Annotated in this window: 205 protein-coding genes, 2 tRNA genes, 1 other RNA gene and 3 pseudogenes (2 of these 211 cut by a window edge); 99 read left to right on the forward strand and 112 right to left on the reverse strand. The window is 47.7% G+C overall.

The features are described from left to right. The 27 genes from TREPR_RS18930 to loaP form a co-directional block, all read right to left on the reverse strand. On the reverse strand, positions 1-486 hold the 5' end (the start) of the coding sequence (locus TREPR_RS18930) for a CatB-related O-acetyltransferase (RefSeq protein WP_015707823.1). The gene continues 1,095 nt to the left of window position 1, outside the view; 486 of the gene's 1,581 nt are visible here — the first part of the coding sequence; the start codon lies at positions 484-486; the stop codon falls past the left edge of the window. 44 nt (positions 487-530) lie between these two features. Continuing rightward, positions 531-1,427 (reverse strand): glycosyltransferase family 2 protein, encoded by an 897-nt coding sequence (locus tag TREPR_RS08170; protein WP_015707824.1) that lies wholly within the window; start codon positions 1,425-1,427, stop codon positions 531-533. 8 nt (positions 1,428-1,435) lie between these two features. Beyond that, positions 1,436-2,290, reverse strand: a complete 855-nt coding sequence (locus TREPR_RS08175; RefSeq protein WP_015707825.1) for a hypothetical protein — start codon at positions 2,288-2,290, stop codon at positions 1,436-1,438. A 313-nt stretch (positions 2,291-2,603) separates the two neighbouring features. Beyond that, a complete protein-coding gene (locus TREPR_RS19130; RefSeq protein WP_169313411.1) occupies positions 2,604-4,328 on the reverse strand; it encodes a glycosyltransferase in 1,725 nt (574 codons plus the stop codon). Between the two features lie 100 nt (positions 4,329-4,428). Continuing rightward, a complete protein-coding gene (locus TREPR_RS08185) occupies positions 4,429-5,283 on the reverse strand; it encodes an NAD-dependent epimerase/dehydratase family protein (RefSeq protein WP_015707827.1) in 855 nt (284 codons plus the stop codon). 2 nt (positions 5,284-5,285) lie between these two features. Then, positions 5,286-5,825, reverse strand: coding sequence for a dTDP-4-dehydrorhamnose 3,5-epimerase family protein (locus tag TREPR_RS08190; protein ID WP_015707828.1), 540 nt, complete (start codon positions 5,823-5,825; stop codon positions 5,286-5,288). A gap of 77 nt (positions 5,826-5,902) precedes the next feature. Beyond that, positions 5,903-7,240 carry a lipopolysaccharide biosynthesis protein RfbH gene (gene rfbH, locus TREPR_RS08195; RefSeq protein ID WP_015707829.1) on the reverse strand — a complete coding sequence of 446 codons (1,338 nt, stop codon included), beginning with the start codon at positions 7,238-7,240 and terminating at the stop codon, positions 5,903-5,905. Further along, a complete protein-coding gene (gene rfbG, locus TREPR_RS08200) occupies positions 7,233-8,282 on the reverse strand; it encodes a CDP-glucose 4,6-dehydratase (protein WP_041611086.1) in 1,050 nt (349 codons plus the stop codon). Before rfbG ends, rfbH begins: the two co-directional genes overlap by 8 nt. Next, the gene (rfbF, locus tag TREPR_RS08205) at positions 8,282-9,064 is read right to left on the reverse strand and encodes a glucose-1-phosphate cytidylyltransferase (RefSeq protein WP_015707831.1); all 783 of its coding nucleotides are present in this window, start codon (positions 9,062-9,064) and stop codon (positions 8,282-8,284) included. Before rfbF ends, rfbG begins: the two co-directional genes overlap by 1 nt. Before the next feature lies 1 nt (position 9,065). Then, positions 9,066-9,881 carry an alpha-1,2-fucosyltransferase gene (locus TREPR_RS17855; RefSeq protein WP_015707832.1) on the reverse strand — a complete coding sequence of 272 codons (816 nt, stop codon included), beginning with the start codon at positions 9,879-9,881 and terminating at the stop codon, positions 9,066-9,068. Positions 9,882-9,893: 12 nt separating this feature from the next. Beyond that, positions 9,894-11,174 (reverse strand): ABC transporter ATP-binding protein, encoded by a 1,281-nt coding sequence (locus tag TREPR_RS17860; protein WP_015707833.1) that lies wholly within the window; start codon positions 11,172-11,174, stop codon positions 9,894-9,896. A gap of 113 nt (positions 11,175-11,287) precedes the next feature. Then, entirely contained in the window at positions 11,288-12,949 is a 1,662-nt protein-coding gene (locus TREPR_RS08220) for a capsule assembly Wzi family protein (RefSeq protein ID WP_015707834.1), read from the reverse strand. Further along, the gene (locus tag TREPR_RS08225) at positions 12,939-13,790 is read right to left on the reverse strand and encodes an ABC transporter permease (RefSeq protein WP_148257439.1); all 852 of its coding nucleotides are present in this window, start codon (positions 13,788-13,790) and stop codon (positions 12,939-12,941) included. The genes TREPR_RS08220 and TREPR_RS08225 overlap by 11 nt, the downstream gene beginning before the upstream one ends. Then, positions 13,777-14,844 (reverse strand): NAD-dependent epimerase/dehydratase family protein, encoded by a 1,068-nt coding sequence (locus TREPR_RS08230; protein ID WP_015707836.1) that lies wholly within the window; start codon positions 14,842-14,844, stop codon positions 13,777-13,779. The genes TREPR_RS08225 and TREPR_RS08230 overlap by 14 nt, the downstream gene beginning before the upstream one ends. 7 nt (positions 14,845-14,851) lie before the next feature. Then, positions 14,852-16,183, reverse strand: coding sequence for a UDP-glucose dehydrogenase family protein (locus tag TREPR_RS08235; protein ID WP_015707837.1), 1,332 nt, complete (start codon positions 16,181-16,183; stop codon positions 14,852-14,854). Positions 16,184-16,186: 3 nt separating this feature from the next. Then, a complete protein-coding gene (locus TREPR_RS08240; RefSeq protein ID WP_041611087.1) occupies positions 16,187-18,022 on the reverse strand; it encodes a 2-aminoethylphosphonate aminotransferase in 1,836 nt (611 codons plus the stop codon). Beyond that, entirely contained in the window at positions 18,015-19,136 is a 1,122-nt protein-coding gene (aepY, locus tag TREPR_RS08245) for a phosphonopyruvate decarboxylase (RefSeq protein WP_015707839.1), read from the reverse strand. Before aepY ends, TREPR_RS08240 begins: the two co-directional genes overlap by 8 nt. A gap of 4 nt (positions 19,137-19,140) precedes the next feature. Next, the gene (gene aepX, locus TREPR_RS08250) at positions 19,141-20,439 is read right to left on the reverse strand and encodes a phosphoenolpyruvate mutase (RefSeq protein ID WP_015707840.1); all 1,299 of its coding nucleotides are present in this window, start codon (positions 20,437-20,439) and stop codon (positions 19,141-19,143) included. 9 nt (positions 20,440-20,448) lie between these two features. Next, positions 20,449-22,080, reverse strand: coding sequence for a BamA/TamA family outer membrane protein (locus TREPR_RS08255; RefSeq protein ID WP_015707841.1), 1,632 nt, complete (start codon positions 22,078-22,080; stop codon positions 20,449-20,451). Further along, a complete protein-coding gene (locus TREPR_RS08260; protein WP_015707842.1) occupies positions 22,077-23,210 on the reverse strand; it encodes a 3-dehydroquinate synthase in 1,134 nt (377 codons plus the stop codon). The genes TREPR_RS08255 and TREPR_RS08260 overlap by 4 nt, the downstream gene beginning before the upstream one ends. An 11-nt stretch (positions 23,211-23,221) precedes the next feature. Next, positions 23,222-23,800: a helix-turn-helix domain-containing protein gene (locus TREPR_RS08265; protein ID WP_015707843.1), complete on the reverse strand. Its 579-nt coding sequence runs from the start codon at positions 23,798-23,800 to the stop codon at positions 23,222-23,224. Between the two features lie 211 nt (positions 23,801-24,011). After that, on the reverse strand, positions 24,012-24,851 hold the full coding sequence (locus TREPR_RS08270; protein ID WP_041611088.1) for an FAD binding domain-containing protein: 840 nt from the start codon (positions 24,849-24,851) through the stop codon (positions 24,012-24,014). After that, positions 24,835-25,320: a (2Fe-2S)-binding protein gene (locus TREPR_RS08275; RefSeq protein WP_015707844.1), complete on the reverse strand. Its 486-nt coding sequence runs from the start codon at positions 25,318-25,320 to the stop codon at positions 24,835-24,837. Before TREPR_RS08275 ends, TREPR_RS08270 begins: the two co-directional genes overlap by 17 nt. Further along, positions 25,317-27,407: a xanthine dehydrogenase family protein molybdopterin-binding subunit gene (locus tag TREPR_RS08280; RefSeq protein ID WP_015707845.1), complete on the reverse strand. Its 2,091-nt coding sequence runs from the start codon at positions 27,405-27,407 to the stop codon at positions 25,317-25,319. Before TREPR_RS08280 ends, TREPR_RS08275 begins: the two co-directional genes overlap by 4 nt. Positions 27,408-27,426: 19 nt before the next feature. Further along, entirely contained in the window at positions 27,427-28,677 is a 1,251-nt protein-coding gene (locus tag TREPR_RS08285) for a DegT/DnrJ/EryC1/StrS family aminotransferase (RefSeq protein WP_015707846.1), read from the reverse strand. After that, positions 28,667-30,205, reverse strand: a complete 1,539-nt coding sequence (locus TREPR_RS08290) for a polysaccharide biosynthesis protein (protein ID WP_015707847.1) — start codon at positions 30,203-30,205, stop codon at positions 28,667-28,669. Before TREPR_RS08290 ends, TREPR_RS08285 begins: the two co-directional genes overlap by 11 nt. Positions 30,206-30,225: 20 nt before the next feature. Continuing rightward, the gene (loaP, locus tag TREPR_RS08295; RefSeq protein ID WP_015707848.1) at positions 30,226-30,768 is read right to left on the reverse strand and encodes an antiterminator LoaP; all 543 of its coding nucleotides are present in this window, start codon (positions 30,766-30,768) and stop codon (positions 30,226-30,228) included. Positions 30,769-30,867: 99 nt separating this feature from the next. Here loaP and TREPR_RS08300 point away from each other — a divergent pair, with 99 nt between their 5' ends. Beyond that, positions 30,868-31,371 (forward strand): hypothetical protein, encoded by a 504-nt coding sequence (locus TREPR_RS08300; protein WP_015707849.1) that lies wholly within the window; start codon positions 30,868-30,870, stop codon positions 31,369-31,371. Positions 31,372-31,385: 14 nt separating this feature from the next. Beyond that, positions 31,386-32,618, forward strand: coding sequence for an SPOR domain-containing protein (locus TREPR_RS08305; RefSeq protein ID WP_015707850.1), 1,233 nt, complete (start codon positions 31,386-31,388; stop codon positions 32,616-32,618). Positions 32,619-32,732: 114 nt separating this feature from the next. Here TREPR_RS08305 and secA read toward each other — a convergent pair whose 3' ends face one another. Next, a complete protein-coding gene (gene secA / locus TREPR_RS08310; protein WP_015707851.1) occupies positions 32,733-35,513 on the reverse strand; it encodes a preprotein translocase subunit SecA in 2,781 nt (926 codons plus the stop codon). Between the two features lie 120 nt (positions 35,514-35,633). On the opposite strand from secA, the gene TREPR_RS08315 reads away from it, so the two are divergent. The 4 genes from TREPR_RS08315 (at position 35,634) to TREPR_RS08330 (ending at position 38,542) form a co-directional block, all read left to right on the forward strand. Further along, positions 35,634-36,836 (forward strand): LIC_12708 family protein, encoded by a 1,203-nt coding sequence (locus TREPR_RS08315; RefSeq protein ID WP_015707852.1) that lies wholly within the window; start codon positions 35,634-35,636, stop codon positions 36,834-36,836. A 24-nt stretch (positions 36,837-36,860) separates the two neighbouring features. Beyond that, entirely contained in the window at positions 36,861-37,439 is a 579-nt protein-coding gene (locus TREPR_RS08320; protein WP_015707853.1) for a hypothetical protein, read from the forward strand. A 293-nt stretch (positions 37,440-37,732) separates the two neighbouring features. Beyond that, positions 37,733-38,143, forward strand: coding sequence for a hypothetical protein (locus TREPR_RS08325; protein WP_015707854.1), 411 nt, complete (start codon positions 37,733-37,735; stop codon positions 38,141-38,143). 9 nt (positions 38,144-38,152) lie between these two features. Further along, a complete protein-coding gene (locus tag TREPR_RS08330; RefSeq protein ID WP_148257264.1) occupies positions 38,153-38,542 on the forward strand; it encodes a (deoxy)nucleoside triphosphate pyrophosphohydrolase in 390 nt (129 codons plus the stop codon). Here the strand turns inward: TREPR_RS08330 and TREPR_RS08335 are convergent. Beyond that, a complete protein-coding gene (locus TREPR_RS08335; protein WP_015707856.1) occupies positions 38,535-39,572 on the reverse strand; it encodes an omptin family outer membrane protease in 1,038 nt (345 codons plus the stop codon). The genes TREPR_RS08330 and TREPR_RS08335 overlap by 8 nt on opposite strands. Positions 39,573-39,623: 51 nt before the next feature. Here TREPR_RS08335 and TREPR_RS08340 point away from each other — a divergent pair, with 51 nt between their 5' ends. The 15 genes from TREPR_RS08340 (at position 39,624) to TREPR_RS08410 (ending at position 56,167) form a co-directional block, all read left to right on the forward strand. Beyond that, complete coding sequence (locus TREPR_RS08340; protein ID WP_015707857.1) at positions 39,624-39,965, forward strand: hypothetical protein; 342 nt, start codon at positions 39,624-39,626, stop codon at positions 39,963-39,965. Positions 39,966-40,075: 110 nt separating this feature from the next. After that, positions 40,076-41,794: a leucine-rich repeat domain-containing protein gene (locus TREPR_RS08345; protein WP_015707858.1), complete on the forward strand. Its 1,719-nt coding sequence runs from the start codon at positions 40,076-40,078 to the stop codon at positions 41,792-41,794. 85 nt (positions 41,795-41,879) lie between these two features. Then, complete coding sequence (gene recA / locus TREPR_RS08350; protein WP_015707859.1) at positions 41,880-43,280, forward strand: recombinase RecA; 1,401 nt, start codon at positions 41,880-41,882, stop codon at positions 43,278-43,280. Between the two features lie 13 nt (positions 43,281-43,293). After that, on the forward strand, positions 43,294-44,517 hold the full coding sequence (locus TREPR_RS08355) for a M20 family metallopeptidase (RefSeq protein WP_015707860.1): 1,224 nt from the start codon (positions 43,294-43,296) through the stop codon (positions 44,515-44,517). Positions 44,518-44,604: 87 nt separating this feature from the next. Continuing rightward, positions 44,605-45,408 carry a segregation and condensation protein A gene (locus TREPR_RS08360; protein WP_015707861.1) on the forward strand — a complete coding sequence of 268 codons (804 nt, stop codon included), beginning with the start codon at positions 44,605-44,607 and terminating at the stop codon, positions 45,406-45,408. Then, positions 45,408-45,953, forward strand: coding sequence for an SMC-Scp complex subunit ScpB (gene scpB / locus TREPR_RS08365; protein ID WP_015707862.1), 546 nt, complete (start codon positions 45,408-45,410; stop codon positions 45,951-45,953). Before TREPR_RS08360 ends, scpB begins: the two co-directional genes overlap by 1 nt. After that, entirely contained in the window at positions 45,937-46,779 is an 843-nt protein-coding gene (locus TREPR_RS08370) for a pseudouridine synthase (protein WP_015707863.1), read from the forward strand. Before scpB ends, TREPR_RS08370 begins: the two co-directional genes overlap by 17 nt. Further along, on the forward strand, positions 46,763-49,159 hold the full coding sequence (locus TREPR_RS08375) for a bifunctional cytidylate kinase/30S ribosomal protein S1 (protein ID WP_015707864.1): 2,397 nt from the start codon (positions 46,763-46,765) through the stop codon (positions 49,157-49,159). The genes TREPR_RS08370 and TREPR_RS08375 overlap by 17 nt, the downstream gene beginning before the upstream one ends. A gap of 25 nt (positions 49,160-49,184) precedes the next feature. Beyond that, a complete protein-coding gene (locus TREPR_RS08380; protein WP_015707865.1) occupies positions 49,185-50,699 on the forward strand; it encodes a sigma-54 interaction domain-containing protein in 1,515 nt (504 codons plus the stop codon). A gap of 2 nt (positions 50,700-50,701) precedes the next feature. Then, positions 50,702-51,391, forward strand: a complete 690-nt coding sequence (locus TREPR_RS08385) for a tetratricopeptide repeat protein (RefSeq protein WP_015707866.1) — start codon at positions 50,702-50,704, stop codon at positions 51,389-51,391. A gap of 341 nt (positions 51,392-51,732) precedes the next feature. After that, positions 51,733-52,185 carry a hypothetical protein gene (locus TREPR_RS18600; RefSeq protein WP_169313413.1) on the forward strand — a complete coding sequence of 151 codons (453 nt, stop codon included), beginning with the start codon at positions 51,733-51,735 and terminating at the stop codon, positions 52,183-52,185. A 190-nt stretch (positions 52,186-52,375) separates the two neighbouring features. Further along, positions 52,376-53,446 carry a methionine ABC transporter ATP-binding protein gene (locus TREPR_RS08395; protein WP_015707869.1) on the forward strand — a complete coding sequence of 357 codons (1,071 nt, stop codon included), beginning with the start codon at positions 52,376-52,378 and terminating at the stop codon, positions 53,444-53,446. Continuing rightward, positions 53,443-54,123, forward strand: coding sequence for a methionine ABC transporter permease (locus tag TREPR_RS08400; protein ID WP_015707870.1), 681 nt, complete (start codon positions 53,443-53,445; stop codon positions 54,121-54,123). Before TREPR_RS08395 ends, TREPR_RS08400 begins: the two co-directional genes overlap by 4 nt. A gap of 16 nt (positions 54,124-54,139) precedes the next feature. Next, the gene (locus TREPR_RS08405; protein ID WP_015707871.1) at positions 54,140-55,000 is read left to right on the forward strand and encodes a MetQ/NlpA family ABC transporter substrate-binding protein; all 861 of its coding nucleotides are present in this window, start codon (positions 54,140-54,142) and stop codon (positions 54,998-55,000) included. 12 nt (positions 55,001-55,012) lie between these two features. Beyond that, entirely contained in the window at positions 55,013-56,167 is a 1,155-nt protein-coding gene (locus tag TREPR_RS08410; protein ID WP_015707872.1) for a M20 metallopeptidase family protein, read from the forward strand. 4 nt (positions 56,168-56,171) lie between these two features. On the opposite strand, the gene TREPR_RS08415 is transcribed toward TREPR_RS08410, so the two are convergent. From TREPR_RS08415 to TREPR_RS08480, 14 genes are all read right to left on the reverse strand, one after another. After that, the gene (locus TREPR_RS08415; protein ID WP_015707873.1) at positions 56,172-58,622 is read right to left on the reverse strand and encodes a TIGR03960 family B12-binding radical SAM protein; all 2,451 of its coding nucleotides are present in this window, start codon (positions 58,620-58,622) and stop codon (positions 56,172-56,174) included. 1 nt (position 58,623) lies between these two features. After that, complete coding sequence (gene rodA / locus TREPR_RS08420) at positions 58,624-59,934, reverse strand: rod shape-determining protein RodA (RefSeq protein WP_015707874.1); 1,311 nt, start codon at positions 59,932-59,934, stop codon at positions 58,624-58,626. Continuing rightward, positions 59,931-61,808 carry a penicillin-binding protein 2 gene (gene mrdA, locus TREPR_RS08425; RefSeq protein ID WP_015707875.1) on the reverse strand — a complete coding sequence of 626 codons (1,878 nt, stop codon included), beginning with the start codon at positions 61,806-61,808 and terminating at the stop codon, positions 59,931-59,933. The genes rodA and mrdA overlap by 4 nt, the downstream gene beginning before the upstream one ends. Continuing rightward, the gene (gene mreD, locus TREPR_RS08430; RefSeq protein WP_015707876.1) at positions 61,808-62,311 is read right to left on the reverse strand and encodes a rod shape-determining protein MreD; all 504 of its coding nucleotides are present in this window, start codon (positions 62,309-62,311) and stop codon (positions 61,808-61,810) included. The genes mrdA and mreD overlap by 1 nt, the downstream gene beginning before the upstream one ends. Continuing rightward, entirely contained in the window at positions 62,304-63,194 is an 891-nt protein-coding gene (mreC, locus tag TREPR_RS08435) for a rod shape-determining protein MreC (RefSeq protein WP_015707877.1), read from the reverse strand. The genes mreD and mreC overlap by 8 nt, the downstream gene beginning before the upstream one ends. A gap of 18 nt (positions 63,195-63,212) precedes the next feature. Beyond that, positions 63,213-64,238 (reverse strand): rod shape-determining protein, encoded by a 1,026-nt coding sequence (locus TREPR_RS08440; protein WP_015707878.1) that lies wholly within the window; start codon positions 64,236-64,238, stop codon positions 63,213-63,215. 9 nt (positions 64,239-64,247) lie between these two features. Further along, positions 64,248-65,198, reverse strand: a complete 951-nt coding sequence (locus tag TREPR_RS08445; protein ID WP_015707879.1) for a tetratricopeptide repeat protein — start codon at positions 65,196-65,198, stop codon at positions 64,248-64,250. 74 nt (positions 65,199-65,272) lie between these two features. Beyond that, positions 65,273-65,885, reverse strand: an RNA gene (rnpB, locus tag TREPR_RS18040) — RNase P RNA component class A. A gap of 108 nt (positions 65,886-65,993) precedes the next feature. Then, positions 65,994-66,836 (reverse strand): zinc ribbon domain-containing protein, encoded by an 843-nt coding sequence (locus tag TREPR_RS08455; protein WP_015707881.1) that lies wholly within the window; start codon positions 66,834-66,836, stop codon positions 65,994-65,996. A gap of 121 nt (positions 66,837-66,957) precedes the next feature. Continuing rightward, a complete protein-coding gene (gene rpoD, locus TREPR_RS08460; protein WP_015707882.1) occupies positions 66,958-68,727 on the reverse strand; it encodes an RNA polymerase sigma factor RpoD in 1,770 nt (589 codons plus the stop codon). Continuing rightward, complete coding sequence (dnaG, locus tag TREPR_RS08465) at positions 68,724-70,628, reverse strand: DNA primase (protein ID WP_015707883.1); 1,905 nt, start codon at positions 70,626-70,628, stop codon at positions 68,724-68,726. Before dnaG ends, rpoD begins: the two co-directional genes overlap by 4 nt. Next, entirely contained in the window at positions 70,628-71,728 is a 1,101-nt protein-coding gene (gene mltG, locus TREPR_RS08470) for an endolytic transglycosylase MltG (protein ID WP_015707884.1), read from the reverse strand. Before mltG ends, dnaG begins: the two co-directional genes overlap by 1 nt. A 2-nt stretch (positions 71,729-71,730) precedes the next feature. Next, complete coding sequence (locus TREPR_RS08475; RefSeq protein WP_015707885.1) at positions 71,731-72,672, reverse strand: MBL fold metallo-hydrolase; 942 nt, start codon at positions 72,670-72,672, stop codon at positions 71,731-71,733. Further along, positions 72,672-73,139, reverse strand: coding sequence for a YkgJ family cysteine cluster protein (locus tag TREPR_RS08480; RefSeq protein WP_015707886.1), 468 nt, complete (start codon positions 73,137-73,139; stop codon positions 72,672-72,674). Before TREPR_RS08480 ends, TREPR_RS08475 begins: the two co-directional genes overlap by 1 nt. Positions 73,140-73,311: 172 nt before the next feature. On the opposite strand from TREPR_RS08480, the gene TREPR_RS08485 reads away from it, so the two are divergent. From TREPR_RS08485 to TREPR_RS08510, 6 genes are all read left to right on the forward strand, one after another. Further along, positions 73,312-74,871: a DUF1538 domain-containing protein gene (locus tag TREPR_RS08485; RefSeq protein ID WP_015707887.1), complete on the forward strand. Its 1,560-nt coding sequence runs from the start codon at positions 73,312-73,314 to the stop codon at positions 74,869-74,871. Beyond that, positions 74,864-75,637, forward strand: coding sequence for a P-II family nitrogen regulator (locus TREPR_RS08490; protein WP_015707888.1), 774 nt, complete (start codon positions 74,864-74,866; stop codon positions 75,635-75,637). Before TREPR_RS08485 ends, TREPR_RS08490 begins: the two co-directional genes overlap by 8 nt. A 245-nt stretch (positions 75,638-75,882) precedes the next feature. Further along, a complete protein-coding gene (locus tag TREPR_RS08495) occupies positions 75,883-76,533 on the forward strand; it encodes a DNA-3-methyladenine glycosylase family protein (RefSeq protein ID WP_015707889.1) in 651 nt (216 codons plus the stop codon). After that, positions 76,530-77,096 (forward strand): bifunctional transcriptional activator/DNA repair enzyme AdaA, encoded by a 567-nt coding sequence (locus tag TREPR_RS08500; RefSeq protein WP_015707890.1) that lies wholly within the window; start codon positions 76,530-76,532, stop codon positions 77,094-77,096. The genes TREPR_RS08495 and TREPR_RS08500 overlap by 4 nt, the downstream gene beginning before the upstream one ends. Then, positions 77,074-77,589: a methylated-DNA--[protein]-cysteine S-methyltransferase gene (locus TREPR_RS08505; RefSeq protein ID WP_015707891.1), complete on the forward strand. Its 516-nt coding sequence runs from the start codon at positions 77,074-77,076 to the stop codon at positions 77,587-77,589. The genes TREPR_RS08500 and TREPR_RS08505 overlap by 23 nt, the downstream gene beginning before the upstream one ends. Then, on the forward strand, positions 77,582-78,481 hold the full coding sequence (locus TREPR_RS08510) for a DUF4349 domain-containing protein (RefSeq protein ID WP_015707892.1): 900 nt from the start codon (positions 77,582-77,584) through the stop codon (positions 78,479-78,481). Before TREPR_RS08505 ends, TREPR_RS08510 begins: the two co-directional genes overlap by 8 nt. 56 nt (positions 78,482-78,537) lie before the next feature. Here the strand turns inward: TREPR_RS08510 and TREPR_RS08515 are convergent, their stop codons facing one another. The 5 genes from TREPR_RS08515 to TREPR_RS08535 all read right to left on the reverse strand — a co-directional run bounded on the left by TREPR_RS08515 (position 78,538) and on the right by TREPR_RS08535 (position 82,598). Next, positions 78,538-79,974, reverse strand: coding sequence for a GGDEF domain-containing protein (locus TREPR_RS08515; RefSeq protein ID WP_015707893.1), 1,437 nt, complete (start codon positions 79,972-79,974; stop codon positions 78,538-78,540). A gap of 103 nt (positions 79,975-80,077) precedes the next feature. Beyond that, a complete protein-coding gene (locus TREPR_RS08520) occupies positions 80,078-80,623 on the reverse strand; it encodes an RNA polymerase sigma factor (protein WP_041611091.1) in 546 nt (181 codons plus the stop codon). Positions 80,624-80,644: 21 nt separating this feature from the next. Continuing rightward, the gene (locus tag TREPR_RS08525; protein ID WP_015707895.1) at positions 80,645-81,445 is read right to left on the reverse strand and encodes an ABC transporter permease; all 801 of its coding nucleotides are present in this window, start codon (positions 81,443-81,445) and stop codon (positions 80,645-80,647) included. Beyond that, on the reverse strand, positions 81,442-82,212 hold the full coding sequence (locus TREPR_RS08530) for an ABC transporter ATP-binding protein (RefSeq protein ID WP_015707896.1): 771 nt from the start codon (positions 82,210-82,212) through the stop codon (positions 81,442-81,444). The genes TREPR_RS08525 and TREPR_RS08530 overlap by 4 nt, the downstream gene beginning before the upstream one ends. Further along, positions 82,209-82,598 carry a hypothetical protein gene (locus tag TREPR_RS08535; RefSeq protein WP_015707897.1) on the reverse strand — a complete coding sequence of 130 codons (390 nt, stop codon included), beginning with the start codon at positions 82,596-82,598 and terminating at the stop codon, positions 82,209-82,211. The genes TREPR_RS08530 and TREPR_RS08535 overlap by 4 nt, the downstream gene beginning before the upstream one ends. Before the next feature lie 305 nt (positions 82,599-82,903). On the opposite strand from TREPR_RS08535, the gene TREPR_RS08540 reads away from it, so the two are divergent. The 12 genes from TREPR_RS08540 (at position 82,904) to TREPR_RS08595 (ending at position 101,314) form a co-directional block, all read left to right on the forward strand. Beyond that, positions 82,904-84,259, forward strand: a complete 1,356-nt coding sequence (locus tag TREPR_RS08540; RefSeq protein WP_245534811.1) for an extracellular solute-binding protein — start codon at positions 82,904-82,906, stop codon at positions 84,257-84,259. A 12-nt stretch (positions 84,260-84,271) separates the two neighbouring features. Continuing rightward, positions 84,272-85,624, forward strand: coding sequence for a helix-turn-helix domain-containing protein (locus TREPR_RS08545; protein ID WP_015707900.1), 1,353 nt, complete (start codon positions 84,272-84,274; stop codon positions 85,622-85,624). A gap of 154 nt (positions 85,625-85,778) precedes the next feature. Beyond that, a complete protein-coding gene (locus tag TREPR_RS08550) occupies positions 85,779-88,943 on the forward strand; it encodes an ATP-binding protein (protein WP_015707901.1) in 3,165 nt (1,054 codons plus the stop codon). Between the two features lie 78 nt (positions 88,944-89,021). Next, positions 89,022-89,693, forward strand: coding sequence for a response regulator (locus TREPR_RS08555; protein ID WP_015707902.1), 672 nt, complete (start codon positions 89,022-89,024; stop codon positions 89,691-89,693). Positions 89,694-89,857: 164 nt separating this feature from the next. Further along, positions 89,858-91,783, forward strand: a complete 1,926-nt coding sequence (locus TREPR_RS08560; protein WP_015707903.1) for an autotransporter outer membrane beta-barrel domain-containing protein — start codon at positions 89,858-89,860, stop codon at positions 91,781-91,783. Between the two features lie 37 nt (positions 91,784-91,820). Continuing rightward, entirely contained in the window at positions 91,821-92,300 is a 480-nt protein-coding gene (locus tag TREPR_RS08565; protein ID WP_015707904.1) for a hypothetical protein, read from the forward strand. Continuing rightward, positions 92,297-93,496 (forward strand): hypothetical protein, encoded by a 1,200-nt coding sequence (locus tag TREPR_RS08570; protein WP_015707905.1) that lies wholly within the window; start codon positions 92,297-92,299, stop codon positions 93,494-93,496. Before TREPR_RS08565 ends, TREPR_RS08570 begins: the two co-directional genes overlap by 4 nt. 12 nt (positions 93,497-93,508) lie before the next feature. Further along, positions 93,509-94,216, forward strand: coding sequence for a FecR family protein (locus TREPR_RS08575; protein WP_015707906.1), 708 nt, complete (start codon positions 93,509-93,511; stop codon positions 94,214-94,216). Between the two features lie 89 nt (positions 94,217-94,305). Further along, positions 94,306-95,292, forward strand: a complete 987-nt coding sequence (locus TREPR_RS08580) for a hypothetical protein (protein ID WP_015707907.1) — start codon at positions 94,306-94,308, stop codon at positions 95,290-95,292. Then, positions 95,183-97,735 (forward strand): hypothetical protein, encoded by a 2,553-nt coding sequence (locus tag TREPR_RS08585; RefSeq protein ID WP_148257266.1) that lies wholly within the window; start codon positions 95,183-95,185, stop codon positions 97,733-97,735. Before TREPR_RS08580 ends, TREPR_RS08585 begins: the two co-directional genes overlap by 110 nt. Positions 97,736-98,006: 271 nt before the next feature. Continuing rightward, complete coding sequence (locus TREPR_RS08590; protein WP_015707909.1) at positions 98,007-99,608, forward strand: hypothetical protein; 1,602 nt, start codon at positions 98,007-98,009, stop codon at positions 99,606-99,608. Next, entirely contained in the window at positions 99,605-101,314 is a 1,710-nt protein-coding gene (locus tag TREPR_RS08595) for a transglutaminase-like domain-containing protein (RefSeq protein ID WP_015707910.1), read from the forward strand. The genes TREPR_RS08590 and TREPR_RS08595 overlap by 4 nt, the downstream gene beginning before the upstream one ends. A 222-nt stretch (positions 101,315-101,536) precedes the next feature. On the opposite strand, the gene TREPR_RS18805 is transcribed toward TREPR_RS08595, so the two are convergent. From TREPR_RS18805 to TREPR_RS08615, 4 genes are all read right to left on the reverse strand, one after another. Next, positions 101,537-101,845 (reverse strand): putative DNA binding domain-containing protein, encoded by a 309-nt coding sequence (locus TREPR_RS18805; RefSeq protein WP_015707911.1) that lies wholly within the window; start codon positions 101,843-101,845, stop codon positions 101,537-101,539. Between the two features lie 538 nt (positions 101,846-102,383). After that, on the reverse strand, positions 102,384-102,638 hold the full coding sequence (locus TREPR_RS08605; RefSeq protein WP_041611095.1) for a UPF0175 family protein: 255 nt from the start codon (positions 102,636-102,638) through the stop codon (positions 102,384-102,386). Between the two features lie 325 nt (positions 102,639-102,963). After that, the gene (locus TREPR_RS08610; RefSeq protein WP_015707914.1) at positions 102,964-104,028 is read right to left on the reverse strand and encodes a hypothetical protein; all 1,065 of its coding nucleotides are present in this window, start codon (positions 104,026-104,028) and stop codon (positions 102,964-102,966) included. After that, a complete protein-coding gene (locus TREPR_RS08615) occupies positions 104,021-106,030 on the reverse strand; it encodes a DUF3696 domain-containing protein (RefSeq protein WP_015707915.1) in 2,010 nt (669 codons plus the stop codon). The genes TREPR_RS08610 and TREPR_RS08615 overlap by 8 nt, the downstream gene beginning before the upstream one ends. 320 nt (positions 106,031-106,350) lie before the next feature. On the opposite strand from TREPR_RS08615, the gene TREPR_RS08620 reads away from it, so the two are divergent. The 8 genes from TREPR_RS08620 to TREPR_RS08650 all read left to right on the forward strand — a co-directional run bounded on the left by TREPR_RS08620 (position 106,351) and on the right by TREPR_RS08650 (position 119,182). Continuing rightward, positions 106,351-107,928, forward strand: a complete 1,578-nt coding sequence (locus TREPR_RS08620; protein WP_041611096.1) for a type I restriction-modification system subunit M — start codon at positions 106,351-106,353, stop codon at positions 107,926-107,928. Continuing rightward, positions 107,915-109,057, forward strand: coding sequence for a restriction endonuclease subunit S (locus tag TREPR_RS08625; protein WP_015707918.1), 1,143 nt, complete (start codon positions 107,915-107,917; stop codon positions 109,055-109,057). The genes TREPR_RS08620 and TREPR_RS08625 overlap by 14 nt, the downstream gene beginning before the upstream one ends. Further along, on the forward strand, positions 109,054-109,929 hold the full coding sequence (gene rhuM, locus TREPR_RS08630; protein ID WP_015707919.1) for a RhuM family protein: 876 nt from the start codon (positions 109,054-109,056) through the stop codon (positions 109,927-109,929). The genes TREPR_RS08625 and rhuM overlap by 4 nt, the downstream gene beginning before the upstream one ends. Next, complete coding sequence (locus TREPR_RS08635) at positions 109,926-113,162, forward strand: type I restriction endonuclease subunit R (RefSeq protein WP_015707920.1); 3,237 nt, start codon at positions 109,926-109,928, stop codon at positions 113,160-113,162. The genes rhuM and TREPR_RS08635 overlap by 4 nt, the downstream gene beginning before the upstream one ends. Then, a complete protein-coding gene (locus TREPR_RS08640; RefSeq protein ID WP_081468649.1) occupies positions 113,113-116,007 on the forward strand; it encodes a TrlF family AAA-like ATPase in 2,895 nt (964 codons plus the stop codon). Before TREPR_RS08635 ends, TREPR_RS08640 begins: the two co-directional genes overlap by 50 nt. A gap of 32 nt (positions 116,008-116,039) precedes the next feature. Then, on the forward strand, positions 116,040-117,731 hold the full coding sequence (locus TREPR_RS08645; protein WP_015707922.1) for a DUF262 domain-containing protein: 1,692 nt from the start codon (positions 116,040-116,042) through the stop codon (positions 117,729-117,731). Positions 117,732-117,856: 125 nt separating this feature from the next. Further along, a complete protein-coding gene (locus tag TREPR_RS18810; RefSeq protein ID WP_201765768.1) occupies positions 117,857-118,105 on the forward strand; it encodes an AlbA family DNA-binding domain-containing protein in 249 nt (82 codons plus the stop codon). Then, on the forward strand, positions 118,106-119,182 hold the full coding sequence (locus tag TREPR_RS08650; RefSeq protein WP_201765769.1) for an ATP-binding protein: 1,077 nt from the start codon (positions 118,106-118,108) through the stop codon (positions 119,180-119,182). Between the two features lie 247 nt (positions 119,183-119,429). On the opposite strand, the gene TREPR_RS08655 is transcribed toward TREPR_RS08650, so the two are convergent. Further along, positions 119,430-120,761, reverse strand: a complete 1,332-nt coding sequence (locus TREPR_RS08655) for a hypothetical protein (protein WP_015707924.1) — start codon at positions 120,759-120,761, stop codon at positions 119,430-119,432. A 133-nt stretch (positions 120,762-120,894) separates the two neighbouring features. Here TREPR_RS08655 and TREPR_RS19185 point away from each other — a divergent pair, with 133 nt between their 5' ends. The 3 genes from TREPR_RS19185 to TREPR_RS08665 all read left to right on the forward strand — a co-directional run bounded on the left by TREPR_RS19185 (position 120,895) and on the right by TREPR_RS08665 (position 126,247). Then, positions 120,895-121,152 (forward strand): AAA family ATPase, encoded by a 258-nt coding sequence (locus TREPR_RS19185; protein WP_015707925.1) that lies wholly within the window; start codon positions 120,895-120,897, stop codon positions 121,150-121,152. 526 nt (positions 121,153-121,678) lie between these two features. Continuing rightward, positions 121,679-122,662, forward strand: coding sequence for a sacsin N-terminal ATP-binding-like domain-containing protein (locus TREPR_RS08660; protein WP_041611097.1), 984 nt, complete (start codon positions 121,679-121,681; stop codon positions 122,660-122,662). An 18-nt stretch (positions 122,663-122,680) separates the two neighbouring features. Further along, on the forward strand, positions 122,681-126,247 hold the full coding sequence (locus TREPR_RS08665; protein WP_148257268.1) for a protein NO VEIN domain-containing protein: 3,567 nt from the start codon (positions 122,681-122,683) through the stop codon (positions 126,245-126,247). 21 nt (positions 126,248-126,268) lie between these two features. On the opposite strand, the gene TREPR_RS08670 is transcribed toward TREPR_RS08665, so the two are convergent. From TREPR_RS08670 to ppdK, 12 genes are all read right to left on the reverse strand, one after another. Next, the gene (locus TREPR_RS08670) at positions 126,269-127,483 is read right to left on the reverse strand and encodes an IS256 family transposase (RefSeq protein ID WP_015707812.1); all 1,215 of its coding nucleotides are present in this window, start codon (positions 127,481-127,483) and stop codon (positions 126,269-126,271) included. Positions 127,484-128,651: 1,168 nt separating this feature from the next. Continuing rightward, positions 128,652-128,858 carry a hypothetical protein gene (locus TREPR_RS18190; protein WP_081468651.1) on the reverse strand — a complete coding sequence of 69 codons (207 nt, stop codon included), beginning with the start codon at positions 128,856-128,858 and terminating at the stop codon, positions 128,652-128,654. Between the two features lie 694 nt (positions 128,859-129,552). Then, complete coding sequence (locus tag TREPR_RS08680; RefSeq protein WP_148257270.1) at positions 129,553-129,858, reverse strand: hypothetical protein; 306 nt, start codon at positions 129,856-129,858, stop codon at positions 129,553-129,555. A gap of 739 nt (positions 129,859-130,597) precedes the next feature. Beyond that, positions 130,598-132,034 (reverse strand): DNA primase family protein, encoded by a 1,437-nt coding sequence (locus TREPR_RS08690; RefSeq protein ID WP_015707930.1) that lies wholly within the window; start codon positions 132,032-132,034, stop codon positions 130,598-130,600. Next, positions 132,034-132,369 carry a hypothetical protein gene (locus tag TREPR_RS08695; protein ID WP_015707931.1) on the reverse strand — a complete coding sequence of 112 codons (336 nt, stop codon included), beginning with the start codon at positions 132,367-132,369 and terminating at the stop codon, positions 132,034-132,036. Before TREPR_RS08695 ends, TREPR_RS08690 begins: the two co-directional genes overlap by 1 nt. Further along, positions 132,359-132,580, reverse strand: a complete 222-nt coding sequence (locus TREPR_RS08700; RefSeq protein ID WP_015707932.1) for a hypothetical protein — start codon at positions 132,578-132,580, stop codon at positions 132,359-132,361. The genes TREPR_RS08695 and TREPR_RS08700 overlap by 11 nt, the downstream gene beginning before the upstream one ends. Next, positions 132,559-132,762: a helix-turn-helix domain-containing protein gene (locus TREPR_RS08705; RefSeq protein ID WP_015707933.1), complete on the reverse strand. Its 204-nt coding sequence runs from the start codon at positions 132,760-132,762 to the stop codon at positions 132,559-132,561. The genes TREPR_RS08700 and TREPR_RS08705 overlap by 22 nt, the downstream gene beginning before the upstream one ends. 74 nt (positions 132,763-132,836) lie before the next feature. Further along, positions 132,837-133,502 (reverse strand): hypothetical protein, encoded by a 666-nt coding sequence (locus tag TREPR_RS08710; RefSeq protein ID WP_015707934.1) that lies wholly within the window; start codon positions 133,500-133,502, stop codon positions 132,837-132,839. 458 nt (positions 133,503-133,960) lie between these two features. Continuing rightward, the gene (locus tag TREPR_RS08715; protein ID WP_015707935.1) at positions 133,961-135,316 is read right to left on the reverse strand and encodes a tyrosine-type recombinase/integrase; all 1,356 of its coding nucleotides are present in this window, start codon (positions 135,314-135,316) and stop codon (positions 133,961-133,963) included. 131 nt (positions 135,317-135,447) lie between these two features. Beyond that, positions 135,448-135,529, reverse strand: a tRNA-Tyr gene (locus TREPR_RS08720). Positions 135,530-135,558: 29 nt separating this feature from the next. Beyond that, positions 135,559-135,631, reverse strand: a tRNA-Thr gene (locus TREPR_RS08725). A gap of 94 nt (positions 135,632-135,725) precedes the next feature. Then, entirely contained in the window at positions 135,726-138,722 is a 2,997-nt protein-coding gene (ppdK, locus tag TREPR_RS08735) for a pyruvate, phosphate dikinase (RefSeq protein ID WP_081468652.1), read from the reverse strand. Positions 138,723-138,839: 117 nt separating this feature from the next. On the opposite strand from ppdK, the gene TREPR_RS08740 reads away from it, so the two are divergent. After that, a complete protein-coding gene (locus TREPR_RS08740) occupies positions 138,840-141,566 on the forward strand; it encodes a helicase-related protein (protein ID WP_015707937.1) in 2,727 nt (908 codons plus the stop codon). Between the two features lie 25 nt (positions 141,567-141,591). Further along, on the forward strand, positions 141,592-142,476 hold the full coding sequence (locus TREPR_RS08745) for a M28 family peptidase (protein WP_015707938.1): 885 nt from the start codon (positions 141,592-141,594) through the stop codon (positions 142,474-142,476). Between the two features lie 224 nt (positions 142,477-142,700). On the opposite strand, the gene TREPR_RS08750 is transcribed toward TREPR_RS08745, so the two are convergent. The 3 genes from TREPR_RS08750 to TREPR_RS08760 form a co-directional block, all read right to left on the reverse strand. Then, complete coding sequence (locus TREPR_RS08750) at positions 142,701-143,252, reverse strand: flavin reductase (protein ID WP_015707940.1); 552 nt, start codon at positions 143,250-143,252, stop codon at positions 142,701-142,703. Between the two features lie 29 nt (positions 143,253-143,281). Next, the gene (locus TREPR_RS08755; protein ID WP_015707941.1) at positions 143,282-144,856 is read right to left on the reverse strand and encodes a glucose-6-phosphate isomerase; all 1,575 of its coding nucleotides are present in this window, start codon (positions 144,854-144,856) and stop codon (positions 143,282-143,284) included. 80 nt (positions 144,857-144,936) lie between these two features. Continuing rightward, entirely contained in the window at positions 144,937-145,410 is a 474-nt protein-coding gene (locus TREPR_RS08760) for an arginine repressor (protein ID WP_015707942.1), read from the reverse strand. A gap of 225 nt (positions 145,411-145,635) precedes the next feature. Here TREPR_RS08760 and TREPR_RS08765 point away from each other — a divergent pair, with 225 nt between their 5' ends. Both TREPR_RS08765 and TREPR_RS08770 read left to right on the forward strand, forming a co-directional pair. Next, entirely contained in the window at positions 145,636-147,027 is a 1,392-nt protein-coding gene (locus TREPR_RS08765; RefSeq protein WP_015707943.1) for a flagellar assembly protein A, read from the forward strand. A 140-nt stretch (positions 147,028-147,167) separates the two neighbouring features. After that, positions 147,168-147,674 (forward strand): NINE protein, encoded by a 507-nt coding sequence (locus tag TREPR_RS08770; protein ID WP_015707945.1) that lies wholly within the window; start codon positions 147,168-147,170, stop codon positions 147,672-147,674. Between the two features lie 3 nt (positions 147,675-147,677). Here TREPR_RS08770 and TREPR_RS08775 read toward each other — a convergent pair whose 3' ends face one another. Genes TREPR_RS08775 through TREPR_RS08790 form a run of 4 tightly spaced genes read right to left on the reverse strand, consistent with a single transcriptional unit; the run spans position 147,678 to position 152,482 of the window. Further along, positions 147,678-150,362: an endonuclease MutS2 gene (locus TREPR_RS08775; protein ID WP_015707946.1), complete on the reverse strand. Its 2,685-nt coding sequence runs from the start codon at positions 150,360-150,362 to the stop codon at positions 147,678-147,680. Beyond that, the gene (gene rsgA / locus TREPR_RS08780; protein ID WP_015707947.1) at positions 150,355-151,290 is read right to left on the reverse strand and encodes a ribosome small subunit-dependent GTPase A; all 936 of its coding nucleotides are present in this window, start codon (positions 151,288-151,290) and stop codon (positions 150,355-150,357) included. The genes TREPR_RS08775 and rsgA overlap by 8 nt, the downstream gene beginning before the upstream one ends. Continuing rightward, complete coding sequence (murI, locus tag TREPR_RS08785) at positions 151,287-152,180, reverse strand: glutamate racemase (protein WP_015707948.1); 894 nt, start codon at positions 152,178-152,180, stop codon at positions 151,287-151,289. Before murI ends, rsgA begins: the two co-directional genes overlap by 4 nt. Before the next feature lie 5 nt (positions 152,181-152,185). After that, positions 152,186-152,482 carry a hypothetical protein gene (locus tag TREPR_RS08790; RefSeq protein ID WP_041611571.1) on the reverse strand — a complete coding sequence of 99 codons (297 nt, stop codon included), beginning with the start codon at positions 152,480-152,482 and terminating at the stop codon, positions 152,186-152,188. Positions 152,483-152,598: 116 nt separating this feature from the next. Here TREPR_RS08790 and TREPR_RS08795 point away from each other — a divergent pair, with 116 nt between their 5' ends. Then, positions 152,599-153,192 (forward strand): pentapeptide repeat-containing protein, encoded by a 594-nt coding sequence (locus TREPR_RS08795; RefSeq protein ID WP_015707950.1) that lies wholly within the window; start codon positions 152,599-152,601, stop codon positions 153,190-153,192. After that, complete coding sequence (locus TREPR_RS08800) at positions 153,193-153,912, forward strand: MBL fold metallo-hydrolase (RefSeq protein ID WP_015707951.1); 720 nt, start codon at positions 153,193-153,195, stop codon at positions 153,910-153,912. Here TREPR_RS08800 and TREPR_RS08805 read toward each other — a convergent pair. Both TREPR_RS08805 and TREPR_RS08810 read right to left on the reverse strand, forming a co-directional pair. Next, positions 153,909-155,627: a hypothetical protein gene (locus TREPR_RS08805; RefSeq protein ID WP_015707952.1), complete on the reverse strand. Its 1,719-nt coding sequence runs from the start codon at positions 155,625-155,627 to the stop codon at positions 153,909-153,911. The two genes, TREPR_RS08800 and TREPR_RS08805, sit on opposite strands and share 4 nt — an antisense overlap. A gap of 11 nt (positions 155,628-155,638) precedes the next feature. After that, entirely contained in the window at positions 155,639-156,418 is a 780-nt protein-coding gene (locus TREPR_RS08810; protein WP_015707953.1) for a hypothetical protein, read from the reverse strand. Positions 156,419-156,489: 71 nt separating this feature from the next. On the opposite strand from TREPR_RS08810, the gene TREPR_RS08815 reads away from it, so the two are divergent. Continuing rightward, on the forward strand, positions 156,490-157,149 hold the full coding sequence (locus tag TREPR_RS08815) for a hypothetical protein (protein ID WP_015707954.1): 660 nt from the start codon (positions 156,490-156,492) through the stop codon (positions 157,147-157,149). After that, positions 157,149-157,448 carry a DUF167 domain-containing protein gene (locus tag TREPR_RS08820; RefSeq protein WP_015707955.1) on the forward strand — a complete coding sequence of 100 codons (300 nt, stop codon included), beginning with the start codon at positions 157,149-157,151 and terminating at the stop codon, positions 157,446-157,448. Before TREPR_RS08815 ends, TREPR_RS08820 begins: the two co-directional genes overlap by 1 nt. Positions 157,449-157,612: 164 nt before the next feature. Here the strand turns inward: TREPR_RS08820 and TREPR_RS18605 are convergent, their stop codons facing one another. Continuing rightward, entirely contained in the window at positions 157,613-158,059 is a 447-nt protein-coding gene (locus tag TREPR_RS18605) for a hypothetical protein (protein ID WP_041611102.1), read from the reverse strand. Positions 158,060-158,213: 154 nt separating this feature from the next. Between TREPR_RS18605 and TREPR_RS08830 the strand changes: the two genes are divergently transcribed. Together TREPR_RS08830 and TREPR_RS08835 are read left to right on the forward strand one after the other, a co-directional pair. After that, on the forward strand, positions 158,214-159,065 hold the full coding sequence (locus TREPR_RS08830; protein WP_015707957.1) for a DUF268 domain-containing protein: 852 nt from the start codon (positions 158,214-158,216) through the stop codon (positions 159,063-159,065). Between the two features lie 376 nt (positions 159,066-159,441). Next, complete coding sequence (locus tag TREPR_RS08835; protein ID WP_041611573.1) at positions 159,442-159,900, forward strand: J domain-containing protein; 459 nt, start codon at positions 159,442-159,444, stop codon at positions 159,898-159,900. Positions 159,901-159,904: 4 nt separating this feature from the next. Here the strand turns inward: TREPR_RS08835 and TREPR_RS08840 are convergent, their stop codons facing one another. The 5 genes from TREPR_RS08840 to TREPR_RS08860 form a co-directional block, all read right to left on the reverse strand. After that, positions 159,905-161,272 carry a COG3014 family protein gene (locus TREPR_RS08840; RefSeq protein WP_015707959.1) on the reverse strand — a complete coding sequence of 456 codons (1,368 nt, stop codon included), beginning with the start codon at positions 161,270-161,272 and terminating at the stop codon, positions 159,905-159,907. Between the two features lie 51 nt (positions 161,273-161,323). After that, positions 161,324-161,947, reverse strand: coding sequence for a penicillin-binding protein activator LpoB (locus tag TREPR_RS08845; RefSeq protein ID WP_015707960.1), 624 nt, complete (start codon positions 161,945-161,947; stop codon positions 161,324-161,326). Between the two features lie 100 nt (positions 161,948-162,047). After that, a complete protein-coding gene (locus TREPR_RS08850; protein WP_015707961.1) occupies positions 162,048-163,406 on the reverse strand; it encodes a sigma-54-dependent transcriptional regulator in 1,359 nt (452 codons plus the stop codon). Continuing rightward, entirely contained in the window at positions 163,406-164,626 is a 1,221-nt protein-coding gene (locus tag TREPR_RS08855) for a two-component system sensor histidine kinase NtrB (RefSeq protein ID WP_015707962.1), read from the reverse strand. Before TREPR_RS08855 ends, TREPR_RS08850 begins: the two co-directional genes overlap by 1 nt. Before the next feature lie 232 nt (positions 164,627-164,858). After that, entirely contained in the window at positions 164,859-166,259 is a 1,401-nt protein-coding gene (locus TREPR_RS08860; RefSeq protein WP_015707963.1) for an MDR family MFS transporter, read from the reverse strand. Positions 166,260-166,497: 238 nt separating this feature from the next. Between TREPR_RS08860 and TREPR_RS08865 the strand changes: the two genes are divergently transcribed. Further along, entirely contained in the window at positions 166,498-166,950 is a 453-nt protein-coding gene (locus tag TREPR_RS08865) for an ATP-binding protein (protein ID WP_015707964.1), read from the forward strand. Positions 166,951-167,016: 66 nt separating this feature from the next. Then, entirely contained in the window at positions 167,017-167,589 is a 573-nt protein-coding gene (locus tag TREPR_RS08870; RefSeq protein ID WP_015707965.1) for an STAS domain-containing protein, read from the forward strand. 25 nt (positions 167,590-167,614) lie between these two features. On the opposite strand, the gene TREPR_RS08875 is transcribed toward TREPR_RS08870, so the two are convergent. The 5 genes from TREPR_RS08875 to TREPR_RS08895 form a co-directional block, all read right to left on the reverse strand. Further along, positions 167,615-169,183 carry a PP2C family protein-serine/threonine phosphatase gene (locus TREPR_RS08875; RefSeq protein ID WP_015707966.1) on the reverse strand — a complete coding sequence of 523 codons (1,569 nt, stop codon included), beginning with the start codon at positions 169,181-169,183 and terminating at the stop codon, positions 167,615-167,617. 12 nt (positions 169,184-169,195) lie between these two features. Then, complete coding sequence (locus TREPR_RS08880) at positions 169,196-170,563, reverse strand: DNA polymerase III (protein WP_015707967.1); 1,368 nt, start codon at positions 170,561-170,563, stop codon at positions 169,196-169,198. Beyond that, positions 170,556-171,056, reverse strand: coding sequence for a CvpA family protein (locus tag TREPR_RS08885; RefSeq protein WP_015707968.1), 501 nt, complete (start codon positions 171,054-171,056; stop codon positions 170,556-170,558). The genes TREPR_RS08880 and TREPR_RS08885 overlap by 8 nt, the downstream gene beginning before the upstream one ends. Further along, positions 171,053-172,210 (reverse strand): undecaprenyldiphospho-muramoylpentapeptide beta-N-acetylglucosaminyltransferase, encoded by a 1,158-nt coding sequence (gene murG / locus TREPR_RS08890; RefSeq protein ID WP_015707969.1) that lies wholly within the window; start codon positions 172,208-172,210, stop codon positions 171,053-171,055. Before murG ends, TREPR_RS08885 begins: the two co-directional genes overlap by 4 nt. 70 nt (positions 172,211-172,280) lie before the next feature. Continuing rightward, positions 172,281-172,844: an NADPH-dependent FMN reductase gene (locus tag TREPR_RS08895; protein WP_015707970.1), complete on the reverse strand. Its 564-nt coding sequence runs from the start codon at positions 172,842-172,844 to the stop codon at positions 172,281-172,283. A 188-nt stretch (positions 172,845-173,032) separates the two neighbouring features. Between TREPR_RS08895 and TREPR_RS08900 the strand changes: the two genes are divergently transcribed. Further along, positions 173,033-174,007 (forward strand): hypothetical protein, encoded by a 975-nt coding sequence (locus TREPR_RS08900; RefSeq protein ID WP_015707971.1) that lies wholly within the window; start codon positions 173,033-173,035, stop codon positions 174,005-174,007. After that, entirely contained in the window at positions 174,004-174,741 is a 738-nt protein-coding gene (locus TREPR_RS08905) for a hypothetical protein (protein ID WP_015707972.1), read from the forward strand. Before TREPR_RS08900 ends, TREPR_RS08905 begins: the two co-directional genes overlap by 4 nt. A 46-nt stretch (positions 174,742-174,787) precedes the next feature. Here the strand turns inward: TREPR_RS08905 and TREPR_RS08910 are convergent, their stop codons facing one another. Next, the gene (locus TREPR_RS08910; protein WP_015707973.1) at positions 174,788-175,636 is read right to left on the reverse strand and encodes a TatD family hydrolase; all 849 of its coding nucleotides are present in this window, start codon (positions 175,634-175,636) and stop codon (positions 174,788-174,790) included. Between the two features lie 77 nt (positions 175,637-175,713). Further along, complete coding sequence (locus tag TREPR_RS08915) at positions 175,714-177,150, reverse strand: C10 family peptidase (RefSeq protein WP_015707974.1); 1,437 nt, start codon at positions 177,148-177,150, stop codon at positions 175,714-175,716. A gap of 201 nt (positions 177,151-177,351) precedes the next feature. Here TREPR_RS08915 and asnS point away from each other — a divergent pair, with 201 nt between their 5' ends. After that, on the forward strand, positions 177,352-178,779 hold the full coding sequence (asnS, locus tag TREPR_RS08920) for an asparagine--tRNA ligase (protein ID WP_015707975.1): 1,428 nt from the start codon (positions 177,352-177,354) through the stop codon (positions 178,777-178,779). A 5-nt stretch (positions 178,780-178,784) separates the two neighbouring features. Continuing rightward, on the forward strand, positions 178,785-180,104 hold the full coding sequence (locus TREPR_RS08925; RefSeq protein WP_015707976.1) for a D-alanyl-D-alanine carboxypeptidase family protein: 1,320 nt from the start codon (positions 178,785-178,787) through the stop codon (positions 180,102-180,104). A 4-nt stretch (positions 180,105-180,108) separates the two neighbouring features. On the opposite strand, the gene TREPR_RS08930 is transcribed toward TREPR_RS08925, so the two are convergent. The 3 genes from TREPR_RS08930 to TREPR_RS08935 form a co-directional block, all read right to left on the reverse strand. Continuing rightward, complete coding sequence (locus tag TREPR_RS08930; RefSeq protein ID WP_015707977.1) at positions 180,109-180,303, reverse strand: hypothetical protein; 195 nt, start codon at positions 180,301-180,303, stop codon at positions 180,109-180,111. 49 nt (positions 180,304-180,352) lie between these two features. Beyond that, positions 180,353-180,478: a hypothetical protein gene (locus tag TREPR_RS19135; RefSeq protein WP_015707978.1), complete on the reverse strand. Its 126-nt coding sequence runs from the start codon at positions 180,476-180,478 to the stop codon at positions 180,353-180,355. Between the two features lie 83 nt (positions 180,479-180,561). Beyond that, positions 180,562-181,842, reverse strand: a complete 1,281-nt coding sequence (locus tag TREPR_RS08935) for a M23 family metallopeptidase (protein WP_015707979.1) — start codon at positions 181,840-181,842, stop codon at positions 180,562-180,564. A 53-nt stretch (positions 181,843-181,895) separates the two neighbouring features. Here TREPR_RS08935 and TREPR_RS08940 point away from each other — a divergent pair, with 53 nt between their 5' ends. The 8 genes from TREPR_RS08940 (at position 181,896) to TREPR_RS18820 (ending at position 190,914) form a co-directional block, all read left to right on the forward strand. Next, positions 181,896-182,309: a S26 family signal peptidase gene (locus TREPR_RS08940; RefSeq protein WP_015707980.1), complete on the forward strand. Its 414-nt coding sequence runs from the start codon at positions 181,896-181,898 to the stop codon at positions 182,307-182,309. Continuing rightward, positions 182,306-184,198, forward strand: coding sequence for a penicillin-binding transpeptidase domain-containing protein (locus TREPR_RS08945; RefSeq protein ID WP_015707981.1), 1,893 nt, complete (start codon positions 182,306-182,308; stop codon positions 184,196-184,198). The genes TREPR_RS08940 and TREPR_RS08945 overlap by 4 nt, the downstream gene beginning before the upstream one ends. Further along, the gene (locus tag TREPR_RS08950) at positions 184,185-186,083 is read left to right on the forward strand and encodes a motility associated factor glycosyltransferase family protein (protein ID WP_015707982.1); all 1,899 of its coding nucleotides are present in this window, start codon (positions 184,185-184,187) and stop codon (positions 186,081-186,083) included. The genes TREPR_RS08945 and TREPR_RS08950 overlap by 14 nt, the downstream gene beginning before the upstream one ends. Positions 186,084-186,373: 290 nt before the next feature. After that, positions 186,374-187,561: a tyrosine-type recombinase/integrase gene (locus TREPR_RS08955; RefSeq protein ID WP_015707983.1), complete on the forward strand. Its 1,188-nt coding sequence runs from the start codon at positions 186,374-186,376 to the stop codon at positions 187,559-187,561. 254 nt (positions 187,562-187,815) lie between these two features. Beyond that, complete coding sequence (locus TREPR_RS08960; RefSeq protein ID WP_015707984.1) at positions 187,816-188,358, forward strand: SMI1/KNR4 family protein; 543 nt, start codon at positions 187,816-187,818, stop codon at positions 188,356-188,358. Between the two features lie 242 nt (positions 188,359-188,600). Beyond that, positions 188,601-189,791, forward strand: a complete 1,191-nt coding sequence (locus tag TREPR_RS08970; RefSeq protein WP_015707985.1) for a hypothetical protein — start codon at positions 188,601-188,603, stop codon at positions 189,789-189,791. Positions 189,792-190,063: 272 nt separating this feature from the next. Continuing rightward, positions 190,064-190,462: a hypothetical protein gene (locus tag TREPR_RS18815; protein WP_201765737.1), complete on the forward strand. Its 399-nt coding sequence runs from the start codon at positions 190,064-190,066 to the stop codon at positions 190,460-190,462. Continuing rightward, entirely contained in the window at positions 190,438-190,914 is a 477-nt protein-coding gene (locus TREPR_RS18820) for a hypothetical protein (RefSeq protein ID WP_201765738.1), read from the forward strand. The genes TREPR_RS18815 and TREPR_RS18820 overlap by 25 nt, the downstream gene beginning before the upstream one ends. 435 nt (positions 190,915-191,349) lie before the next feature. On the opposite strand, the gene TREPR_RS08980 is transcribed toward TREPR_RS18820, so the two are convergent. From TREPR_RS08980 to TREPR_RS09055, 15 genes are all read right to left on the reverse strand, one after another. Next, positions 191,350-192,930 (reverse strand): AAA family ATPase, encoded by a 1,581-nt coding sequence (locus tag TREPR_RS08980; RefSeq protein WP_015707986.1) that lies wholly within the window; start codon positions 192,928-192,930, stop codon positions 191,350-191,352. Positions 192,931-194,333: 1,403 nt separating this feature from the next. Then, positions 194,334-195,728 (reverse strand): DNA primase family protein, encoded by a 1,395-nt coding sequence (locus TREPR_RS08990; protein WP_015707987.1) that lies wholly within the window; start codon positions 195,726-195,728, stop codon positions 194,334-194,336. A 64-nt stretch (positions 195,729-195,792) separates the two neighbouring features. Further along, positions 195,793-196,131 carry a hypothetical protein gene (locus tag TREPR_RS08995; protein ID WP_015707988.1) on the reverse strand — a complete coding sequence of 113 codons (339 nt, stop codon included), beginning with the start codon at positions 196,129-196,131 and terminating at the stop codon, positions 195,793-195,795. Continuing rightward, positions 196,131-196,424, reverse strand: coding sequence for a hypothetical protein (locus TREPR_RS09000; RefSeq protein ID WP_015707989.1), 294 nt, complete (start codon positions 196,422-196,424; stop codon positions 196,131-196,133). Before TREPR_RS09000 ends, TREPR_RS08995 begins: the two co-directional genes overlap by 1 nt. 10 nt (positions 196,425-196,434) lie before the next feature. Next, positions 196,435-198,237, reverse strand: a complete 1,803-nt coding sequence (locus tag TREPR_RS09005) for a hypothetical protein (RefSeq protein ID WP_015707990.1) — start codon at positions 198,235-198,237, stop codon at positions 196,435-196,437. After that, on the reverse strand, positions 198,234-198,785 hold the full coding sequence (locus TREPR_RS09010; protein WP_015707991.1) for a hypothetical protein: 552 nt from the start codon (positions 198,783-198,785) through the stop codon (positions 198,234-198,236). The genes TREPR_RS09005 and TREPR_RS09010 overlap by 4 nt, the downstream gene beginning before the upstream one ends. Next, entirely contained in the window at positions 198,786-199,067 is a 282-nt protein-coding gene (locus TREPR_RS09015; RefSeq protein ID WP_015707992.1) for a hypothetical protein, read from the reverse strand. It abuts the gene before it with no gap. Beyond that, positions 199,027-199,314: a hypothetical protein gene (locus TREPR_RS09020; RefSeq protein WP_015707993.1), complete on the reverse strand. Its 288-nt coding sequence runs from the start codon at positions 199,312-199,314 to the stop codon at positions 199,027-199,029. The genes TREPR_RS09015 and TREPR_RS09020 overlap by 41 nt, the downstream gene beginning before the upstream one ends. Then, entirely contained in the window at positions 199,307-199,573 is a 267-nt protein-coding gene (locus TREPR_RS09025; RefSeq protein ID WP_015707994.1) for a hypothetical protein, read from the reverse strand. The genes TREPR_RS09020 and TREPR_RS09025 overlap by 8 nt, the downstream gene beginning before the upstream one ends. 180 nt (positions 199,574-199,753) lie before the next feature. Then, positions 199,754-200,308 carry an NlpC/P60 family protein gene (locus TREPR_RS09030; RefSeq protein WP_015707996.1) on the reverse strand — a complete coding sequence of 185 codons (555 nt, stop codon included), beginning with the start codon at positions 200,306-200,308 and terminating at the stop codon, positions 199,754-199,756. A 121-nt stretch (positions 200,309-200,429) separates the two neighbouring features. Then, a complete protein-coding gene (locus TREPR_RS09035) occupies positions 200,430-200,696 on the reverse strand; it encodes a hypothetical protein (protein WP_015707997.1) in 267 nt (88 codons plus the stop codon). 9 nt (positions 200,697-200,705) lie between these two features. Next, complete coding sequence (locus TREPR_RS09040; protein ID WP_015707998.1) at positions 200,706-202,202, reverse strand: hypothetical protein; 1,497 nt, start codon at positions 202,200-202,202, stop codon at positions 200,706-200,708. Continuing rightward, on the reverse strand, positions 202,199-203,062 hold the full coding sequence (locus TREPR_RS09045) for a hypothetical protein (RefSeq protein WP_015707999.1): 864 nt from the start codon (positions 203,060-203,062) through the stop codon (positions 202,199-202,201). Before TREPR_RS09045 ends, TREPR_RS09040 begins: the two co-directional genes overlap by 4 nt. Further along, entirely contained in the window at positions 203,059-203,496 is a 438-nt protein-coding gene (locus TREPR_RS09050) for a hypothetical protein (protein WP_015708000.1), read from the reverse strand. The genes TREPR_RS09045 and TREPR_RS09050 overlap by 4 nt, the downstream gene beginning before the upstream one ends. Beyond that, entirely contained in the window at positions 203,493-204,101 is a 609-nt protein-coding gene (locus TREPR_RS09055; RefSeq protein ID WP_015708001.1) for a head-tail connector protein, read from the reverse strand. The genes TREPR_RS09050 and TREPR_RS09055 overlap by 4 nt, the downstream gene beginning before the upstream one ends. A gap of 114 nt (positions 204,102-204,215) precedes the next feature. Here TREPR_RS09055 and TREPR_RS18610 point away from each other — a divergent pair, with 114 nt between their 5' ends. From TREPR_RS18610 to TREPR_RS09080, 7 genes are all read left to right on the forward strand, one after another. Next, positions 204,216-204,368 carry a hypothetical protein gene (locus tag TREPR_RS18610; protein WP_015708002.1) on the forward strand — a complete coding sequence of 51 codons (153 nt, stop codon included), beginning with the start codon at positions 204,216-204,218 and terminating at the stop codon, positions 204,366-204,368. A gap of 3 nt (positions 204,369-204,371) precedes the next feature. Continuing rightward, positions 204,372-204,926: an N-acetyltransferase gene (locus TREPR_RS09060; protein ID WP_015708003.1), complete on the forward strand. Its 555-nt coding sequence runs from the start codon at positions 204,372-204,374 to the stop codon at positions 204,924-204,926. A gap of 266 nt (positions 204,927-205,192) precedes the next feature. Then, the gene (locus TREPR_RS18615) at positions 205,193-205,345 is read left to right on the forward strand and encodes a hypothetical protein (protein ID WP_015708004.1); all 153 of its coding nucleotides are present in this window, start codon (positions 205,193-205,195) and stop codon (positions 205,343-205,345) included. 51 nt (positions 205,346-205,396) lie between these two features. After that, positions 205,397-205,963, forward strand: coding sequence for a TetR/AcrR family transcriptional regulator (locus TREPR_RS09065; RefSeq protein ID WP_015708005.1), 567 nt, complete (start codon positions 205,397-205,399; stop codon positions 205,961-205,963). Between the two features lie 84 nt (positions 205,964-206,047). Beyond that, the gene (locus tag TREPR_RS09070; protein WP_015708006.1) at positions 206,048-206,869 is read left to right on the forward strand and encodes an EFR1 family ferrodoxin; all 822 of its coding nucleotides are present in this window, start codon (positions 206,048-206,050) and stop codon (positions 206,867-206,869) included. After that, a complete protein-coding gene (locus tag TREPR_RS09075) occupies positions 206,866-207,519 on the forward strand; it encodes a hypothetical protein (protein WP_015708007.1) in 654 nt (217 codons plus the stop codon). The genes TREPR_RS09070 and TREPR_RS09075 overlap by 4 nt, the downstream gene beginning before the upstream one ends. An 18-nt stretch (positions 207,520-207,537) precedes the next feature. Continuing rightward, complete coding sequence (locus TREPR_RS09080; RefSeq protein ID WP_015708008.1) at positions 207,538-208,335, forward strand: SDR family NAD(P)-dependent oxidoreductase; 798 nt, start codon at positions 207,538-207,540, stop codon at positions 208,333-208,335. A 155-nt stretch (positions 208,336-208,490) separates the two neighbouring features. Here TREPR_RS09080 and TREPR_RS09085 read toward each other — a convergent pair whose 3' ends face one another. After that, the gene (locus tag TREPR_RS09085; RefSeq protein ID WP_015708009.1) at positions 208,491-209,720 is read right to left on the reverse strand and encodes an IS256 family transposase; all 1,230 of its coding nucleotides are present in this window, start codon (positions 209,718-209,720) and stop codon (positions 208,491-208,493) included. Between the two features lie 571 nt (positions 209,721-210,291). Here TREPR_RS09085 and TREPR_RS09090 point away from each other — a divergent pair. From TREPR_RS09090 to TREPR_RS09140, 12 genes are all read left to right on the forward strand, one after another. Beyond that, positions 210,292-211,212: a hypothetical protein gene (locus TREPR_RS09090; protein WP_015708010.1), complete on the forward strand. Its 921-nt coding sequence runs from the start codon at positions 210,292-210,294 to the stop codon at positions 211,210-211,212. 283 nt (positions 211,213-211,495) lie between these two features. After that, on the forward strand, positions 211,496-211,723 hold the full coding sequence (locus TREPR_RS09095; protein ID WP_015708011.1) for a ribbon-helix-helix domain-containing protein: 228 nt from the start codon (positions 211,496-211,498) through the stop codon (positions 211,721-211,723). Further along, positions 211,720-212,049 carry a type II toxin-antitoxin system PemK/MazF family toxin gene (locus TREPR_RS18195; protein ID WP_015708012.1) on the forward strand — a complete coding sequence of 110 codons (330 nt, stop codon included), beginning with the start codon at positions 211,720-211,722 and terminating at the stop codon, positions 212,047-212,049. The genes TREPR_RS09095 and TREPR_RS18195 overlap by 4 nt, the downstream gene beginning before the upstream one ends. A 284-nt stretch (positions 212,050-212,333) precedes the next feature. Then, positions 212,334-212,570 carry a hypothetical protein gene (locus TREPR_RS09100; protein ID WP_015708014.1) on the forward strand — a complete coding sequence of 79 codons (237 nt, stop codon included), beginning with the start codon at positions 212,334-212,336 and terminating at the stop codon, positions 212,568-212,570. 2 nt (positions 212,571-212,572) lie between these two features. Next, positions 212,573-213,178 carry a Fic/DOC family protein gene (locus tag TREPR_RS09105; protein WP_015708015.1) on the forward strand — a complete coding sequence of 202 codons (606 nt, stop codon included), beginning with the start codon at positions 212,573-212,575 and terminating at the stop codon, positions 213,176-213,178. Positions 213,179-213,476: 298 nt separating this feature from the next. Continuing rightward, positions 213,477-214,667 (forward strand): hypothetical protein, encoded by a 1,191-nt coding sequence (locus tag TREPR_RS09115; protein WP_148257273.1) that lies wholly within the window; start codon positions 213,477-213,479, stop codon positions 214,665-214,667. Positions 214,668-214,931: 264 nt separating this feature from the next. Then, entirely contained in the window at positions 214,932-215,561 is a 630-nt protein-coding gene (locus TREPR_RS09120) for a class I SAM-dependent methyltransferase (RefSeq protein WP_041611107.1), read from the forward strand. Between the two features lie 288 nt (positions 215,562-215,849). Continuing rightward, on the forward strand, positions 215,850-215,990 hold the full coding sequence (locus TREPR_RS18945) for a hypothetical protein (protein WP_015708018.1): 141 nt from the start codon (positions 215,850-215,852) through the stop codon (positions 215,988-215,990). Continuing rightward, complete coding sequence (locus TREPR_RS09125; protein WP_245534711.1) at positions 215,954-216,403, forward strand: hypothetical protein; 450 nt, start codon at positions 215,954-215,956, stop codon at positions 216,401-216,403. The genes TREPR_RS18945 and TREPR_RS09125 overlap by 37 nt, the downstream gene beginning before the upstream one ends. 2 nt (positions 216,404-216,405) lie before the next feature. After that, positions 216,406-216,672: an STAS-like domain-containing protein gene (locus TREPR_RS09130; protein ID WP_015708019.1), complete on the forward strand. Its 267-nt coding sequence runs from the start codon at positions 216,406-216,408 to the stop codon at positions 216,670-216,672. Between the two features lie 196 nt (positions 216,673-216,868). After that, positions 216,869-217,147, forward strand: a complete 279-nt coding sequence (locus TREPR_RS09135) for a type II toxin-antitoxin system Phd/YefM family antitoxin (protein WP_015708020.1) — start codon at positions 216,869-216,871, stop codon at positions 217,145-217,147. Between the two features lies 1 nt (position 217,148). Beyond that, positions 217,149-217,484 carry a type II toxin-antitoxin system RelE/ParE family toxin gene (locus TREPR_RS09140; protein ID WP_015708021.1) on the forward strand — a complete coding sequence of 112 codons (336 nt, stop codon included), beginning with the start codon at positions 217,149-217,151 and terminating at the stop codon, positions 217,482-217,484. Positions 217,485-217,572: 88 nt separating this feature from the next. Here TREPR_RS09140 and TREPR_RS18950 read toward each other — a convergent pair. From TREPR_RS18950 to TREPR_RS09155, 4 genes and pseudogenes are all read right to left on the reverse strand, one after another. After that, positions 217,573-217,767 (reverse strand): annotated as a pseudogene (locus TREPR_RS18950) (IS256 family transposase); the annotation flags it as partial. Positions 217,768-217,797: 30 nt separating this feature from the next. Continuing rightward, positions 217,798-219,012, reverse strand: a complete 1,215-nt coding sequence (locus TREPR_RS09145; RefSeq protein ID WP_015707812.1) for an IS256 family transposase — start codon at positions 219,010-219,012, stop codon at positions 217,798-217,800. Positions 219,013-219,088: 76 nt separating this feature from the next. Then, positions 219,089-219,972, reverse strand: a pseudogene (locus TREPR_RS19145) (IS256 family transposase); the annotation flags it as partial. 170 nt (positions 219,973-220,142) lie between these two features. Continuing rightward, positions 220,143-220,376, reverse strand: coding sequence for a type II toxin-antitoxin system MqsA family antitoxin (locus TREPR_RS09155; RefSeq protein WP_015708023.1), 234 nt, complete (start codon positions 220,374-220,376; stop codon positions 220,143-220,145). Positions 220,377-220,698: 322 nt separating this feature from the next. Between TREPR_RS09155 and TREPR_RS09160 the strand changes: the two genes are divergently transcribed. Together TREPR_RS09160 and TREPR_RS09165 are read left to right on the forward strand one after the other, a co-directional pair. Continuing rightward, positions 220,699-221,865, forward strand: coding sequence for an HD-GYP domain-containing protein (locus TREPR_RS09160; protein WP_015708024.1), 1,167 nt, complete (start codon positions 220,699-220,701; stop codon positions 221,863-221,865). Positions 221,866-221,869: 4 nt separating this feature from the next. Further along, a complete protein-coding gene (locus TREPR_RS09165) occupies positions 221,870-223,219 on the forward strand; it encodes a hemolysin family protein (protein WP_015708025.1) in 1,350 nt (449 codons plus the stop codon). Positions 223,220-223,229: 10 nt separating this feature from the next. On the opposite strand, the gene TREPR_RS09170 is transcribed toward TREPR_RS09165, so the two are convergent. Together TREPR_RS09170 and TREPR_RS19265 are read right to left on the reverse strand one after the other, a co-directional pair. After that, positions 223,230-224,402, reverse strand: coding sequence for a DEAD/DEAH box helicase (locus tag TREPR_RS09170; RefSeq protein WP_015708026.1), 1,173 nt, complete (start codon positions 224,400-224,402; stop codon positions 223,230-223,232). A gap of 10 nt (positions 224,403-224,412) precedes the next feature. Further along, a pseudogene (locus TREPR_RS19265) lies at positions 224,413-225,568 on the reverse strand (glycosyltransferase family 4 protein). A gap of 145 nt (positions 225,569-225,713) precedes the next feature. Here TREPR_RS19265 and TREPR_RS09180 point away from each other — a divergent pair. From TREPR_RS09180 to TREPR_RS09195, 4 genes are all read left to right on the forward strand, one after another. Next, positions 225,714-227,177, forward strand: coding sequence for a sodium:solute symporter family protein (locus tag TREPR_RS09180; protein WP_015708027.1), 1,464 nt, complete (start codon positions 225,714-225,716; stop codon positions 227,175-227,177). Positions 227,178-227,257: 80 nt separating this feature from the next. After that, entirely contained in the window at positions 227,258-228,931 is a 1,674-nt protein-coding gene (locus tag TREPR_RS09185) for a thiamine pyrophosphate-dependent enzyme (RefSeq protein WP_015708028.1), read from the forward strand. Next, the gene (locus tag TREPR_RS09190) at positions 228,928-229,515 is read left to right on the forward strand and encodes an indolepyruvate oxidoreductase subunit beta (protein WP_015708029.1); all 588 of its coding nucleotides are present in this window, start codon (positions 228,928-228,930) and stop codon (positions 229,513-229,515) included. Before TREPR_RS09185 ends, TREPR_RS09190 begins: the two co-directional genes overlap by 4 nt. After that, positions 229,512-230,686, forward strand: partial view of a phenylacetate--CoA ligase family protein gene (locus TREPR_RS09195; RefSeq protein WP_015708030.1) — the 5' portion only. It continues 172 nt past the right edge of the window; the window shows 1,175 of its 1,347 coding nt (coding positions 1-1,175); its start codon is at positions 229,512-229,514; the stop codon falls past the right edge of the window. The genes TREPR_RS09190 and TREPR_RS09195 overlap by 4 nt, the downstream gene beginning before the upstream one ends.

The following is a 230,686-nucleotide window of genomic DNA, read 5'->3' on the forward strand; positions in this document are numbered from 1 at the left end:
CCATGCCCTTTTCCAAGTGGCCCAACCCCAGCAATATTGTATTCTGGTAAAAAAATAATCAAACCTGCTATTTATGGATACAAGGGGATTATGACCCGAAATTTGGTATATCCTTTCATCGTTTTTATATTTTTCAAGTAACTCTTCACAGAAAGGGAAGAAACTCAATGAAGGGACGCAATCATCTTCAAGAATAATTCCTTGTTCAACATTATCAAAAAGCCATGTAATTGCACTTGATACAGCCCTGCCGCAACCAAAATTTTTATCTCTAAATAATGTTTTTACATCACATTGCCAATTAACATTATCTAAAACCCATTGCCTAACTTCAGCACAAAGTAATTTCTCGCCTTCAACAGTATGACGTGGTCCATCTGCGGCAACATATAAAAACCTTGGCTTTATTTGTTGTAAGACTGAGAAAACTTGCTTTGTAGTTTCGAGACGTTTAAAAATGATAAATAATATTGGGGTGTTAAACATAAATAGCCATTAATGCTCTTGATAATAAAACAAATTAAAATTAACTATAACCAAACTAGTTTTCCAATTTTATTCAACTCTCGACTTTTTTTTATTTTTCTATATAATTTTATATCAGCATAAATATTCAATATTTCTAATAGTTTTAATCTAACTATAGATTTCAAATATTTTTTAATAATATTCTTTTTATAAGATTGCATTATTTCATCATTTAAAATATTTGAATGTACGACTTTGTTCCAAATATCAGATTGCTGATGTATAAAATTCTTTGTAAACCCTGTTCTACCATCAGTATTATGACATATGGTTGTTTTTGTTGTTATATATGATTTGAATCCATGAAATATTAATCTTTGACTGTAGTTAATATCCTCGCCATAATGAAAAAATATATTTGTATCAAAACCACCAACTGTTTCAATGCATCTACGGCTTATTAACCAGGCAGCTGCATTAACAAATTTTATTTCATAGTAGTTTTTCAAATTATTAAAATATAGATCTGAAATAATTTCATATGAACAATGTTCCCTAATAAAATTTGCAAAACTAGGTTCTAAGTATGCACTTGTACCATTTAAATGAATAGGAGAAAGAATGCCAGCATTAGGAAGAGATGGAAATAAATCTATTAACTCTTTTATAGTGTTGGATTTAACTTGAGCATCCTGATTTAAAAGAAATACATATTCCGTGCCTTTATCCAATGCATATTTTATACCTATGTTATTAGCCTTTGCAAAACCAAGGTTCTGACCAGTTTCAATCACTTCAACCAAAGGATATTCTTTTCGAATTATATTAAGGGTACCATCTGTAGATCCATTATCAACGACCAAAATATTAGGAACAACGGAAGAATTGATTAAACTTTCAAAACAGGTTTTGACCCATTTTATTCCATTAAATGTTACAACAATTGCATATATATTCATTCATATACCTAAAGATTGTTCTTAAAAAAGACTAATAATACTTTTTTTAATTTTTTAATTTTTTTAATTAAAAAATCATTCGCATTATAATAAAATTCATTTCTATCTATTATTTTATCTTCATAACGCTTATATATTTTTTTCACTTTTTTGTCTTTACATATAAAAAAATAGGGGTATTGTGCCCCATTAATCCCAGTTCCATGTTGGTCGCTGTCTATTTTAAAAAATAATATATTCTTATCGTCTTTTATATAGTTATACTGCTCAATATCATCTTTACATTTAATAGGAAAAAAGTATAATATTAATACATGACTATTTTTTAATATTTCTCTGAGATTATAATATTTAGATTTAAAAGCTTTATTCTTATATTTATCTAGTAAAGGATATATGTTGACAATAGGCCATAAATTATATTGGCCTGATACATTTATTATTCTATATGCATTCAGTAATATTCCAATTAATACTGCTGCGTACCCGCCTGCAGAACTGCCAGCTACTATTACTTTAAAGTTTTCGGTTTCTTTTTTTAAATATTCTACCACTTTATCTATGCAATTTAATTTTGAATTTATTCCTGTTACATACCATTGTTTATATATATCTCGAATAAATATTATTTTTGAAAAATTTCTTCTTATTAATTTATTTTTTGCAATATGTTCCCATTCATATCTATCTTGTTTTCTGATTTTATTTGTATATTCTTCATTTGTATTTGGATAATATAAGCCATTACCAGAACAAAGTAACAAACACTTATATGAATGATTGTTTAAATTAATGATTTTGATATTATCAGCCTGATAATCTTCTGCTAATAATTTATTATCATCTGTTAATGTGAATAGCATTAAAGCATACTCTATTTCATTCTAATTTTTATGGATGTTTTTTACAGCTCTAATATATTATTATAAACAGTTATTTTTTCTCTATATTTTTTTTATGAAATCGTAGGGAAATATATGAAGAGAATTAAATTTAAGAAAATTAATTATTTTAGAATCATATTATTTATCAATTTTTAAATATCTAATAATTTTTTGTCTAAACTTATAGTTCCTATATTGAGATTTAATAGATTTTTTTATTTCGAATAACAACATTATTAGGTAATATTTTCTTTAGTAATAGTATGATAATTTTAGTTACATGCATATTAAATTACTCATTTTTAATAATATCATCAATTATGTCAATAGTTAAAGGTGTATATATTAATTTAATATCTTTTTCAGTAAATTTATCAAATAATTCACATATATTAATTCCCAGCAATTTTTCGCATATAGATTTGTCAAATCTATATTTAATTATTTTTGCAGGATTTCCACAAACTATAGCATAAGGTGGAACGTCCTTTGTAACAACTGAACCTGCTCCTACAATAGCTCCTTGACCAATACTTACACCAGAACATATTGTGGCATTTATTCCAATCCATACATCGTCATTAACTATAATATCCCCCTTAGATAGTGCTTCTCTATAATATCCAAAAAGACGAACCTTAAAAGGAAATGTTGAAATATTGTTATTCTGATGTTCGGCTCCAAGTAAAAAAATAACGTCATGTGCTATAGAACAATAATTACCTATTTTTAATATTGTATTATCATTGCTCGAATCGAATACATTTAACTCTCCATAGGTTTTTTTCCCAACATGAACTTTTTCAAATCTGAATGGATTTTTAGCGACAGTTCCATTATGATTATTTAGCAATCTCCATTTTTCAGAAAAAGATATATTTTTTCTTTTAAATTTCTTTAATATATAACTAACATATCTATATAATATTTTAACTATTTTATTTCTGTTCGTAATTTCAATGTAAAATGTTTTAAAAATAATAATAATTTTGTCTGAATATTTCATATTATTATTTAAATTCAAAAATGTTTTACAATATTTATATCCAATAAAAATAAAATCAATTGGTTTTATTTTTTTAAATTTTATTGAATAATGTGAAATAACATTATTATCATTCATACAATAATAATAATAATATGTAGAAAATATAAATCCACATCGAAAAAGATTTTCAATTATCTTATAACGTTCTTTATATTTTAAAGATGATTTTGAAGCATGCATAATATAAATAGAATATTCTTGCAATCTTTGTTTTGGAAACCACCACATCGAATTATCTGAATATGTATAAGTCTTATTAATATTTAAATCAATTAATGCTTTCATGTTCAGTAGGGGCAATTTGAATATTAGGGCATCACCTTTCTCTGCCAATTCGGCAATAATAATATCTTGAAAGAAAGCAAATTTTTTAGGATAAGTAGATATATTATTACTAAAAAATGCAGAATTTATATATTTTTTTGTTTTAAAAAAATATCCACTAGGGTGCTTTGATAAATAGCCTAAATGAAATGTAGCATCAAAACCACCGTAATGGTATTCTATTTCATTAGTATCATCTTTATCAATATCTAATTTACAATAACCAAAATCAACTGACGGGTTTGTTTTTAATGTATAAATAAAACTTTGCATATATTCAGCTTCTATCCAATCTTTATCAAGGCAAATCATGGAATAAATACCACGGGCATAAGTTGCAACTTTAATAATATTTAGATTTCCACCAATATTTTCATTATTTGAATACACTCTCAATCGAGAATCGTTGATTTTTTTTAAACGTATTATTGTGTTATCTGTTGAACAATTATCAAGAATTACAATTTCTAGTTCTTGAATATTTAATTTTAAAATATTTAATACCAACTTTTCAAGCTCATCTATTCTGTTATATGTTGGTATACATATACTTAAAAATGGGGTATATTCAATTGAAAATTGTTCGTCATTTGGTGATTTTCGCAGATATGTATTAATATTTGCGTTTTTTTCATTTAAATCCATAATCATTCTTTCTACAATTTTTTCAGATTAAAATAGATAATTTTAATAAAAGATTGAATATTTAACTAATATTATAGCATGTCTGATTTTAGAAATATTATTAGAGTCTATTAAGGTATTCTTGCAATGAATTTTGATTAAGTACAATTTTTTTATAATAAAGCGGAGGATTCATAACCTCATTGATTCTATATGGTTTAAATCCCCATTTTAATATACCAACTCCGTCATATTTCTTTTCGATAATTGCCCCAAGATCCCGTAATTTTATAATTGTCCCACTTAATGATATAGTTTTATTATCAAAAAAAACATGCGATACAATATTTGTTGAAATAAATGTAGTAATATCCCTAACGTAAGCTAAATCAAGTATTTGCTCTCCCTGGGTTAATTCAAGGATTTCTTTTTTTTGACATGCTGTGATAAGAAGATCCATTACTTTTTTCCGTGTATCTTCATTCCCATAAGTATCACATAATTCAATGGTTTTTGATTGAATCCCTTGGGATTCGTAATAGATTAAAATGTCTTTAAATGCTTCTTTTGTAGCAGCATACAAATTAGCTGGAAAATAGGGTTTATTCCCTATATGCTGCCAACGAGTTCCAATGTTTAGAATATACTTAATATTGTTATTTTTCATTGCTTCCAGAACATGAGTTCCAAATGAAATATTTGAAGTAATTAAATCGTCTATATCTTCATCTCTATGATTATTTATATATAATGTGGCTAAATGTATTACAATATCAGGTGAAAATATTTTCATTGCTGAGTTTATTGTATTGTCTTTATTTAATTGATATATTTGTATTTTATTAAGATATCGAGTTAGATTTTTTAAATCTGTTTTATCTCTTTTTAAAATCGCAATAACATTTTTATTTTCAAGTAAAGAAACAATTAAGTGAGATCCGATAAATCCTGTGGCCCCAGTAATTAGTATCTTCATAGTTAAAATACCTTGTCAAAATCTTTGAAATTAGAAAATACTTTATCTCTATCAGAAATAATAGGGTCTTGAATATTCCAATTGAATCCAAAAGAATCATATTTAATGCCAAAGTCATGTTCTTTCGAATAACAAGTTGTTTGAGCATAATGCACTATTGTGTTATTCTCAAGGGAAGCGAATCCGTGGGCTATGCCTTTAGGAATGTATAAATAATCAGCATCGTTACCGGAAAGAGTATAGCTGAAATATTCACCAAAAGTTTTTGAAGTTTGTCTTAAATCAAGACATACATCTACTATTTTTCCGGTAATAACATATATCATTTTTACATGATCCATTGGCGGTACTTGAAAATGCATCCCTCGTATCACATCTTTTTTATTTATAGAATAATACAATTCGGAAAAATTACTTTCAAGTGATAGAGATTTAAAATCAGTTTCAGTAAAAACTTTTTTGAAGCTTCCACGCGAATCATAAAATATTTGATTTGTTAAAATATATAACCCCGGCAATGAAGTTGTTTGTTTATTTATCAAGCTGCACCTCTCTTGTAGCTTTAATTTTTAGTATCCGTTCTTATTAAAAATATATTTAACGTCAAATACTGTAATTTCTAACGAAATATTGCTATTTTAATTGTTTCTATTAAAATGTCAATTATTACATCATCCATCCCGGGATACACGCCGATCCAAAAAGTATCGTTCATTATATGATCGGTGTTATTAAGATTGCCAACAATCCGGTAGCCGTTTCCGGAATTACGCATTTCATCAAAACATGGATGCTTAACCAGGTTTCCTGCGAAAAGCATTCGTGTTTGAATGTTTTTATTTTCAATATGTTGAACCAGATTGTTTCTATTCACTCCATCTTTGCATGTAAGTAAAAACCCAAACCAGCTTGGATTTGAATTAGGCGCTGCTTCCGGAAGAATAAGCTTGTCCTGCAAATTTATAAGCCCCTCATACAGCCGTTGCCAATTATACCGGCGCTTCTCAACAAATGACGGGAATTTCTCAAGCTGAGCGCAACCGATGGCTGCCTGCATATCGGTAGCCTTGAGGTTATACCCAAAGTGACTGTACACATATTTATGATCATACCCTTGAGGGAGTTCTCCGTATTGTTTATTAAATCGGTGACCGCAAAGATTGTCCCGCCCGGAAGGACAAACACAGTCTCGACCCCAATCCCGCAAAGAACGAATAATCTTGTTCAATAAAGGATTCGATGTGTATACCGCCCCACCTTCACCCATAGTCATATGGTGAGGCGGGTAAAAACTTGAGGTACCAATATCCCCAATGGTCCCGGTTAACCGATCTTCACCGTTTAGTTTGTAGATCGTTCCCAGAGCATCGCAGTTATCTTCTACCAGCCACAAATTATGGGCATCGCAAAAATCTTTTACTGCTTTAAGGTCAAATGGGTTCCCCAAGGTATGGGCCAACATTACCGCTTTGGTTTTGGCTGATAATGCCTTTTCCATTAATGAAACATCAATGTTATATTGAGGGATAGTCACATCCACAAATACTGGAATGGCGCCATATTGGATGATTGGGGTCACTGTAGTCGGAAATCCCGCTGCAACAGTTATTACTTCATCTCCCCGCTGTATTGCACGTTCTTTCAGGAGAGGGGAGCTTAGGGCCATAAAAGCTAATAAATTAGCGGAAGAACCGGAGTTAACAAGGGAACAGAAAGGAACCTTGAGAAATTCGGACAGTTGCCTTTCAAACTGTTCCGTATACCGTCCGGAGGTAAGCCAGAACTCAAGGGCACTGTCCACGAGGTTCATCATTTCATGTTCATCAAAAACTCTGGAAGCGTAGGGGATACGGTCCCCATCTTTGTATGGAGATTTTTGCATAAATAATTGATAATAGGCTTTTACACTGTCAAGAATCGATTGGGTAGCAGATTCTTTGGTCATCCCTTCAAACATCAAAGTAACCTCTTATTTGTTGATCAATACAATTCCGGCGTTTTTCATCGTTACCACACTGGGTAAATTCAACAATTTTTTCCACCGCAGTATTTATAGGCCATTTTAATTTCCAACCCAATGTGGCCTTTGCTTTTGAGCAGTCAAGCTTAAGGTAATTTGCCTCGTGAGGGCCTCCATCATTTTCAGCATCCCAAGATGCACCCAGTCCCCAAACAGCACAAAACAAGTCCGCAAGCTGCCCAGTAGTAACACAGCTTTCATCGTCAGGACCAAAGTTATAGGCGCCCTCTAATGACTTTTCGTGAAATTGCTTTTCTGCCAGAAGCAGATACCCTGAAAGACATTCCAAAACATGCTGGTAAGGCCGGATAGAATGAGGATTCCGAAGAACTATTTGTTTTTCCGTTTGTACAGCCCGAATACAGTCGGGGATAATCCGGTCAATGGCATAATCGCCGCCACCGATTACATTCCCGGAACGGGCGCTTGAAATCGCAGATGTGCTGTTATCGCCAAAAAATGAATTCCGATAACTTGCAGTTATTAGCTCGCTGCATGATTTACTATTAGAATAGGGGTCATACCCGCAGAGGGTTTCTGATTCCCGGTATCCCCATAACCATTCCTTATTTTCATAGACCTTATCGGTCGTTACATTAACAAAAGAGCGGATATTGGGGGTCAATCGCAAGGCTTCAAGGATATTCACTGTCCCCATCACATTTGTTTCATAGGTGGCTGCTGGTTCACGGTAGGATACTCTGACGATGGGTTGGGCAGCCAAATGCAGGAGTATGTCCGGCTTGGCTTTCCGTACTGCCTTAATTAACATATCCCGGTTCCGGATATCACCGGTAATAGAATGGATATCGGCAGCAGTTTTAGTCTGCATAAAAAGTGATGGGTTAGTAAGCGGTTCCAGGGCATAGCCAGTTATATCCGCACCGGCATAGAGTAGTGTGCGACAAAGCCAAGTTCCTTTGAATCCCGTATGGCCGGTTAGAAAAACTTTTTTATCCTTATAAAATTCAATGTTCATTACTGTTTTAACCAGAGTGCCCAAGGCGCTTTTCCGGTGGTCCAAAGTGATGTTAGATCATTTTTATCTTTAAGGGTATCCATGGATCTCCAAAACCCATTATGTTTAAAGGCGTTTAATTGTCCTTCAGTTGCAAGCCGTTCCAAGGGTGTTTTTTCCAAGACAGTCATATCGCCTTCTGTTAAGTAATCAAATATAGCAGATTCCATTACAAAGAAACCGCCATTAATCCAAGAACCATCACCAATAGGTTTTTCCTGAAAAGAAGAAATAAGACCTTCAGTATTAAAAGATAGAGCGCCAAATCTTCCGGCAGGACGCACAGATGTAAGGGTTACATATTTACCTGTGTTTTTATGATTTTCAATCAATTCTTTAATATTTACATCACTGACACCATCGCCATAGGTTAGCATAAATCGTTCATTACCTATGAATTTTCGCGCCCGTAAAATTCTACCGCCAGTCATCGTGTCTGGTCCGGTATAGAGCATGGTAACTTTCCAAGGCTCATTCCGATGATTATGAATTTCAACGCTGTTATTTTCCATATCGACTGTAATATCAGAATACCTGGTGTAATAGTTTATAAAATAATCTTTGATAAAATGGGATAGATATCCGGTAAGCACTACAAATTCAGTAAAACCCCAGTAGGCATAAGTTTTCATAATATGCCAAAGTATGGGTTTTCCACCAATTTCTACCATAGGCTTAGGACGTAAACTGGTTTCTTCAGAAAGCCTAGTACCAAATCCACCAGCCAATATAACTACTTTCATATCATCCCTTTAGCATATAATGAAATTGATTAAGTTCTATATTACCTGAATCATCATTTATATTATAAATCTTATTTTTACCTATAAAATTTGCCCACATAGAAAAAGTACTTGGTGGTCCTATCAAAAAATCACACTTGGACATTAAATATTGATCGATAAACCATTCATTATTTGAAATATAAGTATTATCATTTTCTTTAAACGTTGTAAGCTCATTGGAAAATATTATAAAAATACATTCTTGATGCAAATATTTTTTTATTTCATTTCTAAGATTATTCATATACTTTGCATATACGTTATCATCAAAATACCACTTACCATCATTAAATATTTTATAATCACCTCTCCTAATATGAACACCAACAACTATTTGATTAGACTTAATCTGGTTTATCCTTTTTAATAATTCATTGTTTTCATAATAATTTCTCTTTAGTGTATATTTATTAATAAAGACATCCTTGAATTTTTTAACCAATGCCGGTACATGAAAATACCAACCCCCGACATATACGTTTTTATAAGAGTGTATATAGGCTAAAAGTACATCTATATTATTTGCATCTTCATAATCAAACATTATAACATTCTTCAAAATTTTTGCGTTGATTAACATATCGCGCAATCTATTACTTAATATAGAATTGCCCCCCGGTTGTGACGATGTACATGGTGATACATAATACTTACATATATCCTGAAATGTTGGATTAGAATACGATATTCCATATTCCATACAAAAACACTCAAAGTTAAGATTTTGAAATAATCTATTGCCATAATCGCCGTAACTTTTATATAAAATAAGCATATTAACGATTAATTATTTCCAGGTAATGATGGGAGCTAACACACCTGGTCTTGCGCTATACCAATAAGGAGAATCACTCAACCCACCTTTTATCACTAAGCTTATTTCAGGAGCATTTAAAATTGGCTCAGTTATCCAGAAACGAAAATGCAAGCTACTGATCAACTCTAGTCTATACTCACCTTCGTTAAACAAATGTTTGGGGATTGCACTTCTTATTTTACAAATGCCAGATTTTAAATTAGGCCATTTTTCTTGTTCGGTATCCGTTTGATAAGACCAATAAAGTATTACTCCATCACTATTGTAAATGGCATAACCGATACAAAGTGCGTTGTCTTGTTCTTTTATTTCACCGGTAATATTTACCCAACATTCATGATTGCTTTCAATGTTTCTGTTGATAATGTTATCATTTGCATCTGTTAAATAAAAAGCTAAAGGTTTAAACCATGGGTTATCAAATTCATTCCCGCTATTATACCATTCAAATTTTTTTTCATTGTCATCATTACCCAAATATTTTTTTGTCACCTGCTTTATATAATCGGAATTAAAAACGACTTTCCCATTTTCTAAAATAATCCCGCTATTACACAGTTGTTCCACTGCCCCCATATTATGACTCACAAAAAGCACTGTCCGTCCCTGACCGGTGCTCAAGTCCTGCATCTTACCTATGGCTTTATTCTGGAACTCTGCATCTCCTACCGCTAATACCTCATCAGCTATCAGTATATCACTATCAAGATGGGCGGCTACTGCAAAGGCTAATCGAACATACATCCCACTGGAATAGCGTTTTACAGGCGTGTCAATATGGTTTTCAATACCACTAAAGGCGATAATCTCATCAAGTTTTTGATCAATACGGCGTTTTTTCATACCAAGAATTGCACCATTAAGGTATATGTTTTCACGACCAGTTAATTCCCCATGGAAGCCAGTACCTACTTCCAGAAGACTAGCAACTTTGCCCTTGATTTTTATACTGCCTTCGGTAGGGGAGGTAATACGGGACAGGAGTTTGAGTAGGGTGCTCTTTCCTGCGCCGTTCTTCCCTATTATACCAATCCGATCTCCTTGTTTTATCTCCAGGCTTATGTCCTTGAGTGCCCAAAAGTAATTTTCCGTATTAGCGTATTTGTTTTCGCCTATTTTAGAGTGGGGATCATTTTTTCCCTGTTTTAAAGCTATCCAAGTTTGTATATCTCTAAACAGAGTACCATTATTAATTACCCCAAGGCGGTATTTTTTGGAGATGTGTTCTATACGTATAGCTATATCAGACATTTAAGATTCCGTTATTGACATTGTTCATTTTTATCGCAATAATATTTATTCTTTATTTTTCGGAGAAAAGTTGCACGCTAGTTTCTGTGCGTATTTATATCTTAAATAAATACTTAAAATGAGTATTTTAAAGATGTTGTTATATAAACATTATATCTGTGTGAAGATGAAAGGAATGAAATTGACTTGGATAACGGATTATGTTCGTCACGAAAAACAAGTGAGCTGGAAATGGACATATTATGATTAATATAATATAACCCTGAAATACCAATATCAAGAAATGCTCTTATATTCCCCAAAGGAATTCCTTCGGCGTTACCGTATGTTCGTGATTCAATAAAATAACTATGATCCAGATCTGGATTTCTTCTTTGAAGAAAAATATTTCCATATCCTTTAGGATAATATAATTTAAAACCTAAATATTGGCTATTTCCACCCGTACCAATACCAGCCCCTAACCATTGACCTTGATTAGTATGTCCCTGAGTGATAATATGATGTGCATAAAAAGTTGAATACCAATTAATTAATCTATCATAATCTTGGGAGCATTCCAAATTTGTAATTTCAAGTAAAATTTCCCCTTTTAGAGTATTCGTAATAGGTACTGATTTTTTTATTCCAACTGTATATCCTTCTGTATGAAAGGGATAGCGTAAAAAATGATCAAAATTCGGACTAAAATCATTTTTTCCCCATTCAAAGAAAATATCAAGCCCTGCAATTGGTAAAATATAATCGATAATCACTGATGCCCTTTGATCATTTTCATCGTATCCTGCATCGATTTCCATGAACGGCCACAATATAGTAGTTATTGCCTCATAGTTCATGGCATTCCATTTGGAAAGCATAATTCGATTAAAGCCAATAGAGAGTCCGGATAGGAAAGGAACGCCATAAGCTATACTGAACCCGGTGATCAGGTTATGATCGTTGGAACTGTCGTTATCAAACCAATTTGACTCTGAAAGGTATCCCATCCAGGCTCGAGTTTCTATGTCACCGAGGTACCAGTTGAGCTTTGGAATAACCATACGTTGTTTCCGCAGCCCTATATCTAACTTGGGATAGGAAGCAGCATTGTTTGAATGGATGATCGGATTAAGTCGCGCCGGACCCAGCCATATCGCCTGGGTTCCGAATCCTATGGTCAGGGTTTTCCAGGTGTAGCGAACTTCGCTGTCACCCCAATCGTAGATGAAAAACGGATCATCCCCAAAACGCTGGGGGGCGTCAATGCTGGGTACACCGTAATACCCATATTTAGCGGCTTTGTCTTTATAGTTATCACCTGTATAAGCAGGTGACATATACTCAAACCCAGCGTTCTGGGAAAAGGCTAGTTGGGGCTTGAAGGTCAGCTCAACACCATAGGCTTCAAGCCGGGCGCCTCCTGTGAAGCTGCCGTTGTAACCTTTACCCTGCCAGAGGGCACCGTCGTTCTGACCGTAAGGAGTGGCGGTATTGTAGGAGTTAAACAACTCCGGGCCGAATATTTTGAGGGTAATTTTGTCGGTTAAATTTCGCCTGGTTCCTAGATTGTTATTCTTCCAAGGGTGGTCGGCTTCTTTGTCAATGATCCAGGACGAATCGGACAGGGTCCTAAAGTTAAGATAAGGGCGTTCGCTTAAACCCTGTAGAGCCAGGAAGTCGTAGTATTGTTCGGTATCCGAGACCAAAGCTTCCTGGGCAGTTACCAAAACTGTGGTAAGTATAAATAATACTATCAGGGTTTTATGATTTAACAGGTTCAATTTATACCACATCAATAAAATTTTGCTCATTCTGGTTAAACAAAACAAGTCCCAGGAAAAGCATAGCTACCGTTATTCCCAGGCTGGTCAGTATCATGGCGGAAGAAACGGAACCGGCGCCATAAAACCAAATCCGGAACAGTTCAATGGGGGCGCTAACGGGGTTTACAAAGTTGACCCAGCTAAAGCGGCTGGGGATCGATGACATGGGGTAGACTACCGGGGTAGCATACATTGCAAGCCCCAGGGCGAAGGTCACCAGCTGCTTGAGATCACGGTATTTTGTTGTAAGGGAGGAGATAATGATACCCACGCCCATACCTAAAGCTGCAAGCCAGGCAAAAATGAGGGGAAAGGCGAATATCCAGAGGGAACCCCTGATAGGTGCGCCTGAGATGATATAATATACATAGAATACCATGAGCAGCAAAAATTGTATGAATATTTTTGTTACGTTACTGAACACATTGCTGATGGGTACGGTAAGTCGAGGGAAGTACACCTTACCGAAAAGGTTAGCATTGTTAATGAAGAGGTTGGAAGCATCTGAAAAGCATCCGGCAAAAAAGGTCCAGAGCATAGTTCCTGAATAATAAAAGAGCAAAAATGGGACGCCGTTGGTACCTATATTGGCGAGATTGCCGAAGACAAAAGAGTACATGATGGTAGAAAACAGGGGCTGAATGACGAGCCACAGGGGACCCAGGATGGTCTGTTTGTATTGGAGTACAAAATCGCGTTTCACAAAGAGGTAGACCAGATCCCGATAACGGATTACATCCCGTAACTGTAAATCCAGGAGTTTCCGTTTGGGTTTAATTGTTAAAGTCCAGTTTTCATCAGCCATTATAATATCCGTTAAACCATTCCGCAAAGGCCTTGAGCCCTGCGTTAATATCTGTGCGAGGTTCCCAATCCAGGTCCCGCCGGGTATCTTCAATGTCCGCTTCGGTGGCGGCTACATCGCCTTCCTGCATAGGAAGGTAGCGCTTCACCGCTTTTGTGCCTAAGGCAGTTTCCAGGGTTTCAATAAAATTTTTAAGCTTTTCCGGTCGGTTATTCCCCAGGTTGTACAGCCGGAAGGGGGCGGAGGATTCCGCCGGTCCGCTTTTCAGGGGATCAAACCCGGGAGCGGGGGAGGGGAGGCGCTCCGAAGCTTTCAGAACCCCATCGGTAATATCGTCGATATAGGTAAAGTCCCGCAACATTTCCCCATTATTGTATACATCTATGGGTTCACCTTTACTGATGGCCAGGGAAAACTTATAGTAGGCCATGTCGGGGCGGCCCCAGGGTCCATACACCGTAAAAAACCTCAGCCCCGTAACAGGGATGTTGAAGAGGTGGGCGTAGGTATGGGCCATAAGTTCGTTGGACCGTTTGGTGGCGGCATAGAGGCTTACCGGGTGATCCACCTGATCTTGTACTGAAAAGGGCCGCTTGCTGTTCATGCCATACACGGATGAACTGGAAGCATACACCAGATGGGGTACCGCTAATGATCTACAGAGCTCAAGAATGTTCAGGAAACCTGCGATATTGCTGGTGATATAGGCATCGGGATTTTGAATGCTGTAGCGGACCCCGGCTTGGGCTGCCAAGTGGATGATCCGGTCAATAAAGCCGCATTCCTGAATATAATTGTTAACAAGCGAAGCGAGAGCTTCCTTATCCTCAAGTTTCAACTGGACAAATTTGAAGAGTTGAAAACTATGGCTTCCCAAGGGAACGCCGTAATCCACATCACCGGCAACTATCCCCAGTTCCTTCAAACGGTCATGCTTAAGGAAAACCGGATAGTAATCGTTTAACGAATCAATACCCAGCACCTGATGGCCCTGTTCCAGCAGTTTTTTTGTTACATAAAATCCGATAAACCCGGCAGCGCCGGTAACGATATAATTCACTATGCCCTTATTTTCCTATTCCAAAATACTTAAGCCCGGCATCTTCGATCTCTTCCCGTTTATACACGTTCCGCAGATCAAAAAAACAGGGGACGGCAAGCAGTTCCTTCACCTTACGAAGATCAAGGTTTCTGAGCTGATTCCATTCGGTGAGCAGGGCAAGGACAGTAGAATCCTGAATAGCGTCATATTCGTCTTTTGCAAAATATACGGAGTCTTTGATTGATTCCAAGCGCCAGAGCGCTTCTTTCATGGCAGCGGGGTCCCAGGCCCGTAGCTTTGCTCCTCGCTGTACAAGCCCTTCGCAGATGGCGATGGCCGGGGATTCCCGCATATCATCGGTGTTGGGCTTAAAGGCCAGGCCCAATATGGCGATGGTTTTCCCTTTCAGGGAACCGCTTCCGCCCAGGCCGGTTTCAATCTTATCAACCATGCGGAGTTTCTGCCGTTCATTAGCCGCTATGGTGGTTTCTACCAAAGAGAGGGGTTCTCCGTAATCCCGGCCTATCCTGGCCAGGGCCTGGGTGTCTTTGGGGAAACAAGAGCCACCGTAGCCGGGTCCGGGGTGGAGAAATTTTCCACCTATACGGCCGTCCCGGCCTACTGCCTTGGCCACGTCCTGCACATTCGCCCCGGCCTTTTCGCAGAGGTTGGCTATCTCGTTAATAAAAGTAATTTTTAGGGCTAGAAAAGCGTTGGAGGCGTATTTGATCATCTCAGCCGATTCAAGGTTGGTTTCAATACAGGGGGTTTCATTCAGGTAGAGGGCGCGATACACCTCTTTCATGACCTTCCGGGCTTTTTCACTGTCACTGCCTATGACTACCCGGTCAGGGTGGGTAAAGTCCAGGACCGCCGAACCTTCCCGGAGGAATTCGGGGTTGGATACTACATCGAAGGGGATCGCCGAGCCCCGTTTGGCAAGCTCCTCGGCGATCCATTTGGTAACCAGCCGGCCGGTTCCCAGGGGAACGGTACTCTTGTCCACCACCACCGTATAAGATTCCATGGCCCGGCCTATTTCCCGGGCTGCTGCTTCAACATAACTGAGGTCAGCGCTTCCGTCATCCGCCGGCGGGGTGCCCACGGCGATAAAGACTACGTTGTTTTCTTTAACAGCAGCATTAAGATCCGTGGTAAACTTCAGCCGACCATCACGGGTGTTGCGCTCCACCACGGTGTCCAGTCCTGGTTCATAGATGGGGATGATGCCCTTTTTGAGAGATTCTATCTTAGCAGGGTTATTATCCACGCAAGTTACATGGTTACCGAAGTCCGCAAGGCAGGCCCCTGAAACAGAGCCTACATAGCCGGTGCCGATTACTGCAATATTTACCATTTTTTATTTCAAGCTCCCCATATAATTTTCCAGAACTTTAACAAATCTGGCCATTTCCTCCGGCCTGATGTCTCCGATATCGGCAATACGGAAGGTATTTGCATCAGAGAGTTTCCCCGGATAAATGGTAAAGCCATGGGTCCGGGCAAGATCGTGGAGGGCTTCAAAATTGTAGGCAGGGGAGGGCGGGTCAATGATGGCGGTGATAAGCTTTGACTGGGCCTCTGGGGGTACTAGCATCTTAAGCCCCATCTTTTTAACCCCCGCAAGGAGCTCCTCCCAGCATGCGGAGTAACGGGCATAACGTTTTTCTATGGTTTCCAGTTTTATTTCAATGATGGCCTGGCGCAGGGCATAGAGGGTCTGTACCGGCGGGGTAAAGCGGGTCTGTCTAGTCTTTTGAAAGTACTGATACTGATCCCATAGGTTAAGGTAATAGTTCCGCATGGGATAATCTTTTAGCTTTTCAAGGGCTTCTTTTCTGCAGAACACAAAGGCTACGCCGGCCATGCCCTGGATATTCTTATTTGATGTGGAGGCCATAAAGTCTATGTGATCGGTATCCATATCAATGGGGATGGCGGCAAAGGCGCTGACAGCATCTATGATGGTAGTAATATTGTGCTCATGGCAAAAGTGGCAGAGTTCCGGCACGGGGTTTAAAAGCCCCGTGGTTGTTTCATGGTAAACCATGGCGAAGTGGGTGAATTTTCCGTTGATGAGCTTGGCCTTAAGCGCTTCTATGTCCAGGGGGAGAAAACCGCTGCTCTTGAATACTTCAAAGTTGAGTTCGTAGACCCCGGCTATTTTTGCAAACCGTGCGCCGTAAGCGCCGTTATCAACGATAAGCAGTTTTCCTGAGTCAGGTATACAGGAAGAGATCATCACCTCATCTGCGGCTGTGCCGGACCCGCCAAAAAGTACCGTTTCTACATGCCCGGGCTTGCCGGCCATGAGAGAAAGTTCCCGGCCTATCCATTCCATCACATCACCGAATTCACTTTCTCTGGGACAGATGTCCGGGCATACCTGGGCATATTTTACGCTGTCACTGGTGGTTGCAGGTCCCGGGTTAAGCAGTACTTCTCTCCGTATGGCCCGGAGGCTCTCGGCTTCTTTAATCCGCGGGTAGATAAGCTTCGCCATGGCCAGGTGGTTCTCGTCGTCCACTTCCCGCCATAGGTAATATTCGAGCTTCCGGATAAATATTCTGTTGGCATCTCCGGACTGTGAGACTGCGGCCATGGCGGTCTCGTATTCCATCTTAGGTTCATCCGCCAGATGAGCCTTCATATAAGCCGCCATCTTATCCAGGGTATCCCTGGTAAGCCTGGTGATGCCCACCAATTCTCCTGCCAGATCACCGATGAGAGCGCGGTTCTTTGAATGTTTTTTAAAGTTCCCGGCGGTGTCCGCTTCCAGATATACTTCATCACCGGACTGGGTAGGTCCTGAAGCGAGGAGTACATTGGGATGGGGTTCATTGATCAGAACCGAAAGCCCCGCAGCATCGTAGATAAGGTCCGACTCCAGAAGGAGGAAGTCCCCCTTGACCCCGGGAACGCAGCAAGCCAGGGTGCCCATACTGCCGGTTTCCGCGTAGTGTTCGTTTTTAAAGAGGGTAATGCAGGGATACTGTTCTGCCAAACGCTGATACCATTCGTCACAGTGGCCTGTACCGATGATCACTTCCTCTATACCTGCGGCAAAGAGTTTTTGTACCGACCATTCTACCATGGGTAGATCGCCGATCCCAATAAAACCTTTAGGCATAGTTACTGTTTTATCCTTAAGCCTGGTACCAAGGCCGCCGGCCATTATCACTGCTTGTCTAATCATTCAGGATCCCCATTAGAACTTTTTTATTTTCCTGCGGGCTTGAAGCGGGCCGGCCCAGGTCCTTCCGGGCGCCTTTGCGGACTCTGATTTCGATAAGAACCGGACCATGTCTTTTTTGCCCCAGGACAGCGCGCAGTTCTTCTGCGCTTTTTACGGTACAAGATTCCCGGTAGCCGCAGGCCCGGGCTATGCTCGGTATATCAATTTTAAGACCCAGAGTAGGTTGACCACCCACAGAATCATGGGCGCCGTTATTCAGAATGATGTGCCGGAAATGTTCCGGTTTCCGGTTCCCGATGGCTGCCAAGGCGCCCATGTGCATGAGCAGGGCGCCATCGCCGTCCAGGACTGTAATGGGCTGATTTGGTTTTTGCAGAGCCGCACCCAGGGCTATCTGGGACGCGTGGCCCATGGAACCCACGGTGAGAAAATCCCTGCCATGTCCCTGGCCCAGGCGTTCCCGGATTTCATAAAGTTCCCGGGACGCCATGCCGGTGGTGGAAAAATAAATTTCCTCCGGATCTGAAGCGCGGATTACTTCTTCTATCGCCGCTTCCCGGGTTAACTCACCTTCATCAGCTTCTTTTTTAACTAAGGTATAGGGTGCAAAAGTATCCTTGCGGATCACCAGTGCGTGGGGGGTATTTTTTTCTTTGATTGAGGCAAAACATTGATCGATCTGTTGACGGAATTCCCCTTCATTCTGGGAAAGGATGAAATAGGGTATGCCCATGGCTTCCAGAAGGGAAAGGGTGACTTTGCCCTGTTTTAGGTGCTGAGGTTCATCCTTTACCCCGGGTTCTCCCCGCCAGCCGATAAGGAGAAGCATAGGTATTCTGTACACATCGGCGTCTGCCAGGGAAAGCAGGGGATTGATGGCATTGCCGATGCCGGAATTCTGCATATATACCAGGGGGATCTTCCCCGAGGCGATATGATAGCCTGAGGCAAGGGCAAGGGCGGCGCCTTCGTTTACTGCAATAATATGACTGTTGTATCCAGCGTGATCCGTAATGTAGGCGCAAAAACTCTTTAAGAGTGAATCAGGAACCCCGGTAAAAAAACCAGTTCCCTTTTCACTGAGGATGTCGTAGAATAACTGTGCTTCTATCATAAACTTACTTTGTTCCGGGAATTAGTTCCAGGATTTCCTTGATGGACATACAGAGGGAATCCGCTTCCAGGGACCGCTCATTTTCCAGGATAACCCTGGCGGTCTTAAGCATTGCAGGGTAGGAAGAACGGAGCATGTGGTTGGCGTAGATGATGATCTTGGCCCCCCAGGCGACAAGTTCCTTTTCGGTGAATTGGTTATAGGTGGTGGGCACTAAAACGATGGGCACATGGCTGTAACCGGAATGAAATTTTTCACAGAACTCTTTAATATCCCCCCCGGACTTTTCTTTGCTGTGGATCATGATACCATCGGCGCCTGCTTTAACATAGGCTTCGGCCCGCTCCAGGGCATGGGAAACCGGAAACCCTGCAATGAGGCTTTCCAGCCGGGCAATGATCATAAAGTCCCGGGTTACCTGGGCCCGCTTTCCGGCGCTTATCTTTTCTGAAAACTCCGGGATGGAAGCGAGTTCCTGGTTTACCTCAGTACCGAAGAGGGAATTCTTTTTTAACCCGACCTTGTCTTCAATAATTACTGCGGATACTCCATTTCGTTCCAGGGTACGCACGGTAAATACAAAGTGCTCGCTTTTCCCGCCGGTGTCACCGTCATAGATGATGGGCTTGGTGGTACATTCCAGAACATTGGTGAGATCCTGGAGACGGGTGGTTAGGTCTACAGCCTCAATGTCGGGCTTTCCCTTGCTAGTAGAATCGGTGAGGCTTGATGACCACATGCCATCAAAGCTGTGAACCCCGTCATCCTTACCGATTTCCAGGTTTTCGATGATCAACCCCGAAAGGCCCGAGTGGGCTTCCATGATCCGCACCACAGGCTTTACCTCAATGAGCCGGCGCAAAGCCCTGAGCCTGATGTCCGGTGTAGTGCCGATGGAATGCTGGGCTTCGTTCATGGCGGTGGAGTTGATCCCCTTGGTGTAAGGTACTTCTATGACCGTGCCGCCCTGTTCCGCCATAAGCGCATACACATCATCCCGGATTTTACTCAAGGGACCACTTTTCCAATCATCCCCATGGATGATAAAATCGGGCCGGTATTTTTTAAGGTTCGGCACATAACTCCATTCTTCCTGGGGCGCCACCCGGGCAACACCTTTTATGTTTTCCACCACCGCTTTCCGTTGATCGTAGGTGAGAAAGGGGATACGTTTGTGGGATGCGATGGCAGAATCAGTGAGGAGTCCCACCATAACTTCACCGTATTTTTCAGCTTCCTGAATAATATTGATGATCCCTGGGTGGATGATATCTCCGGTCATTCCTAGATAGACAGTTTTCATAGTTACCTTTTAGAAGAAATGGCCTAGGCCAATAAATAATTCCCGGTAGCGGCCTGCAGGCATTTTCCCTGATTGGGCCCATTCCCGCAGATCCCAACCTATGCTGCCCCGCAGATAGAGGCTGCGCCAGGGAAGAGAAAAGACGATTACTTCAATACCGGCGGAAGAAATCAATTCGCCGAATTCGATTTTTTCTCCGCTTCGGGTTTCGCCATTAAACATGGCCATATCAATAAAGGGGGAGAAATGTACTTCAACATCAACGGGCCGGAATCCATGGGTATTGAACCACCGGGAGGGGGTAAAGGTGAGGATACGCAGGGGTAATTCCAAATTGAAAGAAAGCATAGAGTTGGCTATCAGCTCATTGTTCCGTATGCCCCGGAGTTTGCTCCCCGCGTTATAATTACGGACATCTCCATCATTATCGGAGGGATCAAAATTTTGTGCAAATTCAATGCGGCTGGACACACCGAAAGACTTAGTCAGCGGCAGATGTCCTGTTGCGCTGAAACCCAGGCCTATGGAACTAAGGGACTGGGTATAGTTGTTAAAGATATAGGAATTACTAATACTGGCGCTCAAGCCTTTGCGAAAATTTCCTATCCAGTTTGTCTGACCGAAACCCAAACTATGGCTTAGACCCGTGGCGGAACCCACACGATACCTTCCGATATCGCCTCTGGGACGATAGGCAAAACTTTCGGTAACGCTCGGAGTATAGCTTAATTCTCCAAAATCGCCCACCTCAATTCCTGCGATGGGTATTCTCCAGTAAGCATAGAGTACGCTGGTCATATACCACGTATCTTCAAAAAATTCTACACTGGTTTCATCCTGTTCCAGATCACTATTTTCTTCATTAAGTATGAAGGACTGATCAAATCCAACAGTAAAGTTGGTTTTTTGCCAGGGCAGATCCAGGGACAGGCCGGTGACGTTTTTATAATAATTGGGGTCAACTTGGAAATAGTTAAAGGCATTATCAAAATTGAAATTCCAGGTGTATCCTAAAAATTGAAAAGGGATATCCGCATCAATATCTAATAAAACTGAATGCTGATCGTCATCATACTTATACCCCAGATTAACAGGTAATGATTCCATGGTACCTAAGAAGTTATAATCCCGGGCTTTTAGGGTAATAGAAAACCCGTCATTGGAATCAAATTTCGGCTCAGGAAGGACGATGATATTCCATGCGTCCTTTACATGGACCAGGATGTCCACAGGAACCATACCGCCTTCCCCGGCATCACCAATAGTGTATTCGATACGACATTCTTCATCTTCCAGCACCCGTTCATTATGCAGGAGCTGGGTCTTGCGCCGGATCAGGGTTTCCAGGGATTGCTTTCCGGTAACCCTATCCCCTTCTTTCATATCCAGGACATTACGAAGGGCAAAGGGGCGGGTAATACCGAGTATGTCAAAATCAATGGTCCTGAGGTAATATACAACCGTATCTTCCCCCGCCTCCGGAAGGAAAACCTGATCCGGCTCGGCAAGTTCGGGATCTTCCTGTTCCTGAGTCGGCGATTCATCGGTGGAGGCATCCTGGCTGAAAACAAAGACAGGGTTAAGCATCAGACACAATGTACAAAGGACCAAAAAAACTAAAGGCACCACTTTTTGTATCACCCAATTTCTCCGTTAAGTATTCTCTTAAGAAGTCCGGTTTCCATAGAGACAGCCGAAACCAGTTCCGCCCGCTCCGCAGAGGGAACCACAAAGGTGGGTATTCCCGCTTTCGTTTTTTTATCCCCCCCCAATGCTTTCATAAACAGGGCAGTATCCTTTATTTCCGGATGGGGCGCCTCAGTTTGGTATCCATAGGCGGTGATTATTTCGCTGATCTCCCGGGCCCGTTCAGGGGGTGTAATGCCTAGGGCGAGCCCTAACTCACAGGAACGGACCATACCCCAAGCCACTGCTTCGCCGTGGGAGAGCTTCCCCAGCCCTGCTGCGGATTCAAGTGCATGGCCGAAGGTATGCCCCAGGTTTAGCAGCGCCCGTTCCGAACCTGACCCATCGAAAGCCGATGTTTCCCTTGGGTCTGCTTCCACGATCCTGCCTTTAACTAACACAGCCTGTTGGATAAGATCCCCCAGAATTGGGATCACTGCGCCGGACGAGTTAGCCTCGCCAGAAACTCTCTGAAGGAAGGGACCCCGAAAAGCCTTAATCTTTTCCAGGGTTTCCGGGCTGTCGAGGATTGCGGTTTTTATAAGTTCAGCCATGCCGGACTTCCATTCAAGGGGGGGCAGGGTGGCAAGGGTATCCAGGGGCAGGTATACATGGGAAGCGGGGAAAAAGGTTCCCACCAGGTTTTTAATGCCCAATAGGTCGAACCCGGTCTTACCCCCCATGGAGGCATCCACCATTCCCAGGAGGGTAGTGGAGATAAGGCAAAGATTTGCGCCCCGCATATAGACCGAGGCGGCAAAGGATGTCAGATCAGTAACAACCCCACCGCCTATGCCGATAAAAAGGCCATCCCGGCCCAAGCCCGCTGCTTTGGCTGTCTGAATGATACGTTCCACAGAGGCCCACGTTTTGGATGCCTCTCCACTTTCAAGCACGCAAAGGGGCGTATCAGAGCCGGCAAAGCTGATAGCCATAGCTTCTGTATGAGTATCACATACCAGCAGTACTCCCCTGGGGGAGCCGCCGCTTTCTTCCAGAATGGTTTCAAGGGTAGGGATGGCCCCCCGTATATGTACCTGCGATACCGCCTGACCGAAACGGAAGCTGTTATTCTTCTTAAGCATCCTGATGTATCCTATACCAACGCCAATGCCGGTTCGGTGGTCTTTTCAATGACCACGCGGGAAAGAAAAAAGGCGTTTTTCTTCGACGGAGTTTGGGATAAGGGGATGGTTTCCGCATAGACCGCCAGGACATTTTCTTTTAAAAGGTCTCCAAGGGCATTTTCATCCGCTATTTTAAAAAAACTCAGTCCATGGTGGAGGCAGGCGTGTTCAACAATAAAGTCAAGATCGCTTACCCCGATCAGGAACACTTTAGCGATATTTCGCCGTTTTGCGCTGAAAATTGTGTCGTCGATCCGTTCTTTATAAAAAACCACGTTATTTATGGTCCTCTTAAAGTACCCATAACTGCGGTGGATTATCTCATTCATCCCATCTAGGGTGACCGCGTATTGAATATTCCGGCTATTAAGCTTTTTTGCGGTGATCCACCCTTTACGGGCCAGGCGTTTGAGGATGGAATTGGTCATTCCCAGGGAGGTTCCGGCGATCAGGGCCAGATCCCGCTGCCTCAGGGGAAGCTGATGTTCCGTGGAGTCATAGACTTTTTCCAGAATGATATATTCTGTATCCAGTAGATTGCTGTTCATTGGGTTTCTTTTTGGGCAAAACAAAGCCGTTTCCGGATCAAATTTCCGGAAAAAGGTCATAAAATGAGGTTCGGCACATTCAGTAGGGCATAGACGGCCGAAACACGTTCTATGATACCGTATGTTTGTTCAAGTATTGAACAATATACCATGGGGGAAAAGTTATTTCAATAGAACGCAGTATAGAAAGTTGTCAATTTGAAAGCCCTAATTAATCGGAAAGGCTGAATATACAGGATTCAATAAAATTAAAAATCTTTTCCCGAAGCATAAATCCCGGTTCCTCAATCGCCGAAAGGTAGGTCCGCCAGAGTTCTGAAAAGTGCTCTGCGTCCCGGCGATCCAGTGGAAGCTGTTTTCCCGCCAGGATAGTTTCGCTGTTTTTATCCCGGAGCAGTATCTGCCCGGCGAAAACTACCCTTATATCGGTAAGTATATTCTTCTGTATCCGGGCCAAAAAAACCGCGCTTCCGCCGTCTCCGTCCGCCGTCTCCATATCAGTGAGCTTTTTATAAACTGTATAATGCCACTGTTCCAGGGGTATACGAATCCGGGTCAGCAGTTCCTGGGGATTTAGCGCCGGAGGCCCGGAAAGGCCGGAAAAACGGGATGCGGAAACCCAGCGTATCTCCTGAGCGGTACGCAGCTCATACCGGGCGTCCAGGGCCACCAGGGGCGCCGAGGCGTCCTGCCGCCGGGAGGGGTTGCAGATATTGCCCCCAAGGGTAATAAGGTTGCGTATTTGAGGACTGGCAATACCCTGGAGGCTCTTGGTAAGCGCTTCAGGGACAATTTTTCCCAAACCGGTGATTTCGCTGAGTTTTACCATGGCCCCGATTTCCAGGTATCGCTCAGTCCTGGTTATTTTTTGGAGTTCCTCCAGCCGTTCCAGGGAGAGGATGTTCCGGGGAAGGGTGAGAATTTGCTTGCCCTGGTTACGAAGCAAGCCGCCACCCCCGGCAAAGGGTACGGCATCGGGGAACCGGGTCCAGGCGGAAAAGAGCTCCGGCAGGCTGGCGGGGAAAAAAACCTGATTATGCAGAGCGTCCATACAATCTCCGCTGCCGTATTTCCGCGGTGGCAAATACCCCCGCAATCAGGCTGTCCGGTTCGGTACACCGGCACTTTATACCGCTGAAGGCCTCCAGGATATCCTCCCTGGTGGGCCGTAGATTTTTATCCAACAGGGTTTCCACTGCCAGTATCTTGCCGGAATCACAGTACCCGCAGTTTTCCACCCCCGCTCGGGAAAACCCTTCCTGAATATCCTGGTATTCATTGGTTTGGGAAAACCCTTCGATAGTGATGATTTCACTGCCCCGTATTCTAAAGGCGGGGATCATACAGGAGGAAACCACCTTACCGTTTAAGATCACCGCACAGGCGCCACAGACTCCGCTTAAACAGCCCGGCTTGGCTCCTAAAAGCTTAAAGTGGTTCCGTAAAATATCCAAAAGCCGGCGATCCGCTTCGGTTTTTACTACCACATCCTCACCGTTGAGGATAAAACCCAGAGTCATACCGGAGTCTCCTGTTTTTTTAGTTTTCCCGCTTCCCATATATCCCGGGCGGTGAGGGGAATTTTTTCAAAGGGGTGATCTATGGCCTGGGATACCGCCTGGGCATAGGCTGCGGGAATACAACTGAAAGGCAGTTCTTCTATGCCCTTAGGGGACTTATCATTCCATATAAAATCGATCTGAATAGGAGGAATATCCTTAGGACTGGGTATGTCATAATCATAGATGCTTTGCAGTGGTATCTGACCGTCTTCATAGGCAAGATGTTCCCGGGAAGCCCAACCCAGAGCCTGAATGGCCGAAAATTTCAGGGAACGCCGGGCCCTGGTTTCGGAGAGTATCTTGCCGGCGTCCACCCCTATCCAGGCGCCCCGTATCTTGGGAGTATACTCCAGGGGATCAATTTCTACTTCCACCACTGCGGCGGCACAACTCAGTTGGGAAAGGGCTTGGGCGTCAAAGGTCTTGTTTTCCCAGTTTAAAACCCGTGACGGACGGTAGGATCGCTGCACCGTGATGGGCAGGGGATCCCGGAAGCGCTGTTTGCGTATATCCTGGCAAGCCTTTTCCACCAGCTTTGTGAGGATCGTACTATTTCTGGAAAGAGTATCCGGTCCGGAATCCGGGGCGATGCCTGGGGAGGCGCATACAACCCGGACCGAAGCTGTCTCTACAGAAAGGTTTTCCGCAGCGATGTTCCGCCAGATATCGAAATCTTCCCCATTGGAGGGAACCATGCTGGTCTTTATTTCCAGGGCGCCATCCTTATCCAGGGTAATTTCCACAGAATAGGCGCCCTTATCACTGCCGCTATATAAAAACCCACTTCCCTGGTAGGCACAGGCTATACCGATTCCCCGGAAAGTTTCCCTGGGATCTCCCTCCTCTCCTCGGCGGCGGATCCGGAGCAGTTCATAGGAAGCCCATTTGCGGTGGTAGTCGCTCATGGTTGCCGTGGTATCCAGCAGCGCCTCTATGTGTATGGGGTCCTTTACTGCGGCGCCTATGGCCAGGGACTTCTGGCGGCTTACCGAATTATTTTTCCGCCACTCCGCAGGATCCTGGCCCAGGATATCGGCAATTCGCGAACCATGCCGTTCCATGGCGAAGAAGCCCTGGGATAGGCCGAACCCTGCAAAGGGTCCTTGTGGTGGCACATTGGTTTTAAGCGCAAAGCCTTGAATTTTTATATTTTGATGTTTGTAGCTTCCCAATGAACCCAGACAAATCCGGTCCAGAATCTCGTCGATGAAGATCCCCTGGGCGCCCATATCCGCCATAACCTGAATGTCTGTGCCCAGAAGGTGGCCTTGAGCATCCAGGGCGGTAGATATATGTATCTCCGCACCGTTTCGTTTTGGGGAATACCGGAAATCATCCTCCCGGGTGAGTATGAGGGTAACCGGTTTTTTGGTAATCCAGCTCCCCAAGGCGGCATGGCAGGCAATCAGGGAAGGGTACCAGAGTTTTCCGTCCAGGGGAATGCCGGTGCAGCCCGGCTCAACCAGGACCTTTTCACTGTCTATGCCTAAAACCTGGGATACAGAATTGCGAACATGGTAGGGCCACTGGGTAGCGGTATGGATGAGCATGGCCTCAGGGGAGTATACCGCAATGGCCCCCACAGGCTCGGAATACCAGTGTTCCTGGATACCCGTACGGTAGGCGCCGGTAACCACCGAGGCAGCTTCCGAAAAGGCCTTGCCGGGCTCGCCTATAAGGATTTCCCGTTTGGCGAGGATACGATCTTCCTCCGCAGCGTTAAAGGACAGGGCCGGTAATTCCTTTTCCGCCTCAACCTGGCATTGGGAGGCGTATTCCTCCAGCCTTGCCTCATCGGGGCCTACCAGGATGGCCACGGGCTGGCCGAAATAGGATAATTCGTCCTTTGCCAGGACCGGTACAGGATGGTCCACCAGCTCGTTTTTTCCGGGTATGTCCTCGGCGCGGATCAAGGTATAGGCATTGGGCAGCCGGGGGCAGCTTATGGATTTTAGCTGTCCCTTGGAAACCGGGGAGCGCAGGGTTACTCCCAGCAGGGTTCCCCGGATTGAAATGTCTGAAATGAATCCCGGACTATCCTTCAAATTACTGTCCTGTTGCCTGTCATTCAGTCACCGCCTTGAGGACGGCTATTACCCGCTCAACCTGGGCAGTTTCCATCCCCGGCCAAATGGGGAGGGATATAACCCGCTGAAAACGCTTTAAGGATTCAGGAAAATCACCGGGCATAAGGTCCTGCCGTTTCCGGTAATAGGGCATGGTATGCAGGGGTATAAAATGAACCGACACCCCGATGCCCCTTTCCTGAAGCTTTTCAATAATAGTATCCCTGGAAAGGGCAAGGGTTTCAAGGTTTAAGCCCAGGGGGTACAGGTGCCGGGCATCAGCGGTTCCGCTTGGAGGAAGGGCAAAGCGCCCATCTCCGGCAAAGGCTGCATCGTAGGTGGCGGCAATGTTCCGCCGTTTCTCCAAAAGCGCCCAGGCCCGGCCAAGCTGGACCCGGCCTATGGCCGCCAAGATATCCGGCATATTGTACTTGAACCCCGGTTCAACCACTTCGTAATACCAGGAGGCCTTCTGCTCCGTATAGCGGTTCCAGACCGTCCGGTCTATGCCGTGAAGGCGCATGATCCCTATACGATCCGCCAGGGCCTTGTCCCGAACCGCTACCATGCCCCCTTCGCCGGTGGTGATGGTTTTTGTGGCATAGAAAGAAAAGACCCCGATGTCCGCCAAATCCCCGGCAAAACCCGCATCTGTCCGGGAGGGGAAGGCGTGGGCCGCGTCCTCAATCACCTTGACCTGGTAGCGCTGGGCTATGCCCATGATGGCCTTCATGTCGCAGGGGAGGCCGCCGTAATGGACGGGAATCAGCGCCCTGGGCTTTCCCCGGGGGCCGAAGCCATCCCCCTTGCCGTTGCGGGCCGGGTAAGCCGGGCGGCCTTGGAACAGCCGTTCCAGGGTACTTTCCAGGGCAAGGGGATCCATCAGGGGGGAGCCGGGGGCAATATCGACAAAAACTGGCTCGGCCCCCAGGTAGCGGACCACTTCGGCGGTGGAGGTAAAGGTGTAGGAAGGGACCAGCACCGTGTCACCGGGACCAACGCCGCAGGCTTCCAGGGCCAAGTGGAGTCCGGAGGTTGCGGAGTTTACCGCTAAGCAGTTAAGCGGTGAAAGCGGTTCGGCGGCCCCTATTTCGGGGCTTCCGGTTTCAAGGAAAGCTGCAAATTCTTTTTCAAAGGCCAATGCCTCCTGCCCGGTGGTAAGCCACCCGGAGCGGAGTACCCTCAGGACTGCCTCCTCCTCTTCCCTCCCCACAAAGGGGCGGGCAAAGGGGATGTCCTCAGTATCCATACACTTTCCCCTGGGGCGCCAGGGCGCGGGCAGGCATGAGGCTGGGGATGACTTCTTCTAGCACATCCCTAAGCAGCACGGCGTCCCGGTAGTGAGTGGGCTGTTCCGGATCAAAGTGAACGATGGGCCTGAGTTTTTCCAGAAGTTCCTCTGCGGGAATCTCGTCTGCCAGAGCCGGGCTTGGAAATGCCGGGTCCGGGTTAACGGGCTGTTTCCGCTCCACCCGGAGAATCCGCTTGAATTCGGTATCCACCGGGATTTCATCCCGTCCCCAAAGATCCTCGTCCAGCCGTTCCCCGGGCCGCAGTCCGATATATTCGATCTTGATGTCCTCTTCAGGCTCAAAGCCGTAGAAGCGGATCATCTGTTCAGCCATATCCCGGATACGCACGGGCTCCCCCATGTCCAGAAGGTAGAGTTTGCCGTTTTCACCCACCCCGCCGGCTTTGAGTACCAGGGAGCAGGCTTCGGGGATGGTCATAAAGTAGCGGCGCATCTCCGGGTGGGTAATGGTTACCGGGCCGCCCTTTTCGATTTGTTTCTGGAACAGGGGCATGATGGAGCCCCGGGAACCCAGGACATTCCCGAACCGCACCACCATGTAGTTAAGCCCCGCTTTTTTTGCCGCATCCAGCACCAGGCGTTCGCAAAGGTACTTGGAGGCGCCGTAAACTGAGACGGGGTTCACCGCCTTATCGGTGGTGATCAGGACAAAGCGTTTTACCCCGTTGCTCCGGGCGGCGCTGATCAGGTTATCGGTGCCGAAGAAGTTGTTTTCTATGACCGCCACAGGGTTTTCTTCCATCATGGGCACGTGCTTGTAGGCCGCTGCATGGAAGATCACATCCGCTTTCAGCCGGGCCAGGAGGAAATGCATATAGTCCCGGTCCTTGAGGTCCCCGATGATAGGGATCAGGGTGGTTTTTTCGCCCACCCCCTCTTCCTGGAGGAGCCGCAGTTCCCGGTCTATCTGGTAGATAGAATTTTCACCATGCCCCAGAAGGTAGAGCCGGGATACACCGCCTGAGAGGAGTTGCCGGCAAAGTTCGCTGCCTATGGAGCCCCCGGCGCCGGTGACCAATACCCGCTTTCCCCGGAGGTATGCCAGGCTCTGCCTGATGTTTACCGCCACGGGGGTACGGCCCAGGAGGTCCTGGGGATCGATTGAGCGGGTCTGGATAAGCCGGGCATCCCCTTCGATGCTCTGGGACATCCCGGGAAGTATCCTGATCCGCTCAAAGCCCGCCCGTTTCAGTATGCCGTAGATTTCTTTTATGTATTCCCGGGAAGCCCCGGGCATGGCGATGATGGCTTCATCCGCGGGGTTCATCCGCAGGAGCCGGGCCACATCCTTGATAGGCCCCAAGACCGGGATGCCGTCGATTTTACGGCCCATGACTTCGGGATCGTCATCCAGAAAGGCGACGAGTTCCCCGAAGATTGCCTTGGTTTTAATTTCATTTGCTAGGGCCTGCCCTGCAAACCCCGCCCCGATAATATACAAACGTCCCGACTTTTTTGTTGCCATAATTTTTTTTGATTAGCCAGCTATCTCCCCCGGTGACCGCCCTCTAAGACCCCTATGACCTCAAAGGCCAGATCAATGGAGAAGGTATCATCATACAAATCCAGCTTAATCTTTGCCCTCCCTTTTCTCTTATCGACCTTTATTATCTTCCCCTCAAGCCCCATTAAGGGCCCTTCGCTCACCACGATACGGGCATTCTCATCAAAGTAGACCTTTGATTTTCCTGCCACAGGCCCGACTTTTTTGATAAAATGAAGAACCATTTCCAGGTCCTTATCCTGGAGGGCGCAGATATTTTGATTGGATTTCAGGAACCGGTAAAACCCATCGGTACTGCGGAAGGCCCATTGGTAATCATGGAGATCCTCTTCCCCCTCTAACTCAATAAAAATATACCCCGGAAATATCCCCAGACTGGTATGGACTATAACGCCCCTCCGGCGTATGTCGATTTCCCGTTTGGGAAAATAGACTTTTATGGTGATCTCCGGATGCAAGGCCTGAAAAAGTCTGATATACTTTTCTTCACCCCTGGTTTTTACCTGAACTGCAAAGTACTTCATCGCATTAATGCTAGCATAACTTTTATAATTTAACCAGAGGTCGCCTTGCATTGCTTTAGATTGGGGCCAATTATGCCGATAGGTTACCAGGGGGAATCCATGTTTTTAAAAAACCTTGGGATAAGCGTGTTTTTTGGGCTTGTCCTTGCCGTTTCCGTCCAGGGAGCGACCGTTTCTTTCATGGTAATTGAAACGGGCCTGAGGGAGGAAACACCGGTAATTGAGTCTTCCAGGATATGGGAAGACGCGCTGCTGGATGTGTTCTTTGATACCGGCCATATAGTTAGCAATTCCCCCATCATCCGGGTACCGGAAAAACCCCAAACCGGGCTTCCCGATGCCGCCAAGGTATCCCTGGATGAAGCCCTTGAAGGGGGGGCGGATTTCTTTGTGGTGGCTGTTCTAGATTATCAGAATCCTCCTGCATCAGCTCAGGAAATTCCCAAACCCCGCAGCATTTCTTTGCGGCTTTTCAAGACCGCGCCGTATCAATTTATATTTTCCCAGGAGTATACCGGGGAGCAACGTATTACCATGAAGGACGAAATGACCAACGCTATGGGCGCCGCCCGGATCATTGTGTCCCATTTGAAAGATAAATGAAGGATAGGAACAATATGAAGAGATTTTATATCGCCCTATGCGCTTTTGCCATAACCCTGTTTATTACCGGCGCATCTGTGTGGGAAGGGTCAGCCACCGTGTCCACCACCGGTGAACTTCCCGACGGGGCATATTATGTGGCTACCAATTCCTTTCCCCGTAATACGGTGGTGGATGTAACCAATCTGGAAAACGGCAGGACCATCCGGGTTATTGTAGCCGCAGGCCTGGATTCCCCGGGGCTATTGGCCATGCTTTCCCGAAACGCCGCTATCGCTATCGGCATACAAACCAGGGCGGTAGGCCGTATCCGCATGACCCAGCCTTCGGACCCTGTGGCATATTCCCGGTTTACCGAAGGCCAGGAGGCAGGGGCGCCCAACACCCCTGCGGTGGTTAGCGCCCCAACCCGAGCTGCTACCGCCTCGGATCTGGTATCCACAGACTCGGCGGATAATTTCTATGTGAATGTTATAAATAAGCCGGAACCCTATAATCCTCCGCCGATAGCATATCCCAATGACGGCTCGGTCCTTACGGAACCCGTGCCGAACTGGGCTCCGGATGGCTCCGAACCTAGGCCGATCATTGCAGAAGTTCCATCACCGGCGGCGCCTCCCGCGCCCCGCTCTGAGCCGCCGGTGATGGCTGTCCCTATTCCGGAACCCTCTTCGCCCCAGCAAACCCTGGTACCAGTGCCGCAACCGATATCCCCCCCATCGGTGATTACCCTGGTCCCGGCGGACCCCCGGCCCCCGGAAGGCGCCTGGGCCTTACCCCCTGCATCGGAAATAGCCCCTGCTCAAATAACGCCCCAGCCTAGTGCTAGGTCCGCAAGAAGCGGGGACGATAATCCCCTGGATCCCCGTTATTTTATTGGACCCATCTACCCTCTGCCAACGCCTTCCCCGACAAGCAGGGCTCCGGTGAACCAAACCCCAGTGGTCCAGGCTGTTCCTGAAAAACCGCCTTTGCCAAATGGGTCCATATTTTCGGTACCGATCATCAACCAGATGCAGCGGGACAAGTACTATATACAGGTTGGCGCCTTTACCCAGCCAGACGCACTGCAATACGCGGTTTCCCGGATTGACCGCCGAAACTACCCCCTTCTGGTGCAGCCCTATGGCGCCCTGGACAACCTGGTATACCGGCTCCTGGTGGGGCCCCTCAATTATGGCGAAAGTGGCGCGGTGCTGCAGCGTTTAAAGAGCAGCGGCTATCCCGACGCCTTTGTCCGGAACTAAGCGGCAGAACTGCAAAAAAGAGCCCTGGTAAGTTCATTTACCAGGGCTCTTATAAATTATCATACATATTAAAGTAATTTCTCAAGTATAGGTATTCTAGTTGTTGTTCGGAACTTAACGCCCATGACAGAACTTGTACTTTTTTCCACTCCCGCAGGGGCAGGGGTCGTTGCGGCCCACCTTGGGCACCGAGCGGATCACCGTAACCGCCTCGGGTTCAGACCGGGATGAAGGCCCCTTGGGGCGCCCTGCCTGGCCGCTGCCCCCGGCATCGGATGCCGCCATGTTGTTGGCAAAGGCCCCGATGCTGCCATGGCTGGCGGACTGCACCGTAGCCATGGTCCGCTGTTCAGGCTCCCGGTTTCCGGCAGCTCTGATCCGCACCAGGTGTACCCGGGATGCTATCTCTTCGCGGATCGTATCTATCATGGCATCAAAGATCTGGAACCCTTCGATTTTGTACTCCGTCAAAGGATTCTTCTGGGCATAGCCCCGGAGGTACACCGCTTCCCGCAGGCCTTCCATATTTTCCAGGTGGTCAAGCCATTTTCCATCGATTGACTGGAGGTACTGACCCCGGATGAAATGGTTGATCCCCGCTTCCCCCACCAAGGCTATTTTATCGGCAATGTCCTTCTCCAGATCCCCGATGATCCCCTTCCGCAACGCTTCAGGGGTCCAGGATTCCTTGTCCTCGGGATCCACATGGATAAGGTAGCCGAATTTTTCCTTGAGGCTTGCTGTCAGTTCCTTTACCGCCTCCCCCTGGTCTCCCCGCTGGGCCGCGCGGTACCGGTCCAGTGCGGCGTCCACCATGTCGGCAGTGGATTCGTTGACCCTGGCCTTGAGATCCTCATCCCTGAGTATGGCATCCCTCTGGTCGTAGATATACTTCCGCTGCTGATTCAGCACATCATCATAGTCCAGGAGGTGCTTGCGGATTTCAAAGTTCCGCTCCTCCACCTTTTTCTGGGCCTTCTCAATACTCTTATTAAGCCAGGGGTGGTAAATGGGTTCCCCCGGCTCCATGCCCATCTTGGACATGAGGTTCTTGATATTGTCCCCGCCGAAGAGGCGCATCAGGTCATCGTCCATGGAAATGAAGAACTTCGACCGCCCCGGGTCGCCCTGGCGGCCCGAACGGCCCCGGAGCTGGTTGTCGATACGCCGGCTTTCGTGGCGTTCGGTGCCGATTACATAGAGGCCGCCCTGGGACTTCACCTCCACATAGTCCTTCTTCCAGTTTTCGTATTCCTCTTGGTAACAGGCAGCATACCGTTCCGGCGATGCATCGGTCCCGGCTTTTTTCCGGGCCCGGTGTTCCGGGCTGCCCCCCAGCTTGATGTCCGTGCCCCGGCCCGCCATGTTGGTGGCGATGGTCACCGCACCCCGGGCGCCCGCCTCGGCGATGATCGCCGCTTCCCGGGCGTGGTTCTTGGCGTTCAGCACCTCGTGGCGCACCCCCCGGCGGGTGAGCAGAGTGGAGAGCTGCTCCGACTTTTCGATGGACACGGTCCCCACCAGCATGGGCTGGCCCCGTTTGTGGGCGGCGGCAATTTCATCCCCCAGGGCGTTGAATTTTTCCTTTTCGTTGAGGTAGACCACATCGTCTTCGTCATTCCGGCTCACCGGCAGATTGGTGGGGATTACCACCACATCAAGGTTGTAGATCTTGGCAAATTCCACGGCCTCGGTGTCTGCGGTACCGGTCATACCGGATATTTTTTCATACAACCTAAAGTAGTTTTGGAAGGTGATGGTGGCCAGAGTCCGGTTCCGCTGGGCAATCTTGATCCGCTCCTTGGCCTCAATAGCCTGGTGGAGCCCGTCGGAATAGCGGCGGCCGTAGAGTATGCGCCCGGTAAACTCATCCACAATCTGGACCAGCCCATCCTGCACCACGTAGTCCACGTCGATATGGAACAATTTGTGGGCCCGCAAGGCCTGGGTAAAGTAGTGGAGGTACTCAAAGTTTTCTTCGTCAACGATGGCGCCCTTGATCAGGTTCCGCTTCTGGAGCAGTTCCTCGATCTTGGCCATACCGTTGTTGGAAAAGGAAACGTTTTTGTTTTTTTCGTTGAGCTTGTAATCCCCGACCACTTCTTCGCCCTGGGTCTCGTCAGGGTATTCGCCGTCGGCCTTCTTTTTAACTTCCTCCAGGGTGCCCAGGAGCTTGTCCACCTCAGCGTACTTGAAGGTATCATCCTCGGCGGCGCCGGAGATGATCAGGGGGGTTCGGGCCTCGTCGATGAGGATGGAGTCGATTTCGTCCACCACGCAGAAGCAGTGCCCCCGCTGGACCCGGCCTTCCAGGTCCCAGCGCATATTGTCCCGGAGGTAGTCAAAGCCGAATTCGTTGTTGGTCCCGTAGGTGATGTCGCAGGCATAGTTTTCCTTGCGCCGTGCATTGTCCATGTCCGAAAGGATGGTTCCCACGGTGACTCCCAGGTAAGAGAACACCGGCCGCATCCAGTCCGCGTCCCGGCTTGCCAGGTAATCGTTCACGGTCACCACGTGGACCCCCTTGCCGCTCAGGGCATTGAGGTAGGTGGCGGCCACGCTCATCAGGGTCTTGCCTTCACCGGTCTTCATTTCCACGATCTTCCCCAGGTGGAGCACGATGGACCCCAGGACCTGCACATCGTAGGGCCGCTCCCCCAGGTTCCGCCGCGCAGCCTCCCGCGCCAGGGCAAAAGCCTCCGGGAGCAGGGCGTCCAGGGTTTCCCCCTTGGCATAGCGTTCCTTGAACAGGGCGGTCAGTTTGGGGAACTCCTCTGCGGGTAATGCCGCAGCCCAGGCTTCTTTCTCATTAACCGAATGCAATATGGGCAACAGGGCCTTCAAATCCCGCTCGTGCTGGGAGCCGAACAGGGCTTTTACGATTTTTTCAAACATGATTTTAATGTACCGCTTGCGGGGCTTTGTTGGCAAGGGGAAGTAACCACGGACTACGAGAGGTACGCCAAACCCTCGCCTTCCTTGACAAGCGCCCCCCCCTGGACTAAGGTTTTACCCATGAAACTGCTTCCCCTGCTTATGTGCATCCCCCTGCTGCTGTTCAGCGCCTGTGCCCCCGGTGGCATCGCTTCGGTTGCCCGGGAGGACCTCTTTTCCCTGGACATCGGGCGGCTGGAGGACCAGATCGACCTCTACAACCTGGAGGGGGGCCGGAGCAACCGCAAAACTTCTCTGGCCATGCGGGACGGCCTGTTCTACATTGCCGATGGCAATGGGGGGAAGGTGGTCCACTACACGTCCTACGGGGACCTCCTGTTCATGATTTACAATGACGAAACCAACCCGCCGCCCCTAACCCTCAGGACTGGGGTGGAAACCAGCGGTGTGGTAACCCGGTGGGCCTTTTCTTATCCCCTGCGGGAGCCCGGGGCCATTGCGGTGGATTCCCGGAAGCACATCTATGTGGAGGACCGGCTGCCCTATGAGCGGCACAGTTATGATGCGGAAAACCGGACTATCCAGGATAGTCTGGTCCTCCATTTCGATTCCGACGGCTGTTTTGTCGAATACCTGGGCCGGGAGGGCCTGGGGGGCTCCCCCTTTCCCAAGATTGAGCGGATTAGCGCCTCCCTGGCGGATGAATTTGCCGTGGTTTGCCGGCTGCCTACGGGCTGGAACATCTACTGGTTTGACCTGGAGGGGACGCTCCTGTACTTTATCCCCTTGAAAAATGAACAGATTCCCATTCCACCGGACCGGCTGCCGGTGTTTCCTTCTATAGATACCATTGCCGTATCCCCGGACAGCCGGAAGCTTTTTATCAAAATCGACTATTATCGGGAGACCTTTGACGAATCCACCAAGACCAAGCTGGGGACTGAGCCGGACAGCTCGGTGATTTGGATTATGAACGTGGAGGATGGTTCCTACCAGGGGACCATTGAGGTTCCGTTCTACGAATCCACGGTGACCGAAAACAACCGGCGTATTACAGACCGGCTGCTCTATTCCCTCCTGGGGGTGGTGAAAAACGACCGGGCGTTCCTCATGATTCCTGTGGAGGACGGGTATTCTATCATGATTCTTTCCACGGACCCCCACGAGCAGCGCCGGGGCTTTATCCAGGTGAAGAGCGAAGAGCTTCAGTTCAACGCTTTTTCCATCTCCGCCGAGGGTATCCTGTCGGCGTTGCTGGCCACGGACTTCCAAGCCAAGCTGGTCTGGTGGCGGACGGACAAATTCCTGGAGGAGGGGGGATGAGAGCGGGGATGAGGAGGGGTTGGTATGGATGAGGATACGCCGAAACAGGGGCAGGAGCCGGGAGCGGGGGATGACCAGGAGCTTGTATTTTATTACAACCGGGAGCGGCGGCTGGAGAAGGCTTCTGCGGCGGTGCGAGCCCTGAATGAGCCGGGGCCGCCGGTGAAGGGGGGGCTTATCCGTTCCCTTACCTCCACAAAGCCCCATGCTTTTCTCTTTATTTCCATACTCCTCATCATGGCCATGCTCATGGTTTTCTCAGCTCTGAACAAGCCCCAGGAGCTTCTTACCCTGGAGGACAATGAGTTGCAGTTCGGCGCCGGGCATTTAGGGGACGAACCCTATATGGCGGTGCGGAAACGCATTGCCAAGGACGGAAACCCCTATACCGGAGAGGTATATATCGGCGTAAGCCCGGTGATAAAGGGTGCTTCTAAGCTGGAAGCGGCGGATATACCGGTATTCACCCATCGTATCTTCTTTACCCTGGAACAGGAGGAGGAATACCGGTTTGCCCTGCCCTTTGACGCCGCCGCGTATGTGCTGCTCATCCAGGTGGGGGATCACCGGGCAAGTACCCGGGTAAAGTCATTATCAAACTGACCCAAATATACCGGAGGGGGCAGGGATGCCTCCCGGAGGCTAACCTGTAGAGTCTGCCGGAGCAGCCCCGCTGCGCGGGTCTGCTCCGGCAGGGAATTCCAGAGACGCCTCCGGAAGGCATCCCCGCCCCCTTCGGCGCCTGGTTAATCGGATAATGATTTTCCCTTGTGGGGGATGGCCTTTGCTGGTAAGAATCGGAGGCTTAACACGGTTGACGGGTTAAGTTAAGAATAACTGGCTTTCCTTGACCGAAAGGCGTAATTAGGTTACATTAGTGATATGCGGGGAACGGTATGATTCAGTTTTATTTTTTATCCATCATTCTTAATGCCCTGACCGGATATACGCTTATCACGGATACCGGGGAGGATGACGCGGTCATTGAAAGCGGTTTTCGCTGGTCCCTCCATAATGAAACCTGCCGCCTGATCCTGGGGATACTGACCATCCTCATGGGCCTTCTGAAGATTCTCTCTGTAGTCCAGGGGGATGTAGCTGTCATTGGGGACCTCCTTCCTGCCCTGGCAGGATTCCTTGCCGGTTTTGTGCTGGCCTTTGAATACTACCGTAACCGATCCACCCTGGAGCCGGAACACACCGAAAAGATCGAACACCTTCTGATACGCAATAAAAAATGGATAGGCTTTATCGCTCTTACTGCGGCGGCCCTGCATTTCCTCTTCCCCTCGGTACTCCTCCTTTAGGACCCTGGTTTGCGTAGGTCCGTGGCGGGAATCGCCTGTGAACAGGGGCTTTTTTTTATAGCCCAACGGCTAAGTGGCGGGGACATGGGGGATAAGTGGGAATTCCCCGGAGGGAAGGTAGAGGAGGGGGAGTCCGATGCGGAGGCCCTTATACGGGAATACGATGAAGAATTCGGGGCGCCGGTTACCGTGGGGCCCCTGTTGGGGACCGCAGACTTTGAACACCACGGCATTGCCCGCCAGGTTAACGCTTACCGGATATATTTGACCCATACTGATTTCAGGCTCACCGAGCATACCCAATGGAAATGGGCCTCCCTGGAGGAAATTGAAACCCTGGACTTTGTGGATTCGGATCGCAAGCTGGTTCCGGATTTAAGAAAGGCGGAGCTTAGTTAGAACCCACCCGAACCTTTTGCAAAGGAAGCGCAACTTTCAGGATAAGGGCCAGGTCAAAGGCTGAATAGGCCGCGCCGGCGGAATTTTCATATACCGTCGCAGGAGTATTTCTACCGGAGACGGTTTCTGTTGTATCCCCCCGGGAGCCGCTAATATAACGCCAGGAGCTATGCAGCAATAGTGAAATGATAGGGGTAGGGGAAAAACGAAAATCCAGAGATGGTTCAATATACAAGCCCCCCGGCATGGTATCAACATACTGGGTATATTCTTTACCAGAACGGATATTAAGATAATGATTATCCATATCAAAGGCAATGATTAAGGGGCTGATAAAAAAGTTAAAATCAAGACCCATGAGGGGGTGAAAAGGCCAGGAAAGTCCAAGGCCGGGTGAAAAAATAAGCCAATTCTGATCATAGCTGATCATAATCCCCTGACCGGGGATTTTTTCCCAGTCCTCAGCTTTATATCTTCTGTAACCATCCCTGGCTATCCAGGAGAAACGCATAAAAGAAAAAGAAAATAGGGCTTTAATCACCACCGCCTGGGCAACAGGAATGGTAAGACCTCCGGAAAAATCCGCCAATACTGCACCCTGGATATAGGCGTCACTGGAAGAAAAATTAGTAAAAAGCGGATCATCATGGCTTGCGGGATACAGAGGATCGTCCCAGTCCCGGTCCTCCATGACTCCGCTTTGCAGGGGCAGGCCGAACTTTACCGACAGATCCACCTCCGCCCCAAGACCGTCCAGGGGGTGGGTACGGGAAAGCTCCAGGGCGGTTCCAACATACACCATGGGTTTTAAATCCCAGAGCAATTTGCTTAAATAGGCATCATCATCATCATCCTGATAGACAATCTCTTCAGCCTGTCCCAGGAGAACTCCGATCCCGGTTGCCAGGGAAAAGGTATAGGGGGTTTTGCCGATGGAAAAACTGGCCGTATTCTGGGCAAATAAATATGTGGGAAATGTACTGATGAAACAGATGCTGACGAAAAAGGCAAAACCGTATATACTTCTCACACCATGAGAGTAGGTTTATCCCGATATTTTGGTCAAGTAGCGCTTATTACTATGGCCCTTCTATTGTATGGATGTAAGCGGGGCCCCGAAGAAATACCGATGATTCCCCCCTCAACTCCTCCGCTCTCCCGTTCCGTTATCGGCTATGGGGTGATAAGCAGTTCCTATACTCATGTGCAAAATGAGCCCGCCCCTGAATCGGTGTCCCTGGGCTACCTCCGCCGGGGATCGGTGGCGGAAATAGTGGAACGGCGTATCATCACCAGAGGGGGGTCAGGCGAAGCCTGGATTCGAGTGAACGGCCCTTACCGGGGTTGGATTAAAGAGGAGGGCGTCCAAATCTACGATAATGAAGCCCAGGCGCAGACCGCCTCGGAATCCCTGAGTCAATAATCCATTACGCGGAGTAATGAGTCAAATTCATAAATAATTTCAATTTTTTTTAATTCCTTTAAAGCGTTTTTTCTTTTCCTTCCCCTAAAGGGGGTATATGGGGAGGTCTTATGAGAAAACCATTGTTCATTGCCATTATCAGTCTTTTTATGTTCACCCTGATCTTTGGATCCTGTGAAAATCCGGAAAATTCCACTGTCCAGGGAAAAGGGCTGGAACAAAATAATCAGGCCTATCAAAATTCCGGGGAAGAAAAAGCTAATCCTGACAGGGAAAAAAGTGATCCTAAGGGAGAAAATTCCGATCCCAATGAGGAAAACGCCGACCCCGATGAAGAAAGCGCTGACTCCGGCGGGGAAAATACCGGCCCAGGTAAAGGAAATGCCGATTCCGGCGACGAAAACACCGGGACCGACGGAAAAAATTCTGGAGAAAAGCAGGAAGAAGCTGTTCAGGAGCCGGGACTTCCGGGAAAACTCTTTATTACCGTTTCCCCCGAGGAATTTACCCACTACACCCTCAGCTTTCTTCACCAGTCAGGGGATACGACGGATGATTTGAAGCTACCGCCGGAAAACGAAGGGCTTATGCTTGATCTCGCCGCCGGATTGTGGACTATTACCGCAGTTGCTTATGTAAACCCGGGAACCGGCGATCCTATCCCGGCTGCCCAAGGGCTTGTCCAGGTCCAGGTTATACCGGAAAAGATCGTGGAAGTTTCCATCACCTTGGATAAAATGCTGGGCGGGGAGGGTAGCCGGGGAACCCTGTCTTATTCGGTGGAATTTCCCCAGGATTTGGTCAGGTCCGCCTTACTGACCCTATTCGCCCGGGATGAGGACGGGGTATTCCGGCCATGTTTCATCACGGATCTTCTGGAGAGCGCCGCCGGCAATGTCAGCGAAGGGGCCATCGTCTTAAATCCCGGCTATTATCGCTTGGACCTTACCATGAATGCCCTCTATCACCGGGTAACTAAAACGGAGTATATATCCATTTATCCTTATGGAGAAACCAGGACGACGGACTTTTATTTTGATCCGGCGGATTTTCCTCCAGTAACTGAAATAACAGATACCGTTGCTCTGACGGCCTATCTTAAGAAACAGTCGGGGGTCACCGAAACAAACCCCTGTTTAATCCGCGTAGGGAATGTGGATTTATCAATTTCCGCCAATTCAGCTTCCGTTAAAGCTCTGTATAGCAGCCTTAGCCAGTATACTGCATTGGATTTGCGGGACTGTAGCGGGGCAAGCCTTATTAATTCTACAGCCAAAACAACCCCTACTAAAGTGAATATGGTCGCCCTTATTCTACCTGTTGGTCTGCGTACCCTAAGCGCCAACGTATTCTCCGATTGCCCTTCTTTGGTTTTAGCGGACTTGCCTGGAGTTACTACTATCAATAATGCCGCCTTCAGTGGTTGTGGTAAACTTGAATCGGTAAATATGCCGGAAGTGACGGCAATAAAAAATGATTTCACCTCCACGAATGGAGCTTTTCAAGGATGTAAAATCTTAAAATCGGTTTATCTACCGAAGGCGCTCAAATTAGAGCGGGACACCTTCAGATCATGCAAAGCCCTTTCGGTGGTGTACCTGCCCCAGGTAAATACCCTTGCAGAAGGAGCCTTTGAAGACTGTTCGGCATTAGACTGTCTTATCCTGGGGGAAACTCCCCCAAAGTTGGGAAAGGAAGTCTTCAAAGATTCTAACCCAAGAACTATCTACGTACCACAGTCAGCAATAGATACGTATAAAACCACCACCCAACAGGGATGGACCCCTGGTTTGAAGGAAAAAGTAAGGGCCTTGCCCGAAAAAATTTAACGAAACCTCTGTGGGCTTGCTATATTTTTTTTACGGATTAAAGTAAACTGAATGTCAGCATCGCATAGTAGGGGAGGGAGAGAAGATGGCAAAGAATGAACCGGAAAAAACCAGGGGAAATCCCCTGGCTTCAACAGAAGAAAAAGAAAAGGCTCTGGAAGCGGCACGGCTCCAGATAGAAAAACAATTTGGCTCAGGCTCTCTGATGAAGCTTGGAGACCATACAAGCGCCGCAGGCATAGAGGTGATCCCCTCAGGTTCCATACTCCTGGACGAAGCTTTGGGGATTGGCGGCTTCCCCCGGGGACGGATCATCGAGATCTACGGCCCTGAATCTTCGGGAAAGACCACCCTGGCCCTGCATGTGGTGGCGGAAGCCCAAAAAATGGGCGGGATAGCGGCCTTTGTGGACGCCGAACACGCCTTGGACCCGGTGTACGCCAAAAACCTTGGGGTAAATACCGATAATCTGTGGATTTCCCAGCCCGACACAGGGGAACAGGCCCTGGAAATAACTGAAAGCCTGGTCCGTTCCGGCGCGGTGGACGTAATCGTGGTGGACTCCGTGGCCGCCCTGACCCCCCAGGCGGAAATTGAGGGGGACATGGGGGATGCCCACATGGGACTTCAAGCCCGGCTCATGAGCCAGGCTTTGCGGAAACTCACCGCCACCATTGGAAAATCGCGGACCATCCTGATCTTCATCAACCAGATCCGCATGAAGATCGGTGTCATGTTCGGCAACCCCGAAACCACCACCGGGGGCAATGCCCTGAAATTCTACGCCTCGGTACGCCTGGATGTACGTAAGTTTGAGACCATCGAAGGGAGCGGCGACGAGGATGCCCTGGGTAACCGTGTCCGGGTTAAGGTGGTGAAAAATAAGGTAGCCCCGCCCTTTAGAAAGGCGGAATTAGAAATAATCTTTGGCAAGGGTATTTCCGCCATTGCCAGCCTCCTGGACGCCGCGGTTAAATACGATATCATCGAAAAAAAAGGCGCCTGGTTTTCCTATGGTGAAGAAAAAGTCGGCCAGGGCCGGGAAAATGCGAAAAAGTACCTGGAAGAAAACCCTGTCTTCGCTGTTGAGGTGGAGCAGAAGTTACGGAAAATCATGTTCCCCGGCCGGGATTTTTCCCAGATGGCCAAAATCGTTCCCCCAGCCGCGGAAGCCGCCCCCGCATCGGGCCTTGCGGCTGCGGCTTCCGCCGTCCAGGCCGGGGCTACCCAAGCTAAGCCCCCGGCGGGCATTACCCTGGGAACGCCTCTTGAGACAGCGGCTTCCGGTAACGGTGGGGGAAACTCTCCGGCGTCCGGCAGCCCCGTAGCATCTGGTCAGGGAAATGCTGGGGCAGCGAAATCGGCTGCGCCCGCGCAGTCTGCTCCAGCCGTACCGGCTCGGGGGCGGGGAAGGCCGCCGCTTAACAAAGCTGCCGGGGAAACCATTTCTATAGGTAAACCTTCCAAAGAGGATGACCTTTTCTGAGAAAGGAAAAGCTATGGATACCGGTTCTACTTGCAACGCAGTTCCCCGCGCAGAAATCAAGGGACAGATAAAAGAGGCGGTGCGGAAGTATTGGGATGAAGCAAAAGCCCTGAGCGATGAGCTCTGGGCTCATCCCGAGCTTTCCGGAAAGGAATTTGAATCCAGCAAAAAGATCGCCGCCTTGCTTAAAAAGCACGGCTTTGAGGTGGAATACCCCTACCTGGGGGATCCCACAAGTTTTCGGGGCATCCTTGATAACGGCGAAGGGCCTGGGATCGCCATCATGGTAGAATACGACGCCCTGCCCGACATAGGCCACGGCTGCGGCCATAACCTGCACGGCGCCCTCTCTGTCCTTGCCGCCCTGGCAATCACCGAACTGCGTTCCCGGTTTCAGGGAAAAATCTACGTGATCGGCACCCCCAACGAGGAAGTTGACGGCGCCAAGGCCCGGATGGCCGATCAGGGTGTCTTTGACGGTATGGCCCTGGCCATGATGATGCACAGTTCCTACGGCGGCTTTAGCCAGGCAAACATGGACGCCCTGAGCCTCCGTTTTTATGACATGGACTTTAAGGGCCATGCCGCCCATGCCGTGGCAGCTCCCTGGGAGGGCAGGTCCGCCCTGGCAGCCGCCCGGAAATTTTTCGATCTGGTGGATGCCCGGCGGGAGTGTTTTACCCCGGACATCCACGTCAATGCGGTTATTCTGGATGGCGGCACGGTTCCGAATATCATCCCCGCCAAAGCTTCCATCCGCTGCGAATTCCGCACCGATTCCATGGCAAAGCTGAAAGTTCTGGACGAGACGATTCTGAAATGCGCCAAAGCCGCCGCCATGGCCCTAGACTGTGAAGTTTTCTGGAAGGCTGGCCCCTGGGATTTTGCCGATATGGTCCGGGTGAAACCCCTAGAGGAGGAAATGGAGCGGATACTTCTCGATCTGGGGGAAAAAATGGAACCCGTATCGGCGCCTGTGGGATCCACCGATGTGGGCAATGTCAGTTACCGCTGCCCTTCCATCCAGCCCCTTATCTCGATAACCCGCGAACAGTACTCCCTGCATACCCCGGAATTTGCCGCTGAAACCATCAAGGCTCCGGCCCATGAAGCCATGGCCCGGGGTGCGGAAGCCCTGGTTGCCCTGGGGCTGAGGGTACTTAATGACGGCGATTTCCGGCGCTGCCTTCAGGAGGATTTTACCCGGGCCAGGGATCGTAAACTGGGTGCGCGGTAAATTTCGTTTTTTTTCATGCCGCATTTGATCAAGGATCGGCGCGGGTCTCTTTACTACCCCGGCAGGGGCGGGTATAATTAAGCCTAGATGGATACCAATAACGGCGCCGTTCATAAGTTCAGGTTAAAGGAATTTGAAGGTCCCCTGGATCTTCTCCTTTTTTTAATCAAAAAAAACGAAGTCAATCTGTATGACATCCCCATAGCCCAGATTACCGAACAGTATCTGGAATACCTCCATTTTGCCAATACCCTGGATCTTGAGGACCTCACCGAATTTCACGCCATGGCGGCAAGTCTGCTGTACATCAAGTCCCGTATGCTCCTCCCGGTGGAATTGGACCTGGATGATGATGCGGATGATCCCCGACAGGAACTGGTGGACAAGCTGATTGAGTACCAGAAATTCAAGAAGCTCTCAGAATTGATGGAAGAAAAGGAAAAGGAAGCCGAATGGGTCATGGAACGGAAAAAGCTCCAGCGGGCCCTGCCCTTTGTAGAGGATGAACTCTGGGAAAAGGTGGACATCTGGGCGCTGGTCAAGACCTTTTCTTCCCTCATGTCCAATGTCCCCAGTGAACGGATCATCGATCTCTATGAAGAAGTATCGATCAATGAAAAGACAACCCTGATAACCGAATTCCTGGAACAGAAAGGAGAGTGCAACTTTACCGATCTGATAGTCCGGAACGGTTCTATGATGGATATAGTCTGCGCCTTTCTGGCAATGCTGGAAGCGGTCAAATTCAGGATGATCACAGTGTACCAGAACCGTATGTTCGGGGATATTTTAATCCGCCCCGGCCCCTCTTTCGGCGCTGCCGGGGGAGCCGAAACTGAGAACGACGCCTCCGGTGAAGCTGATGCCGCGGGTAATGGAGTTTCGCCCTGATGGAAGCGCAAGCAGAAAAAGAAACAGCCCTGATTGAAGCAATACTCTACCTTGAAGCGGATCCCCTGGATGAAGCCGGTCTGGTCCGCATTTCCGGCCTCTCCAAAGAACTGGTCCAGACAGCCTTGGAAGCCCTGGGGGAACGCTATGCCCGGGAAGATTCCGGGGTGGAGCTTTCCCGCATCGGCGGGGGCGTCATGATCTCCCCCAAACGGGAATACTGGGATAATCTGAAAGAACGGTACGGCAAAAAAAACGAATCCAAACTTTCCAAGGCCGCCTTGGAAACCCTTTCTATTATTGCCTATTCTCAGCCCATCACCCGCAGTGAAATCGAAGCCATCCGTGGTGTTTCCGCGGATAACATGATCCGTCTCCTCCTGGAAAAGGAACTTATCCGCGAAATGGGCAAAAAAGATATACCCGGAAAGCCCACCCAATACGGTACCACCAGGGAATTCCTCAAGTTTTTCCGCTTGGAAAGTATAGCGGATCTACCCAAATTAAATGAAAGTGAGACCGATCGGTTTGAACTTAACGGATAAGGTTGCCCCCCCGGCTCCCGCCGCCCCGCCGCCCTCCGGCGCTACGGCCTCAAGTGTGGAGTTTCAACCAAAGCTTGAAACTCCTAAAGGACCGACGCCTCCGGCGGCGGTCCTCCGGCTCCAGGTCTACCTCGCCCACGCCGGAGTAGCCTCCCGCCGGGCCTGTGAGGGGCTCATCAGCGCCGGCCGGGTAAGCGTGAACGGCCAGATGGTCACCCAAATGGGTGTCAAGGTTTCGCCCGCCGATGACATACGCCTGGACGGGGTTCCCCTGCAAATGGAAACCCGGTTCCGCTATTTGGCTCTTCATAAGCCCATCATGTATATTTGCAGCGCCTTTGACCCCCAGGGCCGCCCCCTGGCAAAGGACCTGCTTCCCTTGCCCCAGGAACGGCTGTACAATGTGGGCCGCCTGGATTACCGTTCCTCGGGACTTATCATCTTTACCAATGATGGAGACTTCGCCGCAAAAATCAGCCACCCCTCGGCGGAAATTGAGAAGGAATACCTGGTAGAAGCTACCGGCCCCATCCCGGATCTTATGGTTGAGGAATTTAAACGGGGCCTTGAGGTGGAAGGGGTTTTTTATAAGGCAGCGGAAATTGAGCGGCAGGGCAGAAAGGCTATTCGGGTGGTCCTTATCGAAGGCAAAAACCGGGAAATACGCCGGGTTTTTACCCATTTCCACCTGCATCCGGCCAAACTCCACCGGATACGTATAGGCCCGGTACTTTTGACCAACCTTAAAGCAGGTGAATCCCGGCCCCTTACGGAGCAGGAAATACAGATATTAACCGGAGGAGCCCATAGTGATAATAGCCATTGACGGACCCGCAGGATCGGGAAAAAGTACCATCGCCAAGCTGCTGGCCGAAGGGCTGAAATATACCTATGTAAATTCCGGGAACCTCTACCGGGCTATTACCCTGGGGTGCCTGCGGAACCACATTGACCCCCTGGATCAGACCGCCGCCCTGGCATACGCGGAGTCTGCGGACATCGAATACAGGGACGGGGACGTGTATCTGGCAGGGGAAAATGTGGTTTCCCTGCTCCACACCGACGAAATCGACCAATTTACCGCCCCCCTTTCGGCGAATGTACCCATACGCCACGTGGTAAACAGGCTCATACGGAAAATCGCCGGAAAACTCGATGTGGTGGTGGAAGGCCGGGATATGACCACCGTGGTCTTTCCCAAGGCGGAACATCGGTTTTACCTGGACGCCACACCGGAAGCTCGGGCAAAACGGCGCCTTGACCAGGGGGTATCAAAGCTCAGTTTTGAGGAGATACTTAAAACCATCCAGGAACGGGACGAAATCGACAAAAATAAAACCGAAGGGAGCCTTAAAATCGGTCCGGGAGTGCTTGTTTTCGATACATCGGTCTTGACCATAAGCCAAGTTTATGAGAGATTGATAGAAGAAATACAGAGGAAGGGATCAACCATGGGTCAGATGGAAGTGGAATCGGACACTAGTCCGATAGATGAATCGAACGGAATCACATCCGCAAATACCGGCGATGATATCCAGACGCAGTTACAGGAAAAATATCTAAAAAGCCTCGAACAGCTCGAAGAAGGGCAATTGGTAGATGGGCATGTCATTCAGGTTACCCCTGATCAGGTGTTTGTCGACGTAGGCTACAAATCCGAAGGAAAGATCCCTATTGCGGAATTCACCGAAATTCCCCAGGTTGGGGATACGGTGTCGGTTATTCTCGTTGCCAAGGAGAATAAGCACGGGGAAGTGATTGTTTCCAAACAGAAAGCGGATGTAAAGCTGTTTTGGAAGAATTTACGTCAGGGTTTCCAGGACCACACCATGGTAGAAGGGACCATCGAAAAGCTCGTCAAGGGCGGCTACGATGTGGACCTTGGCGCCGGAGTGCGGGCCTTCCTACCCATCAGCCAATCCGACGCCCAAAAGGTAGACAAACCGGAAAAACTTCTGGGCCTTAAGACCAATTTCTATGTGGAACGGCTCTACTCAGATGGCAAGGTTAATATAGTAGTAAACCGTCGCAAATGGCTTGAAGAAGAGATTGAGCAAAAGCGGAAAGATTTCTTTGAAAAAACCCAGATCGGGGACGATATTACCGGGGAGGTAAAGAGTTTTACCTCCTTCGGGGCCTTTATCGACCTGGGAGGATTCGACGGTCTCCTCCATATCAATGATATGAGTTGGGGCCATGTAACCCGTCCCAAGGATTTTGTTAAAAAAGGCCAGGAGATACGTCTCAAGGTAATCCGTATTGATCCCCAGGAAAAGCGGATCAACCTTTCTTTAAAGCATTTTACCGATGATCCCTGGGTTCACTTTGAAGATAAGTATCATGTCAACGACGTCATCAAGGGAAAAGTAACCAAACTGACCGATTTTGGCGCCTTTGTGGAGCTTGAGGAAGGTATTGAAGGGCTGGTGCATATTTCAGAATTCTCCTGGGTGAAAAAAATACAGAAACCCGAAGAACTTCTTTCCATCGGTGATGAAACCGAATGTATGATCCTGGGTTACGATCTCCAAGCGGGTAGGGTGTCTCTGGGACTTAAGCAAGTCACCGCCAACCCCTGGACCGGTATTGAGGAGCGTTATCCTTTGGGTACCAGGCTTACCCGGAAGGTAGCCAAGATCACCAATGCCGGCGCCTTTATTGAACTTGAAGATGGTATTGACGGCTTCCTCCACGGGGATGATATTTCCTGGACCAAGAAGGTCAAACATCCGGGCAGTGAATTTGCGGCGGGACAGGAAATTGAAGTCATGGTCATCAGCATTGATCCGGAAAATAAAAACATCCGGCTTGGTATCAAGCAGCTTTCCGAAGATCCCTGGCAGAGCTTTGCCTCAGCCTATAAGCCCGGCTCCCTGGTTGAGGGGGAGGTTTCTTCGGTCACTGATTTTGGTATCTTTGTGCGGATACCCGGAGGCATTGAAGGGCTGATCCATAAGTCCAACCTGCCGGAAAACCGGGAAGACAACCCGGATGAACTTCTTAAGAAATACCAGATAGGGGACAAGATAAAAGCAGTGGTTCTGGAATTGCAGCCGGATAAACAGAAAGTAGCCTTCTCCATTAAGGATTATCAGAAGAAGGTTCAGCGGGATGAAATATCCCAGTATATGGCGGCTGAAGAATCCGATGGTTCTACCTTTACCCTTGGAGATTTTTTAAAGTCAAAAAATACCCCTGAGGGGTAGACCGCTCGAACCAAAGGTTCGCTTTATGCTGTCAGCCATTGATGTTCAAAAGTTTAATACCCTCATTGAGATTAATACTCTTATTAACTCAAATTTTTCGGACATCCGTTCTCTGTTGACCAGAATTCTTGAATCTGCGACACGCCTCTGTGAAGGGGAGGCGTCGAGCCTCCTCATGGTAAACCGGGAAAAGCAGGAACTTTATTTTGAGATAGCCCTGGGGGTAAAGGGCGCCGAGGTAAAAAAATTCACCGTAAAATTTGGGGAAGGCATAGCCGGATGGGTAGCTGTGAACAACAAATCTATCATGGTTAACGATGTGGTTCACGACAAACGGCATCTCAGCATTATTCCTGAACGGATTGGGTATACATCCAAGACCATGCTGGCTGTCCCCATGCGCGTTAAGGATGAATGTATCGGGGTCATTGAGCTGATTAATAAAAAAGATGACAAATACTTTACCAACGATGATCTTGAGTGGCTGGAAATATTTGCTAATCAGGCTGCCATAGCCATTCAAAATGCCCGCAGTTTTGAAAAAGCCCGGGTAGAAATACAATCACTGCAGGATCAAATTAAAACCGATCAGGGGTATCATACCATGATCGCAAAAAGCCCCATCATCGTTGAGAAGATCGAGATCATAGACCGGATTGCCAAAACTGATTCCTCGGTGTTGATCCTGGGGGAGAGCGGGGTAGGGAAGGAAATTTTCGCCGAGCAGATACACCTCCGCAGCCCCCGTACCAAGGCGCCCTTTGTGCGGGTTAACTGCGCCGCCCTGCCCGAGGGCTTACTGGAAAGCGAACTCTTCGGCCATGTCAAAGGGGCCTTTACCGGGGCCATACAGAACAGACGGGGCCGATTTGAACTGGCCGACGGGGGAACTATCTTCCTGGACGAAATAGGGGATCTTCCCCTGGCCCTCCAGGCAAAACTCCTCCGGGTGATACAGCAGAAGACCTTTGAAAAAATCGGCTCTGATATTTCGGTAACCGTAAATGTCCGCATCCTGGCGGCCACCAACAAAGATATTGAAGCCATGGTGGACCGGGGGGAATTCCGCAGCGATCTGTACTACCGGCTGAATGTACTGCCCATTTACATCCCGCCCCTCAGGCAGCGCACTGAGGATATTCCGGAACTGGCAGAATTTTTCCTCAAGAAATTTATCCGGGAAACAAAAAAACAATTTACCGGATTTTCCAATGAGGCCATGGAGGCCATGTTGTCCTATTCCTGGCCGGGAAATATTCGTGAACTGGAAAACTGCATAGAGCGGGCCTGCGTAATCGGAAAAAATTCCTGGATACGCAAGGAAGACCTTTTTCTTAAACTCGGCAATGAGGCCGGCGCCGATGAGGGGGACCGGAACCTGAAAATAGCGATCAACATATTTAAAACCCACTTTATCCAAAAGGTCCTGGAGGAAAACAACTGGAACCAGACCGAGGCTGCGAAAGCCCTGGATATACAGAGGACCTATTTGTCCCGGCTTATAAAAGAGCTTGATATAATGAATCTTAAGGAGAATTGAACATGGCCACTACTGAAGAAAGAAAAGAAAAACTCAGTTTCGGAGACGCCCTGGCGGATTTTATTCAGAATAACCGCAAAGCCCTCATTTGTATACTTGCTGCTGCCATAGTCATAGTGCTTGGCAGCATTGCCGGTTTTAGTATCAGGGATTCCCTCCGGGGAAAGGCTATCAGCCAGGTTGAGGATCTCAGTCAGCGTTACGATGTCCTGGTTATAGATATTAATAACCCTTCCAAAGAAGCAGACGTGGAAGCCCTGCTGGATGAACTTACAAGCTTTGCAGGAAAACACTCCGGGTACCCAGGCGCCCGGGCCTATTATCTCATTGCCTCTATCTATACTGAAAAGAAGGATTGGGTACAGGCTGAGGAAGCCTGGTCAAAATCCGCTAAGGTGGGAAAAAAAATCTATCTAGCCCCGGTGGCCCTGTATAACGCTGCAGTTGCTGCGGAAGAGCAGGGGAACCTGAGCCGGGCTATCAGCCTCTATCTGGAAAGCGCCGCCTTTGACGCTGATTTCCCCGATGCCCCCCGGGCTCAATTCGCGGTCGGGCGTCTCTATGAAACCCAGGGAGATATTCCGGCAGCTCTGGAAGCCTACAGGGTTATCCCTGAAAAATGGGAAGCCGCATCAACCTGGATCAACCTGGCACAGAGCCGGATCATATTCCTGGAAGGTAACAATTCCTGAAAGTGAAAAAGTTACGCTTTCCTTCTCTTTTTATATTATTAACTCTGACGGCCCTTGGTTCCTGCGGAATAGAGGATTATAAATACCTTGATCCTGTTGAACCGGGAAATATTGTCAGAATCCTGAATACACAGGCCTTTATTTATCTTCCCCGCCAGGAAGAATATTATTTTAAAAATTTTGTTATCTATTATCGTATCTATATCAGCGGGAGCCTGTTAACCGGTTCAATCTCTCCGGATGACAGCAATACTTTAAACAGTATTAATGCTTCTCTTTACAGTGATTATAGAAGTATACTTCCCTATACCAACTCGAATAATTCTGTGGTGCCCACTAATATGGACTACATTTTTGCGAACCGCCGTTATTTTACCCTGCAACTGGAAGATATATCCATTGATAGCTTTTTAGAGCATACAAGCGGGGGTTATATAACCCTTGATTTTAACCAGAGTACAAGCCCGTGGCCGGCGCTTTTTATGGGCGACACCCGTAGCAATTCCAGCCTTACCCCGCATCCGCTGTATCGCCATTCTGACGCCGATTCACGCCCGTCCAATCCAAACAACCGGTACCTCACAAACAATTCTGATTTAAATAATTCTGATAATATTAAGGAAGACGCCAGTAGACAAAACTGGGACGTGGCAAGAAATACCCAGCAAATTCCCGGCGAAGCCTATACTTATGTTTCCATGTATATCATGTCCTACGGAATCGAAGATAATTTTTCCTCCATATTCAGCATCCCCACCTTTATTGGAATTTTCCGCCTGCCAAATGAAATGTAAAAGAGGAAACTGGAAAAACAAACCTCCAAAAGCATGGGTTTTTGGATATATATTACTAGCTATAATGTATATTCTGTCTACCATTATCAATTTTGTTTCAGGCAGTCTTGTTGACCCATTGACTATTTATCAAATATGCCTATAGTATTTCTAGGTATTATAAGATTTAATTCCCAAAAGAGAATATATATTGATAGAATTGAATAATATCGTAAAAACCTTTAAGACCCATGGGATGCCCGCTGTCGAAGCCCTCAAAGGCGTTTCGCTAAAAGTTGATAGGTCGGATATTTTTGGCGTGGTTGGCTTTAGCGGCGCAGGAAAAAGTACCCTAATACGCTGCATCAACCTGCTTGAAAGACCCGATTCCGGAACCGTTATTGTAAACGGCCAGGAACTGAGCAGCCTCACTGAAAATGAACTTGAACGGCATCGGCAAAAAATTGGTATGATATTTCAGCATTTTAATCTATTCCGTTCAAAAACAGTTTATAATAATATTGCACTTCCCCTGGAGTATCAAAAAAAATCCGAAAACGAAATCAAGAGAAAGGTAAACGAACTGCTCAACATGGTGGGGCTTGAGGATAAGAAGCACACCTACCCTTCCGAATTAAGTGGAGGGCAGAAGCAGCGGGTAGCTATCGCCCGGGCACTGGCAAACGATCCCCAGATTCTTTTGAGCGATGAAGCGACCAGCGCCCTGGACCCGCAAATGACGGAGTCTATTCTTGAACTGTTGTATCAACTTAACAAAAAACTCGCCCTTACTATTGTGGTAATAACCCATGAGATGCTGGTTATAAAAGAAATCTGCAATAAAGTTGCGGTTATGGAAAACGGTCACATTGTTGAAACCGGAGAGCTGTATGACATATTTTCAAATCCCCAAACGAAAATCACAAGGGATTTTACAGCGGGCTTTTTAAAGCTGGATGGTCTTCAAAAACTGCTTAAGCAGTTAAATTTTCATAATGTAATCGGCAGAGATGGTCAATTGTATCATTTCATCTTTACCGGCGCCAGGGCCAATGAACCATTCATTTCTCGGATTGTAAAATCCTTTGATGTCGAGGCCAGTATTATTTACGGATGTACTGAAGTAATTCAGGGGAAACCCCTGGGTAGTCTTTTCGTAATTCTCAGGGGAGATGATTCTGCATTGAAAAAATCAACAGATTATCTTGCGTCCAATGGCGTGTCTGTCAAAAAAATCCTGGATGGAAACAGCGAAATCCCGATAAATGGGGAGGCAGTATGAAAGATATTTTGATAAAGATTATGCCGAATGTATACGAGCTGTATAAAAGCGTTTTTAATTCTATTTGGGAAACCTTTATTATGGTACTTATATCAGGGGCCTTTGGTATTGTGATTGGTACTCTGCTGGGAATAATCCTGGTGGTAAGCAGTGAAGGAAATTTATACGCTAATAAAATCCTGAACGGTGTGCTGGGCAGGATAATTAATGCCGTCCGTTCAATTCCTTTTATTATAATAATAGCCCTTCTGGTTTCATTTACCAGGTGGATTGTCGGAACATCCATTGGCATACGCGGTGCAATAGTCCCGATGATAGTCGGCATAATTCCCTTTGTTTCACGGATTACAGAGCAGGCACTCTTGGAAGTTGATAACGGCGTTATTGAAGCAGCGCGATCCATGGGGCTTTCCCGTTTTTTTATTGTCAGACGCGTATTACTCCCTGAAGCACTGCCGGGTCTTGTACGTTCCATTATCACCAGTTTTATCAGCCTTATTGGCCTTTCGGCAATGGCCGGGACTGTGGGTGGCGGGGGTATAGGCGCTTTCGCTATACGTTACGGGTACCAGCGGTATATGCACGATATTACACTGCTGATGGTTATAATACTTCTCCTGATCGTGAATTTTGTTCAGGGTTTTGGAAATAAATTTGCAAAAAAGGTAAGTCATTAAAGGAAAAGGAGTTTTTATGAAAAATACAATGAAAAAAATCATTTCTGTGGTGTTTGCAGCAATGATTGCGGTTTCTCCGGTTATTGCCGGCGGAAAATCAGATACCGGCGACGGAGTAACCGTCGTTAAGGTCGGAGTAACCTCGGATGATCCCCGGCTCTGGGACGCCGTACAAGCGGAACTTGATGCCCAGGGTAAGAAGGTTAAAATACAAACTATCTTTTTTGACGGCGGTGGAACAATAAACCAGTCAACCGCTGATGGGGAGCTTGATTTAAACGCCTTCCAGCATTATGCATTTTATAACCTGAATGCGAATGAACTAAAACTTACAGATCAGCTGACCCCTGTTGTCGAGACCTTGATCGTCCCCTTAAGTCTCTTTTCCAATAAGACAAAAAACTACCGCACACCGGCGGATCTGCCCACCGGGGCAAGTATCGTTATTCCCGATGATCCAACAAATCAGGGGCGGGCCCTTAACCTGTTGGAAAGTGCGGGGCTTATCACAGTGAGGCCTGAAGTCGGCTTAAACGGCCAGCTTAAGGATATTGTCACGAATCCCAAAAATTTAAAATTCATTGAAATTTACGGTGCCCAAATTCCCCGGGCCCTGCCCGATGCGGATGCCGGTGTAATCAATGCGGGCATTGCGGTTGATGCCGGATTTGATCTGAATGCAGACCCGATCTTCAAACTTAATTTTACTCCCGACAATCCCTCCTTAAAACCCTTTTTCAATATTCTTGTAGTAAAAACCAAGGATAAGGACGCCCAATGGGTCAAGGACATCAGGGAAGCCTATTATACCAAACGAGTTGCTGATGTGATCGGCGTGATCTATAAAAACGCTGCTATCCCGGTTTTTAAGTACTGATACAAAAAAACGATGTTTGATTTCTATAAGGAAGCTTTGGGTCTTGAAGCCGAAGCTTCCTTACTACGCAGACACTTGCATGAAAATCCTGAAGTTAGTTTTTGTGAATACAAGACTTGTGCTTTTATTCGTGAAAAACTTACCGGGATAGGTATACCCTTTGAGAGCGCCGGAGATACGGGAACAATCGCCGTTATTAACAAAGGAAAAAGCGGTCCTGTCCTGGCGCTCCGGGCCGATATTGATGCCCTTGAAATAAACGAAAAAACCGACATCCTATTTAAGTCAAAAAATCCGGGGGTGATGCACGCCTGCGGGCACGATGCTCATACCGCAGCATTACTCTGTGCAGCGAAGATGCTGTATCACCACAGTAATGAGATTCCGGGGACCGTAAAACTTATCTTTCAGCCCGCAGAAGAAACCGGCTTTGGCGCCCTCAAGACCATTGAAACAGGCTTGCTGCACGATGTGGATGCATTTTTTGGGATTCATGTTAACCCGGATTTCCCTGTGGGCAAAATAGGTGTCAAATCAGGTGGTGTAATGGCGGGATCGAATTCGCTGATCATCAATATTAAAGGAAAAAGCGGACACGGGGGCTACCCAAACAGGACTGTTGATGCCATTGCGGCAGGATCCGAACTTGTTGAAGCCCTGCAGCACATTGTATCCCGCGAGATTGGGCCGACAGAACAGGCAGTAATTTCGGTCTGCCAATTTCATGCGGGAACACGGGATAATATCATCGCGGGAGAAGCACAGCTTTCCGGTACGGTTCGTGTGACCAACGAAGAGATGCGATCCTATGTTGCAGATGCAATACGGCGAATCGCCGGCGGGATCGCCCTGGCCCATCGTGTTGAAGCTGAAGTAATTTGTGATCCCGTCACCCTGGTCATGTATAATGCGCCGGAATTATATGGTGCCGCCCTGAAAGCGGCGCAATGGGTTATTAAAGATTCTCCTGAGGACTTCACGCCCCAGATGGGTACCGAAGATTTCAGCCGTTATTCGCAGCTGGCCCCTGTCTTTTTTGCATTTGTCGGTTCAGGGGGCGGTTTTCCTCTTCATAGTGATCATTTTTATCTGGATGAAGGGGCAGTATCCGTAGCGGCTGCACTACACACCGCCTTTGTGTACAGTTATTTTGAACAAAAAAAGTAAGCATTTATAAAATCTTAGGATACAGCTCCCGAAATATTTTAAAATAGGACTCCCCGGAATTCGGAGTATCCTCAGGCCCGGGCTTTTTGGCAAGAACCTGGGTCCGCTTGAGGCCATAACCGGGCCCGGTAGAATTTTCCATCCGGGACTGCCGGTAGCTTTTTTCTTGGGCGGCGGAGATTAGGGTATCCGCGGCTTGCAACGAATTTCCCCGCGTACTGCCTTCAGGCATGGCATAGGCGAAACCCCAGAGCAGGGACGAGAGGGAATATTTTTTGGTCCCCCGGGGGATATGATAGTTCTCACAGTCCCCAATTTCAAAACCCTCGGGTAGGTTTTGATTCATCAGCTCCCGGAACTCGGAGGCCGCAAAAAAGTCTTCTGTTTCAATGGCCGCAATCTCTGCATCAGCATAAACCCCCAAGGACAGGGGGGCTACAATTTCCAGTTTTGGTAAGGGGTTAAAACCACCGGTATACTGGACCGGTATGCCCGCACGCATCATGGCCATGGAAAACACCTCGATAATGGTTAGATGGCCATGGAATATAGCACTTCCCTTCTTGGAAAAGGAAAATATGATGCGCCATGAAGGCAAGTCGGAAGAAGGTTTTATCGGTGGCTCCTGGATTTCCAGCTTTTCCGGAAGCTCTTCTTCTCGAGAAGCATCAAGTAATTTATCATCATGTATTATATTTTCGACTAATTTACAATCCTTATCACAAATTCCACAGAAATGCTTACAATTTTCTATACATGGTAAAGTAATTTCTCCTTTACCTGATTTTTCCTTTTCTTTTTTTAGGTAGCCAGGTAAGACTGCAGAATCTATCATGCTCCAGGGCAAGGGATCGCTTTCTTTTTGGGGGCTGCGCTTTTCCAGGACCTCCCGCCAGACATCCTTTTTTATATATTCCTGCCAGGCATCAAGCCGGCAGCCCCTTTGCCAGGCTTCCTCAATAAGAAAGGCAGTTTCCCTATCTCCCCTGCTGATCACCCCTTCAAGGGTGGCCACAAAGGGGTCTGAAATGCTCACCTTGTGGCCCCTGGTTTTCAAGCGGCTGCGGATATGGGCAAGTTTTTTCGCCGCACTGTCCTCGTCTATCTGGACGGCTCTCTCATAAGGAGTATGGGGTTTAGGCACAAATACGCCAACGTTGATATTAAAGTGCATCCCGGTCCGCTGGCCTAAATCCAGGATAAAGTTGGTAATTTCTTCTTCCTCGGTCCGATCAAGGGTATCCAGGGGAAGACCTATCATAAAATAAAACTTTGCCTTCCGCCAGCCGCTTTTTCTGGCGGTCCTGAGGATCGCGTCCACATCATCCCGGGAAACAGTTTTATTGATCCCCGCCTGCCAGGATTCGGCGGGTGTTTCCACCGCAAAGGTAAGGCCGCTTTTACGGACTTCGGATATTTTTCCCAGCAAGGGCAGAGAAAAGGTGGAGACCTTAAGGCTGGGGAGCTGAAAAGAAATATGCCGGTCCCCGAAGCGCCGGTTAAGGGAATCCACCAACCCTTCAATATGCCGGTAATCACCGCTGGAAAGGGACGAAAGGCTGATTTCCCGGTAGCCCCCCTGGCTGACAAAAGCTTCCGCTTCTTCAAGAACCTGGTCGGCGCTTTTCTGTCGCATGGGGCGGTACCAAAAACCTGCATGGCAGAACCGGCACCCGTTGGGGCAACCCCGCATTATTTCTACCGCCCCGTGGTGCTGGACCGGCTTCATGCTGGGTACGGGAAACACCGGCGCCCGGGCAGGGCGGGATGCAAAGCCCGTATCTATGGCCCGTACCGCCCTGCCCTTTCCCGCTGCTTGCAACGTAGTTTCCCGCGACGCCCAGACTGATGGGTGATCCAGCAGCCGCTCCAGAAGTTTCCCTCTCCCCGCGCCCGCCTGTTTCATATCCCGCAGTTCCGCTGCCAGATCAAAGAATCCCGCCTCGGCCTCCCCTATCCAGAATGCCTCGATAAAGGGCTCGTAAGGCAGGGGGTTTGAAACACAGGGCCCACCCATGATAACTATGGGGTCACCCTCCCCCCGTTCAGTTTTTCTGAGAGGTATAAATCCACGGTCCAACATGGTCAGGACTCCGGTTATCCCCAGTTCATAGCCCAGGGTAAACATCAGTAAATCTAAATCCCCCAAGGCTATTCCCGTATCAAGACCATAAAGGGGTATGTTCCGGGCGCGGATAAGCTCTTCAAAATCCGGCGCCGGGGCAAAGGCCCGGTCGCAGGAAATACCGGTAATATCGTTAAGTCTGTTATAGAGTATCCTGAATGCCTGGTTCGACATCCCTATCTCGTAGAGATCCGGAAAGGCAATAAGGGTTTGAAGCAAAGCATCCCGTTTAGCCAGGGAGCCATACTCCCCGCCGGTATACCGTGCGGGTTTTTCGACGGTTAATAATAATTCCCCCGGAAATTTCAGGGGATCAATATAAACCGCCATGTTAGTGCTGGAACCTTCGGGTATAAATACTTAGGGCTAAACCAATCCCCACCATGGCGGATGTCAGGGCTGATCCCCCGTAAGACATAAACAGCAGGGGTATGCCGGTTATGGGCATGATCCCCATGGTCATACCAACGTTAATCAGGAAGTGGAAAATATACATGGCTGATAGTCCTGCGGCAATATAGGCGCCGAAGGGATCCGAAGTGGTTTTCATGATCCGTATAAGCCTGAGGCAGATTATCAGGAAAAGGGTAAACACCAATATCCCCCCCAGTAGTCCCCATTCTTCCGTAAAAATAGAAAAGATAAAGTCCGTGCTCTGTTGAGGTAAAAACCGGTAATGGCTCTGGGTGCCTTGGAGGTAACCCTTGCCCATGAGTCCCCCTGATCCGATTGCAGTAATGGATTGGATAATATTCCATCCCGATCCCCGGGGATCAACATTTGGATCCAGGAATACTATAAGCCGCATGATCTGATAATCTTTCAGTACCTTGTGGGAAGCGAAAGATGCCCCCAAGGATATGATAACTATAGCAGTAAAATATACTATCCAGTAAAAGTAACGTTTCTTATACCGCATATACCCAAAAAGCGCAATAGCAGCAATAATACCCAAGACCATGACTGTAATTGTAACAAACCTGCTGTTGGAAAGTATCATCATTGATGGCATGGCATTCCTGAGTATATAGCTCTGCCAGAGAGGTAATACCATAAAAAGTGCGGTCATAATTATCCCGATGAGCAGAAATAGTACGTACCGCAGGGAAATGCCGGCCACAAAAGTCATTACCAGCAGTATGGGGATAAATACAAGGGATGTGCCAAAATCAGGCTGGATGAGTATCACTGCCATGGGCACAAAAACAATAATACAGGAAAGCATAAAACGAATAAAACTGTTTCTGCTTCTTTTGGATCCATCCAGGTACCGGGCCAGGAAAAGGATGGTAGTTATCTTGGCAAATTCCGAAGGCTGTATCCCGAAGGATCCGATCCCTATCCAGGCTCGGGCTCCGTTTACAAGCCGGCCAAATAAACAGGTATACACCAGAAGCACAATAGTTCCGATGTAGAAGTAGATTGAAATATCATATAAACGCCGGTAATCAAGCATGGCGATAATCAGGGCTACGATAAGTCCTACCACAGCCCATATTATCTGCCGCATATATTCGTTTGAAACAAGAACCCCCGTATCGGTTACCCCGGATGAATAGATAAAAAGTATCCCAAAAATCGACAGTATTATTGCGGCAAAGATAAGGGAAAAATCTATTTCCAGAAAATCTTGTAGTTTCATTCCCGGCGCCCCTGTATGGGCATCATATACTGGAGTCCCAGTGCGGTAACCGCTTCTTCGTAGGATTGACCGGCAAAGATGCCCTGGAAGATAATTGCCGAGGCATAGGGGGCCCACCATTCCCATTTGTTTACCGCCTCAACAATGATGGAAACCACGATTTGTTCATCCGGGTTATCGGTCTTAAAGGGGGCATAGGCGGCGAACCAGGAATGCCAGCGGTCCTGAAGCCCTACTTCCCCGGTACCGGTTTTCCCGGCTATTTCCACGGAACGGATATTCAAGGGGAACTGAGCGGTTCCCTCGCTGATTACGCCCCGCATATTGTTACGGACAGTTTCAAAAACATCATGGTCAATATCACTCTCATGGAGTACCTTGGGGCCGACGGTTTTTTCCAGCGCCCCGGTCAGGGGATCCCGAATTTCCCTGAGCAGGTGGGGCTGATAGATGACCCCGTCGTTTACCACCATGGAAACCATGTTGGCCATCTGTATGGGGGTAACCAGGGTATAACCCTGGCCTATGGACATATTCATGGTGTCCCCGCCCAGCCAGCGTTCATGGAAACGGCGATCCTTCCACTGGGGGCTGGGGACAAAGCCGGCTATTTCACCGGGCAGGTCTATGCCGGTCACTTCGCCAAATCCGTATTCCCTGGAATAGGAGTTGATCCGTTCAACCCCCAGATGATCCCTGCCCACTACCCAGAAATAAATATCGCAGGACTGGGCCATAGCCTGCTGCAGGTTAAGCCGTCCGTGGCCGGGTCTGCGGATATGGCAGCGCCAGAGACGGTCGCCGTAGGTGATTTCCCCGGGACAGTCCACGGTCTGATCCCGGGGAAAGGCGTTTTCCGCCAAAACCCCGGTGGTCATAATGACCTTAAAGGTTGAGGCTGGGGGATAATTGGACTGGATAGCCCGGTTTATAAAAGGTTTGTTAGGATCGTTGAGCAGGGCTTGGTATTCGTTGCTCATATCATTACTATTAAATATATTGGGATCATACCAGGGGTAGGATACCATGGCGAGAATCTCCCCGTTACTGGGACGCATGACCACCACCGCCCCCATTCGTTCCCCCAGGGCTTTTTCCGCCAGAGTCTGGATGGAGCTGTCAATGGTAAGGATCAGATTTTTCCCCATTGACGGGGGCTCCCTGAGATTATTGGTATCCCCTACCCTTCTCCCCCGGACATCCACGGTCCTGGTTTCCCATCCTTCCTTTCCCCGGAGTATTTCGTCGTATTGCCGCTCAATTCCTGCTTTACCGATCACATCCCCATTCTGATAACCCCGGTTATACAGCATGGTTAGTTCATCTTTGGTAATATTTCCCACATACCCGATAATATGGGACAGGCTCCCGATATCAACATAATTGCGCATCGGTTTTGACTGCCAGGAAACCCCCGGAAGGGAGTCCAGGTTCTCCGCCAGGGCGGCAATGGTGGAAAAAGGAACATTGGACGCTATCTCAATGGGTTGATAAAGATAGTAATACTGCGTGGGTATTCGTTCTTCAATCTGCTGCCGGGGTATCTTTGCAATCTCCGCAACCCGCCCTATCAGGGCAGGTATTTCCCCCTGGGGAACTTCCGCAGGAATAATGCTCACCGCAAATGAATCGGCATTGAGCACCATGGGCTGGTTAAAATTGCGGTCATATATTTCTCCCCGCTGTGCAGGGATTACCGCAGTCCGCCTGGCGATATCCTGCGCCCTGGATCGGTATAGTTCACCACTGAGAATTTGCATCCCGAAAAGCCGGGAAGTGTAGGCGATGAAGATGAGTATAAATAGTACCTGAAGAATTTTAATCCGCCGTTCCGGCTTTTCATCTTCCGGTCCCGGGGTATACTGTAAAGGCATCAGAGGTTCCTCCCTTCCACAAGTAGGGATTTGAATAATTTTAGCAGGGCGAATAAAAAGGGCGCCAGCAGGGTATTTAAAGTAAATTCCACCCATAAGGTCGGGCTTAATGCGATATAGGTGGGTACTGCAGAGGCAAACAGGATATGCAGTATCCAAAAAGACAGGGCTTTAACTAGGGTGGATGCCCCGCAGAGGGCCATGGGCAGCAGGAGGGTATCCAAAAAGAAGGAACCTTTCATGAGCCCGGCTGATGCGCCAATAATGGTGCGCACAAAGGTATTAAGCCCCAAAGGGGCTGCGGAAAGAAAATCCAGGAGGAGGCCGGAAAAAAAACCCGTAAGCTGGCCGGTCATGGTACCGTTATTATAAGCACTGAACACCAAAATCCCCAGGGCAAGATCCGGAACCGCATGATATACCGCCAGCCGGGAAAGCAGGGTTGACTGTAAAATTGCGGCGATAAGGGCAAAAATTGTTGCCCAGATAACATTCTTACCCATCCAGGCCCTCCCTTTCTTTTTCTTCAGGGTTTGTTTCAACATCAATGACGAATACATATTCAAGCCGGGAAAAATCAATAGAGGGTTCCATTTCTACAGACATGGATGTTTCGTATTCCTGATACAGGATAGTACTGACCCTGCCGATGGTAATGCCCGGAGGGTATACCCCGCCTATGCCACTGGTGACGATCAGATCCCCGTGGTTTATCTCTTCCCGGGCCCGTTTGGGGATGGACCGCATCAGGAGGGGCGTCTCAGGGTTCCCCTGGCCTTCTACCAGCCCTTCATAACGGGAATCCGAAAGCCGGGCGGAGGCATAAAAACTCAAATCATAGACCGGCAATACCAGGCTTTCAAACTGCCCTGCCTGGACCACTTTGCCCACCAGAACTTGTATACCGTTCTGATAAGCTATAAGGGGCATGTTGTTTGCCAGGCCGTCCCGTTTGCCCTTGTTGATCACCAGGGCGGAAAACAGATTGTCCGGGTCACGGCCTATTATCTGGGCGGGGATATGCCTGAAACGCAGGGTTTCTGCGAACCCCAGCTGCTCCCTGAGACGGTTATTTTCCTGCCGTATCTCTGCGGCGGTCCTTTCCATCTGCTCATACCGGGTCATGCGGTCTGTTAACTCAGCGTATTCTCGCCTGAGGGTAGCCAATTCTTGAACCGAGAGAACCGTCCGGGATACCAAGGAGGAAATTCCGTAAATACTTCCCCGGATACCGGAAAAGAGGGAAAGCCCCATATCCCTGAAATCAATAACAAAACTGCGTGTAGAAAAGAGGAGCATAGAAAAGGAGACAAGGCTGAGGGCTATGAAAACATAGGCTTCAACGTTAAAACGCTTTTTGTGTTTACGGTCTCCGTTAATCGGCATAGGCGGCCTTCGGCCTTATCAGTTTAAATCGTCATAGATGCTGCGGGTATTGTTGAAGCCCTTGGCATTTTCATAATATTTCCCCGCCCCCAGGGCGACGCAATCCAGGGGATGTTCCGCCAGAATCACCGGGACCCCGGTTTCCTTGGATATGAGCTTGGGCAGCCCCTTTAAAAGGGAACCGCCCCCGGTCATAACGATGCCCCGTTCCACGATATCCGCAGCCAGTTCCGGCGGAGTATCCCCCAGGGTCCTCTTGATTTGATCAACAATCTGGGTAATGGGATCCTTCAAGGCATCCCGGACTTCCACGGAATCAATTTCCAAACGCCTGGGCAGGCCGGTGATGGCATCGGTCCCTTTAATTTCAACCTTTTCTATCTGTTTATCCGGGGAAGCGTTCCCGATTTGGAGTTTAAGCCGTTCCGCAGTCTGTTCCCCGATGATGAGGTTATGGACACTTCGCACATGCTTGATGATTGCTTCGTCAAATTCATCCCCACCCAGGCGTATGGCGTTGGTCACCACCATTCCCCCCAGGGAGATAACCGATACTTCCGTGGTTCCCCCGCCTATGTCACAGATCATGTGCCCCGCAGGTTCGTTGATGGGAATGTCCGCACCAATTGCCGCGGCCAGGCTTTCTTCGATAACCATGACCTCCCGGGCGCCGCCCTTGTAGGCGCATTCCTCCACTGCCCGGCGTTCCACTTCGGTGATACAGGAGGGTACGCCGATGACCATCCGGGGTTTTATAAACCGGTACCGGGGAAGTACTTTGGAAATAAAGTAACGGATCATCTTTTCTGTGGATTCAAGGTCCGCAATAACCCCGTCCCTCAGGGGCCGGAGGGCTATAATATTCCCCGGTGTCCGTGAAAGCATGGCCTTGGCATCCTGCCCTACGGCAATAACCTTTTTGGTCCCCTTTTCTACCGCCACCACCGAAGGTTCGTTGATAACGATACCCTTGCCGCGTATATAAATCAGGGTGTTACAAGTCCCTAAATCAATGCCGATATCTGAAGAATTTCTTCCGAACATCCTAACTCCTTATAAATTAAGCCGCGAGCGTGCCCGTGCATGGGTTGAATCTATTCTTAAAGCCCGCCGCCATTCGGCTCGGGCCCGGGTGCCGTCTCCCCCGGCAATATATAATTCGCCCAGTTGAAAGTGGGCTTCCGCATTCTCACCGTCATCTTCTAAAATAGCCATATACTGGGCTTCCGCTTCGTCGGGATTACCGGCCTTAAGCATAATATCCCCCAGGAGCAGCCGGGCGGTAATAACCGTATTGGAGTCCCTGGAGATCTCTATACAGCGGACCAGATAGGCTTTTGCCGTTTCCAGCTCTTCCAGGGCTATATAGGAACGGGCTATGGCCAAAAGCAGGAGATCCGATGGATAATCGCTTTCTCCTTCACCAGGGTCCAAGGCTTGGGAAAAAGCCTCTACGCTGCTCCGGTAATCCTGTATAGCCGCATAGGACAGTCCCAGATATTCCGGGATATCCCGGGCAGTGTAGGACAATTCCCGGGCCTCTTCCAGAAACTGGATAGCCAGTTCCGCATATCCCGAACCCTTATAATAATAAGCCTTCCCCAACACATATTGCACCCGTCCGTCATTGACGCCGTTTTTGGTCATAAGGGCTTTCCTTAAGGACCAGATACATTCATCAATGTAGGTCAGGGTATCAAAACTATTGATCTGGGCAATGGCGAGCTGATAGGACGCAAACCCATGGAGGGTCAAAAGAAAATAATCCGTAGGCTTATTTTCCAGCCCTGTCCGGCTTAGTTCAAAGGCCGTATCGTAAGTCCCCTCGTCCCAAAGCCGCAATAGTTCCTTTTTTTCCGTTCCCAGCCGGCTTCTCCACCCGACAATAACAACCCCCGCTGAACCACAGAGAACAAGCGCCAAAACAATCAGCAGAACCGTATGAATGGTCTGTTTCCGGCGGGCCTGATGGCCATATTCGGACCGGGGTTTTTCTTTTAACATCTAACTTGATTTAATACTCTTTATAGTAAAAAGTCAATTACAAACAGAGCGCCCTGTAGGGGATAAATTTTTAAAAAAACGATGAACCATAAGCCGGGTTCTGGCAGGAAATAACCTTAAAGGGCTATTTCCTGTTGGAGTATTCCCCTTGCGGGAAATACTCCAGGTGGGTCTCCCATAGGAAGAATTCCACCGGTTCCCATCTATCTCGAACCGCCCTTACGAACGGTTTCCCGGGACTAGTCCCGAGCAGTCTACCCGCGGCATGACCAACGGACCATTGGTTGCCGGAGATTGGGCCTACGGCCCAATCTCCAACGTGAAAAGGCTTTCGCCTTTTCACGCCGCTGCTTGGCTTTGCTCCTGATGAGGTTTGCCATTTTCCGGCAAAGCCGGAATCTTTTCGGCTGCGTTACCGCTGCCGAGGTGGGCTCTTACCCCGCCATTTCACCCTTACTGGATGATTTTTGGTTTACCAAAAATCATCTTCGAGAATTCGGGCTTACCCGAATTCTCGGGGAGACGCCTTTTATGGCATTTCCCTTTCAGCGGTTTGCTTTCTGTTGCGCTGTCTGTCGGCAGAACGTTACCGCTCTGCCGCCCGGGCGTTACCCGGCATCATGCCCTGCGGAGCCCGGACTTTCCTCACCGCAGCATAAGCCGCGGCGCGGGAACCTGGTTCATCGTTATAAATACCTCAAAAAACCTTCGGGTTCTCATAAAAAAGAAAACCCTGAAAAAAAGTCTGGAGAATCCGTGTAGCGGATTCTCCTTAAATAAAAATCCGAAGGATTTTTATTCTTCATAATCAATATTGACCTTTTCTTCCTCTTCATCATCTTCATCGAATTCGTCGTCATCCATATCATCCAGGTCCGAGAGGCTGCCGGCGTCTTCATTGTCGAAGAATTCCTCCTCACCCTGTTCGGATTCTTCATAGAAGAGTATCCGGGAACAATAGGGGCAGAAGACGATTTCCTCCCGCTTACGTACCAGGTTGGCGAACTGGGCGGGCAGTATCATGTGGCAGCCCATACAGACTCCGCCCTTAATGGCTACGATACCCCTACCGCCCTTGTTCCGGATGATACGCTCAAATTTAAAGAGTATCTCCGAGTCAAGCCCGTGGTTTATTTCGCCTTCTTCCACCGCCAAACGATCAACCTGGGACCTTTTTTCCGCGACCTCAGTCTCAATCCCCGCCCGGCGATCCGCCAGTTCTTTTTCCTGCTGCTCGATCAGGGAGGCGTTCTGCTTCATCTGCTCGTCCAGATCTGCCAGAACCCGTTCCTCTCGCTGAAGCTCCTTGCGGAACTGCTGTTCTTTTTCAGTAGAATCCCGAATTTCCTTGTCCAGGGCTTCATATTCCCGCTGGGTACTGATGGAATCCATATTCTTCTCAGCTTTTTCCCGGTCGCTTTCCGCTATAGCCAGAGAATTCCTGAAATCCCCTTCAGAAAGTTTTGCCTTTTCAAATTCCTGGTTCTTTTCGATAAAAGATTTCTTAAGCCGGGACAGCAGCTCTTCCTGGGTGGTCAGCAGCTTAGGTATCTCCTGAATATCCTTTTCCAGGGTGAATTTCTCCGACAGGATATCCTGCAAAGACCGCAGCTTCTCAAAAACATCTTCCATTACCATGTATAATCCCCTTCATTAGTATACAATTTAATACTTGTTAAAGTAGTTTCTTCCCTTTCCTTTGTGGAGAAATGAGCAAAGCTCATTTCTCCAAGAGAGTTTTACCCTACGGGTAAAACTCTCAATGATCCAAATAATCCTTCAGTTTCCGGCTCCGCCTGGGATGCCGGAGCCGCCGCAGGGCCTTAGCTTCTATCTGGCGTATTCGTTCCCGGGTGACATTAAAGTAGAGTCCTACCTCTTCCAGGGTGAGTGAATAGCCATCGTCCAAACCGAAACGCATTTTTAGGACTTCCTGTTCCCGGGTCGGCAGAGTAGAAAGTACCCCGGAAAGCTGTTCCTGGAGCAGGGTAAAAGCGGTCTGGTTCGCAGGGTTTTCCACATCCTTGTCTTCAATGAAATCCCCAAGAAGCGAATCCTCTTCTTCTCCGATGGGGGTTTCCAGGCTGATGGGTTCCCGGGCAACGTTCTTAACTGATTTTACCCGCAGGGCGGTCCAGCCCAGGCGTTCGGCGATTTCTTCGTCCGAAGGCTCCCGGCCCAGAACCTGCATGAGCTGCCGGGATTCCCGGACCACCTTGTTGATCTGTTCGATCATATGTACCGGTACCCGGATGGTCCGGGCCTGGTCGGAGATGGACCGGGTAATGGCCTGGCGTATCCACCAGGTGGCGTAGGTAGAGAATTTATAACCCTTGCGATACTCAAATTTCTCCACCGCTTTAATAAGCCCTATGTTCCCTTCTTGGACCAGATCAAAGAAATGGAGGCCCCGATTAGTGTACTTTTTGGCAATGGAAACCACCAGCCGCAGGTTTGCCTTGATGAGCCGGTCCTTGGCGTTTTTCATCATCACCCTGCCGCGGTTTATCTCCTTGGCCATCAGGTTGATGTTCTCGATGGACTCTTCGAATTCCGACTCCATCTGGCGGAGTTTTTTCTCCGTTACCTGGATGTGGCGAATCAGTTCCTTGATCTCATCGGAGCTCAGGCCCAGGCCGGATTCCAGCCGTTCCCGCTCTTCTTTTATGGTGAGCCCCCGGCCCAGGGCACGCAGTTCCTTGAGGGAACCAACCCGGAGCCGCTTTTCTATACGTTCCTGCTCTTTTTTATAGCGTTTTATCTTTTTGGAAGCCTGAACAAACTTATCCGAGAAACCGGCTATTTCTTCAGGGTGTATCTCCGCAGATTCGATTACCTCCAGGATTTTTGCCCGAATCCCACTAAGATCCTTATCATCATAGATATCGCCCCCACGGGTGATGATCCGCCGCTTAATTTCGATGTAATTTTTCAGGTCCCCCCCGATAATTCTGAGGGTTTCCTTGTAAAACTGGTTGAGCCGGCGGCGCTCGGTGAGGTATTCGGTGGCTTCTTTTTTGGTTAAGCTCAGTTCCCGGGGATCCTTCTTGGAAAAAGCCCGCTGGGCTATATGGTAAAATTCTGGGATGATCATCCCGGATTTTCTGATGACCCCTTTGATGATGTTTTCCCCGTTTTCCATCTGCTTGGACAGTTCCACTTCCTGTTCAGCGATAAGGAGGTTTTCCTTGCCGATTTCCCGGAGGTACAGCCGGATAGGATCATCCACAGAGGATTCTTTTTCGTTGTATACCAGGCGTTTCTTTTCCACTTCCTGGGTTTTCCGGGTCTCAGACTCCGCTTCATCCTCACTAAGGATCTCTTCGTCCACGAGCTGGACATTATTTGCATCCAGGAGAATGAGAACCTGTTCAATTTTTTCGGAATTTACGATATCTTCCGGTAAAAAATCGGAAAGTTCATCATAGGAAAGGGTTTTCTTTTCCTTCGCGTACTCAATTAACTTTACAACAGCAGGATCAAGCGCCATTTCCGGCGTAGCCTTATCGGGCGTGCGTAATTCTGTCATTCCTTAGCTTCCTTAAGTCGGCGTAATTCGGCATCAAGATGCACTTTTTCCACGAGCAGATCCTCAACAAGGGTATCCCCGCGCCCTTGGACGCTTGAGACACCTTCCCGGGTCTTCTCATTTTCCGCGATCCGCAGCTCTGTTACAATTTTGGCCAGCCTGCGCTCCAGCCTTTTAACCTTTACCTTCCTAATTCCATCATTTACCAGTTTACCCGGATCTTCCACAGAAAATGCCCGGGAAGCCCCCTGCTGAATAACAAAATTTCGTAATGCCCCATTTTGTATACGGGCCAGGAGATCCTCCGTTCCGGGCATATCGTTCCTGAACCATTCCTCCAGGGCAATAAAAAACTCCCGGGCGGCGGGATCTTCAAAATCTTCAATAGTAAGGGCTGAACGTAAAGTACTATACAAGTCACGGTTTACCGAAACTGCGGTGAGCAAAAAAAGCTCATCATTCAAACTCAGCAGCCGAATCGCCGTTTCACCGGCTTCCCGGGTTTCCATCCTTGGCCTATTCTGGCCGGAAACAAGCTGCCCCAGATCAAAACGACGAAAATCCGCTGCAATTGCTTGGCGTTCAACTCCAATGGCATCTGCTATTTCCCCAATAAAAGAATCCCTGGAAACTTCCGAATCCATGGTTTTCAAATAGGGAAAAAGGAAAGCCGCTGCCTTGGACTTCCCCAGGGAATCGGAAAGATCAAAACGAGACTTACCTCTTTTTATAAGGTATTCAAAATCAGTTATAAAACATTTTACACTTTTTTGCAACGCCTCTGCACCATATTTTTTCAAAATATCTGCCGGATCTTTAAGGCCTTTTGGAGGCGCCGCTTCTGAGTCTGAGGAAGCTTCCGGGGTTCCGGCGGGCAAGCTCCCACTATCCATGGTAACCACAAAGCTTTCCAGGCCGTTTTTCCGGCAGGTCATGATGGCCTTAAGGGCCGCTTCCTGCCCCGCATTGTCGGTATCGAAGATAAGGTAGACCCGTTCAGCCCAGCGGCGGAGGAGTTTGGCCTGATCTTCGGTGAATGCGGTCCCCAAGGGGGCCACGGCATTGGTAATCCCCGCCTGATGCAGGGCGATCACATCCATATAGCCTTCGGCGATATAGGCTTCTTTGGTTTTTCGTATTGCCGGCAGGGCTAAATCAATGGCATAGAAGGTTTCCCGTTTCTTATAGGACTCGGATTCCCCGGAATTGAGGTATTTAGGCTCCCCATCCGAGAGGATACGTCCCCCAAAAGCCACGGTTTTTCCCCGGCGGTCAGCGATAGGAAACATGAGCCGGTCCGAAAAGAAGGCACTGCGGATGTTTTTTTTTGAAAACAAGCCGGAAGAAGCAAGGAACTCTGCGGAATATCCTTTAGAGGATAAAAATTTATACAGCCAGGAACGGTCCGCCGGGGCATATCCCAAGCGAAAGCAGTCTATCATATCGGTATTGATTCCCCTGGATATAATATACTGCTTTGCCCCTTGGCCTTCAGGTTTTTTTAACAAAAAATGGTTAAAACTCACCGCCACCCGGCGGTACAGCTCGGCCAACTCCTCAAGCCGGGCGGCTTTTCCATCATCCTTTTGCACAGACCCTGAATTCTCATAGACAATCTCAATGCCCATACGCCGGGCTAGGGTTTCAATAGCCTCAGGGAAGGAAAGTTTATCCATTTCCATCATGAAGTTGATTACTCCGCCCCCGGCTGCGCATCCAAAGCAGTAATAGGTTTTCCGGTCCTGGTCCACGGTGAAGGAAGGGGTTTTCTCATTGTGAAAGGGGCAGAGCCCCCAGTAGCGCCCTCCCCGCTTCTCCAGCCGCACATAATCTCCCACAACAGCCACTGCATCCAGCTTATCGTTAACTTCCCGGATGGTTGACTCGGCAATGTAGGGCATCAGCGTTTCCTGGCCTTTACGTAGAGCACCCCCGCCCGGATATGATCATCTAATGTTTCGGAAAAGTAATGCCGTCCCTCATCGGGATTTACCAGCCTGAAGTAGAGGTAGCTGCTGGCCTGGGGATGGAAGGCGGCGTCCAGGGCTACCGCACCGGGAGCGGAGATAGGTCCCGGGGGAAGGCCGGGGTGTATGTAGGTATTGTAGGGATCCCGGATCTCTATATCCCGGTCAAAGAGCCGTTCCGGGTGGGGACGGCCCTGGATTTCGGTAATCACGTATTCTACGGTGGCGCAGGACTGGAGGGCCATACCGATGCGCAGGCGGTTGTCGAACACCCCGGCCATTAAAGGGGCCTCTTCATCCACCCGGTATTCCCGCTCCACAATGGAGGCCAGGATCACCAGCTTGTTCAGTTCCGTCGGGGATAATGCCGGGGCATCGTTCTGGATTTCCGCCAGGCGTTTGAAGAAGGTATCCGCCATGGTTTTAACCACCTGGTCGGCAGGATAGCCCTCGGGGAACAGGTAGGTGTCCGGGTAGAGGTAACCCTCCATGGTGGCCCCGGGTATCCGGTAGCTTTCCAGGGTTGCCGTATCAGAAGCGGCGGCCAGGAACTCCTCCTCCCTGCATATACCAGCTTCGGCCAAAATTTGGGCAGTTTTTATCAGGGTAACCCCTTCGGGGATGGTAACCCTGATAAGCAGTTGTTTGCCCGAAACCAGGAGGGAGCGGATTTCAATCTGGCTGGCCGGCAGGGAAAGGATATATATCCCCGCCTTGAGGTATTCCTTATCAAGACGGGAAAGGATCTCCCAGAAGTACCGGTTTTTTATAATCCCCGTTTGTTCCAGCCGCTGCCCCACGGAACGAACACTTTCGCCGGGACGAAGCTCCAGACGCAGGGCGCCATTTTCATCGAGCCTTAGGGCGGGATCATCACCGGTAATTTTTGGGGGAACTCCGGGAGGAGCGTTTAGGTAAATAAAGACACCCGCTATGATGGCAACCAGGACAATAGCGGTACCCAGCAAGGTACAGATAACCGTAATGAAAGAACGGGATCCCCTCCCCTTGCCTTCTTTTTTTTTCGCAACCATGCCTACAGTATTATCTCCATACCTTCCATGGCAAGGGAAATTTTGATCCCCTTAATATTCATCCGTTCTGTATACCAGCGGGCAGACTGGAGTATATTGAAAAGTTTTCGATCATCATAGGTGGGGTCATGATGAAAGAGGACCAGATGCTTAATGCCCCAGTTTGCGGCGAAATCAACCCCCATACTGAAGGCACTGTGACCCCAGTTATACTTCTGTATTGCCTCCCCCAGGGTATATTGGGAATCCAGGACAATCATATCAGCATTTTCAAAAAAGGCAGCATTTTGTTCATTTTTTATGAAATCCGCCGGGGAAAGTTCTGTATCCGTAGCATAGATAAACCGGTGTTTTCCATCGTTCACCAGAAAGGAATAGGAATTTCCGGGATGGTTGTTCTTGAAATACGAAATGGCCATATCCCCTAGTTCTATAGGGCCTTCCAAAAGATGAAAATCCTTTCGGGAACCCATAGCCTGCATGTGTACCGGGAAATAAGGGGAACTCATCTGCACATTAAGGGCATTTTCCAGATTATTCATGGGCGAATAGAAATCCAAAGATACAGCCGGATCATAGGCAGGCCCAAAAAAGGGCAAACCCTGGAGGTGATCCCAGTGCAGGTGAGACAACAAAATATCGTAATGGAGCGGTTTGGGCTGTTCCCCTGCCACGGCATTACCCAGTTCCCGAAGCCCGGAACCACAGTCAAAAACCAAGCGGTTCCGGGTATCACCCGCTGTTAGGGACACACAGGGGGTATTCCCACCCACGGTTCCAAAAAGCCAGGGTGGAAGCTCTGCCAAAAAACGCTCCCGACTTTCGGGGCTGGCGATATCCTCCGGGCTGATCCGTTCCATTATGGCGGAAATTTTGCTTTTTATCTGAGAAGGCAGCTGGGGGGCAGGAAGAGAGCCGCGGACACCCCAAAATTGAATGCGCATTATATTTCCCCCGGTTTTTTCACAGCAATCCTTTCTATAACCGGCTCTGCTCGCTGCTGAGCCAGGAACAATTCAATCTCCCCCCGGGTATGCAAAGCGCCTTTTCCCATACCCGGGCAGCTCATGGACTTCCAGTATTTGGCGGATTCCAGCATAGAAGGCCAAAAAGGGAAGGTTCTGCATTGCAGGGGACGGGATTCATATACAGAGCACCCTCTGTCCCAAAAAATGCAATCATAGTTGGCCTTCTCCTTCAAGGAAAGCTGCTCTGTCCCGTCAAAACCAGGCACCCATCGACAATAGGTTTCTACAAACTCAGTATATTTCATTTTTAAGGCGGAAACCAGAATTTCCGTATCTTTTTTCCGTAAAAACACAAAACCCGGGTCAATCCTGCAACATTCAGAACAACGGGTGCAAGAAAAAAGAAGCCCATTAGCGTAAAACGGCTTAGAAACAGCAGGCATGGCTTAGAATATCAAAAAAGCGATGTATTGACAAGGTCACGTCCCTGTACTGGGGCAGTGACCGAGGCAGGGGGCAATTCCCCTACCCTTACATTTTAAAGGTAATAATGTAAGCTATTGCATTGTTTTTTTTTCTCCAATCCATATAATAATTTGATGAAGAGGTATATGCGTGAATAAGATTTTACAGGAAAAAATCAAAGAAGCGTTTTCTTCAGTGCTTCCCATTACTGCGATTGTGCTTATTGCGAGCATAATCCTCGTTCCCATGTCCGCGGGGATCATCGTGATGTTCCTGGTGGGGGCGGCCCTGCTCATCATAGGCATGGGCTTCTTTACCCTGGGGGCGGACATGGCCATGATGCCCATGGGGGAAGGCATAGGCGCCCAGCTCACCAAGGGGCAGAGCGTGTTTATGGCGGTAGGGGTCAGTTTCCTCATGGGCCTTATTATAACCATTGCGGAGCCTGATCTGATGGTATTGGCCCTCCAGCTTGCGGAATCCCTCAACCCCTGGGTGCTGATCATTACCGTAGGTTTAGGGGTAGGGCTCTTCCTTTCAATTGCGGTACTGCGTATCCTTTTTGGTATTCCCCTGCGATTTTTGCTCCTGTTCCTCTATATTGTTACCTTTGGCCTGGCGTTTTATATGCAAAGCGCCGGGGATGGGGCTTTTATCCCGGTTTCCTTTGACGCCGGGGGGGTTACCACCGGGCCTATCACAGTGCCCTTCATGCTGGCCATGTGTCTGGGCGTGGCGTCCCTGCGGGGCGATAAAAGCTCCAAGGACGACAGCTTCGGCTTTGTGGCCCTGTGCAGCGTGGGCCCGATCATTTCGGTGATGGTCCTGGGGGTGGTCAACCATATCACCAAGGTTACCCCCCAGATACCCAGCGATGAATCAATCGCCCTGATCGACAAATACACGGACCGGGATGTGGTGGTGCAGTTTGTCGAGCATTTCCCGGAGACCATACAAGAAGTCGCCATGGCTTTAGGCGCGATTTTGGTGTTCTTCGTTGTTTTCCAGCTCATCACCCGACGCTACAAAAAACACCAGCTTGCCAGGATCGTGATAGGCTTTTTGTATACCTTCATCGGCCTGGTGGTGTTCCTTACGGGGGTGAACGTAGGCTTTATTCCGGTAGGGAGCCTCTTCGGAAGCAAGCTCGGTCAGTCGGAACTCAAGTGGATACTAGTGCCCCTGAGTATGCTCATCGGATACTTCATCGTAGCTGCGGAACCGGCGGTGCACGTGCTCAACAAGCAGGTTGAAGAGGTATCCCAGGGGGCGGTCACCCAAAAAACAATGAATACCGGGTTGTCGGTGGGTATGGCCCTGGCCCTGGGTATTACTATGATAAGGATACTGCTCGGTATTCCCATTATGTATATACTGGTACCGGGTTATGGATTCGCCCTGATCCTCACCTTTTTTGTGCCGAAAATTTTTACCGGTATTGCTTTTGACTCCGGGGGCGTGTGTTCGGGCCCCATGACTTCGACCTTCCTCCTGCCCTTCGCTATCGGGGCCTGCGCGGGTTCCGGCGGGGATACCATGCGGGACGCCTTCGGCATTGTGGCCATGGTGGCCATGACACCCTTGGTGGTGATCCAGATTTTGGGGCTTGTCTACGGCATAAAAATGGCGGCAAAAGCAAAAGGCCTGGGCGGAGTTACCGCAGGCGCAGGGGAAGTCATCCTCTTCGAGGAGGAATACACTTATGGCTAATACAGAAACAAACCCGAAGAATTCGAATTTACAGACCGGCGGAAACATCCTCAGGCTGAAATTGATCTTTTTGATTGTTGACTGGGACAAGGCCCGGGCCGTTTCAGATGTGATTGAAGAGGGATCATGTCCGCTGGTATTTCTCACTAAGGGGCAAGGGACCGCTCAGTCCGATATTCTTGACCTCCTGGGTTTAGGAGCAACCGATAAGGCCGTACTTCTTTGTGTGGCAGAAGCTTTGGAAACGCCGACCCTCATAAAAACTGTTCGTCATGCCATGGGCAGCAAAAGTGCAGGCGCGGGCATCGCTTTTACAGTGCCTCTATCGGGCATTAATGCTCCCTTAATGAAAGTGTTTCTGGAAGCGGAAACAGATGCAGAAAACGAGAAAACGCAAATAGCAAAGGAGAATCCAAAAATGGCAGATAACGATACTACGGTCTCAGGACCCATTGCGATAAAGAATGAGCTTATCCTTTCGATCCTGAACAACGGTTTCAGCGATGAGTTTATGGTCGCGGCCCGCAAAGCCGGAGCCCGGGGGGGTACTGTTCTCAGTGCTCGGGGGCTTTCCCAACAGATAGTGAAAAAATTCCTGGGGATTTCTGTGCAGGAAGAAAAGGAAATTATTATTATCCTGGCGGATAAAGATAAAAAGCTGCCTATTATGCAAGCCGTGAGTAATGCCTTCGGCATCTCTTCCAAGGCCGGGGGGGTCATCTTCTCCCTGCCAGTGGATCAGGTGATGAGCCTGAACGAGATTTAGCGAACTGTTGATTCCGTCCGAGGGGTACATACCCTCTGCAACCTTTCGGTTGCGAGCCTTGGGGCGGTTAAATGAGGCAGCGCTTACGATGTGTGTATGTACCCCTCATACAATAAAATTCCGCTCGGAACGAAGATACCCCGCTGTTTGCGGCGGGGTTCTTCATTAAAAAAAATTGAATGTTCAAAAACAGGAAGAATTCTTTGTAAGACTATGCTATCTTTAGTATTGGAAGGTGAAACGGCATGTTCTTTCAATATGGCAAAGCTGAAATTGAGTATCTGAAAAACAGAGATAAAATACTCGGTAATGCCATTGAAAAAATTGGGCATATAGAAAGAGCTGTTGATACTGATCTGTTTTCATCAATTATACACCATATCATTGGTCAGCAAATATCGACATCAGCACAAAGGACGATATGGGAAAGAATGGCTGATAAACTGGGGATAATTACCTATGATACTATTTGCAGCCTGAATATTGAAGAAATACAACGGTTTGGAATGACCTTTAAAAAAGCGGAATGCATTAAGAGTTTTTCCTGTAAAGTTAAAAACGGGGAATTTGACATAAACACTATTAAGGATAAACCGGACAGTGAAATAATTGATGAATTGTCCGATTTAAAGGGCATTGGCCAATGGACGGCAGAAATGATAATGATTTTTTGCCTGCAACGGCAGGATATTTTTAGTTATAGCGATCTTGCAATTCAAAGAGGATTACGGATATTATATCATCACAGGAGCATAAACAAAAAACTGTTTGAAAAATATAGGCGCAGGTACAGTCCCTATGGTACGGTTGCAAGCCTGTATCTCTGGGTAATTTCGGCAGGCAAAATTGAAGGGATGAAAGATTATGCCCCTAAAAAAACAAAGGTGGTAAAATGACCGATAACGAAAGATGGAAAGCGGTATTGGAAAATGATACACACTATGACGGCATTTTCTTTTACGGCGTAAAAACGACAAAAATATTTTGCAAGCCCTCATGCATATCAAAAGTCCCTCTTGGAAAAAACGTGGCGTATTTTGCTACGGTAAAACAGGCTGAACAGGCAGGATACCGCCCCTGCAAACGCTGCCGCCCGGATCTTCTTGAGTATCATCCAATAAAAGAAATAGCTGAAAAAATAAAGGTATTACTGGACAGTTATTTTAACCGGGAAAAAGAGCTTTCCAAAGAAATTGGAAAAATTGGCGTAAGCTATCATCGCATGATAGATATATTTAAGGAATATTATGGCATTACCCCAAAAAAATATTATGACAATTTAAGAATAGAGGAAGCAAAAAAACTATTAGTAACAACCAATAATACAATTATAGATATTTCCTACAATATTGGATTTGCAAGTTTGTCAACATTTTATACTGCATTCAAAAAAGCTGCAAATTTATCGCCCGCAAAATATAGAAAGGAGCAGAATAATGGAATACATTCAGAAGCTTAATTCCCCTGTGGGAATACTTACCCTGGCAAGTGACGGGCAAAGTATTTCCGGCCTCTGGATAGAGGGACAAAAATATTTTGCCCGTTCCCTTGAAAAAGAGACCTGCGAAAAACACTTGCCGGTTTTTGGGGAGGCAAAAAAATGGCTGGATATTTATTTTTCAGGCAAAGAGCCTGATTTTATGCCGCCCCTGCTGCCAAAAGGTACCATGTTTCAAAAATCAATATGGAATATTTTGTGTACTATTTCTTATGGGAACACCAGTACCTATGGAGAACTTGCCAAGAAGTTTGAATCCCTCAACAATGGCAAAAGGACTGCTGCACGGGCAGTCGGGAGCGCCGTAGGCCGCAACCCTATTTCTATTTTAATACCATGCCATCGGATACTTGGCAAAGACGGGGGGCTCACTGGGTATGCGGGGGGTGTGGATATCAAAGAAAAACTTTTACAGTTGGAAGATGTTGACCAAGGAGTTAAAAGCCATGGGTAAATTCGGGCTGATTTTTTTAGTAGCGGTAATTTTTTCAGGCGGCTGTTCAGCCAGGGGCGGTGCGCCGGGTGGGGAATTTGCTTATGCTAAAAGTAGTGTGCAGGCGGCGGATCAAAGGGAAGCTTCGCTGGCTGATTCCGGTGAAAGCGGCGCCGGGACAGGAAACGTTCCGGAACGGCAAAAGCTGGTAAAGCGGGCGGATATCCGCCTCAGAGTTGAGGATCCTGCGGCGACAGATGCGGTAATCACCGCGGTAATGGAAAAATACGGCGCCTATGCCTCTTCAACCAATATCAACGAAAATTTCCGGGACTACACAATCCGCCTTCCCTCGGCATCCTACGATTCGCTGCTTGCGGAGATGAGCGGCCTGGGAAGGCTGCTCCACCGTTCTGAAAACGCAGAAGATGTTACCCTCCGTTATTATGACCTTGAGGGAAGGCTGGCGACGAAACGGGAACTGCTTAAAACGTTTCAGAGTTATCTGGGAAAGGCGAAAGACATTGAGGAGATACTCTCCGTGGAGTCCCGGATTGCGGAACTACAGGATGAAATTGATGGAACCGGAAAGGAACTCCGCTACCTGGCGAACCTGGTGGATTTTGCTACCCTGGAACTTAGCATAACCGGTCCGGTGAGTAATTCCTATTCCGCCCCCGGCCTGGGGGAACGTTTTCTTGCACTCTTTAGCGGCTTTAGTGAATTTGCCTCCACCGTCCTGGTGGTTCTCATGGGGATTGTGATCTACGGTATCCCCTCTATCCTGATCCTCACCCTGCTTTTCTGGATCCTCTTTGGAAGAATAGGGCTGTTAAAAAAACTTCTGCTTGCGGCATCGGGCAGAAGCGGATCGGCAAAACGGAACAGCGGCGAGAGCGCGGCAAGGGAATAGGATGTTAAGAAGACTGAACTCCGTACCTTCCGGCAATAATACTGCGGGTTGAAAAATTAACTCAAATTGCTTAGAGCAAAGCCATCCCGCCCGGCTTCTTTTGCCCGGTAGAGAGCCTCATCGGATTTGCTAAATAATTCCTGGTAGACTTGTCCATCCTGCGGAGTAAAGGATATTCCGATACTTGCGGTGATACCCTTCTCGCCTCCTGGCGGAATAATTTTCAGCCATTCATCGCGAATCTGCCGCGCCTTTTGTTCTGCCATGGCGACAGAACCGATGCTTTTGCAGAAGACCGCAAATTCATCGCCCCCCAATCTGCCGACAATATCCGACTCACGCACCACTCTGCGCAGAGCGCGTGCGCATTCCGACAAAACCATGTCTCCTGCGGCATGGCCGTAATTATCATTGACCGCTTTAAAATAATCCACATCAATCATCAAAAAGGCATTAATCTGATCCGTATCCTGCCGGAGGCGCAGGATAGCGCTTACCTGCTGCTCGAAAGCGCCTCTGTTACAAAGCGAAGTCAACACATCCGTTTCTGATTTGATGGTAACAATGTTCAAGCTGGTGATGTACTCGTCAATCTTCCGCACCATGGATTTCAAGGATTCGGCAAGGCTTTGCATCTCATCCCCGGTATTGATATCCATAGATAGAATATCGGATGCACCGATTGATTTCTCACTCTTAGGAGGAGAACCCTGCTCGTCGGGTTTTCCGGAGGGTTCCAGACTGTTGACAAGAAAGCTATCCGCCGCCTTTGCCATAATATTGATCGGGAGGATGATGGCTTTCTGAATAATATACAGGTATATTACCGCAAACAACGCAGTAATTATAAGTATGATAATTGCAAGCTGCCAGAGATATGCAGATTGCTTGGCTACCACCTGGTTTACATCAAAATCAATACCCACATATCCTTTACATATTCCGTCGCTGCCATAGAGCGGCTCGCTCACGGTTATTATCCAGCCGTATTGGGTAATTCCCATGACGGTATCAACTTTTCCACCCTTTCGCAGCTGCTGTGTTGTATCGTCAGGGTAAAGATACCCAACCGTTCCGTCATCTTCAATATATGTATAGGGATCGTAATACCCCAATTCACACCACATATCCGAAGGGTCGGTATCATATATATACGTAATCCCATCCTTTGCCGCCCGAAACACATACAATGCTTGAGCCTCACATTCAAGATGAGCTTTCTTAAGTAATTCCATGGTGTCATCGTACTTTTTATCTGTGGTAAGAGTATCGAGATATGTATCCAAGGAATCGGGATCAATAATTGCTGCCACAATGCCGGCGGTGGTTTCTCCCATTCTAAAATAATATTCTTCCGTTGATTTTTTGAATCTCAAATACCCAATTATCATCATAGCGCCGCTTAGCACCACAATCATAAGGACAATTAAGGCTGTCAGCCATCTGCCCACCGAGCGATTGGTTTTTCGTCCCTGCATTGTTTGGTTTTTCATTTGTATCCTGCAAGTTTAACCTCATTTAGCAAAAACTTTCAATGCATGGAAATATGCTACACATATGTATAGTTATAAGTCAATAAAGCATGAACCAACTATGTTATTTTCCCATAAGATCTGCGTATAACCCTGCCAGGCGTTTCCGTAAATGTAACACCGCGTAATGCTTGCGTGATAAAACCGTATTGACCGGCGTATGGGTTTGTTCCGCCACCTCTTTTACCGAAAGTCCGAGGTATTCCGTCATTTCAAAAACATCCCGCTGTTCATTCGGTAATTCTTCCAGAGCATTGTTTATCTCATCTAAAATAAAGGATCTAAGATATTCTGTCTCCGGGGTTGTTTCGGTGTCAAAGACAAGAGCGGCTATATCCTGCAGAACAAATTCGTCATCCTCATCGTCATAATACTCAGGAAGCTGAATGGCGCTCTTTTTGTTCTGGTGGTTGATTATCTTGTTACGCGCCACCCGGTAAAGCCAGGCCGCAGTTTGTTCCACCGGCTGGGCCAAACTGTTCACCCGGCTAAACTGATAGAAAACTTCCTGAAGAATATCCTCGGAATCCTCAGGAATGCGTACCCGTTTGCGGATGAACCTTGAGAGCCGTTCGCGGTAGGTGTTAAAAACTTCGGTAACAGTCTGTATTTTGTTGTTTCCTTTCTATAATTATCGGTTTGTCTCTGAACGCACAAAGGCAATAGTGCCTGCCACAAAAAATACCGCGGTAAATGCCCCGATGATCACTAGATCAACGGCGGGGGCAAAAAGGGTAATGTTTGCAGCGCCCGTGGTTTGATAAAATACCCCCCGGGCAAAGTCAATGCAATAGGTCATGGGCAAAAGGCGGCTCAGGACGGCCATGAGGCCCGTGGAGTGGTTCACGGGGATCAATGCGCCGGAAAGAAACATCTGAGCCATGGACAGCATCATAACAATCATGCTGGCGGTGCCGCTTTTGCGGATAAAGCCTATACACAGGAGGGCCAGGGAACCGGCGGCAAGGCACATAAGGGGCGATACTGTCAGGAGCAGCAGAAATTGTGAGCCGCTCAGGCGTGCGCCTATGCAAAGCCCCACGATGATGGATGCAAAAAATTGTATGTAGCTCATCAGGGAGGCGCCGATTATTTTTCCAAAGATGATGGCATACCGGGAAATCGGCGAGACCAGGATCTCCTGGGTAAAGTCATTTTCCCGGTCCTCAACCAGGGAGGTGATCCCCATCATGGTCATCATAAAGAGGCCGTTGACCAGCATCCCTACCAGCATAAACTGGTTAAAGTCAAAGCCCATATTGAAGCCCATGTTTTGGGACAGTTGGCTGCCGAACATCCCCAGCATCATTACCGGCCATATGATGGCCATGGCAATGCGGGGGGGCGATTTAAGACTCAGCATAAATTCCCGGCTTGCAATGGTAAGCACGGCGTTTGCTTCCCGGGCAGCTTTGTTCATGTGTGTATTCATGCTGCACCCCCTTCGGTAAGCAGGTTGATATAAGCGTCTTCCAGTGATCCCTGGTGCCGCAGTTCCTTTAACTCCTCAGGCGCTCCTTCAAAAACAATGCTGCCCTTGTTTATCAAACAGAGGCGGTCCACCTGTTCCGCTTCGTCAATATAGTGGGTGGTGAGGAATACAGTGGTGCCGCATTCTTTGCGGGTCTGGTTGATGTAGTCCCAGAGGGACCGGCGGCTTACCGGGTCAAGCCCCTGGGAAGGCTCGTCCAGGAACAGCACCTCGGGCTGGTGGATAAGGCTGCGCACAATTTCTATTTTCCGCTGCATCCCCCCGGAGAAAGTTTTGAGGGGCTTCCAGAGTTTGTCCGCAATACCCATAATCTCCGCCAGCTTGATGACCCGTTCCCGGTAACTTTTCGGCATCCAACTGAAAAACGGGCGGTAGCCGTACATTCCGTAGAGGCAGGCGTGGAGCCTGATGTTTTCCTCCGCCGAAAGGTCCATATCCAGGCTGGGCTTTTGGAAGATGATGCCCATATGGGCCCGCGCTTCCCGGGCATCCTTTTCAAGGTCGAAGCCCGCGACGCTAACGTCGCCGGAACTTTTCCCCAGGGTGGTGGTAAGTATCGAAATAGTGGTAGTTTTTCCCGCGCCGTTAGGCCCGAGGAAGGCGAAAAAATCACCCTCCCCTACAGAAAAACTAACATTGTCCACCGCCGGTTTTTCAGCGCCTTTGTAAAACTTGGTCAAATTTTGAACTTCGATTGCCGTTTTCATTTCGTATCATCTTCCTTTTTGCCATTTTTGTCGTGGTCATGGTCGTTATGGCCGCCCCAAAAGTCATGTAACCCATGGCGCTTTGCGATAAATTCCCTGCGTTCCTCATCCGACATCTGCATCCATTTTTCCCGAAACGGGTTGTTGTGCCCCCGCCCCCCCCCAGCAAGCCCTATTCCCGCAAGACGACGGCTTCCGCCAATGCCCCCGAAGAGGATACGGGCCAACGCCAAAAGCCCCACTGCCTGAATGTAGCTTATTTCCGGCAGGCCGAAAATCGCCGGAAATAGCCAGTTCCATAAGAGCAGTACGGCGCCACCGAAAAGGGCAATGATTACCAGGAAAATACCCGCATAGGGTAATCTGCTAAAAAAAAGTTTTTTCATTTTTTACTCCATTATAAGTCGCTTTAGCCTATCCCGCCGAAAGGCGGGTTCTTGTAAAATTGGAAGGGAACCGAAGGTTCCCACTACTCCTTACTTATGTAGACAAGCGAGGGGGGAAAATATTTTATATGCAGCCGGGAAATTTTTATTATTTCATATATATACTCTACATATAGCGTAAATTCTAGCAAATTTTGCCTAATCACCCCCCACCCCGCCCGATTAGCGGATTAAGCACTAGCAGTACACTATTTATGAGGGTAAAATGGTGATCCGTCCTAAGTATTTTTATAGGAGCAAATAGTGTGAAAAGATCGATGTGCGCACACTACGCAAACCCTTTGGGCTTGTTTTCCATTCTTATCCTGCTTGTTTTTCTCTCAGCCTGCCAAAACCCAAACCGGCCCAGCCCCAAAAACCCGGTAAGCATTACCCTGTGGCATATCTATGTAGAACAGATGAAAACCACGTTTGAAGGGCTGGTGGATGAGTTCAATGTAACGGTGGGCGCAAAACAAGGAATTGTCATACAGGTTGCAGCCGTTGCCAATCCCTCGGTGTTAAGTGAAAAGCTCCTTATGGCTGCCAATGGCGATCCCGGCGCCCCCGAGATTCCCGATATATCGGTGATATATCCGCCAGTTGCGGCAACCCTTTCCGCCAAAGGGCTTTTGATGGATTTTGCGTCCCAGTTCACGAAGGATGGAATCTCCCGCTATGTGGATGCGTTTATCGAGGCGGGAATGATAGACGGCCATCACTATCTTCTCCCTATCTCAAAATCTACCGAAGTATTGTATGTCAATAAAACCATATTTGACCAATTCGCAGGGGATCTGTCCGCAACACAAAATGGCGTTACCCTTACACAGCTTGAAACCTTCGAAGGAATTATTGATGCGGCGGAAAAATATTATGCCTGGTCAGGGGGTAAAACCTTTTATTATCCCGATTCGCTTTTTACGTACTCCATGATAGGCATGGAACAGATGGGGGAGCATTTGGTGCGGGATAGAAAACTTAACCTTACTTCCCCCGCATTCAAGAGGATTTGGGATACCTATTACGGGCCTGCCGCAAAGGGAAGGGTTGCCATTTTTAACACCTTTGGTGACTATCTGGCGCTAACCGGCGATGCGGTTGCCATTACCGGTTCCTCCGCGGGAGCAATATTCTATCCGGATTCCGTTATCCACAAAGATGGCACCAAAGAAGCGGCGGAATTTATCGTATTGCCCTTTCCTGTTTTTTCAGGCGGGGAAAAGGTTGCAATACAACGGGGTGTTGATATGTGTGTTATAAAGTCCACCCCGGTAAAGGAATATGCCGCTTCTGTTTTCTTAAAATGGCTTACTTCCCCGGAACAGAATCTGCCCTTTACCGCATCCACCGGATTTATTCCGGTGGTGAAACAGGCTTTTGATGCGACGTCCAATGTCGGGAATAGCGATAATGCAATGATAAAAAAAGCGCGTCTGGCCACCAGTACCATGCAAAAGGAGTATCGCTTTTATGTGCAGCCTGTTTTTGATGGTTTTGAAGCAATGCAGAAAAACTACATAAAAGAATTGCAGGACAGAGCTCTTGCCGCCCGTAACAACGGTGGCGGCACAGTTCCTGATGATGCACGATTTAATTTCATCACTGCTTTTAATGAGTAGGCGCCGCCGGCAATGATTCCCAGGACAAAAGTGTCTTTCAGCTTGCTGATTCCCGTTCTGGCTTTTACACTGGCCCTCGGCATATTCATAGTCCTTGTCTTGACCGGTAGTATCAGTTTTGGCAGACAGGAAATAAAGGAAAACATACAAGCGGAACGGAAACGTATTGCTCAGGGTTTGGAAAAGCAAATGGAGGACATTGCTGTGGAAGCCCTGCTGTTTTCCCAAACCTTATCCAGGAATATAGAAAACCAACTGGCCTACTCGGGCCTGACCATGGATGATCTATCCTATCATCCTGATATTCTTGAAGCCATAGAGGAGCATGAGCTTGCTCTGATCCTTCTTTCTCTGGACAAGGCAAAGGCATCGGGGGTGTTTGTGATACTGGAGGCTACGGTTAACCCTTTTCGCGGGGAAGAATACGCCCGTTCCGGTTTCTATATACGGAGCACGGAACCGGTCGTACAGCGGAATTCCTATAAACTGTACCTTCGGGGCTTTGCGGATCTTGCATTTAAGAATGATCTTTCTCTGCAATCAACCTGGGATCTGGAACTGAATATTAAGGATAAAGAGTACTATACGGCGCCGACGAATACTTTTTTAAAGAATCCCGCATTGCCCCTTTCCCGTTCCTATTTCTGGTCTTTTGCCGATGCGGTGGGCAGAGCAGAGCCTGCCCTGCTCTGCAGTGTTCCCATGGTCAGTTCTCAGGGAACCTTCCTCGGGGTATGCGGTTTTGAATTAAGCGAAGTGAATTTCAAGCTTTTTCACAGCCCCGGCACTGATACGTATCCGCAGCTCCACAGTATGCTCGCCTCCTTGAGCGGCGATAGTCTTAACTTGAGAAAGTCCTATCACGCCGGGGGAATTCACCCGAACAGGAAAAACCCTGATTCGCTTTCAGATTTTGTTTTTACAGACTCCTACGAGCTTATCAAACTCTATTCCGATAATTCCCCCTATGCGGAAGAAAAGATGGCCCTGGTCCTCGGTTTACCCCAGCAGGATTACCGGAGGCTGCTTGTTACCCGTAACGGGATTCTAGCGGCCATCCTTCTCCTGCTGGGCGGCGGAATACTTGGCTCCTACGTATTTCTCAACCGTTACTATCAAAGCGCCTATGCAGAGCGCTTAATAGCGCTGGAAGCCCAATTTGCCAAGGTGCCCCCCAATTTTGACAGCTTCGGCTTTTCCAAACGGGAAAAGGAAGTTTGTCTTCTTCTATTAAAAGGCTTTTCTATCCGGCAAATAGGCGGCCAGCTTTCTATTGCTTTTGATACGGTAAATAACCACTGCAGGAGTATTTATCGGAAGCTCGGTATCAAAAGCCGCAAGGAATTATTCCTGAAATTCGGCTGATACCGGCCTCATTTCCCTCAAAATCCCTTCTTTTTTGAAAAATGACATAAACGTGTCATGGTAATCCTCGTGTTTTTTTGGAAAATAGAAATCCGGTCTATGATCCTACTTTTTTTTCTCTATGCTAGACGTTACGCTTAAAAGTGCCAAACAAATGAAAAATATCCTAAAGGCCGCCCGGTTTTGGGCGGCAGCGGCGCTTTTGGGGGCGGCTGCAATCATCCTTATGGTTCTCGTTTTCTTTTTCTCCTCCCACCGGGCGGGGGATAGTCCCCTCTATATCAACCTGCGGGAATACCCCATGTATGGCAAAAAGGGCTTTGTTCCGGCGGATGCCCTGGGATCCCCGACGGGGCTGGAATGGCACGAAATCGCGGCGGCGGGAGACAGCTCCCTGGTGATCGTCAAAGAGAAGTTCCAGGGCCTTCCGCGACGGGTATTCCTTTCGCCCTTTGGGAACAGGGTGGAGCATTTTACCTATGTAATCCCTTTTGAGCTGGGTTACGACACCCTCCTTTTTATGCGGCAGAACATCGAAAAAGTACCGGGGCTGTTTATTGCCGCCCTGGGGGATAACTGGGAAATCTACCTTAACGGCCATTTGATTAAGAACGAGCTGCACCTGGATGAGGGGGGGGAAATCGTTTCCCACCGGGCCCAGCGGAAGGTACGCTTCCCCTTTGACGAGGATCTCCTGGTGGAGGGGGCCAACACTTTGACTATCCACCTGGCGGGGGATCCCAACCATGATAACCTGGGGCTCTATTACGGGACCCCGGTCTACATCGACGACTACGAAGCGATAGAAGCGGCAAGCAGCGAGACGGTGACCATTGCCCTGGTGGGCATTTATATCTTTTTGGGGCTCTACCATTTTATCCTGTTTTCCCAGCGCCGGGACGTGCGGTACAATCTCTACTACGGCGCCTTTTCGCTCTGCCTGGGGCTGTACTTCCTCACCCGGCTTTCGTGCATCTATACCTTTAGCCCGGATACCAATATATGGTCCCGTCTGGAATTTGCCACGCTGTTCTTTTTTCTTCCGCTGATTAGCTGCTTTTTTCAGAGCCTTACCCAGGGGAGGATTCGCTTGCCTGCTAAGGTGATGCTCTGGATAAGCCTGGCTATGGCGGCGACGGAGCTTTTCTTTGCCCCCCAGTACGGCGAGGACTGTATCAATATCTTTTATGCCCTGGGGGTAGTGGAGATCCTCTATATCTTTAGCGTCAACTTTGGGTACGAGTTTTTCTACCGCGCCTACCGCTCGTGGAAGGAAGCGCCCCGCCGCCACGATGACGGCAGGGCCTTTACGTTGGCGGAAGACCTCCGGTGGAACCTTGTGCACGAGCCCATGGGGAACCTTGCCTTTGGCATAGTGTTTGTGTTTATCACCGGCGCCTTCGACTTTATTGATTCTGCTTTTCTGAACTGGGGCATCCTGACGTCCCGGTATGGGTTTACGGTCTTTACCCTGGGGGCCGCCCTGATCCTTTCCCGGCGCTTTTCCGAGATGTACCAGGAATTGACCGGCCTTAATGCCTCATTGGAGACCACGGTGGAGCAGCGTACCCTTGCGCTGCGGGAGCAAACTGCCCTGGCGGAATCCGCCTCCCAGGCAAAGAGCAATTTCCTTGCCAACATGAGCCACGAAATCCGCACGCCCCTTAACGCGATCATGGGCTACAGCGAACTGGAACTGTATGCCGCCGGCGGAGATGAGCACAAGAAGGGCCGCCTGGAACAGATCCACCAGTCGGGGGCCATCCTGCTTTCAATCATCAATGATGTGCTTGATATTTCAAAAATTGAATCGGGCAAACTGGAACTGCTGCCCGTGGAATACGATCTGCCCAGCTTGATAAACGACACGGTTTCTTTTAATACGGTGCGTATTCGGGACAAGCCCATCAACTTTATCCTGGAACTGGACCACGACCTCCCGGTCAATCTGTTTGGGGACGAATTACGGCTGCGGCAGATACTGAACAACCTTTTAAGCAACGCCATTAAATACACCAAAGAAGGGGAAGTGCGCTTTGCGGTGGGTTTTGAAAAAGAAAACGATTCTGCTGAGGGCATAGTTTTAGTGTTTGTGGTTTCCGACACCGGCCTGGGCATTAAGGCGGAAGCCCTGGGCAGCATCTTTGACGAGTACGGCCGGGCGGACCAGGAGCTGAACCGGGACATCGAAGGCACCGGGCTGGGGCTGGCTATTACCCGGCAGCTGGTGGAGCTTATGGAGGGGACCATCACCGTGGAAAGTGAATATGGCAAGGGCAGCGTGTTTACCGCCCGGGTGCGCCAGAAACGGCTGGACGGGCAGCCCATGGGAAGGGCCACCGCCGCAGCCCTGGAGAGTTTCAGCTACCACGAAAAGCGCCGCCATGCGGCAATCAATTTTCCGCGGGTGGATCTTTCGGCGGCCAAGGTCCTGGTGGTGGACGATGTCCCTTCCAATATCCAGGTGGCCCAGGGCTATTTGCGCCTGTACCGGCTTGCGCCCGACAGCGCCGGCAGCGGCGAAGAAGCCATGGCCAAAATGGCATCGAAGCGCTACGACCTGGTCTTTATGGACCACATGATGCCCGGCATGGACGGCGTCGAAACGGTCCGCCGCTTGCGGGAAGGGGGGGACAACACGCCAATAGTTGTACTAACCGCCAATGCCCTTATCGGCAATGACGAGATGTTCGCTTCCAAGGGCTTTGACAGCTTCTTGAGCAAACCCCTTAAAGCGGCGGACCTGGATAAAACCCTCCTGCGCTTTATCCCCCGGGAAAAACAGGGGCCGGCGCTGGCGGAAGAAGCAGCTGCTGCTGTCGGGACGGATGCTGCTGTCGGGACGGATGCTGCTGACGGGACGGCTGCGGCTACGGGGACGCCTGCGGGGAACGGCGCACTCCCTGGCCTGGACGGCCTGGATACCACTGCGGGGCTCGAGCGCACCGGCGGCGAAGAAGAAGGTTATCGCTATGTGCTCAACAGCTTTTGTGAAGACAGCAAAGAACGCATAGACACCCTGCGGCACATACTGTTTCATTTCCAGCAGCTTGCGGCCGCTCCGGCTCCCGCAGACAGGGTCCAGACGGCGCCCACGGACCAAAGCTTTCTCTTTTTTGCTACCCTTATGCACGCCCTCAAAAACGCCCTCTTTTCCATAGGCGCCGACGCCCTTTCGGCGGAGGCCGGGGCCCTGGAAGCCCTGGGCAGGGAGGAGGATAGTGCGGGGATCCGGGAACAGGGCCCGGGTTTCTACGATTCCTTTAAGCGCTTTGTGGAACAGCTCGGCGCTGCACTAGGTTCTGGAGAAAAGTCTTGAAAAAGGGCCAAAAGTCTGGCTAAAAGTTAGGGTTTTTTAGATTGATAGCCGATACCCTGTTGGGCAATGGAGACGCACATGATACGCATACTGATTGTTGAGGACATGACCATGCTCCGGGAAGCATTGACCACAATACTTTCCGATGAGAAGGATATGCAGGTCGTCGGCGCCCTGGAACATGCCGGAGATGCCCTGGAGTTCTGCCGTGAGAACCGGCCTGACCTTATCCTTATGGATGTGCTTACCGACGACAACCTGGTAAACGGCGGTTCCCACCGGGAATTGGCGCAGGAAGAAAACAGCCGCACCCAAATCAACGGCATAAGCGCCACCCAGGAAATCCTGGCTGAATTCCCGGACACCAAGATCGTCATCATAACCGCCTTCCCGGAGATTACCTTTATCGAGGCCGCAAAAAAAGCCGGAGCCCATAGCTTTGTCTATAAAAACGTAAAGAACGATTTGCTCTTGCAGATAATCCGGGGAACCATGGCAGGATACGGCACCTTTCCCACCCATATCCCCACCCTGGCGACCCTGAGCCCGAAATTTACCGACCGGGAGATGCGGATCCTGCGCCTCCTTGCCCAAGCCCGGGATCGTAGTTTTATAGAGCAGGAACTCAGCATTTCCGAAGGCACCCTCAAGGCAGTTATCACCGGCATCCTCAATAAAACCGGCTACGATAGCATCATGCAGTACGTGGTATACGCCGTGGCCAACGGGCTCATTAGCCCCCACGGGTAAAACATAGACGAAAGTCTATATTTTACCTGAAATGTATAGACTAAAGTCTAGATTTTACCCCCAAAGTCTAGCCAAAAGAAACCGGTATTTCCGGTTAAACGCGCTATGCTTATGTATGAAAGCAATTTCTCCTAAGTGGAGAACTATAATAATAGGAGTATGTTATGAAAAATCTATGTAGATTCATCGTGATGACTTTGATGGTCGCCCTGGTGGCCATTTCCTGTGACCTCCCCGCCGCGCCGGAAAGCGCCCGGAAAGAGCCGCCCATAGAAAAAGGCAAGGGGAGAATCACCATAATCCTCTCCGGCACGGCTATAGCGCCGGAGACAGCCGGTCGGGCCGCTTCCCGGGCGGTTGCGTGGGCAGGCGATCCCACCATCCCTCTGTATTACAAGCTCACTTTTACCCATATCGGCGATGCTGATCATCCCGCCATCGGAAGTTACACCCGGACCCTGGGTGCGGTTAGCTCAGAAACCGTTACCCTGGAAGAGGGACCTTGGTCCATTACCGCCGCTGCCTATTTGAACGATACCTACGCACTCTCGGACCTGGTCGGCAATTCCACCACGCCCAAACTCGTCACCATTGTGCAGGGCGAAAACCCAGCCGCCAGCATCCCCATGACCGTGGACTACGACTACGAGGCGGGTCTTGGGACCTACTTCATCCACAACGAGGCGGAACTGCGGCGCATCGGGGCGGCCACAAACGGCCTTCTCATGGCCCAGACGAAAACCTACCGCCTGGTGAACGACATTACCCTTACCGCTCCATGGACTCCTCTCGGCGACGGCACGACCCCCTTTGGAGCCAAATTTTATGGAACAACCGATGGAACCAGCTCAGTTAAGCACAGCATCACCTTCTCCAACGCCACCGCAGGCGGCTTTACCAGCTATGATGGCCAGTACCTGGGCTTCTTTGGCCGTACCTCCACTGCGGAAATTCACGATCTTACCCTGGTCTACCCCGAAGGCGCCCTGGGCACGAAAACTACCGCTAAAGCCCTTGGCTTTAACCCCAGTGCGATTACGACCCAATACGTGGGGGGCCTTGTGGGGCTTGCGGAAAACACCACCATTGAAGGAGTTATCGTTTCCGGTGTTATCAATGTAAGCAATGCAAATACTTCGAACAATATAAGTGCGTTGAATGTCGGCGGGGTGGTGGGGGAACAGCAAGTCTCCGCGGCCCCCAAAACCCTCAGCAAAAGCGCCTTTAGCGGGGATATCTCCGGGAAGCTCGTGGGAACTTCTACGTTTGTGCTTAACGTCGGGGGTATCGCCGGCGGCCTCATAAGTTCCGGCGGCGTATTATCCACGGTGAGCGCCTCCTTTGCTAGTGGCGCCGTGCGTGCCGACGGCGTTGGCACGGGATGGGGGATAGCCAATGCGGGGGGCATCGTCGGGTTAGCCCAAGGCACAGCCAACGATCCTATTGAAAACTGCTATGTATCCGCCGATATTAGGGCCTTCGGATATGCGGAGACCCGCGCCGGGGGAATTGCGGGAAATAGCAGCCAAGCTATCAGCAACACCTATGCCCGGGGGACCGTTATCGCAAATGGCGATGCGGGGGGTGTCCCCTACCGGAACTATGCCGGTGGTATCGCCGGATACATCTCCGGCGGCACGGTCGACTACTCCGTCGCCCTGCAAACCACCATCGGTGATGATCATCCCACCGGCTCGAATGTTACAGCCAATATCCGTGCCATTGTTGGCCTTGATTCAGGCGCTACAGGTTTTGTGACTACCGGGGCCTACAACTACGCCGCTTCCGATATTAGCTTTTTCCGGTTGGCGGGAACCGCTGACATCTACAAAGACGGCTATCCGACCTATGTTCGTACCGGTTTTGAGACGGAGACTAATAAGAATAACTACTTCACCGTAGCCGCCCCCACGCCCGTATCTCCCGACGGCGCCTTGACTGTGGCTCCCTGGGACTTTACCACCACCACTGGCGATTGGCAGTACCTGGGCACGGCCTATCTCTACCCCGTACTGTCCTGGGAGACCGCAGCCCACACCCTCGACGGCATCTTGCCCACGGGCAGCTATGGGATTACGATCGAGTGGTAAGCAGGGTAGCTTGGATGGCGGTTATAGAAGGAACATCATGAAACGATATTTGTTACTGCTCTGCGCCCTGACCGCCGCCCTCCTCTCCCCCCCACGGGCGCATGCCCAAACGGCGGGGGAACTGGAGCGGCTCCTGGGGGCGCCCATCGTGAGCTACCAGGACGCGGCGTGGCTGGTCCTTTCGTCGGTGGAGGCGGTCCCCGGGGGAACCGCCCCCGCCGACGCCTACCAGTTTGCGCTGGACCGGAACTGGCTGCCCAAAAAGGCCACCGCGAACAGCGCCGTCACCCTGGGGGGCGTATCGCTCCTCATCATGGAGGCCGCGGGCATCAAGGGGGGGATCATGTTTACCCTGACCCACGGCAGCCGGTATGCCTACCGGGATTTGGTCTACCGGGGCCTGATACAGGGCCGCGCCTATGCCACCCAGAAAGTTTCCGGGGAGCGGCTCCTGCAAATCCTCGGCCGGGCCCTTGAATACACGGAAACCGGGGTTCGAAGGGGTCCATCAGTATGAACGCAAAAAGAGCCCTCTCAGGCCTATTAGTATTCCTGTGCGCGGTCATGGCATCTGCCCAGGATTTTGGCGTGGTGCTCAACCAGCTCCCGGTGCTCAGTAATGGTGATGAATCCTACGGCAGCTTTGAATACACCGGAACCGTGATGCCCTGGCTCGCCGCTCCCCTTGGGGAAAAGGGGGACCTCTACCTGTCCGGTGGCATCAGCGCAGAATTGGTGAACGAAGAATGGAAGCCCGTCCCGGAAGTCTACCGCTTCGAGTTCAGCTACGAACCTGCACCGGGCCTGCACCTTGATCTGGGCCGCTTGTCCTGGCAGGAACCCCTCCAGCTCGCCGCCACCGGCCTCTTTGACGGCCTGGCCCTCAGCGCCGACCTGGGAAAGACCCGCCTTTCCGTCGGCGCCTTTTATACCGGGCTCCTCAACAAACGGAACGCCTACATCGTGATGAACAGGGAAGACCTCGCCGACTACCACGACCGGGATGTCTACTTCGCCTCCCGGCGGCTGGTTTATGGCGTAAGTTGGGAGATACCCGCCCTGTTCGATACCGGCAGCGACCTTGCCTTCTCGGTCTTTGGGCAATATGATATGAACGATAGTGATAGTGCGGCAATCCATACCCAGTACGCTGAAGCCAAACTGGGCGTCCCTTTTCTGGATGATTGGAACGCCGATCTGGGCAGCATTCTGGGGATGCAGGAGACAGAAGACGCCGACCCCGCCATAAGTTTCGCCGCCGCCGCCCACCTGGTCTGGCTCCTCCCCAGCACGATGGAAGACCGCATACGCTTTGGCGGGGCCTTTTCCTCCGGAGCGTGGAATGACACGGTTACCGCCTTTGTGCCCATCAACACTGTGGCCCAGGGAAAGGTACTGCGGCCCCGGCTTTCCGGCCTGGCCCTGGCCGAACTAGAATACGCCGCGCGGCTGCACAACACCCTTTCTGCGGAAATCTCGGCGGCCTATCTTTTCAGAACCGATTCGTTTACCTATACAGACAGCGACCTTGACCCCGACTCCCTTTCCCCCCTCCTGGGGGGCGAAGTCTACGGCGGCCTTACCTGGGTACCCTTTACAGACCTTTCGTTCACCCTTGGCGGCGGCGCCTTCTTCCCCCAGCTGGGCAAGGCCTTCCGCAGCGATGCGGATCTTAAGTACCGCGTTTCATTAGGAATGATTCTTTCATTTTAGGAGTAAATACAAATGATGGTATGCAAAAAAGAAATATTGTTACTGTTGGCGCTGATCGGTATAGGGTTTCCGGGACACAACCTTTCAATCTTTGCCCAAGAAAACGCTTTTATCCGGGAAATAACCGGAGATGTAACCCTCAAGCTCCCCAACGAAAGTGCATGGACACCCGCCGCAGCGGGAGATACCCTGACGAAGAACACCCTGATATCCACGGGCTTTAAAAGCAGCGCACTGATTGCCCTGGGAAACTCCACACTAACCATACGGCCCCTTACCCGTTTAAGCCTGGAAGAAATCATACTCAACCAGGACAACGAAACAGTATCCCTGAACCTGCAAACCGGAAGAGTCCGGGCCGATGTGGCGCCCCCCTCGGGAGGAAAGACCGATTTTACCGTGCGGAGCCCCTCGGTAACCGCATCGGTGCGGGGAACCTCCTTTGAAATGGATACCATGAACCTCCATGTTGACAATGGGCGGGTCCAATACTCCCTTGCCAATGGACGGAAGGTCTTTGTCACCAGAAGGGGAAATAGTTATTTTGATGAAGCAAACAACCGGGTGGTATCGCCCTTTGAAGCCGCCGCCCAGTCCCTGACGCCCAGCCTGCCCATCGCAAGCGATTCCGGCGCCTCAAATGGGGACCGTGCCCCCATTATCGGGAACAACGCCAGTACCTTAGACGGCGATTTTAGAGTAGGCTTTGAGTGGGATTAGGAAAATTGTAAAAAAAACAGCTATCTGTAGACGAAAGTCTGGATTTTACCCCCAAGGCCTAGCCGAAAGAAATCGGTATCTCCGGTTAAATGCGCTTTGCCCTTACCCTGGTTCCTTACTGTGCCGACAGGCCTGCTATTGTGTATACCCGGACGGTACTTATCAAGCCGGAAAGTACCGGAACCCTTACTGATTTGCCGCCGGGGGATCTGGTCATAACGGTAACAGTGGGGACGGGTATAAAAAATTTGGGTGAAAACAGCATGATAGCGCCGGTGAGTTTTTATTACCGTACCAATACTCTTCTGGTGCGAAATGTGTATCAGGCGGAAAAAATTTGGGCGGCCCATGACGCTGCATTTACGCCCTTCACCGAAGAGATGTTTATCTACACAACTGCGGCCTCAAGCCGGGACCGGCGTCTGCCAAAAAAGGAAAGCGGCAAGTACGAAGTGACCCTGTATTTTACCGCCCCGGCAAGCAATACGGCCATGACCGACACCCCGAACAAGGTTACGATAGCGGATATTGCCTATGCGAACCTTGCCGGCGGGGAGACTATGAGTTACCGGAGAGAACAAACTTTTACCCTGACGGCTGCCGAAAACACGCTCAATTCCGCAGGGGCGGCCTACCTCCAGGCCAATTCGCTGACCGAAGCCTATAAGTTTACCTATACCTGGGATACGCCGCTCGATTCGGGGATTATCCGCTTAGTCGTGCTGCCTTACCGCGATACAGGCACAGCCGATGTCTACACCGATGACGGGGATATAGCCCCCGATACCTGGGGAAACGCCGATGCGGAGGGGCGTTTTGTTACGGTGGTTCTGGATAATGCTGCGCCTTCGGGAAGCGCAATCCTGAGCTTAAGCGGCTATGCGCCGCCTGTGGATAGTGATGGCGGGTATCCCCTTTACAACTATGGAACCAATAAAGAAACTATGACCCTCTCGGCGAATTTTAATGGCGTTGCCGATAACGGCAGTGTGGGGATTATTGCCGGTGGCGGCGTCCATGTACAAGCCCTGGACTATGGACGACAAGATAAATCTGCAATGGAAGTATCAGATTGAAGTGTTGTCCGGGGAAGGGTCCTACGAAAGCGGGTGGTTCGGATTTAACGCAAGCGCGCCTGCGCTGGATTTATCGGGGGCAATACCCAATGCAAAAAACATAGTGCGGACTATCAGGCTTAAATACAAGGACAGTCTGGGCAATGAAAGCGGCTGGAATGATTCGGGGGTGCGGGTCAGTTACTACGAGGCGGACTTATCCGCCATTAACGAATGGAGCGCGAAGTACGACGAAATCAACAATACCATCACGGTAAACTGGACCATTCCCACGCAGTCCGATTTTGACCATACGGAATTTATCTACTCGGTGAACGGTGTAAGCCAGACGCCGATAAGCATTGACAAGCCGGGAAACAGCTATACCTTTAGCGGGGTTCCCCATATCAGTACGGCGAGCCTTCCTGTTACGAACATCTACGGGTACACGGTACAACTTGAGGCCCACAGTCTTTCTTCGGGGAAAGATCCGGTGGTGGTAAAGATATGGAACATACCGAGGATGAGCGTGAGCAATACTGCCCCAGCGATAGAAGTAAGCACTGCCGCGGGCGACAGTAATGATACTGACGGTACAGTAAGCCTTGCGAATATGAAGGTGAATAACGAAAGCAAGCAATATGTGCTGGTCAATGATATTGCCTTTGCGGCGGGCTGGACGCCTGTCGGTACGGGGGCTGATACAAAGGCCTTTCAGGGAAAGTTCTACGGCAACGGGCATACGATTACCGTGAACGGCATTTCGGCCAATGTACCGTATACCGGAATCTTTGGTTATGTAAGCGGGACAACGGCGGAGATCCGCGATCTTGAGGTACACTACAGCGCCGATACCACTGCCTGGGCAAGCGCAACGCACATAGGCGGCCTTGCGGGTTATGCCGGCGAGGGCGTAAAGATACGCAACGTAACGGTAAGCGGTGCGGGGGCGCTTAAATACTCAGGCAGCGCTGCTTCCTATATGGGAGGAATTGCGGGAGAACTGGCCGGCAAGGGATCGCTTATTGAAAACTGCTATGGCGGCCTTCCTTTGAACCTTTCAGTCACCGTCACAGGCGATCATCGTGTGGGGGGTATTGTGGGAAACCTTGATACCGCGGGTATTGCCGACTGCGTCTGGACGGCAAATCTTGACGTTCCCTCAAAAAGCGGCGGGACTTTGTATGCCGGGGGTATCGCAGGGTATTTTACTTCAACAGCAACAGTAACGGTAACTGATACGGTAAACGATACGCCAAGGATAAAAAACGTCAGGGCGCGGGGTAACATCAGCGTTAAGCCTGACAATGTGATTACCTCTGTCGGCGGTTTAATCGGACAAGCGCAGGCCTCCGACAGCGTTATACGCCCGCTTATTGATGATTCATCCTACGAGGGGGACCTTATCAATGTGGAATGTAAAGGTTCAGGGAATGATAATGTGGGCGGTATTGCCGGACAATTCGGCAAGGACGCCGATATTACGGTCATCGGCCCGGTGATTACCAAATCCTTTTCACGGGCGGGGGAAATATGCTTCTCCGAGTTAGTCAATGGCTTTACCGCTTTGGGGGGATTTATCGGCGCTATGTACAACACCCAGATCGAGGGTTGTTATAGCGAAAGCCATCTGAACATGCCTAAAGCGGAAGCGGATAAGCTTTATGCCGGAGGGTTTATCGGGTATATGGAAACGGCTACCAGGACGCAGAGCAAAATTATTTCCTGCTACGCCGCCAACGTGGAGTTAAAGATTACCGGAAAGAGCCCGCGTGTCGGCGGCCTGATTGGATTTTCCTATGGTTCACTGGGTGCGGATGTAACCGTCAGCAGATGCTACGCCACCGGTTCCGTCAGTTCATTCGTCACCGGTTCCACTAATACCGGCGGTCTTATAGGCTATGCGTCCAATACGGCCATCAGCGAATCTTGGGCTTCCGGCAATGTCGAAGCCAGAGGGCCGGATGGCAATAGCGGAGCTATATACGCGGGAGGTTTGGTAGGCAATTTGGATAGGGGCTCAAATATTAAAAACTCTTACGCTCTGGAGGATGTACTGACAGACGACTCCTTTAGCTCTGGTACGGGCAGCAAACCCTACGCGGGGGGCATCGTGGGTTACATGAACACGGCCTATGGGGTGTATAACAGCTTCGCTGAGGGCTTGGTAACGGCCCAGACGAAGTCCAGTTCAGCCGTGTACGCTGGAGGCATTGCGGGATACCGGAATAATGGGGACATACAGCACTGCGTTGCCCTGGGCGAAACTATTATCGCCAAAGGCACAAGTACCTACAAAGCCGCTTCGCGGGTGTACGGCTATCCGGATTCTACCGACACCGTCTTGAGTGGCAATTACGCCCCCAGCGGAGGGCGTACTGATTTTACGGTCCGCAGCCCTTCGGCAACCGCATCGGTGCGGGGAGATATTTATGAAGAAGATGGGGTTTGGCTGGACGAATGAGGAAGATATGAATATTTTTGTATCGGTAGAAAAATTATGCGCTTTTTTTCTTTTCTTTCGGTGGGCGAAACCAGGAAACGGTTATATGTTCCTATAAATACATGAGGTGTATGTCAATGTCTGACATCAAGATGTCTAAAAGAGCTTGCCGTATCGTTTTTATCACCATGCTCTCTTGTTCGGCCTTTGTCCGGCTTTCGGCCCTGGATCTTTCCTTGAAGCCCGGGGGCTTTGTCCTTATCCCTCTGGGGGACGGCAATAAGAGGGCGGTATGGGCTTCAACGAATACAAAAGTCCGGCAACAGGTAACCTGCAATTATATCGATTGGGCGGAGGCCTGGGGCTCTATTACTTTCCCCTGTCCCGGCTTTTTACGGCCCTTGATGCCGGCCTGGGTGCTTTTTGGGGCCAGGGGGAAACCTCAAGGACAGCTGCGGGCTTATGGTATCGTTTCGGCGGGGAAGCGGGTTTCCGCTTTACCCCTGCTTTTACCCTGGCGGCGGACGTAGGGTGGCAGCAGTATCAAAACCCCGGCGACCGGGGCGGTGCATTTATGTCCGGCCTCTATGCGGGTCTTACGGCGCGTATCACCCTTGAACTCGGGGAGAAGTCCGGGAGCAATGGGGTGGCGGCCTCTCTTACCCAGGACGGCGGGGTATACCCGGTTTTGCTTTCCTTGTATCAAAATAATGAAACAGGTAGCATTACGATACGGAACAACGAGAACGCCGAAATCCGCGATGTGCGGGTAAGTTTTCGCGCAGGCCGGTATACTGCAAGCGAATACCAGTGCGGAACCATCAAACTTCTGGCAAAGGGGCGGAGCGCGGTGCTTCCGTTGTATGCGGATTTTTCCGGCGATATGTTACAGTTTACCGATTCCGGCAGGATTTTAGGCGAGATTGTGATCCGCTATTCTTTTTTAGGGAAGGAAAAAGAAACCCTGGCGGCAGCTTCGGTGCAAGTGTTGGAACGAGGCAGCTACCCCGATGGGGACGCCGCTTCCCTTGCAGCATTTGTGTCCCCCACATCGCCGGAAATTTTGGAGTTCTCCAAGAACGTGGCGGGCCTTGCACGGAATGAGCGGCGCACGGGGCTTAACGATAAAATGCAATTTGCGGTATGGCTCTTTGAGGGGTTGAAATCCTTTGGCCCTAACGTGAAGGCCGCCACAGATCCGGCAAATCCGGCGCAGCAGGCAGCGGTGCAGTTTCCCTCACAGACCTTGGCGTACCAGGCAGGGACGGCGCGGGACTGGGGGCTGCTCTATGCCGCCTCTCTTGAAGCTTCGGGAATTAGTGCAGCCTTTATTCCCCTGGACGAAACAAGCGAGGGCGGATTCATTGCTGCAGTGAATTTGGGGATTAGCGAGGCCCAGGCAGCTACCCTGTTTAACGGTTTAGACAAACTTTTGGTCATTAATGACACGGTATGGCTGCCCGTTTCCATGGGCAACCTTAACGCAGGGTTTGTCGCAGCATGGGATGAAGCGGCAGTGAAGCTGGGCGCGGTATTTGCGGCAGCAGAAACGGTTGACTTTATAATGCTCTCCGATGCCTGGGCGACTTACCCTCCGGCGCCTTTCCCAGCCTTTGGGGTAAAGATTGCAGAGGCCGATACGGCGCTGCTGCGTACCGGGGCGGGGGCGGCGCTTACCGCGTACATTGCCAGGGATATACAGCCCCTTATTACCGCCGTCAATGCCCAAATCAGGCAATCGCCTGAGGCTGCTGGGCAGATTGCTGCCTTATATAACCGCCTGGGTCTTTTACAGATACGAGCCGATAATACATCTGCGGCGCGAGCCGCATTTCAAAGGGCTGCGGATATGGGAAACGAAGCGGCGAAACGGAATCTGGAAAATTTGAAATGAAAAAAAACTATAAACCCGTGAACCACGCCAACAGCATTACTTTTTTTCTTTTGTTCGCGCTGTTCGGGTCCTTGGTGGTTACTTCTCCTCTTTTCGCTGAAAGCGAATTTAAGCTGCGCCTTGCGCCGCGGCTTATGGTTCCTGCAGGATCTTCTTATTTTGATCCGGGATTCGGGGCCGCCGCAGCTTTTGACTGGGATTTTTTACAATGGTCTTTGCCGCCCCGCTTAGGCAGGGATGTAAGTTTTGGTGTGTTTGCCGGAGCCGCTTATGCAAGCATAGCGGCAGCGGCCAATGGAAACCTCACCATGATTGAGGGCAAACTTGGCCCTTCCCTGCTCTGGCGGATTTCTGACCGCTTGACCTTTGGGCTTGATGCAGGCGCAGGGGTGTATAACTATTCTTTTAATGGGACAAGCGCGGTGAAGCCCCTTGCGGGCCTGGGGCTTTCGGCATATTTTCATCTCCTGCCTTCCCTTTCACTTTACACCGAAGGGGGCTATACCTGGCACGGCTTTTCGGATACCCAAACGATCCACGGTATAAACATCGGCCTTGGGCTGTCCCTCAACCTGGGGGAAATACTCTGGTCCCAAACACGGGTAAGTGGGGAACGGTTAAGGCAGGAACTGATTTTCCCGGTGTCTTTTGCATGGTACGAGAAAAACAGCATTGCTTCGGTTCGGATCACCAATAACGAAAAGAACGCCATTACCGATCTTCGCCTTTCCTTTATGCTGGAACGCTACATGAACCAGGACTATCAATTTGCAACCCGTACACGCCTCGGCCCCGGGGAAAGCGCAGAATTTCCGGTAACCGCCCTATTCAATGAGACCATGCTCGACCTGACGGAAAACATAAACGCCAATACCCGGATTACCCTAGAGTATAGAAGCCTGGGCGCAAAAAAAACAATGAGCTTCCCGGCATTCATGACCATATACCACCGCAACGCCTTTACCTGGGACGATGACCGCCGCGCCGCTTCCTTTGTGTCCGCCAAAGATCCGGCAGCCGCCTACTTTGCCAACTTTACTGCCCAGGGTGTGGAACGCTTCCTGCGGGAAAACCCCAGCCGCTTTAGTGCGACCCCAAAAAACATACTGCTTGCCGCTGCCTTATTTGAAACCTTGAATTTATACGGTATAAATTATGTGGTGGATCCCTCATCGTCATTTATCGAACTGTCGGAAAACGCCTCCGCTCTGGACAGTTTGAATTACCCCTACCAGACCTTGTTCTACCGGGGCGGTGACTGCGATGATCTTTCGATTTTATTCTGTTCCCTCCTTGAAGCCTTAGGGATTGAAAGCGCCTTTGTTACGGTGCCGGGGCATATCTATATTGCCTTTGACGTCGGTGTGTTGCCGGAAGACGACGCAGTAAATAAGGGGCAACCGGTGAAGGGAGCAATTGAACAAGAGGGGCGCTTGTGGCTTCCAGTGGAGATTACCATACCTCATGGCGGCTTCCTGAACGCAGTGGAAATTGGGGCGCAGGAGTGGAATGGTGCAGGCGGCGCGGAAGATACCGGCGGCGGGGATCAGAGCGGCATACGCGCTCTTTACCCCATGGGGGAATCATGGCAGGTATACCGGAGTGTGAGCGTTCCGGGGGCCGGAGACCGGATGCCTGAAATGCCCGATGAAGAGGAAATTCTCCGGGCCTTTGCAGATTCAATGACAAAGTTTATTAGAAAGTAAAAGAAGGCCAAATTCAGAGAATTTTTAGCTTACGGTATGCGAAGGACCAGGCGGAAAAAGAGAGGGCAACGCCGGGACTGTAGGCGAAAAATGTCGATATATCTTCGTCTCCAGCGCATTAAAAGAAAATTATTTTTTTACTAGCTGATATGTTCTGTTTTTATTGGCGCCGATTTTTTCCAGAATACCGGATACACTTAATTTTCCTAATATTTCCTTTGTCTAGGACAAAGCTTTGCCGGTTAAACTACTAGCTGTTTTTGCATCAATTTTGCCGTTTTCTTTGAGATACGGAAGTATTAATTCTAAGAAATTCTCTTCCGCCGGGGATAATTTATCGCCGGTTTTAATATCCGCTACGGTCAACAAAACGGTGGTCTTAAAGATGTCTCCTTCCAACAATTCCGGTTCGCTGCCGGAATAGATTTTGGTATATTTATAGAGGTTCCTTACCCCGGAACCTAATTGGTCGGCCAAGCCGATGTTTACAAAAAATCGGGCTAAAATTGGATTCTTTGGATAATCAGCCATTCCTGGGCTATGGCAGATGCTTTCATTTTGTCCGATGTTCCTGTGCACCGGGTTTTTTCTTGTTTTTTTGTAATTGGGTCCATAAAAATGGCATACCAATTACCCCCGGGTTTCCGCTGCCGCAAATAATAAAGGCGCATTTTTTACTCCTTTTGTACAAAGTTTTGTACATCCGAAGAAAAACACGCCTTTTGTGGTGGTAGTGCTTTTTACACCAAATCACATTTCCTTACAACGTAAGGAATTAACTCACTTTGGGGAGTGAAGGATTCGAACCTACGAAGGCGTAGCCAACAGATTTACAGGGCCGCCTGCGCCTCAATCTTTAGTGATAATTGTAAATCACAAATGAAATTAAGTCAATCACCATTGGTCTAAATTGGTCATAATTGACCTAAATTTTCTCATACCGTTTCTCACAGGTGTAGAAAAACTATGAGAAAGCAGAAATTGTACTCTACCGATAGCCTCATTTCTCACCGGCGTAGATTGCTGCAATAATTCAATGTTCTATATCAGTAATTTCAACAACCTTACCCTATGCCCATTCAGCAAGCTCCCGGTCTAAATCTTCAGGGTCATAATTAATAACCGGAATATTCTGAACGGCAAGGAGAGCAGTAAAATCATAGAGGCATATTCCGCAGAACTCCGCCCCCTGTCCAAGGGTCAGCTTGCCCTGCTGATACATCTTTGTAGCGTATTCTTTCCGCATTGACGAGACAACCTCATCCATGGACATATTCAACGAAAGCCATAAATCATCGGAAAACAATATGGCTGCCTGCGGCATACTGAACCTCCCCTACTGGGCATACCATAAATTTATCATGTTTTGGCTCAGGTTGCAAGGCAGGTTGATAATTCTATATAGAGAAATAGTATTAGCAAAATTATCAGGGAAAATTTACAGTTTTCAGGACAGAGAGACCTAGCAAGCCTCCATCGTAGAAATCTACGGCAATCCCCGCCGGATGTTCTAGTCCTGAAATAGATGGGGGTCTGAAGGGCAAATTTGAGGGATCTTTGACTACTCCGGATATATAAAATACCAGTATATGATAATATTAGTCATGTATTTGGATTTACCTTAACGGCATACATGACCACTTCCACGCTTACGTATAACTCACCCTCTTATCCGATTGCCCTTCCTTCAAGTGATCGAGAGCTAAGGATAATTCAACAATTTCATCATGGCATCTCCAATAATGCATTCGAAAATTTGCATTAAAACGGCACCGCCAATACCTGTCTTTTCCACGAATACGCGGACGTCCTTTTTCATCATCCATAGGTTCATCGTTATCTACTGCAAAGCCATTATTCTTTTTTATAATAACATCAAATATTTGATTCGCAGAACACCCTTTTTTCACTATTTCAATACACCCTTGAAGAAACTCACTTCCAATTTTTACCTTTAATGGTTGATTTAATAAGTCTACAATTGTAAAAATGTCTTTATTGTTTTTTTCATTTTTGAATTGATAATTTCTAATTTTAATAGCCATATCAAAATCAGAATCACTAATATTCATATTAAAAAAATCATCAAAAGTAATTGCATTTAATACTTCTGACAAATTTGTAAATATTTTAATTTTTTCTGAAATATCCTGAGGAGGTTTAATATTTTCCATGTTTTCAAGCAAACTAAGAAAACGAGTGATATGAGCGGATATTTCAATTTCCTCGCAATATTTTTTATTTAATAAGAGATATTGATCGCCAAATTTCATTTTGCAATATTTTTTAATAAAAGCTATCATACTAACAGAATAGATAAAATTATTTTTTAATGCTTCATCATAATCACTATATATGCTATTTGGTAAAATATTTGTTCTATCGAGTTTGTCAACGGTTAGCTGGAAATATTCTTCAAGCCATAAATTAGGGTTGAATAAATCATTAACAGCTTTAATAATTTCCTTATGGGGAATTTGCTTATTTCCATAAGTGTCAATGAGATTCCAGAGGACTTCATCAGTTGGATATATTCCTATATTTTCCAGAATTTTTTTTGCATCTTGGCTCAAACACAATGAAATCCAATCTTCCGGCAGTAATTGCGAAAGATTTATAATCATATCAAAATACAAATTTGCCTGTTCTCTGGTACATTCATTCGATATTGCTAATACTTCGGTATCTATTGTAATAGTAACAAGTTTATTCATCGTTTCTATCTCTGCTTGAATTTCGCTTTCTGGAAACTGCTGAAAGTATATCCCGGGCAACTTTCTGCGATTCATCAAAAAAACCTTCCGGGTAATCAGACATCACAGCAAATTCATTAATTTCTATTGGGCGGAATTTAGTAATAGTATTGGGTTTTTCAACAAAATATAGTTTTGTTATATCCTGGATGGATTTATTTCGGCTGTCGTCATGAACTATTGGAGACGATGCTATACGGAATCTAATTCGGTCTATTATGTATTCGCTATGTGTTTCAATTATGCACTGCTTGTTTGCAAGAGCAATTGATAAAAAGAAATCCGCAAGCCTGGTTTGAACGCTTGGATGTAAATGCAATTCAGGCTGTTCCACTATAATTGTAGCATCCCCAGGGGCAAGCAAAAACATAACTACGATTGGAAGAACTTGACTAACACCAACGCCAACATTAGTTAGATCACAAACCGGGCCATTTTCTTTCATTTTGATTTTTAACTCATACCCCTGCTTTCCTTGATCCTGGGATTCCACAGAATGCGCTACGCCGATATATTTAATCCAGTCATCAACCGCTTCGATTAATCTTACCTCGGTTGTTTCTATTTTTATTTCTGGGCCCGTAAAACAAGCTGATGGTATATATTTAACTGGAATGTACCGACCAATAGACAATACTGCAGCGGTGTTTTCACCCTTGATACCTACATCATAGGGATCTTCAATATATTTGTTTAGATATGAAAAGTTTGGTCCTTCGCGTAAAGGGCCAAGATATCTAAAATTAGTTGCAAATGATTCAAATAAATACTGAACAGAATGACTTATTATTTCAGGCATTGGGACTTCTTCCAGAGTATAATCTTTGATAAGGATATCATAATCAACCTCATCATCCGCTTCCCGTTTCCAATTCCAATGTTCAATCGCACTGCCTATATAACCACTCAAATCATTTCTTAATAAGATATCAGCCACTTTTTCTTGTTTCAACGGCTCCAGGTCTTCAACTATTTCTTTTAAATTTTCAAAAGTAAAAGAGAGCCTGGCTTTGTCTCCGTCATCTAAAATGCTGAAACCAAATACTTCTTCTAATGCTCCTTCTTCCCATTCAAGTAAATAATACAAAACTTCTGGAAATAAATAATCATTTTCAATCCATGAATAACTGGAGGGATAATGATTATCTATTGTATTATCATCTTTCTTGATAATACCTTTAAGCTCATAAATAAAATCTTGGGTTATAGATTCAGTTTGTTCGATTTCACAAAACAATGTACGGGGAAGGAAATGCGCTAATTCACAACCGATTAATTCCTGTCCGACATTTAATTTTTTGCCTTTTTCGTCGTTAATTTCAATATATTTTAACCGTCTCTTTTGCCTTATATCTATTATATTTGGGTTCTCGTCAATTTCATTTTTTTTAAAATTTCTAATTATAATTGAAGTATTGGAATCATTGCGTTTTATTTTAAATTCAGTAGATAACAATATTGGCTCAACCTGTGTTAAATGATAACCTGGCTGTTTTGGTGAAGAATCTGCATAAAATGAAATTGAGCAAGCAATTTTTTGAATGTTACCTTTAATTGAATTTTTTGGTGGTTCACACGAGAATGCCAATTCAATATTTTTCTCTTTAATATTAAATGATTTTATATCGTTAAATTGACCAAGGCTAACGAGCGGGCCATTTAATATAACAGGACGAAGTGGGAATCTATTTGACAAAGTTTGGGCAATAAGCAATATGGACTGCAACAAAGTACTTTTACCGCTACTATTGGTCCCCGCAAATATGGTTAATGGCCCAATGTCCAGTGTGGTTTTTTCCTGTATTGATTTAAAATTAGATACTGTCCATTTCTTAATCATTATTTTTCCCTTAATGTCCCTTTGGTATAATTCAAATTTATCATGTTTTAGTCCAGGGTGCAAGGCAATCCCTTCCCTTTCACTTTTTTCAGGATAGCGATATCCGGCAAGTCTCCCCAGCATAGAAATTCACGACAAACCCGGCCAGATGGTTCCAGTCCCTGAAAAAGATGGGGGTTAGAGGACAAATTCTGGTAGATTTGAGATTTACTATAATTTATTATGACATATTTTTGAAATATGTCATATTCATAGATCAATTTTGGCATAGTTTGCCAACCTTTCATCTGAAGTTTCTAGCCCAAAAACCTGATTTATGATACGATTACCAAAAGAAGGGCCAAATGGCTAAAGCTACCTTATAAAAGAGGGAGTACTATAACCTTGATTTTGTTTCCCTGGAATTCGAGGGAATTAAAAATATGGCGCCTTAAAAACAGGAGATGAATAAAGTGGCCAAACGCGCCCCCAAACCAGTCAAAGAACTCTCCCTCGAAAGCGTCCTCTGGAATTGCCGGGTAGTTTTGCGGAACAAATGCAACAAGCCGACCAACCGGGACGCCGTATTGGCCCTCATCTTCCTGAAATTTGCCGGTGACAAGTTTGAAAAACGGCGGCAGGAGATAATCGCCGAGGAAGGGGATATCCCGGTTTTCCTTGAAAAACCTTCGTTCTATCTGGCTTCCAATGTTTTCTACCTTAACGAAACCTCCCGCTGGTCCTACATCGTAAAAAATGCAAGCGATGATAAAATAGCCGTCATGCTGGATCAGGCAATGGCAGACATTGAAGATAAAAATGAATCCCTGAAAGGCGCCCTACCCCAGCGGTTTTTCTCCAGCCTGGGGGTAAACAGCAAGGATATAAAATCCCTCATCGACGAAATAAATAAAATATCAGAAGAACGGTTCCACGAAAAAGATTTAATCGGACGGGTCTACGAATATTTTTTACAACAGTTCGCCATGGATGAAGCAAAAGAAAAGGGAGAATTTTATACACCCAAGGCAATTGTCAATCTGATTGCCGAATTGATAGAACCCTATAAGGGCAGAATCTATGACCCCTGTTGCGGTTCCGGCGGCATGTTTGTACAATCCCTCAAATTTGTAGAAAGCCATAATGGCAATAAAAATAACATATCCATCTTTGGGCAGGAATCCGATCCCGATACCCGCAGGCTGGCTAAAATGAATCTGGCCATACGGGGCATATCAAATAACCTGGGGGATAAAAATGCCTCCTCCTTTACCGATGACCGGCAAAAGGATTTAAAAGTAGATTTTATCATGGCGAATCCTCCCTTCAACCTTAAGGCTTGGCGTGGTGAAGACGAATTAACCAATGATCCCCGCTGGTCAGGCTACGGTACTCCCCCGGTAAGCAATGCCAATTATGCCTGGATACTCCATATACTTTCCAAACTTGATGTGAGTAACGGTATAGCGGGCTTTCTGCTTGCAAATGGCGCATTGGGAGCTGGGGCGGAAGAATACAATATTAGGAAACAACTTATTGAGAATGATAAAATAGAGGCAATAATTGTTCTGCCCCGTGAAATGTTTTACAGTACCGATATATCCGTAACCCTATGGATATTAAATAACAATAAGAAACCGCGAACCTTAAATAAACGAAAATTGCGGGACAGACAAAACGAAGTACTTTTTATTGACCTCCGCACATGGAATAAAAATGTATACGAAAAAAGTTATGTCACCTTTGATGATTCACAAATAGCTGCCGTCAAAAAAATCTATACCAATTGGCAAAGCGCCGAAAAGGGCTACAAAAATGTTCCAGAACTCTGTAAATCCGTAAAAATAACGGACATACGAAAGAATGATTATTCCCTTGTGCCAAGCAAGTATATTAAGTTTATTGACCACGATTTGGATATAGATTACCAGAAAGAAATGAAAAGAATTCAAAAAGAGATGAAGGATATTTTGAAGGAGGAGAAGAAATCTCAGGAAATGCTGGAATCCGCTTTTAAGGGAATCGGATATGGCATTAAATAAATACAAGCTGGGTGAACTTATTGAACGTGCTGACCGCAGAAATACAGATTTAGAGTATGGGGTCGAGGATGTTCGGGGCGTTTTGAACACCAAAGGATTTATGACAACCCATGCCAACATTGAGGGGCGTGCGTTGGACAGATTTCAAATTGTATTGCCTAATGAGTTTGCTTTTAACCGCAGAACAACCCGAAATGGAGAAAGATTAGGCCTCGGTTTCAATAACACAGACCGAAACATCATTGTTACTGAAGATTATGTTGTCTTTAAAATCAAAGAAAATGCGAAAGATACGCTTCTTGCCGTATATCTCTATGTCTTTTTCTTAAGAGATGAATTTGACCGTTATGTCAGATACAGTTCGTGGGGAAGTGCAACGGAATTCTTTAACTGGGATGATATGTGCGATGTTCCCATAGTTCTCCCTTCCTTGCTTATCCAGCAAAAATATGTAGATATTTATAATGCCATGGTTCAAAATCAGAAAGCCTACGAAATTAGCTTTGATGACCTTAAATTAACTTGTGATGCCTATATTGAAAAATTGCGCCGTGAATTTCCACATACAGCTATTGGTCCTATCATTGAACAATCTGATGAACGAAATGGCGATTTAAAATTTGGATTAGATTCATTAAAAGGTATTTCTATCAATAAATGTTTTATAGAAACAAAAGCTGACATGGAAGGAATAAGCTTGGCAAGTTATAAAATAATATACCCGGAATATTTTGGCTATGTTTCAGTAACATCCAGAAATGGTGGAAAATTATCATTTGCGCATAATAATTCAGATAGTACCTATTTAGTATCTTCAACTTACATCGTTTTCAAAATCAAAGATAAAAAAACATTGCTACCTGAATACTTAAATATTACTCTTAACCGATCCGAATTTGATCGCTTTGCACGATTTCATTCATGGGGTTCTGCTAGAGAAGTCTTTTCTTTTGAAGATATATGCGAAGTGGAAATACCTATTCCTAAAATTGAAATTCAGCAGGATATTGCCAATATATTTAGAACCTATACAATCAGAAAGAACATCAGCGAAAAATTAAAGACCCAAATCAAGGCGATGTGTCCCATTCTGATAAAAGGTGCTCTTGAAGACGGGGAGAAAAAATGAAGGAAGATGACAACACTCCCATTAATCAAATAATCATCTATCAGAAAGATAATACAGTTAAGTTTGAAGTCCGCTTGGAACATGAGACCGTATGGCTTACACAGGTGCAAATAGCCGATTTGTTTGGCACACAGAGACCAGCCGTTACAAAGCATTTACGGAATATTTATAATTCCGGAGAATTGGATGAAGATGGCACATGTTCCATTTTGGAACATATGGGTAACGATGCAAGCCAACGCTATCAGACCAAATACTATAACCTGGATGCAATTCTTTCCGTAGGATACCGGGTAAATTCGATTAATGCAACACATTTTCGCCAATGGGCAAACCGTGTGCTTAAAGATTATCTGCTCAAGGGCTACGCAATAAATAAGCGTTTTGAGCGTATTGAACGGCAAGTCTCGAACACAAAGCGGCGTCTTGTAAAAACAGAGGAAAAAATCGAGTTCTTCGTAAAAACTGCTTTGCCGCCAGTAGAAGGTATTTTTTATGACGGTCAAATATTTGACGCATACACGTTTGTTGCCGACTTGATAAAATCCGCAAAAAAATCAATCGTATTGATAGATAACTATATTGACGAAAGTGTTTTAACTGTTTTATCCAAACGAGCCAAGTCTGTACAGGTTATTTTATATACCCCGGAAATATCAGCGCAGTTACAGCTTGATATAAAAAGACATAATGCGCAATATCCATCGGTCACAGTCAAAACTTTCAAAAAATCCCATGACAGGTTTTTAATCATTGATGATACAGTATATCATATTGGCGCCTCGCTAAAAGATTTAGGCAAAAAATGGTTTGCTTTTTCAAAAATGATGCTGGATGCCGCCGACTTGCTAAAAAGGCTTAATAAACCATGAAAAAATTTACCGAGCAGGAACTGGAAAAAGCCATCATTGAACTCTTTGCCGAAGAAGGATATACCCCTGTTTACGGCGATTCTATCCACCGAAAATTAGATGACATATTGCTGGAAGATGATATTCGAGCATATTTGACTCAAAATTATTCAGCCGAAGACTTAACCGAAAACGAAGTAATCAGAATTATCAATACCATAAAGCTAATTCCTGCATATCCATTGTATGATGGTAACAAAGCCGCATTTGTCTTGATAAATGAAGGGTTTGATATTATCCGGGATGATTCAAAAAAACAAAATGTCCATATTAACCTGATCGACCTTGATAATTATCAAAACAATTCCTTCAAAGTTGTTAATCAATACAGCGTACAGGGTGAGCGGCTAAGGCGTCCCGATTTATTAGTCTTTATAAACGGTATCCCTGTAGCGATCTGTGAATTCAAAATTGCGATAGAAGAAGATAAAACGATTTACGATGCATGGCAACAGATTCATAATCGATACACCCGTGATATTCCCAAACTGCTCAAATACAGCTTCTTGTCCATGATTACCGATGGTGCAAACACAAAATTCGCAAGCATTTTTACCTCCTATGAATACTATTATGCCTGGAATAAAGTAAATTACGGGGATATCGTAGAAAATGGCATAAGCTCATTATTTACCATGATAAAAGGCGCCTTTGCCAAAGACCGTATTATTGCCATACTCCGTGATTTTGTTTGCTATCCTGATACAAATGATAAAGCGCAAGCCATCATCTGCCGTTACCCACAGTTTTTTGCCGCGAATATGATGCTTGAAAGCATAAAAGAACACCTAAAACCACAGGGAGATGGAAAAGGCGGAACCTATTTTGGAGCCACCGGTTGTGGTAAAACCTATGCCATGCTTTTTCTTGCCCGGCAGCTTGGATTGCGGGAGCGGGAGACCTTCCGCAATCCAACAATTGTTATTATTGAAGACCGGGAAGATCTTGATGATCAAACTTCTGAATTATTTGTATCCTCAAAAACCTTTTTGCATGAAGATAATGTTAAAAGCATAGAAAACAGAAAAGATTTACTGAAAGAGCTTGGAAATCGTGAATCAGGCGGTGTCTATATTACCACCATACAAAAATTCTGTGAATCCATCGGCCTTCTTTCTCCCCGTACTAACATCATCTGTATTTCCGATGAAGCCCACAGGACCCAAATTAATGAAGGTTCAAAACTTAAAATAACCGAAAAGGGCGTCCATACCTCCTACGGTTTTGCAAAATATCTCCATGATTCATTTCCCAATGCCACCTATGTCGGCTTCACTGGTACACCCATAGACGAAACCCTGTATGTGTATGGCGATATCGTCGCCCAGTATACCATGAAGGAATCCTGCGATGACGGTATTACCGTACGTATTGCCTATGAACCCCGGCTTGCCCGGGTTATCCTTTCCGAAAAACAGGCAAAGGAAATACAGCAGTACTACGATAAATGCATTGCCGACGGAACAAATGAAAATCAGGTAGAAGAAAGCAAACGCGCCATGAGCGAGATGAAGAAAGTGCTGGGACATCCTGAACGTTTAAAAAAACTTTCCTTTGATATTGTGAGTCATTATGATAAACTTTGTTCTGAAAAACCGCTTATTGTGCAAAAAGCCATGATAGTCTGTGCCGACAGGACACTTGCGTATGAACTCTATAAAGAGATTATCACCATCAAGCCTGAGTGGAATATAAAGAAAAAATCCGACAATGAAAGCGCTTTATCAAAAGAAGAAACAGAAAAATTGATCCCCCTTGAAAAAATAATACTGGTTGCCACCAGGGACAAAGATGACGAAAAGGCCATGTATGATTTATTTGGCGACCGGGATTACCGCAAGAAACTTGACAAACAGTTTAAGAATAATAACTCTAATTTTAAAATCGCAATAGTGGTTGATATGTGGATTACCGGGTTTGATGTACCCTCCCTGGCGGCCATGTATATCGACAAGCCAATACAGAAGCATACTTTAATCCAAACCATATCACGGGTTAACCGGGTTTTTGAGGGCAAAGATAAAGGGCTTGTTGTTGATTATATCGGAATTAAAGATGATATGATGGAGGCGGTCAAAAAATATTCCGGTACCCAGGGAAGCCCTATTGACGAGCTTGAAATCTCACTTGGAATATTCAGAAACCACCTTGATTTAATCTCAAAAATAATGCATGAGTTCAATGCGGAAAAATTTTATACCGGGACTCCCCTGGAAAGGCTTGTCTGCCTGAATAACGCCGCCGAATATGTCCAGATAAAAAAAGACATAGAAACCCGCTTTATGGGACTATCGCTAAAACTAAAGGCAGCCTATGAAATATGTTTCCCCTCTGGCCAACTTTCAGACCAAGAGACTTCCCAAGCCCAATTCTACCTTGCCATAAGGTCAATAATCTACAAACAGACAAAGGGCAATACCCCGGATGCCGAAACCATGAACCGCCATGTCGAAGAAATGGTACAAAAAGCCATAAGCTGCACCGGCATAGAAAACATCGTCAATACTGATAATACCGAAGATCTTTTTAGTGAAGATTTTGAAAAACAGTTGGCAGAAATAAAGATGCCAATCACCAAGTTTAATGCCCTGATAAAACTTTTAAAAAGGGCAATCAAGGGATACGGTAGAACAAACAAAGTAAAAGCCATTCAATTTGATGAACGTTTGAAAAAAGTCATAGAATCCTATAATAACCGTGATAAGCTTGTCTTTACCAGCGAAGTCGTTGCGGACTTTGTTGACAGCCTTTCCGATGAATTAATTAAGATTTTGGGTGATTTGCACGACGATAGGACTTCTTTTGAAAAGTTGGGCATAAGTTACGAGGAAAAGGTTTTTTACGACATCCTTGTTGCTGTAAGGGATAAGCACCAATTCCACTATGAGGAAGAAAAATGTATAGTGCTTGCTAAAAAAATAAAAGAACTGGTCGATGAAAAATCCCAATATACCGATTGGGCTGTCCGGGATGACATTAAAAACAAGCTAAATAAAGATTTAACCGTACTCTTGTATAAGAACGGTTATCCCCCGGAATGGGATGAAGAAGTATTTGAGCAGGTACTTGAACAGGCTGAGAATTTCAAGAAATATAGCGGTGAAATAGACGATGAAGTAAGCTATAAATCAACGTCTGGAGACTATGGGGCCAGAATGGCAGCTGATTCGGGAGAGAGGGAAAAAGATGTTTAATAAAGGTTCAGAATGGAATAGATGGGATGTTCATATTCATACTCCCGGAACAGCTCTGAACGATCAGTTTAAATGTTCTATTGATGACTTCATTGATGACGTTAATAAAAAGTCTAAAGATGTTATAGCACTTGGAATCACAGATTACTACTCTATAGAAAATTATATACAAATTAAAGGAAAATTTGAAGAAGGAAAATTTGAAAATGTTAAATTTGTATTTCCAAATGTTGAATTTCGTCTAGCCATTCCCACCGATAAGTCGTCTGCCATTAACATTCATTTATTATTTTCGCCCGAAGATGCTAATCACATTGATGAAATAAGAAGGAACCTAAACAATTTAATTTTTAATTATAAAGGTATAAATTATAATTGTAATAGAGATGGCATCATCCGGCTAGGGAGTATAATTGACAGTACAATAATAGATGAAAAAAAGAAATATGAGATGGGATTAAATAATTTCCGTATAGAGTTTAGTGAATTTGTTAATTGGTATGATAGTGACAAATGGTTAAACGAAAATTCTTTGATTGCAATTTCTGCAAAAACCGGAGATGGATTAAGTGCATTAAGCCTTGATGGTGGATTTGCCGCATTAAGAACAAATATTGTAATAAAATCGCATATATTATTTACCGCTTCTCCTGCTGATATCAAATATTGGTTAGGTGAAGGAATTGATTCAGAGGACATAATAATAAAAAAATACCAGGGATTAAAACCTTGTATTATTGGATCGGATGCTCATGCCTTAGATAAAGTATTAACTCCTGATAATAATAAGTATTGCTGGATAAAAGCGGAGCCAACTTTTGAAGGATTTCGACAAATATTGTATGAACCAAAAGAAAGGGTCTTTATAGGTGAAAAACCTCCGACATCTTATAAAGATAATTATTTATCAAGTATACATGTTCCAGAAACGTATTGGTTCCCTGAATTTGAAATACCACTTAATAAAGGTCTTGTTAGTATAATCGGACCGCGCGGTTCAGGTAAAACGGCCTTATTAGATTTAATTTCGATTGGATTAAATTCTTACGAAAACAGTGACGCTAGTTTTATCGCCAAAGCTGATAATTTGATTGACGAATTAAGTATCTATTCAAAATTCAATGATAGCAATGATGTATTACGTACTGATTTTCGAGATAATTGGGTTAGCGATTCTCCCTCGGCAAGATATTTATCGCAGCAATTTGTTGAAAAACTGTGTTCTTTAAATGGTGCAGAAAAAAGATTAATCACAGAAATTGAAAAATTCATATTTTATGAATTGGAAGAATTTCAAAGAAAAGGTACTGCTAACTTTACGGATTTGCGAAACAATATTTGTTTAGAATATGAAAAAGAAGTTATTGAGTTAATGGGTGAAATAGAGTTATGCAGCAATGAGATTACCCGAATTTCTGATTTAAAGCAATCAGTACCATTAAAAAATAACGAAATCAATACATTGGAAAAGGAAATAAAAGCAGTAATATTACCCATAATTGATAATGATGGAAAATATACAACCACTATCAGACAGAATGAATTAGATGTAGAAATTCAAAAAATAATTGTTGAATTGAAAGACGTGAAAACAAAAATAGATTTGCTGGATGAATTAACTCGTTTAATAAATCAATACAATCAAAATCTTTATGAAAAAGGAAATGAACTAATCAATAAGTTGTCGCCATTTAGTTTAACCGAAGAAGAAAGGCCATTATTTTTAATTTCATATTCTGATAGCGCCTTAACCGTGTTATCTAAAAGACGAGAAATATTATTTATAGAGTATAACAAAAAATTAGGAAAAGGTGATAAGCCGGAAGAAAAAACTTATTATTGGTATAAGAAGGAATTAGAAACTATTGCTAAAAGCTTGGAAAATATCACAATAGAGGAGAGAAAATACATCGTTTTAAATAAGCAGAGACAAGAAAAGTCTGTTAAAATGCAAAATATTAAGGACGAAATAATTAAAATCGATCAACTAGATATTAATTACCAACAAAATAAACGATTGGAAAAATATAAACAAGTATTTGAGGCCATAAATAAACAATGTCTTGCTTTATCAGAATTATATAGTCCGTTAGAAAGAAGCCTCAGAACAACTTACAATGAAGATATACCGTTATCCTTCTATATTAGGATCAATGTTAATTTGAAAGAATGGGGTGATCAGGGAAATAAAATTATAGATTCAAGAAATAAAACTCAATTAAAGGATGATGGAGGATTGTACGAAGTTGCAAAAAAGTGTTTGTATAGTTCATGGAAATCGGGGAATCCCAATGAGATACTAACTAAAATGAAAGGGTTTATAGATAAATATATTACCCATGAAGTACGAAAATTATTAGGAGTGGGCTATACAACAAATGATTTAGCGAAATGGCTGTTTTCAACAACCCATATATCAATTGATTATGATATAAAATATGAAGGTGTATCTATTGAAAAATTGTCTCCAGGTACACGGGGCATTGTTCTAATGATACTATTCTTGAAAGTTGATCGGAATGACACTAGACCTTTATTGATAGATCAACCGGAAGACAATTTAGATCCTGCCTCTGTTTATGAAAAATTAGTACCATATTTTAATGAGGCCAGGAAACGACGACAAATAATTATGGTTACTCATAATCCCAATTTGGTGGTTAGTACAGACTCAGACCAGGTTATTGTAGCAGATTCAAAAAAAATCGATGATGATAAATTGCCAGTATTTTCATATGTTGCTGGAGGATTAGAAAATAAAATAATTATAGAAAAAGTATGTTCAATATTAGAAGGTGGAGTTTTTGCCTTTGAACGCAGGAAAAAGCGTTATTTTAATAATTGATAATCTAGTAAATCATAAGGAGTATTTATTATATGAGTGAACTGATTGATGAAAGAATAACTATATATGAAGCCTTGCAACATATAAAAGAAGGCAAATATGTAATGCCAGCATTCCAAAGGCAATTTGTTTGGAATATGGAGCAGATTGAAAAACTTTGGGATTCTATTCTTTTGAATTATCCAATCGCTACATTTTTATTTTGGCATGTAGACGATGCAAATGTGACATGGGATACATATTTTTGTAACTTTTTATCTGATGTAACGTTTGACAGTAGAAAAGCAGCCGACAGCGCAAATTATGAATTGACAAGCATTAATGTCAAAACTACTGATACTGCGATATTGGACGGGCAGCAAAGATTGACATCACTCTATTTATCATTATTCGGAGAAGCTTTCATACGTCCGAATTATGCAAGAAGAAAAACAGGAGAGAAGATCCTAACCAAGCTCCTCATTGAATTGAATAAGAATAAGATTTCCACAGACGAAGAAGAATATAACAGTAAAAAATATGACATTAAGTTTAGTGAAAAAATTGGCATAATAAGCCCAACACAGTTTGACATAAAGGATATTCTTAACGATAAATTTCAAAATGAAAACACACGGGAAAAGGCTGTCGAGGATACTATAGAAAATATTCCTGTAGACAGCAAGGATTATGCTCGGAACATTTTACAGTTATTGTATAATAAAATATTTATTGAAAAATTGGTTAGGTATACTGAAATCACAGACATGAAGCAAGACGATGCGCTTGAAATGTTCGTAAGATTCAATAGTGGAGGGAAGGCACTTAAAAAGTCCGAAATTACGATGTCAATTCTAGAAGCATACTGGCCAAGTGCAAAAACTGAATTCGGAAAAGTGCTTACTGGGTCATATATAGGGTTTGATTCAGACTTTATTATTCGATCAGCTCTAATGTTGTATGGTGATGTTGTTAAATCAAATATCAGTAAAAAAATTGCAGAAGATTTGAAAAATGATTGGAGTGGCTTTAAAAGAGCATTAATGAATTTAGAAAAATTGCTTAGTGAATTAAAAATTGAAGTTAGCCGCTTCTCAAGTAGTTGGAATGTGCTATTGCCTATTATTTATTATGTATATTTAAACCCAGATTACAGCAACAATATTAAAGCCGTTCGAGCGTATTTACTTAGAGCAATATTCTTTACTTATTTTCAATCAGGCACAACAGGTAAATTGCAGCAAATGAAAAGCAATATCAATAGCTTTGATAACGAAATTACTATTGAAATGCTTGATCAAATGAATGACTTGCGAATTACTGAAGGAAAGATAGAGGATATTCTCAATTCAGAAAAGGGAAGCAGAGTCGCTGGAGAAGTGCTATATTATCTAAGCCTTAATTGGAGGAATAAGACTTTTAAATACGAACAAGACCATCTTCACCCTGAAAATAGATTTGACAGTGCTAAACCAGTTTCCGTTTCATTGGAAGACTGGAAAAAATGGCGAGCAAATCGTAATAGACTTCCTAATCTTCACTTACTTGAAGGCAGAAGCAATGGTAGTAAAAACGATTTAAGGCTTGTGGATTATTACAATGATATGAATTATGATCAAAAGATGCGGTTTTATGAAGAAGCTATTATTCCGGATGATGCTTCGTTTGAAATTGTAGATTTTGAAAAATTCTATGAAACACGGAAATTATTAATTATCGAAAAGATTCGTGCTCTTTTAAGATAACTAGATGAAAAGAAAGGAAAATCGGGCTATGAATTTACTGGTACATAAAATGATTAAATTTATCGACAACACTACTGGTATAACCACAATTGAAAGGATTATATCGACCGAAAAGACAAAGACTTATGGCTAATAACATGGAATCCAACCGCCTTGAATACAAGCGCGAAGCCGACAAAGGTGATAAGCTCGAAAAAGCCGTGGTGGCTTTCCTTAATTACAATGGCGGCGGCGAAATACTCATTGGCGTTGACGATAATGGCTCGATTGTCGGAGTTACCAATTCCGATGCCGAACAACGCAAGATTACCGACAGGCTCGGTAATAATATCCGCCCGAAAATTTTGGGGCTCTTTGATGTAGTTGCCGAATAAATGGACGGCAAAAATATTATTCGCATAGTTGTATCAAGCGGAATGCAGAAACCCTACTATATCCGAAAAAAAGGAATGACTGAGGACGGCTGCTTCATCCGGGTAGGTGCCTCTGCCCAGCCGATGACTGAAGCAATGATTGAGCGGCTTCTTCAGCATAGACAGGCAAACTCCCTCTCCACCACTCCAGTATCGCGGCAAAAGCTGACCTTTGAGCAACTTCATATCTATTACAACGAACTCGATTTAACGTTGAATGACCAGTTTGAAGAAAATTTGGACTTGCGTACTGGCGACAGCTCGTATAATCTCCTCGCTTACCTGTTAGCAGACGGCAACGGCGCGTCAATTAAAGTCGCGAAATATGCGGGAACTGACAAAATTGACCTGATTGAAAATGAGGAATACGGCTATCGCTGTTTGATAACATCGATATATCGTGTACTTGATAAGTTGGCAGTCGAGAATAAGACCTTTGCAAAAATCACTCCACGCAACCGATTAGAACGGAAACTTATCAATCAGGTTGCTCTGAGAGAGGCATTTATAAACGCCGTAGTTCATAACGACTACAATTTAGGTTGGCCCGTCGTTGAGTTCTTCTCCGACAGGGTGACCATCACTTCTACTGGCGGGCTGGTGGAAGGCTTATCGCAGGAGGACTTTTTTGCCAGTCGTTCAATGCTCCGCAACCGTGAACTTATGCGTGTGTTCAAAGACGTGGAACTCGTCGAAGGCTTGGGTTCCGGTATGCGGCGCATTTTGGAAGCATACGACCGTTCCGTATTTGAAATTACCCCAAGCTTTATCGTGGTGACATTCCCCTATGCAAGTGATTTTGAGAGAAATGAGGACGATGGCACTGTAAATGGCACTGTAAAGACCGATTTAAGCGAAACCCAAAAATCAATCCTCTTGCTGATAAACGCAAATAAGGGAATCACAATCGATAAGATGGTAGCCGAAATGGCAGTGAGCCGGCGAACGATTTTACGCAATATAAAAATATTGACCGAAAAAAATATTATTAAGCGAGAAGGTTCTGACAAGACAGGACAGTGGGTTACTTTAAATTGAATACGAAGTATAAGAAAAGGCGTATTGAGGAAATGATTTTATGCTATCCAAACCGCAAACTTTATATAATATTGCAAATTGGCGGCAGCTCAGGAGGTATGGGTTTTTTCTTCTGATTCCCGGAAAAAAGCCCTTCCATGCAATCCAGAGCAACGCCAGATGCAAATTGATAAATCCGTTAGGGTAAGCGGAATTTACCTCTCTAAAACGAAAATAAATATCCATTTGTTTAAGTGCTTCTCCTCTATCATTTCTCAATTACAGATTGAAATTCCCAATTAATTATATTTTCAACACCTGTTGAGACATTTTCATTCGTCTGTGAAAATATATCAGCAGGTATGAAAAAGGTTTTTGTAATTTGATTTTTTGAATCCAAGGATAAATTTTCCCAAAACGTTGGATTGAAGGCATGATTTTCAAATGTAAGAGTTAATCTAAATAACATATCTGGTAGTGATTTTCCATTTTTAATGGATCTGATCAATGAATCTATTAATTGATTACAAATTTCGCTGCTTGATTTTAACCATACAATAAGAAAGCCCCAGCCGTTTTTCATTGGCGCTGAACAAATCGTCATGGAACTTAATTCAATGCTTAAATTGGCAATATCTTGTAGTAAATTTCCTTCAAAATCATAGTCAGGATTGATGATACCTGAAAATGCCATATTGGGCTTTTGGCCCGAAGTGAATAGCAAGTATTCAATATTGGAAAAGTTCTTCTTTTTTAGCAATTCGTCATATTCCTTTTTAAGGTTTTTTAAAAGTAAAAATCCGCTTTCTTCTCCTATTCGAATTAAAGATAGATTTTCCTTTATGGCCTTATTATTCACTTTAGACAACATTTGAGAAAAATCGTTTAATGCATTTTCTTTAACAAAGTATTCTCTGCATAGAGAACGGTAGGAATATAAAAACACTTGTTCATCAGTTGGTTTTAGTTCGGCAGTATCAATTACTTTAAATAGTTCTGTATCATGTTTTCCGCAAAATCCTAAAAAAGTAGACACTTTATTTATACCTCTTTTATCATAGGTGCTTTTACCTGCATTTTTGCTAAGGGTACTATAGTCATGTACCGGTACGATAACATGGCCATTTTCAGCAATTACTTGCAACATTTTCTTATTCTGAATAGAATGGGCATTAATAATTTCCGTACATCTATTGCCGCTATCATAATGGAGACATCTTCCTTTTAGCTTGCTTTTTTTCATAATATTTAATATTTCTTGTATTTCCAGTAAACCTGTCGCATTGAGAGTATGTATGCCTTTATCAGTCGTGTCATTGGGTTCACCATAAACTAGTCCACAAAACCCGGTTTCTTTAGCTGTCTTAAAACATTTCAGCTCATGCTCAGAATTTATAAAATCGGATTCATGTACCAACATGGAAGTAATTACAATATCTTGTATTGAGAAACCATATACACCTGCTTTAAATTGCGCCTTTAATAAAGCATCTTCTGGATTGTAATCATTAACCCAACATGCATAAAAAACAGTGTCAGCTTTAAAGTTTACATCATTAGGATTAGCTTTCAAAACCATATAATAAATTTCTGTATTCATGTTAGATAATTTCCCCCATTATCAGGTGACTCTCTTCTTGCTAAAGCATATTCGAATTCCAAGATAAGATCAATAAAAAGGAGAGAACTCTCTCCCACAGTTTGAGCCTACAGATTATAGAAGTATCCCCTATGTGGAAGGACTTTTTATCAAGAAAAATGGCGATTTGTATATTAACGGCTCAAACGCTTATTTACTTTCAGGGGAGTTGGCTACATTACTTACCGAAAGGTATATTCCTATCGAAATTTTGCCGTTTTCATTTTCGGAGTACCTAGCTATGAAGAAATTGTCAAATCTGCAAAAACCGACACCCTGTGCCGGACCTTCCGGTCACTTCGTTCCCTCCAGGCTCCGGCACCGCTCTCCATTTTCCGCCCTGATCCTCTAGGCATAATCACCAGAGCTTAGAGGATATGGCAGACCAAAACGACCGTTACTGTTAAAGGGAGTGTGGGTGCCGGGGTTTTTTACGTTGGTCCGAAGGGCCAGCGCAAAAAATGGCGGCAGGACCAGCATCAAAAAGACAAGACACCTCTCGTACTAAGTTCACCCCAAGCCGCGCAACCCTCAAGATCATCGTACTCCGGTAGTGGTTTAGGGACGGCATCCATAGTCCATCCCCCTTGCCGCTGAAATAGCCTTTTGTCAACAGGTCCAAAAAATTACAAGTTCCCGGCGTCAGCCATGCTCAGCTGAGAAAGTGCACTTTTTTGCAAGATATTGAAGTTTGCCGGAGAGTGATCCTTACACGCCCGGACCATTTTGGTTACCTCAGCCGCATCGCAGGGGTTGAGCTTTTGCCCTGATAGTATTGTCAAAATCCTGCTTTTTTGCTAGTGTTAAAGTAACGGAACAGTTGGTTGGGGTATTTCCGGCAAGTTCCCGTGATTTATGAGGAACAAGGATAGAATCTAATGGGATTTAAACAAGATATAGATAAAATAATCGAAGGTAACCTAAAAACTTATAAAGATAATTCCGATAGATTTATTGCCGATTATAACCATGAATATGAATTGACAAAGGAGTACAATGGTAGACAGCTATTAGAACTCCTTCAAAATGCAGATGATGCATCCTCTGCTGAAGTCAAAATCGCTTGGAATAAAGAAAACAGAAAACTCACTATTTCAAATAAGGGTAATGAGCCATTTCAAGTAGGTGGCTTAAAATCTCTAATGCTCGCAAATTTTAGTAGCAAAACAAAATTAAATTATATTGGGAATAAGGGTTTGGGATTTCGATCTATATTGAACTGGGCTGAAAAGATAAATATTCGTAGTAATGGCTGTATCATATCGTTTTCTGAAATGATCGCTAAAGATGTGTTTAACAATCGACTTGCTTTGTCAAAAGAAGCAAAACAAAAAATAAGGGCAGAGAGAAATTTATCGGAACAAACAATCCCCTTTCCTATATTGGCAATTCCAGACGTTAAAGAAGTATCATTAGAAAATGATTGGACTACTGATATTGATATTACATATAGAAAAGAATTTGAAAAAGATATTGAAAACCAATTGGCAGAATTGCGGGAAGAAATATTATTATTTCTTAATAATATTAAAAAGATAACAATACAGAGTGAGTCAAAAACAATAGAGTTTCAAAGTGAAAAAAATAAGTCTGGTAATTTTGAATCAATAACCATAAAGGGGAAAAAATGGAAAGTATTCTCCAAGGAAGATATGTTGCCGGATGAATATCAGGATAAAAATAAAAATGAGGTTCAAGCCTACAATCTCAAAGTTGCTTTTCAGGATGATTTATCCGATGACTATGGGAAACTATTCAATTTTTTCCCAACACAATTATCTGTTTCTTTGCCTTGTATAATCCATGGAACCTTTGATTTGAACAGTAATAGGAACCACTTGAATGAATTAAAAATAAACTAATTCATCCTGGATGAATTAGTGCAACTGTTAAAACATTGTGCTCTGTTTCTAGCTGATCAACACATTGATTGGCGTCCATATAAATTACTCAGTCCTTCATCCTCCTCCTCTGATTCAAAATTAATAGAGAGATTTTATAAAAAATTAGACGATTTAAGGCAAAAAGAAAGTATTTATCCTAGTGTTGATAAAGACACAAAATATAATATACGTGAAAATGCATTTTATTATAATGATGATTTTAATGGTTTTTTTGAGAAGAATTTTCCCCAGGTATTCCCGGGATTAACATTGCCTATTACTGATAATGGTATACATGATATTAAAAACAGGGTTTTCTCCCATGAATTCTTAATAGAAAAAATTGACAAGCTGTCAAAAACAGGAATGAGTATTCAACTTCGCTCAGACCTTATCATTCAGCTTTCCGGTATTATTGAATTCAAAGAAAATCAAGAACGTTTTTCACTTTTGATAAATAAATTTAATAAAGTAATAACAAAGGATGACTTGGCGTTCACACCCGTGTTAAGTTCGGAAGAAAATCTTGAAATTCCAGCATTGGTAAAAATCGATTTTATGGATTTTGATTTGTATCAGTTATTAATTTTAAAATTGGAAAATAAATTTGATAAAAATGAACCAAAAAACAGAGAATTGCAAAGAAGCATAAAATCGGTTGTTAATTTGCAGCCATATGATAGTAACAATGTAATTGAAAAAATAATTACAGGTACAAATGCCGCATTAAAAAATACTTCTAATGCTGAAAATAAAATTACTTATATTAAGGAGATGGTGGCGGCACTGTATAGTAATTTTAAAAACATAGAAAACCGACAAGAAAAAGTAAAAATCGCAGTTCCTCTTATTTCAAAGGAGAATACCATATGCAATTCGGAAAATTTATATTTAAGTGAATCATATCCAAGCGGCCGGCTGACAGAAATCATTTTTAAAGACATATTCCAGGCTAAGGAATATTTGCTGCCAATTAATCTCTGGAAAATAAATGATGATGATCATAATTTTATTGAAAGCTTCTTTTTATGGCTAGGTGTTAACAGATATTCAAAAATCGTTACCTTTGATCTTCAGAATAATTGGCTCGAAAGCGATTATATTGATTTTATTTTTAAAAATGGAACATATCGTCCTGAAAACTTTGACATTAACAGAATAAAAAATTCGATAGTATCAAAAATAGACGGATTTGATAAAATACAAAAGCTGGATATTAACAAAATAATATTGCTGTCGTTAAAGGATTCTTCAATCAGAACACTGCTTGAGACTAATGATGAGAAAATAGATTGGTATTATAATAAAGGACGGGAACCAATAATAACAAATTTTTCTTATATTCGTTATCAATTTATAAATGCTAATATTTTTACAAAATACATTTTAGAAGCAGGGAGCGATGATTTAAATAAATTAATAAATCAAGATTTTATGATAGACTATGAATTTTTGAGCAAGTTCGGAATTAACAAAACCGAAATAAAATCAATTCTCATAAAGCTAGGAGCAAAAGAATTTTTTAATGAGCTATCCCCTGAGAATATATATAAAATTTTAAAAGAAATACCTCAAAAAGATGAGGCTAAAAAAGGTAAGGCTACCCAAACAATTTATAGAATGGCGTTGGAAGTTTTGGTTGCCCGGGAGTCAACTTTTCCTATACCGGAGGATATACAATATTTTACGCGAAGGGCAAAAGTGGAGGAATATAAATCGAGATCAGATGTTTATTATACAGATAATTCTATTTTACCCAAGAAAATATTAAATACCCTGCCTATGTTAAATTTGCCTAAAAGAATTGGAGAAGATAATGTAAAAAAATATTTTGGCGTAAATAATGTCAAGGAATTTAAAATATTTATAGAGGATGAACAAAGCGTAAAATTTAATCCTTGTGATAGTGATTTAAACAAATGGTTTGATACTATAAAACCTTATATACTTGCATATAGATTGGATCCTCCAAATCAAAAAAAAGGCGTTGCGGATAATGATAAAAAAAGAGAAGATGCAAGGATATTAAAATCATGTAAAATCCATGTTGTGACCCAATGTGATTTTCGGTTTAATAATAATAGAGAAACCCTTGAAGAAAAAGAATTCATAAATATAAAAGATATCTTTTACTTTAAAGAAAGTTCTATTCTTAACATAGATGGATTAAAAAAGGATTCTGAGTTTTGTGATTCTTTTGCTGAAATGATATGTATAATTTTTAAAATAAATGATTTAAAAAATGATTTTAGGCAAATTTTCAGAAATGATATTGAAGATACACGCCATTTGACTTATCAGGATTTAGAAAAAGAAAAGATTGAAGAAGCTTTCCAATTATTAGGAATTTCACGGGTTGAAATTTATTTTTGGAAAGTTATTTTTGAATTAAAAAACAAAAAACTAATTGAGCCAATTGAAAATATAGAAATCCTTAAACAAAATATAAAATCCATTATTGGAATAACTATTCCTGATGGATATGGGAATGTAGATTTTGAAAATTTCAATAATAATGAATCTTATGAATTTATCTCTTTATTGTGCAATGAATTACAACTTTCTGTTGAAAAAGTGTTACCTGATAAAGGTCTTTGCAATTGGCATAGGAAGAAATTTATGGATTCCATAAAAGATAATGAATATAAATTCAGTCAAATTTTATGGCAAAACCTTAATATAGCCAAAAAAGATCAATGTTCATTCATAGCTAAACTAAACAAATATAATATCGATTTTATCAATAGTATCGAAAAAGAAATAAATGAGTGTAAGTTTGATTTAGCGATTGATTATCGAACAATAATAAAAGAGAAGATAAACGATTGTTTTGCAATTGATATAGACGCTCCCTTACAAGTTCACATCAATATTAAAAATATGTATGAAAATTTATTAAAAAAATATAGTATTGAGGAAGGTGATATTATAGATAAATCTATTTCGAGCCTGCTGTATTTTGAAGGGAATGGTAAAGTTATTGATGATTATTTTTCTAAAAATTTTGTCCATGATGATGGCGAAGGTAATCAAAACAATAAAGACTTAAATTCAATTGGTTCGTTGGTTGATGCTACAGTAAGCAAAAATAGGAAATCCATACAGGTTTCTTCAAATAGTGGAAGTGGAAATTGGATTTATTCAGGGCTTAGTGATACAGGAAAAAGAAAAAAAGGAAAAAGTGCAGAAGTATTGGTTTACAATACATTAGTTAAGAAATATGGAATTAATAATGTAAGATGGGTTTCTGGTAATTCAATAACACCGGATAAAAATGATAGATTGCATTATGATATAGAGTATAAGAATGAAACTGGTGAATGGAAATGTCTCGAAGTGAAAGCTCTAACTGATAATCAATTTATTATTTCTGCTGCAGAAAAGGAATATGGAATCAATGAGCCTGATAAATTTGAAATGGCTCTTGTAAAAGAGGATATAATTTTTATGATTAAAAACATATTTAAATTTGAACCGGGGGAAACATTCGAAAATAATACAAAATTTGTGGCACAGGCTAAAGATTATATTTTTATCTTTGAGTTAAATTCCTTGAACTTGTAATTTTTTTAGTGTAAACGGTAATCATAGGGGGACTCTGTCTTCCCCGTAAATGATTGCGAATTGATTGAGGGCAGCGCCCCAATCCCGTATAGGCATTGTCCATTTTCTGGAAATGTTTTTCAAGCCCATAAAAATTAATTTCACCGCAGCCTCATCGTTTGGGAAAGACTGGCGGTGTTTGATAATTTTTTGAATCGTGTAATTAACCGATTCAATGGCATTGGTAGTATACACCGCCTTCCTGATTTCAGGTGGGAATTTGAAAAACGGTATGACCTCGTTCCACCGGCTCCGCCAGGACTTTGAAATCATCGGGTATTTTTTATCCCACACTTTTGAGAACTCGTCCAGCGCTTCGGCGGCAAGTTCCGCTGAAGGAGCCAGGTAAATAGTTTTGAGGCTGGCTGTCACCGCCTTCCGGTCTTTGTAGGGGACAAACCGAACTGAGTTTCGGACCATATGGACGATGCAAAGCTGGACCTCGGTTTTGGGGAACACCGCGGCAATGGCGTCGGGAAAACCGGTCAGCCCATCGACGGCGGCGAAGAGGATGTCCTGTACCCCCCGGTTTTTGAGTTCATTCATAATGCCCATCCAAAACTTGGCCCCTTCGTTCTGCTCAATCCAGAGCCCTAACAGCTCTTTCTGGCCGTCCAAACGTATCGCCAAGGCCAAATAAACGGATTTCTTGACTACCGCAGCCCCATCGCGGATATTGACCCGCAGCGCATCCAGGAAAACTACCGGGTAAAAGGGCTCAAGAGCCCGCCCCCGCCATTCGGCTGCCAGTTCCTTAACCTCATCGGTTACCCGGCTGATAAGCTCAGGCGAGACGTCAACCGCGTAGATATCCTTGAGGTGATCTTGAATCTGGCGGGTAGTAAGCCCAAGGGCGTACATCGAAAGGATTTTGTCATCGAACCCCCGAAACTCCCGCTGGTGTTTGGGAACAATTTGAGGCTCGAATGTCCCCTCCCGATCACGTGGGACTTCGACCGGCATCGGCCCGTGGTCGGTCCTCAGCTCTTTGCTGTTTTTGCCATTCCGGCGGTTCGAGATTTGTTTTTCACCCGGGTCGCTTTTCTCATACCCAAGATGCTCGGTCAGCTCAGCCTCCATCGTCCGCTCCACCAGCGCTTTGGTCAGCTGCTTCATGATCCCTTCGGGCCCGTAAAAGTCATCGGGCCCATGGTAGTCCTTCAAAATCTCGTCCAGGACTTCTTTTGAAAAGGCCATACTTGCTCCTTCTAGGTAGTATAGCCGTTTACACTAATTTTGTTACAGGCTCAATTCCTTAGTCAACGGCTAATATTTATATCCAGAATGTGCTATAAATAATGTACTGCCCAATCCAAACTTGTTGTTTTTAAAGGAGCATATAAGTTAGTCCTTACATATGATCCACAAGAATCCTCAGCCATAAGGGTTGTACTACCCCCTATCGAGGGATTAAATCGCCCGTAACCGAAAACTGCCCAAAAATCGCTCCGCCCGATTGCTGCCGAAAGACCGAAGAGATAAAAGCTTACGGCGTAAAGAATTCAGGCCCATCCAAGCCACCGTATATCGCCGCCATCCCCTGCATCCTCCGGCCCTGTCGGCGCTCCGCACCGCCAGCACCAACAGAGGCCTCCCCTGCCACCATTTCTCGCTACCCTCGGCCCTTGCCCCATCTACCGGCGGGAATAGCACCGGCCTTCACCGCATACCGTTACCGAATAAAGAAGCGACAACTGTCGCCATCAGCCCCTCAAGCAGCCACCTTTATTCTCTGATACTCCAAAACCGGGCACATCATTCCCAGGGTGGACCCTCCCCGGCACGGCCCTTCCGGTCGCTCCGCTCCCTTCAGAACCGTACCAGTCCGGTCCACCCCTAAAGCTTTTCTTCATACACCGGAACTTCCGGCGTACAGCGCCTACAGTCCCGGCGTTGCCCTCCCTTTTTCCGCCTGGTCCTTCGCATACCGCAACCTGGACCCGCTATTCGCCGCCTGCAACCCGGCGTATACCGAATTCGTAGGACAAAGCGCCATAAGCCGTTCCGGTCGCTCCGTAAACTCCGCTCCCTCCACGGCCCATGGCGCTTTACCCATTAACCAAGGGGGATAAAGGCGGGGACACCATCATTCAAACCGGAAGCCGTTTTCCCAACAGTAAAGCTGCCAACCCAGGCGGCCCCGCCTTCCCCCTTGACCCCCATAACCACCCGGCCCACCCAATATGCGCCAACACCCGCCGCCTGCCTATGGCAAGCGGCGCCTTAGCTGTAAAATTAACCGGGTCCGAAGATTGCCCATGAAAACCACACCCCCCATTTTGAAGCCTTTGCCCGTAGCCTCCAAAGCCGGGGCATAATTCCCAGCGGCCCTCCATTGCCCTATACCGTCCAGCCCTCATGGGGACTAAACCGCATGGGGCAATTCCGCGCCGCCTAAAGCCTGCCTCAGCCGGTGGGATCCTCCGGCGCTGCGCTTCTCCGGACACCACCGGCCCCCATCTTTTCCGCCTGGTCTCCCGCATACCGCCACCTTCACCCTATGCCGCCGCCTGGTCCTTCGCATACCGGGGCCGTCATCCCCAAATCGCCGCACATCGGCCTCTATCCCCACAAGCCATTATCCCCAGCACTCCGGGGGCGTCCTGCCCCCTCCGCGCCGCATGGCGGCTAATCCTCACGCCGCCATGCGTACCGTTATCCACACAAGCAGTTATTCTAACGCCCTACCGGGTGCCGATGCTTCGCCCGTGTAAACCCTATTCCCATCGGCTTTTCATAGCACCGTGGGGAGAAATGCGTACAGTGCCCACCCTGGGGCCGCGCAACCTTCAAAATTATCGTACTCCGGTGGTGGTGTATGGACGACCTCCATTGTCCCTCCCCCTCGCCGCCGGGCTTCCCCCACTAAAAGAGAAAAAGGAGGGGTTTTTTCCACTGTCCCAGCGCCCATTTTATCTTCAAACTAACTTTCCCTGGCTATCGCCACTTCTACTATCACTTTTAGCATTGTATCCCTGGGGGGCGCTGGGACAGTGGAAAAAACCCTTGCATCCACGGCTCATAGGGGGAGGATCAGCACCCGGCGTGGCCGGGAGCTGATAGGAAAAAAACCACACTGGCGTCCATGCCAGTGTGGTTTTTCCTCCCAGGCGGCGTCCTGCCGCCTCGTCCATACACCACCACAACGGGGAGTGGTAAGCCCACCCGGATTTTCGTCTTCCCATGAAGCTCAGCGAACTTTGCCCACGGCTGACGCAAGTGTAAAACCCCCATCACTGTTATAAAGCCTTCGCTTACCGTTACCATCACTGCCAAGAACCGCCACCCCTTCGGGCAGGCGGCATAAACCCACAGCAGAAACCATCATCCCCCAAGAGGCTCCGCCTACTTCCTCCGTAAACCAGCCACCCTACGGGAGGCTGGCCGCTTCTCCATATTCGCTTACCGCTACCATCACTGGCAAAGACCGCCATCCCTTCGGGCAGGCGGCATACGACCACGGTGCAAACCATCGCCCCCCAAGAGGCTCTGCCCACTTCCCCCGTAAACCAGCCACCCTGCGGGAGGCTGGCCTGGTCCTCATCTTCGCATACCGTTACTATCAGTGCCAAAAACCGCCACCCCTTCGGGCAGGCGGCATGAACCCACAGCGGTAACCCCATCCCCCCAAGAGGCTCCGCCTACTTCCTCCGTAGAACCCGCCCACCCCTACGGGGAGGGCGGGCCGATACTCCGAACACCGCCCCCCTTGCGGGGGACGCCGCAATACATAACCAATGACAGAAACCCCTCAAACCAAGCCAATTTTTCAGTCATTCATGACACCCCGCCCCGGCATTTTTTTGAACCAAGCGAGGAGCGCATGTGCGCCCCCAATGATGTATGGTCAGTGCAGGATAAAGCGAAATTTGGAAAAGTCCCTATAGGGCTTTTCTTTCTTATATACTTTCTCTTTTTTATGTCTTTATGCTACACAAAAAGAAGAATACTACATTGTAAAGAATATAAAGGATATTATGTCCTTAGTTCAAATAAATTTTTGTTTGGTATTTTTTTTTACGAAGGGGGCGTGCGCGTCCCCTAAAATTGCTCATTTTTGTTAGTTTTGTTATTTTTTAATGCAGCCCTGACTTAAAGTATCGAAAATCGTATCATTTAAGACCATCACAGACCGGTAAAAATAAACACAGACTACAAGAAAAAAAGAACTCATGTTTTCTTGATGGCCAAAACAGAAAGGGGCGCGGGGAAACCGGAGACAGTAAATATGATATTAGGAGGTATAGGCTCAATAAATGTCTTTATTTCGATAACTTATCAAGTCTAACCAAAACCTTTAAATCGTAAATACTATTCCTTGACCGTAATATTAACCCAATGACGCGCTTCGCTGGTTCGTTTCTGAACAATTCCCAGCTCCTTTAAACGCATCCCAAAGAACTTTTCAGAACAAGCATGTTCATTGTTTTCTTCGCACCAGCCATGGTAGCATATGAAAAGCTCCCGTGATCGTATGCTCACACCCGGCTTCTGCTCACAGCGATCCTTTATAAAGCTGCCGATAATGTCCATTTCCTCCCGGTATTCATCGGTAGCGCTTTTTACTTCCGCAGGTATGGCCAATCCTTCTGTTTTCCACCGCATGGCCCCTTTAATAAGCCAGTTTAATATACCCGATGATTCAGCAATAAGTTTATCCCCTAAATGAAGATCCCTTTTGGCTTCGTCAATCGTGGTATTAAAGGGGATAGTTCTGATCCGCCGCCAAATCCCATGATCGGTCCCGGTAATCGTGGGCTTATGGTTTGTGGCCATGAATATCTTGAAAGTCGGAAAGAAATCAAAATATTCCCCGTACAGGAACCGGGCAGTCATCCGGTCATTGCCGGTGATCTGTTTAATCAAGGATTCCGACAGCCTCCGTCCCTGTTCTGCTTCCGTGGTAGCGACAAAATGCATACCCCGCAGCCGGGCAATATCATTGCTGATTCCATCCCCCTGCCGCCGCATAAAGGTTTCAGTCGGGGTAGAAGTCGCATAATCCCCCAGGACATGCATGACCACATTGATACAGGTACTTTTGCCGTTTGCCCCGTTCCCGATAAGGATAAACATGACCTGCTCGCTGGTGTCGCCCGTTATACCCCAGCCAAGGGCAGTTTGCCAAAACCTAACCAGCCCGCCTTTAAACTCCATTATTTCCCGGATAAACAGCTCCCAGAGGGGGCATTCTGCTTCAGGCTCATACGAGACGTTTGACATCTTGGTGATAAAGTCTTCCTGCCGGTGTTCCCGGAATTCTCCGGTGGTCAGATTTATCGTCCCATTTTTGACATTGAGCAGAAAAGGATCCCTATCCAAATCATCAACTTCAATGTTCAGAGCTGGAATAAGGCTTGCCGCTTTGATAAAGGCATCCCGCCGCCGCATTGATTCACTCTGTATAGCCGCTTTTTCAATAGCGTCTTTTTCGTGATAATCCGCCGTGGTAAGTATTTCATCATAGATGGAGCGGATCATTTCCAAACCTTTTTGATGAATCAATGAGCCCTTGTCTATCTTCCAGTAGGAACCATTCCAGACCAGCCATTTTTTCCATTCCGGTACATAGCGGATATCTGTTCCATACTTTTTCATAAGCCGTTCCGCATTGGATGTGTCGGTAAACTGAAACAGCCCCTGTTTCAGCATGTGGACCCGAATCAGATCGTTGTCCTTCTCCTGGATATTTTTTTGTTCACGGAAACCTGCGGCTGTTTGCCGCCCATAATTTGAATCGTAACCCATTAAAACCCTTCCTTCGCTAATACAGCGCTGTACACTTTGAAAAAATAACACACCTGGTCAAAGACGATTTCCTTTACCGCAGGCGGCATATCCGCCTGGACCCGTTTTTTTGTTTCGTACAGGAGACACAAGCTGCCGGGCTTTTTCTTCCACTCCTCATTGATGAAATAAACTAATCCCCGGTACACATCGTCCGGTGGGTCGATACGCTTTGTCTTGAATAAAGTCAAAGCGGTATGAGCCATAAGCGTTTCATCAGTGAGGAATTCATCCAAAAGCCGCCGTTCCTTCCGGGTCTTGAACAGATGCCGTTCCCTGTCGTTCTTAAACCTCATGGAACCCTCCGCTTTGGCCCCCTTCATACAGGCGGCTTACTTCCCGTGTGGTAAGAAGCCGTTGCAGATGGCAGTCCCGAAAGGTCAGCTCAAAACAGATTTTGCCGTGAGGCGGAACCGTTTTAAGTTCCCTGATGATATCCAATCTGATTTGATCAAACAGGGTTTCGGCGTTGAGGAGTACTCCCGTCAGTCCTTTGGGTTGCCGCATTGCACCGCCTCCTGTACTGAAGGAACCAGGCTTTGCTCAAGGAACTGATCAATATCAGCCTGGGTAAAGAGAACACGGGCGCCAACCTTCCGAAAGGAAATACTTTTCCGCCGCCTGAGCCGATCAAGGGTGACAGTTGCGATACCGAGCAGTTTCGCCGCCTCTTGTTTTGTAAAGACCATACAAACCTCCAAAAGTTGTAATGGGTCTATACTGTCAGAAGCAGGTTTTGGGTTTTCCTGATTTTATGCCGATTTTATTCCGATTCTGATTTTCTTCGAGCGTCGCTCATATATTTTTCAATGGTACTCAGTTTTACCGTAGTGTAAATGTATTGGGCATACACATCAGCCGTAAGTTCGTTCTTGTAACCGGAATAATCATATATCCATTGGGTAATCGCGATATCATTTACCCCATGATTCGGTTTAAAACGGCCTATTGTATCCGGCTTTGTTTCAACCAGGCTGCTATTCTGTATTAAATCCTGGATGACACAAGGGATTTCAGGTTTAATTTCTTCCACCTCTTTGTCAAGCGGTGCAGCCGTAGTTTTAGAATCCTTTCTTTTCATATCAAGCTGTAATTTATTCCTGTAAAAAACAAAATCCTTCAGGATGATTTCAATCATAGCACAATGGGTGATCAATAACCCTTCTTCACTGGCGTATTCTATTTCATTGATAAGTTTTTCGTATTCATACTCAACTAACTGGAATTTCTTTTGCGCGGCCTCCAAATCAATTTCTTTGTTCAGGTATTCCTTATACAGTTTATCTAACGAATCTCTGGACTTGAAATAGAAAACATCTATTTGATTACTGAAATACTTGTTCTGGCAGTACAAAGCATCTTGCATATCTGCTTGAAACTCTTGGTCATTTCTTGTAAATAATCGTGGTTTTTCTTCTTCATCAGTCATTGTTTTCTTTCCTGATTCCAGGCTCGGCAATGTCCTGGTTGCGCCCTTGCCGGGGTATCGGCCCGGTCAGATAAGGCGGCGCTTATAGTAATGAAGGGGTAAGTAAGTATCACAGAGTTTGGGAGACAGTCGCCTCCTTCGGGAAATCGCGTCATTTCTTTTTTGTCCGTCAATATTGCACCTCCGAGAAAATCGGCCCGGCTGGCGAGGTCAGCAACCACATCTGCCTGTATGCCTGGAATATAATTATAAAATACTAAAAATAACCCCCGTTTTGTACTTCTTTCATAAAATTATTTAGGCCCACAGCATCTCTAAGGGTTGCCTAAGGCGACAGACAGAGGTCCCCGAGGCCCCAGCTTACATTCGAAGCTCAGGCAGTGGTAACCATACTTTCAATAAGCCGATCTCAGCAAGCCCAAGAATTCCAGCCCCGCTTATCGCGAGGCTGGTTTACGTTATGCCCCTTTTGGTTCCGGGAACTTCAAAATACCCCCGAATACTTCACGCCCAACATTGCTGACTTCCTTGATGTTGTCTTCGGTAATATGGTCGGCGTATTGGTCAAAGACGGCACGGCTCTTGTGCCCGGTAATGCGGGTCAACTGTTCCGCAGTCATACGGTCGCTCATCCTCGCCGCCCAATAGTGCCTCCAGCTATGGAACACAATATTCCGTGCTTTCCAGTCAATCTTCTCTAGTTCCCGGCCTTCTTTTTCAAACTTCTCATTCAGTTTTTTAATGGCATCATGGAGACCGTCAAGGATCAAGTCATCCTGGCAGGGCTTTTCATTGGTCAGGCTGTAAAAAATATAGGCGCCCTTTCCATGCAGGGTTTCCGCTTCATCGACAAGCGCCAATAGTTCGGTCTTTATTTCGGGGTACAAAGGAGCTTTGCGTTCATCGCCATTCTTTGGGGTTTTAAGCCCGTCCAGGCGGCTATAGGAATGGCGGATGTGCAGGCTTTGCTCCCCGATATCCTCACGCCGCAGCGCCAGAATCTCCCCGGCCCTCATCCCGGTTGTTGCCGCCACCTTGTTTGCCAGATAGGCGCGTTTTTCCGCCCAATCAAGATTGAATATGGCCTCGGCTTCTTTTTCGGTCAGGATCCCCCGCTTTGCAGGTTTACCACTAAACCGGGCAATACCTTTGCAGGGGTCCAGCGGAATATACCCCTCTTGGGCAGCGTACGAAAGGGCGGATGTACCCAAGACCATTATCCCGTTTATGGTTGACGGGCTGCGCCCGGTATCTGAAAGCCCCAGGCTGAAAGTTTTGATATCCTGCCGAGTGATAGTATTCAGCGCCCGATCCTTGAAAAAGGGTTCCCAGTAGTTTACTACCCGGCCATGGTTTAACGTGCAGTGGTGCCGCCCGATACTATGCCCATGGGCAAGCTTGTCCCGGACATAGGGGCTTTTCTCATAGTCCCAGAATTCCTTGAGGTAGTCGATAAATTTGACATTTCCCTTTCCGGTGGCAACGACCGGAATATCAATCAGGCCTTTAGCCCTGAGCGCCGCCACGATGGCAAAAGCGTCATCCCGTTCCAGGACAGCCTTTTTGATGGCCGAAAGAATACCGGCCCGGTCGGCGACAACGCTTATGGGCTTGCTTTTGGAACTCTCCGTCCCGGCCAGGTAGCCCGGCTGTTTGACCACGGGCAACCCTTCTTTGAGCCAATCGGCCACCACCAGCAAGGCTTCGTCCCGTGTCTTTTTGCCCGTACTCCGTGCATTGAGCTTGACCCCGGCGGTCGTTATAAGCTCGGCGTAGAACACCGAGCCCCGCTTATGCAAATAAAACCTGCGCATAAACCCCATCCTTTGGGAAAAGGCTTTCTCATACCTTTTCTCATAGTGATTTGATTGACGCGCAGGTTTTACCTGTAGCATTCTCTCTTTACAGTTTCTAATTCCTTACAACGCAAGGAATTAACTCACTTTGGGGAGTGAAGGATTCGAACCTACGAAGGCGTAGCCAACAGATTTACAGTCTGCCCCCTTTGACCGCTCGGGAAACTCCCCTAATTACACGTTTTTGACCATCAAAGCCCAGCCATCTTCCGGAGTCGAACCGAAGACCTGCGCATTACAAGTGCGCCGCTCTACCGACTGAGCTAAGATGGCCTTAAGTAACGAAGTTATATATAACCAAAATATTTCATTTTGGTCAAGACCGGGAAGAGCAAAATCCTTGCTCTTCCCGGTTAATGCCCGTCTATTACTTCTTTAACGTTTTAGCCTTCTTAGTCGATTTCACTTTAGAGACTGCTGCTTTAGCCTTGGAAGCCACCGCTTTTGCCTTGGGGGCGGCTTTGGCTTTAGCCTTGGCTGCTGTGGCCTTCACCTTAGAAGCAGCTGCTTTCGCCTTGGGAGCGGCTTTGGCTTTTGCCTTGGCTGCTGTGGCCTTCACCTTAGAAGCAGCTGCTTTCGCCTTGGGGGCAGCTTTGGCTTTGGCGGCGGCGGCTTTTGCCTTGGTACCGATGGCAGTCTTGGCTTTGGATGCGGCGGCTTTTGCCTTGGGGGCTACGGTCTTTACTGCGGCAGATACTTTCGCCTTAAGGGAATTGCTGATCACTGCCTGGGCTCCCGCAAGCCGGGCCAGGGGTACCCGGAAGGGTGAACAGGATACGTAGCTTAAACCGACCCGGTAACAGAAGTCGATGGTGGCGGGATCGCCGCCGTGCTCACCACAGATGCCGACCTTGAGGTTGGGGTTGACCGCCCTACCCTGTTCGACAGCATAGTTGATGAGGGAGCCTACCCCTTCTTCGTCGATGGATTTGAAGGGATCTACGTCCAGGACTTCCTTCTGGAGGTAACTGGGCAGGAAGGACCCCACGTCGTCACGGCTGAAACCAAAGGTCATCTGGGTCAGGTCGTTGGTGCCGAAACTGAAGAAGTCTGCATATCTGGCGATATGGCCGGACCGTATGGCTGCCCGGGGTACCTCGATCATGGTGCCGATCTTTACTGGGAGTTTTACTTTCGCTTTTTCAAACACATTTTTCAGGATTGCTTCGGCGCTGGGGCGGAGCAGTTTCAATTCCCGGGCGGTAACCACGATGGGGATCATGATCTCCGGGTTCACAGGGATGTTCTTTTTAATACAATCCACTGCGGCTAAAGCAATGGCTTCAACCTGCATATCGTAGATTTCCGGGTAGGTTATCGCCAAACGGCAGCCCCGGTGGCCGAGCATGGGGTTTGCTTCGTGGAGCCGTTCAATTTTCGGGGTCAGGGTTTCCACGGCAACGCCGATGTGCTCTGCCAATTCCCGGGTTTCCTCCGCGGTCTTGGGGACAAATTCATGGAGGGGGGGATCTAAAAGCCGGATGGTTACCGGGCGGCCTTCCATGGCTTTGAAGATGCCGAAGAAATCCTGTTGCTGCAAGGGGAGGATCTTTTTCAATGCTTCCTTCCGCTCTTCTACCGTGTCCGCCACGATCATGGCCCGAAAATGGATGAGTTTTTCCTTATCAAAGAACATGTGCTCTGTGCGGCAGAGGCCTACGCCCTGGGCGCCGAATTCAAAGGCACGCTTGGCATCCTCAGGCTGGTCGGCGTTGGTCCTGACCTCGAAGCCCTTGAGGCTGCCCCGCTTTGCGGAGCTGCGGACTTCATCACACCAGGTAAGGAAGGTGTTCATATCCTTGCCGATTTTCGGGGTTACCAGGGGCAATTTGCCCTCGTAGACTTCTCCGGTGGAACCGTCGATGGTGAGCCAGTCGCCCTCATGAAACACTGTGCTATTAATTGTAACCGAGTTGCCCTGAACCGAGATAGCCTTGGCGCCGGCTACGCAGGGGGTTCCCATGCCCCGGGCGACCACTGCTGCGTGGCTGGTCATGCCCCCGGTGGCGGTGAGTATGCCCTGGGACACCACCATGCCGCCTATATCCTCGGGGCTGGTATCCTGGCGGACCAGGAGTACCTTCTCGCCCCGTAGATGCCATTCCTCGGCTTCCTTGGCGGAGAACACGATCCGGCCGCAGGCCGCGCCGGGGGATGCGTTGAGTCCCTTGGTAATTGATTTGGCGCTTTTCTGGGCTGCGGCGTCAATCATGGGGTGGAGGAGCTGATCCAGCAAGGCCGGGCTGACCCGGAGTATGGCGGTGTTTTTGTCGATGAGTTTTTCACCCACCATATCAACGGCGGTTTTTACCGCTGCGGCACCGGTACGTTTTCCATTCCGGGTCTGGAGTATGAACAGTTTACCCTGTTGTACGGTAAATTCCATATCCTGCATATCCCGGAAATGTTTCTCCAGCCGGTTCTTGATGCCCACCAGTTGGTTGTAAATTTTCTTGTTTTCCTTTTCCAGGTCGGCGATCTTCCCCGGGGTCCGGATACCGGCCACCACGTCCTCGCCCTGGGCGTTCATCAGGTATTCGCCGTAGAATTCGTTATCCCCTGTGGAGGGGTCCCGGCTGAAACAGACCCCGGTACCGGAATCATCGCCGAAGTTGCCGAATACCATGGACTGCACATTTACTGCGGTGCCCTTGATGTTTTTAATTTCGTTGAGCTGCCGGTACTTGATGGCCCGCTCGTTCATCCAGGAGCCGAATACTGCGTTCACCGCACCCCAAAGCTGATCCAGGGGCTTTTGGGGAAAATCAGTGCCGGTCACCTGCTTAACGATTCGCTTGTAGTCATTTACCAGCTGCTCCAGGTCTGTGGCGCTCAGGTCCGTATCAAGCTGAATGCCCCGGGCTGCTTTGATCGCCTTGATGGCCCCCTCGAATTTCTCGTGGGGTACCCCCATGACCACATCGCCGTACATCTGGATAAAACGCCGGTATGCATCCCAGGCGAATCGAGTATTCTTCGTCTTCGCGGCCAAACCTTGAACGGCCTTATCATTAATGCCCAGGTTGAGGATCGTGTCCATCATGCCGGGCATGGATACCGGGGCGCCGGAACGGACCGATACCAGCAGGGGGTCAATAGGATCACCCAGCTTTTTCCCCATCACCTTTTCCAGCCTGGTCAGGTTGGAAAGTACCTCGGCTTCGAGCCCTGCGGGGTACTTGTTTTTGTTTTCATAAAAAGCAGCGCATACCTCGGTGGAAACCGTGAAACCCGGGGGAACCGGGATTCCAAGGTTGGTCATCTCTGCCAGGTTGGCGCCCTTCCCGCCCAAGAGGTCCTTCATTCCAGCCTCGCCTTCCGCTTTACCTTCGCCAAAAAAATAAACATATTTTTGTTTCGCCATTACTTCCTCCATTTGGATAGTTTTTATAATAGATCAATAAATAAAAAAAGGAAAGGGGGGAGGAGTGAGTTCCTTTACTCCCTTCCTCACTCCTCTCCATTGTGTTATAATGAAACTATGAATTATCTAGAACTTCCAGTATACAAACATAAGGACCTCATTCTTTCCGCCCTTGCGGATAATCAGGTAGTGGTGGTGGAAAGTCCCACAGGGTCCGGGAAAACCACCCAGATGCCGGTGATACTCCACGATGCGGGGTACTCGAAAAACGGCATTATCGGGGTAACCCAGCCCCGGCGTATCGCTGCAGTTTCGGTGAGCGAATTTATTGCCCGCCAGTTGGGGACCAGTATCCCGGGACTGGTAGGGTATAAGATGCGTTTTGAGGATCGGACGGATCAAAATACGGTGATTAAAATCATGACCGACGGTATACTCCTCCAGGAGATGAAGCTTGATCCCTGGCTGTCCAAATACGGCTGCCTGGTGGTGGATGAGGCCCATGAACGGAGCCTTAACATCGACTTTATTCTGGGGCTCTTAAAGCGGGTTCTGGAATCCCGCCGGGAATTTAAGGTGATCGTCTCCTCCGCCACCATCAACGCCCAAATTTTTTCCGAATACTTCGGTGAATGTCCGGTGGTGAAGATCGACGCCATCACCTACCCGGTGACCCTGGTTTACGATCCTCCCTCAGGAAACGCATCGGCTGAAGCCGGCGCCGGGAATGCCGCAGCGGAAATGCCGGCTATTCCGGTTAATAATTCCCGGACAGGCCGGGACCGGGGCGGCAGAGGCTTTTCTAAGCCTGCCGGATCCGCAGGCAGGCCGTCATCCGGCTTTGCGGGTCGGCCGGACGGTACCGGCGGCCAGGCCGGCGGCAGAAGGGCCGGTATCGCCCAAAGCTCTTCTGAGGATATACTGCTTGATAAGATTGTCGCCATCACGGATCGATTCATCAACGAACGGCGTGAAGGGGACATGCTGATCTTCCTCTCCGGGGAAAAGATGATCAAAGAGTGTATGAACCGGCTTTCCATAAGCCCCTCAGGGAAGTACCTCCACATGGTGCCCCTTTACGGGCGGCTCGGCAAAGACGAACAGGAGCGGGTCTTTGAGGCGCCCCCCAGGGGGAAAACCAAGGTGGTGATCGCCACCAATATCGCTGAGACCTCGGTCACCATCGACGGGATCACTGCGGTGATCGATTCGGGTCTTTCAAAACTGAATTACTACAACCCCCACACCTTTACTTCCAGCCTCATTGAAGGGCCGGTGTCCAAGGCTTCGGGAAACCAGCGCAAGGGCCGGGCAGGGCGCACCAGGGAAGGGACCTGCTACCGGCTCTATGCCCGTAAGGATTTTGAGAACCGCAGTCTTTTTACCACTGAGGAAATTTACCGCACCGACCTTTCAGAGGTGGTACTCCGGATGGCGGATTTGGGGATCACGGCTTTTGAGGAATTTGACTTTATCTCCCCCCCGAACCGGGAGGGGCTTATCGCCGCCATTGATACCCTGAACCTGCTGGATGCCCTGGAGAGCGACCATAGTCTTTCCAAGATCGGGAAGATGATGACCGAGTTCCCCCTGGCGCCCCGGCAGTCCCGGATCATCGTGGAAGCGGTGCTCCGCTACCCTGATGTTACCCAGGAAACCATTATTGCCGCAGCATTTCTCTCCACCCAGAACCCCTATGTGCTGCCCCCGGGGGAAGAAACCGATGCCCGCAAAGCCCATCACAGTTTTCGTGATCCCGACGGCGACTTTGTTTCCTACCTAAAACTTTACCGGGCCTATAAAGACGCAAAGGAACGGGGCAAATTCTGTGAGAAAAACTACCTGGATGAAAAAACCATGGCAGAAATTGTTAATGTTACTGAACAACTGGAAATGATTGTCAGCGATATGGGAGTACCGATACTTTCAGGTGGTAGTATCGAAGACTATCTCTGTTCGGTGGCCCGGGGGATGATACAGTTTGTCTGCGTCCGGGACGGCCGGGAACTGTACCGGAGCCTTACGGCGGATCGTATCCTGATCCATCCCGGTTCGGTGATGTTCCGCTTAAACCCCCAGTACATTGTGGCCGGGGAAATAGTCAAGACTTCCCGGATGTACGCCATGTCGGTCTCCCCTCTTTCGCACCAGACCCTGGAAAAGATAAGCGCCGAGCTTTTTGAAGCCCTGGGTGGCAGGGCCTTGAAATCCGGTGCCAGGTCCGACTTCCCCAAAGAAAAACTGAAAGGGGCCCGGGACTTTACCAACAACATCAAGATCGGCGATGAGGTCTTTGAGATAGAAACGGTAAAGGGCAAAAAAACCGTGCGCCTGCCCTGGGAACGGCTTTCCAGGGTAAAGGATAAGATCGGGAGCGACACCATGTTCAAGGGGCTGAAGGGTGTGGTTACCATTGATGACCGGTATACCCTGCTTGCCGGGGAAAAGCTTGCTCTGATCCTCTCCCTGGCCCCTTCCCTGGACATAGAGGGGGCCCTTACCAGAACCTGGCCCAGGAAGAAGCGCTTTAACTCGGAGCAAAACCTCCCGGCCCTGCTGGAGGAGCTTCCCCTGATCCTCGCCCCGGCGCCCTGGGGCCGCCAAACCAAAGGAACACAACTTGCAACGAAGTTCCCCGCGCAGAAAAAAGAGATGGGTTTTCTGTGCCTCCTGACCGATAGTAAGGGATACTACTGGTTTACCTGTTCCCGGGGTTTCCATACCAGCCTGAATGAAAGCCTGGCCAGCCTGGAAACCCTGATCGACGAATTGGGAGAAGAAGTGGATATCGAAATCAAACACCAGGTAAACCAGATATACCGGCGGCTTTCAGATTATTTGTAAGGCCCGCCGTGGTTCAAGGATCGTAATGCAGGAAAAGGCGCCTTATCACCGATTCAAAGATTTTCTCGACCCCCAGGCGGACCGGTTCAGGATACTCGCCTCCTTGCTGGAGGAACTGGAGTTCGGTTTTTCCGCCATAGTCCTGGGCAATCTTCGCCATTTCTTTGTACTCCCCTACCGGGGGCAGCGTTTTTCCGGGGAACCGCCTTCAATAGTGCTGGTGGCCCACTATGATCGGGTAAAGGGCAGCCCCGGGGCCAACGACAACAGCGCGGCGGTGTTCATGCTCCTGGAAGCGGCGGTGCAGATGCGGGAAGAGGGGCTGCGGAACTGGCTTATCATCTTTACCGACAAGGAAGAGCTTGGCCCCGGGGAAGGCATACGGGAACAGGGCTCCTACGGGCTGGCCATGAGTTTGCAGGAAACTTTTCTGAAGGAATGCCGCTATTATATCTTTGACGCCTGCGGAACCGGGGACACCCTGATCATCTCTACCATGGCGGATCATCTGATGAAACACGAGACCGGCCAGGGCGCTGCCCGTACCAGGCAGCAGGTAAAAGGCTTGCGGGACGGGGCGCTGAAGACCGCCCGAAAACTCATGATGGACCGGGTACTGCTGGTCCCCACCCCTTTCTCTGACGATGCGGGTTTCCTCCGGGCAGGGCTTGCGGCCCAGACCATTACCGTGTTGCCCTCAGTGGAAGCGGCTACCCTGGCTTCCAACCTGCGAAACAAGCCGGAGTGTATCGACGCCCTGATCAGCCGGGAAGCCCAGGCTGCCAGCCGAAAGTTCCTGATACCCGAAACCTGGCGCAGCCTTAACGGCCCGGCGGACGGCGCCCACAGGCTCACCCCCAAGCACTACAACCGGGTGGTAAAGTTCGCCTGCGAGCTTTGCAGAAACTAAAATTATCGAATTTTACACGAAAATTAGTAGAATTCTCTTGGAAATTATGAGAAAGTATGGTATCATTTCAGTATGGTACAGAAAGATATGTGAATCCCCTGGTAGATAAGGGCCAATTGGCACTTTCCATCCCGGAGAAGCCAAAAAGCAAAAACCAGCGGTTCAGGACTGTCTTGAACCGCCGGTTGATAACTGTTTGAGAACCGCCGGTTCAGGGCCGGGGCTTAGCCTTTAACCCGCAGTTTTGTTATTTCCCCGATATACATCCGGTGATAGTCTTTCTGCGGGTAGATTTTAGGGTCAATAGTTTTATCCACGAACAGGGCGGGATCAAAATCATGGGCATAGAGTTTGCGGCAGGAGATAACTTCTTTAGCTTCCTTAAACCCCAGGGACCCGTCGCTGAACACGATTGGAGTTAAGCCCCCTTCCTTTGCCTTGTCAATATCCCGGCCCGACTTTGCCCCGGCGATTTCCAGCGCCTTGTGGAACGGCTTGTCAAAAAAAGAAAGGCTGAACAGGGATGCTGCGTTGGCAAATTCTAGAGTATGCCGGGTGTTCCGTATAAACATAAAAGCTACGTTCTTACCCCAGAGTACACCCAGGCCGCCCCAGGAGGCGGTCATGGTATTCCAGTTGCCCTTATCCCCCGAAACATCCCCGGCGGTGATCAACATCCATTCATCTCCAATCCGCGCCGCCGGGGACCCGGCAAATTCCCGAATATCATTCTCTACCCATTCATTCCCCGCAGGAATAACGCCCGTCTGTTTCATAAAAACTCCTAATTTCTAATTCCTGATTCTTACACTCCCAGTATCTCGCTGTACGCATCCAGGGCGGCATCACCGGAGTTGCCGGATAACACTTTCTTGGTCAGAACCTTACCCAGCTGGACCCCTTCCTGATCAAAGCTGTTGAGGTTCCACACAAAGCCCTGGAACATAACCTTGTTTTCATAGTGGGCCAGCAGGGCCCCCAGGGCAGCGGGGGTAAGCCTCTTGCCGTAGATGAGGCTTGAGGGGCGGCCGCCGGGAAAATTTTTGTTACCGTTAGTATCGCTTTTGCCCTTGGCAAAGGCCACTATCTGGGCGGCCAGGTTTGCCTTGAGTTTGGTCTGGCTGACCGATCCTTCCACGGTGACATCGTCCCCCCGCTGGCTTTCGGTAAAGCCCACAAACTGGAGGGGGATAGCATCGGTGCCCTGGTGGAGGAGCTGGTAGAAAGAGTGCTGGCCGTTGGTCCCGGGCTCGCCGAAGACTACCGGGCCGGTGGAGTAATGCACCGGGACGCCATCGCGATTGACCCGCTTGCCGTTGGATTCCATGTCCAGCTGCTGGAGATGGGCGGGGAAACGAGATAGGGCCTGGCTGTAGGGCAGGATCGCCGTATAGGGAAAACCCAGAAAATTCCGTTCCCACACACCGATAAGTGCGTCCAGGAGGGCGGCGTTTTTAAGGATATTCGGTTCCAGGGCCAGCTTGTCCGCCTCGTGGGCGCCTGAGAGAAGTTCCTTGAAGGCGGCGGGGCCGAAGGCCAGGGAGAGTATCACCCCGCCCACCCCGGAAGTGGCGGAATAGCGGCCACCAATAAAGTCGTCAATATAGAAGGAGTCCAGGTAGGCGGGATTGCGGGCCAAGGGGCTGGTCTCGCTGGTCACCGCTACCACGTGCTTACTCGGGTCCAGGCCGGCCTTCTTCAGTTTTTCTTTTACAAAAAGTTCATTGGACAGGGTTTCCTGGGTGGTGCCGCTTTTGGACACCAGCACAAAAAGTGTTTCTTCCAGGGATACTGAGGCGGCTACCTGGGAGGCGTCGTCGGGGTCCACGTTGGAGATAAATTTTGCTTTAAGGAAACTTTTGCCCTCTTTTGCCGCCCAGTTTTCCAGGGCCAGGTACAGGGCCCGGGGGCCCAGGTCGGAGCCGCCTATGCCTATCTGAACCACGGTGGTAAAATTCTTTCCCGTGGTTCCCTTGATTTTTCCTGTCTGGACCAGTTCTGCAAAAGTGGAGAACCGTTCCAGTTCCTGGGCATAGAACTTGCCCAGATCTTTGCCTTCGTGGATCACCGGGCTGCCTAATTGCCCGCGTAGGAGCTGGTGGAGGACCTTGCGGTTTTCCCCGGTATTGATGACCTCGCCATTCAGCAGGGCCTTGTACTTGCCGATCAGGTCCTGTTCATCCGCCAGGGCCTGGAGGGCGTCCAGTTCTGCCTTCTCCACCCCCTTGGCAGCCCAGGAGTAGGTCAGCCCGCCTCCCGCAGGAACCTTGCTCGCCTTAACCCGTTCCGCTGTCAATAAAGCAGAAAAATCCTTTCCCTTGTTGGGAAGGGCCGATAGTTTCTTAAACGCCCCGGTCTTGTCAAAATCCACATACGCCATATTATACCCCTTGCTTTACATTACACCTTGCAAAAAAGCATAGCCTTTTTGCTAAAAAGAATTCGACCATGCCGAATTCTTCAATCTTCCAACTCCGGCATACTTTCCTTCATGCGGTTTATGAAATCCTCTCCGCTTATCCCTTCCCGGAGGCACACGAAAACCGTATTGTCCCGGCCGGATATGGTCCCCAGCACATCGTCAAGCCCAAGGTTATCCACCGCCAGGGCCACTGAATCGGAATGCCCCGAATAGGTTTTGATCACCACTAAATTACCGGACCATTCAATGGAAATATAACCCCGCATGAAATCGTGGGCATAGGTCCGCTCGGTTTCCTGGAGTTCATCGTCCCCGGGCAGGGAATAGACATACCCGTTATGGCCGTCGGAAATTTTACCGACCTTGAGGAGCTTCAAATCCCGGGACAGGGTTGCCTGGGTAACAAGAAAGCCTTCTTTTTGCAAAAGCCCCAAGAGGGTTGCCTGGGATTCAATTCTGTACGTTTTTATCAGTTTTCGGACTGCTTTTAACCGGGCCAGTCGTTCTTTCACTCATGTCTCCATCAGTACAAAAGGAAACTATCACCTAGATAATAATTATACCTAATGCTTGCATAAACATACAATACAAACCCGTTTTTTGCAAGCAGTTTCGGAGAAAAAGCGAAGGATACAGGATATTACGCTACTTTTGAAAAAAGTTTTAGTACTCTAGAAAAGATATTATTTCAAGCTATGTTATTACCGATACAGAAATAGGGGGACTCTTAAGAACCTATGGATACAAATGTACTATCAGCCGGCAAAAATGACGGAAAGGTGAATATCCGGTTTTCTGAGGAAGACCTTGAAGCCTGGGCCGATTTTACCCCTCCCATGGGGGATGGCCTCCCTATCACCAATGACTACCTGATTGCCCTTATGAATAAGCACAATATCAGCTACGGCGTCCACTGGGATACCCTCAAGGATACCGCCTTCCAGTGCAACCTGGACAAAAAACCGGTTAAGGATGTGCTCATCGCCCTGGGGGACCCCCCAATCAAAGAAGTAAACGAGTATTACGAACTCAACCCCCATTTGGCAACCAGCTCGACCCCGGTTCCGGATAAGAACAGAAACGGTCAAATTGATTACCGGGCCTATTCGCCCTTTGTTATCGTAAAAAAAGATCAGGTTCTTGCCCTGAAAAAACCGCGTATCCCCGGGCGGGATGGAAAAAATGTCCACGGAGTGGCGATCCCCTGTAGTACGAGCCGGACCGAGGGGGTAAGCGGGGGCAAACATACGGTGTCCACGGAAAAGTATATCCTGTCAGAAATCAACGGGCAATTGATAGAAAATAATAAGGAATTAAACGTCTTTGAAGACCTGACGATTAAAGGTTCCGTGGGTTACGCCACGGGAAATATTATTTTCCCCGGGGATATTACCATAAACGGCACGGTTGCCGACGGGTTCAAGATTTATTCCGGCGGATCGGTAACCATAAAACAGACCCTTGATGCGACGGAGGTGAACACCAAGGGGGATCTGATCGTATCCGGGGGCATCATAGGCCGGGGCCGGGGCTTTTTAAAGGTCGGCGGCGCCATGAGAACCAAATTTATCCAGAACTGCCGGGCTGCGTGCAGGAAAACTATCACCGTTGACTCAGAGATTAACAATTCCAGTATCTACACTATGGAAACCCTGGAAATGGGGGATAAGGGTAGAATACTGGGGGGCGAAGTATACGCCATCCACGGAATTAAGGCCGGGGGCATCGGAAAAAACGCAGGAAAGGCAACCCGCATACACTGCGGCATTGATTTTACCCTCCAGAAAGATAAGGAAAACTGTAACAATACATTACGGCTTTTGGCGGAAAAGCTGGGGAAACTCAGGGAGCTGATGGCGGTTCCGGAATCAGACCCGGAAAAGCAGACAAAAATGGAAGAACTCTTACATCGCCTTGAGGATGAGCAAAAAAAGAACACCCTCCAAATTGGAAACCTCATGGGCAGGATCAATACGGATGAAAACGCCGTAGTGGAAGTGTCCGGGGAAATCGCCCCGGGGACCCTTATTGAAATTTGCGAAATTGCCCTGTTCGTTGCCGAACCCCTGAAGCGGGTCAGAATCAGGCTGGATAAACCCGGTGGCAAATTGGTACACGAGCCCTTCTAAATCTTTTCCTGACAAAAGGTATCTTTTTCAAAATGTATTGTTAAAAATCCGTTTTAATGTTATTATTTTTGTATGTATTCTTATGATGGTCGCCTAATGGGACCGCAGATAGGCCTTTTACGAGCTATTGGGAGACTGTGATGTATAGTACTGGTTTAGCCTATTTGCTTTGGCTCGTTTCCGGTTTTGGCGCCCTGGGGTTTCACCGCTTTTACCTGGGGAAGATCCCCACAGGGCTCCTCTGGATGTGTACCGGCGGCCTGGGTATGGTCGGTTCTATTTATGACTTTTTTACCCTTCCCGGCCAGGTGAGGGAGGCGAATCTCCGGGATGCCCTGTTTGGCCGGCCCTCCCGGTCTATACACGGAGGGCAAAACTGGCGCACTGTCAGTGATGGACAGGCCAGGATAGTCCGGGAAAAGGAAACCGTGGAACGGACCATACTGCGGCTTGCAAAGCAGAACAAGGGTATCTTAACTGCCAGCGAAGTGGCCCTGGAAGCGAATATTTCCATGGACGATGCAAAGAAGGTTCTGGATACCCTGGTCAACAAGGGCTTTGCGGAACTGCGGGTCCGCCAGTCCGGTACCCTGGTCTATACCCTTCCGGAGCTGATGGACTCCGATTCCCCTCTGGAAGATTTTTAAGGACTACTCCTTAAGCACCACCTCGGTGCGTCCGAATCCGCCCAACTCCGGGCGGGAGAAATAGTAATCCGCTACCATGGGCTGATTTTTCAGGAACTCGTGCACCCCCCGCTGGAGTATACCGTCCCCCTTGCCATGGACCACCGCAAATTCGTGGAGCCCCGTCATGGCTGCGGCGTCGATCTGCCGTTCCAGGGTGGCCAGGGCCTCCTCCAGGCGCATACCCAGCAGGGACAATTCCATAAACGCCTGGGGCGCAGCGGCGTATTCCACCGGGGCGATGAGGGGCTTTCTAGCTTCTGCGGGCCGGGCAATAGGGATAAGGTCCTGCTCGTTGAAGGTCATTTTCAGGGAGCCCAGTTCCACAACCCAGGCGCCTTTTTTTGCGGACCGGAGCACGGTTCCCCGGCTGCGCTGCTCACCGGCCAGAACCTCTGTCCCCGGCCCTAAGGCGGGCGCTTCTTTGCCCCCTTGCCCGGTAGCAGATGCCCCCGGCCCTGTTCCCGGTACGCCGGCGTTTTCTGCGCCCTTCCGTCCGGCGTTTCTGCGGGTTTTTCTGTTCCCCGTTTCCAGGGCTTCTCTGCCGTAGGTTTCCTCCAGGCGCCGCCGTTCACCGGAAAGGGCGGATTCTTCAGTCTCCAGGGCGGTCTCTTCGGCATTCACCGCTTCCTCCAGGGCGCGGAGGAATTCCTTTACCTTCAGGGTTTTATCCCGGGAAAGTTCCCCTTCCTTTACCTCCCGGACCAGGTTCTCCAGGGTCTTGCGGCTTTCGCTTAAAAGTTCCCGAAATTTGCCCATACCCCCGGACTTTATTTCCAGTTCCTTTTGCCTGAGCCTGAGTTCTTTCAGATCCGCAGCCCGGCGTTCTTCCCGGAGCCGGGTCTCCTCCTCCTGCCGCTCTTCATGGGCGGCGGCCAGTTCCCGGTGCTTTTCCTTGAGCCCCCGTATGAGGGCCGACACGTCCGCCCGCTCCTCCGCCAGATAGCCCCGGGCGCCCCGCACCATGGCTTCGGGTAGGCCATTGCGGGCAGCAATATCCACGGCCCGGCTTTCACCAGGAACACCCATGACAATACGGTAGGTGGGGGACAGGGTACGGCTGTCAAAGTCCACCGAGGCGTTCTCTACACCCTCCCTGGTATAGCCGTAATTTTTAAGCATCCCGTGATGGGTGGTGACCAGGAGCCGAACTTTTTTTTCGATCAGGTAATCCAGGATTGCCATGGCGATGGCGCTCCCTTCCTCGGGGTCTGTGCCGGAACCCAGTTCGTCCAGCAGGACCAGGGAACGCCCGGTTACCGAAGCGGTGATGGCGGCGATATTGGTCATGTGGGCAGAGAAGGTAGACAGGGACTGGCTCAAGGACTGCTCGTCCCCGATGTCGGCGTAGATGCCGTCAAACACCGGAAGCGCCGTACCTTCTCCTGAGGGCAGGGCAAGGCCGGACTGGTTCATCAGGGCAAAGAGCCCCACAGTTTTCAGGGCCACCGTTTTGCCCCCCGTGTTGGGCCCGGTGATGATCACGGTCCGGATCGTCCCGTCCATGAGAAAATCTATGGGAACTGCGGCGGAACCCAACAAGGGGTGCCGGGCCTGCTTCAGGGCAACCATGTCGCCGCCTTCATCGCCGCTGCTGTCCAGGGCGAATACCCCCCGGGTTTCCCGGGCATGGTGGGCACGGGCACGTATGGTTTCCAGTTCCACTATTTTTGTATGAAAAACCCCGAGAATTTCCCGTGATTCCGCCAGCCTGGCGGTCATTTCCCGCAAAACCCGCCGTATCTCCGCTTCCAAGCGCCGCTGTTCTATGAGGAGTTCGTTGTTTTTTTCCACCACTTCTTCAGGCTCAACAAAAATGGTTTGCCCGGAAGATGAAACCTCATGGACTATGCCCCGTATACGGCTTCGGTAATTGGCCTTCACTGCCAGTACCATACGACCGTCCCGCTGGGAGGGGATGGCCGATTGGAGCATACGCCGCTTGTCCTCATTTCCCGTATACCGGGAACCAGCGTTTTCCAGATCCCGGGTAATGCCCTGGATACGCCGTTTTATTTCCCGGAACTCCGGTAAATCCCGTAGCTTTCCATCCCGGTCCAGCACCCGGAATACTTCCCTGGATACGGCGGAACAATCTGGTATGAGCAAACACAGGGCTTGCAGGGGAGTAGCAGCTTTGGTATCTATATATGTATCTTTTTTTATACTGTTTAAAGTCTCGGGCTCAAGACGAGTACTTCTACCTTGATTGTTATAATATTTTATACTACCTAAAGTCGATGTTTTATTTCCATGCCCCAAAGAACCTTTTGTATGGATAGTATTATTTTTTATACTATTTAAAGTAATTTCTTCACTTCCCTTTATAAGCCAGGATTTTAGGGCTTCTCCTTGTTCCACAAAAAGTCCCAGGGCATAGGCTTCTTCCAATTCCAGGCAGGTCCCCTCTACTTCCAGAGCGGGGAGTATGGTTCCTATGCTTGGGATACTGCCCCGCTTTTCCTCGTCGCCGGAATTGATCCGGTCCAAGGTTTCCTGTACCTGGGCTTTCAGATGCGTCACCTCATCCCGGTCAATGACAGGCCTGGTTTGCAGTATCAAGTCCGCAGCCTCCTCACTTAGAGAGAGGGCTGCTACCCGGGAAAGGACGGTGGAAAATTCCAGCAGTTCAAGGGTTTTCTCAGTCATGGGAGGGTTCCGACATTTCATCTCGGATGCGAAGAAAACTTTCATACCTGTCCTCATGGATCACCCCGGCATGAACCGCCTCCATGATCTTGCAGCCCGGCTCGCTCACATGGGAGCAGGAATGGCCATAACTGCATCGCCCGGCCAGGGGGGCAAATTCCCGCAGATAGAGGATCAGGGAGGCGCTATCTATCCCGTGGGGGATAAAGCGGCGTATTCCCGGGGTATCGATGATACGGGTGGTTTCCCCTTCCCCGGGAATCTCCTCCAGGAAAGACATGGTTGTGGTATGGTTGCCCCGGTCAAATTTTTCGTTGATCGCTCCCACCCGGATATTCCGCCCGGGAACCAGGGCATTGATCAGGCTGGACTTCCCTACCCCGCTCTGCCCCAGCATCGCAGAAATACGGTTCCTAACCAGTCGGCGGAATTTGTCCATTCCTTCTCCGGTCTTGGCAGATATGCGCAGGACCTTGTAACCGATACGGGTGAAATCTTCCAGCCGTTCTTCCACATCAAGATCATCCTCGGACAGGTCGTATTTGTTGCAGATGATCACTGCGGGGATATTGGCGATTTCCCCCTGAAGCAGGGCCCGGTCCAGGAACCGGGGCCGGAAAGGCGGGGAGACCGGGGTGGTGACGCAGAGCACCTGATCCACATTGGCCGCAAGCAACTGGGGCGACTGGCCCTTTTGGTTAAACCGGGTCAAAAGGTTACGCCGTTTCTCAAGGCTCAAGATGAGCCCTGTACCATCCTGGGCAAGATCGCTTTCAAAAATCACCCGATCCCCCGGGGCCAGGGGGTTATAGAAACCCTCAACCCCTTTCAATATCTTGCCCTTGAGGTGACACTCAAATTCGGCGCCCCCTTCATCGCTCTTTACAGTGAAGATATTCCGGGAACCCCGAATCACCAGCCCCGTCATGGACGCCCCCCCTGATCGGGACCACTTGCAATACCGACTTTAGTCGGCAAGTTCCCCGCGCATTTTGCAACGAAGTTCCCCGCGCAAAGGGTCAGGCCGAAGGCTTGCGCCCGTTCTTCCCAGACCGGCTCAAGCGGCTCAAGGCCGGTAACCAGCAGTAAAGCTGCCGGGCCTTCGGCTGCCGAAGTTTCCGCTGTCACACCAGCTCGCAATCCCCCCTGATCCAACAGGGCCTCTGCCCGGCGGGAAACCCCTGCAATGGAATCGTGGATGGAAAGCTCCCCTTTGGCCAGGGCCTTAAAATCATCCAAAAGAAAAAGGAAGTGGGTACAGCCCAGGACTATAGCGTCAGCCCCTGCCCGGCGGAATTCTTCGATGTAAGGAGAGGCTATACTCCGGCGCTCCTCTTCCCCGGCAAGGGCATACCGGTGTTCCACAAAGTCTACCAGGTCCGGAGCGGCAAGGGCAGTGACCGCGCAGTCCGGCCCGAACCGGGCTGCCAGTTCCGCGATATAGGGATCCCTGATGGTCCTGTCAGTCCCCAGCACCCCGATATGCCGGCGCTTGCTGGCAAGGACCGCAGGTTTCACCGCCGGCACGGTACCCACCAGGGGCAGATCGGGAAAGGTTTCCCGAAGTGAAGCCAGGGCTGACACCGTGGCGGTATTGCAGGCAATCACTCCCAGCTTGGGGTTAAACTGCCCCCGAAGCCGTGCCACAAGGCTGCTTAACAGGGCGATCAACTCTTCCCGTTCCCGGCGCCCGTAGGGAAAATGTTCCCGGTCCGCACAGTAGACCAGAGCTTCATGAGGATTGTGGTGGTGAAAATGTTGGCAGTAGGGAAGGCCCCCGATACCGGAGTCCAAAAAAAGTATAGGTCTATTATCCATATTTTCTAGGGTTTAAAAAGATTGTCAAAGGCCGATTTTGCGGAAACAGCCTTTTCCCGAGGCCCTGCCTCGCCCGGTGTGGGGGAACGGAACCGGGCATTAAGGGAAAACCAGTCGCAAAAATTACCCCTGTCCTTTTCCGCCGGTGGTTCGGCATTGGGTTCCGAACAGTCCCCCCGTGCGCCGGGCAGGAAAAACCGGCAATGCCGGCAAACCCGGAGATCCTTGCCGCATTCGGGGCAGCGCAGGGAACGGCCCAGGGGATTGGGGTCCAATATTGGGGAACCACAGTACCAACACATGGGGTAATCATACTGCGGTGGGGGAATTCTGGCAAGGGCGGGGGGAATAAGAATCGCTAAACAATACCTGGCGCCTACCCCTACCCCATACCCCAAAAGGGTGCTATACTAACCTCATGTTTACCCTAATCCCCTGCGCCGCCGGCTGCGGCAGAAACGCTATTACCGGTTCTTCGGTTTGTTCAGTCCATGCGGCGGATCCCAAAAAGGAAGGGCGGCGTATCGCGGAGTACATTACCCAACGGGAGGTTATCAAAAACCTCAACGCCTCGGGTTTATATTTTGAAAACGACGATTTTTCCCACCGGCATTACTATGGCTGTGATTTTATCGGCGCATCCTTTTTTCATTGTACCTTTGTGGACACCTTTATGCGGATGAGTTTCTTTGATTCTGCCCAGTTCCAGGATTGCGACTTTTCAAAAAGCGATCTACAGTTTCTGTCCTTTGGGGGGTCCTCTATTCTGAACTGTACCTTTACAGGCTCCGAACTGGTGCATGTCAATTTTGGGGGAGCCGGCATCTCAGAATGCCGTTTCAATAATTCTAATCTTTACAACAGCCGTTTCATTAATGCTGATATGAACTGTTCCGACTTTATCGATTGCAACATAAAAAAAACCTATTTTATACAGGCCCGTCAGGAAGGTATCTCCTTTAAATCATCCAATACGGCTGAGGCAATCTTTGAATACGGCGAAGAGGACTAGGTGAAACTTTTTTTTCATTATTGCAGTTTTGGTTTCAGTAATTGTTATGTCCTGGGGACCGACTACGGCTGCGAGGACCTTCAGACGTCTATGTTCGCAGGGGAAACACCATCTCACCGCGAGGCGGCGACTCCTAGGGAGTCGGCGACTCCTAGGGAGGCGGCGCCTCCCAGGGAGGCGATCATCATCGATCCCGGTAATATGGACAAGACAATCCTTGATTTTATCGAGCAGAATAACTACAAGCTCTCAGGGGTGCTGGTAACCCACGATCACCTGAATCATGTCCACGGGCTGCGGACCCTCAAACATATCTACGATGTGGAAATATACGCGGTGAACCACATCATTCTGGATAATAAAACTACCATGGTAAAGGACGGTGATACCTTCAACATAGGCTCTTTTCATGTGGAGGTGATTTCCGTACCCGGCCATTCATCGGATTCAGCGGTATATAAAATAAACCACATGCTCTTTACCGGAGACGCCCTCAATGCGGGTATGCTGGGGACTACCGCAAGTTCCTACGGCGCAGAAGTCCAGATGACCGCCATACGGAGCAAGATATTTTCCCTTCCGGGAAATTATGTGGTTCTCCCCGGCCATGGCCCGCCTTCTACCCTGGAAACGGAACGGCGATTCAATGCGGGGATACAGATCTTTGAACAGCACAAGAAAAGGCGCCCAAGCTTTGATGTAGAAACCTGGGAGGATTAGGGGGCCTTACGGACGCTCACCTGCCAAACCCTGCCTGCGGCCAGATTCCAGCGGCGGTTTACATAGGATGAAAAGGCGTTGGCCTCGGCGGTAAAGGCTGCGGCCAGTTCAGGCCAGTTTCCAGCAGCTTCGTCCTTTGGGGGAAGCACTGTTCGCCGCCAGGAACTTTCGTCGATACGCCCTGCCAGGGTTTCTCCGAAATACACCCCGGCCCGGGACGAAGGCTGCTGCAGAATATGGGCCATAAATTCATTTACCATCAGGTACTGATCCTTCAAGTCGTAGTGTTGATAATCAAAATAGGAAAGGATAAAGTTCTTTGCAAGGCGGGGCAGGGTTTCCCAGCGCCGGCTGCTGAAGGCGCGGAATTCCTCGTCAATGAAGAAAATACCGTGGAACCCCTCATGGGCCATGAACATGCTGCGCAGATAATCCGCCGATTCCCGGGAAATGGAAATGATAGCCCCCTGCCCCGCCGCGTAAGCCCCGGCGCCTGTACGGACCAGGATGCCCGCAGCTTCCAGGATAGCCCCCAGTTCCCGCTCCTCGCTGAGCAGGGGAAAATTCTGAGCCCTGGCAGCCTCAAAAAAATGGGCCAGATCCTCAGCGCGGTAATCATGGGCATTCCAGCCATGGAGTTCCGCGATCTCCTCATCCGGCGCAAGCCGCCCCCGGAACCCCGCCTTTTCTGTAAAGAAGGCCAGCCGTTTAAGCAGCCGGTCCTGGATAGCGTAATCCGCAGTATCGAATATCAATATTGAAGGGAACCGTTCCCAGCGGAAAACCTCAAAACGCCGATCCCGCCAGGCTTCCTGGTTTATGCCCAGGATCAAGCCCGGGTCGGCCGGCGCCGGTTCCAAAGGGAAAGGCCGCACCGGAGCGGCATCCAGGACCAGGGAAAGCGGGGCGCCTGAAATACCCAGGGGGAAAGTTTCCAAGGGAAACGCCCCCGGGGGAAGGGTGATCTCTCTCGGCCTGACAGACCATTCATACCGTACCGGTCCCGCCTGGACAAACACCTTCTCCCCTGCCGGTACATCCCCAAAGGCCGCCTGTAATGCTATAGCCCCGGCAAAACGGAAGGCCACCGGAATATCAATAACCAGGGCATTGTCCCGGGAAAACACAAATGGTGTGGCTTTTAGAACAGGGGGCCCGGACTTGTCCTGCTCAAGGGTAAAGCCGTACCAGCGCTTTATAATACCCAGTGAGTCAAGCTGAAACTGAACATCGATCCCGGAAGTGCCGGTTTTCTCCAGCCTAAGCCCCAGGGTACGGAGAGGCTCCGCAGGCAAGGGCACACTGTAACGGATCCTGCGCGGACGGGTTTCAATACCCAGGAAGGATGCGTCCCGGGGGAGTTCCCAGGCGGCGTTTCCGTTTAGCTCCAGCACAAGCTGGTAAGATACCGGATTCCCGGTTGGAACCATGCCCCCCTCCCCCAGGCCGGCAAAATGGTATTCCAGCTCCAGGGAACTATTCCCCCCTATGGCTGCCGGTACCGCGAGGGAGTAACTTAGGTTTTTTGGTTTATCCGGAGAAATAAGGCCGGAGACTGATTCTTTGGAAAGGGCATAGAATTCCTGTGCGGACCCGGGGACATCAGAAATGCCATAAAAGGGTATGGCTGCCGGCTCTTTATAGGAGCAGGAGGCCAATACCGGAAGCAACAGGATTAGTATGCGCAGCTTTTCTGAAAGGGTTTTAAAATACATTGCCCCTGGCCTTAAAGGGCAATAATTCCCCGGGCCATAAGCTGGGCAAGGGAATATTTCCGTTCCATGGTTGTATCACCTTCACTGCGGAGAAAGGTTTCAAGCTGAGCGGAAAAGGATTCGGGCAGGATGGGCAATTCGCGAATCTGCTTATCATAGGCCCGGTGAGAAGGCTCAAAACGATGGTTGATGCAAAACAGAGTGACACAGGCGGCTTTGATAAAACCGGCGGAAGAGATGAGATAATAAAAATCATCATTCTGGAACAGCGCCGCCCCAAGGTCGCTTAAAAAATGTTCCATCTTGGACTGGTGAATATCCCGCATGGCTTCCCAAAAGGATATGTCCAGGTTGTGAAGCCGCTCCCGGATTTTTTCGATCCAAGCGGTACGGTGGAAGAGTATTTCCCCGTAAGCCAGCCGGTAATACCCGTAGGTGCCTGAATCTTTGATAAGCCAGAGCTGATCCAGCTTGATATCCGCGATGTTTACCAGTTCATCGATCTTCCCGGTCTCCTTATATTCAATCCGCACCGGTATATCCCCGATGAGAAACCGGTCCTTCTTCCCCTGGTTTGAAGTTTCAAAGGCAGCCACATCATCTCCGTAGAGACCGCAACGTTCATCCGGTCCGGGCAAGGCGCCAAAATAAAACACGTCAAGGATCAGGGCAAAATAAGGGTCCAGAGTATCCGGCAGGGCAGCCTCATTGAGGGAAACACATTCAACCCCGCTCCATTTAGAAAGGACCTGGACAAATCGGTCCACCAACTGTTTAGTCTTATATTTCATTGCAATTCCCTTTATAATGAGTATAACACGGGAAGCTGAGAAAAAAGAAGGGGACAAACGAAAGAAAGCTTATGAAAAAGCAAAATACAGGAGGCGACGGCTCCCTGAAGACGCCCCTCCGTTTTGTGGTCCTCATCCCCCACCGGGATTTAGCCGGCCCCTTGGGCACCCATAGCGGCAGCCTTTTTGCGGCGGGCATGGCCGGGGCCTTTTCCTTCCCCAACCTTGCCCCCTTAGCCCTGGTTTCCCGGCCCTTTTCCCGGCCGGAACTCCGCTCCCTTGCACTGGATATCCGAAAGTCCATCACCGGAACCGCCCTGGACGGTGATGGAAAAATCAACCCGGGACCGCCGGTACTACAGCCCTGCCCGGGCTTCCACTCTTTCTACGGCCTGTCATTGGATATTCCCCCGTCGCCCTTGCCTTATCCGGGAGTGCTCTACCCCTTCCCCGCCCTTGCCCTCTGCCTTGCCCTGATCGAAGCGGGGACCGAGGCTGCTCTGGAAAATGCCAAGGCAGTACACACAAACCTTACCGGTTTCAGAGCGGCCATGGTTGCCAATTTGAGCATAAAGCCCCTGTCTGACGGCGGTACAGGCAGGGGCGGCGGGGAACCGAATTATTCCTTTACCTGGCGTATCGGGCCTCCCTGCTGGCTCCCCTCGCCGCGCTACTTGCAACGAAATTCCCCGCGCAACTTTAGCCCCCGGAACCAACAGGAGGAACCCTGATGGCCGAATGTTTCCGCATTGCCGGGGAACTGCTTCTCCTGGATATCAAGGCCGTACCGGGCTCCTCAAAGTCCCAAATCGCCGGGCTCAGCGAAGGCCGGCTGCGGATCAAAATTGCCGCCTCTCCCGAAGACGGCAAAGCTAACACTGAACTCCGGGCCTTCCTGGCCAAACTCCTGGGCTGCCCCCGGAAAGACATCACCCTGGTCGCCGGGGAAAAGTCCCGGCTTAAAACTGCGGCCCTGCCTTTGGGGGTGAAGGAAAAACTGGATGAAATTGTGAAAGAAGTGAGAAAGTAGAAATGAGGAGCCATGGCTCGCAATTTGCTTTATTGGAGATAAACCATTATATTTTAAGTATGACAACAACCATACAACAAACGATTAACATCCCTGTAGACCGGCGGGTCCATTTAAATCTAGATATGGATATTTTCGTTGATCTCCCTACAGGAACGGCAAAGCTAGAAATCCATGTTACCCCAAAAAATGAAAAAACTACCTTCCATCCCAAAGAAACTTTCAAACGTCTCCATGGAGGCATTAAAAACAGCCCGCATTTTGGCCGCAATGGGGTTGAGATAGTGTACGATCCCCTGTGATGCAACTTTACTCCTAAATTTCGTATTCGTGTTGAGGGGTTTAATACCCAAGAACCCGTTTACACAGGGGAGCTTTAGGGCGTTTAAAGGGGTATTAAACCCCGAATACAAATACCTTATGAGAACAACAACCTCGCCCTTTAGGGCGGGGTTGTTGATAATTAGCTGTTTTCTCAGAACCCACGGTTGATTTGCCGAGCAATTTTTTATTGGGAACGAAGAAATTGCGGAGCGGACACAGGTATGCATAGCCGCTGCCGAGGGCTTGGATAATCCGCTCTTCGTTGGTATACTCATGGATACCCTCATTTTGACCTCCGTCCCGCTCTCTGACAGTATTGTCTGTTATTTTTGGATATCTTTTTCAATGAGACACTGCGCATACTTGACATTATAAAAATTAAACAATAATATAAAAGAAGAAATTTTGTTCCATAAGAGGACTAGGCAAAGGGAGGTTTTTATGTATAATTGTAACCAACAATTACTAAAAAAGTTTGCAAAAAAATTACCTCGACCAATTAAGAGAATTATTCATAGTATTCTTGATACTCTTAAGAATATTTCAAAAAATATTTCAAAATGTATACAGACTAAAAAACGTAAACAAGAATTATATTCTGATTTAAAAATATTTAAACAGCAAAAAGAAGAAATAAATGATCAGGATTTTATATTCGGGCATTTATGGCCTTGCCTGGATGATAAGTATGCTAATAATGGTTCTGCAAAAGGCGATTATTTTCATCAAGATTTACTTGTTGCACGGCGTATTTATGAGAATAAACCTGAAAAACATATTGATGTTGGTTCCGCCATTGGTAGTTTTGTTGCTCATGTTGCAAGTTTTAGAGAAATATCAGTAATAGATATTCGTCCATCAATAGGAAGGACGCATAATATAACATTTATTCAGCAGGATTTTATGGCTGAATTAGATAAAAATATGCTGGATGCCTGTGATTCATTGTCATGTTTACATGCGATAGAACATTTTGGCTTAGGACGATATGGTGATCCGGTAAATTTCAATGGGCATATTCTTGGGATCAATAATTTATATCGTGTTTTAAAAAAAGGGGGGAAGCTATATTTCTCAGCACCAATAGGAACACCACAACGGATAGAGTTTCATGCACATAGAATATTTTCACCACAATATTTGGTAAAAATATTTAGTGATAAATATAAAATAGATCACTTTTCATATGTTGATGGATTAGGTGATTTACATGAAAATGTTGAATTAAATAAATTTCTTGATGATTATACTGACAACTATGGATGTGGAATATTTGAGATGGTAAAACTGTAAAAGTACGGGCCCAGCGCATAACAACGGTTCACGTTTATCCGCCAATAGGCGGCTCGGGGTTACGTTCGATTTCGCCTCCCACGCCTCACTCCACCCACATTTTTGTGGCTCGATAAAAATGTCGTAAACCTTGTATCGTTGTACGCAATTTTTTTACCACGAATTTATCGTCGTAAGCGCAATCCATGGCGCTTGGTAAGGGTCTTGTTAGCTTGCTAATGCTTGCCGTATTAGATGCAATCGTCTTTTGTGCATGATGCCGACCAAGTTTAGTAATAGACCGGGCTTTTTTATTCGTGTTGAGGGGTTTAATACCCCCCAGGACCAGGTTTGTGATGCCTTGTACCGGAGGGACAAAAAAGGTATAGTAGAAAATGTGGGAATACTTGACAGACTGGGTGATGTGATTAAAAGCTACCTCAATGATACTGGAAACCCCGCAGGGGAAAGGATCGGCCGCCGCTACGCCGATCCGGACCTGGATGAGGCTTATGAAGAACTTAATGAGTTCCTGGCCGGAGGAAAACCCGGTAACCGGGAAGACAGCCAGAAAAGAGACAACCAGGGGGCATTCAACAGCAGGGGATCGGAGCAAACTGCCGGCCGGTCTCTGCCCCCTGAAAACCTCCGTGCGGACTTTGCGGAACTGGGTTTACCCTTCGGCGCCCCAGAGGAAGAATGTAAGACCGCTTATAAACAGCTCCTCAAAATCCACCACCCCGACCGGCATGCCGGCCATGAGGGTAATATGAAGAAAGCTACTGAAAAATCCGCTAGGATAAACGCCGCCTATGATCGCATTGAAAAGTGGCGTGCCACAGGAAAAGCTGAGTAAAAGTTTAGCGCAGGCTTACTGCTTCAACCAGATTGGTTTTTCCAGCCAATACCCTGACCCCCTCCCGGGTAATGGACTCTACTGATCTATTGGAAAGGCGGTAATTGACAGTAACTGTGTAGACACCCGGGTCCAAAGTAATTCCCCCAACATAGGCCCTGCCGGGGAAATAGCGGGAGCAGCGTATATCCGCACTTTCAGTGACATTAGCCCCCAGTCTGGCCAAGCGGCCAGCCAGGAAGCCAGCTATCCGACCACCTTCATCCCCCCCGGTCTGATGAGCTGTAGCTTGGGCTGCTATCTCCACCGCCAGGTATTTAATAGTGGTGCGGATAAAGGTCTTGGCCAGGATAACATTATATTTGGCATTAAAAGTTTCCGCCATGACCGCTCCCATGTTTTCCAATAATTCCAGCCGGACCGTCTCTTTCCCGTTGATCACCACCTCAATACCTGTGACGGCGCTGGGCCGAGACGCCAGAACCGGCAGGGTTATTTCTCCGTCCGGCACATACATGAAGGGGAAGAATACATGTACGGTCTCTTCCCGCTTTACCGGGGCAAGCCCTGCGAAACCAATGATGTTGAGCCGCGCCTTTTCCCGGGGTATTTGCAGTTCCGCATTGGTCTCATACCCCGGTTCACCGGTAACTACCAAATCCCGGGGCAAGGGGGTGGTATAAATGGCCGGGGCTGCCCCATAGGCTCTGGGAATCTCTGCAAAATCAATGCGGGCGTCATCAAAGCGGCCTTCACCCCGATAGAAGATTGCGCTTAGATACCGGGCCAGGGCGGAGTTGGAAAAATTTACCTCTTTCCCCTCCGGAATTTTCATACCCGAAACCTTATCGCCCCCATAATTTTCCATTTCTGCGGTTACCGCATCGTACTTCTGGGCAAGGAAGTCCAGTTTCTGGGTAAGCTTGCGGATCTCTACCCCCGCTCCTTCCGCATCACCCTGATGATAGTAATTCAGGGCACTGAAGACATTTACATACATATCCTCATAATCTTCTCCGGAGTAGTCCTTGGTATTATCATTGACAATATAAGAAGAAATCTCGGCACTGATACTTTTGGTATAGGCTTCCTGGATAAGCCGCTCCGCCTCTTCCAGATCCCGGGCCGAGGCATCATACTTTCCTGCATAATGTTCCAGCACGCCCTTGTCCAGATACAGCATGATCTGGTTTTTTTTCGGATAAATAGGTTTTTTTTTCGCCTGCCCCGTTTCCAGGGATACCAGGGACGCATTGTAGTCCGCATGCGCCACAGCGACATCTATGCCTTCATAGACATCAGCTCTGGTAGCGCAGGAAAGAAATACAAACCAAACACAGGCTATAAAAAAAATGGGTTTCACTAATTTCATATTCCACTCCTTTTATATGCCGGTATTAAGTATCCGACAGAACAATTCTGCTTAGGGTTTGAGTTTTGCCTGGTTGATAACCTTCTTAATCTCGTTGTTCTCCCCTTCCCAGAGGATCCTGTTGGTTTCAATGTTGGTTAAAGAAGCGTGGACAAAATAGGATCGCACTGAGGTATTACCGTTGCGGTCCACAATGGCCTGGACTGTGCCGTTAAGCATAAAGGTGGCGCCGGTTTCATTACCCAGAGCGGCGGCGCTGGCTTCGCTGGCATTGGATTGCTGCTCCTGCCGTTCAGCCCGGAGTTCATCCCGGGTGTCCCCACCGGCCACAAATTCCAGTTTGCCGCTATTAATGATGGCGCTCCGCATAATACCGGAAATAATGGTAGTATCAATATGTTCACTGGAAGTGTTCCGGAAATTACCCACCAATACCGTGGGCAGTTCTCCCTGGTGGCTGGTGGAATAGGTATTGATGAAACGGTCCACACTGGGGGCGCTGAGACAGCCGGCAATCAGGGATTCACAAACCTGGCGTACATCCGTGTCATTCCAGCGGCCGCTGAGATCCACCTGGGTATCTGCGCTGACCCGGGTCACGGGACCGGAAGAACAGGAACTGAACAGGGCAAAAAGGGCCGCCGCAGTGACCGCAAACAAAACGTGTGTTTTCATAAAAACTCCTCATATAGTAAAATAAAGTAAGGTTAGTTTATAATAAAAGGTATAACAATTACAATGGGGAATTTAACCACGAAGAACCCGAAGCACATGGTTATTCTTCATCCTCACCCTCACCCCAGTCGGCAAGCTTCCGGTGCAGGGTTTTCCGACCTATGGCCAGGACCTCCGCGGCTTTGCTCTTATTGCCCTTTTGGGCGGACAGGGTGTCCCGGATGATGATCCGCTCCGCCTCCTCCAGGCTGGTGCCCAGGGGTATGCGGATCCAGCCGGCGTCGTTTTGGGTCCGCACCGTTGGGGGGAGATCCCCGGTGGTGATAACCGGGCCCCGGGTCATGACCACCGCGCTTTCAATGCAGTTCCGCAGCTCCCGGACATTGCCGGGCCAATCGTAGGCGTAGAGGGCTGCCCGGGCTTTGTCATCGATTCCCTCCAGGGTCTTGCCGTTTTCACCGGCGAATTCATTGAGGAAGGCGGTGATCAACAGGGGGAGGTCCCCTTTCCGTTCCCGCAGAGGGGGCACCTCAATATTGACCACATTGAGCCGGAAGTAGAGGTCCTCCCGGAAGGCGCCTTTTTCTATTTCCGCCTTGAGGTCCTTGTTGGTGGCTGCTACGATACGCACGTCGGTTTCTATGGTCTCTTCCCCGCCTACCCGCTCAAATTTTTTATCCTGCAGCACCCGAAGGAGCTTTATCTGGATGTTCTGATCGATTTCCCCGATTTCGTCTAGGAAGAGGGTGCCTTCATTGGCAAGCTCAAAACGGCCCCGGGTTCGGGATACTGCACCGGTGAAGGAGCCTTTCTCGTGGCCGAAAAGTTCGCTTTCCATGATAGAGGCTGACAGGGCTGCGCAGTGTACTTTTACCAGGGGCTTGCCCTTCCGGGGGGAAAGTTCGTGGATGGCGTCTGCCACCAGTTCCTTCCCCACTCCGGATTCCCCGGTGATGAGGATAGAGGCTTTTGAAGGGGCAGCCCGGCTGATGGTATCAAAGACCTGACGCATGGGGGCGCTGTCGCCGATCATGGATTTCAGGAGGTTCCGGTGTTCCAGTTCCTCTTCAAGCCGACGGTGCTTGAGGATCAGTTCCCGGTTCTGAAGAGCCCGTTTGACTAGCAGGGAAAGGTGGTTCAGGTCCACCGGCTTGGTAAGAAAATCGTAGGCCCCGTTCCGCATGGCCGCCACGGCGTTTTCCACCGTACCGTGCCCGGTAAGGACGATCACCGGTATACCCGGGGTCTCAGAATCAATGCGCTTGAGCAATTCCTCACCGCTTAAGCCGGGCATCCTGAGGTCCGTGATCACCAGATCGATGTCCCCTTTCTGGAAGCGTTTGAAGGCAGCGTCACCTTCGGCGGCGGTTTCCACCTGATAGCCGTCCATTTCCAGGGAGGCCGCAAGGCCCTCCCGAATATTTTTTTCATCATCAGCCACAAGTAGTCTGAACTGCATCATATCCCGCCTTCAAAGGTGATGAGTTTCCGTTCCTTCTGAGGAATGGGCAGGGTGATCTTAAAACTGGTCCCCTCCCCTTCCTTTGACTTTACGGAAATCTCCCCCCGGTGTTCCCGGATTATCTTAAAGACCAGGGTCAGCCCCAGGCCGGAACCGGTTTCCTTGGTGGTAAAATAGGGCTCAAAGATCTTTGAAAGATTTTTTTCACTTATCCCAATTCCGGTGTCGGAAACAACGATACTAATCTCGTCCTCCAGGACCTGGGTTTTTATGGTGAGCTTCCCACCATTAGGCATGGCAGCCTGGGCATTCTTGATAAGGTTGAGCAGGGCCTGTTTTATGTACCGCTGGTCAAAACCAATCCAGGGGAGATCCGGGGCGAGGTGCAGGATACATTTGATGCGGGCCTCCTCCAGTTCATAGGACACAAAATCTGCCAGCTCCCTGATGAGCAGATTAATGTCCCCTTCCCGGAATTCCATATTCATGGGGCGCACGGCGAACAGAAAATCTACCACGATACGGTTAAGGCGGTCTACCTCTTCGTTTACCACGGCGATATACTTATCCAGCTGGTTGAAATAGGCCCGGGGATCCTGGCCCAGAGAATCAAAGCCCGAGGGGTGGGCGTTGAAGTAGATTTCCTTGTTAGCCTCCATGGCTTTCTGGATAAGCTGTATGTGTATGGAAAGGGAGCCCAGGGGGTTTTTTATTTCATGGGCCACCCCGGCGGCCAGGGTGGTCAGGCTTGCCAGGTTTTCCGCCCGCCTGAGCTGGGCTTCCTTGCCCCGTTTTTCGGTAATGTCCTCCATGTAGATCAGGGAGCCTGTGACCTGGTGATCCTTTACCAGGGGAAGCACACTGATACTGAGCAGCCGAGGGATACCCTTGATCTCCAGATCAAATTCCCGTTCCTCCACCTTGTCCCCGTTTTGCAGGGTAAGCTCGAAAAAATCCCGGACCTTCTCATCCCGGACCAGTTGCCAGAATTTCAGCTTCCCCTGCTCTTCCAAGTTCATGGGAAGCATACGCTCGGCGATTTTATTGGCCAGGGCCAGGTTGTTTTCAGTATCGCAGACCAGGATGCCGTCGGTGATGGAATCCAGCACCGTTTCCAGGCGGTCAATTTCGGCGGCCGCTGAGTAAAGGAGGTCCCGGGTCTGTTCCCCGGTCATTTTGTTGAGCTTTTGCAGGGCCCGCTTAATGAATTCTCTCATGGTATAGTACTGTAAGGATAAACGCTTTTTTTGTTTTCTGCAATCATCCGGAGCGGCAATTCGGTTTATGAGAGCTGTACTGGGGTAGTGACCGGGGAGGGGGGCAATTTGCTCCTGCCCCCTAACCTGTAGAATTCCCCCTACGTCAGCGCTCTATACACAGCAAGGGATACCCTAAACTTAAGTATGTAAAATACTATTACCGACGTCAATAGCCCCTTTTGTGCCTTTATCAATATTTTTTTAACGGTAAAAACAACGCCGGAATAATTGAAAACAAGGTGAAACAAATTGACACTATAAATATACGGTTATATGCGTTAATTATATTTTCAAACGAATCGCCCAATGATATATAATGCTGAAACAGTATAGCTAAAATCGCCGTTCCAGATGCGCCGCCTATCTGCTGTAATATGCGTGTTGCTATTGTACCATGTGAAATCTGGCTTTTTGCTAACCCGTCATACACGGATGCCATAATTGGTATAGAAAATCCTCCTAATCCTGCGCCACGTACCAATAAGGCCAGGATAAGAAATACCGATGTGGTCTTGTCAGTGGCAAATATAAAAGGGAGTGTGCCGATGGCAGCGATTATCAGGCTCACCATCACCACAAAACGCGCGCCTATCTGGTCTGTCAATTTACCCGCAGCGCCTCTTGTTAATAACATTCCCACACCCTGGGGGGCAAGCATGAGGCCGGCGGCTAGTGCAGTCTCGTTTCTAACTTGCTGAAAAAATAAGGGTAAAATAAACAATGTCCCTGTGGTGATGAAGCCTGATACAAAAAGCAGAAGTGATGATGAAGAAAAACTTTTGAGCGCAAAAAGGCGTACATCAATAACACATTCATTTTTTGTCTTTAATGAATACATGACAAAGTAGATAACGCATACTACCCCTGCAATAATCGGAATGAATACCCCCATACTTGTAAACCCGAGGGCCGACCGCATTTTTGAAATGCCGAAAATAAGAAAAATAAAGGCGCCTGACAAAAGTAGTATGCCGACACTGTCTAATGGTTGTTTGCTGTTTATTGGATCTATTTTTGGTAATTTCAATGACAGCAACAGCGCAATTATGCAAATAGGAATATTTACATAAAAAAGAACACGCCAGGGAAGATTATTTACCAGAAAACCGCCTAAAACAGGGCCTAAGATTGGAATAATTAATGTAGGAATACCAAGAATCGCCATTAAACTGCCTAATTTTTGTCCGCCTGAATACTGGATAAGCGTTGTCTGCAATGTAGGCAGCATAATACCCGCGCCAATTCCCTGTACGATTCTAAAAACAATCAAACTTTCGATATTCCATGCCAATGAAGCAAGCACGGAACCTAAAAAAAATATTACAAGCGCCGTTATGTATACTTTTTTGACGCTGAACCGATTATCAAGCCAGCCGGCAAAAGGCACCGCAATGCCCAATGATAAAATATATGCCGTAGTAACCCATTGCACTATAGAAATAGAACTATGCAATTCAGCCGAAATGGTTTTTATGGCCACATTTACTATGGTTGAATCCAATGCGGGTGCGAATATTCCTAAGACCATAATCAAGGCAATTTTGAGTAATTTCGGATTGAGTTTTTCGTCCGGTGATTTATTGTTTTTCACCAGCTGCACATCCTTGGCTTATGAAATTTATAAGAATCATTAACGTTTCTTATAAAGAATATACACTAAGCTTTTTAATAAGGGCAATAGGGAGAAACGAAATGAGATTTTATTGAAAAAAATCAGTTCCCGTATTATTTTTTGCCCTTTGATTTGCTGCGTTATGAGATTCGTCCCACCGTGATCCAGCTTGCATTTTTTTTAAAACCGTGATATAATAACCAAAAGGAGCTGACCCATGGCCATTGTCTATGATTCCGAATTATGCCTGCCAGCTTCCCTGGAAAGCCTTGACACGGTAATGGATTGGGTTACAAAAAAAATGGACCATGAACAGTGCCCGCGAAAAATACAGAACCATGTTGCGGTGGTCACGGAAGAATTGTTCGTGAATATCTGCCATTATGCCTACGCCGCCGGGGTGGGACAGGCGGTTATCCGGCTTGCTTTTAAGGATCACAGTATTTATATGCAATTTGAGGATTCAGGCATTCCTTTTAATCCTTTGGAACACAGCGCGCCTGATATAAAAGTCGGTATAGAGGATCAGCAGATCGGTGGGCTCGGAATTCATATAGTAAGGAAATGGATGGATTCTGTCAGTTACGAAAGGACAGGCGAAAAAAATATTCTCACCCTACGCAAATCAACCAACCCCGCCGCAGAGCAGCCGGGGCTGGTTGTTCTTTAGAGGTATTGGACTCGGGTATGTACACTCGCCACGAATCAATTACCAACATAATTCAGGAGAATTAATATGGAGATACTAGAGGTTCAAAGTGGAACGAAACTTGTTCTCTTTATAAAAGGCAGACTGGATGCCAATGAGGGGGATCTGTTACAAAAACGGTTCAAACAGATTAAAATTATGACCACCGATCTGACCCTGGATCTTTCGGAACTGAAATTTCTTTCAAGCGCGGGGATTAGGGTAATTATCACCATCATGAAAGAGATGAACGCCAAGAAGGGCACATTCGCCATTAGTAAAATTAGCCCCGAGGTACGGGAAATTTTTAATGTGGTCGGCCTTATCGATCTTTTTGTGCAGGATGAAAAATATGTGATTGTGGTAAAGGAAAAAACAGAAAAAAAAGCAGTTTTAACCATATCCGGCAATCCGGATCTAAAGTCCGGCCGGGATCTCAGCGACCATATCAAGGAATTGCAGGCACAGGGGATCACAGAATTTGTACTTGATATGAGCGGGATAACTACCACCACCCCAAAATTTGAAGAAAAATTAATTGAAATTGAAAAGGAAACAGAGAAAAAAAGCAAATTGACCGTATTAAGACCCCCGGAACCGCCGCCAATAGTACCGCTATAACTCGATTGGTTTTTAGAGCTTCCTTTTACTTGTAGTAGATCGCCAGGGAGGTAATATCATCTGACTGTTCGGTGCCTGATACAAATTCAGCGATATCATTCCGTATGGCAGTGTCAAATTCTTGGGGCAATAAATCTCGGTATCGGTTGGCGGATTCAAGGAAGCGGTCGTTGCCCCATTGTTCTTCAAGGGAATTCATGGCTTCATTGATGCCATCGGTATACAGATACAGCCTGTCACCGGAATGAAATTCTATCTCGCAAAGCTGGTATTCCGATGCTTCCAGCATTCCCAGGGGGATGCCTTTTTTTAGTTCCATAAAACGGTAGGGCCCGTTATTCTGCGAAATGAGCGGCTTATTATGCCCTGCATTGGCATAGGCCATCTTTCCGGTTTCCAAGTCAAGGCATACAAGCAAAACAGTAACAAACATACTCAGGGTATTATCCTCGCTGAGCTGATCATTTACCTCCCTAAGGGCGGAAGCCGGATCAAGGCCCCGAAGCATCTTTGCCTTAATAAGGGTTTTTGCGATCACCATAAAAAGGGCCGCAGGGACGCCCTTCCCGCTTACATCAGCGATCACAAATACTGCTCTGGTTTCTTCATCATTCAGGTAGAAAAAATCATAAAAATCACCCCCAACCTGTTTTGCGGGGATCATCTTGGCAAAGAGCGCTAGCCACTTATGACTGGTAAATTTCGGGAATATTTTTGGCAGCATATCATTCTGGATTTCCGAGGCGATAGAAAGCTCGGTGTTTATCCGTTCTTTTTCGGCAGTTATCCTGCTGATATTTTCTATGTGGGTTTTTATATCTGCGGTCATTTTATTAAAGGCATTTCCCAGCTCGGCTATTTCATCCTTGCCTTTTATGATAATTTTACTGTCCAGGTCACCGGCGCCTATATGCCGTACATTTTCTGCAAGCCGGGCAATAGGCTTTGTCAGGGACAAGGAAAGGATAAAGGAAAAAATCCCCGCCAGGATAAGTACCGGGATAAGGGACAGGGAAAGCGCAATAATAGCATTTTGCTCCAGCCGCCTTACAAAGCTTGTTTCAAAATCCAGGCCCAAAATACCGGAAACGGCGCCATCTTTCATAATAGGTAAATAAGCAGAAATGGCGGAGCCGTATTCATTGACAACAGGTTTATCCGCAATCTGCAGTATCTGTGTTTTATATGCGATATCCATATCTTTCCCGATATAATCCGGATCGTAGAGAATATCAATGGTATCTTCATTCATTTCAGGAGTCCAGTCCGAGGCCAGCAAAAAACGGTACCGGTCCCCCACCTTTTCCATGTAATAGATGTACAGCATATTAAACGAATCTGCTGTCTGATTAAACAGTTCAACCTTAGCCCAAAAATCAGGGGACCGCTCTCTGGCTTCTTTAAAAAGGGTCTCCGTATCGGCCAATTCGGGCATCAGTTTTTGTACCAGCGCCGCCGTATCCGCGAGGGTTGTGCGGTAGCTGTTTTTTATATAATTGTGATAGCGGGAATACATCAAAACCCCGAGGCCTAAAGAAACAATAATACCTAATCCACTGATAAAAATAAAAAAACGTACTTTCAGGCTTTTCATTGATCTGTCTCCTTAAGTGAATAGGGGAGAACCGTAATTAGCCATGGCTTTCCGGAGTTCCGTGGCAAGCTGGTCCAGGATCAGGGGTACGCTGAGATTAGTACCCAGGGCGATCTCCGCCTCCTGCACCGCCTTCCGCCATATTTCCCTGCAGGCGATGGAGCCCCCTTCAGGGGGAAGGCCCTTGAGGCTTTCGCCGCTCACCCCCAGGAGGAGGGCCAGAAAGCGGCTGAACTGGCTGCGGATACCAAAATTGTCCGCCCCCGCCATGATCGCCACCACAAGTCCTCCCGTGTCTTCCCGGGGCCGCCCCAGGCCCGCAGCCTCCGCAATGGGGGCGCTGTATTTGCCCAGGGCGACGATGGCTTCGCTTAAGGGTGCCCCTGAACGTTTCAGGAGCAGCGCCGCGCCCCGGGCAACCGAGGCGGTGAAGAGGGCAGCCAGGGGATAGAGGGTTTCCCCAGAGACCGGGAGGAAGGACTCCAGGTAAGTTTGGATGAGTCCCTCTTTTCCGGCGGGTGTAAAGGCGCCATCCCGGAATACCTGGCGTATTACCTTGAGCTCCGTATCACTATCCCGGCGGGTAAAACTGTAGGGCCTGAGCCTTGACAGGATAGTGGGAAGTAGCCCCCCATGGTGGGCGGTGGTGAGTACTATGGATACTGTTTCCGGGGGTTCCTCCAAAATTTTCAGCAGGGAATTCCGGGCGCCGTCCTGCATACGGTCAGCATTTTCAATTACCAGGAGCTTCCGTTTGCCCTGGGGGGCCAGGCGGCTCCAGTAAGCGGCCCGGCGTATCTGGGCCACCGGTATAAGCTCCCCCATACCTTCGGCTTCCAGTTTGTAGGCATCTTTCAGCACCGAATCTACGGCCTTTTTCAGGGCCTCAGGATCGGGATCGCCTTCCCCGGCAGTATCGCTGTTAGCTGCCGCAGTGAGGTCCAATTCTTCCAGGCCCTCCTCCAGGGACTGGATCAGGGGGTTCAGCTTGCTGATTTTCGGGTCATCTTCCCAGAGGACCGGGGAAAAACGAGCCAGCAGTTTTCGTACCGACCGGATAAAGAGGAATTTTGCCCCAGCTATCCGGGGGTTCCGCAAAAATGCTGCGGCAGAAGCGGCGGTTTCCTCAGAAAAGGGCCTGGGTCCCAGGAGGAGCAGATCAGGGTGGAGCAGCAGGCGGTGATGAGCGCAGGCCGAGCAGGAACAGTTCCAGGGCGCCCCAGAGTTTTCACAGGACAGGATACGCCCCAGTTCCAGGGCGGCGCTGCCCTTGCCCGAGGCAGGGGGGCCCGAGAACAGCATGGACGGGGCCAGGACGCCCCCTGCAATATCCGATGCCAGCAGATTTATTACCGGCTGGCCAAGTATATTTTCAAACACCCAATACCTCCGGAAGGTCAGGCACGGGGAGCCGCAGCTCCCCTACCAGAGAGCTAAGCAGCTTTGCAAAGAAACTATTTACCAAAAGGGATTCGGGGTTAAAAAGGGGCTGTATGTTGATAATGAAAAGGATCACGCACACCAGGAGCAGCCCTTCCAAAAGACCTAGGACAAAGCCCAGGGCCTGATCAAGCCCACCCAGGTTTATGCGGGAGATAATATCATAGATGATACGCTCCAGCAGTTTTATTGCAAAAAAAACAATGGCAAACAGGGCGGCGAAGGCGATCAACTCCGGCAGCACTTGCATGTCAGCCAGTATTTTGGTGCGGACAAAAGCTGCCCCGGGTTTATAAAAAAGAACAGCGGTCAGGAAACCCAGTACCAGTGAAGCCATGGACATGATTTCCTTGACAAACCCCCGGAGGGCGCAGCGGAAGACCATAATCAGAATCAAAACAATAAACACTATGTCGATGATTGCCAATTTCATTCTTCGCCCTTTACCCTTGACAGTATTTCTTGGGCGATTATCAGCGCCCCGTCCTGATCACCCAAACGCCTTGACGCGGCGGCCATGGCATTCCGTCCTTCGGCATCCTCCGCCAGGGATGCTACGGTCTCCGCCAGAAGCGATACTACTTGCAACGAAGTTCCCCGCGCAATTTTACTGCTATCCCCGCCGCCCTGTATTACCCGGGCAGCCCCGGCTTTTTTAAAAAACTCAGCGTTTTCCACCTGGTCCCCCCGGGTGCCGGAACCGCTCAGGGGGATGAGCACCATGGGCTTTCCCGCCACCGCGCTTTCCCAGACCGTGCCTGCCCCGCTGCGACCCAGGACCAGTTCCGCCGCAGCCAGCACCTGGGACATCTCCTCCCGGATATAAGCGTAGGGAAGGTAGCGCCCCTCAGGGATGCCGCGCTCCGCAGGAACGTTAAGCTTTCCGGGCGGCGGCAGCTCGGCTTTTGGCCCGATCTGGTGCACCACCGTATAGTATTGGGTAAGCCGGGGCAAGCTTTCCCAAACCAGCTCGTTGATCTCCCGGGCGCCCTGGCTGCCCCCCAAAACCAGAAGGATCCGCTCCTGGGGCCCCACCCCCAAAAAGGCCCGGCCCGCCTCAGCATCGGCGTTATGGAAACCGGGCCGCACCGGGTTCCCGGCCACAACGAGCTTGGACCGCTGGGCCGGGGGAAAAAAGGCCGCCGTGTCCTGGTAGGCGATAAAAATCCGTTCCGCGAAACGGGCGTTGATCCTGGTGGCAAGCCCCGGGCTGTAGTCCGATTCGTGGGTAAACACCGGGATACCCAGGGATGCGGCAGCGGCGACAGGGGGTACGCTGACAAAGCCCCCCTTGGAAAAAAGCAGAGCGGGCTTTTCCCTCTTCAATATAGCGCGGGTCGCCAGAAAACCAAGGCCAATTTTGAAAATATCCGAGAAATTTTTCAGGGAAAAGTACCGCCTGAGCTTTCCCGAGGGGACACCGAAAAATTCCAGCCCCGCATCCTCAAGGATGGAGCGGTCCATGCCGGCGGCGGCGCCTATCCAGAATATGCGGCAGGGCAAAAGTTTCCCCAGGGCTGCGGCTACGGCCAGGCCGGGGTAAATATGCCCCCCGGTGCCGCCGCCGGTAAAGGCGATAGATACCATTATTAGAAACTAGTCGATTTTCCGGTTTTCCGCAATCGGGATTTACCGGGAATGCCCCTTATCAGAAACTTCAAGCCGCCTTAAACCGCAGCACCCACCGGGCAAAGGCATCAGCATAGTTTTTCAGAAAATCCCGGGAACTCTTATTGGAAATTTCCCCCTGATCATCGAAAAGTGAAGCCACCTCGCCTATATAAGCTTCCGGCTGCTGCATGAGGAAGATGTTCAGAAAAACCATGGCCTGCCTGAGCTGGTGATTAGCCCCGAAGCCGCCCATTTTGCCGATGGAAACGCTGATGATGGCCCCGGGTTTGTTATTCCAGATATTATGCCCATAGGGCCTGGAGCCTATGTCCAGGGCGTTTTTCAGCACCGGAGGTATGGAACGGTTGTATTCGGGAGTAATAAAAAGCAGCCCGTCCAGCATCTTAACCTCCTGCCTAAAAAAACTATATTCCCCCGGAGGATTTCCAAAATCATCAAAATCCTGGTTGTACATTGCCAGGCTGCCGATTTCCACGGGCACCATTTCAAATTCTTCGGGCATCAGGGCGGAAACCGCCAGGGCTGTTTTTTTACAAAAGGAAGCTCTTCGCAAGCTGCCGGTAAAAACACCAATTTTTATTTTTTTCATACTTACACTCTAATGTACCCGGTTTGAGTGTCTAGGAGTTTTTTTTGAGAAATTGTACTTTTATATGACAGGCAAACAAACGAGGCTTATTGCTAAGGTATTCATGCCGATTTACCGATTATTGTAATATAGTACTGGGTTTTTAGAATCCCCGGAGGGGGCTAAATCCTCTCAAATGGAGTTTTGTGGTGAAACAGCGAAAAACTATATTCCTCGCCCTGGTTTTTTTCGCGGGGGTCTTCTCTGCCTCTGTTTATGCAGACATTGGGCTTAATATACGGTATTTTGATAAACGAATTTACTATGCCCAGGATGATCCTATTTTTGTGCAGGTAACCATTACCAATTCCGGACCCTATACTTACCGGTTCAAACTGGCGGATGACCGGGCCTTTTCTATTGATTTTGATATCAGGACCATGTCCAACCTGACCGTAAACCCCGCAGAGATACTGGTCCGCCGGCGCTCCACCAGCCAGCAGGTGTTTTTCCGGGAAATTGCCGTGGAAAGCGGGGAATCCTTTTCCTTTGTGGAGGATCTGCGGAATTACGCAGAGCTGAGCCGTAGCGGCGCCTATGTGGTTCAGGCGCGGATGTATCCGGAATTGCTCCGGGACAATGGGAGCGCCGTTTCCCTGGATACCAACCGGGCAATGGAATCCAACCGGCTCAGCCTGAACTTACGGCCCCCCGCCCTGCCCGGGCCCGAGGGGATACTCCAAGCCCTGGATGTGGAAACCAACGCCAACCTGGTCAGGGAAAAACTAAGTCCCGATCAGGTAGTGAACTATATACTCAGCGCCCGCCAAAAGACCCAGTGGGAAAAATTCTTCCTGTACCTTGATCTGGAAGCCATGATAATCCGGGACTCGGTCCGCCAGCGTCAGTGGCTTGCGGAAAGCGAAGAGGGCCGGCGGCGTATGCTGGCCCGGTACCGGAAGGATCTGGAAGCGGAGATCACTGACGGCGATATTGCCACCATCCCCATGGAATTCCAGATCGAGCGTACCCAGTACTCCACCGAAGAGGGCACAGTTTCGGTACTGGAAAAATTTAAAACCGGAAATTATATTGAAAGGAAGCGGTACACCTACTATCTGCGCCGCAGGGACGATGTATGGACCATCGTCGATTATACCGTATTAAATTTGGGGACTGAATGAAATTACTGGCCGTTCTTGGCTCCGATGAACTCCTGAGCCTGCTTTCCCAAAACATCAAACCCCTGGGATTTGATGTGATACGCTACCACCATGTCCTCAAGGCCATGGACAATGTTGAAGAAATAGAACCTGCTACCATTATTATTAATGCAAAGGATTACCCCCGGCACTGGAAAACCATGGTCCAGTTCGTCCGCTACTATCACCCCAAGGCAGAATGCCCCATCATACTCCTCAAGGGCCAGAATTTTCCCCTGGAAGAGGCTTCCAAAGCCTTCTACCTGGGGGTAAGCGGTATCGTTTCCGAGGACTTAACCAGACCTTCAGAGGTGGATCAGCTCCAGCGTATCCTGAGCCGGTATATTAAACTTGAGGATAAACGGGGCGCCACCCGCTATCATATCGAGGATCCCAAGGAAGTGGGGATCTGCGTGGTAAACCCCTTGGACAAAGCCCTCATCACCGGTAGGGCAAACACCCTTTCTGCGACGGGCATTTCCTTTGCCCCGGATGCCAGCTCGGTGCTGGACAATCTTTCTGAAAACATGGAAATCTCGGAATGTTCCCTCCGCATCGGAGAAGACATCATCACCCCTATTTGCCGAATAGTCCGCACCAGCCCGGATATGTCCCTGGAATTTATTTTTTTCCCCAATGTGGACAGGATACTGCTGGATAATTATCTGGAAGCCCTGCCCATGCAGGAATTAAAGACCATGCAGGCGGAAGGCTGATATCCGCCCTTTTCCTTGAATCGCCGGATCAGCCTTTCTCTGTTTTTTATATTGCCTGAGGAAAAAACACCCCGTTAAAATTATGATCCGTCTCTGCTTCCAGTTCCGCCGGCTCGGAGCCGGAAACACCGGCCTCATGCCTGATTTGAGCCGCACCTTTAAGTATTACCGACAAATCCGCCCACCGGGAAAATTCCCGGCCCCGCAGGGGCTGGTAGGGGGCGTCAGTTTCCAGGAGCAGATGATCCAGGGGCAGGGCCGCGCAGGACCGAATAGCTTCCTTGTGGTTCTTTACAATGGAAGCCCCGAAAGAAAAATACGCATTCACCCCCCGGCGCAATAATGCTGCTCCCTCCCCCGCCGTTCCCGACCAGGAATGGAATACCACTGCAGGCAGTTTTTTGAGCGAGCCGGTATGGGCAAAGATCTTGTGCATAGCCCGACGTACATGGATCACCAGGGGCAGGGCGTACCGCAGAGCGGTTTCCAAGTGAAGGGCGAAAAGCTCATCCTGCACCGCCTCGGTGGCGCGGAACCTTGCATCATAAAGGTCGAACCCCGTTTCCCCCACCGCATTCAAAGCGCCCTCTTCGGCCAGGGTTTCCAGTAAATCCAGAAGCGGAGCCCAAGCAGGCCCGTCTTCGGCCCCGGCTGGGATTTCGGGGATATCCCCGGCGCTAACAGCGGCGGGCAGTTGGGGGTGCAGGGCAAAACACAGGGCCATGGGCGCCGCCCCTGCTTTACGGGCAGAGCGGGCCAGTTCCCGGTGGTAGGCGAACTGCTCCCCGTTCCAGGCGCTGGCGGCGCAGGCAACACCCAGACTACGGCGTTCCTCTTCGGCACCGGGAAAACGTTCCAGGAGATTATAGGGATGGGCATGGGCGTCAGAAGCCATAGCTAAAGTATAGCGCGCAAAGCTAAGGGAGTACAGTTATGGCTGACACCCCAGGCGTTTTTCATGGGGCGTCTCTTTTAATACCCCATATTCTGTAAGGCCGGATTGGGGTATACGTAGGGCATAATTTCCAATTTGTATTGGTAATTATTTGGCGTTTGAGAGCGTTGCTGCACAGGAGGGTCCGGCTCGGGAATCATGCCGGGCGCAGCATAAAACACATCCCCTAAATACCAGCCGTCACAATAACCATCCCAGCCTAAATTGCAGTGTACGTATTGCATAGGGTTTTGGAGGTTTACAATTGTTTTATTCACCACCAGGTACCGCGAACGGAACCCGTCTATAATCCATGTATGACCTGTATATTTAGTCTTGATAGGAATTCCCAGAAATGATAACGTTACTGTTTTTGTATCATACCCATTTATTAATACAGGACAGCCTGAGTTTATTGAGGTCATTATATGGGCCGGGTTAAAACTCATGAACGAGGAACTTATATACCCCATATTGACAAATGCACCTGCAATATTATCGGCATCCGTGTTACTACCATTTGGTGAATACCCCATTTGAACACGCTGACCGATTTCTACCATCAGAGTCGCCACTCCATTGTCGGCTCTACCGGATATCATGGCATCCCAGTTGTAGCGCGCCAAGGGAACCCCGTTATTATACCAGTTATTTGGAAATTTGTGGTAGGCCATTATCTGGGCCATCGCCGTTGCGACACAGCCGGTAGGATACGAGCCCCCTAATGCCGAGGATACTAGGGCGTTATAGGGATACCCTTGTCCCCAATAGGTTTTTAGCAATGGTATGCCCATATCCTTCACGCTTTCGATATCATAGAAAAACATGTCGTCAATTATGGGGAGAACGGATCGGGTGACCGGGGCCGGGGAACTGCCGGACTTTGCAAGGGCGGCATTAATGTCCTCCTCAGTAATACTGTTGTAAATATCAATGGTGTTCCCTATGTACTGGTCAAGATAGGAATAAAATATAGGCAAAAAGGGGTTTTCCATGTCATCGTAGACCCCCTTTTCCACCACCGCAAGCACATTGCCGATACGGTCATCCCCGCAGGTCAGGGCAAACCCCAGGGTACCCTCTTCCCGGTTCTCGATCGTAAAAACATAAAAGGGGATTTCCGCCGGGTCCGGGTTACCAAGGGACATCCGAGCATTATTCCCCGGGCTCCCAAAGCCTTTACCCTCCAGTTTGGTAAGCCCCGTAATGACCGGGCCCGGTGAAACCGCGCTGCGGCCGGGGGTATTCCCCCCTCCAATAAAGTCCAGAACCAGGGTTTTTAGCTTTTCCTCTCCAACAACATGCTCTGTTTGCAGATGACTAAGGGCCAGGACATCCTTTCGGGACAAATATTCGTTTACCGACGTTTCTATTTGCACACCAGGCCCGGTTTGGGCTGGAAAACCGGGTTCAAAGGCGCAGGAAACAAGCAAACCCGTCAAAACTACCGCAGCTGACTTTATTAACTGTTTCATAAGTACCCCATTAATCCATAATCTTATGGGTCTTATATTTAATAGTAGCTTACACAGCTTTGGGCGTGTCAAATAATCGCGAATACAGCTTGGTTTTATGCATAAATTAGGGGCTGGGTACAATTTTCTTTACTATCGGAACCTTTAGTTTCCCCCGTCCCGCCCTTCACCCTCCCCTGCTTTTTTTGTATACTTCCCCCCATGACAAATCTTCTGGTAAAAGAACTCTTGGCCCTGCCCCCGGAATCCCAGGATGTGACGGTCCGTGGTTGGGTCAGGACAAAACGGGACCTGAAAAATCTGGTCTTTGTGGAAGTGAACGACGGTTCGGCCTTTGACGGCATCCAGTGTACCTTTGACCGTGGCGGCGGGTCCCTGGGCGCAGCCCTGGAAACTAGTCTGTCTGCTCTGTCCACCGGCGCTTCCGTGGAAGTGCGGGGCGCCCTGGTCCCCTCCCCTGCATCGGGCCAGGCGGTGGAAGTGGCCGCCACGGTCTTGACCCTCATCGGGGATGCGCCGGCGGAGAACACCGACGGCATACCCGCCTACCCCTTGCAGAAAAAGCGGCACTCCCTGGAATTCCTGCGGGAAATAGCCCACCTCAGGGCGCGGACCAATACCTTCGGCGCCGTGGCCAGGGTGCGGAGCCGGCTGGGTTTCGCAGTCCACCAGTTTTTCCAGGAACGGGGCTTCCAGTACCTCAACACCCCCATCATCACCGCCAGCGACGCTGAGGGGGCCGGCGCCATGTTCCAGGTAACCACCCTGGACCTGGACGCCCTGGGCCGCTCCGGCAAGGTCCCGGACTACGGCAAGGACTTTTTCGGCAAGCGGAGCTACCTCACCGTTTCAGGCCAACTTGAGGCGGAAACCTACGCCGCCGCCCTGTCCCGGGTCTACACCTTCGGCCCCACCTTCCGGGCGGAAAATTCCAACACCACCCGGCACCTGGCGGAATTCTGGATGATAGAGCCCGAAGCAGCCTTTGCGGAGTTGGAAGACAACATGGCCCTGGCGGAGGACTTCCTTAAATATATCTTTAAGACCGCCCTTTCCGACTGCAGCGCGGACCTTGCTTTTTTTGATGCTCATGTCGAAAAGGGGATCATCGATACCCTCAGGTCGGTGGTGGATTTGCCCTTCGTCCACATGAGCTATACCGATGCCATGACGGAACTGGAAAGGGCAATAAAAGCCGGGACAGCCTTTGAGTTTAAGCCCTATTGGGGCTGCGATCTCCAGAGCGAACACGAAAAGTACCTCACCGAAAAGGTCGTCAAGGGCCCACTGATCGTCACCGACTATCCCAAGGAAATAAAAGCCTTTTATATGAAAATGAACGATGACAATAAAACTGTCCGTGCCATGGATGTGCTGGTCCCCCGGCTGGGGGAAATCATCGGGGGCTCCCAGCGGGAGGACAGCCTGGCCCGGCTGGAAGCCCGCATCCGTGAGATGGGGATGAACCCCGCGGACTACGGCTGGTACCTGGACCTGCGCCGCTACGGCACGGTCCCCCACTCGGGCTTCGGGGTAGGCTTTGAACGGCTGATCCAGTATGTCACCGGCATGGCCAACATCCGGGATGTCATCCCCTACCCACGGGCAGTCGGGCAAGCGGAGTTTTAGACGTTATGCTCAACTTACATGGTAACCAAATACCGGCGGGGGGACTGGGTTGGGGGGCCCACCTGCGGCGGGACTTTTTGGAGATGCCTCTACGGTCTACGGTCCACGCCCGGCGGTTTGGGCAGGTCTTTGCGCTTTTGATTTTTCTTGCTCCCTTCGTCCCTGCGCTGGAGCCCACCGCCGATGTGCCGGATTTGGGGTCCCGGGCGGCGGTTCTTATGGATGCGGCTACCGGGACTGTGGTGTATGCGAAAAACGGGGACGCGCCTATTCCGCCGGCTTCCCTGGCTAAGTTGATGACTATCCATATAGCCTTGCAGGAGGTGGAGGCCGGGCGGGCTTCCCTGGACGAGATTGTGGAGTTGCCCCCGGAAAGCTGGGCTAATAACCAGCCGCCACGGTCCAGCTTGATGCATCTGGCGGCGGGGCATATTGTCAGCCTCCGGGAGCTGATCCTGGGGATGGCTATCCCTTCGGGGAATGATGCCGCGGTGGCGGTGGCCCTGCGCTTCTACCCCTCGGTGGAAGAGTTTGTGGGGCGCATGAACCGGGAGGCCCGGAATCTGGGGTTGGCCCAGACGCGGTTTGTGGAGCCTTCGGGGATTTCGGAGGAAAATATGACCACCGCCCTGGAGTTCGCCGAATTTTGCCGGGTCTATATCAGCCGCCACCCGGAGAGCCTGCGGGACTTTCATTCGGTGATGGAATTCGCCTACCCCAGGGCTGACAACGTGGCGCCGGCCTACCGGTCCACCGTGGGCACCTGGCGGCAGCGGAACCACAATACCCTGCTTACCCGCTTTGAGGGGGCGGACGGCCTGAAAACCGGGTACATCGACGAGGCGGGCTATAATATCGCCCTGACCGCCGCCCGGCTGGAAACCCGGCTTATCGCGGTGGTCCTGGGGGCGCCGGCTTCCTACGGGGGCGATCGTATCCGGGATGCCGACGGGACCAAGCTGCTCACCTGGGGTTTTAGCCACTTCAAAACCATCAGGCCCCCGGAGCCGGAGCTTCCACTTCCCCGGATATGGAAGGGGAAACTCAAGCAGGTGGAGCTTATTCCCGGCGAGCCCCTGGTTTTTACCAGTTTTACCGACCGGGGGGAAGGCCTCCTCTGGGAAACCGTTCTGGAGGATCCGCTGATTGCGCCGCTTTCTAGGGGCAGCGAGGTGGGCTTCCTCATCCTATACGATGAAGCGGGGGAACTCCGGCGCATCCCCCTGGTGACCGCAACGGACATAGAACAGGGAAATATCTTCAAACGAGCATGGGATTCAGTGGGGTTGTTTTTCAGGGGATTGTTTAAACCAAAGAAAAAGTGAGGGGCTACCGGTCCTTGATCATCATATCCAGTTCCTGTTCCAGGGTGAGGAGTTTTTCTTCCAGTTCCTGGATACGGCGCATGGAGTGGCGGACTTTTGTGTCCCAGAGACGATCGCAAGCTTCGTCAAGCACTTCTTTAAAAGAGGAATTATCGGAAATGATGGCCGCTTCAGGGCCGGGTTTATCCCCAAGGTTCATACTGTTTCTACCAGTGTACTCTTCCTGACCCAGCTTAGCAAGAGCCTTTTCATTTTGTCTCTATGATAATTGCCGCTTCGGAAGGATCCTGATCCTGGGCATTTGCAGTATCATAGGCCTGGAAAAAGGTAGCCATAGCAATAAACGCCAATAAAACAAATACGAGCTTACGCATAGAACCTCCGGGTTCTAATAAGAAATTTTAAATGAGATGTACAAAAATATATCTTTTCACCCCAAACCATTTTCATTTTAACCTTACAAACTAATAAAATCAAGAGGATTAACCGCTTTACTGTTCTTATATATGGCAAAATGGAGATGGGGCCCGGTACTGTACCCGGTGGTGCCCACTTCTCCAATCTTTGAGCCCTGGGAAACGTAGGAGCCCTGTGCTACCGATGTTGTGTTCAAATGGGCATAGAGGGTTTGGAGGCCGTTTCCATGGGAAAGGATGATGTATTTGCCAAGATTCGAATTCCGCCCCACCGTGGCGACCCTGCCGTCCATGGCGGCTTTTACGGTGGTCCCTAATCCCGCCGCCAGGTCTACTGCGGCATGGTGTTTGCGGACACCGGTGATGGGATCGTTCCGCCAGCCGAAGGGGGAACTCAGCCTGCCCCGTACAGGATATATGAAGAGCTCGCCCAGGGCCTGCTTCAATTCCTCGGTACGCATCTTTGCGCCGGGGATGAAAAGCACCATACCCGCGCTGATGGTATCGCTTTGAATATCGTTGGCGTCCAGGATGGCCTCCAGGGGCACCCCCTGGACGATGGAAATTTTCGACAGGCTGTCACCCCGTTTTACCGTATAGGGAATGCCGTCCATGTTGGGGATACGGATTGTCTCCCCTTCCCGGAGCCGCCGGACATTGGAAATCCCGTTGGAGGCGATGATGGCGTCCATAGAAATATTGCGATCTGCGGCGATCTTTGATATGGTATCGCCATTCTGAATCCGGTAGGATTCCCACTGGAAATTTTCCATCAGGTCCAGGGGGATAAAATCCAGCCCATCTTCGGTCATCGTAATGGCGGGGCTAATCCCTGCGTAGGAGGCCAGGTTTGCCCTGGCGGCGGGATCATCCCCCGGAGTCAGGGCCATAACCGAGGAATTCTGCCAATTCAGGATAAGGGCTGAAAAAAGGGCTATGCCGCCGAGCACGCAAGCCGGGGCCGGGGAAGTCCAGAAGGGGTTTTTCAGCCATGAAATTTCAGAAAACAGCCGCTTTGCCCCGGCCTTGGTTTTGCTCTGCATCTCAGGCTTAATCCCGGATTTTGGTTCCGGGTCCTGAGTACGGAATGCGGATCCGGTGTTCTTACGGGGCCGGGTGAATTTTTCCTGTTTCGGAATCCACTGAAAAAAGGAAAAACCGGGTGCTTTATTCCGGTGACTCCGCCGCGCCGGGGCCGGGTTCTGTTTGATTTCGTCGATATATTTATAGGGTCTATAGACAGGAGCATGGAATTTCGGAAAGAAAACCCCACTGTGTTCCCGCCGCCGCTGTATATGCTGATCCATAATTATATACTGCATGATATTTCCTTTATCGACACAATTTAAACGAAGTATTATACTTCCTCTTAATTATGGAAAAGGGACCGGTTGGAACTACTCCGGTAAATCCGGGGAAGGCTGTTTTTTTGGCATTTATTGCCGCCCTGTTGATGAAATTTCTCTTGTTTGATTTTATGATTACCGACGGGTACTCCATGATGCCCGCGATAAAATCCGGGACGGTGCTGGTGGTTATACGGACTGCTTATGGATTCCGGCTGCCCGGATCAGGGAGCTACCTTTTCCGCTGGGCTAAGCCAAAAGAAGGGGATGTAGTGGTATTTTTAACCCCCCGGGGAGACACTGCGGTTAAACGCTGTGGTTTTCTTATCGGGGAAGACGCTTTTTTTGCCCTGGGGGATAATGATCTGAAATCCTACGATTCACGGTCTTACGGTCCCGTTTCGATGGATCGTATTATAGGAAAGGTAATGGGTGTTAAATGACAGACAGAAACGATAACAAAACTAATCCGCCGTCCCAGAGACGGTTCCACATTTTTATTGCTATTTTCGCCATCTTAGGCCTGGGCGTTCTGGTGCGATATGGGGTGCTCATGCTGAGCCCCTCGGGAAGTACCGGAAACGGCAATACCGGACAGCCCTTTGTGGAACGGGGGCCTATCCTGGACCGGAACGGCCGTATACTGGCCATCCAGACCCGGCTGGGGAATATCACCATCTGGCGACCTGACATAGAAGACCAGGATGTGCTGAGCCGGGACCTGGCGCCGATCCTGAATATGTCGCCTGAACTGATCAAAAGCAAGATCGATTCAGGAATCAGCGATTTTGTGTACCTTAAAAAACAGGCGGAACAATCCACCATCAGGGAAATTGAAAACCTCAAAGCCGAGGGGCGCCTGCGGGGAGTGGGCATTGAGGCGATAGTGGGCCGCATCTATCCTGAAAAACGGCTGGCCAGCCAGATCATCGGCTTTGTGGGCAATGAAAACAACAACGGTCTGGGGGGGATCGAATACGCCTTTGAGTCGGAACTGTCCCCCCCGGAGGCCAAGAGCAGGGGCGGATCGGGGAACCAGGTGTTCCTCACTATCGACGCCAATGTACAGCATATCCTGGAGGAGATAGCCGAGCGGACCCGTCTGGAAAGCCGGGCTGAGGCGGTGATGTTTATCGCCATGGATCCCCGTTCCGGGGATATCCTGGGTTCCGCCTCCCTCCCGAATTTTGATCCCAATGACATTAACTCTTCCAGCGAATTGTCTCGCATGGACCGGCCCGCCATTTGGTCCTATGAACCGGGATCGGTTTTCAAGGTGTTTTCAATTTCCGCCCTGATGGAATCCGGGGCCGTGGGAGCCGGCAGCACCTTTTTATGCGACGGCCATTACGAGCGGGTCACCAACCGGGGGGAGCGGATCGTCATCAGCTGCCTGAGCGCCCACGGAAGGGTGACCGCCCGGGATATCATCACCTATTCCTGCAATGCCGGGGCTGCCTATGCGGCGGATCGCCTGAGCGCCACCCCCTTCTACGACTTGCTCCAAAACTACGGTTTCGGCACCCGGACCGGCGCGGGAAGTCCCGGGGAAACCGTGGGCTTTCTCCGGTCCGTGGACCGCTGGTCCGAGCGTTCCAAGCCGACTATTGCCCTGGGCCAGGAAATAGCCGTTTCCGCCCTTCAGATGGTCCAGGCTGCCACTGCGGTGGCTAACGATGGGGTCCTGGTGCCCCCTCGCATCGTTTCCCGGATCGTTTCCCCCAAGGGGGAAATAATCCGCTCCTACGAAGGCGGCCAGGGCAGGCGGGTGCTCAAGGCAGAAGTCGCCCGGGCCATGCGTTCCTACATGGTGGACGTAACCTCGGAAATCGGCACCGGCTGGCGGGCCAACATACGGGACCTGTCCCTGGCGGTAAAAACCGGTACCGCCCAGCTCATCGACCCGGTGACCAAAGGCTACTCCGACACCGACTTTGTCGCCAGCTGCATAGCCCTATTGCCCGCAGAGTCCCCTTCGCTGATCCTCTACCTGGCGATCATCAAGCCCAAGGGCGAAATTCTGGGTGGCCGTATCGCCGCGCCCCCTATCCGGGAAGCAGCAGAAACCCTGGTAGATTACCTGGGTATCCCCCGGGGCCGGAATCCCCAGATAAGCCACTCCGGGTCGATAAGCCTGCCCCAGGTGATCAGCCCCATAGTAGACACCGTGGTCCCGAACTTCGGGGGTTACTCAAAACGAGAACTCCTCCCCCTGCTCCTCCGGGATGATCTCCACCTGGAAATTTCCGGCAATGGCTGGGTTAGCCGCCAAAGCCCCGCCCCAGGGACTCCCTTGAATGAAGACACGGTTATAGTTCTTGAACTCGAATAGCCTCTGGGAAGCCAATCTCCGGGTTATCGAAAGCCAGTATCCGGGGCTTGCCGGACAGCTGCTTCAGCCCCGGTCAGCGGAACCGGCCCTTTCGGACGATGAAATTCAGCTTGAACAGGCCGTCTCCGGGGCCCCGACCCTGCTTATACGGGGCATCCATATCCACTCCATGCGGGACCCGGTTCGGGAAGGCCGGCGCTTGGGAGAGGCGCCCGGCGATGGGCCGGTAATAGTCCTGGGTTTCGGCCTGGGCTACGTGGCCGAGGCAATTGCCGAAACTGTCGGGAACAGGCCGATCATCCTGGTTGAACGCCGGGTCGAAATACTGAAAAAGGCCCTGGAATGCCGGGATCTCCGTAATTTCCTCACCAAGTACCGGATCCTCTTTGTCCTGGGCGGGTCAGGCGAGGGGATCACCGGGGCGCTGCGGCTCCTGGAAGGAAAAACCGGGGAAACAAAACCAACCCTGGTCCGCAACCGCCCCTTAATGAGCCTGGATGAGGAATGGTACGCCGCAGTTGAGCGGCGCATAAACACCTGGTCCGCCCGGGAAGATGTGAATGTCGCCACCCTCAGGCGCTTTGGGAAGCGCTGGGTCCGCAACCTGGCCGCCAACCGGGAAGCAATCCGGGACCTGCCCGGGGTTTCCCGGCTGGAAGGGTGCCTGGCACCACTTTCGGTACCGGTGCTGCTGGTGGCGGCGGGCCCGTCTCTGGACGAAATCGCCCCGCTGCTGCCGGAATTGGCTGAGCGGGCGGTCATCGTGGGGGTGGACACCTCCCTGCGGCTGCTCCTGGAACAGGGGGTAGACCCGGACTTTGCCGTGGCCGTAGATCCCCAGTTCTGGAATGCCCGGCACCTGGACCGCGCCCGGGCGGCACATACCTGCCTCATCGCCGAATCTGCCGTCTACCCACCGGTATTGCACTGGAACCATCGGAATACCGATGGTTCCTTGCCCTTTGCCCGGGCCTTCCTCTGCGCTTCCCTCTTTCCCCTGGGCCGCTTTATTGAGGAGCGGCTGGACCCTAAGGGCGCTTTGGGGGCCGGAGGCTCCGTGGCTACCACAGCCTGGGATTTTGCCCGCATCCTGGGGTCCAGGGAGATCTGGATAGCCGGGCTGGACCTTTCCTTTCCGAATCTGAAAACCCACTTTCGGGGCGCCCTCTTTGAAAGCCGCTCCCTGGCGGAGTCTATCCGGTTTAACCCCGCCGAAACCTGGTCGGCCCGGGCGCTTCGGGATGGCCGCCCCTTCAAGGCTCCCGCAGCCTCCGGGGGGGAAGTTCTCACGGACAGCCGGCTGGCCCTGTATTCATCCTGGTTTGAAAGCAAATTCCGGCAATACCCGGACCTGCATAACCGCAGCCTCTCCCCGGGAGGCCTGGCCATTCCCGGCCTTTCCGCCGCAAGGGCGGAAGAACTCCTCGCCCTCCCCCCTCGCCGGGCCGAAATCAACCGGCTACTCCAATCGGTTTTTGCCAAAATTGAGGGGGAATTTAATGCTCCGGAGGAACGGGAAAAGCGGCTTGCCCGGTACGAGGAGGCCTATAAAACCCTGACCCGGGGCCTGGAACGGGTCAAAGCCCTGGCGAAAGAAGCGGCAGCCTTATCATCCAAGGCGGCTGGTGGCCGCACGGGAAGCGATCGCCGGCCTGAAAGTGCCGACCGGGACCGAGTCCTGAAACGCCTGGGGGAGCTCAACCGCCTGATCATGGAAAGTGAGGTGAAGGACGTGGCGGGCTTCCTCTTCCCTCCCCTCTCTGAACTGGAAACAGGCCTCCTGACCCCCGAATCAGATCCCTTTGCCAGGCACCTGGAGCTTTCGGCTAAACTCTACGGCTCTCTGGCGGAAACTGCGGGATATAACCTGGAGTATTTACAGTGAATAATGGCGTGATACGGATTTGCAAAAAAAAAGACGATGTGCCTGGACGTCGGGGTTATTAGCCCGTTGCACACCGTCTTTAACTTGAGGTTTTATCCCCGCTTGTTAATTTATCGGCGGCTTTTTTGGGGATCTTTAGAATTTGATGCCCAGGATAGACAGGCCCTATCCAATCCATATAATAATAACCGCAGGTTCCAATTTCTATTTGTGTCATAGCTTGATTATACTATACTAATGTATAGTATATAAGAGGTATACTGTTTTGTGTCTTACCATAGGAGATTCTAATGGAAGTGGTTTATCTTTTTCATGAGAATGGTAAGGTTAGGATTCCCTTTTATGATTACGATCCTAAGTTGTTTGAAAAATTCAGGGCAACCAAGCTCGGGTTTTGGGATCATTCTACTCACCAATATATAGTAAAAGCCAATTCTCCAGGCCATACCAAACTTCCGGAACTCCTTCATGGGAGACCCTATGTTGAAGTCGACCGAAGCCCCGAAGAGCCCCTAGTGATCAGTAATGTTTTTAGAATGGACGCACTGGAAAGTTCTGACGGAATAGAAATCGAAGCCAAACAAACTGCCGTTAACCATCATTCGACGGTTCCCATACCGCTCCCGGAACTATTCACATCTGATTGGGAAGAAAAACTAACCGTCGAACTTCATTCAAGAAAATATAGCCCACGGACTATTCGAAGTTATATCCAGTATAATAAATCGTTTTGCAAGTTCATTCAAAAGAGCCCCGATCATATTGGAAGTACCGACGTTAAATCATATGCGGCTTATTTAGATAGCTCCCTTTTCCTTTCGAGCTCCACGATGAATTTAGCAATCAGCGCCCTGAAATTTTTCTATCATAATGTACTTCAAAAAAATATCCTGGAAGAACAACACCGCCCCAAACTTGATCAACGCCTCCCGGCTATATTATCAAAATCGGAGATTAATGTCATGCTGGAAGGCGAAAAAAATTCTAAGCACCGGTTACTCATAATGCTTGCCTATTCTTCAGGGCTGCGGGTAAGCGAAGTAGTATCGCTAAAAAAAAGCCACGTTGATTTTACCCGGAAGGTGATCTATATTCGTTCCGGAAAAGGCCGAAAGGACCGCAACTCAATCTTATCTGACCGCGCAGCATCCTTTATAAGTGAATATGTTTCCGTTTACGGGATTGAGAATTGGCTTTTTCCAGGGATAAAACCCGGCAGCCATCTTTCAATCCGTTCTGCGCAAAACATATTCAACAAGGCCGTGTTAAAGGTAGGCATCCAAAAGGATGTTTCTATTCACAGTCTTCGCCATGCTTTCGCCACCCATCTCCTCGAAAATGGTGTGGACATAAAATACATCCAGGAGCTCCTCGGCCACGCCTTCCTTAAAACAACCGAACGTTATACCCACGTAGCCCGCCGCAGTGCCCTTAAGATAAAAAGTCCCCTCGACGATTTCGGCCCGGATGATGACTGATTTTCTTATCTTCTGCAAACATTCTTCCTGCGGATATAACACGCAATTCTATGCGTGTTATATCCGCAGGAAGAGTATAACCTGTGTACGCATATTATCATTGTTTGGGGATATTATACGCAATTCGCATAAAAGGAGTTATGCGAAATACACCCCAACGTTTGTTGAAAAGATAAACCAATAAAATTATAAATAAAATGGATTGACTAAAATCAATAACGGAATATAATAATAAACAAAATAATGGAAAAATTATGGAAGACAAAACAATAGAATATTTGAATAAGTATTTTGACAAAGATTTTAGAGTTACGCCGATGGCTCCAGATAAATATACATTAAATGATATAGAAAATATTGAAGAAACATTGGGTATAAAATTCCCCGAAGAATATAAAGCACATATTTTAGGGGCATTCCCGGGAATGTATGTTGAAATAATAGAAAAAGTATGGCCAAGGCCAAAATTATATGACGTAGGGCCTTTTTGGACATTTCTATACGGAATACATACATATTCCGGATCAAAAAATAGCGAAGATTGGATGAGGCTTGAAATTATAGGAAAAGAATTCATTGAAGAAACGGAAATTAAAGCAGTACCGGTACTAAAGATAATAGGAAATGAAGATTTATATTGTGTGAATGAAGAAGGAAAAATAGTACAATATAACCATGAAGAAAATATTATTGAAGAAATAAATATGAATTTTTGGGAATTATTGGATAAAGAATTAATGGAATTAAAAGAAGGGAAAGAAAAGAAGATTAAAGAAAATAGGAAAAATAAAATGTAAAGAGGGGTGTACTGCGCATAACAGGTCTGTATGCGTTCCGGGCCTTCGGCCCTCCAGGGGTTCCACTCGCCTAGGTCAGCTTCGCTTCCCACGGCTCACTCCACCCAAAGTTTTTTGGCGCAAAATTGCTGCGCAATTTTCTTATCGCGCCAAAAAACCTTCGCATACAGCCGGAACGTTATATGAAACGCCCATTGAAATTATTTGCAAAATAGTTTACCATGTTGTAAAGGAAGATAAGCATGAACTTAATAGATTATTTGAAAGATATTAATAAATCAGGTTGTATACAATTACCTAATGGTAGAGACAAAACAATCAAATTATTTTTTACAAATTGTATTAAAAATACATTGCCTAAAAAAGAAATTCTCTGTCAATGGGATAGTTTATTAAACACTTATGTCAATGAACCGAAAGCAATATATTTTATTCGTAGACATCATACTGATTCAAATAATAATTGGAATAATATTCGAAGAGGTTTTTATACAAAATATAATAATGATTTTTGTTATGTATTTTGTGATAATTATTTGGCTCATTATTTTTATATTATGGCTATTAATCAATATGTGCCAGATTATAAAGATTTTTATGACGTAATGACAACCAGGCAATTCCCTTATGGATTTAGAAATACTAAAGAGGAAATTCCATACCAGGCATTTAAAATAGGTAAAAGTGTAAATATTAATAATAATGGCTGGAAATTGGCACATATTTTTTCTGTAAATGACAATTACAATTTTGATTATGAAGAAGATTCTAAAATATTATTTCCTCTTGGAATCCAAGATGAATGGAAAATATACAATGGTTCAAATTATCCTTATAGAAAAATTGACAATGATATAGATTCTGTTGATAAAAGTAAAATGAAAGCACATTTTTTACGGCTTGTTCATCCGATTAATTACTTTTTGGTTCCACAGCGAAAGAATGAAACAGATGTTGTAAGTAACAATAATATAGGGGAATATAAAGAATTATTACAATATATGTATTTATATATGCAAGAAAAATATAAAAATATATTTGAAACGTATCAAAAAAACATTTTACTTGATAATTCATATAATACTATTAGGTCAAGCAACTTGGGTGATATAGAGATAGGTATTGAATATGGTTTACAAATAAAAACTACTTCTTCAGTTGTAATGGCAAATGCAAATCAAGTATATAATGAAAGTGATATTATTCGGGCATATTTAAAAGATGGTTTAAGTTTTAGAAAAATTGAGAGCATTATAATGTGTATTAATTCTAAAAATAGGAGAGGCGGATGGGTAACAAAAACAATACTAAATAACTTAGGTATTGAAAACAAACACAAAGGAATATTAAAGAATAAAACTGTTTCTGCAGAAATATTAACTGCTACTGGCAAATATAAACAAACATTAGTGAAATATAAGAATATATTGTAAAGCAATGGGCGCATCATATAACAGGCTGTATACGGTTCGTCGCTTCGCTCCTCCGGTTTCGGTCGCCTAGGTCGTTTCACTCCCACGGCTCTCTCAACCACATTTGGGCGGCACGCATTGCTGCGCAATGCTTTATAGTGCCGCCCAAACGTCGTAAACAGCCGGGTCGTTATGTGCAATAGGGGCTAAAATATTTTAAAATATTGTAAAAAATGGTTGACAAAATAAGCTGGTAAAAATAATATATCATACGGAAGATTAAAGTGGTTTATATGAAAGAGAAAATTATTCAGGCAATTAAAGAATTTGTGATAAATGATAAAGAAAACTGGTTTACTGAAACCAATGATCATTTTTTCGATGAACCGCTTATACAATTTGCATCAGCGGATAATTCTCTTTTTTTTAATTATAAGGAAATAATTGGTTCAGAACATTTAACCCCAAAAGAAGCCTATGAAATGACTTATGGAAAAGATAGTTTTCAAAATGGAACTGTTATCAGTGTTGTATTGCCTATAAATGAAAAAATCAGGAAAAGTAATAGAAAACAAAAAGATTGGCCGTCTAAAGAATGGGTGTTGACCCGTACCTTTATCCAACCATCTTCCAACAGTGACGGTATAACAAAAAAATTGGACGGTTTATGGAATCTCTGTTATCCAGTTTAGGATATAAAGCGGTTTCACCTTGGGCGGCCACTTGGTTTAAAACCTATACAACTCCAGCTGGATTTAGTTCAATTTGGTCAGAACGTCATATTGCATATGCGGCTGGCCTTGGTACTTTTAGCCTAAATGACGGATTTATTACGGAAAAGGGAATGGCTGTTCGCCTTATTTCTGTAGTAACAGATTTAACGGTTGAAGCAGATAAAATAAAGGCAAAAGATTATAGGGAAAATTGCCTATTTTGTAGTAGAAGCAAATGCGGAGCCTGTATTAAAAGGTGTCCGATAAATGCCATTACTGAAAAAGGCCATGAAAAATTAAATGTTTTCAATATGTCTACGGAGAAGAAGCAAGTAAATTGGCGATTTCTTATGGGGGAGATGCAAAGGCAGGTTCTGGGTGCGGATTATGTCAAACAGGTGTTCCATGTGAAGATAAAAATCCTAATATGAATTTTGAATAAATAAAAATAGTGGGGTACGCCCCTACTGCACATAACAGGTCTGTATACGCTTCGTCGCTTCGCTCCTCGGGGTTCCGTTTCGCTAGGTCACTTCGTTCCCACGCTCCACTCCACCCAAAGTTTTTATGGCGCAAAACTGCTTCGCAGTTTTTTTATCGCGCCATAAAAACCTTCATATACATTCGCCACCCCGTCTATTTGACTAAACCCTAGTGGGATTTATAAGGATATTTTATTGTGTCATAAGGAATTAGTCAATACCCATGTAAGATTAAGAGGAATTAAGAAAGACCGAAAAGGACAGGTATTTGATGTCTTTTCTGATGTCTTTAAGGGGCATTTAATCTTAGCGTTCTAATTAAATATGATATTTTGATCATACCAATATAGTAAAATGATTAAATATAATATGTGCGTCCTTTTATTAAAATATACATCTCTTTAGTTCTGCATAGACATTCATATCACTTGAAATTACTTTAGCTAATTCTAGTTTAAATCTCTCTTCATTAATATTATGTGTAATGCCGCAGATATTTTTTATTTTTCCTATACTATCTTTTACATTTTGATTGTTGATATCAGTAATATAAGTATCATATTCAAATTTGTTAAATATCAATCCTTCTTGGGAACAATATTTTATTAATACTTCTTTATCAAATAAATAATTTTCTATTTCCCATCTTTCTAATAATCTGTGATTCTTTGGATTTGTTTCCAAATACCTTCTCCGATTTTCTATATCTGTAATCTTTCCAGATGCCATATCTCTATCCTTTAAAACCAATATTTCCAAATCAACAAAAACTTTAGATAAAATTGAAATCGCAATATCACTTCTTTTATCAAGTTCAGTATTACCACCACTTGAGATAAATAAAGTCTCTGGATATGTCTCTGAAAATATTAAATTAAAAACTTTTGCATCAAACCCTTTTTCTATCCCGTGTTCTCCTGGTCTATCCTTTCCTTCGCAATAAATTATTCGTTCGGGACTTAATAAACCTACAAGATCTTCCAAAGCTGTTTTAAATATTCTTTGCCAATTAAATCGAGTGGTGCGCATAGGCTCAATAATATTTATCCCTGTAAAATAATCTTTTTCAGAAAAATCCAATATTTGAGATTTGTTATATAGTTCAGTTTGTACAGCCCTTAAAAACCCTATACTATGAGTTGCAATCCATAATTGACAATTATCCGGAATTAATTTTTCAATATTAATTAATAATTTTCGTTGTATAGCTGTATTCAAATGCAGTTCTGGTTCATCAATACAAAATACAGTATCATTGTAATCGTTCGTTTTTAGTAGTAGGTCCAGTATAATATCTACAACCTCTTTCTCACCCGATGACAAATTTGCATATGGGAAATCCTTTGTATTTCCTTTTTCAAAATATAATTGCCCTTTATTTGCCAGAATATTACCAAGATTTGATATTTTAATATCTAAAATATCTTTAAGTATATTATTTATTGAACCAATCAATTCTTCTTTTACTTGAATTCCTGTTTTGCTACCTTCAAAGAAATCTGAATAAGCAACGCCTAATAGTCTTTTATAATTTGATTCAAGCCTTTTGTCCAATGTAATTAAACTTATTGGATCATCATTAGTATTAAAAACAGATGGTAAGGGTTTTAATTCCTTTATATCAAACTTTGAAGTAAAACGATATGCAGTACGAATATAAAAACTCTTTCTTGAAAAATTATTAGTTTCATTCGAAGTAAATATTTTAATTGATTCATTTTTATCATACACATCTTTTTTAAGAGTTTCATCAAGATAAAAAAATGATTTTGAATAAAATTGCATATCTTCTTGTCCATGGTTTCTAAAGTCTTTTTCTTTCTCCTCAAAAGCATCAAAGATTGAACTTTTGCCACATCCATTAGGCCCTACTAATACAATAATTTTTGCAGGATTATCTCCTAAATTTATCGTTAAATTATCAAAGCGCTTAAATTCCTTAAGTATGACTTTTTTCACCCGCATTATTATTTCCTTAAAGACTATTTAATAATATTATTCAAATGATGTAAAGAGGGTCTTCAGGATAAAACTGTATCGGCAAAGTGGCGAAAAAACTCTGTCTTCTCGCTAAACACCGCCATAATCAAAAACTTTCTGGTTTTTCATCCTACCTACCTCGGCATACTATCGATGTTATTCCCCATTGGCTATATATAAACCGTGGGGAACTCATAGTACTAAGCCCACCCAGGGCCGCTTCTTCCATCGAGCTAAGAGTACTCCGGTGGTGGTTTATGGACGGCCTATATTGTCCCTCCCCCTCGCCGCCGGGCTTCCCCCTCTACAAGAGACATAGGAGGGGTTTACTCCCGCCGCTCCCTGCGGTCGCTCTGGTCGTAAACCCGTCCTTCAACGACTCAAAGGGGGAGGGACAGCCCCCGGCCGTAGCCGGGGGCCGAGCGGAAGAAAAAAACGCAAACGTCCATGTTTGCGTTTTTTTCCGTTCAAGGCGGCGTCCTGCCGCCCCGTCCATAAACCACCACAGCGGGGCGTACTTCGCCCACCCAGCTTTTCGGTTTCCCAACAAAGCCCATTGTAGTTCGCCCCACGGCTGACGTGAAATGAAAACCCCGCCGCTGATAAAAGCCCTCTCCCCACCTTCGCAAACCGCTACCTTTATCGGCAAAGACCGCCACCCCTCCAGACCCTGCGGGTCCTCCGGGTAGGCGGCATAAGTCCACAGCGGAAGCCTTCTCCCCCAATTCCCTGACCGCCGCTTTCTTCCCCTGCACCGGGGCCGATGGTGTGTAGTGAATCCTGGTCCCTCCGTAAAACCCGCCCACCCTTTCAGGGAGAGCGGGCCGATACCCCGAATACCACCGCCGCCGCCGATGGGTGAACCGCCCCCTCCGGGGGCGGCGCGATAAGCAGCCCAATGAATGACAAATGACAATTCAAATTTCGAATTCCGGGAAGTCCCTAAATAAGATTAAGACATAGCTATTTACTTTTTCTTATTGTCATAATAGTCATAAAAGAAATAAAAAGGGGTAAAAATAGTTATCAATAATAATAGGTATCTGAAAATACCTATCAAAATCAATGACAGAAACCCCTCGAAAAAAGCCTGTTTTTCTGTCATTTATGACAAACCGTTCCGTCATTTTTACAAACCCGATAACAACCATCCTACAACCGAGGTGAGCGCGCTCAGCCGCTTAAAATGCCTGTTTTTGCACATACCAAATTCAAATCATGTTCCAGGCAAAAATCGGACCACAACCCGCATAAAGAAAAAGCTCTGCCGCCTACTTAATAGCAACAGAGCATACAACAAAAACACCTGAATAATACCGCCCCTGTTTTCACAGCCCAACCCAAAGGGGGCGCACGGGGGGCAAAGCCCAAGGCCCGAAGCAAAAAAATCAATCCGTCTTAGCCCTCAGCATAATCCCCGACCAGTACCGGGCCTCGGCGCTCCGTATACGGTTAAAGCCCATTTCCTTTAAGCGGAAAGACAGCAGCCGTTCACTCACCGCCCGTTCATTATTCTGCTCACACCATTCCTGATACGCCTTAAACAGTTCCCGAATCCTTATACTCACCCCCGGCGACTGGATGCAACACTCTTTCAGGAAGTTCCCGATCACATCCATTTCCCCCTTGTAGTCATCGGTTGCCGCCAGAACCGCCTCCGGTACAATAAGCCCTTCTTTAAGCCAGCGGTACGCCCCTTCCAGTAACCAGTTCAATATCCCCGGAGCCTCTGCCCTGAGCTTTTCCTCCAGGTGTTTATCCTGCTTATCCGCTTCAATCCGGGTCGTAAAGGGGATCAGCTTAATCCGCCGCCAGATGCCAAAATCTGTTCCCTTGATAATAGGTTTGTGGTTTGTCCCCATGAATATTTTGTAAGTCGGCGTGTAGGAAAAATATTCCCCATACAAAAACCGGGCCGTAACCTTGTCATTCCCGGTAATCTGTTTAATCAAAGGTTCGCTTAACCGCCTCCCCTGGTCAAGCTCGGTAGTCGTTACAAACCGTGCGCCCCGCAGCCGTGCAATGTCATTCGTCGTCTGCTCATTGTTTCGCTTCATAAAGGTTTCCGTGGTTGTGGTCAGCGCATAGTCCCCAAGAATATACATCAGCGTATTCAAAAAGGTACTTTTACCATTGGCCCCCGAACCGTATAAAATAAACAAGGATTGTTCCGACACATCCCCGGTAATAGCCATCCCCGCAACGGCCTGTAAAAACCTGATAATATCCCCGTTAAAGTTCATTATCTCCCGGACAAATTGTTTCCACGCCGGGCAGTCCGCCGCCGGGTCATAGTCAACATTGGCAATTTTAGTAATCATGTCCTCTTGCCGGTGTTCCCGGAACGTACCCCCTTTAATATCAATCGTCCCATTTCGGACAGACAACAGCCAGGGGTTGCCGTCCAATTCTTCACTTGAAATATTGAGCTCTTTAATCCATGAAGCCGCCTTAATAAACGCCTCCCGCCGCCGCACGCTTTCGCTTAACATGGCGTATTTTTCAATTTCTATCCGTTCCCGATAATCCGAGGTTTTGAGTAAATCGTCATAAATCCCCCGCACCATTTCCAGCCCTTTTTCATGGATGCGGGCTCCGTCATCTATCTGCCAGCTTTTACCGTCCCACACGATCCATTTTTTCCATGCCCCATTGTATCGAATGTCCCGGCCATAGATTTTCAAGAGCCGTTCAGCGTTGGTTGCGTCGGTAAACTGTATTTTCCCGGCCTTTAGTTCATTGATCCGCAGGTAAATAGATTCATCCCCGATAAGTTCCGCCATTAATACTCCTTAGATTTAGTTTGCGAAGCAAACAACGTCAATTGGAATTCTTGAAACTTTAGATTCAAGAAAACCCTCCCTTTTCAAGTGTTATCGCATATACCTTGTACCGGTATGAAACCAGGTCAAAGGCTATTTCCTTAGTCGGCGGCGGCAGTTCTTCCAAGCACCGCTGATACATCGTATACAGCAAGGTCAATGAACCGGGCTTGCGCCGGTATTCCCTGTTTTTGAAAAAAGCAACGGCCCGGTATTCATCATCGGGAATTTCCTGTTTCCGAATCCGATACCACAGTAAGAGATCATCGGCCCACTCAATTTCATGGGCGGCAAATTCTTCGAGGATCTTCTGCTCATGCCGCAGTTTTTCCCGGTAACGGATCTCCGGGTCTTGTCGTTTCACTATCCGTCTCCTTCCTTCCATACAAAAACCTTCGCCGCTTCCCCGGCCGCAGTCCTCCCGTCCCCAAAGGTGATGAAGGCCCAGAAGGTCCACCATCCCGCCCGGTCTATCTCCCCCTCAATAACCTCATGGAAAATAACCCCCTTCGCCACGTCCCCAACCCCCGCCGACAATTCCCCCACAGAGCCGTCAGGTTTCCGGTACTTAATAACCGCCCCCTCTATTCCCTCCAAATCCGTAAAAGTCTTAACCGTAATCCGCAGGGCCGATTGCCCTTTATAAATCCGTTGCATATTCAACCCCTCAATGAATCCGGCTTTCAATTTCAATGTCCCGGCAGACCGCAGACTTCAAAACAATTTCCTCATTGCTTTTCAGAAACCGCCGCAAAAGGTAATCCCGCACCAACCCCACCGTAACCAGTTTTATAAATACCCCCAGGCTTCGCAGGGGAAGCCCCGCAACCCCGGCGGTGTCAAAGGCTTCCCGGTAGTATTCCCCTTGATGCCCCGTTTCCGCATTGTTCCCAGCTTGTTCATACAGCCCCCGAATATACACGTTCCATTTTCCGGCGCTATCCGTTGACCCTGCCTGTTCAATAAGCCGCCGCAGCAATCCTATAAAAGAAACCGCTCCATCCCCGGTTTGAGCGGTTTCAAGCAAAGCCCGGAAAATCCCCCGGCTCCGGCTAATCCCGTCATTGCTTCCCGCCGTTGTCCCAATGTTCCGGTTATTCCCCGTACTCCGGTTCGCCGTTGCGGATAAACGGGCCGTCTCCAACAGGGAGCGGTACAATTCCCTGCAATAACCCAATGGCGTAAGTACCCGTAGCGTTTCTGTAATACTCCGGTATAACCCCCGCAGCCAGGGCGTAGTATCTGTCCCCTTTACTTGCGCCATATGCTTTCTGATATAACTTGACCCATGTCCCAAAGCCGTACCATTCTGCCCGTTCATTGTTAAAGTCTTTTTATAGTTCGCCGTTAGTTTCCGGGTATCGGTCAGTGTTACCCCTTGGGTAAGCGTCCGGGTAAAGTTCTGTGCCTGTGTTGCGGTATAGTCAAAATACCAGCTCCATTTGATAGTGCAGTAGGTGTCCCATTGGGTAATATTTATTACCGGAGGAGGCAAATCTTCATCATAATCTTCGGGGTAACTATCGTAATCAGGCCAGAATTTATAGCATTTACCGCCATAGTCAAAACGGGTAGTAAACCACGAAGCCTTTACCCCAAACCAAACATTGGCCCCTGCCGTTATACTTCCGTCAATGCTAAAGGTATTGGAACGCCACCCCGCAGGCCGTTGTGAGGTAATATCAACCCGTACCTCCTGTTCGTTTTTTGATTTTCGCAAATAAGGTTTATTGCTATTGTCCGTATAAAGACAGGGGGTTATATAAGAATCGCTATTACTGTAATAGGCATATACATAAGCCGTGCAATTACCGCCCCCGCTTTGATTAACCGGATATTGATTTAATGCCATTTCACCATCAAGCATAGGGCGATCATATCCACCATTATTCGGATCAGGCCCGGTTATTTGGCTCCCTATAGTATTAGTCCCGATTATCGGATCGACAATTACCGGGTACTTTGCTTCTGCAAGCCACGTTTCCGGTATGGTGATACAAAGCCTATCACCGGCAATAGACAGATCCCCCCACACCCACCGCCCCCGGCTATCAATAATCTTGGGGCGGTGAATATGGCAGAGCTTCCCGGTTCCTTCCCCTAGGAGCGTTTCTTTTTTGTAAACCGCATAACTACCTTTCAAGAACGGATCACGGACAAAATCAGGCTGCCGGAAAAAATTATAGTTTTCCGCCCCGTCCATAGTCAGGCAAACAGTATTACAGTCAGGCTCCTTATTCAGAATACAATCGTATTCAAAGCGATCCCCGCCCAGGATAGTAAACCTATGGCTTCGCTTCCCTCCCCGGTAGAGCACTTGCCGTCCATCCCCCCGCAGAGAGAACCCCTCCCCATCATCGGGCCGGAACCGCAGCCCGCCGCCGCCCCACCGGGTAAGCCCCCAATCAGGAACTTCCCGCCCCAGGTCTACCGTAAGCGGAAAGTCCTCCAGGGACTGCCGGAAGGTCATTGGCCGAGTATCGTAATTTCCCATTGTATTTGTAATGTATCGCTGGATGTTACATTGACCACCGGCGTTATTTGGGCATAAGCCAGACAGTTGGAAGAACCCGCATTGCCATTCAGTAAACAGGCTTCATTTATCCCGTTGACGTTGAGCGTCCCCGCCGCAAAGGTCGCCCGGTAAATCAGGGTCGTATCCCCAACACTGCCCCAGGCCGCCTTTAATGCCGGATACCCCGAATCAAGGGCTTTCATTGATCCGGTAGCGGTATTGCACCGGGTATTCGTCTTGGTACTATTCCCGGTCCAGCCAGTCCCCACCTGAATAAACCCGGCGGAACTGCTTACCTTCGCCTTGTTGGGACTGACCAGCAAAGCATCGGCAATCAAAGCGTCCCCTTCACGGGTAACAATGTTGTGGTGATGGTAGCGCATAGGCCGCCCCGGTATCCGAAAGAGCCGTCCAAACCATGTCGGCGACCGCCGCTTTACATTCCCGTCCTTGTCCAGAACCTGAACCGTAACCATTCCCTTAATCAAAATCCGGTCTCTCATTTATCGCCCTCCGTAAATCGCAATAACCCCGCCGCTCAAAGCGGCTCCGACAAAAAAACAAATCACCCCGGTAATCACGGCGTTTTTAACCCCTGCTTTTCTTGCGGTTTCATATTTCCCCCGCCATTGATGACTTTCCGCTATAGCCCTCGATTCCCGCTCAATGGAAGCCAGGGCCGCAGCCTTAGCCGCTTCCGCCGCCGCCTGTTCAATGGCCTCCTCCGCAGCAGTTGTTAAATCCTCAATCAGCGTGTCGATCTCTAATTCGCTGTACCGCCTCATTTCGTTTCCGGTTGAATTCTTCGCTTGCGCTGTCTGCGGCTCCCCGAACACCGGGGGTAGTTTCAAGAAACTCATAAGGATCACGGTTGCGGTAATCATCTTCAATCGCCTGTATTTCATTTTGTACCTCCATGTATTCAATAAGTTTCCGGTCCCGCTCATGGAAGAACCGGAACGCCACGATAACCAAAACCAGAACCAGCATACCCGCCGCCCCGGTAATGACCCCCTTAAAAAAATTACTCATTGCCTATTCCTTTCCAATGGGACAGTACCTTTAACCCCACAATCCCAAAAAGCACCATCACCATTACCGCAAACCATATCCAATCCCGGATAAGCCCCTTTGCCAAAAGCCATGTTGCAAGGTACAAACAAAACGGCTTAAACCCAAGCATTTTAGAGGGTAGGGCAATCAGCCGCTTCACCAGAATCGCCCACAGTTCCCGCCCTGTATGCTCCCAGCTTGCCTTATCAGATATTTGAATCCCGTCAGAATCACTCATGGTTCCCCCCTCAATTCATGCTGAAAAAATTCCCGCATAATTTCTTCTCAAGCCAGAATTTTTCCCGGTGGTTTTTCCTGCTTGTCATCTCACTGCAAAAGCAGAGCCGGTTGTTTTTCGTTGACTTTGCCGACACCTTACAATGCAGACAGTCAACACATTTCTTTGTCTTTGCCATTGTTACGCTCCCATGTCAAAATAGCGGTTCAATTCGCTATCCAGCCCGTAGCGGTTTTTCCCTTCCCCGGCAAGCCGGACCAACGCTTCACGGTCCAGCCCCCGGACAGCCACTTCATGCCCATTGCGTTGAAACCAGTCCGATACATCGGTAATCCTGCGTACCTTTGCGTAAGGCTCTTGGGAGTTAAGAATCACGCCATCTTCAAGAAACCCCGCCACATGAGTAGCCGTCCCCGCAGAGATATATCCATCCCCATGTTTCCCGCTTTTTTTGGTTATAAAGAAAGCCGCCCGAATATCTGTAGGCCGGGGATTAACCACCGTAAACACCCGCTTATACAGATCATCCGCCGTAGTCCTGATGAGCAGCCCCGTAGCCGCAAACAAGGCCATGCACACCGCCCCCGAACAATCGGAGCTTTCAGGGTTTTCCTTGCCCCATCCGTAAGGCGAACCGAATTGCAGCAGAAGAAAATAAATAAACTTATCCAGTTCATTCATTTTCTCAAATTGCTTTTTTTCATTTTCCATCAGGTTATTCCACTTGATACCCATTACTTATCGCCCTCCTAAATATATTTGCATACAGCGGCCTTTATTGGGGCTCAAAGAAGCCGCTTTCGCGGCATCTAAAAGTGCTGCATTTTTCATATACACGCTCAATGTTTCGCGTGCTTTACTTGGCGCCATGCCGAAAAAAATTAACAATGATACTTACCGCCAAAGCCGCCGAAGAAATAAATACGCTTACCACCGACAGCCGTTCCTTGTTCCGTTCCGCCTCCTTTTTTTCCAGTTTTTCAACCCGCCCCATGACGTGTTCCTTGAATTCTTTCAACTGCCCTTTGAGTTCCCGCATTTCCGCCGTGTTCTCAACCAGAAGCCGCCTGTCCGATTCCGTCATACCGTTACCCCCTGTATTGCTATTCCGTTTACCCGCCATGCCATCCCCCTAAACTATTTCTTCGATCCGAAAAGCCGCCACGAAAGCAGTGTCCTGCCTATACCGCAAAGAAAGGGCGTTAATAGTCCCCCTCAGTGTTTCCCCCTTGGTCTCAATGTTTACCATTGCTCCTATCCGGGCATGGAATAATCCCCGGTGGGTTTTAACCGTAAACTCTCGCCGCTCCTGTAACCGCTCTGAAAGTTCCCGCATAGTCCAATCCTCATACATAGGAAGGCCGCCTACCGTATCTTCCGAAAAATAGGAACCCGATACATTCAAAGCCGCCGTCCCGTATTGGGCGATAGCTTCCGTATCCCGCAAGAAACAAGAGCGGTTCAAATCAAGCACAATAGGCCGCCCATAGATAGAAGCCCGGCGTAAGTCCCCATCAGTTTCCGTATTCAGGGTGATGATCGCTTTTTCATGGTGAGTAGTAACGTCATAAGCGGAGTACGCAAATGGTCCACCCTCAAAATCAAGCCATTCCATTGCTTCCTCCTGTGTGTCTATCTGGTCGGCGTAGATTACCGGGCGCTCCGTACCGCCATCCTTAATCCGGTACTGCGCTTCGTACCCCGTATTCTGAATATCCCGCAACACCGTAGAGCGGAAAGGATACATCGGCGTAAGGTCCGTATCATACAAAACCGGGGGATCGTCATACCGCCATATCTCCTGTTTTTCCAAAGCAACCGGAATATTGATTTTAAGCCGTACCGTATTCCGGTACAGTTCCGCCCGTGCTGTTTCCCGCAGATAAAAGATATGCTCCCCGGAAAAGGTGTAAGAGCAGTCGTCAACATTTTCAGTTTCTTGTTGGTAGGGCGAATGGGCAAAAACCAACGGTTTTTCCGGCGCACATTCCAAATGCGCCCGGAAGGTTTTTGCCAATTCAGAAAGTTCAGTCCAAATATTTTTAGTCAGCTTCACATAGGGCAAAATAATAGGGATAGTGGCGCAGTCTATATCTCCGCTTTCAATTCCCGCCCGTTTCGTAATCAAATGTACCAGCGATTTTTCCGGCTGTGTTTTATCGCAAATAACCGAGTAGGTGAATACTGCCGGATGCGTCCAATCCCGGCTATTTTCCGTTTTCCGCAGCAATGCCGAGCGATCATGTAAACCAAGCCGGACATACCGTTTACGCCCCGGCCCTCGGATGTCCTGAAAACCGTTATCGTCAACATACAGGACAAAGCGTTGAAACCAGGGCAGCCCTTCCCCAAGAGAAAAACTAATCCGTACCTCCCGACCCGCTCCTCTCCCGCCGTTCCCTCCGCAAGCGTAGGTTCCGTAGGTGTTATCCAGTAACACTTCCCCCCGTGCCGTAGTCCCCCCGGACACTTCCTTTAGGCCGTAAAATGAGGCTTCAATAATGTCCTGTTCAAAAACACTTTCATAAAAACCAGTACCCGACCAATCAAGGCTAATCCCCAGCCGTACCGGGCTATCTCCCTTTTCTATGGCTTCAAGCAGGGCGTTATCAATATCATAAAATTTCATTCGATTACTTCCTCACTGTTAGTAAATACGTCAGCGGAAAAATCCCCCGCAACGTAATAACGCAGGGGACCGATAACCGTATCTCCGGCGTTTATCGCCGTTTCATCAGCCATCAGCACAAGCCGGGAAAGGGTAAGCCGGAAGGCTCCGTACAAGCGGTAGTCATAGTGGTCATGCAGTAGTTGTGCGGTAATTTCCAAAGTCTCAATAATCGGCGGGATCTCCATTGCGGTATTCATAGTCCGGTGTATCCGTACTTCCGTTTGTGTCCCGCCATCCTTCCGGGTAGAGATAGTCAGCCCATAGATATTTTTATATTCCGTTCCGTTGATCCGGTACTTAACCCCATCCTCTTTGAAGCGTTCTCCGCTATACACCGCCGCCTTTTCCGGGTAGGGATATGAAACCGGGGGAAAGTTTCCGGTTATATCCAATTTCAGTTTTACCGCTTCACCTCGCATAATCCGCAGTTCAAAATCCCTCACCCGGCACCCTTCATAGAGCGTCCGCACCGTCCCCCGGTCCTGTATCAAATCAAAGTGCAGTCCGCTTTCCATAGCCGAAAGGTTTACCCTATGGCGGTATAAAACCCGTGTCCCGCTTACAAATGCCGGAAGCCCCGACCGTCCCAGGGCCAGCACAAAAAGCAAAGGGGCGCTCTCGATGGAAAGGGGCGTAACCACGCAGCCCGTAACTCCCCGGCTCACACGAATAGCCCCGCAGTTCCCGGCCCCTTCAATAGTCGCTTCTTCCTTCAAAACCGATACCGCTTCCCTAATCGTTTCTTCGGAATAAGGCAGTCCCATTTCCCGGTACTGTGTTTTCAAGGTGATACAGCAATCCCGGCCCTGTACGTTCATACCGTCATCCCCTCAACTGTAAGCCGCAGGGTAAAGACCGCCTCCCAGCCTTCGCCGTTAAAAGCCGTTTTCGGCGGGACGTATTTCTTCCCCGTCAAAACCGCCCTGTCCGTCACGCCCCCCAGGGTCGGATCTTCCGCAAGGGCCGTACCAATCGCCGCAGCATAAGCGTAGGCATCCCGTTCACTGTCAGCCGTTTCCGGGATGGTCAGCCGAATAGTCAGGGTATAAGCGTCAATTTGTACTATCCGTTCCTTCTCCGGCCGTTCACATTCGTAAAGCCGCAGAACAGGCGCAATAGTCCCAACACCCGCAGGGGCGTTAAACTCAATAGGCGCAATCCTAAATTCATATTTTTGTAAAAGTTCATTGACCCGCCCGGTCAGAAGTTTCTCAAAAGCGGTAAGTATTTTTTGTTCAATGAAGTCGCTCATATAAGCCTTCTCCGATATGGCTCTAAAAGCGCCTTAACATTCTCCGGCATAGACGGTTCCAAATGCTCCCCATCGGCTTTCAGGCCGCTTTGCCCCCGTACCGCCCCGGTCATGCCGATACGCCGCCCCCGGTAACGACTCATGTTCCATGCCGCCAGTTCCAGACACGCCGAGGATAAATCAGCCGGAACCTCCGCTTGCCGATACCCCGCCCAATAGTAGATTTTTAGCCCCGAAATCCCCCGGACCAGTTTTAAGGTAGGAGACACCGAAAGGAAGAAAGGAATGTCGTCTAAATCCCCGCAATCCGGGACCGTATGATAAAATTCCGGCTCCACAAGTTCCGATTGCGTTAAGGGGTGGATACGGTAAACCGCCAGGATTTCCCGTACCGGGTAATCCTTCAAAGGAAACTCATACTCACCCACAAAAGTCGGGAATTCAAAACGCCGTTTTTTCAGTAACCGCCTATGGCAATATTGCTCAATGGTGTAAGTCGCCGTGATAAGGCAATACCGTGAAAGAGCGTCCTCCCGGTCATCTATGCCCAGGATCGCTTTGAAATCAGCCAGAGGGATTAAGGAATGAAGCGGTGTTTTATCCATAGGGACAAGATAAGTCCATACATATAGTAGAAAAATGGGACAAACCTGCAAAACAGGTAATTTTGGCTTGTCGGTCTCCCTAAAATCTGATATATTTAGACCAGAGGTAACGAAATGGCCGTCAAAATTAAGCCCGTCCAGCCCACGGAGATAAAAGACAAGAAAATGGTGCGGGAAGTTATAGAACAGATCCGCAGACCTATCCCTGCCAAAGTTATCAAGCGGAACGAAAAACTGGTGGCGTTTTATAAACAGTTTGAGAAGTAGATCGTGCGTATCCAATTTGGCAGGAAAGAACACAGCGATGCTTTCAAATTGGAATGCCTTACCCCTTCAATGTCCCTTGCGGATTTCTCCTGCCCTATCGAAGAATATAACGAATACTTGTATAAAGACTCCCTCCGTTCACAGAATGACCATATTGCAAAAACCTGGCTATTACGGGAACAGGCTACCGGAAGAATAGCCGCTTATATGTCCTTGATAGCGGATGCCATTAAACTATCGGCAACGGAAAAGGAACTTCATAGCCTCAACTACCCCTTCAAGACCATCCCCGCTATAAAGATCGCCAAACTTGCGGTCTCTCAATTATTTTCAGAAAAATACAAAGGCATAGGCTCCTTTATGATAGGCGCTGCTCTATGGAAAGCCCTGGGCTGCAATGACGATTATTGTTCCGCCCGTTTCCTCACCGTTGATGCCGACATAGAACACGATGAAGGCGTTCTGGCCTTTTACGAGAAAAACGGGTTTATCAAAAACGAAGAACTCTACAACAAAAACCGAAAGACAATCAGTATGCGGAAGGATATTTGGGTTTAGAAGCAAGGCTTATCCCGTAAATAATAAAGCCATATAAAAAGCGTTAACACTGTTTGGGGTATTACGGCGAAAAGAACGAAATTAGCCTGGACAAAATAAAAATGAGAAAGTAAGTTCAGGATAGTGAGGCGAACCTGACCCCCGAAGCACCGTCAAAAGGGACGATATTTTCCTTTCTCATTGCTAATATAGGGGTATTAGGCAGGAAAAATCAAGGCTCTTGCCGTTTCCCCGGATTACCGCTATATTCAAAAAAGAGGTAGAACATGGCCGTCAAGGTAAAAATAGTCCAACCAACCGAAATAAAAGATAAGAAAATCATCCGCGAAATCATAGAGCAGATCCGTAAACCCATAACCCCCGAAGCCCAAAAGCGGCATAAAGAAGAAGAACGGCTAATACGGAAGTTTCTTGAGTAAGCTGCAAAAAAGTTCTTGACTATAATCGAATAATCGTTTATTATAGAAACCATGAGAACAAAGGATGACTCTAAAAAGGAGGCTATTTTTGAGGCAATTATTGACTTGCTGAATGAGATAGGGTTTTCTGAAATAAGCATGTCAAAAATCGGTAAGCGGGCAGGGGTTTCGTCATCGACCCTTTATGTTTACTTTGAGAATAAGGAAGATATGCTTAAAAAGGTGTATCTTGAGATAAAGGGAAAACTAAGAAACACCATGATGCATGGTATTACTGATGATATTCCGATGGAGCACATTGTTGAGCGTCTTGTACGGAATGTCCTAATCTTTGTATTGGAATACAGACGGTATTATCTTTTTCTTGAACAATTCGCTAATTCGCCATTAGTGGGCCTTTGTGAAGATGATGCGATGGAAATGTTCAGGCCCCTTAGAGCCGTTTTCGAGAAAGGAATACAGCAGGGTATATTCAAGCCGGTACCATCATCACTGTTAATCACCTATTGTTATAAACCGGTAGGCGCTGTAGGAAAAACATTGACAGAGAAAAAAGCTTTACCGGAGAAACTTATTAAACAGATTATTCAAATGAGTTGGGATGCAATAAAAGCATAAACAATAGCAGGTTTAGTGTTGTTTATTATCCTATAATAAACGAATGTTCGATTATTATAATTAAAAGAGAGGAGAACATATAAAATGAAAGGCGCTATCTTGTATTTTTCCCTTACCGGAAATACCCGTCTTGCCTGTGAATATATTAAAAATACGGTAACAGGTATTGAATTTGAACTTATCAATATCCGTGACACAAAACCAGACTTACGTGCTTTTCCTTTTATCGGTTTTGCTACCTTTGCCAGCGAATTCAAGGTTGCCCGGTTTGTAAAAAACTATATTGAAGATATGGAAAGCTGCCAAAAGCCGGCGTTTGTATTTACAACCTATGGCCGGAATAATGGGGCTGCAACGAAAATATTGGCCGATATGGTTACCGCTAAGGGTTTTCGGGTTGTCCTGGATCACGCCTTGAATACCCCTGAAAATTATCCGCCAGTGATCCGCCGGGAGCATGGTCATATAGAGAATCCGACCCATTCGCAGATGCTTAAATTTAACCGTTTTATTACGGAATTGTCCGGTATTGCAAAAAAAATTGCAGATGGCGTGGAAGTACCGGAACGAAAAGTAAAAGCGGCTATTCATTACGTCATGTTAAGCCAAACTTTCACCGCCCAAATGATGCAGAAAGGCATGGGGGATAAAAAGGTTGATACGGATCTCTGCCTTTGTTGCGGCAAGTGTGAAAAAACCTGTCCCTATGGATTAGTTACGATTAAGGATCTGCCCGTATTCAATGAATCAGAATGCTGCGGCTGTTTTGCCTGTTACAATCATTGTCCGGTACAGGCGATTTATACTGATAATTACCGACAATTCGCTCATTATCCCAAGCCGATACCACAATTAGTTGAAAAACTGACGATAAAAAATGCCCCTCAAAAGGAGAATGAATTATGAAAAAACTATTTTATGTTGTTTTATTCGCCGTTATAGGATTTTCTATATATGCACAGGAAGTTACTATTGATATGCGGTACAACGTGCTTCGCTCAGAACCAGAGCGGGATTATTTCAAATGGTCAATAGGCAATAAACACATAGACGATGCCTATGATGTCTTAACCGGAGCAAGTAAAACACACTCAACAAGAGAATTTGACGCAGTCCGTTTTGACACATCGATAAACCGAAGATACACACTGCCAAGAGGTATCCGTCATTTAATGTTATTTCCGGTTGCTTCACGTCAGTATACGGATAACTTTTATCTTACCGTACAGGAGGAAGGGCAAAAACTAATAATTCGTTTTATCGTTTATGGCACCGTGTATCACATACAAACAGATGACAATAAAAATATCAATATTGAAAATGCTTGTTTTATGGCAGAGAACATAACAGTAAACAACACCTTAGTCTCTGTATTAAGACCACAATATGTAAGACCAGGGGCTGACGCAAAAAATATGAATGCTATTGATTGGAATAAGATCACTCTTATTCCCGATACCGCGGTTACTAATGCAAGCCGTAAATATTCGGGGACATTAACAGCAGGTTATAATAATGGCATCTTAATTATCAAAGGCGTTTTGACACCTCGCTAATAAAACGGAGGAAAAAGCATGAGTAAAGTATGGTTTATCACTGGTACATCCAGTGGTTTTGGGTTCGCATTTGTAAAGGCCGCCCTTGAACAGGGAGATAATGTCATAGCCGTTTCCAGAAATACGCATCCCTTGTCCATATTGCAGGAAAAATATGGCAACCGCCTACTGGTGGAGAAATTGGATGTTACAAACCGAAAAAAAGTATTTGATGTTGTAAACAGGGCAAAGAATCATTTTGGAAAATTGGATATTGTGCTGTCCAATGCAGGGTATCTCCATTTCGGACCTGTTGAAGAATTGACGGAACAAGAGCTTCGTAACCAGATGGAGACCAATTTCTTTGGTTCGGTCAATGTTATTCAGGCAGTCTTGCCAATTTTACGCGAGCAGGGAGCCGGACATATCCTGCAAGTAACTTCGGTAGGCGGAGTTGTGGCATCTTCTTTCGTGAGCGCCTATCATGCGTCCAAGTATGCGCTTGAAGGTTTTTTGACGGCTATGGCGGCAGAAGTCGAGAAATTCGGTATAAAAACAACCATGATAGAGCCTGGCTCATTCGGGACGAACCTTGTTGGTACATCATCAGTAACAGAAATCCGCTTACCCGCTTACAAAGAAGATTTTGAATTATTCCTTGAGAACAGTAATAATCATATCGGTGAACCTCCTAATAACGCCGCAAAAATTATAATGCGGGTTGTTCAATCGAGAAATCCACCCCGTCATCTGTTAATTGGAAAAGATATTACCGCCATCGTTAAACAGGTATATGAACAAAAACTGGCAGTATGGTCTGAATGGGAAAATGCATAAATAACATTTTCAATGAAGGGATATTAAACTCAAAGTGAGTTAAAAGGAAATGGCACATTCGGAAATCAGTTTAGATCTACAGAAAGCTATACTCAAGACCGCCCTCGATAAAGCGGATTTAATCGAACTTGTAATTTTTTTAGTGTAAACGGTAATCATAGGGGGACTCTGTCTTCCCCATAAATGATTGCGAATTGATTGAGTGCAGCGCCCCAATCCCGTATAGGCATTGTCCATTTTCTGGAAATGTTTTTCAAGCCCATGAAAATTAATTTCACCGCAGCCTCGTCATTCGGGAAAGACTGGCGGTGTTTGATAATTTTTTGAATGGTGTAATTAACCGATTCAATGGCATTGGTAGTATACACCGCCTTCCTGATTTCAGGCGAGAATTTGAAAAATGGTATGACCTCGTTCCACCGGCTCCGCCAGGACTTTGAAATCATCGGGTATTTTTTATCCCACACTTTTGAGAACTCCTCCAGCGCTTCAGCGGCAAGTTCCGCTGAAGGAGCCAGGTAAATAGTTTTGAGGGCGGCGGTCACCGCCTTCCGGTCTTTGTACGGGACAAACCGAACTGAGTTCCGGACCATATGGACGATGCAAAGCTGGACCTCGGTTTTGGGGAACACCGCAGCAATGGCGTCGGGAAAGCCGGTCAGCCCATCGACTGCGGCGAAAAGGATGTCTTGTACCCCCCGGTTTTTGAGCTCATTCATAATGCCCATCCAAAACTTGGCCCCTTCGTTTTGCTCAATCCAGAGCCCTAATAGTTCTTTATGGCCGTCCAAACGTATCGCCAAGGCCAAATAAACGGATTTCTTGACTACCGTAGCCCCATCACGAATATTGACCCGCAGCGCATCCAGGAAAACTACCGGATAAAAGGGCTCAAGAGCCCGCCCCCGCCATTCGGCTGCCAGTTCCTTAACCTCATCGGTTACCCGGCTGATAAGCTCAGGCGAGACGTCAACGGCGTAGATATCCTTGAGGTGATCTTGAATTTGGCGGGTGGTCAGCCCCAGGGCGTACATCGAAAGGATTTTGTCATCAAATCCCCGAAACTCCCGCTGGTGCTTGGGTACAATTTGGGGTTCGAATGTTCCCTCCCGATCCCGGGGAACTTCGACCGGCATCGGCCCATTGTCGGTTCTTAATTCTTTGGTGTTTTTGCCATTCCGGCGATTCGAGATTTGTTTTTCACCCTGGCCGTTTTTCTCATACCCAAGATGCTCGGTCAGCGCGAACCGAAGGTTCGAAGCCTCCATCGTCCGCTCCACCAGCGCTTTGGTCAGCTGTTTCATGATCCCTTCGGGCCCATAAAAGTCATCGGGTCCATGGTAGTCCTTTAGAATTGCATCCAGGACTTCTTTTGAAAAGGCCATACTTGCTCCTTCTAAGTAGTATAGCCGTTTACACTAAATTTGTTACAAGTCCTAGTTAAAACTAATATTACTATTTTTATTATCTATACGATTATATTTTTTGCGGCTATTATGGTTTCGTTGATTTTTAATTCTCTGTCGATATGTAATATAGAGATTATACCCTTAATATTTCAAAATAAAATCTTCAGATAACCTTGCCCTTTACTTTAGGGCTGCGGGCTTCATTAATAATTTATTGTTTTTAATGACATTGATCATTTTTGACCCAATAAATTGGATAAATCAAAAATAACACAAAATGAATGCATAAAGCAAAAAAACGGCACATAACAGGTCTGTATACGCTTCGGGGCTAAAGCCCCTCGGGGTTCCGCTCGCCTAGGTCAGCTTCGCTTCCCACGGCTCACTTCACCCAAATTTTTTTGGCGCAAAATGCTACGCATTTTTTTATCGCGCCAAAAAAACTTCGCATACAGCCGGAACGTTATGCGACATTTTTTGAATTTTTTTATAATAAATTAATTGCACAAATTAAAAAAATAGTGTAGAATCACCATAGGAGATAAAGATGAGAAAAGAAATTAATGGGGAAATAAAAATAAATGGACAAAAAATGCTTGTAAAACAGGTGAAAAAATGGCAGTACAACAACGAGAATGATAATCCATTTGTCTCAAAATTAAATGAAAATCGTTGGAAGGCATTCCTTTCAGTTAAAAAAGGATGGAATACTCTGGATACAGGTGAATTTCTGCCAAAGTTAGATAAAAATTTTGAATATGGTTCGTATTGGGTTCATGAACCTAATCTTAAACTTGATAATTATAAAAATTATATTGTAGGAAAATTTGATACAATCAAAAAAACGAGTTCACAGCCAGAAATTACAGTTGTTGTTTTAAGAGAGGGAATTTCACCGGTAAATTATACATATGCATTATTCTTGCATCAAAAAACTGAATCCAGTATAAACGAATCGTTATTAGTATTTGATTTCAATGAAGATAAAATTTCAAATTTATATATGATTGATCCAGATGTTTATTCATTTGAATCGTATCGAATTGGTATTATAGATACGAATAGTGAACCTAAAATGTTTAAGCATTTCGCATCAAAAGAACGCATCGGTCAAATAATGACTGACAAGGAATTGTTAACTTTTGGTATTGAAATTACTAAAAGTATTCTAAATGAATCCGGGAAGAAAGTTGTTTCAGTAAATACTGCGAATGACGAAAGCTTTCCTGATATTATTTATGAAGATAAAGGTATACAGTATTATGTTAAACTTATCCCGTTTTTACCGCCGGAAAATGATATTAATATTTCATATGGAGAACGTTTTACATTTTCCTGTTTTGCAACAGTACAAAACGCTTATGCTGTTGCTTTACCAATTGGTTTTTACTGTATGGATACTTTTGGTGCTAATCCTATTAGTGGGAGTACATTTGCTATAAAATTTAACAGTGCAATATTTTGCTAATGTAATTAAAAGCAAAAAACGTCGCATAACAGGTCTGTATACGCTTCGCCGCCAGTAGGCGGCTCGGGCTACGAAAAAACGCAGTCGGGCTAAAGCCCTTTGTGCGTTTTTTCTCCGCCACATTTTTGCGGTTGCTGGAACGCTTCACGTTCCTTTATCGCAACCGCAAAAACGTCGTATACAGCCGGAACGTTAGACGAAATTGGGCCTAAAATTTTTGAAAATATAAAAAAAAATACATAAAATACTTGACAATATACTACTTTGGTGGTATAATAGTAGCATGAAAACGAAAACATCTATATCATTATCAAATGAAATTCTTTCCCAGTTGGACATGGTAAACAAAGACGGAAATAGATCTGACTTTATAGAAAAAGCCTTATGGCAATACCTGAAATTGCTAAAAAGGGACTACAGAAACAATAAGGATCTACAAATTATTAACGAAAAATCACTTAGTTTAAACAGAAAAGCAGAAGATGTCCTCATGTATCAGGTAAATATATGAAACGCGGGGAATTATATAGAGTTTATAATGGTTCAAAAAACGATCCTAAAAAATACAGAGTCTTTGTAATTGTTAGCAGGCAAATACTAATTGATTCAAAATTTTCGACAGTAACATGTGCCCCAGTTTATTCTAATTATGATTCAATATCGACGCAAGTTCAAATTGGAATAGAAGAGGGATTAAAACATAAAAGTTCCATACACTGTGATGAATTAATAAGTATCCCAAAAACATTATTGACAAATTATATTGGAATATTATCTGAAGAAAAATTATTTGAATTAAAAGAAGCTTTAACAATAGCCTTAGAAATAGAATATTAGAAATAAAGTACGGCCCAACTTCATCTAACAAAATTGTATACGCTTCGTCGCTCCCTGCGGTCGCTCCTCGGCCTCCACAAAACCCCAGTCGGCGCAGTAGCGCCTTTGTGGGGTTTTGTGGAGGCAAAGTTTGCCAGCCATGGTCTTGCTTCGCAAGCCCTTATTCTGGCTGGCAAACCTTCGTATACAATCAATACGTTATATGAAATTTTTAGAGTGAAAATTGAAGAGAATTAAGAAAGCACATTTATATATGGCAATAATATAGGATAACCTCGTTCCCCATGCCATTGCTTAAAGAAATAATATATGGTAAAATAATAGATATTTTGTTATCGGAGGAAATTATGGACAAAACTGTTGAAAATATCATTGAAAATATTGATTTTTCAATGAAAATGGAAGATATGCCTCTTACAGAAGATGATAAATATCGATTAAGGAACTGTATTACAGGCAAGGTAGACATTAACGAAGTCTTACAGGAAACAATAAAAAAATATACATTAGTTGAGGCATAATTTTGGAAGAATATAATTATACCTATAAAGGTTCCGAAGATTATTGTTATCCCGGAACCAGTATTTTAAAAAATAAATTGGGACTAAAAGAAGATTCTATATTATTAAAGGCTGAACGTGAAATCACAAGTATAAAATTATTGATGCTATATAATATGCCGGTAGAAGGTTTATTTAATTTTGACCATTTTTGTAATATTCATAAAATAATATTTGAAGATATTTATGAATGGGCGGGTAAAATAAGAAAAGGAGAATTTTTGACAAAAGGGAATTCAATATTTTGCCGTGGTCAATATTTAAAGGAAAATGCAGATAAAATATTTACACAACTAAAAGATGAAAAAATATTGCAAAATTTACCAAAAAATAATTTTATCAAACGCTTGGCATATTATATGGGTGAAGTAAATGCTCTACATCCATTTCGAGAAGGAAATGGACGGACATCACGTGAATATTTTAGACAATTATCATTAAATGCTAATTATATTCTTGATTTTAGTAAAACAAATAAAAACGAACTTTTATTGGCCGACATAGAAGCTTTTAATGGTTCTTACGAAAATTTAATAAAAATACTGGCTAAATCAATAAAGATAAAATAAGAAACATCAATTAATAGAAGACTGGATAGTAAAGAAATTGGTTTGGTGGTTGGTGCACTCTAAAAACTTCATATAACAGGTTTGTATGCGCTGCGGGGCTAAAGCCCCTTGGGGTTCCATTCGGCTAGGTCGCCTAAAGGCTCCCACGCCTCATTACACCCAAATTTTGTCCGCCCTGGAAATGCTTCGCATTTCCTTATCCGGGCGGCCAAAACTTCGCATACAACCGGAACGTTATATGAAACGCCCATTGAAATTATTTGCAAAATAGTTTACCATGTTGTAAAGGAAGATAAGCATGAACTTAATAGATTATTTGAAAGATATTAATAAATCAGGTTGTATACAATTACCTAATGGTAGAGACAAAACAATCAAATTATTTTTTACAAATTGTATTAAAAATACATTGCCTAAAAAAGAAATTCTCTGTCAATGGGATAGTTTATTAAACACTTATGTCAATGAACCGAAAGCAATATATTTTATTCGTAGACATCATACTGATTCAAATAATAATTGGAATAATATTCGAAGAGGTTTTTATACAAAATATAATAATGATTTTTGTTATGTATTTTGTGATAATTATTTGGCTCATTATTTTTATATTATGGCTATTAATCAATATGTGCCAGATTATAAAGATTTTTATGACGTAATGACAACCAGGCAATTCCCTTATGGATTTAGAAATACTAAAGAGGAAATTCCATACCAGGCATTTAAAATAGGTAAAAGTGTAAATATTAATAATAATGGCTGGAAATTGGCACATATTTTTTCTGTAAATGACAATTACAATTTTGATTATGAAGAAGATTCTAAAATATTATTTCCTCTTGGAATCCAAGATGAATGGAAAATATACAATGGTTCAAATTATCCTTATAGAAAAATTGACAATGATATAGATTCTATTGATAAAAGTAAAATGAAAGCACATTTTTTACGGCTTGTTCATCCGATTAATTACTTTTTGGTTCCACAGCGAAAGAATGAAACAGATGTTGTAAGTAACAATAATATAGGGGAATATAAAGAATTATTACAATATATGTATTTATATATGCAAGAAAAATATAAAAATATATTTGAAACGTATCAAAAAAACATTTTACTTGATAATTCATATAATACTATTAGGTCAAGCAACTTGGGTGATATAGAGATAGGTATTGAATATGGTTTACAAATAAAAACTACTTCTTCAGTTGTAATGGCAAATGCAAATCAAGTATATAATGAAGGTGATATTATTCGGGCATATTTAAAAGATGGTTTAAGTTTTAGAAAAATTGAGAGCATTATAATGTGTATTAATTCTAAAAATAGGGGAGGCGGATGGGTAACAAAAACAATACTAAATAACTTAGGTATTGAAAACAAACACAAAGGAATATTAAAGAATAAAACTGTTTCTGCAGAAATATTAACTGCTACTGGCAAATATAAACAAACATTAGTGAAATATAAGAATATATTGTAAAGCAATGGGCGCATCATATAACAGGCTGTATACGGTTCGTCGCTTCGCTCCTCCGGTTTCGGTCGCCTAGGTCGTTTCACTCCCACGGCTCTCTCAACCACATTTGGGCGGCACGCATTGCTGCGCAATGCTTTATAGTGCCGCCCAAACGTCGTAAACAGCCGGGTCGTTATGCGAAATCCACGCAAATTTTTTTGAAAATATCAATATACATACTATTGACAATATATTGTAAGTATTGTATAACAATATTTAAGGAGTAAAATGATGTTAAAAGATTTTTTTCAAAATACAAGAAACCCGAAAGGTATAGGTGGTGCCATCATGTTATGGTCAATGAATTGGGGTCATAGTATAATGGCAAAATGGGGGTTAAAATATTTGAATATAAAAAACAATGACATAATTTTAGATATTGGTTGTGGCGGTGGAGCAAATATTCTACGAATGTTAAAGAAGGCATCTGATTTAAAAATATTCAGTATTGATTATTCAGAATTAAGTGTTAAAAAGGCTATAAAATATAATAAAAAAGCAATTAATAAAAATATATGTGAAATAAAAATAGGCAACGTTTCAAATATTCCCTACAATGAAACAACTTTTGATATAGTAACCGCATTTGAAACAACATATTTTTGGCCTGATATTATAAATGATTTAAAAGAAAAATTACGAGTATTAAAATCAGGCGGAACTTTTTTTATTTGTAATGAAGCTGTTAGTGTAGATAATGAAAAAACTCCGTATGAGTATTTTATAAAAATACTTGATTTAAATATTTATTCACCGAATGATTTTGTCAATATATTAACCAAAAGTGGGTTTATTGATATAAATATTAATTTATCAAAAAATAAAAAACTTGTTTGTGTAATAGCAAAGAAAGCATAAGTGTAAAGTGCGTGGACTTCGCATAACAGGACTGTATATGCTTCGCCGCCAGTAGCGCCCTCGGGCTACGAAAAACCGCAGTCGGGCTACGCCCTTTGTGCATTTTTTCTCCGCAATATTTTTACGTTTGCTAGAACGCTTCGCGTTCCTTTATCGCAAACGCAAAAACTTCATATACAGCCGGAACGTTATTTGTAATACGCCCTAAAATTATTTGAAAAATTCACTGAAGAAGACTTGAATAATTCAAAAATACCGTGTATCTTTTAATATAAAGGATAAAGTTGAATGATCAGTGAAGACATTATTAAAGAAGCCCTAAAAATCAGAGAAAATGGGTTTGAAAAAGACAAAGAGATTTCTCCATCACTCGTGATATTTTTACAGCACGGTTGGAAAGTTTTATTATTACCACAAAAAAATATTTAGAATCGGCCATAATTGGTGAAATTGGAAATAATACATTTGACCATAATTTTATATTTGAGAATATGGACCAAAAGGGAGTTTATTGCAACTTTACTTTTCATGAAAAATATATAGTTTTAAGTGATTATGGAAGAGGGATAAAAGAATCATTATCACAAGTTATACCAAATATACAAACTAATATTGAAGCTTTAGAAATTGCTTTTACAAAAAAGATTTCAGGGCGATCCCCGGAACAACGCGGTAATGGATTGAAATTTGTTTCGGAAACGATCCAAAAGGACAATTGGAATTTATTTTTTCAATCTGGTAATGGATATTGTCGTATAGATAAAGATGGCATAAAATATTCAAAGAGCGCCTTTCTTATATCAGGATGTTTGGCAATTCTTAATTTTGACGGAGGTAAGTGATCATGAATATAAGAATACAAAATTTTGGAGAAAATCTTCTCAATAGGCCATCAGGGCGGGAAGCCTTTTTAATGGCAAAGGCATATATTTTTAAAGATATAAAACCGACCGAAGAAATTGTATTGGATTTTGAGGAGATAAAAGTTATGACACCTTCTTGGCTGGATGAATTCATAACAGGAATAAAAACGGAATTTAATAATGAATTAAAATATATTAACACAGAAAATCCATCAGTTAGTGCGTCATTAAAGACTATATTGGTATAAAACGGGCGTGTTGCACATAACAGGTCTGTATACGCTTCGGGGCTAAAGCCCTTATTCGGGCTTGCAAAACGTCGTAAACAACCGGAATGTTATGCTAAATACGATTTTTAACCAAAAATATAAAACAGTACAATATTCTGTATAAAGTATTGACCTAATCAAAATATTGTACTATATTCAGTATGCGAGGTATATTATGATAGATTTAGTTCAGAATATTAAACCGATTTCTTATGTAAAAGCTCATACTACAGAAATTGTTAAGAATGTAGGAGAAACAAAATCTCCTATAATAATAACGCAAAACGGTGAGGCAAAAGCGGTAATTATAGACATTGATAGTTATCAAAGGACATTAAATGCCATAAATCTGCTAAAATTATTGAGTTTTAGTGAAATTGACATAAAAAATGGTAATGTCGTGACCCATGAAAATGCAAAAAAGCGTTTTGAAAAAACATTAGGCAGAAAATAAAATGCGGAAAATTATTTGGGCAAAACATGGTGAAAATGCCTTCGATAATATTTTAAAATATATCATAGAAAATTCTGGATCAATTAATGCAAGTAAAGTATATGATGAAATCATAGGTAAAATTGAACTATTAAAATCAGAAAGGGTTACAACCAGAAAATCACAAGAATTATTAGAAATTGGTATTAATGATGTTTTTGAAATAAATGTAAAACCATGGAAAATATATTATAAAATATTAAATAACAATAAATTAATATCAATACAATATATATTGGATACAAGAAGAAATATAGAAGAAGTATTATTAAATTTGGTAATAGAAAATAAAATATAAATAAAAATCGTACAGGGGTCGTGATATTTAATCGTGCCCTCATAGCATAGCGTGAAGAACTTATAATTTTTTTAGTGTAAACGGTAAATCATAGGGGAACTCTGTCTTCCCCGTAAATGATTGCGAATTGATTGAGGGCAGCGCCCCAATCCCGTATAGGCATTGTCCATTTTCTGGAAATGTTTTTCAAGCCCATAAAAATTAATTTCACCGCAGCCTCGTCATTCGGGAAAGACTGGCGGTGTTTGATAATTTTTTGAATAGTGTAATTAACCGATTCAAGAACTTGTAATTTTTTTAGTGTAAACGGTAATCATAGGGGGACTCTGTCTTCCCCGTAAATGATTGCGAATTGATTGAGGGCAGCGCCCCAATCCCGTATAGGCATTGTCCATTTTCTGGAAATGTTTTTCAAGCCCATAAAAATTAATTTCACCGCAGCCTCATCGTTTGGGAAAGACTGGCGGTGTTTGATAATTTTTTGAATCGTGTAATTAACCGATTCAATGGCATTGGTAGTATACACCGCCTTCCTGATTTCAGGTGGGAATTTGAAAAACGGTATGACCTCGTTCCACCGGCTCCGCCAGGACTTTGAAATCATCGGGTATTTTTTATCCCACACTTTTGAGAACTCGTCCAGCGCTTCGGCGGCAAGTTCCGCTGAAGGAGCCAGGTAAATAGTTTTGAGGCTGGCTGTCACCGCCTTCCGGTCTTTGTAGGGGACAAACCGAACTGAGTTTCGGACCATATGGACGATGCAAAGCTGGACCTCGGTTTTGGGGAACACCGCGGCAATGGCGTCGGGAAAACCGGTCAGCCCATCGACGGCGGCGAAGAGGATGTCCTGTACCCCCCGGTTTTTGAGTTCATTCATAATGCCCATCCAAAACTTGGCCCCTTCGTTCTGCTCAATCCAGAGCCCTAACAGCTCTTTCTGGCCGTCCAAACGTATCGCCAAGGCCAAATAAACGGATTTCTTGACTACCGCAGCCCCATCGCGGATATTGACCCGCAGCGCATCCAGGAAAACTACCGGGTAAAAGGGCTCAAGAGCCCGCCCCCGCCATTCGGCTGCCAGTTCCTTAACCTCATCGGTTACCCGGCTGATAAGCTCAGGCGAGACGTCAACCGCGTAGATATCCTTGAGGTGATCTTGAATCTGGCGGGTAGTAAGCCCAAGGGCGTACATCGAAAGGATTTTGTCATCGAACCCCCGAAACTCCCGCTGGTGTTTGGGAACAATTTGAGGCTCGAATGTCCCCTCCCGATCACGTGGGACTTCGACCGGCATCGGCCCGTGGTCGGTCCTCAGCTCTTTGCTGTTTTTGCCATTCCGGCGGTTCGAGATTTGTTTTTCACCCGGGTCGCTTTTCTCATACCCAAGATGCTCGGTCAGCTCAGCCTCCATCGTCCGCTCCACCAGCGCTTTGGTCAGCTGCTTCATGATCCCTTCGGGCCCGTAAAAGTCATCGGGCCCATGGTAGTCCTTCAAAATCTCGTCCAGGACTTCTTTTGAAAAGGCCATACTTGCTCCTTCTAGGTAGTATAGCCGTTTACACTAATTTTGTTACAGGCTCCGATTCAATGGCATTGGTGGTATACACTGCCTTCCGGTCTTTGTACGGGACAAACCGAACTGAGTTCCGGACCATGTGGACGATGCAAAGCTGAACTTCGGTTTTGGGGAACACTGCGGCGATAGCATCGGGAAAGTCGGTCAGCCCGTCGACGGCGGCAAGGAGGATGTCCGTTATCCCCCGGTTTTTGAGCTCATTCATGATACCCATCAAGAGGGGAACCTTCACTGCTTCGCAGTTCGGTTGAGGAGCCAGAACTTGGCCCCTTCATTTTGCTCAATCCAGAGCCCTAATAGTTCTTTATGGCCGTCCAAACGTATCGCCAAGGCCAAATAAACGGATTTCTTGACTACCATAGCCCCATCACGGATGTTGACCCGCAGCGCATCCAGGAAAACTACCGGATAAAAGGGCTCAAGGGCCCGCCCCCGCCATTCGGCTGCCAGTTCCTTAACCTCATCGGTTACCCGGCTGATAAGCTCAGGCGAGACGTCAACGGCGTAAATGTCCTTGAGGTGATCTTGAATCTGGCGGGTGGTCAGCCCCAGGGCGTACACCGAAAGGATTTTGTCATCAAATCCCCGAAACTCCCGCTGGTGCTTGGGTACAATTTGGGGTTCGAATGTCCCCTCCCGATCCCGGGGAACTTCGACCGGCATCGGCCCGTGGTCGGTCCTCAACTCTTTGGTGTTTTTGCCATTCCGGCGATTCGAGATTTGTTTTTCACCCTGGTCGTTTTTCTCATACCCAAGATGCTCGGTCAGTGCGAACCGAAGGTTCGAAGCCTCCATCGTCCGCTCCACCAGCGCTTTGGTCAGCTGTTTCATGATCCCTTCGGGCCCATAAAAATCGTCGGGTCCATGGTAGTCCTTCAGAATTGCATCAAGGACTTCTTTTGAAAAGGCCATACTTGCTCCTTCTAAGTAGTATGGCCGTTTACACTAATTTTGTTACAAGTCCTCGATAACCGCCCAGTTCTACCCGGCCCCGTGCAAATAGACACTCGCCTTCCCACTCACGTTCTCAAACTTCAGTTTATTCTTCAGTGTAAAAAACACATATGCAAGAAAGCCGGCTGCTACGCGGCTTGCTCATCATAGTTTACCACTGCAATTTCAGTTACAACTGTTTTTTTAATAGAGGAGACGATTTGTTCCAATTTTCCTGCAACAGTATTACTGTAGGAAGTTTCTCCGCATTGGGTACATACCTGGGAAGGAACATTTTTTATAATAATTATACAACTACCCAGGTCCACCATAAAAGTAGAATGGTCGTTTTCAAGCGAGCCTTTACACATAAAGCAAGTCATATTTCATTCCCCTTGCGTTTTCTAAAATCATCGGACCATTCGGCCCATTAAAGGTTATTACCTCTGCAAAGCTCCTTTATGGTATCCAAATTCACAGTCTAGTATAGCCCAAAACTTCGAATAGCCAAGAAGACAGAAGGAAGCGCCCATAAAACCGCCTTCCTGTCGGAAATAGCGCCTGACGCCCCCCCACCCAGTTGGGAGGCGAGGGTATTGCCCCCCTCCTTGTCAGTAACCCAATACAATTGTCATAAAATGCCTATCCTGAGCCAATTGAGACTAAACAAACTAAAAATAGTAGTATACTATACTAACCGATACGATGAAGGATTATACCGTTAAGGCCCTGACGCCGGACAGTTTTTTCTCAAAGCCCGTCTTCCTGGATCAGGAATTTATCATAGCCGCTCCGGAAATGGCCCTGGGGGATTCCGTGATCCGGGCCTTGCTGGAGTGGGGTTTCCAGACCATACAGAGCGAGGGCGAGCCCCGGGACGAGTACGCCGCCGAAGAAGTTCAGGATAGCCCCGGGGACCAGGAGGTAAATACCTCCCCACTGTCCCTCAAGATGAAAATAAGCGGGGACAGCGAACAGATAAGACGAGCCGAAATTTTTTATAACGCTTTCCGGAGCTATGTGGAATCCCTCTTTGCCCAGATGTCCATCAATATTCCCCCCAAGTTTAATGAGATTGCGGAAAGGATTAAGGCCCTCTGCGATACTATTAAAAAAGACCGCCGGCATCTGCTGTACCTGGCCCTTAATTCTACCCAAAAAAACATCGATTCGGAACAAAACTACCTGGCCTCCCACGCGGTGAAGTCCACCATCCTGGCCCTGATCATTGGGTCATACCTCAAACTCACCAGCCACCGGCTTATAGAGCTGGGGGTCGCTGCGGTGCTCCACGAGGCGGGGATGCTCAGCCTCCCTCCCCAGGTGTACATGAACGAGCGGTCCCTGACGGCGGAGGAGCAGAAAGCCATACTAACCCACCCCATACTGGGCTTCAATATCCTCAAATCCTTTAACCTCCCTCTCTCGGTGACCATCGCCGCATTGGAACACCATGAACGGGAAAACGGCGCCGGTTACCCCCGGCGACTTACGGGGGACAAGATCAGCCTCTACGCTAAGATCATCGCCGTAGTCTGTTCCTACGAAGCCCAGACCAGCAAGCGGCCCCATAAGACGGCTAAGGATGGCTTCGAGGGGATGGTGGACCTCCTCAAAAATGAGGGGAAACAGTACGACGATACAGTTATCCGGGCCCTGGTTTTCTCCCTTTCCGTCTACCCCATCGGGCTGTACGTACTCCTCTCCAACGGACGGAAAGGCCAGGTGGTGGATGTGAACCCCGAAACCCCCCGGTACCCTATCGTGCAAATACTCGGGGCGTTGACCCCGGATGGAAAAATCAGAACCCTGGAAACATCCCAGAACGGCGTGCACATCGTCCGCCCCCTGGTCCGGGACGAGTTGGGATAAAAACATGGATGACCCCTTACCTGCTACTGCTATTATAATACTGCTCCTCCTCCTGGTGAGCAGCTTTTTCACCCTGGCCGAAAGTGCCCTCCTGGGTTCCCGCAAAAGCCGCCTCCGGACAAAGACCGAGGAGGGGGATAAAAAAATCAAACCCGCCCTGGAAGCGGCGGACAATCCGGATTCCCTCCTTTCGGCCCTCCGTATGGGGATTATTTTTATTGATATATTGGCCGGTGCCCTGGGGGTCATTTTGTCCCTAGGGATACTACCCCGGTTTGTGCCGGCAGACATCGCCGACCGGGGAATCCCGGGCTTTGCAGGGGGCACTGCGCTGGGTTACTTCGCCCTGCCCTCCCTGATAAGCGCTCTTGTGATCACCATAATCGCAGTAATACTGCGCGGTTCCCTGGCAAGGCACCTTGCCAGGAAGGACCCGGAAACCATACTCCTCTATTCCCTGCCCCTGATCCGCATCATCAGGGTACTCTTTACCCCCCTGCTGTTCATCGGCGCCCATATATCCTCCCTGGTGCTCCGTATCCTCCGTATCGATCCTATGACTGATCCGGGTATGACCGAAGACGAACTGCGTTTGGCCCTTCAGGAAGGGGAAAAGTCGGGCATTGTGGAGAGCGAAGAGCGGACCATGGTGGAGGGGGTTTTCTACCTGGGGGATCGGCCTGTGGGAACCTTTATGACCCACCGATCGGAAATCCAGTGGCTGGACATTGATACGGAAGCAGAAAAAGTGCGTGCCATGGCCCTTGAGTACCAGGCGCAGCGATTCTTCCCGGTAGCTTCGGGAACCCTGGATGCGGTGGTGGGGGTGGTTTCGGTCCAGGACATACTCCTGGCGCTGCTGGAAAATTCCTGGGAGGGCCTTAAGTCCATCATGGGCCCACCCCATTTTGTCCCGGAGACCATGTCATCCCTCAAGGCCTTTGAAGCCTTTAAGAAGGGGGATTCAAACATCCTGTTTATCATCGATGAATACGGCGGTTTTGCAGGTATTTTGACCGTGCGGGATCTGATTGAGGAGATCGTGGGCGAACTTTCCGCCACCGCCGCTGAGGATGAGCCTATCCTGGCCCAGGAAGACGGCAGCTACCTGGTGGATGGCAATGTGAACATCGACGACATTGCGGAGATACTCCCCATTGCGGGGCTTCCGGAGGATCCCCAGGAATACCACACCCTGGCAGGTTTCATCCTGGAACTGGCCGGGGAAATTCCCCGTACCGGCGCAGTATTTGACTGGAATGGCTACCGATTCAAGGTGGTGGATATGGACGGGAACCGGATAGATAAACTGTTGATAGAAAAAGTGGTGAATGAAGATAAACCACACGAATGAAGATGAAACATCATTCTTCCTCATCCGCCTCGGGTACGCAGACCTTTCCCCCGTATAATTCCTTAGGGTACACCGCGATCCCCAGCTTTTTTTCCAATTTGGAAAGGTTCCGCAAGTCCCCCTCGTCTCCGATAGTGGCCATGACGCCCCGTTTGCCCGCCCTGGCGGTCCGACCCGCCCGGTGAATGTAGGCGTCCGGGTCCTCCCCGGTGTCTAGGGCGATGATGTGGGTCAGGTCCGGTATATCCAGGCCCCGGGCGGCAAGATCGCTGGCCACCAGGACCAGGGCGCGGCCGCTGCGGAAGTCGTCCATGGCCTGCTTGCGCATCTTTTTATCCATGTCCCCGAAAAGGCCCAGGGCGGGAATTTTGTGGTGCTGGAGCTTGGTGACGATATTCCCCACCTGGGCAGTCCGGGCGGTAAAGACCAGGGCTTTTCGTGGATGGGCAGCCGCTAAAAAAGACCGGAGCACACCGATCTTGTCCCGCTCTTCGCTGAAAAATGCCCAATGCTCAATCATATCCCGGAGTATCACGTTTTCAGCGGACTCCTCCACAAACACCGGTTCCCCCATGAGGGGGAGGATCCGGTCCCGGCATTTTACGGGCAGGGTGGCGGAACAGGCGGCGCTCAACGGGTCTCCCCGTATCAGGGAGCACAGATCCCGGGTGTCACCGTAGAGTTCTTCCGCTGTAAGCCGGTCCGCCTCGTCAAATACCAGAAATTGCAGGTTCAGCCGGAGTTTCCCCATTTGGGCCAATTGGTGTACCCTCCCGGGGTTGCCCACCACCAGCAGGGGGCGGTCCTTTTTCAGCATATCTATCTGTCGCCCCATGGCTGCGGACCCAATCAGGAGGCTTGCCTTAAAGGGGGTCTCCTGGAGCAAAAAATCCGCCTCCTGCTTTATCTGGGAACAGAGTTCGTAGGTGGGGGCCAGGATCAGCGCCGCCGGCCCCCGGGCTGTGCCGTCCCCTTCCATCAGGGTCTGGAGTATGGGGATCAGGTAGGCAAAGGTTTTCCCCGTCCCGGTGGGGGAACAGAACAGCGCCCGTTCCCCCCGGAGCATCCGGGGTATCACCCGCTTCTGTATCTCCACCGGTTCCCGGATACCACGCTCTTTTAAGCGTTCAATAAAAAAGGGGCCCACCCCGAGCCCCGAAAACCCGCCATCTTCATTACTCACATCGTTCCCCTCATCTTTTCCGGTATTCTTCGTACAGGGCAATCATGGATTCGATGAACCGTTCCACCGAATAGTTCCGGGATATTTCCACAGAACGGAGGCCCATGCGCCGCCGCTCTCCGGGATCAGAGAGTACTTCCACTGCTTTTTCCCAAAGAAACTTGTCGTCCCCTATGGCCCAGCCATTGTCCCCATTAATAACCATATCCTCAATACTGAGGTCCGCAGCGGCCACCACCGGGAGCCCCGAAGCCATGGCCTCAATAAAGGTGATGGGATGTACCTCGCTGTGGGAGGCGCTCATGAAAATCTGCGGCGGAATAGATCAGCATTATTTCATCCGGCCAATGGAGGTAGCCCGTAAAGACCACCGCGCGGCTGATACCCATCTCATTGCCCTGGGCTTCCAGTTCCCGGTGATCCGGGCCGTCCCCCACCAGAACCAGTTTTGCCTTGGGACGGCGGGCCAGGATTTCCTTAAAATTTTCCAGCAGGGTATAGACGTTCTTCTCAATACCCAGACGGCCTACAAAAACTATCACCTCATCATCCGGGGCAATATTGAAGCGCTTCCTCATGGCAGCCGCATCCTGATCTATACTGGCCGAGCGCTCCCAAAAATGGGTAAGCTCTATGCCGTTTGGTATGATCCGCACCGGTCTGGGGTATTTAATCATATCCATATAATTTTTGATCTTCTTGGACGGGGCAACAATACAACGCTGGCTCCTGAGCACATGCCGTGTATAGGCGGAAAGGTTCTTTTTAAAGAACAGCTCTATAAGCAGGGGGGCATAATAAATATAGTCCGGATAGTAGGTGTGAAAGGTATGTACCGCAGGGATATTCAGCTTCCGGCTGACCTGGCGGGAAGCAAGGTAGAGGCTGAATTCCGAATGGGTATGGATAATATCCAGGTTCAGGGGCCGGGCTATATCAATGACCTGTTTTTCAATGAAAACCCCGACCCGGTGCTGGGGTTCGCTGGGAAACTGAAAAGAAGCGACCCGGAACACCCCTTCCTCGGGCACGGCATTGGGATGCTGTACCGTAAAAATATAGGCCCGGTGCCCCCGTTTTTCTAATTCACTCTTCAAGGTCCTAACCACCGTAACCACCCCGTTTACCTGGGGGGTATAGGTGTCAGTGAAGATACCAATATTCATAATCCGCTAATCCTCCGATACATCTTCAGTATAACGTTTTTTTTCCGCCACTTCTACAAATATCTGGAACAAAAACCATATTTCAAATATACTTACGTTTATTCTGTTAAAAAGTCCAAAAATTCTTTCTTAAGGAGCGGTTCCAATGATCGGAATCATTTTTCTGGTGGTATTCCTTGCATTAATGACCGGAATCGGCATCTGGGGTATGAAAAAGACTAAAACCCTGGGGGATTTCTTTTTAGGCGGCCGCAGCCTGGGCCCCTGGGTTTCTGCGGTGGCCTACGGAACATCCTATTTTTCGGCGGTTATTTTTATCGGCTTTGCCGGAACCCAGGGCTGGCAATTCGGGCTTAACGCCCTGTGGATAGCCCTGGGCAACGCCGTTATCGGCGCGGGGGCGGCCTGGCTGGTGCTGGCCCGGCGGACCCGGCGCATCACCCAAAACCTGGACGCCATGACCATGCCTGAATACCTCCAGGAACGCTACGGGGCAAAACACCTCAAACCAGTGGCGGCTTCGATAATTTTCTTCTTCCTGCTGCCCTATTCGGCCTCGGTATTTAAGGGCTTGGGCCATCTATTTGAAAAGGTTTTTGGCATACCCTACGATCTGGCCCTGCTGATCATGATCGCCTTTACGGGGATTTACCTGATCCTGGGGGGCTATTTCGCCATCGCCATCACCGACTTTATCCAGGGTATCATCATGTTTGCCGGGGCGGCGATCATGATCCTGGTCCTTTCCGGCCAAGGGGGCGGCTACTTTGAGATGATACGCAAGGTGGCGGAAAACTACGCCATCCATGTGCCCCCGGCAAACCAACCCTCGACGCTGACGGTGATCTCCCTGGTGTTCATGACCAGCTTCGGCACCTGGGGACTTCCCCAGATGACCCAGAAATTCTACGCCATTAAAAACGAAGCGGTGATCCCCAAGGCGGCCATAGTCACCACGGTTTTCGCCCTGATGATAGGCTTTGCCGCCTATTCCACCGGCGTTTTTGCCCACGTGTTCTTCGACCTGACCACGGTGCCAAGAACCGCCGCCGGGGGGATCAACTACGACCTCATCGTCCCCACCCTGCTCACTGCCCACCTGCCAGAGCTGCTCCTGGCCCTGATCATGCTCCTGGTACTTTCCGCCTCCATGTCCACCCTATCCTCTCTGGTTCTGGTCTCCTCCTCCTCGGTGGCCATTGACATGAATCCCAACCGGGTAAACGTCAAAACCGGCAAAGACAATTCGGTAGCCATGATGCGCCTCCTGTCGGGGGTCTTTATCATCATCTCCTACTTTATCTCCCGGTTCCAGATCAGCATCATCGTGTACCTCATGTCCCTGAGCTGGGGCGCGGTCTCCGGCTCCTTTGCGGCCCCCTACATACTCAGCCTCTACTCCAAAAAGGTCACCAAGGCCGGAGCATACGCAGGGCTCCTCACGGGGCTGGGGGTAGAAATCGCGCTGTTCTTTATCCTGGGCGCTTCCCGGTCCCCATTGACGGCGTCTATTGCCATTGTGGTCCCCTTTATCGTGGTACCCGTAGTATCACTGTTCACCGCGCCGCCGGATAAGGCCCTGCTGGACAAGGCTTTCCAAGGAGTATGAGGCGGTATCATAAAGGGATTTACCACCCGGTGGATTTTCCTTTGTGCCCATGATAGAATGGGCACAAAGAGGAGGGAAAATTGAAAGAACAGGCACTTTTAGGGGATGAAGCGGCTGCCCTTGGGGCTATACACGCCGGGCTTTCCGCGGCCTACGGGTATCCCGGCACCCCCTCTACTGAAATAATGGAATACCTTATCGAAAATGCCCAGGGCAGCGCCCTTGCACCGGGCGCCTTTCTCGCCTCCTGGTGTGTGAATGAAAAGACCGCCCTGGAGGCGGCCCTGGGGGTCTCCTTTGCGGGAAAACGGGCCATGGTGACCATGAAACATGTGGGGCTCAATGTGGCATCGGACCCCTTCATGAATGGCGCCCTCCTGGGCATCAAGGGAGGCCTGGTAATCGCCGTGGCAGACGACCCGGGAATGCACAGTTCCCAGAACGAGCAGGATTCCCGGTTCTACGCCAGTTTCGCTATGGTCCCTTGCCTGGAACCCCGGAACCAACAGGAAGCATACACCATGACCAGGGAAGCCTTTGATCTTTCTGAGAAATTCCAGGTTCCGGTATTGCTGCGCATGACCACCCGGCTTTCCCATGCCAGGGCCCAAATTAAAACTGAGCCGGAGCGGGCCCGGAATCCCCTTTCCAAGGCCGGGGATAAAACCCAGTGGATGCTCCTCCCTGCCTATGCCCGGCGGAACTATATCTCCTTGATCGAAAAGCAGCGGGGGCTTCTGGAATGGTCCGTTGTTCACCCCTCCAACAAACTGGAACTGGAGGGCCGGGACTTAAGTCTGGCTGTGATCACTTCCGGCCTGGGGGGCAACTACTACGAAGAAAACCTGGAGGATCTGGTTAAATCCCGTGGGGGGAAAACCCCTGCCCGGCTCCACATCGGCGCATATCCCCTGCCGGAGGCTTCCATACTCAGGCTCTGCGAAAAGGCCGACAGGGTTATTGTTATTGAGGAAGGCCAGCCGGTGATCGAAGAACGGCTCCGTGGTATACTCACCCACAGTATTACTGTTAATGGAAAACTTGACGGGACCGTAAGCCGTACCGGGGAACTGGACCCGGACGTGGTGCGCCTGGGCCTGGCCCTGCCCCCCCGACCGGGGGTACTGAACAGCGGTACTGTAAGTCTGCCTAAGCTGCCGGGCCGGCCGCCCCAGCTCTGTACCGGCTGCCCCCACGGGGACAGTTACGAAACCATCAAGAAGGTTATTCAGGAACTTGATCCCGCCGAAGGGCATCCCAATACGGCGATCAACTCCGACATAGGCTGCTATGCCCTGGGGGCTACCCCACCCTACTCGGTGCCCGAATCCATCGTCTGCATGGGCGCTTCTGTGGGTATGGCCCGGGGCGCAGCTGAGGCGGGGATCAAATACGCCATCGGCGTCATCGGGGACTCCACCTTCCTCCATTCGGGGATCCCTCCCCTGATCGACGCGATTATTGCGGACACCCCTATGACCCTTATCATCCTGGACAATTCTATCGTGGCTATGACCGGCTGCCAGCAAACCATGATTGGCTCAGACAAATTCACCCCCCTTATACTGGGCCTGGGGATCAAGAGCGAACATCTGGTTGAGTTGGAAGCCAAGCGGCAGCTCTTGGAAGAAAACGCAGTAAAACTGAAAAAAGAAATCGAATACCCGGGTCTCTCGGTGGTGATCTTCAAGCGGGAATGTCTGGAAGCCTTCCGGAAACGGCGAAAGGCAGAAACCCAGGGAGGCTCAAAATGAAAAAAGATATCATCCTAGCCGGTGTTGGCGGACAGGGAGTACTCTCCATTGCCGCCATCATCGCCCAGGCTGCGGTAAGCGTTGGCCTTTTGGTGCGCCAGTCCGAGGTGCACGGCATGGCCCAGCGGGGGGGCGCGGTGCTGGCACACCTGCGGCTTTCGGACACCGGCATTGCCTCGGACCTGGTACCCCAGGGCGGGGCGGATCTGATCATTTCCATGGAACCTGTGGAGAGCCTCCGCTACACCGCATGGCTTGCCCCAGAGGGCGCCCTGGTGACCGCTGCGGAACCCTTCATCAATATCCCGGATTACCCTGACATCGCAGTAATACTGAAGACCATCGCAGACTTCCCGGTGAACAGGATCGTTGATGCGGCGGCCCTGGCCAAAGAAGCGGGCCTTACCAGAGCGGTAAACATGGTCATGGTCGGCGCCGCCTCCCCCTTTCTCCCCATTCGGTCGCCAAGCCTGGAAGCCACCATCGCCGCCATGTTCGCCTCAAAGGATCCGTCCGTAGCGGAGGCTAACAAAAAGGCTTTTAATCTGGGCCGCATTGCTGCTACAAAAGAAGGCGCTAAATGAGTAAATCAGGCTCCCCCATCAAACAGTTGCCTCAATTCCAATATTGGCACCAGAAAATCGAAACCATGCCCCGGGGCCACCTGGAGACCCTTCAGCTGGAACGGCTGCAGAACATGGTGGACCGCGCCATGTTAACCCCCTTTTACGCCCCTAAGCTCAAGGCCGTGGGAATAAACGGGTCCGAGGATATCAAAGGCCTGGATGACCTTAAACGTATCCCCTTTACTACGAAGAACGATCTCCGGGATGGCTTCCCCTACGGGTTCCTCAGCATACCCAAGGAAGATGTGGTGCGCCTCCACGCCTCAAGCGGCACCACCGGAACCCCCACCACCATCTACTATAGCAAAGATGACTTGAGTCGCTGGGCCAGCTATGTAGCCCGGTGCATCTACGGGACCGGCTGTAACCATGGGGACGTATTTCAGAACATGATCACCTACGGCCTCTTTACCGGCGGCCTGGGTTTCCATGCCGGGGCTGAAGAAGTGGGAATGATGGTGATCCCCTCGGGGAGCGGAAATACCACCCGGCAGTTCCGGCTCATGCAGGACTTCGGTACTACCGTGGTCCACGCCACTCCCAGTTTCCTCCTCCACGTGGAATCCATCATGCGTGCCGAAGGGGTCAGCCGGGACAGCATCAAACTCAAGCGGGCCTTTGCCGGGGCGGAACCCTATTCGGAAGACACCCGCCGCCGCATCGAAGAATTGCTCCATATCGACGTGTACAATTCCTATGGCCTTTCAGAGATGAACGGCCCCGGTGTCGCCTTTGAGTGCCAGTGCAAGGACGGCCTCCACATCTGGGAGGACGGCTACATCCCGGAGATCGTCAATCCTGATACCCTGGAACCAGTTCCGGACGGCGAAATCGGGGAGCTTGTCATCACCATCCTCTGCCGGGAAGCCACACCAATACTGCGCTACCGCACCCGGGATCTGACAGGCTTCTACACCGAGCCCTGCGCCTGCGGCAGAACCCATCGCCGTCTCCGCCGCATCACCGGCCGATCCGACGATATGCTGATCATCAACGGGGTAAATGTTTTCCCCAGCCAGATTGAGGAAGTGATCATGGCCATGAAAGAAGTGGGAAACAACTACCTTATCGAGATCGAGAAGGATGGGGTACTGGACAAACTCACGGTCAAAACCGAGGTAGGCCCGGA

This window comes from Treponema primitia ZAS-2 (assembly GCF_000214375.1).
Taxonomy (GTDB): Bacteria; Spirochaetota; Spirochaetia; order Treponematales; family Breznakiellaceae; genus Termitinema; species Termitinema primitia.

Excerpts from the sequence above, each read along its gene's own strand:
- TREPR_RS08170 (WP_015707824.1), bottom strand. The coding sequence starts at position 1,427 with ATGAATATATATGCAATTGTTGTAACATTTAATGGAATAAAATGGGTC.
- TREPR_RS08175 (WP_015707825.1), bottom strand. The coding sequence starts at position 2,290 with ATGCTATTCACATTAACAGATGATAATAAATTATTAGCAGAAGATTAT.
- TREPR_RS19130 (WP_169313411.1), bottom strand. The coding sequence starts at position 4,328 with ATGGATTTAAATGAAAAAAACGCAAATATTAATACATATCTGCGAAAA.
- TREPR_RS08185 (WP_015707827.1), bottom strand. The coding sequence starts at position 5,283 with ATGAAGATACTAATTACTGGGGCCACAGGATTTATCGGATCTCACTTA.
- rfbH (WP_015707829.1), bottom strand. The coding sequence starts at position 7,240 with ATGTTTGAAGGGATGACCAAAGAATCTGCTACCCAATCGATTCTTGAC.
- rfbG (WP_041611086.1), bottom strand. The coding sequence starts at position 8,282 with ATGAACATTGAATTTTATAAGGATAAAAAAGTTTTTCTAACCGGCCAT.
- rfbF (WP_015707831.1), bottom strand. The coding sequence starts at position 9,064 with ATGAAAGTAGTTATATTGGCTGGTGGATTTGGTACTAGGCTTTCTGAA.
- TREPR_RS17855 (WP_015707832.1), bottom strand. The coding sequence starts at position 9,881 with ATGCTTATTTTATATAAAAGTTACGGCGATTATGGCAATAGATTATTT.
- TREPR_RS17860 (WP_015707833.1), bottom strand. The coding sequence starts at position 11,174 with ATGTCTGATATAGCTATACGTATAGAACACATCTCCAAAAAATACCGC.
- TREPR_RS08220 (WP_015707834.1), bottom strand. The coding sequence starts at position 12,949 with ATGTGGTATAAATTGAACCTGTTAAATCATAAAACCCTGATAGTATTA.
- TREPR_RS08235 (WP_015707837.1), bottom strand. The coding sequence starts at position 16,183 with ATGGTAAATATTGCAGTAATCGGCACCGGCTATGTAGGCTCTGTTTCA.
- TREPR_RS08240 (WP_041611087.1), bottom strand. The coding sequence starts at position 18,022 with ATGATTAGACAAGCAGTGATAATGGCCGGCGGCCTTGGTACCAGGCTT.
- aepY (WP_015707839.1), bottom strand. The coding sequence starts at position 19,136 with ATGATAGAAGCACAGTTATTCTACGACATCCTCAGTGAAAAGGGAACT.
- aepX (WP_015707840.1), bottom strand. The coding sequence starts at position 20,439 with ATGAAAACTGTCTATCTAGGAATGACCGGAGATATCATCCACCCAGGG.
- TREPR_RS08260 (WP_015707842.1), bottom strand. The coding sequence starts at position 23,210 with ATGCTTAAGAAGAATAACAGCTTCCGTTTCGGTCAGGCGGTATCGCAG.
- TREPR_RS08265 (WP_015707843.1), bottom strand. The coding sequence starts at position 23,800 with ATGAACAGCAATCTACTGGATACAGAATATATCATTCTGGAAAAAGTC.
- TREPR_RS08270 (WP_041611088.1), bottom strand. The coding sequence starts at position 24,851 with ATGGACGCTCTGCATAATCAGGTTTTTTTCCCCGCCAGCCTGCCGGAG.
- TREPR_RS08275 (WP_015707844.1), bottom strand. The coding sequence starts at position 25,320 with ATGACTCTGGGTTTTATCCTCAACGGTGAGGATGTGGTAGTAAAAACC.
- TREPR_RS08285 (WP_015707846.1), bottom strand. The coding sequence starts at position 28,677 with ATGGATACTGAGGACATCCCCTTTGCCCGCCCCTTTGTGGGGAGGGAA.
- TREPR_RS08290 (WP_015707847.1), bottom strand. The coding sequence starts at position 30,205 with ATGGCAACAAAAAAGTCGGGACGTTTGTATATTATCGGGGCGGGGTTT.
- loaP (WP_015707848.1), bottom strand. The coding sequence starts at position 30,768 with ATGAAGTACTTTGCAGTTCAGGTAAAAACCAGGGGTGAAGAAAAGTAT.
- TREPR_RS08300 (WP_015707849.1), top strand. The coding sequence starts at position 30,868 with ATGTTTTTAAAAAACCTTGGGATAAGCGTGTTTTTTGGGCTTGTCCTT.
- TREPR_RS08305 (WP_015707850.1), top strand. The coding sequence starts at position 31,386 with ATGAAGAGATTTTATATCGCCCTATGCGCTTTTGCCATAACCCTGTTT.
- secA (WP_015707851.1), bottom strand. The coding sequence starts at position 35,513 with ATGTTTGAAAAAATCGTAAAAGCCCTGTTCGGCTCCCAGCACGAGCGG.
- TREPR_RS08315 (WP_015707852.1), top strand. The coding sequence starts at position 35,634 with ATGAAACTGCTTCCCCTGCTTATGTGCATCCCCCTGCTGCTGTTCAGC.
- TREPR_RS08320 (WP_015707853.1), top strand. The coding sequence starts at position 36,861 with ATGGATGAGGATACGCCGAAACAGGGGCAGGAGCCGGGAGCGGGGGAT.
- TREPR_RS08325 (WP_015707854.1), top strand. The coding sequence starts at position 37,733 with ATGATTCAGTTTTATTTTTTATCCATCATTCTTAATGCCCTGACCGGA.
- TREPR_RS08340 (WP_015707857.1), top strand. The coding sequence starts at position 39,624 with ATGGCCCTTCTATTGTATGGATGTAAGCGGGGCCCCGAAGAAATACCG.
- TREPR_RS08345 (WP_015707858.1), top strand. The coding sequence starts at position 40,076 with ATGAGAAAACCATTGTTCATTGCCATTATCAGTCTTTTTATGTTCACC.
- recA (WP_015707859.1), top strand. The coding sequence starts at position 41,880 with ATGGCAAAGAATGAACCGGAAAAAACCAGGGGAAATCCCCTGGCTTCA.
- TREPR_RS08355 (WP_015707860.1), top strand. The coding sequence starts at position 43,294 with ATGGATACCGGTTCTACTTGCAACGCAGTTCCCCGCGCAGAAATCAAG.
- TREPR_RS08360 (WP_015707861.1), top strand. The coding sequence starts at position 44,605 with ATGGATACCAATAACGGCGCCGTTCATAAGTTCAGGTTAAAGGAATTT.
- scpB (WP_015707862.1), top strand. The coding sequence starts at position 45,408 with ATGGAAGCGCAAGCAGAAAAAGAAACAGCCCTGATTGAAGCAATACTC.
- TREPR_RS08380 (WP_015707865.1), top strand. The coding sequence starts at position 49,185 with ATGCTGTCAGCCATTGATGTTCAAAAGTTTAATACCCTCATTGAGATT.
- TREPR_RS08385 (WP_015707866.1), top strand. The coding sequence starts at position 50,702 with ATGGCCACTACTGAAGAAAGAAAAGAAAAACTCAGTTTCGGAGACGCC.
- TREPR_RS18600 (WP_169313413.1), top strand. The coding sequence starts at position 51,733 with ATGGACTACATTTTTGCGAACCGCCGTTATTTTACCCTGCAACTGGAA.
- TREPR_RS08400 (WP_015707870.1), top strand. The coding sequence starts at position 53,443 with ATGAAAGATATTTTGATAAAGATTATGCCGAATGTATACGAGCTGTAT.
- TREPR_RS08405 (WP_015707871.1), top strand. The coding sequence starts at position 54,140 with ATGAAAAATACAATGAAAAAAATCATTTCTGTGGTGTTTGCAGCAATG.
- TREPR_RS08410 (WP_015707872.1), top strand. The coding sequence starts at position 55,013 with ATGTTTGATTTCTATAAGGAAGCTTTGGGTCTTGAAGCCGAAGCTTCC.
- TREPR_RS08415 (WP_015707873.1), bottom strand. The coding sequence starts at position 58,622 with ATGGCGGTTTATATTGATCCCCTGAAATTTCCGGGGGAATTATTATTA.
- rodA (WP_015707874.1), bottom strand. The coding sequence starts at position 59,934 with ATGAAACTACAAGATTTTCTGGAAATAGATTTTTCCCTTATCTTTGCC.
- mrdA (WP_015707875.1), bottom strand. The coding sequence starts at position 61,808 with ATGCCTTTACAGTATACCCCGGGACCGGAAGATGAAAAGCCGGAACGG.
- mreD (WP_015707876.1), bottom strand. The coding sequence starts at position 62,311 with ATGGGTAAGAATGTTATCTGGGCAACAATTTTTGCCCTTATCGCCGCA.
- mreC (WP_015707877.1), bottom strand. The coding sequence starts at position 63,194 with ATGCCGATTAACGGAGACCGTAAACACAAAAAGCGTTTTAACGTTGAA.
- TREPR_RS08440 (WP_015707878.1), bottom strand. The coding sequence starts at position 64,238 with ATGTTCGGAAGAAATTCTTCAGATATCGGCATTGATTTAGGGACTTGT.
- TREPR_RS08445 (WP_015707879.1), bottom strand. The coding sequence starts at position 65,198 with ATGTTAAAAGAAAAACCCCGGTCCGAATATGGCCATCAGGCCCGCCGG.
- TREPR_RS08455 (WP_015707881.1), bottom strand. The coding sequence starts at position 66,836 with ATGGTAATGGAAGATGTTTTTGAGAAGCTGCGGTCTTTGCAGGATATC.
- rpoD (WP_015707882.1), bottom strand. The coding sequence starts at position 68,727 with ATGACAGAATTACGCACGCCCGATAAGGCTACGCCGGAAATGGCGCTT.
- dnaG (WP_015707883.1), bottom strand. The coding sequence starts at position 70,628 with ATGCCCTACATTGCCGAGTCAACCATCCGGGAAGTTAACGATAAGCTG.
- mltG (WP_015707884.1), bottom strand. The coding sequence starts at position 71,728 with ATGGTTGCGAAAAAAAAAGAAGGCAAGGGGAGGGGATCCCGTTCTTTC.
- TREPR_RS08475 (WP_015707885.1), bottom strand. The coding sequence starts at position 72,672 with ATGCGCATTCAATTTTGGGGTGTCCGCGGCTCTCTTCCTGCCCCCCAG.
- TREPR_RS08480 (WP_015707886.1), bottom strand. The coding sequence starts at position 73,139 with ATGCCTGCTGTTTCTAAGCCGTTTTACGCTAATGGGCTTCTTTTTTCT.
- TREPR_RS08490 (WP_015707888.1), top strand. The coding sequence starts at position 74,864 with ATGGCTAATACAGAAACAAACCCGAAGAATTCGAATTTACAGACCGGC.
- TREPR_RS08495 (WP_015707889.1), top strand. The coding sequence starts at position 75,883 with ATGTTCTTTCAATATGGCAAAGCTGAAATTGAGTATCTGAAAAACAGA.
- TREPR_RS08500 (WP_015707890.1), top strand. The coding sequence starts at position 76,530 with ATGACCGATAACGAAAGATGGAAAGCGGTATTGGAAAATGATACACAC.
- TREPR_RS08505 (WP_015707891.1), top strand. The coding sequence starts at position 77,074 with ATGGAATACATTCAGAAGCTTAATTCCCCTGTGGGAATACTTACCCTG.
- TREPR_RS08510 (WP_015707892.1), top strand. The coding sequence starts at position 77,582 with ATGGGTAAATTCGGGCTGATTTTTTTAGTAGCGGTAATTTTTTCAGGC.
- TREPR_RS08515 (WP_015707893.1), bottom strand. The coding sequence starts at position 79,974 with ATGAAAAACCAAACAATGCAGGGACGAAAAACCAATCGCTCGGTGGGC.
- TREPR_RS08525 (WP_015707895.1), bottom strand. The coding sequence starts at position 81,445 with ATGAATACACACATGAACAAAGCTGCCCGGGAAGCAAACGCCGTGCTT.
- TREPR_RS08530 (WP_015707896.1), bottom strand. The coding sequence starts at position 82,212 with ATGAAAACGGCAATCGAAGTTCAAAATTTGACCAAGTTTTACAAAGGC.
- TREPR_RS08535 (WP_015707897.1), bottom strand. The coding sequence starts at position 82,598 with ATGAAAAAACTTTTTTTTAGCAGATTACCCTATGCGGGTATTTTCCTG.
- TREPR_RS08545 (WP_015707900.1), top strand. The coding sequence starts at position 84,272 with ATGATTCCCAGGACAAAAGTGTCTTTCAGCTTGCTGATTCCCGTTCTG.
- TREPR_RS08550 (WP_015707901.1), top strand. The coding sequence starts at position 85,779 with ATGAAAAATATCCTAAAGGCCGCCCGGTTTTGGGCGGCAGCGGCGCTT.
- TREPR_RS08555 (WP_015707902.1), top strand. The coding sequence starts at position 89,022 with ATGATACGCATACTGATTGTTGAGGACATGACCATGCTCCGGGAAGCA.
- TREPR_RS08560 (WP_015707903.1), top strand. The coding sequence starts at position 89,858 with ATGAAAAATCTATGTAGATTCATCGTGATGACTTTGATGGTCGCCCTG.
- TREPR_RS08565 (WP_015707904.1), top strand. The coding sequence starts at position 91,821 with ATGAAACGATATTTGTTACTGCTCTGCGCCCTGACCGCCGCCCTCCTC.
- TREPR_RS08570 (WP_015707905.1), top strand. The coding sequence starts at position 92,297 with ATGAACGCAAAAAGAGCCCTCTCAGGCCTATTAGTATTCCTGTGCGCG.
- TREPR_RS08575 (WP_015707906.1), top strand. The coding sequence starts at position 93,509 with ATGATGGTATGCAAAAAAGAAATATTGTTACTGTTGGCGCTGATCGGT.
- TREPR_RS08580 (WP_015707907.1), top strand. The coding sequence starts at position 94,306 with ATGCGCTTTGCCCTTACCCTGGTTCCTTACTGTGCCGACAGGCCTGCT.
- TREPR_RS08585 (WP_148257266.1), top strand. The coding sequence starts at position 95,183 with ATGGCGTTGCCGATAACGGCAGTGTGGGGATTATTGCCGGTGGCGGCG.
- TREPR_RS08590 (WP_015707909.1), top strand. The coding sequence starts at position 98,007 with ATGGGCTTCAACGAATACAAAAGTCCGGCAACAGGTAACCTGCAATTA.
- TREPR_RS08595 (WP_015707910.1), top strand. The coding sequence starts at position 99,605 with ATGAAAAAAAACTATAAACCCGTGAACCACGCCAACAGCATTACTTTT.
- TREPR_RS18805 (WP_015707911.1), bottom strand. The coding sequence starts at position 101,845 with ATGGCTGATTATCCAAAGAATCCAATTTTAGCCCGATTTTTTGTAAAC.
- TREPR_RS08605 (WP_041611095.1), bottom strand. The coding sequence starts at position 102,638 with ATGCCGCAGGCAGCCATATTGTTTTCCGATGATTTATGGCTTTCGTTG.
- TREPR_RS08610 (WP_015707914.1), bottom strand. The coding sequence starts at position 104,028 with ATGAATAAACTTGTTACTATTACAATAGATACCGAAGTATTAGCAATA.
- TREPR_RS08615 (WP_015707915.1), bottom strand. The coding sequence starts at position 106,030 with ATGCTGGGGAGACTTGCCGGATATCGCTATCCTGAAAAAAGTGAAAGG.
- TREPR_RS08620 (WP_041611096.1), top strand. The coding sequence starts at position 106,351 with ATGAATAAAGTGGCCAAACGCGCCCCCAAACCAGTCAAAGAACTCTCC.
- TREPR_RS08625 (WP_015707918.1), top strand. The coding sequence starts at position 107,915 with ATGGCATTAAATAAATACAAGCTGGGTGAACTTATTGAACGTGCTGAC.
- rhuM (WP_015707919.1), top strand. The coding sequence starts at position 109,054 with ATGAAGGAAGATGACAACACTCCCATTAATCAAATAATCATCTATCAG.
- TREPR_RS08635 (WP_015707920.1), top strand. The coding sequence starts at position 109,926 with ATGAAAAAATTTACCGAGCAGGAACTGGAAAAAGCCATCATTGAACTC.
- TREPR_RS08640 (WP_081468649.1), top strand. The coding sequence starts at position 113,113 with ATGGGGCCAGAATGGCAGCTGATTCGGGAGAGAGGGAAAAAGATGTTT.
- TREPR_RS08645 (WP_015707922.1), top strand. The coding sequence starts at position 116,040 with ATGAGTGAACTGATTGATGAAAGAATAACTATATATGAAGCCTTGCAA.
- TREPR_RS18810 (WP_201765768.1), top strand. The coding sequence starts at position 117,857 with ATGGCTAATAACATGGAATCCAACCGCCTTGAATACAAGCGCGAAGCC.
- TREPR_RS08650 (WP_201765769.1), top strand. The coding sequence starts at position 118,106 with ATGGACGGCAAAAATATTATTCGCATAGTTGTATCAAGCGGAATGCAG.
- TREPR_RS08655 (WP_015707924.1), bottom strand. The coding sequence starts at position 120,761 with ATGAATACAGAAATTTATTATATGGTTTTGAAAGCTAATCCTAATGAT.
- TREPR_RS08660 (WP_041611097.1), top strand. The coding sequence starts at position 121,679 with ATGGGATTTAAACAAGATATAGATAAAATAATCGAAGGTAACCTAAAA.
- TREPR_RS08670 (WP_015707812.1), bottom strand. The coding sequence starts at position 127,483 with ATGGCCTTTTCAAAAGAAGTCCTGGACGAGATTTTGAAGGACTACCAT.
- TREPR_RS08690 (WP_015707930.1), bottom strand. The coding sequence starts at position 132,034 with ATGGGTTACGATTCAAATTATGGGCGGCAAACAGCCGCAGGTTTCCGT.
- TREPR_RS08695 (WP_015707931.1), bottom strand. The coding sequence starts at position 132,369 with ATGAGGTTTAAGAACGACAGGGAACGGCATCTGTTCAAGACCCGGAAG.
- TREPR_RS08700 (WP_015707932.1), bottom strand. The coding sequence starts at position 132,580 with ATGCGGCAACCCAAAGGACTGACGGGAGTACTCCTCAACGCCGAAACC.
- TREPR_RS08705 (WP_015707933.1), bottom strand. The coding sequence starts at position 132,762 with ATGGTCTTTACAAAACAAGAGGCGGCGAAACTGCTCGGTATCGCAACT.
- TREPR_RS08710 (WP_015707934.1), bottom strand. The coding sequence starts at position 133,502 with ATGACTGATGAAGAAGAAAAACCACGATTATTTACAAGAAATGACCAA.
- TREPR_RS08715 (WP_015707935.1), bottom strand. The coding sequence starts at position 135,316 with ATGCGCAGGTTTTATTTGCATAAGCGGGGCTCGGTGTTCTACGCCGAG.
- ppdK (WP_081468652.1), bottom strand. The coding sequence starts at position 138,722 with ATGGCGAAACAAAAATATGTTTATTTTTTTGGCGAAGGTAAAGCGGAA.
- TREPR_RS08740 (WP_015707937.1), top strand. The coding sequence starts at position 138,840 with ATGAATTATCTAGAACTTCCAGTATACAAACATAAGGACCTCATTCTT.
- TREPR_RS08745 (WP_015707938.1), top strand. The coding sequence starts at position 141,592 with ATGCAGGAAAAGGCGCCTTATCACCGATTCAAAGATTTTCTCGACCCC.
- TREPR_RS08750 (WP_015707940.1), bottom strand. The coding sequence starts at position 143,252 with ATGAAACAGACGGGCGTTATTCCTGCGGGGAATGAATGGGTAGAGAAT.
- TREPR_RS08755 (WP_015707941.1), bottom strand. The coding sequence starts at position 144,856 with ATGGCGTATGTGGATTTTGACAAGACCGGGGCGTTTAAGAAACTATCG.
- TREPR_RS08765 (WP_015707943.1), top strand. The coding sequence starts at position 145,636 with ATGGATACAAATGTACTATCAGCCGGCAAAAATGACGGAAAGGTGAAT.
- TREPR_RS08770 (WP_015707945.1), top strand. The coding sequence starts at position 147,168 with ATGTATAGTACTGGTTTAGCCTATTTGCTTTGGCTCGTTTCCGGTTTT.
- TREPR_RS08775 (WP_015707946.1), bottom strand. The coding sequence starts at position 150,362 with ATGACTGAGAAAACCCTTGAACTGCTGGAATTTTCCACCGTCCTTTCC.
- rsgA (WP_015707947.1), bottom strand. The coding sequence starts at position 151,290 with ATGACGGGGCTGGTGATTCGGGGTTCCCGGAATATCTTCACTGTAAAG.
- murI (WP_015707948.1), bottom strand. The coding sequence starts at position 152,180 with ATGGATAATAGACCTATACTTTTTTTGGACTCCGGTATCGGGGGCCTT.
- TREPR_RS08790 (WP_041611571.1), bottom strand. The coding sequence starts at position 152,482 with ATGTGTTGGTACTGTGGTTCCCCAATATTGGACCCCAATCCCCTGGGC.
- TREPR_RS08795 (WP_015707950.1), top strand. The coding sequence starts at position 152,599 with ATGTTTACCCTAATCCCCTGCGCCGCCGGCTGCGGCAGAAACGCTATT.
- TREPR_RS08805 (WP_015707952.1), bottom strand. The coding sequence starts at position 155,627 with ATGTATTTTAAAACCCTTTCAGAAAAGCTGCGCATACTAATCCTGTTG.
- TREPR_RS08810 (WP_015707953.1), bottom strand. The coding sequence starts at position 156,418 with ATGAAATATAAGACTAAACAGTTGGTGGACCGATTTGTCCAGGTCCTT.
- TREPR_RS08815 (WP_015707954.1), top strand. The coding sequence starts at position 156,490 with ATGAAAAAGCAAAATACAGGAGGCGACGGCTCCCTGAAGACGCCCCTC.
- TREPR_RS08820 (WP_015707955.1), top strand. The coding sequence starts at position 157,149 with ATGGCCGAATGTTTCCGCATTGCCGGGGAACTGCTTCTCCTGGATATC.
- TREPR_RS18605 (WP_041611102.1), bottom strand. The coding sequence starts at position 158,059 with ATGAGGGTATCCATGAGTATACCAACGAAGAGCGGATTATCCAAGCCC.
- TREPR_RS08830 (WP_015707957.1), top strand. The coding sequence starts at position 158,214 with ATGTATAATTGTAACCAACAATTACTAAAAAAGTTTGCAAAAAAATTA.
- TREPR_RS08840 (WP_015707959.1), bottom strand. The coding sequence starts at position 161,272 with ATGAAATTAGTGAAACCCATTTTTTTTATAGCCTGTGTTTGGTTTGTA.
- TREPR_RS08845 (WP_015707960.1), bottom strand. The coding sequence starts at position 161,947 with ATGAAAACACACGTTTTGTTTGCGGTCACTGCGGCGGCCCTTTTTGCC.
- TREPR_RS08850 (WP_015707961.1), bottom strand. The coding sequence starts at position 163,406 with ATGCAGTTCAGACTACTTGTGGCTGATGATGAAAAAAATATTCGGGAG.
- TREPR_RS08855 (WP_015707962.1), bottom strand. The coding sequence starts at position 164,626 with ATGAGAGAATTCATTAAGCGGGCCCTGCAAAAGCTCAACAAAATGACC.
- TREPR_RS08865 (WP_015707964.1), top strand. The coding sequence starts at position 166,498 with ATGGCCATTGTCTATGATTCCGAATTATGCCTGCCAGCTTCCCTGGAA.
- TREPR_RS08870 (WP_015707965.1), top strand. The coding sequence starts at position 167,017 with ATGGAGATACTAGAGGTTCAAAGTGGAACGAAACTTGTTCTCTTTATA.
- TREPR_RS08875 (WP_015707966.1), bottom strand. The coding sequence starts at position 169,183 with ATGAAAAGCCTGAAAGTACGTTTTTTTATTTTTATCAGTGGATTAGGT.
- TREPR_RS08885 (WP_015707968.1), bottom strand. The coding sequence starts at position 171,056 with ATGAAATTGGCAATCATCGACATAGTGTTTATTGTTTTGATTCTGATT.
- murG (WP_015707969.1), bottom strand. The coding sequence starts at position 172,210 with ATGGTATCTATCGCCTTTACCGGCGGCGGCACCGGGGGGCATATTTAC.
- TREPR_RS08895 (WP_015707970.1), bottom strand. The coding sequence starts at position 172,844 with ATGAAAAAAATAAAAATTGGTGTTTTTACCGGCAGCTTGCGAAGAGCT.
- TREPR_RS08905 (WP_015707972.1), top strand. The coding sequence starts at position 174,004 with ATGAAATTACTGGCCGTTCTTGGCTCCGATGAACTCCTGAGCCTGCTT.
- TREPR_RS08910 (WP_015707973.1), bottom strand. The coding sequence starts at position 175,636 with ATGGCTTCTGACGCCCATGCCCATCCCTATAATCTCCTGGAACGTTTT.
- TREPR_RS08915 (WP_015707974.1), bottom strand. The coding sequence starts at position 177,150 with ATGAAACAGTTAATAAAGTCAGCTGCGGTAGTTTTGACGGGTTTGCTT.
- asnS (WP_015707975.1), top strand. The coding sequence starts at position 177,352 with ATGACAAATCTTCTGGTAAAAGAACTCTTGGCCCTGCCCCCGGAATCC.
- TREPR_RS08925 (WP_015707976.1), top strand. The coding sequence starts at position 178,785 with ATGCTCAACTTACATGGTAACCAAATACCGGCGGGGGGACTGGGTTGG.
- TREPR_RS08930 (WP_015707977.1), bottom strand. The coding sequence starts at position 180,303 with ATGAACCTTGGGGATAAACCCGGCCCTGAAGCGGCCATCATTTCCGAT.
- TREPR_RS19135 (WP_015707978.1), bottom strand. The coding sequence starts at position 180,478 with ATGCGTAAGCTCGTATTTGTTTTATTGGCGTTTATTGCTATGGCTACC.
- TREPR_RS08935 (WP_015707979.1), bottom strand. The coding sequence starts at position 181,842 with ATGCAGTATATAATTATGGATCAGCATATACAGCGGCGGCGGGAACAC.
- TREPR_RS08940 (WP_015707980.1), top strand. The coding sequence starts at position 181,896 with ATGGAAAAGGGACCGGTTGGAACTACTCCGGTAAATCCGGGGAAGGCT.
- TREPR_RS08945 (WP_015707981.1), top strand. The coding sequence starts at position 182,306 with ATGACAGACAGAAACGATAACAAAACTAATCCGCCGTCCCAGAGACGG.
- TREPR_RS08955 (WP_015707983.1), top strand. The coding sequence starts at position 186,374 with ATGGAAGTGGTTTATCTTTTTCATGAGAATGGTAAGGTTAGGATTCCC.
- TREPR_RS08960 (WP_015707984.1), top strand. The coding sequence starts at position 187,816 with ATGGAAGACAAAACAATAGAATATTTGAATAAGTATTTTGACAAAGAT.
- TREPR_RS08970 (WP_015707985.1), top strand. The coding sequence starts at position 188,601 with ATGAACTTAATAGATTATTTGAAAGATATTAATAAATCAGGTTGTATA.
- TREPR_RS18815 (WP_201765737.1), top strand. The coding sequence starts at position 190,064 with ATGAAAGAGAAAATTATTCAGGCAATTAAAGAATTTGTGATAAATGAT.
- TREPR_RS18820 (WP_201765738.1), top strand. The coding sequence starts at position 190,438 with ATGGAATCTCTGTTATCCAGTTTAGGATATAAAGCGGTTTCACCTTGG.
- TREPR_RS08980 (WP_015707986.1), bottom strand. The coding sequence starts at position 192,930 with ATGCGGGTGAAAAAAGTCATACTTAAGGAATTTAAGCGCTTTGATAAT.
- TREPR_RS08990 (WP_015707987.1), bottom strand. The coding sequence starts at position 195,728 with ATGGCGGAACTTATCGGGGATGAATCTATTTACCTGCGGATCAATGAA.
- TREPR_RS09000 (WP_015707989.1), bottom strand. The coding sequence starts at position 196,424 with ATGCAACGGATTTATAAAGGGCAATCGGCCCTGCGGATTACGGTTAAG.
- TREPR_RS09005 (WP_015707990.1), bottom strand. The coding sequence starts at position 198,237 with ATGACCTTCCGGCAGTCCCTGGAGGACTTTCCGCTTACGGTAGACCTG.
- TREPR_RS09010 (WP_015707991.1), bottom strand. The coding sequence starts at position 198,785 with ATGAGAGACCGGATTTTGATTAAGGGAATGGTTACGGTTCAGGTTCTG.
- TREPR_RS09015 (WP_015707992.1), bottom strand. The coding sequence starts at position 199,067 with ATGAGGCGGTACAGCGAATTAGAGATCGACACGCTGATTGAGGATTTA.
- TREPR_RS09020 (WP_015707993.1), bottom strand. The coding sequence starts at position 199,314 with ATGAGTAATTTTTTTAAGGGGGTCATTACCGGGGCGGCGGGTATGCTG.
- TREPR_RS09025 (WP_015707994.1), bottom strand. The coding sequence starts at position 199,573 with ATGAGTGATTCTGACGGGATTCAAATATCTGATAAGGCAAGCTGGGAG.
- TREPR_RS09030 (WP_015707996.1), bottom strand. The coding sequence starts at position 200,308 with ATGGGTATCAAGTGGAATAACCTGATGGAAAATGAAAAAAAGCAATTT.
- TREPR_RS09035 (WP_015707997.1), bottom strand. The coding sequence starts at position 200,696 with ATGGCGGGTAAACGGAATAGCAATACAGGGGGTAACGGTATGACGGAA.
- TREPR_RS09040 (WP_015707998.1), bottom strand. The coding sequence starts at position 202,202 with ATGAAATTTTATGATATTGATAACGCCCTGCTTGAAGCCATAGAAAAG.
- TREPR_RS09045 (WP_015707999.1), bottom strand. The coding sequence starts at position 203,062 with ATGAACGTACAGGGCCGGGATTGCTGTATCACCTTGAAAACACAGTAC.
- TREPR_RS09050 (WP_015708000.1), bottom strand. The coding sequence starts at position 203,496 with ATGAGCGACTTCATTGAACAAAAAATACTTACCGCTTTTGAGAAACTT.
- TREPR_RS09055 (WP_015708001.1), bottom strand. The coding sequence starts at position 204,101 with ATGGATAAAACACCGCTTCATTCCTTAATCCCTCTGGCTGATTTCAAA.
- TREPR_RS18610 (WP_015708002.1), top strand. The coding sequence starts at position 204,216 with ATGGCCGTCAAAATTAAGCCCGTCCAGCCCACGGAGATAAAAGACAAG.
- TREPR_RS18615 (WP_015708004.1), top strand. The coding sequence starts at position 205,193 with ATGGCCGTCAAGGTAAAAATAGTCCAACCAACCGAAATAAAAGATAAG.
- TREPR_RS09065 (WP_015708005.1), top strand. The coding sequence starts at position 205,397 with ATGAGAACAAAGGATGACTCTAAAAAGGAGGCTATTTTTGAGGCAATT.
- TREPR_RS09070 (WP_015708006.1), top strand. The coding sequence starts at position 206,048 with ATGAAAGGCGCTATCTTGTATTTTTCCCTTACCGGAAATACCCGTCTT.
- TREPR_RS09075 (WP_015708007.1), top strand. The coding sequence starts at position 206,866 with ATGAAAAAACTATTTTATGTTGTTTTATTCGCCGTTATAGGATTTTCT.
- TREPR_RS09080 (WP_015708008.1), top strand. The coding sequence starts at position 207,538 with ATGAGTAAAGTATGGTTTATCACTGGTACATCCAGTGGTTTTGGGTTC.
- TREPR_RS09085 (WP_015708009.1), bottom strand. The coding sequence starts at position 209,720 with ATGGCCTTTTCAAAAGAAGTCCTGGATGCAATTCTAAAGGACTACCAT.
- TREPR_RS09090 (WP_015708010.1), top strand. The coding sequence starts at position 210,292 with ATGAGAAAAGAAATTAATGGGGAAATAAAAATAAATGGACAAAAAATG.
- TREPR_RS09095 (WP_015708011.1), top strand. The coding sequence starts at position 211,496 with ATGAAAACGAAAACATCTATATCATTATCAAATGAAATTCTTTCCCAG.
- TREPR_RS18195 (WP_015708012.1), top strand. The coding sequence starts at position 211,720 with ATGAAACGCGGGGAATTATATAGAGTTTATAATGGTTCAAAAAACGAT.
- TREPR_RS09100 (WP_015708014.1), top strand. The coding sequence starts at position 212,334 with ATGCCATTGCTTAAAGAAATAATATATGGTAAAATAATAGATATTTTG.
- TREPR_RS09115 (WP_148257273.1), top strand. The coding sequence starts at position 213,477 with ATGAACTTAATAGATTATTTGAAAGATATTAATAAATCAGGTTGTATA.
- TREPR_RS09120 (WP_041611107.1), top strand. The coding sequence starts at position 214,932 with ATGATGTTAAAAGATTTTTTTCAAAATACAAGAAACCCGAAAGGTATA.
- TREPR_RS18945 (WP_015708018.1), top strand. The coding sequence starts at position 215,850 with ATGATCAGTGAAGACATTATTAAAGAAGCCCTAAAAATCAGAGAAAAT.
- TREPR_RS09130 (WP_015708019.1), top strand. The coding sequence starts at position 216,406 with ATGAATATAAGAATACAAAATTTTGGAGAAAATCTTCTCAATAGGCCA.
- TREPR_RS09135 (WP_015708020.1), top strand. The coding sequence starts at position 216,869 with ATGATAGATTTAGTTCAGAATATTAAACCGATTTCTTATGTAAAAGCT.
- TREPR_RS09140 (WP_015708021.1), top strand. The coding sequence starts at position 217,149 with ATGCGGAAAATTATTTGGGCAAAACATGGTGAAAATGCCTTCGATAAT.
- TREPR_RS09145 (WP_015707812.1), bottom strand. The coding sequence starts at position 219,012 with ATGGCCTTTTCAAAAGAAGTCCTGGACGAGATTTTGAAGGACTACCAT.
- TREPR_RS09155 (WP_015708023.1), bottom strand. The coding sequence starts at position 220,376 with ATGACTTGCTTTATGTGTAAAGGCTCGCTTGAAAACGACCATTCTACT.
- TREPR_RS09160 (WP_015708024.1), top strand. The coding sequence starts at position 220,699 with ATGAAGGATTATACCGTTAAGGCCCTGACGCCGGACAGTTTTTTCTCA.
- TREPR_RS09165 (WP_015708025.1), top strand. The coding sequence starts at position 221,870 with ATGGATGACCCCTTACCTGCTACTGCTATTATAATACTGCTCCTCCTC.
- TREPR_RS09180 (WP_015708027.1), top strand. The coding sequence starts at position 225,714 with ATGATCGGAATCATTTTTCTGGTGGTATTCCTTGCATTAATGACCGGA.
- TREPR_RS09190 (WP_015708029.1), top strand. The coding sequence starts at position 228,928 with ATGAAAAAAGATATCATCCTAGCCGGTGTTGGCGGACAGGGAGTACTC.